The organism is Rhizobium sp. PL01 (assembly GCF_033447125.1).
Taxonomy (GTDB): Bacteria; Pseudomonadota; Alphaproteobacteria; order Rhizobiales; family Rhizobiaceae; genus Pararhizobium.
Map to the genome: position 1 here is coordinate 1 of NZ_JAWQUM010000001.1, position 230686 is coordinate 230686.

The 230686-nt window shown below is 59.7% G+C and carries 200 protein-coding genes, 1 tRNA gene, 1 rRNA gene and 1 pseudogene (1 of these 203 cut by a window edge); 143 read left to right on the forward strand and 60 right to left on the reverse strand.

The genetic code is table 11. The annotated features are described in order from the left end of the window. A 5S ribosomal RNA gene (rrf, locus tag R6X40_RS00005) occupies positions 1–98 on the forward strand; the annotation flags it as partial. Positions 99–377: 279 nt separating this feature from the next. Further along, positions 378–454, forward strand: a tRNA-Met gene (locus tag R6X40_RS00010). 757 nt (positions 455–1211) lie between these two features. Here R6X40_RS00010 and R6X40_RS00015 read toward each other — a convergent pair. The 5 genes from R6X40_RS00015 to R6X40_RS00035 all read right to left on the reverse strand — a co-directional run bounded on the left by R6X40_RS00015 (position 1212) and on the right by R6X40_RS00035 (position 10431). Next, positions 1212–4202: an autotransporter domain-containing protein gene (locus tag R6X40_RS00015; protein WP_318409940.1), complete on the reverse strand. Its 2991-nt coding sequence runs from the start codon at positions 4200–4202 to the stop codon at positions 1212–1214. Between the two features lie 195 nt (positions 4203–4397). Then, a complete protein-coding gene (locus tag R6X40_RS00020) occupies positions 4398–5990 on the reverse strand; it encodes an arylsulfatase (RefSeq protein WP_318409941.1) in 1593 nt (530 codons plus the stop codon). 115 nt (positions 5991–6105) lie between these two features. Beyond that, on the reverse strand, positions 6106–8514 hold the full coding sequence (locus R6X40_RS00025) for an arylsulfatase (RefSeq protein ID WP_318409942.1): 2409 nt from the start codon (positions 8512–8514) through the stop codon (positions 6106–6108). Positions 8515–8619: 105 nt separating this feature from the next. Next, complete coding sequence (locus R6X40_RS00030) at positions 8620–9597, reverse strand: transporter (RefSeq protein ID WP_318409944.1); 978 nt, start codon at positions 9595–9597, stop codon at positions 8620–8622. Positions 9598–9633: 36 nt separating this feature from the next. Further along, complete coding sequence (locus R6X40_RS00035; RefSeq protein ID WP_318409945.1) at positions 9634–10431, reverse strand: hypothetical protein; 798 nt, start codon at positions 10429–10431, stop codon at positions 9634–9636. A gap of 182 nt (positions 10432–10613) precedes the next feature. Between R6X40_RS00035 and R6X40_RS00040 the strand changes: the two genes are divergently transcribed. Continuing rightward, positions 10614–11333 carry a Crp/Fnr family transcriptional regulator gene (locus R6X40_RS00040; protein WP_318409946.1) on the forward strand — a complete coding sequence of 240 codons (720 nt, stop codon included), beginning with the start codon at positions 10614–10616 and terminating at the stop codon, positions 11331–11333. A gap of 24 nt (positions 11334–11357) precedes the next feature. On the opposite strand, the gene R6X40_RS00045 is transcribed toward R6X40_RS00040, so the two are convergent. Beyond that, positions 11358–12545 carry a hypothetical protein gene (locus R6X40_RS00045; protein ID WP_318409947.1) on the reverse strand — a complete coding sequence of 396 codons (1188 nt, stop codon included), beginning with the start codon at positions 12543–12545 and terminating at the stop codon, positions 11358–11360. 190 nt (positions 12546–12735) lie between these two features. Further along, positions 12736–13167 carry a hypothetical protein gene (locus R6X40_RS00050; RefSeq protein WP_318409948.1) on the reverse strand — a complete coding sequence of 144 codons (432 nt, stop codon included), beginning with the start codon at positions 13165–13167 and terminating at the stop codon, positions 12736–12738. 291 nt (positions 13168–13458) lie between these two features. Here R6X40_RS00050 and R6X40_RS00055 point away from each other — a divergent pair, with 291 nt between their 5' ends. Beyond that, positions 13459–14796: a DUF1214 domain-containing protein gene (locus R6X40_RS00055; RefSeq protein WP_318409950.1), complete on the forward strand. Its 1338-nt coding sequence runs from the start codon at positions 13459–13461 to the stop codon at positions 14794–14796. A 1-nt stretch (position 14797) separates the two neighbouring features. Next, positions 14798–16291 carry a DUF1254 domain-containing protein gene (locus R6X40_RS00060; RefSeq protein ID WP_318409952.1) on the forward strand — a complete coding sequence of 498 codons (1494 nt, stop codon included), beginning with the start codon at positions 14798–14800 and terminating at the stop codon, positions 16289–16291. 98 nt (positions 16292–16389) lie between these two features. On the opposite strand, the gene R6X40_RS00065 is transcribed toward R6X40_RS00060, so the two are convergent. Continuing rightward, positions 16390–17454, reverse strand: a complete 1065-nt coding sequence (locus R6X40_RS00065) for a LacI family DNA-binding transcriptional regulator (protein ID WP_318409953.1) — start codon at positions 17452–17454, stop codon at positions 16390–16392. A gap of 242 nt (positions 17455–17696) precedes the next feature. Between R6X40_RS00065 and R6X40_RS00070 the strand changes: the two genes are divergently transcribed. The 7 genes from R6X40_RS00070 to R6X40_RS00100 all read left to right on the forward strand — a co-directional run bounded on the left by R6X40_RS00070 (position 17697) and on the right by R6X40_RS00100 (position 25371). Further along, positions 17697–18674: an autoinducer 2 ABC transporter substrate-binding protein gene (locus R6X40_RS00070; protein ID WP_318409955.1), complete on the forward strand. Its 978-nt coding sequence runs from the start codon at positions 17697–17699 to the stop codon at positions 18672–18674. Positions 18675–18773: 99 nt separating this feature from the next. Beyond that, positions 18774–20288, forward strand: a complete 1515-nt coding sequence (locus R6X40_RS00075) for a sugar ABC transporter ATP-binding protein (protein WP_318409956.1) — start codon at positions 18774–18776, stop codon at positions 20286–20288. Then, positions 20281–21282, forward strand: coding sequence for an ABC transporter permease (locus R6X40_RS00080; RefSeq protein ID WP_318409958.1), 1002 nt, complete (start codon positions 20281–20283; stop codon positions 21280–21282). Before R6X40_RS00075 ends, R6X40_RS00080 begins: the two co-directional genes overlap by 8 nt. Beyond that, a complete protein-coding gene (locus tag R6X40_RS00085) occupies positions 21279–22274 on the forward strand; it encodes an ABC transporter permease (RefSeq protein ID WP_318409960.1) in 996 nt (331 codons plus the stop codon). Before R6X40_RS00080 ends, R6X40_RS00085 begins: the two co-directional genes overlap by 4 nt. Before the next feature lie 4 nt (positions 22275–22278). Next, positions 22279–23127 carry a sugar phosphate isomerase/epimerase family protein gene (locus tag R6X40_RS00090; RefSeq protein ID WP_318409962.1) on the forward strand — a complete coding sequence of 283 codons (849 nt, stop codon included), beginning with the start codon at positions 22279–22281 and terminating at the stop codon, positions 23125–23127. A 64-nt stretch (positions 23128–23191) separates the two neighbouring features. Continuing rightward, entirely contained in the window at positions 23192–24673 is a 1482-nt protein-coding gene (locus R6X40_RS00095) for an FGGY-family carbohydrate kinase (RefSeq protein ID WP_318409964.1), read from the forward strand. Further along, positions 24670–25371, forward strand: coding sequence for a class II aldolase/adducin family protein (locus R6X40_RS00100; RefSeq protein ID WP_318409966.1), 702 nt, complete (start codon positions 24670–24672; stop codon positions 25369–25371). The genes R6X40_RS00095 and R6X40_RS00100 overlap by 4 nt, the downstream gene beginning before the upstream one ends. Positions 25372–25404: 33 nt before the next feature. Here R6X40_RS00100 and R6X40_RS00105 read toward each other — a convergent pair whose 3' ends face one another. Further along, positions 25405–25968, reverse strand: coding sequence for a dual specificity protein phosphatase family protein (locus R6X40_RS00105; protein WP_318411236.1), 564 nt, complete (start codon positions 25966–25968; stop codon positions 25405–25407). A gap of 341 nt (positions 25969–26309) precedes the next feature. On the opposite strand from R6X40_RS00105, the gene R6X40_RS00110 reads away from it, so the two are divergent. The 9 genes from R6X40_RS00110 (at position 26310) to R6X40_RS00150 (ending at position 37724) form a co-directional block, all read left to right on the forward strand. Beyond that, complete coding sequence (locus tag R6X40_RS00110; RefSeq protein WP_318409967.1) at positions 26310–27338, forward strand: substrate-binding domain-containing protein; 1029 nt, start codon at positions 26310–26312, stop codon at positions 27336–27338. Positions 27339–27408: 70 nt separating this feature from the next. Then, complete coding sequence (locus R6X40_RS00115; protein WP_318409969.1) at positions 27409–28947, forward strand: sugar ABC transporter ATP-binding protein; 1539 nt, start codon at positions 27409–27411, stop codon at positions 28945–28947. 28 nt (positions 28948–28975) lie between these two features. Then, positions 28976–29968: an ABC transporter permease gene (locus R6X40_RS00120; RefSeq protein WP_318409970.1), complete on the forward strand. Its 993-nt coding sequence runs from the start codon at positions 28976–28978 to the stop codon at positions 29966–29968. Next, positions 29968–30972 carry a sugar-binding transcriptional regulator gene (locus R6X40_RS00125; protein ID WP_318409972.1) on the forward strand — a complete coding sequence of 335 codons (1005 nt, stop codon included), beginning with the start codon at positions 29968–29970 and terminating at the stop codon, positions 30970–30972. The genes R6X40_RS00120 and R6X40_RS00125 overlap by 1 nt, the downstream gene beginning before the upstream one ends. After that, positions 30969–31964: an aldo/keto reductase gene (locus R6X40_RS00130; RefSeq protein ID WP_318409974.1), complete on the forward strand. Its 996-nt coding sequence runs from the start codon at positions 30969–30971 to the stop codon at positions 31962–31964. The genes R6X40_RS00125 and R6X40_RS00130 overlap by 4 nt, the downstream gene beginning before the upstream one ends. A gap of 12 nt (positions 31965–31976) precedes the next feature. After that, complete coding sequence (locus R6X40_RS00135) at positions 31977–33725, forward strand: glycerol-3-phosphate dehydrogenase/oxidase (RefSeq protein ID WP_318409976.1); 1749 nt, start codon at positions 31977–31979, stop codon at positions 33723–33725. After that, positions 33698–34540 carry a class I fructose-bisphosphate aldolase gene (locus R6X40_RS00140; protein WP_318409977.1) on the forward strand — a complete coding sequence of 281 codons (843 nt, stop codon included), beginning with the start codon at positions 33698–33700 and terminating at the stop codon, positions 34538–34540. The genes R6X40_RS00135 and R6X40_RS00140 overlap by 28 nt, the downstream gene beginning before the upstream one ends. Positions 34541–34572: 32 nt before the next feature. Then, positions 34573–36102 carry an FGGY-family carbohydrate kinase gene (locus R6X40_RS00145; protein WP_318409978.1) on the forward strand — a complete coding sequence of 510 codons (1530 nt, stop codon included), beginning with the start codon at positions 34573–34575 and terminating at the stop codon, positions 36100–36102. A gap of 2 nt (positions 36103–36104) precedes the next feature. Beyond that, positions 36105–37724 carry a GMC family oxidoreductase gene (locus tag R6X40_RS00150; RefSeq protein ID WP_412178314.1) on the forward strand — a complete coding sequence of 540 codons (1620 nt, stop codon included), beginning with the start codon at positions 36105–36107 and terminating at the stop codon, positions 37722–37724. A 384-nt stretch (positions 37725–38108) separates the two neighbouring features. Here the strand turns inward: R6X40_RS00150 and R6X40_RS00155 are convergent, their stop codons facing one another. From R6X40_RS00155 to R6X40_RS00165, 3 genes are all read right to left on the reverse strand, one after another. Then, positions 38109–38978: an SDR family NAD(P)-dependent oxidoreductase gene (locus R6X40_RS00155; RefSeq protein ID WP_318409981.1), complete on the reverse strand. Its 870-nt coding sequence runs from the start codon at positions 38976–38978 to the stop codon at positions 38109–38111. Positions 38979–39048: 70 nt separating this feature from the next. Continuing rightward, the gene (locus R6X40_RS00160) at positions 39049–39621 is read right to left on the reverse strand and encodes a TetR/AcrR family transcriptional regulator (RefSeq protein WP_318409983.1); all 573 of its coding nucleotides are present in this window, start codon (positions 39619–39621) and stop codon (positions 39049–39051) included. A 55-nt stretch (positions 39622–39676) separates the two neighbouring features. Then, the gene (locus R6X40_RS00165; protein WP_318409984.1) at positions 39677–40339 is read right to left on the reverse strand and encodes a TetR family transcriptional regulator; all 663 of its coding nucleotides are present in this window, start codon (positions 40337–40339) and stop codon (positions 39677–39679) included. Positions 40340–40450: 111 nt separating this feature from the next. On the opposite strand from R6X40_RS00165, the gene R6X40_RS00170 reads away from it, so the two are divergent. Together R6X40_RS00170 and R6X40_RS00175 are read left to right on the forward strand one after the other, a co-directional pair. Then, complete coding sequence (locus R6X40_RS00170) at positions 40451–41281, forward strand: NAD(P)H-binding protein (RefSeq protein ID WP_412178315.1); 831 nt, start codon at positions 40451–40453, stop codon at positions 41279–41281. Beyond that, entirely contained in the window at positions 41281–41763 is a 483-nt protein-coding gene (locus tag R6X40_RS00175; protein ID WP_318411238.1) for a DUF1772 domain-containing protein, read from the forward strand. Before R6X40_RS00170 ends, R6X40_RS00175 begins: the two co-directional genes overlap by 1 nt. Positions 41764–41772: 9 nt before the next feature. Here R6X40_RS00175 and R6X40_RS00180 read toward each other — a convergent pair whose 3' ends face one another. Next, on the reverse strand, positions 41773–42612 hold the full coding sequence (locus tag R6X40_RS00180; RefSeq protein WP_318411239.1) for a DMT family transporter: 840 nt from the start codon (positions 42610–42612) through the stop codon (positions 41773–41775). 232 nt (positions 42613–42844) lie between these two features. Here R6X40_RS00180 and R6X40_RS00185 point away from each other — a divergent pair, with 232 nt between their 5' ends. Then, positions 42845–43735: a LysR family transcriptional regulator gene (locus tag R6X40_RS00185; RefSeq protein ID WP_318409987.1), complete on the forward strand. Its 891-nt coding sequence runs from the start codon at positions 42845–42847 to the stop codon at positions 43733–43735. Positions 43736–43826: 91 nt separating this feature from the next. On the opposite strand, the gene R6X40_RS00190 is transcribed toward R6X40_RS00185, so the two are convergent. After that, complete coding sequence (locus tag R6X40_RS00190) at positions 43827–45053, reverse strand: ROK family transcriptional regulator (RefSeq protein ID WP_318409989.1); 1227 nt, start codon at positions 45051–45053, stop codon at positions 43827–43829. A 235-nt stretch (positions 45054–45288) separates the two neighbouring features. Between R6X40_RS00190 and R6X40_RS00195 the strand changes: the two genes are divergently transcribed. The 8 genes from R6X40_RS00195 to R6X40_RS00230 all read left to right on the forward strand — a co-directional run bounded on the left by R6X40_RS00195 (position 45289) and on the right by R6X40_RS00230 (position 53516). Then, positions 45289–46527: an extracellular solute-binding protein gene (locus tag R6X40_RS00195; RefSeq protein ID WP_318409991.1), complete on the forward strand. Its 1239-nt coding sequence runs from the start codon at positions 45289–45291 to the stop codon at positions 46525–46527. Between the two features lie 108 nt (positions 46528–46635). Next, positions 46636–47520, forward strand: a complete 885-nt coding sequence (locus R6X40_RS00200) for a sugar ABC transporter permease (protein WP_318409993.1) — start codon at positions 46636–46638, stop codon at positions 47518–47520. Continuing rightward, positions 47520–48365 (forward strand): carbohydrate ABC transporter permease, encoded by an 846-nt coding sequence (locus tag R6X40_RS00205; RefSeq protein WP_318409995.1) that lies wholly within the window; start codon positions 47520–47522, stop codon positions 48363–48365. Before R6X40_RS00200 ends, R6X40_RS00205 begins: the two co-directional genes overlap by 1 nt. A 2-nt stretch (positions 48366–48367) precedes the next feature. Next, complete coding sequence (locus R6X40_RS00210) at positions 48368–49384, forward strand: SIS domain-containing protein (protein WP_412178292.1); 1017 nt, start codon at positions 48368–48370, stop codon at positions 49382–49384. A gap of 1 nt (position 49385) precedes the next feature. Continuing rightward, positions 49386–50321: a PfkB family carbohydrate kinase gene (locus R6X40_RS00215; RefSeq protein WP_318409999.1), complete on the forward strand. Its 936-nt coding sequence runs from the start codon at positions 49386–49388 to the stop codon at positions 50319–50321. Continuing rightward, positions 50318–51397: a sn-glycerol-3-phosphate ABC transporter ATP-binding protein UgpC gene (locus tag R6X40_RS00220; protein WP_318410001.1), complete on the forward strand. Its 1080-nt coding sequence runs from the start codon at positions 50318–50320 to the stop codon at positions 51395–51397. The genes R6X40_RS00215 and R6X40_RS00220 overlap by 4 nt, the downstream gene beginning before the upstream one ends. A gap of 263 nt (positions 51398–51660) precedes the next feature. After that, positions 51661–52758 (forward strand): glycosyltransferase family 4 protein, encoded by a 1098-nt coding sequence (locus R6X40_RS00225; RefSeq protein WP_318410003.1) that lies wholly within the window; start codon positions 51661–51663, stop codon positions 52756–52758. After that, positions 52755–53516: a polysaccharide deacetylase family protein gene (locus R6X40_RS00230; RefSeq protein ID WP_412178294.1), complete on the forward strand. Its 762-nt coding sequence runs from the start codon at positions 52755–52757 to the stop codon at positions 53514–53516. Before R6X40_RS00225 ends, R6X40_RS00230 begins: the two co-directional genes overlap by 4 nt. Positions 53517–53523: 7 nt before the next feature. On the opposite strand, the gene R6X40_RS00235 is transcribed toward R6X40_RS00230, so the two are convergent. Next, the gene (locus tag R6X40_RS00235) at positions 53524–54354 is read right to left on the reverse strand and encodes an MBL fold metallo-hydrolase (RefSeq protein ID WP_318410004.1); all 831 of its coding nucleotides are present in this window, start codon (positions 54352–54354) and stop codon (positions 53524–53526) included. Between the two features lie 227 nt (positions 54355–54581). On the opposite strand from R6X40_RS00235, the gene R6X40_RS00240 reads away from it, so the two are divergent. Beyond that, positions 54582–56360 carry a metallophosphoesterase gene (locus R6X40_RS00240; protein ID WP_318410006.1) on the forward strand — a complete coding sequence of 593 codons (1779 nt, stop codon included), beginning with the start codon at positions 54582–54584 and terminating at the stop codon, positions 56358–56360. Here the strand turns inward: R6X40_RS00240 and R6X40_RS00245 are convergent. From R6X40_RS00245 to R6X40_RS00255, 3 genes are all read right to left on the reverse strand, one after another. Then, positions 56357–56818 carry a cyclic nucleotide-binding domain-containing protein gene (locus R6X40_RS00245; protein WP_318411243.1) on the reverse strand — a complete coding sequence of 154 codons (462 nt, stop codon included), beginning with the start codon at positions 56816–56818 and terminating at the stop codon, positions 56357–56359. The genes R6X40_RS00240 and R6X40_RS00245 overlap by 4 nt on opposite strands. 123 nt (positions 56819–56941) lie before the next feature. Then, positions 56942–59659 carry an ABC transporter ATP-binding protein gene (locus R6X40_RS00250; protein WP_318410008.1) on the reverse strand — a complete coding sequence of 906 codons (2718 nt, stop codon included), beginning with the start codon at positions 59657–59659 and terminating at the stop codon, positions 56942–56944. A gap of 8 nt (positions 59660–59667) precedes the next feature. After that, a complete protein-coding gene (locus tag R6X40_RS00255; RefSeq protein WP_318410010.1) occupies positions 59668–60267 on the reverse strand; it encodes a hypothetical protein in 600 nt (199 codons plus the stop codon). Between the two features lie 38 nt (positions 60268–60305). On the opposite strand from R6X40_RS00255, the gene R6X40_RS00260 reads away from it, so the two are divergent. After that, positions 60306–60983: a class I SAM-dependent methyltransferase gene (locus R6X40_RS00260; RefSeq protein WP_318410011.1), complete on the forward strand. Its 678-nt coding sequence runs from the start codon at positions 60306–60308 to the stop codon at positions 60981–60983. A 7-nt stretch (positions 60984–60990) separates the two neighbouring features. Here R6X40_RS00260 and R6X40_RS00265 read toward each other — a convergent pair whose 3' ends face one another. The 8 genes from R6X40_RS00265 to R6X40_RS00300 form a co-directional block, all read right to left on the reverse strand. Continuing rightward, positions 60991–62136, reverse strand: a complete 1146-nt coding sequence (locus R6X40_RS00265) for a glycosyltransferase family protein (protein ID WP_318410013.1) — start codon at positions 62134–62136, stop codon at positions 60991–60993. Beyond that, positions 62133–63380 (reverse strand): glycosyltransferase, encoded by a 1248-nt coding sequence (locus tag R6X40_RS00270; RefSeq protein ID WP_318410014.1) that lies wholly within the window; start codon positions 63378–63380, stop codon positions 62133–62135. The genes R6X40_RS00265 and R6X40_RS00270 overlap by 4 nt, the downstream gene beginning before the upstream one ends. Further along, positions 63377–64597 (reverse strand): glycosyltransferase family protein, encoded by a 1221-nt coding sequence (locus R6X40_RS00275; protein WP_318410016.1) that lies wholly within the window; start codon positions 64595–64597, stop codon positions 63377–63379. The genes R6X40_RS00270 and R6X40_RS00275 overlap by 4 nt, the downstream gene beginning before the upstream one ends. 72 nt (positions 64598–64669) lie before the next feature. Continuing rightward, on the reverse strand, positions 64670–65845 hold the full coding sequence (locus R6X40_RS00280; RefSeq protein ID WP_318410017.1) for an ABC transporter permease: 1176 nt from the start codon (positions 65843–65845) through the stop codon (positions 64670–64672). Further along, positions 65842–66840 (reverse strand): ABC transporter permease, encoded by a 999-nt coding sequence (locus R6X40_RS00285; RefSeq protein ID WP_318410019.1) that lies wholly within the window; start codon positions 66838–66840, stop codon positions 65842–65844. Before R6X40_RS00285 ends, R6X40_RS00280 begins: the two co-directional genes overlap by 4 nt. Positions 66841–66842: 2 nt before the next feature. Next, a complete protein-coding gene (locus R6X40_RS00290) occupies positions 66843–68744 on the reverse strand; it encodes an ABC transporter substrate-binding protein (protein WP_318410021.1) in 1902 nt (633 codons plus the stop codon). After that, complete coding sequence (locus tag R6X40_RS00295) at positions 68741–70642, reverse strand: ABC transporter ATP-binding protein (protein ID WP_318410022.1); 1902 nt, start codon at positions 70640–70642, stop codon at positions 68741–68743. Before R6X40_RS00295 ends, R6X40_RS00290 begins: the two co-directional genes overlap by 4 nt. 257 nt (positions 70643–70899) lie before the next feature. Further along, positions 70900–72249 (reverse strand): adenylate/guanylate cyclase domain-containing protein, encoded by a 1350-nt coding sequence (locus R6X40_RS00300; protein WP_318410023.1) that lies wholly within the window; start codon positions 72247–72249, stop codon positions 70900–70902. A gap of 264 nt (positions 72250–72513) precedes the next feature. On the opposite strand from R6X40_RS00300, the gene R6X40_RS00305 reads away from it, so the two are divergent. Next, the gene (locus R6X40_RS00305; protein ID WP_318410025.1) at positions 72514–73857 is read left to right on the forward strand and encodes a nucleotide sugar dehydrogenase; all 1344 of its coding nucleotides are present in this window, start codon (positions 72514–72516) and stop codon (positions 73855–73857) included. Positions 73858–73880: 23 nt separating this feature from the next. Here R6X40_RS00305 and R6X40_RS00310 read toward each other — a convergent pair whose 3' ends face one another. Beyond that, positions 73881–75059 (reverse strand): DUF3095 domain-containing protein, encoded by a 1179-nt coding sequence (locus R6X40_RS00310; protein ID WP_318410028.1) that lies wholly within the window; start codon positions 75057–75059, stop codon positions 73881–73883. A 201-nt stretch (positions 75060–75260) separates the two neighbouring features. Here R6X40_RS00310 and R6X40_RS00315 point away from each other — a divergent pair, with 201 nt between their 5' ends. Continuing rightward, positions 75261–75743 carry a class I SAM-dependent methyltransferase gene (locus tag R6X40_RS00315; RefSeq protein WP_318410030.1) on the forward strand — a complete coding sequence of 161 codons (483 nt, stop codon included), beginning with the start codon at positions 75261–75263 and terminating at the stop codon, positions 75741–75743. A 40-nt stretch (positions 75744–75783) separates the two neighbouring features. On the opposite strand, the gene R6X40_RS00320 is transcribed toward R6X40_RS00315, so the two are convergent. Both R6X40_RS00320 and R6X40_RS00325 read right to left on the reverse strand, forming a co-directional pair. After that, a complete protein-coding gene (locus R6X40_RS00320) occupies positions 75784–76647 on the reverse strand; it encodes an FkbM family methyltransferase (protein WP_318410031.1) in 864 nt (287 codons plus the stop codon). Positions 76648–76740: 93 nt separating this feature from the next. Beyond that, on the reverse strand, positions 76741–77817 hold the full coding sequence (locus R6X40_RS00325; RefSeq protein WP_318410032.1) for a LacI family DNA-binding transcriptional regulator: 1077 nt from the start codon (positions 77815–77817) through the stop codon (positions 76741–76743). Between the two features lie 177 nt (positions 77818–77994). On the opposite strand from R6X40_RS00325, the gene R6X40_RS00330 reads away from it, so the two are divergent. The 17 genes from R6X40_RS00330 to R6X40_RS00410 all read left to right on the forward strand — a co-directional run bounded on the left by R6X40_RS00330 (position 77995) and on the right by R6X40_RS00410 (position 97645). Continuing rightward, a complete protein-coding gene (locus tag R6X40_RS00330; RefSeq protein WP_318410033.1) occupies positions 77995–78978 on the forward strand; it encodes an ABC transporter substrate-binding protein in 984 nt (327 codons plus the stop codon). A gap of 84 nt (positions 78979–79062) precedes the next feature. After that, entirely contained in the window at positions 79063–80559 is a 1497-nt protein-coding gene (locus R6X40_RS00335; RefSeq protein WP_318410034.1) for a sugar ABC transporter ATP-binding protein, read from the forward strand. Position 80560: 1 nt separating this feature from the next. Next, positions 80561–81559 (forward strand): ABC transporter permease, encoded by a 999-nt coding sequence (locus R6X40_RS00340; RefSeq protein WP_318410036.1) that lies wholly within the window; start codon positions 80561–80563, stop codon positions 81557–81559. Between the two features lie 7 nt (positions 81560–81566). Beyond that, positions 81567–82550 (forward strand): ABC transporter permease, encoded by a 984-nt coding sequence (locus tag R6X40_RS00345; RefSeq protein ID WP_318410037.1) that lies wholly within the window; start codon positions 81567–81569, stop codon positions 82548–82550. 218 nt (positions 82551–82768) lie between these two features. Continuing rightward, the gene (locus R6X40_RS00350) at positions 82769–83734 is read left to right on the forward strand and encodes a sugar-binding transcriptional regulator (protein WP_318410039.1); all 966 of its coding nucleotides are present in this window, start codon (positions 82769–82771) and stop codon (positions 83732–83734) included. 199 nt (positions 83735–83933) lie between these two features. Next, positions 83934–85370 carry an extracellular solute-binding protein gene (locus R6X40_RS00355; RefSeq protein WP_318410041.1) on the forward strand — a complete coding sequence of 479 codons (1437 nt, stop codon included), beginning with the start codon at positions 83934–83936 and terminating at the stop codon, positions 85368–85370. 155 nt (positions 85371–85525) lie between these two features. Next, complete coding sequence (locus R6X40_RS00360) at positions 85526–86449, forward strand: carbohydrate ABC transporter permease (protein ID WP_113312497.1); 924 nt, start codon at positions 85526–85528, stop codon at positions 86447–86449. Positions 86450–86459: 10 nt separating this feature from the next. Then, entirely contained in the window at positions 86460–87317 is an 858-nt protein-coding gene (locus tag R6X40_RS00365; RefSeq protein ID WP_318410043.1) for a carbohydrate ABC transporter permease, read from the forward strand. 3 nt (positions 87318–87320) lie between these two features. Further along, the gene (locus R6X40_RS00370) at positions 87321–88439 is read left to right on the forward strand and encodes an ABC transporter ATP-binding protein (protein ID WP_318410044.1); all 1119 of its coding nucleotides are present in this window, start codon (positions 87321–87323) and stop codon (positions 88437–88439) included. Next, complete coding sequence (locus R6X40_RS00375) at positions 88436–89560, forward strand: ABC transporter ATP-binding protein (protein WP_318410045.1); 1125 nt, start codon at positions 88436–88438, stop codon at positions 89558–89560. Before R6X40_RS00370 ends, R6X40_RS00375 begins: the two co-directional genes overlap by 4 nt. Next, on the forward strand, positions 89560–91137 hold the full coding sequence (locus tag R6X40_RS00380; RefSeq protein ID WP_318410046.1) for an FGGY-family carbohydrate kinase: 1578 nt from the start codon (positions 89560–89562) through the stop codon (positions 91135–91137). The genes R6X40_RS00375 and R6X40_RS00380 overlap by 1 nt, the downstream gene beginning before the upstream one ends. Further along, complete coding sequence (locus R6X40_RS00385) at positions 91134–92171, forward strand: 2-hydroxyacid dehydrogenase (protein ID WP_318410047.1); 1038 nt, start codon at positions 91134–91136, stop codon at positions 92169–92171. The genes R6X40_RS00380 and R6X40_RS00385 overlap by 4 nt, the downstream gene beginning before the upstream one ends. A gap of 9 nt (positions 92172–92180) precedes the next feature. Continuing rightward, positions 92181–92849, forward strand: a complete 669-nt coding sequence (locus R6X40_RS00390) for a class II aldolase/adducin family protein (protein WP_318410048.1) — start codon at positions 92181–92183, stop codon at positions 92847–92849. A 72-nt stretch (positions 92850–92921) separates the two neighbouring features. Continuing rightward, positions 92922–94436 carry a glycerol-3-phosphate dehydrogenase gene (locus R6X40_RS00395; protein ID WP_318410050.1) on the forward strand — a complete coding sequence of 505 codons (1515 nt, stop codon included), beginning with the start codon at positions 92922–92924 and terminating at the stop codon, positions 94434–94436. A 10-nt stretch (positions 94437–94446) separates the two neighbouring features. Then, positions 94447–95502, forward strand: a complete 1056-nt coding sequence (locus R6X40_RS00400) for a class II aldolase/adducin family protein (protein ID WP_318410052.1) — start codon at positions 94447–94449, stop codon at positions 95500–95502. Continuing rightward, a complete protein-coding gene (locus tag R6X40_RS00405; protein ID WP_318410053.1) occupies positions 95499–96788 on the forward strand; it encodes an FGGY-family carbohydrate kinase in 1290 nt (429 codons plus the stop codon). Before R6X40_RS00400 ends, R6X40_RS00405 begins: the two co-directional genes overlap by 4 nt. Next, the gene (locus R6X40_RS00410; RefSeq protein ID WP_318410055.1) at positions 96785–97645 is read left to right on the forward strand and encodes a TIGR01459 family HAD-type hydrolase; all 861 of its coding nucleotides are present in this window, start codon (positions 96785–96787) and stop codon (positions 97643–97645) included. Before R6X40_RS00405 ends, R6X40_RS00410 begins: the two co-directional genes overlap by 4 nt. A gap of 27 nt (positions 97646–97672) precedes the next feature. Here R6X40_RS00410 and R6X40_RS00415 read toward each other — a convergent pair whose 3' ends face one another. Continuing rightward, a complete protein-coding gene (locus R6X40_RS00415) occupies positions 97673–99403 on the reverse strand; it encodes a chemotaxis protein (RefSeq protein ID WP_318410056.1) in 1731 nt (576 codons plus the stop codon). 357 nt (positions 99404–99760) lie between these two features. Here R6X40_RS00415 and R6X40_RS00420 point away from each other — a divergent pair, with 357 nt between their 5' ends. The 9 genes from R6X40_RS00420 (at position 99761) to R6X40_RS00460 (ending at position 109278) form a co-directional block, all read left to right on the forward strand. Continuing rightward, a complete protein-coding gene (locus tag R6X40_RS00420; protein WP_318410057.1) occupies positions 99761–100090 on the forward strand; it encodes a hypothetical protein in 330 nt (109 codons plus the stop codon). Then, on the forward strand, positions 100087–100455 hold the full coding sequence (locus R6X40_RS00425; RefSeq protein ID WP_318410058.1) for a response regulator: 369 nt from the start codon (positions 100087–100089) through the stop codon (positions 100453–100455). The genes R6X40_RS00420 and R6X40_RS00425 overlap by 4 nt, the downstream gene beginning before the upstream one ends. Continuing rightward, the gene (locus R6X40_RS00430) at positions 100452–102509 is read left to right on the forward strand and encodes a chemotaxis protein CheA (protein ID WP_318410059.1); all 2058 of its coding nucleotides are present in this window, start codon (positions 100452–100454) and stop codon (positions 102507–102509) included. The genes R6X40_RS00425 and R6X40_RS00430 overlap by 4 nt, the downstream gene beginning before the upstream one ends. After that, positions 102506–103012 (forward strand): chemotaxis protein CheW, encoded by a 507-nt coding sequence (locus R6X40_RS00435; protein ID WP_318410061.1) that lies wholly within the window; start codon positions 102506–102508, stop codon positions 103010–103012. The genes R6X40_RS00430 and R6X40_RS00435 overlap by 4 nt, the downstream gene beginning before the upstream one ends. Positions 103013–103068: 56 nt before the next feature. After that, positions 103069–104763 carry a methyl-accepting chemotaxis protein gene (locus R6X40_RS00440; protein ID WP_318410063.1) on the forward strand — a complete coding sequence of 565 codons (1695 nt, stop codon included), beginning with the start codon at positions 103069–103071 and terminating at the stop codon, positions 104761–104763. Positions 104764–104957: 194 nt separating this feature from the next. Next, a complete protein-coding gene (locus R6X40_RS00445) occupies positions 104958–106772 on the forward strand; it encodes a methyl-accepting chemotaxis protein (RefSeq protein WP_318410065.1) in 1815 nt (604 codons plus the stop codon). After that, positions 106769–107269, forward strand: a complete 501-nt coding sequence (locus R6X40_RS00450) for a chemotaxis protein CheW (RefSeq protein WP_318410066.1) — start codon at positions 106769–106771, stop codon at positions 107267–107269. The genes R6X40_RS00445 and R6X40_RS00450 overlap by 4 nt, the downstream gene beginning before the upstream one ends. 4 nt (positions 107270–107273) lie before the next feature. Continuing rightward, positions 107274–108134: a CheR family methyltransferase gene (locus R6X40_RS00455; protein WP_412178316.1), complete on the forward strand. Its 861-nt coding sequence runs from the start codon at positions 107274–107276 to the stop codon at positions 108132–108134. A gap of 52 nt (positions 108135–108186) precedes the next feature. Beyond that, a complete protein-coding gene (locus R6X40_RS00460; RefSeq protein ID WP_318410069.1) occupies positions 108187–109278 on the forward strand; it encodes a chemotaxis response regulator protein-glutamate methylesterase in 1092 nt (363 codons plus the stop codon). Between the two features lie 204 nt (positions 109279–109482). Here R6X40_RS00460 and R6X40_RS00465 read toward each other — a convergent pair whose 3' ends face one another. Then, positions 109483–110646: a dihydrodipicolinate synthase family protein gene (locus tag R6X40_RS00465; protein WP_318410070.1), complete on the reverse strand. Its 1164-nt coding sequence runs from the start codon at positions 110644–110646 to the stop codon at positions 109483–109485. Between the two features lie 332 nt (positions 110647–110978). Between R6X40_RS00465 and R6X40_RS00470 the strand changes: the two genes are divergently transcribed. Genes R6X40_RS00470 through R6X40_RS00490 form a run of 5 tightly spaced genes read left to right on the forward strand, consistent with a single transcriptional unit; the run spans position 110979 to position 116930 of the window. Next, positions 110979–112028 (forward strand): LacI family DNA-binding transcriptional regulator, encoded by a 1050-nt coding sequence (locus R6X40_RS00470; protein WP_318410071.1) that lies wholly within the window; start codon positions 110979–110981, stop codon positions 112026–112028. Beyond that, positions 112025–113026, forward strand: coding sequence for a Gfo/Idh/MocA family oxidoreductase (locus tag R6X40_RS00475; protein WP_318410072.1), 1002 nt, complete (start codon positions 112025–112027; stop codon positions 113024–113026). Before R6X40_RS00470 ends, R6X40_RS00475 begins: the two co-directional genes overlap by 4 nt. A 10-nt stretch (positions 113027–113036) precedes the next feature. Further along, positions 113037–114650: an acyl CoA:acetate/3-ketoacid CoA transferase gene (locus R6X40_RS00480; protein WP_412178295.1), complete on the forward strand. Its 1614-nt coding sequence runs from the start codon at positions 113037–113039 to the stop codon at positions 114648–114650. After that, on the forward strand, positions 114643–115422 hold the full coding sequence (locus tag R6X40_RS00485) for an enoyl-CoA hydratase/isomerase family protein (protein WP_318410074.1): 780 nt from the start codon (positions 114643–114645) through the stop codon (positions 115420–115422). Before R6X40_RS00480 ends, R6X40_RS00485 begins: the two co-directional genes overlap by 8 nt. Next, a complete protein-coding gene (locus R6X40_RS00490; RefSeq protein WP_318410075.1) occupies positions 115422–116930 on the forward strand; it encodes an aldehyde dehydrogenase family protein in 1509 nt (502 codons plus the stop codon). The genes R6X40_RS00485 and R6X40_RS00490 overlap by 1 nt, the downstream gene beginning before the upstream one ends. Before the next feature lie 278 nt (positions 116931–117208). Here R6X40_RS00490 and R6X40_RS00495 read toward each other — a convergent pair whose 3' ends face one another. Next, complete coding sequence (locus R6X40_RS00495) at positions 117209–118261, reverse strand: LacI family transcriptional regulator (RefSeq protein WP_412178296.1); 1053 nt, start codon at positions 118259–118261, stop codon at positions 117209–117211. A gap of 326 nt (positions 118262–118587) precedes the next feature. Here R6X40_RS00495 and R6X40_RS00500 point away from each other — a divergent pair, with 326 nt between their 5' ends. The 10 genes from R6X40_RS00500 to R6X40_RS00545 all read left to right on the forward strand — a co-directional run bounded on the left by R6X40_RS00500 (position 118588) and on the right by R6X40_RS00545 (position 129363). Beyond that, positions 118588–119850, forward strand: coding sequence for an ABC transporter substrate-binding protein (locus R6X40_RS00500; protein ID WP_318410076.1), 1263 nt, complete (start codon positions 118588–118590; stop codon positions 119848–119850). A gap of 89 nt (positions 119851–119939) precedes the next feature. Further along, the gene (locus tag R6X40_RS00505) at positions 119940–120893 is read left to right on the forward strand and encodes a sugar ABC transporter permease (RefSeq protein ID WP_318410078.1); all 954 of its coding nucleotides are present in this window, start codon (positions 119940–119942) and stop codon (positions 120891–120893) included. Next, on the forward strand, positions 120890–121834 hold the full coding sequence (locus R6X40_RS00510) for a carbohydrate ABC transporter permease (RefSeq protein WP_318410079.1): 945 nt from the start codon (positions 120890–120892) through the stop codon (positions 121832–121834). The genes R6X40_RS00505 and R6X40_RS00510 overlap by 4 nt, the downstream gene beginning before the upstream one ends. Positions 121835–121837: 3 nt before the next feature. Beyond that, entirely contained in the window at positions 121838–122950 is a 1113-nt protein-coding gene (locus tag R6X40_RS00515) for an ABC transporter ATP-binding protein (RefSeq protein WP_318410081.1), read from the forward strand. A gap of 11 nt (positions 122951–122961) precedes the next feature. Further along, positions 122962–124458: a GMC family oxidoreductase gene (locus R6X40_RS00520; RefSeq protein ID WP_318411247.1), complete on the forward strand. Its 1497-nt coding sequence runs from the start codon at positions 122962–122964 to the stop codon at positions 124456–124458. Further along, the gene (locus tag R6X40_RS00525; protein ID WP_318410083.1) at positions 124455–125228 is read left to right on the forward strand and encodes a 3-ketoacyl-ACP reductase; all 774 of its coding nucleotides are present in this window, start codon (positions 124455–124457) and stop codon (positions 125226–125228) included. Before R6X40_RS00520 ends, R6X40_RS00525 begins: the two co-directional genes overlap by 4 nt. 145 nt (positions 125229–125373) lie before the next feature. Beyond that, positions 125374–127029, forward strand: a complete 1656-nt coding sequence (locus tag R6X40_RS00530) for a GMC family oxidoreductase (protein WP_318410084.1) — start codon at positions 125374–125376, stop codon at positions 127027–127029. 9 nt (positions 127030–127038) lie between these two features. Beyond that, positions 127039–127353 carry a Dabb family protein gene (locus tag R6X40_RS00535; RefSeq protein ID WP_318410085.1) on the forward strand — a complete coding sequence of 105 codons (315 nt, stop codon included), beginning with the start codon at positions 127039–127041 and terminating at the stop codon, positions 127351–127353. 6 nt (positions 127354–127359) lie between these two features. Continuing rightward, positions 127360–128628 carry a glycerate kinase gene (locus R6X40_RS00540; RefSeq protein WP_318410086.1) on the forward strand — a complete coding sequence of 423 codons (1269 nt, stop codon included), beginning with the start codon at positions 127360–127362 and terminating at the stop codon, positions 128626–128628. Positions 128629–128964: 336 nt separating this feature from the next. Further along, entirely contained in the window at positions 128965–129363 is a 399-nt protein-coding gene (locus tag R6X40_RS00545; RefSeq protein ID WP_318410088.1) for a response regulator, read from the forward strand. An 18-nt stretch (positions 129364–129381) separates the two neighbouring features. Here the strand turns inward: R6X40_RS00545 and R6X40_RS00550 are convergent, their stop codons facing one another. Then, the gene (locus R6X40_RS00550; protein WP_318410089.1) at positions 129382–131208 is read right to left on the reverse strand and encodes a sensor histidine kinase; all 1827 of its coding nucleotides are present in this window, start codon (positions 131206–131208) and stop codon (positions 129382–129384) included. A gap of 498 nt (positions 131209–131706) precedes the next feature. Between R6X40_RS00550 and R6X40_RS00555 the strand changes: the two genes are divergently transcribed. Together R6X40_RS00555 and R6X40_RS00560 are read left to right on the forward strand one after the other, a co-directional pair. Then, on the forward strand, positions 131707–132624 hold the full coding sequence (locus R6X40_RS00555; protein WP_318410090.1) for a transglutaminase family protein: 918 nt from the start codon (positions 131707–131709) through the stop codon (positions 132622–132624). A 175-nt stretch (positions 132625–132799) separates the two neighbouring features. Next, on the forward strand, positions 132800–132949 hold the full coding sequence (locus R6X40_RS00560; RefSeq protein WP_318410092.1) for a hypothetical protein: 150 nt from the start codon (positions 132800–132802) through the stop codon (positions 132947–132949). 55 nt (positions 132950–133004) lie between these two features. Here the strand turns inward: R6X40_RS00560 and R6X40_RS00565 are convergent, their stop codons facing one another. Together R6X40_RS00565 and R6X40_RS00570 are read right to left on the reverse strand one after the other, a co-directional pair. Beyond that, positions 133005–133397 (reverse strand): YybH family protein, encoded by a 393-nt coding sequence (locus R6X40_RS00565; protein ID WP_318410094.1) that lies wholly within the window; start codon positions 133395–133397, stop codon positions 133005–133007. Positions 133398–133415: 18 nt separating this feature from the next. Next, positions 133416–134042, reverse strand: a complete 627-nt coding sequence (locus R6X40_RS00570) for a TetR/AcrR family transcriptional regulator (RefSeq protein ID WP_318410095.1) — start codon at positions 134040–134042, stop codon at positions 133416–133418. Between the two features lie 115 nt (positions 134043–134157). On the opposite strand from R6X40_RS00570, the gene R6X40_RS00575 reads away from it, so the two are divergent. From R6X40_RS00575 to R6X40_RS00610, 7 genes are all read left to right on the forward strand, one after another. Further along, on the forward strand, positions 134158–135252 hold the full coding sequence (locus tag R6X40_RS00575; protein ID WP_318410097.1) for a spermidine/putrescine ABC transporter substrate-binding protein: 1095 nt from the start codon (positions 134158–134160) through the stop codon (positions 135250–135252). 198 nt (positions 135253–135450) lie between these two features. Next, positions 135451–136314 carry an ABC transporter permease gene (locus tag R6X40_RS00580; RefSeq protein ID WP_318410099.1) on the forward strand — a complete coding sequence of 288 codons (864 nt, stop codon included), beginning with the start codon at positions 135451–135453 and terminating at the stop codon, positions 136312–136314. 1 nt (position 136315) lies between these two features. Then, positions 136316–137104 (forward strand): ABC transporter permease, encoded by a 789-nt coding sequence (locus R6X40_RS00585; RefSeq protein WP_318410101.1) that lies wholly within the window; start codon positions 136316–136318, stop codon positions 137102–137104. Beyond that, positions 137101–138192: an ABC transporter ATP-binding protein gene (locus R6X40_RS31555; protein WP_412178297.1), complete on the forward strand. Its 1092-nt coding sequence runs from the start codon at positions 137101–137103 to the stop codon at positions 138190–138192. The genes R6X40_RS00585 and R6X40_RS31555 overlap by 4 nt, the downstream gene beginning before the upstream one ends. Before the next feature lie 72 nt (positions 138193–138264). Next, on the forward strand, positions 138265–138999 hold the full coding sequence (locus R6X40_RS00600; protein ID WP_318410103.1) for an MBL fold metallo-hydrolase: 735 nt from the start codon (positions 138265–138267) through the stop codon (positions 138997–138999). 15 nt (positions 139000–139014) lie between these two features. Beyond that, complete coding sequence (locus tag R6X40_RS00605; protein ID WP_318410105.1) at positions 139015–140448, forward strand: aldehyde dehydrogenase family protein; 1434 nt, start codon at positions 139015–139017, stop codon at positions 140446–140448. A 181-nt stretch (positions 140449–140629) separates the two neighbouring features. Beyond that, positions 140630–141535: a DMT family transporter gene (locus R6X40_RS00610; protein WP_412178298.1), complete on the forward strand. Its 906-nt coding sequence runs from the start codon at positions 140630–140632 to the stop codon at positions 141533–141535. A 12-nt stretch (positions 141536–141547) separates the two neighbouring features. Here the strand turns inward: R6X40_RS00610 and R6X40_RS00615 are convergent, their stop codons facing one another. Both R6X40_RS00615 and R6X40_RS00620 read right to left on the reverse strand, forming a co-directional pair. Next, positions 141548–142726, reverse strand: coding sequence for an aminotransferase (locus tag R6X40_RS00615; protein WP_318410107.1), 1179 nt, complete (start codon positions 142724–142726; stop codon positions 141548–141550). Positions 142727–142743: 17 nt separating this feature from the next. Further along, positions 142744–143790 carry a LysR substrate-binding domain-containing protein gene (locus R6X40_RS00620; protein WP_318410109.1) on the reverse strand — a complete coding sequence of 349 codons (1047 nt, stop codon included), beginning with the start codon at positions 143788–143790 and terminating at the stop codon, positions 142744–142746. 253 nt (positions 143791–144043) lie between these two features. Here R6X40_RS00620 and speB point away from each other — a divergent pair, with 253 nt between their 5' ends. The 13 genes from speB (at position 144044) to R6X40_RS00685 (ending at position 154933) form a co-directional block, all read left to right on the forward strand. Continuing rightward, positions 144044–145105 (forward strand): agmatinase, encoded by a 1062-nt coding sequence (gene speB / locus R6X40_RS00625; RefSeq protein WP_318410110.1) that lies wholly within the window; start codon positions 144044–144046, stop codon positions 145103–145105. 132 nt (positions 145106–145237) lie between these two features. Continuing rightward, positions 145238–146044: a transporter substrate-binding domain-containing protein gene (locus tag R6X40_RS00630; RefSeq protein ID WP_318410112.1), complete on the forward strand. Its 807-nt coding sequence runs from the start codon at positions 145238–145240 to the stop codon at positions 146042–146044. 4 nt (positions 146045–146048) lie between these two features. After that, positions 146049–146717, forward strand: coding sequence for an amino acid ABC transporter permease (locus R6X40_RS00635; RefSeq protein WP_318410114.1), 669 nt, complete (start codon positions 146049–146051; stop codon positions 146715–146717). Further along, complete coding sequence (locus tag R6X40_RS00640) at positions 146714–147361, forward strand: amino acid ABC transporter permease (protein ID WP_318410116.1); 648 nt, start codon at positions 146714–146716, stop codon at positions 147359–147361. Before R6X40_RS00635 ends, R6X40_RS00640 begins: the two co-directional genes overlap by 4 nt. A gap of 97 nt (positions 147362–147458) precedes the next feature. Beyond that, positions 147459–148547, forward strand: a complete 1089-nt coding sequence (locus R6X40_RS00645) for an ABC transporter substrate-binding protein (RefSeq protein WP_318411251.1) — start codon at positions 147459–147461, stop codon at positions 148545–148547. A gap of 220 nt (positions 148548–148767) precedes the next feature. Then, positions 148768–149805: an ABC transporter ATP-binding protein gene (locus R6X40_RS00650; protein ID WP_318410118.1), complete on the forward strand. Its 1038-nt coding sequence runs from the start codon at positions 148768–148770 to the stop codon at positions 149803–149805. Continuing rightward, a complete protein-coding gene (locus tag R6X40_RS00655) occupies positions 149802–150656 on the forward strand; it encodes an ABC transporter permease (RefSeq protein ID WP_318410119.1) in 855 nt (284 codons plus the stop codon). The genes R6X40_RS00650 and R6X40_RS00655 overlap by 4 nt, the downstream gene beginning before the upstream one ends. Then, on the forward strand, positions 150653–151453 hold the full coding sequence (locus tag R6X40_RS00660; protein ID WP_113312632.1) for an ABC transporter permease: 801 nt from the start codon (positions 150653–150655) through the stop codon (positions 151451–151453). Before R6X40_RS00655 ends, R6X40_RS00660 begins: the two co-directional genes overlap by 4 nt. Then, positions 151450–152226: a carbon-nitrogen hydrolase family protein gene (locus R6X40_RS00665; protein ID WP_318410122.1), complete on the forward strand. Its 777-nt coding sequence runs from the start codon at positions 151450–151452 to the stop codon at positions 152224–152226. The genes R6X40_RS00660 and R6X40_RS00665 overlap by 4 nt, the downstream gene beginning before the upstream one ends. 54 nt (positions 152227–152280) lie before the next feature. Continuing rightward, complete coding sequence (locus R6X40_RS00670) at positions 152281–152619, forward strand: GFA family protein (protein ID WP_318410124.1); 339 nt, start codon at positions 152281–152283, stop codon at positions 152617–152619. A gap of 101 nt (positions 152620–152720) precedes the next feature. Further along, entirely contained in the window at positions 152721–153221 is a 501-nt protein-coding gene (locus R6X40_RS00675; RefSeq protein ID WP_318410126.1) for a DUF3833 family protein, read from the forward strand. Positions 153222–153322: 101 nt separating this feature from the next. Beyond that, the gene (locus tag R6X40_RS00680; protein WP_318410127.1) at positions 153323–154276 is read left to right on the forward strand and encodes a ring-cleaving dioxygenase; all 954 of its coding nucleotides are present in this window, start codon (positions 153323–153325) and stop codon (positions 154274–154276) included. 99 nt (positions 154277–154375) lie between these two features. Continuing rightward, on the forward strand, positions 154376–154933 hold the full coding sequence (locus R6X40_RS00685) for an NADPH-dependent FMN reductase (RefSeq protein WP_318410129.1): 558 nt from the start codon (positions 154376–154378) through the stop codon (positions 154931–154933). Between the two features lie 15 nt (positions 154934–154948). Here the strand turns inward: R6X40_RS00685 and R6X40_RS00690 are convergent, their stop codons facing one another. Beyond that, entirely contained in the window at positions 154949–156505 is a 1557-nt protein-coding gene (locus R6X40_RS00690) for a VOC family protein (protein WP_318410131.1), read from the reverse strand. 121 nt (positions 156506–156626) lie between these two features. Further along, positions 156627–157493 (reverse strand): SDR family NAD(P)-dependent oxidoreductase, encoded by an 867-nt coding sequence (locus R6X40_RS00695; protein ID WP_318410132.1) that lies wholly within the window; start codon positions 157491–157493, stop codon positions 156627–156629. A gap of 193 nt (positions 157494–157686) precedes the next feature. Here R6X40_RS00695 and R6X40_RS00700 point away from each other — a divergent pair, with 193 nt between their 5' ends. From R6X40_RS00700 to R6X40_RS00720, 5 genes are all read left to right on the forward strand, one after another. Further along, a complete protein-coding gene (locus tag R6X40_RS00700; protein WP_318410134.1) occupies positions 157687–158442 on the forward strand; it encodes a Crp/Fnr family transcriptional regulator in 756 nt (251 codons plus the stop codon). A 133-nt stretch (positions 158443–158575) separates the two neighbouring features. Then, positions 158576–158959 (forward strand): hypothetical protein, encoded by a 384-nt coding sequence (locus tag R6X40_RS00705; RefSeq protein ID WP_318410136.1) that lies wholly within the window; start codon positions 158576–158578, stop codon positions 158957–158959. 256 nt (positions 158960–159215) lie between these two features. Beyond that, positions 159216–160313 (forward strand): efflux RND transporter periplasmic adaptor subunit, encoded by a 1098-nt coding sequence (locus R6X40_RS00710; protein ID WP_318410138.1) that lies wholly within the window; start codon positions 159216–159218, stop codon positions 160311–160313. Further along, positions 160310–161389, forward strand: coding sequence for an efflux RND transporter periplasmic adaptor subunit (locus tag R6X40_RS00715; protein ID WP_318410140.1), 1080 nt, complete (start codon positions 160310–160312; stop codon positions 161387–161389). The genes R6X40_RS00710 and R6X40_RS00715 overlap by 4 nt, the downstream gene beginning before the upstream one ends. Further along, entirely contained in the window at positions 161386–164490 is a 3105-nt protein-coding gene (locus R6X40_RS00720) for an efflux RND transporter permease subunit (protein ID WP_318410142.1), read from the forward strand. The genes R6X40_RS00715 and R6X40_RS00720 overlap by 4 nt, the downstream gene beginning before the upstream one ends. A gap of 10 nt (positions 164491–164500) precedes the next feature. Here the strand turns inward: R6X40_RS00720 and R6X40_RS00725 are convergent, their stop codons facing one another. After that, positions 164501–165532, reverse strand: coding sequence for a DUF2793 domain-containing protein (locus R6X40_RS00725; protein ID WP_318410144.1), 1032 nt, complete (start codon positions 165530–165532; stop codon positions 164501–164503). Positions 165533–165697: 165 nt separating this feature from the next. Beyond that, positions 165698–166474, reverse strand: coding sequence for a 3'(2'),5'-bisphosphate nucleotidase CysQ (gene cysQ, locus R6X40_RS00730; RefSeq protein WP_318410146.1), 777 nt, complete (start codon positions 166472–166474; stop codon positions 165698–165700). Between the two features lie 299 nt (positions 166475–166773). Between cysQ and R6X40_RS00735 the strand changes: the two genes are divergently transcribed. The 12 genes from R6X40_RS00735 (at position 166774) to R6X40_RS00790 (ending at position 181531) form a co-directional block, all read left to right on the forward strand. Next, entirely contained in the window at positions 166774–168024 is a 1251-nt protein-coding gene (locus tag R6X40_RS00735) for a sarcosine oxidase subunit beta family protein (RefSeq protein ID WP_318410148.1), read from the forward strand. A 12-nt stretch (positions 168025–168036) separates the two neighbouring features. After that, positions 168037–168315, forward strand: a complete 279-nt coding sequence (locus R6X40_RS00740) for a sarcosine oxidase subunit delta (protein ID WP_318410150.1) — start codon at positions 168037–168039, stop codon at positions 168313–168315. Further along, complete coding sequence (locus R6X40_RS00745) at positions 168312–171269, forward strand: sarcosine oxidase subunit alpha family protein (RefSeq protein WP_318410152.1); 2958 nt, start codon at positions 168312–168314, stop codon at positions 171267–171269. The genes R6X40_RS00740 and R6X40_RS00745 overlap by 4 nt, the downstream gene beginning before the upstream one ends. Before the next feature lie 13 nt (positions 171270–171282). Then, positions 171283–171843, forward strand: coding sequence for a sarcosine oxidase subunit gamma (locus R6X40_RS00750; RefSeq protein ID WP_318410153.1), 561 nt, complete (start codon positions 171283–171285; stop codon positions 171841–171843). Positions 171844–172020: 177 nt separating this feature from the next. Further along, the gene (locus R6X40_RS00755) at positions 172021–174447 is read left to right on the forward strand and encodes an FAD-dependent oxidoreductase (protein WP_318410155.1); all 2427 of its coding nucleotides are present in this window, start codon (positions 172021–172023) and stop codon (positions 174445–174447) included. Between the two features lie 307 nt (positions 174448–174754). After that, positions 174755–175657, forward strand: coding sequence for a branched-chain amino acid ABC transporter permease (locus R6X40_RS00760; protein ID WP_318410157.1), 903 nt, complete (start codon positions 174755–174757; stop codon positions 175655–175657). 4 nt (positions 175658–175661) lie between these two features. Further along, complete coding sequence (gene livM / locus R6X40_RS00765; RefSeq protein ID WP_318410158.1) at positions 175662–177047, forward strand: high-affinity branched-chain amino acid ABC transporter permease LivM; 1386 nt, start codon at positions 175662–175664, stop codon at positions 177045–177047. Between the two features lie 2 nt (positions 177048–177049). Further along, positions 177050–177937 (forward strand): ABC transporter ATP-binding protein, encoded by an 888-nt coding sequence (locus tag R6X40_RS00770; protein ID WP_412178299.1) that lies wholly within the window; start codon positions 177050–177052, stop codon positions 177935–177937. Then, complete coding sequence (locus R6X40_RS00775; protein WP_318410160.1) at positions 177934–178659, forward strand: ABC transporter ATP-binding protein; 726 nt, start codon at positions 177934–177936, stop codon at positions 178657–178659. The genes R6X40_RS00770 and R6X40_RS00775 overlap by 4 nt, the downstream gene beginning before the upstream one ends. Before the next feature lie 118 nt (positions 178660–178777). Continuing rightward, complete coding sequence (locus tag R6X40_RS00780) at positions 178778–179122, forward strand: DUF6867 family protein (RefSeq protein ID WP_318410161.1); 345 nt, start codon at positions 178778–178780, stop codon at positions 179120–179122. Positions 179123–179243: 121 nt separating this feature from the next. Next, positions 179244–180365 (forward strand): branched-chain amino acid ABC transporter substrate-binding protein, encoded by a 1122-nt coding sequence (locus tag R6X40_RS00785; RefSeq protein WP_318410163.1) that lies wholly within the window; start codon positions 179244–179246, stop codon positions 180363–180365. Between the two features lie 191 nt (positions 180366–180556). Then, entirely contained in the window at positions 180557–181531 is a 975-nt protein-coding gene (locus tag R6X40_RS00790) for a D-glycerate dehydrogenase (protein ID WP_318410165.1), read from the forward strand. 4 nt (positions 181532–181535) lie between these two features. Here the strand turns inward: R6X40_RS00790 and R6X40_RS00795 are convergent, their stop codons facing one another. Together R6X40_RS00795 and R6X40_RS00800 are read right to left on the reverse strand one after the other, a co-directional pair. Next, positions 181536–182459, reverse strand: coding sequence for a response regulator transcription factor (locus tag R6X40_RS00795; protein ID WP_318410166.1), 924 nt, complete (start codon positions 182457–182459; stop codon positions 181536–181538). Next, positions 182452–185840: pseudogene (locus tag R6X40_RS00800) on the reverse strand (ATP-binding protein). Before R6X40_RS00800 ends, R6X40_RS00795 begins: the two are co-directional and overlap by 8 nt. A gap of 312 nt (positions 185841–186152) precedes the next feature. Between R6X40_RS00800 and urtA the strand changes: the two are divergent. Continuing rightward, positions 186153–187442: an urea ABC transporter substrate-binding protein gene (gene urtA, locus R6X40_RS00805; protein WP_318410168.1), complete on the forward strand. Its 1290-nt coding sequence runs from the start codon at positions 186153–186155 to the stop codon at positions 187440–187442. A 2-nt stretch (positions 187443–187444) separates the two neighbouring features. On the opposite strand, the gene R6X40_RS00810 is transcribed toward urtA, so the two are convergent. Beyond that, positions 187445–187774, reverse strand: a complete 330-nt coding sequence (locus R6X40_RS00810; protein ID WP_318410169.1) for a hypothetical protein — start codon at positions 187772–187774, stop codon at positions 187445–187447. Between R6X40_RS00810 and urtB the strand changes: the two genes are divergently transcribed. From urtB to ureG, 16 genes are all read left to right on the forward strand, one after another. Beyond that, on the forward strand, positions 187761–189368 hold the full coding sequence (gene urtB / locus R6X40_RS00815; protein ID WP_318410170.1) for an urea ABC transporter permease subunit UrtB: 1608 nt from the start codon (positions 187761–187763) through the stop codon (positions 189366–189368). The genes R6X40_RS00810 and urtB overlap by 14 nt on opposite strands. Further along, on the forward strand, positions 189365–190558 hold the full coding sequence (gene urtC, locus R6X40_RS00820) for an urea ABC transporter permease subunit UrtC (RefSeq protein ID WP_318410172.1): 1194 nt from the start codon (positions 189365–189367) through the stop codon (positions 190556–190558). Before urtB ends, urtC begins: the two co-directional genes overlap by 4 nt. Positions 190559–190563: 5 nt before the next feature. Continuing rightward, complete coding sequence (gene urtD / locus R6X40_RS00825) at positions 190564–191316, forward strand: urea ABC transporter ATP-binding protein UrtD (RefSeq protein WP_318410174.1); 753 nt, start codon at positions 190564–190566, stop codon at positions 191314–191316. 2 nt (positions 191317–191318) lie between these two features. Then, positions 191319–192014: an urea ABC transporter ATP-binding subunit UrtE gene (gene urtE / locus R6X40_RS00830; RefSeq protein WP_318410176.1), complete on the forward strand. Its 696-nt coding sequence runs from the start codon at positions 191319–191321 to the stop codon at positions 192012–192014. A gap of 12 nt (positions 192015–192026) precedes the next feature. Continuing rightward, entirely contained in the window at positions 192027–192857 is an 831-nt protein-coding gene (locus R6X40_RS00835) for an urease accessory protein UreD (RefSeq protein ID WP_318410177.1), read from the forward strand. Between the two features lie 25 nt (positions 192858–192882). Continuing rightward, entirely contained in the window at positions 192883–193185 is a 303-nt protein-coding gene (locus R6X40_RS00840; protein ID WP_037099076.1) for an urease subunit gamma, read from the forward strand. Positions 193186–193194: 9 nt separating this feature from the next. Beyond that, the gene (locus tag R6X40_RS00845; RefSeq protein WP_318410182.1) at positions 193195–193449 is read left to right on the forward strand and encodes a DUF1272 domain-containing protein; all 255 of its coding nucleotides are present in this window, start codon (positions 193195–193197) and stop codon (positions 193447–193449) included. A gap of 17 nt (positions 193450–193466) precedes the next feature. Next, the gene (locus R6X40_RS00850; RefSeq protein ID WP_318410184.1) at positions 193467–193772 is read left to right on the forward strand and encodes an urease subunit beta; all 306 of its coding nucleotides are present in this window, start codon (positions 193467–193469) and stop codon (positions 193770–193772) included. Continuing rightward, positions 193769–194200, forward strand: coding sequence for a lysozyme inhibitor LprI family protein (locus R6X40_RS00855; protein ID WP_412178300.1), 432 nt, complete (start codon positions 193769–193771; stop codon positions 194198–194200). The genes R6X40_RS00850 and R6X40_RS00855 overlap by 4 nt, the downstream gene beginning before the upstream one ends. A 44-nt stretch (positions 194201–194244) precedes the next feature. Further along, entirely contained in the window at positions 194245–194874 is a 630-nt protein-coding gene (locus tag R6X40_RS00860) for a Urease operon accessory protein (protein WP_318411257.1), read from the forward strand. A gap of 5 nt (positions 194875–194879) precedes the next feature. Continuing rightward, a complete protein-coding gene (ureC, locus tag R6X40_RS00865) occupies positions 194880–196589 on the forward strand; it encodes an urease subunit alpha (RefSeq protein ID WP_318410186.1) in 1710 nt (569 codons plus the stop codon). Between the two features lie 27 nt (positions 196590–196616). Continuing rightward, positions 196617–197297: a TIGR02117 family protein gene (locus R6X40_RS00870; RefSeq protein ID WP_318410187.1), complete on the forward strand. Its 681-nt coding sequence runs from the start codon at positions 196617–196619 to the stop codon at positions 197295–197297. Positions 197298–197485: 188 nt separating this feature from the next. Then, a complete protein-coding gene (locus R6X40_RS00875; RefSeq protein WP_318411259.1) occupies positions 197486–198025 on the forward strand; it encodes a peroxiredoxin in 540 nt (179 codons plus the stop codon). A 106-nt stretch (positions 198026–198131) separates the two neighbouring features. Beyond that, entirely contained in the window at positions 198132–198614 is a 483-nt protein-coding gene (ureE, locus tag R6X40_RS00880; protein WP_318410189.1) for an urease accessory protein UreE, read from the forward strand. Then, positions 198607–199278, forward strand: coding sequence for an urease accessory protein UreF (locus R6X40_RS00885; protein ID WP_318411260.1), 672 nt, complete (start codon positions 198607–198609; stop codon positions 199276–199278). Before ureE ends, R6X40_RS00885 begins: the two co-directional genes overlap by 8 nt. Positions 199279–199315: 37 nt before the next feature. Further along, the gene (ureG, locus tag R6X40_RS00890; RefSeq protein WP_318410191.1) at positions 199316–199927 is read left to right on the forward strand and encodes an urease accessory protein UreG; all 612 of its coding nucleotides are present in this window, start codon (positions 199316–199318) and stop codon (positions 199925–199927) included. A gap of 74 nt (positions 199928–200001) precedes the next feature. On the opposite strand, the gene R6X40_RS00895 is transcribed toward ureG, so the two are convergent. From R6X40_RS00895 to R6X40_RS00945, 11 genes are all read right to left on the reverse strand, one after another. Further along, entirely contained in the window at positions 200002–203307 is a 3306-nt protein-coding gene (locus R6X40_RS00895) for an efflux RND transporter permease subunit (RefSeq protein ID WP_318410193.1), read from the reverse strand. Between the two features lie 13 nt (positions 203308–203320). Continuing rightward, positions 203321–204511, reverse strand: a complete 1191-nt coding sequence (locus tag R6X40_RS00900) for an efflux RND transporter periplasmic adaptor subunit (protein WP_318410195.1) — start codon at positions 204509–204511, stop codon at positions 203321–203323. Positions 204512–204876: 365 nt separating this feature from the next. Then, positions 204877–205869, reverse strand: coding sequence for an ABC transporter substrate-binding protein (locus R6X40_RS00905; RefSeq protein WP_318410197.1), 993 nt, complete (start codon positions 205867–205869; stop codon positions 204877–204879). Between the two features lie 49 nt (positions 205870–205918). After that, positions 205919–206791 (reverse strand): ABC transporter permease, encoded by an 873-nt coding sequence (locus R6X40_RS00910; protein ID WP_318410199.1) that lies wholly within the window; start codon positions 206789–206791, stop codon positions 205919–205921. Beyond that, complete coding sequence (locus R6X40_RS00915) at positions 206788–207672, reverse strand: ABC transporter permease (RefSeq protein ID WP_318410201.1); 885 nt, start codon at positions 207670–207672, stop codon at positions 206788–206790. The genes R6X40_RS00910 and R6X40_RS00915 overlap by 4 nt, the downstream gene beginning before the upstream one ends. Positions 207673–207674: 2 nt before the next feature. Further along, complete coding sequence (locus R6X40_RS00920; RefSeq protein WP_318410202.1) at positions 207675–208010, reverse strand: hypothetical protein; 336 nt, start codon at positions 208008–208010, stop codon at positions 207675–207677. Then, positions 208007–208429 carry a GNAT family N-acetyltransferase gene (locus tag R6X40_RS00925; protein WP_318410204.1) on the reverse strand — a complete coding sequence of 141 codons (423 nt, stop codon included), beginning with the start codon at positions 208427–208429 and terminating at the stop codon, positions 208007–208009. The genes R6X40_RS00920 and R6X40_RS00925 overlap by 4 nt, the downstream gene beginning before the upstream one ends. 34 nt (positions 208430–208463) lie before the next feature. Beyond that, on the reverse strand, positions 208464–209255 hold the full coding sequence (locus R6X40_RS00930) for an ABC transporter ATP-binding protein (protein ID WP_318410206.1): 792 nt from the start codon (positions 209253–209255) through the stop codon (positions 208464–208466). A gap of 319 nt (positions 209256–209574) precedes the next feature. After that, positions 209575–209952 (reverse strand): hypothetical protein, encoded by a 378-nt coding sequence (locus R6X40_RS00935; protein WP_318410207.1) that lies wholly within the window; start codon positions 209950–209952, stop codon positions 209575–209577. A 2-nt stretch (positions 209953–209954) separates the two neighbouring features. Next, positions 209955–211409, reverse strand: coding sequence for a dihydropyrimidinase (gene hydA, locus R6X40_RS00940; protein WP_318410209.1), 1455 nt, complete (start codon positions 211407–211409; stop codon positions 209955–209957). Positions 211410–211694: 285 nt separating this feature from the next. Then, positions 211695–212948 carry a Zn-dependent hydrolase gene (locus tag R6X40_RS00945; RefSeq protein WP_318410210.1) on the reverse strand — a complete coding sequence of 418 codons (1254 nt, stop codon included), beginning with the start codon at positions 212946–212948 and terminating at the stop codon, positions 211695–211697. 289 nt (positions 212949–213237) lie between these two features. Between R6X40_RS00945 and R6X40_RS00950 the strand changes: the two genes are divergently transcribed. Then, entirely contained in the window at positions 213238–213888 is a 651-nt protein-coding gene (locus R6X40_RS00950) for a TetR family transcriptional regulator C-terminal domain-containing protein (RefSeq protein ID WP_318410212.1), read from the forward strand. A gap of 6 nt (positions 213889–213894) precedes the next feature. Here R6X40_RS00950 and R6X40_RS00955 read toward each other — a convergent pair whose 3' ends face one another. From R6X40_RS00955 to R6X40_RS00970, 4 genes are all read right to left on the reverse strand, one after another. Further along, complete coding sequence (locus R6X40_RS00955) at positions 213895–215322, reverse strand: diguanylate cyclase (protein WP_318410214.1); 1428 nt, start codon at positions 215320–215322, stop codon at positions 213895–213897. Between the two features lie 173 nt (positions 215323–215495). After that, positions 215496–217166 (reverse strand): adenylate/guanylate cyclase domain-containing protein, encoded by a 1671-nt coding sequence (locus R6X40_RS00960; RefSeq protein ID WP_318410216.1) that lies wholly within the window; start codon positions 217164–217166, stop codon positions 215496–215498. A gap of 227 nt (positions 217167–217393) precedes the next feature. After that, positions 217394–218707 carry an NAD-dependent dihydropyrimidine dehydrogenase subunit PreA gene (gene preA / locus R6X40_RS00965; RefSeq protein WP_318410217.1) on the reverse strand — a complete coding sequence of 438 codons (1314 nt, stop codon included), beginning with the start codon at positions 218705–218707 and terminating at the stop codon, positions 217394–217396. 15 nt (positions 218708–218722) lie between these two features. After that, positions 218723–220084, reverse strand: coding sequence for an NAD(P)-dependent oxidoreductase (locus tag R6X40_RS00970; protein WP_318410219.1), 1362 nt, complete (start codon positions 220082–220084; stop codon positions 218723–218725). A gap of 203 nt (positions 220085–220287) precedes the next feature. Between R6X40_RS00970 and R6X40_RS00975 the strand changes: the two genes are divergently transcribed. From R6X40_RS00975 to R6X40_RS01015, 9 genes are all read left to right on the forward strand, one after another. Then, a complete protein-coding gene (locus R6X40_RS00975; protein ID WP_318410220.1) occupies positions 220288–221241 on the forward strand; it encodes a sugar-binding transcriptional regulator in 954 nt (317 codons plus the stop codon). A gap of 153 nt (positions 221242–221394) precedes the next feature. Beyond that, entirely contained in the window at positions 221395–222705 is a 1311-nt protein-coding gene (locus tag R6X40_RS00980; RefSeq protein ID WP_318410222.1) for a sugar ABC transporter substrate-binding protein, read from the forward strand. Positions 222706–222896: 191 nt separating this feature from the next. Continuing rightward, positions 222897–223769: a sugar ABC transporter permease gene (locus R6X40_RS00985; protein WP_318410224.1), complete on the forward strand. Its 873-nt coding sequence runs from the start codon at positions 222897–222899 to the stop codon at positions 223767–223769. A gap of 13 nt (positions 223770–223782) precedes the next feature. After that, the gene (locus tag R6X40_RS00990; protein WP_318410226.1) at positions 223783–224607 is read left to right on the forward strand and encodes a carbohydrate ABC transporter permease; all 825 of its coding nucleotides are present in this window, start codon (positions 223783–223785) and stop codon (positions 224605–224607) included. Positions 224608–224633: 26 nt separating this feature from the next. After that, positions 224634–225635 carry an ABC transporter ATP-binding protein gene (locus tag R6X40_RS00995; RefSeq protein WP_318410228.1) on the forward strand — a complete coding sequence of 334 codons (1002 nt, stop codon included), beginning with the start codon at positions 224634–224636 and terminating at the stop codon, positions 225633–225635. Continuing rightward, complete coding sequence (locus tag R6X40_RS01000; protein WP_318410229.1) at positions 225632–226405, forward strand: L-iditol 2-dehydrogenase; 774 nt, start codon at positions 225632–225634, stop codon at positions 226403–226405. Before R6X40_RS00995 ends, R6X40_RS01000 begins: the two co-directional genes overlap by 4 nt. Before the next feature lie 25 nt (positions 226406–226430). After that, positions 226431–227915, forward strand: coding sequence for a mannitol dehydrogenase family protein (locus tag R6X40_RS01005; protein ID WP_318410231.1), 1485 nt, complete (start codon positions 226431–226433; stop codon positions 227913–227915). A gap of 81 nt (positions 227916–227996) precedes the next feature. Beyond that, positions 227997–228692, forward strand: a complete 696-nt coding sequence (locus R6X40_RS01010) for an HAD family hydrolase (protein WP_318410233.1) — start codon at positions 227997–227999, stop codon at positions 228690–228692. Further along, positions 228692–230272: an FGGY-family carbohydrate kinase gene (locus R6X40_RS01015; RefSeq protein WP_318410235.1), complete on the forward strand. Its 1581-nt coding sequence runs from the start codon at positions 228692–228694 to the stop codon at positions 230270–230272. Before R6X40_RS01010 ends, R6X40_RS01015 begins: the two co-directional genes overlap by 1 nt. A gap of 299 nt (positions 230273–230571) precedes the next feature. Here the strand turns inward: R6X40_RS01015 and R6X40_RS01020 are convergent, their stop codons facing one another. Next, positions 230572–230686: the end of an HWE histidine kinase domain-containing protein gene (locus R6X40_RS01020; protein WP_412178317.1), read on the reverse strand. The gene runs 833 nt beyond the window's last position; 115 of the gene's 948 nt are visible here — the last part of the coding sequence; its start codon lies beyond the right edge, outside the window; it ends in the stop codon at positions 230572–230574.

The following is a 230686-nucleotide window of genomic DNA, read 5'->3' on the forward strand; positions in this document are numbered from 1 at the left end:
GGTGGCTGCACCCGTTCCCATTCCGAACACGGCCGTGAAACGCCCCTGCGCCAATGGTACTCCGTCTTAAGACGCGGGAGAGTAGGTCGCTGCCAGGTCTATTAATGGCAAGAAAATACCAAATCATCTTCTCGACACTCAGTCGGCTCTGCCGAAAAGCAAGGCCGCCCTCAAGCGGCCTTTTTGCTTCGGTATCATAAGCCGGATAATGAAATATCGCAGCTGGACCAATGTCCAAGTGCACAAGCGACAAGTTCCTAAGAACGTGCGCTGGTAGAAAAGGCGATAAATCCGCAGGATTTACGCTGGTAGAACCAACATTCGGCGAAGCCGAATGCACAAACGCGACAGATCCCAGTAGGGATTTGCACGGATAGCGCGGGGTGGAGCAGCCCGGTAGCTCGTCAGGCTCATAACCTGAAGGCCGCAGGTTCAAATCCTGCCCCCGCAACCAAATCAAAAGCCCCAATAGCGAAAGCTAATGGGGCTTTTCTGCGTTTGGGGGGGAATTCGCAGGTCACCTCGATCGGCTTCACTGCCATGCCAACGAAGGCCGAGATAGCATTGCGTTGGGCGGGCAAGGGGGTATGCGGGACAATGTCCTTGCCAAGCAGCTCTGGCTGTCGTTCACGTACGGGAAGGTCTTGTTCCCACGCAGGCAAGACCGTACCCGAGGACCGCGTTTGTATCGGTCGATATGTGAGCGTCTACCACAGCCGACGTGCGTATTCTTCTCTGGGCCGGCAGGCGCCGGATACGGCTGACGTCAACGTGCTCATGCTAGTGGTATCGGCTGCATAATCAAGGCGGAGATACCCGCAGCAAAACGTTCCAAACTGTTCAGGCAAATCGAACACCTGTGTCCGCAGATCTGGCGGCGATCCGCACTTCCGCTCCATTAATCTTCGGATCGATGGAGGCACGCGTTGAAGACCTTCGCAGCGACTGGGCTATCCGGACTTTTGCTGCCCCAAACTCCTTGGAAGTATCGGCAAGCGCGGGCATGAATAGGGGAGCAGCCTTAACCGGATTCCGATTGCACTCGCGTCCCCGAAAAGCCGCCGCCAGGTGAACAATGGCTGCGGCGAAGGTCCATGCAAGGCTACCCAAAAACATGACGCGCAAAAGTGTGCAGTGGTTTTGCGCACAACGGCATGCGTAAAAACAAGGACCTGATGCGCGCGCGCAATTCTGAAGGATCGCGATGGGCTTTAAAAGTCGACCAGCAGGTTTGCCTGCGCCGCATTCGACTGCATGCCATTGGCGAATTCGCCTGAATAGGTGAGTGTCAGGCGTGCGGATTTGGAGAGCTCGGCGGAAATGCCCGCTTTGACGACCAGGGCATCGCGTGGCATTGCCACGCCTTCAATCATGAACGGCGTACCACCAGAAAAGGCGAGGCGGGAGGATGGGCTCAGGTCGCCAGCGGCGTGCCGCCAACCCAGCATGCCCGTCAGAGCAACGGGGAGTTCGCCGGTTGGCAGATCGGCGGAAAAGCGGACGCCCGCCGTCGCTATTGTGACCGCGTCCGAGCTGCCGGCAGCTGACAATGCCGCCGCACCGCCATTTTCCTTGAACCCGTCGGTATTGAGATGGATGTAGGCGAGATTTCCGAAAGGCTGGATGCTGATGTCATCCATCCTCAGTGTCCAGGAAAGATCCCCGAAAACCTGTGTGGTGGCGCTATCATAATTGGCTGTCAGGCGGTCGGTAAACGTGGCAAACGAGACGCTGCGATGGATTTCCGCCTCGTTGCGCGCGTAAATGGCACCGCCGGTGAAGTCCAGCGGGCCGATATCGCCCGATGCATAGAGACCGGCGTGATAGGACTCAGCCCGTGCCTGCGGCTCCATCGAGAGATGGCTATATCCGAGCAGTCCGCCCAGACGCCATTGATCGGAAATCGCCGCATCGACCCCTAAAATCGCGCCGGCAGCACGGCCATCGACGCTTCTCGCGTTGCCGTCGCCGGTGATGTTGTTTGCGGCGAGGAAGCTCGATGCCCAGAATGCCACATCGTCGGTCTGCGCGGAGTGCCGCCCGTTAGAAAGAGACATCCGGTCGATGATCGCGTCACGTTGGAAACGGCTCTCCCACAACAGTTCGCTCTTGAGGGAGGCATGAACCTCTCCATTTAGCTGCGAGAAGGCACTGCCAGCGGTTTGCGCGTCCAGTGGCAACACAGCCAGAAAGAGCGGGTTTCCCACCCCCAGAGCCTCAACGGCAGCCGCCGCTACGCGATCATTCGCGGTCGCTGCGACATCTGCAAAGAGCACGTCATTGCGATCGAGATCGAGATTGACCGCCGTGGGGCTGTAGGTCAGCGTCGGCGACAGGAAGGCAAAGTTGTTACCGGCAATTTTGTCAAAGGTGCCGCTAACACTGCCGGCGGTCAGGAGCGTGTAGTCGTTGGTCAGGCCGTAGGTGCCGCTTGCGGCCTTGATATCCAATGTGCCCCCTGCGATCACCAGCGCGCCGGAGGCATTCACTCGATCGGAAAGACCGGTCGCGTCAATATCGGCCTCATAGGTCGAGCCGCTCTGGAATGTCAGGTTGCCATTGACCGCCAGTGTCTCGATACCCGGTCCAGGTGCAAGGATGCCGCCGGCATTGACCGACAGTCCGCCCGCGACCCCGCTTCCGGACAACAGCCCGCCGTCAAAGACGTCGATCGTACCGGTGACTGTTCCCTGGTTGATGAACGTGCCGCCCGTGACCGAAGCTGTACCGTTGACCGTGCCAGAATTGGAGAACGTCCCGTCGCTGTTCACCAGCGATGCGATCGTTCCGTCATTCAGAGCAGTGCCGGCGTTTGCAACCGCGCCTGCAGTTGCGCCACTATTGTTGGTGAACGTGCCCTGCGTACCGATGCTGACGTCATGGAGCGCCGCGTTGTTGACAACGTTGCCACCGTTTACCGCCGTGGTGCCGCTGACCGTGCCGCCTCCATTGTTTGTGAAGGTGCCGGCGTTGTTCTCAAGGGATGCGACCGTGCCCGCATTCGATACGGTGCCTGAGTTCCGGATTGCGCCCGCCGTGGCACCGCTGTTGTTGACGAATTTGGCCACGGCTTCGACGTCAGCGTCCGAAATGACGAAATTGTTCGCAACGGTTCCGCCGGAAATCGTCGTTTTTCCCGTGATCGTGCCACCGGCATTGTTGGTAAAATTTCCGGCAGTGTTTGAGAGTGAGGCAGCCGAACCGGCATTCGATGCGTTTCCGGCATTCGTAACCGCACCGCTACTCGCGCCCGTTGCATTGGTGAAGATGCCGCCCGCGCCAACATTGACGCCGTTGAGGGTCGCATTGTTGGTGACGCTGCCGCCGGCGATGGTCGTTTCACCCGTTACCACGCCGCCAAAATTGTTGACGGCCGCCCCGGCGTCATTCTGGAGCGAGCCGATGGTGCCCGCATTCGACACGGTTCCGGAGTTGCGGATTGCACCTGCCGTCGCACCGTTGTTGTTCGTGAACGCAGCAGCTTCTGCGACGTCCGCGTCCGTTATGATGAAATTGTTGGTAACCGTTCCGCCTGAGACCGTCGTTTTTCCGGCAATGGTGCCGCCGGTATTGTTGGTAAAGTTGCCTGCAGTGTTCGTCAGGGCTTCGAGTTTTCCGGCATTTGATGCCGTTCCATCATTGGTCAGTTTGCCGGCGGTGGCGGTGCTGTTGTTGACGAATGTTCCACCGGACGAGACGGCGACATCGCCAACTTTACCGTTGTTGGAGAGCGACGTGCCTGTACCGACCGTTGCACCACCGAGTGTGCCATTCACAGCGACGTTTCCGTTGTCGAGTGTCAGCTGGCCGTTGAGATTGCCATCGATGAACAGGCTGCCGCCGTTGAGGTCCACATCCGAGTTCAACACGCCGCCCGCGTTGATGCCAACGCTGCCCGACGTGATCGTGCTGCCGTTCTTGACGGTGAGCGCGCCCGTATTGGTGACCGTGAGATTGCCGCCGTTCACGTCCAGCGTGCCGATCGAGATGTCGTTGGTGACCTGCGGTGAGCCAGTGTTGACGGCGGCTGTATCGTCCCCTGCCGGTAGGACAGGGTTCCAGTTCGAGCCGTTGCTGAACTCGTTGTCCGCACTGCCCGACCATACGGACTGAGCAAGAGAGGGTCCAGTCAAGGCAACGGAAACCAACGCTGTGACAAAGCCCAGACGCCGCGAGAATGCTGGAAGCAGTGGAGTTGTCATGGATCAGCCGATGCAAATTGGTGCCGCCAATCATTGGCGCAATAGGTACCAATCCTTATCCAGCGCTGGTTAATGAATATTTAATCTTTTCAACCAGCTCGCCATTTGGTTGCACTATTTTCCGCGAGCCGCATGTCCCGATGCCTTGGAATCCGGCCGCCCGCTCAGGCAGCCGGTTGAAATGACATTCCGGCACTACTGTCCCAATCCGATATTCTTCGGCGGGTACTTCTTGTAGGTGGCGGCGTGGGCCTTCATTTCGGCGGCCATCGATGCCAGGAACGCGTTCATGCGGTGGCCGACCGGATACTGTTCCTTGGGATCGATATAGAGGTTGAACAGCCATGGCGCGAGGCCGACGTCACTGACGGTGGTCATGTCGATGTTCAGCCATTGGGCGTGTTCCTGCACAACCTTCAGGTGGATCTTATACTCGTACATGCGCATGGCCATGAAGTTCTGCTCGTTCCAGATATAAACCTTCTCGCGGTTGGACTGACCGTTATCGGCAAGCAGAAACGAGGTCTGGTCGATGCCGTCGATGTAGCGATCGGCCGGGATCTTGGCGCTGGCACCTGCCAGATGCAGTGACGTGTTGAACAGGTCCATGAGATCGAAGAGATCATCGCTCTCGCGGCCGGGTTTGATCATGCCGCGCCAATAGGCGATGCCGGGCACCCGCACGCCGCCTTCCCAGGCCGACCCTTTGGCACCACGGAACGGCGTATAGCCAGCATCCGGCCAGGTATCGAGTTGCGGGCCGTTGTCGGAGGTCACGAAAATGAAGGTGTTGTCGAGCACACCGGCCTTGTCGAGCGCATCGACGATCTCGCCGATATAGGCATCGACCTCGACCACGTCATCCTTATACGGATATTTGCTGGCGCTTTTGCCTTCGAACGCCTTCGAGGCAAAATTGTCGGCGTGCACCTTCATGAAGGCATGCTCGAGGAAGAACGGAGCGCCGGCTGCGGCAAGCGTCTTGATCTTTTCAACGCTGAATTCCTTCAGCATCCGGTCGCCCTCGGCCATCTTCTCGATGCTGTCGATCTCCTCGACGTCTTTTGTTTCGCCGCCCTTGAAGCCGTGCACCAGGGCGGTACTCGAACCGGTCTTGCGCAACATTGCCAGCCGTTCGGGATTGAGAACGAGATCGGGGTATCCGCGTTTGTCGACGCCCTGGCTGATTTCCTTTTCTGCCTCGTAGAAACCGTAGAATTCATCGAAGCCGATATCCTGCGGCCGCATGCCGACGCTTTCGCCAACATGCCATTTGCCGGACAACACAGTCGTATAGCCGGCCTCGCCAAGGATTGTCGGAAGCGATGTTTCATCAGCCCATGGGTTTTTGGTGATCTTGTCGCCCGCCAGGATCGGCCGGGTCAGGCCGGTGCGAACCGGCAGTCGTCCTGTCAGGATTGCCGAACGCGTCGGTGTGCAGGTGGCCTGCGAGTAGGTCGAGGTCAGACGCAGTCCCTCATGCGCCAAGCGGTCCATGTTCGGGGTTGCCGCCCCGATGGCAGCGCCGCCACCATAGGCGCCCGGATCGCCATAGCCCATGTCGTCGACAACCAGCCAGACGATGTTGGGGCGCTTGCCTGCCTGCGCCAGAAGCGTATCCAGTTTCTTCTGGGCGGCAGCTGCCTGGTCGGCGTGCACCAAGGCCGGCTCCATGCTTTCGCTCGTCCTCTCGGCCTTGGTCAGCACCGATTGCGCTGGCGCAAAGGTGGGGATCGCGGCAAGGATCGCGGTCTGCAGCACAAGGGTGCGAAGTGTCTTGAGGTTCATGTCAATCTCCCGCTCGTCGGTTTACTCGCAAATTAATCGGCGCCTGCGCCCCTTTGACGGGGCGAAGGACATTCCAGTGGTCCCTGCCGTTGCGGCAAGCCTGTCGTGCCGATCCCTATTTGACCAGTTCGACCTTGACTTCATCGATCTTGCCGGTGAATTCGAAGGGGCGCTTGTCGGCATAGACGGGTGATACCGGTGAGCCGAGATCGGCCCCCACATCAAACGATTCCGTTGCTGTGAAGGCGGCCGGAACAGTGCGCGCGACCGTGGTCCTGGCGGCCTCCTTGCCGTCAACCTTGATGACGACTTCGCCCGGGCCTGCCGGTTTCGGGATCGAGGTGGAGATTTCGATCTGGTGCTTGCCGGCTGGGATCTTGCTGGTGCGCGCCTGATAGTTTTCGATGATCATCATATTGTATTCGTAGACCAGATGTCCGTCATCCATGTAGACGGAGAGACCGCCGCCAGCGCCACCGACCGCGTAGAGCACGCCGTTAGCGTTATCGGAGAACTCCGCTTCGATCTTCACGTCGGTGCTCTCGCGTCCAACACCGGGTGCCGCAAACTCCGGCATACGGCGTGTCGTCTGGCTGAACGTCCACTTCGAATAGGGCGACTTGATCCGGTCTTCCGGATGCAGACGCAGCCAGTTTCCTGCCCCGATCGGGAAAGCCTTGTTGTCTTCAGCCAAGGCCAGGAATCGTGCCTTCAGTTCCTCAAGCTTCTTTGGATCCTTGGCGGCAAGATCATTGGCTTGCGAGAAATCCGATTTCAGATTGTAAAGTTCCCACTGATCCTTGGCGGAATCCCAGTTGGCGAGACGTTTGACCGAAGCGGGCGTATCCCAGGGAATGAACGGTCCCGGAACGTCCGCAAACCATCCATCCAGATAGATGCCGCGGCTGCCGTTGTTGTCGAAGAATTGCTCCTTCTTCTGTGTCGGAGCATCGGCATTTGCGAATGTGTAAGCAATGCTTGTCCCGTCGATCGGCAACTGATCGTAACCGTTGACGACTTTCGGCGGTGTGATCTTCAGGATGTCGTAGAGCGTCGGAGCGATATCGTCGACATGGGAAAATTGCTGACGGAACTTGCCGTCAGGCTTGATATGTCCCGGCCAGGAAATGACCATGGGATTGCGTGTTCCACCGAAATAGGAGCCCATCAGTTTGGTGCCCTTGAACGGTGTGCCGCCAGCCCAGGCCCAGCCCGCATGATACATGTTGTCGGTCTTGCCGGTGCCCAGCGCATCGAGGCCACCGATCTTGTCCAGCGCCGCCATCTGCTGCTCGACCGTGTTGGCGATATTGTTCTGTGCCAGAAGCTCGCTGATCGACCCTTGTTGCCCTTCGGCACTCGAGCCGTTGTCACCGAAAATATAGATGATCAGCGTGTTATCCTTCAGGCCGCGCTGCTCGATGCCGTCGATGAGGCGGCCGACTTCCGTGTCGGTGTGTTCGACGAACCCGGCAAAGATCTCCATCAGGCGTTCTTGGAAGGGGCGCTGTGCATCCGGGATGCTGTCCCAGGATGCCATGGTAGCATCGCGTTCGGTCAGCTTGGTATCGGCGGGAATGACACCCATGTCGAGTTGACGTTTAAAGGTGCGTTCGCGATAGGCATCCCAGCCGGTGTTGAACTTGCCCTTGTATTTCGCCGTCCATTCCGGAAACGTGTGGTGCGGGCCATGAACGCCGCCCGGTGCCCAATACATCAGGAAGGGCTTGTCGGGATCGAAGGCGCGATAATTGTCGAGCCACTTCAGCGATTTGTCGACGAGATCGTTGGTCAGGTGGTATTTCGGATCGTCGTGCGGCGGCTCGACGGCATCGAAATTCTCGGTCAGGCGCGGTTCCCACTGCGAGGTTTCACCGCCGAGAAAGCCGTAGAAATATTCAAAGCCATAGGCGTTCGGCCAATGATCCTTCGGGCCGATGGCGGTCGTTTCGATGGCCGGCGTGTTGTGCCATTTGCCGAAGGCAGAGGTGTGATAGCCATAATTCTTCAGCACTTCCGCAAGGGTTGCTGCCGTCTTCGGGATCACGCCTGTGTAGCCATCGAAGGCAACCGCACGCTCGGCGATCGTGCCGGAGCCGACGCGGGTGTGGTTGCGGCCGGTCAGCAAAGATGCCCGCGTTGGCGAGCAGATGGATGTCGTGTTGAAGCCGGTATAGCTGATGCCTTCCTTGGCCAAGCGTGACAGGGTTGGCGTGTGTACTTCCCCGCCAAATGTTTCCGAGATGCCAAAGCCGACATCATCCAGAAGCACGATCAGAATATTGGGTGCCTTTTCCGGAAGCCGTTGCGCTGCTGCCGGCCATTCCATGGTGGAATCCTGCAGCCGGGGCTGCGCCACGCCCTTCATCGGTTCTGCCGGGAAGGGCAGTACCGAGCCATCGGTCGGGACGGATTGAGCGAAAACGGGGAAGACCGCAGACGCGAGACCGATCGCCAGCGAAAGCGTGACGGGTAGCAGGGATCGCCCGGCAATCCGCTCGATATTGAGTTTCCTGGTCGACATCACAGTTCCTTTTCTAACGCGGCGTCTGTTTGATCGCCGCAAGGCCTGGGTTGGGATGATTTATGATACTCCGTCCGATCGTCCTCGACCGTCCATCCTTATTTTTCAGAACGAGACATTGGCCGAGACCTGGAAAATGTCGCTTTCAAAACGGCGCTTTGCTGCAAATTCATGGGTGTATTTCACCTTGAAATTCACCGGCGTCTCATCGAATTTCGTCGAGTAGTTCAAAATTGGCCCGATGCCGAAGACCCGGGCCTTCAGGCTTTTCGCACCGATCGTCGACCGGAATGCGTCAGCACCGGAGCCGCTGTCTTCGCCGATCTGGCTTGAGGCATATCCGGCGACCCCGAGCGCAAGTCCGTTCGGCAGATGCTGCAGGATAGCACCTTCAAAATTGAGGATCGGCGCCGTCTTCCAGTTTGTTGCCTTGTTCTCCAGCGGGAATTCAAGGCCGAGGGCGCCCGAGAATTCGAGACCGGCGGAAGGGTCGAGATAGGTTGCCGAGATCACCGGCATGATCGTCAGGCGATTTTTGCCGAAGTTGAGGAAATTGTCGATCTCGGGCGGCGGCCCGACATTGACCGTCGAGGAATTGTACTTGCCCCAGGGCAGGAAGAACGAAACACTGGCGCTGTAATGCAGATTGCTATCATGCCAACCGACGAGGCCAGTGATGATCGGATCGCTGAACCCGGTATTCTTGTCCTCGACATTTCCGTTGAACCTACCGACGACGCCGGAAGCATCCAGTGTGCCGGTGCCACCAGGCAAGGAAACGACAAATCCGGGCGTGCCGCCAAACAGTTCAGCTTCGAAGAAATGGGCGATGTCGAGCCGGTAGAGAGAAATGTCGACTTCTGGATTGGCGACCGCGAAGCCGCCAATTGGAAGCGTAGGTCCCTTGCCATGCCAATAGAAGAAATTGTTGGTGATGATCGTAGAGCCAGGCGCACCGACGATACCGGCAACCGTATCACGGCTCCCCAGCAGATAAGCCCCGGTCCCACCTTCGAGGGCGTAGGCTGATACGGTTGAGGCTGCAAGGATTGAGGCTGCGGCCCAAAAAATTTTGATGGTCATAAATTTCCCCGGCGTCTAGGCACTTCCCTGTTTCGTTCAACGTGAGGCGAACAGGAATTTTATGGTCGCTCGAATAGTATCGCTTGGCGCGATCTGACTATCGGCGAAGTTGTGTTCATACTGCAAGCTGAATTGTACCGGCTGCGTGCCAAACCGTTCAAGCTTTGACAGTTGTACGCCGAGCGGCAAACTCGAGAAGCGCCCGTATTCCCAATCATAGGCGATCTGCATTTCGGAAAAGCCGATCGACCATCCTTGCCCGAGCTTGTGGTTCAGGATCGGCTGAAATGTGCTGACATTGACGTCGGCCTGGCCGAGCGCTTGCTCGCCACCAACATGGAAAAGGTTTTGGTTGAAGAGGCCAAATAGAAAATCATCAGACGGTCGGGCGGTAAAGCCGAATGCTGGACCGACAGCCCATTGATCCGAGCCCCGCCACTGACCGCCGGTCGGCAGCAATGCGACCGCGCCGGCACCCCAGCGTCCCCAGGATTCCTCGAATGTCATGAGATTGAAGACGGTGATGTCACCCAGGCCGCTGTCCAGCGCCGGATGCTCAGTGATGATCGGGGCGGTGATCCGAAAGATGTTGTTGATACCGCCAAGTTCGAAGGGAATGGCGGCGCGCAAGGCGACCGAATTGTCATGGCCGCCGTCCAGATGATGGTAATCCGGCGTGTACCAATCGCCGATTTGCAAGGACGTCACGGATGCCGTCGGGTCATTCGCGGCCTGGTCGAGCGATTGTCCGCCACCGGGCTCCTGGGCAAGTGCCGCCAAAGCTGCCGCACGCAAAGAGGCGAAATGCTTGGTGGTATGAGGTTCTTGGTTCAAGTCCGGTGGCCCCGGTTCCGCCATTCCATTCCCCAATGTATTTCTAATATTTTGCTATGATAGCGTGGATTTTTAGGCGACATTGCTCAAAGTTGTGCAATGTCCCCGAATTTACGATGGCAGATTGAGTGTCCATGACAATCGTTGCAATTGGTCGACAGCGATATCGGGGGAGGTCGTCCATGCCAAATGGTTCCGAGAAAGACTTTTTGCGGGCGACGGATTGGTTGAGCAAAGCGCCAACGTCGTTTCAGGATTCAGTGCTGGCGCGCGGTTATCTTTCCCTGTTTCCCCCCGGCAGGATGGTTTGCGACATTGGAGATCCGCCGGGCGCAGTGATGGGGGCCGTTTCCGGCTATGCGTCGGTGTCGACGGCGACGCCGGATGGACTGCCGCGCCTGGGCCATATTCTGCGCCCCGGCGACTGGTTCGGCGCTGCCGCTGTCCTGACGCGCGAGCCACGCAACGTTCGTGTGACGGCTCAGGTTCCGCTGCAGATGTTCGTTTTGCCCCTACGCGAGATCGACATCATTCTCAATGATGTTTCCAGCATCCATGATGCCTGGAGGCAGTTTGCGCGGCTGGTTGTTTACAACCAAAACGTCGCGGTTGCGGCTGCGCGTGACCTGATGATCCGGGACGCCAAGGTTCGCTGCTTTGCGGTGTTGCTGCGGCTGTGCGGATACAAGCGCGACACACCTTTGATGGAGAGCAAACCGGAACTTGAATTGACCCAAGAGGAACTTGCGCACCTCGCCAATATGTCACGCAATGCCGTCGGACCGATCCTGCGTGAACTGGAGCGCGCTGATATCATTGAAATTGCCTACAAACGGCTGACCGTTCTCAGGCCCCAGTTTCTCATCGACTGTGTCATTCTCTACGAACGCGATCATCCCTAACGCCGCCGCCTTGATCATGGAAATCTAGAGCAGTAGCAATTTCTTCAGAACGGAGAAAACTTCCTTGTAGGGCAATTGCGTTGCGCCGGCGGCGGCAAAGGGCAGCAGGGCTGCCGCCGCGACCGGAACGACTGCTTTCCGGCTGATCAGCATGGTCGAGAGCTTTCGGGTTGCCTCGAACAGTTTGGACGGATCCTCGACATCAACCTGTTGCTGTGCCTCGGCCGGATCGTTGGCAACCAGGTTCTGGCCCGCAGTCTTGCGTTCCGCCTGCCGCTGGTAGCGGGTAGCCTGAGCCCCCAGCATCAGCAACCCCTGTTCTTTCAGGCGTGCCAAAGGCTTTGAAAAAGCCGACAGCGGATATGCGAACAGCGCCATGACGATGACCAGCCATCCGGCCATAATCATGCTGAAGGTTTTAGCATCGACGCCGGTCTGCAGAACATGCTTGGCAAGGGCGGCAGCCACCGCCGAACTGATGCCGAAGACGAAGAAGACATAGGCATTTGGATAGTCAGCGAGGAAAGCGAGACCCGCCTTGCCGTCTGGATGCGTGGCAACAAGGCGAAGGTCGAGAGAGGCGATCTTGCGAAGCAGTTGTGCCCAGACGAAATGGCGCCAGATGCCGCGTGTAAACAGGAAAACGAACAGTGGCAGACTGACGAGAACGCACCACCATCCGGCCAGCGTGATCGCATTGCCCTCCGGCAGGTGCGTGACCGCCCACGAGGATTCGCTGATTGTGTGGAAATTCAGGAATGAGCCGACCGCGGCAATCGCCGCCAATATCAGGCAAATGATCTCACCAATATGCGAATCCCGTCGTTTCAGTGCGGTATTCACGGCTTTCGCGGCTGCCGGAACGGCAGCGGGGGCGATGAGAGGCGCGCGAAGAAATTGCGTCAGCTTGAGTCGAAGGCCCCGTTCGACCTGCTGCTCCGCAAAGATGAATGCGGCGATGCCGATGATGAACTTCGCCCAGACAGCCGGATCGGAAAGAAACGAGTTCTGGTCCTGCGCGAGCGAAAAACTGCCGGGAAGCGTCAGAATGAACGGCACGCCCCAGGCCAGGGCGACGAAGATCAACGTCCGTCTGCCAACATTCAATGCGTTGTGATGCAGGAGTTTCAGCCGGTGCTGCAACTCGTAGAACGGTCCGCCGCGTGCAGCGAGAAACTCATGGATGCCAGTGCCTTGAACGCTGTCTGTCATGGTTCCGTCACTCGTTTGTTTGCGTGAACGATCTGGTATCTGTAGCCTGCGCCATGCTTTCAGCCGCAGTCACCGGCTACATCCCACGTGGTCAACGGCCCATGGGATGTCTGACAGTTTGGCCAACCGCAGCGACCCTTCGCCTTTTAGCAAACGGTCGTCTTGACTGCTCCGGCTAGCGTGGCCGTCCTCACCGCGGGACGCAGTAATCCCAGTAACCGCGGGTCATCGAGCTGTTGGACCAGTACCAGCACAGTTCCGAACTTGGCGGGGAGGGTATGGTGCTCACGGCGATGACGGTGCCGAGTGCCACGCCGGCAACAACGGCACCATAATAGGGGCGGCGGACCCAGGGGCGAACAGGCCGGCGGACAACGACGGTCGTTTTCTTCACCACGGTATTGTTGCGAACGACCGGAGCTTTACGCACGTTGCGGTTCACCGTGGTGTTCTTGTTCACTCGAACATCCCGATGGACGGTTTTTCGCTGAACGACCTGCTCAACCTGACCAAACGTCGATAACGAGATTGCTTCCGGCGCCTGAACTATCGGCATGGCAGCGGCGGCAATCGGTTGTACGCTTATCAAGACGGCCGTCAAAAGTGACAGGGCTTTTTTCATTGCGGATCCTTCGAACGGAGTGCGATGTTTGCGAGTGTCTGAGTGTATCAGTTACAACTACAACGCTTTTTTCCGGCCAATTGCCCAATGCTGTGCAATGTAAGAACAAAAAACCGAACAGCCATTGCGATTTTTCATCACTGGGCTGAACCGCGGTAGCATAGTGAGCTTGTCCGCCAATGGCCATTTTCGGCCGTCCGGTCGGGGATTTGACGTCCTTCGTTACTGTTACGTACTTGCTGCCGATCGATTAAGGCGGCACCATCCGCTGCATAGCTGGAGACCCTTACAATGTTCGTCGCTCTCAACCCTATCAAACCGTTGACCCTGGTAACTGCGGTTGCCCTATCGTTGACGTCTGCGGCGGGGGCCTTGGCCGCGCCGGTGGCCCCCAACTCCGAAACCTTGACCGATGCCTATGTCTACCTGCTGGGGCGTGCGCTTGTGGTTCGCCAGGAGGTCGGTGACCTCAAGGAAAAAGGTGTCCGGTTCAACACCATCAAATACAACCCTCTCGGCTCGGCCGATTTCGTCAATCCGAATTTTGACGTTGCCTATCTTGAAGCCTGGTTCGCAGTTGACGAGCACTCCGCGGCGATCTTGGAAGTGCCGGATATCGAGGGCCGCTATTACACGGCGCAAATTCTCGATGAATGGGGCGAAGTGATCGCCAATATCAACGAGCGCACAATGCCATCCAAGCCCTTTGGAAAATTTGCTCTCGTTTCTCCAAACTCCAAGGTCAAGCTGCCGAAGGATGTGATGCCGATCATCCTGCATTCGAACAAAGCCAAGATGCTTGGCCGTGTCGAATTGAAAGGCGATCCGCAAGGCGCTGAAAAACTTCAGCATGCCTTCAAAGTCAGCGTCATCGGAAAGCCCAAGATTGCCAAGCCGCCGGTGTTGGCTGCGTTCGACAACAAAAGCCTGATCGGTGTTGATCTTTTCGACAACGCGAACGGCCTGCTTGCCAGCGCCCTCGACGTCGCGCCCAATGCCGCCGAGCTGCAGGCGAAGGTCCACGCCGTGGCGAATTACGTGTCGTCGGGAAAGGATGCGCGCGCGGCGGTTACCGATCAGCTGAAGACGATTGTGCCGAAATTCCAGGAAGACGTCCTGACGAAGACCGCACCCTACAAGAATCACTGGCTGCGTGGTGCTTTCGGCGGCAATTACGGAACCAAGTTCGAGCAGCGAACAGCTGCCAATTATGCCGGCATCTGGGCGAACAATCCGGCTGAAGCAATCTATTTTCCCGCCAGCCGCGATTCCAACGAGAAGCTGCTCGATGGCAGCAAGAACTACGTCATTCATTTTCCGGCTGATGCCCTGCCGGAAAAGGTTGTCGATGCCTATTGGTCGGTCATTCTGGTGAGCGTACCGGACTATCGCGTCATTCCCAACGATCTCAAGCGTTACAACTTCAACAGCTATTCCGACCTGAAGAAGGAGCCGGACGGCTCGCTCAAAATCGCTATCGGACCGAAGCCGGTTGCTGGTGTTGCGGAGTCAAACTGGCTGCCGTCGGCGCAAGGTAAGCCGTTTTCTCTTACCTTCCGCACCTACGTACCAAAGGATGTCGTCAAACGATGCGAGTGGACGCCCGCTCCCGTGACGGAGGTGAACTGACATGGATACGAAGAACAGAAGCCAGCGCTTTCCTTCGCATCTCCGCACCTCATTGTTCTTTGCGGCGTTGCTCTCGTTATCGGCTGCGCAAGCTGCAGAACCGCTAACGCTTTCGCCTGGCTGGAGCCGGGCGCTTCCACCGGGGCCTGACATCCGCGTGAAAATCACGGAGGCCTATGCCAAGCAGGTCGGACGCGATGCCTATTTCTGGGCCTGGCCCATGGTCAACGTCTACAACCGGCGGCTTGCCTATGCGCCGCTCAAGGCGCCGGTCAAGTCCGGCCCGCTGGTGATGGCACCACTGAACACGTTTGCCATGCTGACCGACTACGTCGTGGCGGAAGAGCGCATCGTTGCCTGCCCCAATCAGGATGTCGTCTATGGTGCTGGAGCGCTGGCGCTCGACAAGTCGGCCGTCGTTGTTCAGGTGCCCGATTTCGGTGACCGTTTCTGGGTTTACCAGATGGTCGATCTGCGCACCGACAGTTTCGTGCAGCTCGGCAAGATGTATGCGTCGACGCCGGGCTTCTACCTGCTCGTCGGTCCTGACTGGACGGGTGAGGTCCCGAAGGGCATCACCAAGGTCTTCCGCTCGCCGACACGAACGGGGTTTGTCGCGCCGCGCGTCTTCATGGATGACACCGCTGAAGACCGCAAAGCCATCCAAAGCGTGCTCCGGGAAATCATGATGTACCCGGTCGATCAGTTTGACGGAAAGATGAAGTCGACCGATTGGTCCAAGCTCCCTGGCGGTGGTGATGAAACGGCCCCAGCTGGCGAACAGGAAGTCAAATGGGTTGATCCGGAGAAGTTCTTCGACGAGCTACCGATGGTGCTGGCCGACGCACCGCCATTGCCGGGCGAGGAGGCTCGCTATGCCCAGATTTCAGCTGTGCTCGAAGCCGCCAAGACCGATGCCAAGATCAAGGCTGCCCTGACGGAAGGTGCAAAAGATGCGGACGAGAATATCGTCACGCCGTTGTTCCAGTTTCGCAATTACGGGCAGCAACTGCCACATCACTGGAGCACGATCTCGAACGAAGCTGCCTTCGGAACCGACTATTTCACCCGCACGGCGGTTGCCAAGTCGAATATCTTTGTCAACTCTCCGAACGAGACCAAATATTTCTATCAGGACCTCGATGCGGCTGGTGGGCGATTGAGTGGGGCAAAGAGTTACACGGTGACCTTTCCAAAGGGAGAAACGCCGCCGGTCAACGGTTTTTGGTCGATGACGCTCTACAATGAGCACCATTTCTTCTCACCGAATGACCTGAAGCGCTATTCGCTCGGTACCAAGAACAAAGATCTGAAGTATGGCGAGGACGGCTCGTTGACCCTCTATGTCCAGGCAGCTTCGCCGGGGAAAGACAAGGAGGCAAACTGGCTGCCTTCGCCGCGGGAGGAATTCTCTCTTTACATCAGATCGTACTGGCCCAAGGCGGCAGTGATGGAAGGTTCCTGGACACCGCCCGCCGTGGAGCTTCAGAAGTAGACGTCAAGGGCTTTCATCAACTGGTCTTCGGGCCAGGCCCGAAATGATCGAAGACATCGGCTCATGCCGAACGCCGCCATCCCTCTGGCGGAGGCCGGTCAGGCGTCGATGTCGCGGATGGAATCGAGCGGGCCTTTGAGCGCGGTGCGGGGATGGACCAGTTCGGGCTGGATCAGGTGGATTTTGACGGCGGGGCGGGCTTCTTCGATCAGCTCGAAGGCCTTGGCCAGCATGCTTTCGGTATCCTGACGGATCATGATCACCGGAAAGGGCAGGAAGGAGCCGAAAGGGTCGTAGTCATAGCAGCCAACGACGATATCGGCGAAGGTCTCGTGCGGATGCTGCGCCATGAAGCGAAGCAGGCCTTCGAAGTTGATCGATGAGTTGATGAAAAGTCCACGCGGCAGTTTCCCCTCGCGCTCGTAGAACGCTTCGAAGGCCTTTTGGGTCATGTTCGGAGAGTAGCCGGTCGGCTGGATGCAGGCATCGCTGTCATGGCCGAGCAGTTCGGTCTTGATGTCGCGAAACCCCTTGATGCGTTCGCGGCTGGCATGGTCGTTGCGCCCGCCGAACAGGAAGAGTTCCTCCGGCTTCAGCGGGACGGCTGCGTCGTCGAACCGTTTGATGATCGCCTGCGTCAGCATTCGGGCGCCCTGATAGTTGTCACTGATGACCGAGGGGGCTTTTGTTCCGGGAAGGTCGATGTTGATATGGCGGATACCCGCCGCTTCGCAAAGGTCATGGACGCTATCGGGATCGGTGGCGCCGGCGATGAACAGCTCATCGATCGAATAGGAAATCAGCGTTGCGACCGTCGCCAGTTCTTCCTGCGGGTCCCGCGAGGCGCTGACGACAACGGGGCACTTCCCGTGACTGCGGACCTCAGCCTCGAAGGTCTGCGCCATTGATGAGAAGTAGCGGTTGTCGTGGACGGGCAGCAGCAGGCCAACGAGGCCGGAGCGGGAATTGCGCAGGCCGCGGGCCTGAAGGTTCGCGGTATACTGGTGCTGTTCGGCAAGGTTCTGGATGAGTTCGGCCGTGCTCTCCTTGATCCGCCGCTTGCGCCACGTGCCATTCAGCACGGCGCTGACCGTCGAGGCGGAGCAGCCGGACAGGACCGAAAGATCGTAGATCGTCGCCTTCTTTTTTCCCTGATGTTTCATCCAATCCTCCTTTCGTTTCCTTAGTGCCAATTTCCTCTTGACGAAAGTTTAAATCCAAAACATATTATTTGCACCATCGATTGTGCAAAAAAGAAATATCGATTGTGCAGCGAGGTCCGCTTGAGGAGGCGGTAACGTGGAGGATGCGATTTCCAGCGCCGACCTGAGGTGAACTGACAGCGACCGCCACTCTTGCGGCCTGGTCCTGTTGCCTGCGCGGAAACGTTTGGAGGAGGAAGAGCATGAAAAAGTTTATGATCGCAGCGCTTGCTGCATCGCTGTCGCTTGGCGTTTCGTTTGCGGCACTGGCCGCCGACAAGGTCGGCGTTGTTGTCAAGATCGGCGGCATTCCGTGGTTCAACGCCATGGATGCCGGGATCAAGGAGCAGGGCGCCAAACTCGGTCTCGATGCCTTCATGGTTGGCCCGACCAGCGCTGATCCGGCGCTGCAGGTGCGCGCTATCGAAGATCTGATTGCGCAAGGCGTCAAGGTTATCGGTGTCGTTCCCAATGATGCCAAGGTGCTTGAGCCGGTTCTCGCCAAAGCCAAGGAAGCCGGCATTTTCGTCATCACCCATGAATCGCCTGGTCAAAAGGGCGCCGACTGGAATTTCGAGCTGGCTTCTTCGACCGGTTTTGGTGAAGCGCATGCCAAGCTCTTGGCGGAGAAGATGGGCGGCAAGGGCGAATATGCCGTGTTTGTCGGCTCGCTCACCGTTCCCCTGCACAATGCCTGGGCTGATGCGGCTGTCGCCTATCTCAAGGCCAATTATCCCGACATGAAGCTGGTCGGCGAACGTTACGGCGTCGCCGAAGATGTGGACAAGAGCCGGTCTACGGCGCTCGATCTGATCTCGGCTCACCCGGATATAAAGGGATTCCTTGCTTTCGGTAGCCAAGGTCCGATCGGTGCCGGACGTGCGGTTGAAGAACGCCGCAAGACCGGTGAAATCTTCGTTCTCGGGCCATTCTCGCCCGGTCAGGGCCAGAAGCTGATCAAGTCCGGTGCTATTTCCGGCGGCTTCATGTGGAATCCGAAACAGGCTGGCGAGGTCTTCGTCACCATGGCCGATCGTCTGATCAAGGGCGAAAGTGTCAAGGACGGCGATGACATTCCGGGTCTCGGTGTGATCAAGCCGGCCGGTAACGACATCATCGTCGATCAGTTGTTGCCGATCAACAAGGATACTGTGGACGAGCTTGCAGGCATGGGCCTGTAACTTTCCCAAAATGGTTCTCCCGGGCTGCTGGGCTGGCTTCGGCCGGCTCGGCGGTGCCCGGAGCTTTCTGCCCGATTGGCATTTTCACAGGTTGATATCATGACGGACCGTGCGAGCGGGGAGAGTGGCCAAAAGCCGCTTCTGTCCCTGCGCAACATCAACATGACGTTCGGTGGCGTCAGGGCCTTGAAGGGCGTCAACTTCGACGTTCTACCGGGCGAGGTGCATTGCCTGGCCGGTGAAAACGGCTCGGGCAAGAGCACGCTGATCAAGATCATTACCGGCGTTTACCGTCCGCAGGACGGCGCGGTCATCGACTTCGATGGACAGACCTATTCGCACATGTCGCCGGTGACGGCGCAGAATTCCGGCATTCAAGTAATCTGGCAGGATCTGGCGCTGTTTCCGGAAATGACGGTTGCCGAGAATATTTCGTTCCAGACGCTGCTTGGCCGCTGGCCGCGGTTCGTCAATTACAACGGCATGCGCGAGAAGGCGATCACAGCCTTGGCGCGGCTTGGCGTGACGCTCGACGTCGACCGGCCGCTGAAGGATTACGCCATCGCCCAGCGCCAGATCGTGGCGATCGCCCGCGCGCTGGTTGGCGAGGCGAAACTCGTGTTCATGGACGAGCCGACCGCGTCGCTGACGCAATCGGAAACCGATCACCTTCTCGATATCGTCCGCACGCTGTCTGCTTCCGGCGTCGCTGTGGTGTTCGTCAGTCACCGGCTGGCCGAGGTGCTGGAGATTTCGAGCCGGTTGACGGTGTTGCGTGATGGCGCGCTGGTTGGCGTCTATTCGACTGAAGGAATGACCCAGTCGCGCATTACCGAGCTGATGACCGGCAAGACCTTCGACCAGACTGTTCGCGCTCGTGACGTCAGTGCCAATCCGGTGGTGCTGGAGGTCGAGGGGCTCTCCCGGCCCGGCCAGTTCGAGGACATTGCCTTCACCGTGCGGCAGGGCGAAACGCTTGGGATTACCGGGTTGCTCGGGGCTGGGCGCACCGAACTGGCGCTGTCGCTGTTCGGGATGCTGAAACCGCGCTCCGGAACCGTCAAGCTTGAAGGCAAGCCCGTTCATTTTTCGTCCAATCGTGACGCCATCGCAGCCGGTATCGCCTATCTGTCTGAGGACCGCCTGTCGCTCGGGCTGATCCAGCCGCAATCGATCGCCGACAATCTGGTGATTGCCTCGCTCGACAAGATCACATCCGGCGGGTTGTTGTCCGACACCCGCAAGCACGATCTCGTTGCCCAATGGATCGCCGATCTCGGCGTCAAGATCGGCCAGCAGGGCGATGCGATCTCGACCTTGTCGGGCGGTAACCAGCAGCGTATCGCGATCGCCAAATGGCTGGCGACCGATCCGAAACTGCTCATCCTCGATGCGCCGACTGTCGGTGTCGATGTCGGGGCGCGTGCGGGGATTTTCGATATCGTTGCGAAGCTGGCCGAGACCGGACTGGCGATCATCCTCATCTCCGACGAAGTGCCGGAGGTCTATTTCAATGCGGACCGCGTGCTGCACATGGCGCAGGGACGTGTCGTCAACCAGTACATGCCGGCGGACTGCTCGCTCGCAGAGATCGAGGCTGCCGTCTATGCGTAAGGTCGTTCAATCCCATGCAACGGAATTTGCGCTGCTCGCCGTCATGGCTGTTATCAGCCTGTTCCTGTCCCTCGCAACCGACCGGTTCTTCTCGCTCGGCAACGCGTTCGATCTGCTCAACACAAGCTCCGTCAACATCATCTTCGCCGTCGGCCTGCTGGTGGTGCTGATTTCCGGCGGTATCGACATCTCCTTTGCCGTCGCTGCTTCCGTCGTCCAGTATGTCGCGGCTCTTGCGCTCGGCTGGATGGGTGGCGGCGGCTGGATCAGCGGGCTTTTGATTGCCGGTGCGCTCGGCGTCTCACTCGGTGCGATCAACGCTTTCCTGATCCACCGGTTCAAGATCATTTCGATTGTCGCGACCATCGCCACATTCAATATCTATTTCGGCCTTTTGATGTTCTTCACCCGCGGGGTGTCGATCTACAATCTGCCGGATTGGCTGACCTCGCGCGTCGTCCTGTTCGAGCACGAAATGGCCGATGGCAGCTGGATCGAGATCACCCTGCCGGTGCTGGTCATGCTGATCTGCGTGGTGGCGACCTGGGTTTTCATCACCCGCACGACGACCGGACGGCAGCTCTATGCCTTTGGCGATAACCCGGAAGGCGCACGCCGGTTCGGCATCAATATCGGCGCGATGCAGTTCATCGCTTTCGGCTGGCTCGGGCTGATGGCCGGGATCGGCGGGCTGGTGCAGGCGCATTATGCCCAGGAAGTGGTGCCGAACGCGCTGTATGGCCGCGAACTGGATGTGCTGGCTGCGGTGGTTCTGGGCGGCGCGCGGCTTGGTGGCGGCAAGGGCTCTGTGCTCGGCTGCGTTCTCGGCGTGCTTTTGATCTCGATCACCCAGAACGGGCTCAATCTGGCAGGCGTCTCACCCTATGCCTTCAAGATGATCGTCGGCGCCATCATTCTCGTCGCCATCACCCTGTCCAACACCAGCATTGAAAAACTGCTGCCGTTCATGCGCCAGGAGGAGGGCCGCAAATGACCGTTATCCTCAATCGCATCAAGACGGCACTTGGGCCTGATATGGCCGGGCCGGGATTTGCACTGATCGCCGTGCTGGTGATCTTCAGCCTTGCCTCGCCGCAATTCTTCAGCCGGGCTACCTTCGGCTCCGTCGCCTTCCAGCTGCCGGAACTCGGGCTTTTGACCCTTGCGATGCTGTTGCCGGTGCTGACCGGCGGCCTCAACCTTGCGATCACCTTCACCGCTAATCTTGCCGGGCTGACCGTCGCCTGGGTTCTGCAGCAGAATGGCGGCGCCGATGCCGGACCGTTCGCCTTTTTCCTCGGATCCATCCTCGGGATTGGCGTCGGGGCGCTCAGCGGCGTGGTGATGGGGCTGGTGATTGCCTATACCCGCGCGCATCCGATCCTTGTCTCTTTGTCGATGATGATCTTTCTGCGCGGGCTCGGCGAGTTCCTGACGCGTGGCGGCGATGTCTCGGGCTTTCCTGCTTTCCTGCAGCCGCTCGGTCACGGCAGCATTTTGGGCTTTCCGGTGCCGCTGCTCGTCTTCATCGGCTGCGTGCTGATCTGGCATCTGCTGCTGACCCGCATGAAGCTCGGCTTCAACACCTATATGATCGGCTCGAACATCGAGGCGGCCCGCTATTCCGGCGTCAACACCCGCAAGGTCATCGTGCTTGTCTACACGCTGTCGGGTGCCATGTGTGCGATTGCCGGTATCATCATGCTTGCCCGGTTCAACTCGGTGCGCGTCGGCCATGGTGAATCCTACCTGTTGATCACTGTGCTTGCCTGCTTCCTCGGCGGCGTCAATCCGTTCGGCGGTTTCGGCCGGGTCATTCCGGTGGCTGTCGCACTGCTGGTGCTGCAGCTTCTGTCCTCCGGCCTCAATATCCTCGGTGCCAACCAGCATCTGGCGACGGCCGTGTGGGGCATCCTGCTCATCACCGTGATGATCCTGCGTTTTGCAGCGGGCCACTTCAAATCTCTCAAGCGAAAAAAAGGATAAAACCATGGAAGGTTTTGGCGTTCATACCAGCATGTGGACCATGAAATGGGACCGGGCAGGGGCGGAAAAGGCGATTGCCGCCGCCGTCAAATACGAGATGGATTTCATCGAAATCGCACTTCTCGATGCTCCGGCCGTCGATGCCGAGCATAGCCGCAAGCTCCTGCAGAAACACAAGCTGCGCTCGGTCTGCTCACTCGGCCTGCCGGAGGGTACCTGGGCTTCGGTGCATCCGGAAAAGGCCGTCGAGCATTTGAAGGTCGCCATCGACAAGACGGCGGATATGGGCGCGGAAGCGCTGTCCGGCGTCATCTTCGGCGGTATCGGCGAACGTACCGGCGTTCCACCGACGGAAAAGGAATATGACAACATTGCGCGCGCCCTGCAGGCGGCCGCGAAACATGCGAAAACCCGTGGCATCCAGTTGGGTGTCGAGGCGGTCAACCGCTACGAAAACCACCTGATCAACACGGCACAGCAGGCCGTCGACATGATCGAGCGCGTCGGTGCCGACAACGTCTTCGTGCATCTCGATACCTATCACATGAACATCGAGGAGAAGGGCGCCGCCAACGGCATTCTCGTTGCCCGGGACCACATCAAGTATATCCACCTCTCTGAAAGCGACCGCGGCACGCCGGGCTACGGCAACATTCCCTGGGACGCGATCTATGCAGCGCTTGCGGCCATCGGCTTCAAGGGCGGCCTTGCCATGGAAAGCTTCATCAACATGCCGCCGCAGGTGGCCTATGGCCTTGCCGTCTGGCGTCCGGTGGCCAAGGACGAGGCCGAGGTGATGGGCAACGGCCTGCCGTTCCTGCGCAACAAGGCGCGGCAATACGGTTTGATCTGACGAAGAAGGCTGTTCCCGCACCGGTGGGAACAGCCGCAGGGATAGGCAGTTGCGGGATACGGACATGGCGGACGGGCAGAGGAACGATCGAAGGGATGACGGGCAGCCGGCGACTGTCGCGGTCCTCGATGTCGGCAAGACCAACGTCAAGCTCAATGCCGTCACGGCATCCGGCGCCATCTTTGAGACGCTGTCTGTTCCCAACCCGGTGCTTGAGGGCGGGCCGTGGAGACATCATGACCTGCTGACGCTCAGTGATTGGGTGTTCGGCACGCTTGCCGGTCTGGCAAAGCGCCATCCGCTTTCGACCTTCGTTTCATCAGGCCATGGCTCCGGCGGTGTTCTGGTTGGCCCCGATCCCGATGCTGGTGACGGGACCGCCATGCCGATGATCGATTACGAGCAGGCTTTGCCTGGTGATATCCGCGCTCGCTATGCGTCCCTGTCCGGCTCGTTCTTCGACCGCGGCAGCGCGATGATGCACGGCGCGACCCACCATGCCCGTCAGATGTTCTGGATGCAGCAGGCGGCACCGGATGCCTTTTCCCGGGCGCGCTGGTTTCTGGGCGTGCCGCAATACTGGGCATGGCGGCTGTCGGGCGTTGCGGTGTCGGAAGCGACCGTTCTTGGCGCGCAGTCGCATCTCTGGAATGTCGCTGAACGGCATTGGTCGCCGATCGTCAGCAAGCAGAGCTGGCAAAGCCTGCTGCCGCCCTTTGCCAAGGCATGGGAGGCGGTCGGGACAATCCGCCCAGCACTGGTGCAACGGTATGGCCTGCCACCGGATATGCGGGTTCTTGCAGGCATTCATGACAGCAGTGCCAATTTCTATCGATATCAGGCGGCTGGGTTTGATGAGGCGGCCGTGGTGTCCACCGGCACCTGGATCGTTGCGCTCAGCGGCAAGACGCCGCTTTCCCGGCTGGACGAACATCGCGGCATGACCTGCAACAGCGATGTCGATGGCAATCCTGTCGGGGGTGCCCTGACCATGGGCGGGCGGGAGTTCACCCATGTCGCCGGCCGTGATGATGCCCATCTCAACGCTAATGCCACTCTCGTCAGCCGGATGATCGGGCAGGGCACCATGGCGCTGCCATCCTTTGGCGATGACGATGGCCTTTTTCCCGGCAGTGCGGGCAAAGGCCGGATTGCCGGACCTCAGCCAGCCGACACGGCCGAGCGCAAGGCCTTGGCCGTTCTTTATACGGCGTTGCTCACAGTCGAGTGCCTCGATGCGCTGGGAAGCAGCGGACGGGTGATCCTCGACGGCAGCTTTTTGCGCGATCCGCTCTATGCGGCGCTGGTCGCTGCGTTCAGGCCGCAGGGCGACACGGTTTCCAATCTCGATACCTATGGGGTCGCCTCGGGTACGGCGCTTCTTGCCAGCCATGGCACCCGGCAGGCACGCGCAGCAATAGCGCTCGAAAAACCGCCGGTTTTCGATCATCCACCCGCCGATCTCGCGGCCTATGCCCATCGTTGGCAGGCCATAGCCAGACAGGCTTCGAATTTCAACGTGCTTTACGAAAGGTCCTCCCAATGAGCACTCACCACACTGATATCGCAGCGCTGCGCCGCGATATGGTCGAAACTTGCCGCAGGATGAACTCCAGCGGTATCAACCAGGGAACGGCGGGGAACCTGTCCGTGCGTACGGGAAATGGCTTCCTCGTGACGCCGTCCTCGCTTGCCTATGACACGATGACGCCGGACGATCTGGTCGAGATGGATTTCGACGGCACCTATGCTGGCCGCCGCCCGTCCTCGGAATGGCGCTTCCACCGCGATATCCTGAAGAACCGGCCGGATATCAACGTCGTGCTGCATTGCCATTCGATCTATGCGACGACGCTTGCCTGCCATCACAAGACGATACCGAGTTTCCACTATATGACCGGTGTTGCCGGTGGAACGACGGTACGCTGCGCCGAATATGCGACATTTGGAACGCAGGCCCTGTCCGATCACGCACTGGTGGCGCTGAAAGACCGGCTCGCCTGCCTGCTCGGTCAGCACGGGCAGATATCGCTCGGCAAGACTTTGGAAGGCGCGCTTTGGCTGGCCATCGAGATCGAAACCCTGTCGCGCATGTATGTGCAGGCCTTGACACTTGGCGAGCCGCCGGTTCTGCCGGACGACGAAATGGCGCGGGTGATCGAGCAGATGCGCAAGATGAGCTACGGGCATGCGCCGGATGCCGAAGGGATCAACGACATCGCCCGGGCACGGGCTGCGTCCTGAAGCAACGGCGGCCGTCTCAATCTTGGCCGGTGATCAGCCTGAAAGGCCGTAGGCCTTCTCAAGCATTTCCCAATTCTCGTCCATCGCATAGCTGGGCGAGAGAAACGGGACGCTGAAATGGCCGAAGCGGATCGACAGTTGCCGCTCGGCCGTGTCTTCATCCACACCTGCGATCCGGTTCAGATAGAGAACAGAGGCAAGGCCGGTCCGGTCCGCACCAGATTTGCAGTGGATGAGAATGGGCTTGGGTGCGTCGCGCAACAGGGTGACGAGCTGCTGCGTTTCCTCCAGCGTCAATTGTTTGCTGGCGATCATTCTGAAGTCGATATGTTTGATGCCGAGGGCACGGGCAGCGGCGACTTCGTTTTTATACCATGCGGCGTTTTCGCCGCTTCCGCGCAGGTTGACGATGGTCTTGATACCATAGCGCTGCGCATAATCGGCCAATTGCAGCGCCGTTGGCTGGTTCGAACGATAGAGCGTGCCCGGCACGACCTCGGAAAAATTACCCGAGGCCTGAATGGCGAACAGATACGTTCCAAGTCCCACAGCTGCCGCGCAGCCTGCCAGTCCCACCAGCTTCAAGATCCTGTACATCATTCCACCAGTGATCGTTTCGGTGAGATCACTTTTCCCGTTCTGGCTGACAACAGCCTGAACAGCGTGTGATGATATCTGTGGCGACGGTGCGAGAGCGGCCGGGAAGGCCAAGCCGGGGATGTTCAGGGCAAACGCACCGAATTTCCTGTTTTCTACGACACCACGCTTGAATGTGTGAAATATATTTCATAGTATGAATTATATTGACACGGTTCTGTTGTTGCGATTATCTGCCCATACCGGATTTCGAGGAGGAACTCCGGTCTTCATTGGATCATCGGGCCGCCGCTCAGGCGCCGCCGGGTATTTGGGAGGGGCTTCGGCCTCAAGGAGGAAACTTGCGCAAATTTCTAAGCACGACCGCATTGGCGGTCCTTGCATCCACGCTGTTCGCCGGCGTCGCCGCTGCTGAAACGGAAAATCCGTTCCGCTGCAAGCCTGGCGAAAAATATGTCATGAACGTCATGGTCTCGGGCGTCGAATACTGGTTCCCGGTCTATGAAATGTTCAAGCAGGCGGGCCAGCAGCTCGGTTGCGAGACGGCCTATACCGGCACGCCGGAATATGACGTCAACAAGCAGATCGCTACCTTCGACCAGGCACTGGCCCAGAACCCGGCCGGTATTCTCGTTCACCCGATGAACTCCGATCCGTTCATCGAACCGATCAACCGCGCCATCGATCAGGGCACGGCCGTCGTTACCTTCGCAGCCGATGCGCCGCTCTCCAAGCGCATCTCGTTCATCACCTCGGACAATACCCGCGAAGGCACCTATGCCGCCGATGCGATTGCCGAAAAGATGGGTGGCAAGGGCGAATATGCCGTTCTGGAAAACCCGGGCCAGGACAACCACGACAAGCGCATCGCTGCCTTCATCGCTCGCATGACGGAAAAGTATCCGGACATGAAGCTGGTCGGCCGCGCCGCCTCCAATCAGGATCCGACCAAGGCCTATCAGGCACTGTCGAGCCTTATCCAGGCCAATCCGAACCTCGGTGCCGTGTTCATGCCGGAAGCCAACTCGGCGATTGGCGCTTCGCAGGCTAACAAGGAAAACGGCGGCAAGATCCTCGTGATGTGTGCCGACGTCAACGCCAACATTCTCGACATGATCAAGGCTGGCGAAGTGTTCGGCTCGATCAACCCGAACCAGGGCATGCAGGGTTACATGGGCTTCATGCTGCTGTGGCTTGCCAAGCATCCGGAACTGATCGACCCGATGAACGACGCCAAGCGCGGCGGCTTCAACCCGATGAGCATTCCCTTCGTCGATAACGGCCTGTCGATTGTCACGGCCGACAATGCTGACGACTTCTACTGGGACAAGTACCTGAAGCGGCGTGGTACGAAGGGCATCGAGGAGTAAGCCTTTTGTATCGGCTGTCCGGGGCTTCATGCCCCGGGCAACCACCGCAAGCGCTGGGGAGGAGACTATTATGGCGTCGGTGCCGGTTCTGGAAATCCGCAATGTCAGCAAGCACTTCGGTGCGGTGAAAGCGCTGACGGACGTGAGCTTCAGCCTGAAAAAAGGCGAGGTCCATGCGCTTTGCGGCGAAAACGGCGCGGGTAAATCGACGCTGATGAATATTATTGCCGGTGTTTTGCAACCGAGCGAGGGCGACGTCCTTGTCGATGGGGCTCCAGTGAAAGTCACGTCGCCGGCCGTGGCGCAATCGCTCGGGCTCGGGCTCGTGCATCAGGAAATCGCGCTCTGCCCCGATGCGACGGTGGCTGAGAATATGTTCATGGCCGCTACGAACCGCCGCCGCTCGCCTTTCATGAATTATGGCAGGCTGGAGCGGGACGCGCAGGTGGTGATGAACCGGCTGGCGCCGATCGACGTGCGCCGCAAGGTTGCCGACCTGCCGATTTCCAGCCAGCAGCTGGTCGAGATCGCCAAGGCACTGACGCTCGATTGCCGCGTGCTGATCTTTGACGAACCGACGGCGGCACTGACGGAATCGGAAACCCAGGTGCTGTTCGGGATCATCCGCGATCTGAAGGCGCAGGGCATTTCGATCATCTATATCAGCCATCGCATGGCCGAGATTTTCAGCCTGTGCGACAGGGTCACCGTTTTTCGTGATGGCCGCTATGTGTCGACGGAGAACGTCGCCGAATTGACGCCGGATGATATCGTGCGCCGCATGGTCGGGCGCGAGATTACCCAGCTCTATCCGGAAAAGCAGGCGCTGGCTGAACGGACGGACGAGACAATTCTCAGCGTTCGCGATCTTGGCGACGGCAATCGGTTCAAGGGTGTGAGCTTCGAATTGCGCAAGGGCGAAATTCTGGGCGTTGGCGGGCTGATTGGTTCGGGCCGCACCGAGATTGCCGAAGGGATCTGCGGATTGCGGCCGGTGACAACAGGCGAAGTGCAGCTGCATGGACAGCGGCTGCGGGCTCGCTCTTATGCGCAGGCCGTGCAGGCGGGCGTCGTCTATCTTTCGGAGGACCGGAAAGGTTCCGGCGTCTTCCTGGAACTGTCCATCGCCCAGAATATTGCTGTTCTCGATCTGAAGTCGCTGACCGGATCATTGGGGCTATTAAATTCAAAGGCGGAAGCTGATCGTGCCAGTGATCTTACCCGGCGGCTTGGCGTGCGGATGGGCGGCATCGATATGCCGGTTTCGTCGCTGTCGGGCGGCAACCAGCAGAAGGTGGCGATTGCCAAGCAGCTGGCGGTCAATCCCAAGGTCATCCTGATGGATGAGCCAACGCGCGGTATCGATGTCGGCGCCAAATCGGAAATCCACCGGCTTCTGCGCGATCTTGCGCGCTCCGGTATCGGCATCGTCGTCATTTCATCGGAACTGCCGGAGCTGCTTGGTCTCTGCGACCGGGTTCTGGTGATCCGCGAAGGCATGGTTGAAGGTGAGGTCGAGGGCGAGACGATGACGGAAGAGGCGATCATGCGGCTCGCATCCGGCATCGGCAGTCACAACAATTCAAAGGCATCAGAGCATGCCGCATAAAGAACAAGCAGGGGCAGGAGACAAGGTCATGGCGGACGCTACGTTGACAACGGCACATCAGGCACGCGCGCCCGGCTGGAAACGGCTTGGGACGATGCGCGAGGCGGGCCTGATCGCCATCATCCTGGCGCTCTGCATCGCCATGAGCTTTGCCTCGCCGCACTTCCTGACGCTCGGCAACTTCCGGGCGATGATGATGTCATTCTCGGTCGAGGGTATCGTCGTCGTCGGCATGACTATCCTGCTAATCGTCGGCGGCATCGACCTGTCGGTCGGCTCGGTCGTCTGCTTCTCGATGGTGCTATCCGGCTCGCTGTTCCTGATGGGGCTCGATCCCTGGAGTGCCTCTTTGATCGGCATCATCGCCAGCGGCCTGATCGGCTGCGTCATGGGTTTCTTCGTGACGGTGGTGGGGCTCAATCACTTCATCACCTCGCTGGCCGCGATGGTCATCGTGCGCGGTCTCTGCCTGATCATTACCAAGGGTACGCCGCTATCGCTGTTCACGCTGCCGCCCTCGTTCAAGGCGGTCGGGCAGGGCACATTCTACGGCGTTCCCTTCGTCATCCTGATCTTCGTCGCCGTTGTCGTGGTGTTCGATTTCCTGCTGCGCCGGGCAACCGCCTTCCGCAAGGTGTTCTATACCGGCAGCAACGAGAAGGCGGCGCTCTATTCCGGCATCAAGACCAATCAGGTGAAATTCTGGGTGACGGTACTCTGCGCCACGCTGTCCGGTGTTGCCGGCGTCATCTACATGTCCCGCTTCGGTGCCGCGACCCCGACCTTCGGCGTCGGCATGGAACTGAACATTATCGCGGCTGCGGTGATCGGCGGGGCATCGCTGAATGGCGGCTCGGGAACGATCCTTGGCGCGATCCTTGGTATTGCCTTGCTCTCGGTCGTCACAAGTTCGTTGATCCTGCTCGACGTCTCCGTCTATTGGCAAGACATGATCAAAGGCTGCATTCTGCTCGCTGCCGTCTCGATCGACCATTTCCTGCACAAGCGGAAGGCTGCCTGATGCCGATTGCCAAACTCAAACCCGCCAATGCGCCGCGCGAGGAAATCGTCATCGCCCGGCAGATGCACCAGGCGCTGGTCCTGCATTTCCTCGAAGGGCTGACGCAGGCGCAGATCGCCGATCAGCTCGGCATCTCGCACGCCACCGTCAACCGGCTGATCAAGCGCGGCCGTCAGCTCGGTCTGGTCGAGATCAAGATCAAGTCGCCGGTCGAGCCGCTGGTCGATATGGAAGAACAGCTGCGGGCGCTCGGCGGCATTAGCCGCGCCGTGGTGGTGCCGACCGTGTCCGACAATCCGCAGACAGCCCTTCAGGCGGTTGGCGAGGCGGCGGCACGGCTTTTGCTGGAAGAGATCATCGACGGCGATACGATTTGTATTACAGGTGGCAAGGGCGTCAGCGCCGTGGTTGCCGGACTTCAGGCGCAGCGCCGTTTCGATGTCGAGGTGATCCCCGCCACCGGTTGTGTGCAGGGTAAACATTACACCGACGTCAACCACGTTTCGACGATGATGGCCGACCGGCTGGGCGGGCGTTCCTATCAAATCCACGCGCCGCTGTTTGCCGATAGTGCGGCCGAGCGGAACATGCTGATCAACATGCGTTCCGTCTCCGACGTTTTCCAACGGGCGCGCGAGGCGAAGATCGCGGTTGTTGGTATCGGTTCGATCCTGTCGGACGACTCGAGTTACTACGACCTGCATCCGTCCTCGAGCACCGATCGCGCCGCGATCGAGCGCTCCGGTGCGTCCTGCGAACTGCTGGCGCATCTGCTCGATAATCAGGGGCAGGTTTGCGACTACAGCCTCAACCGGTCGCTGGTGTCGCTGACACTGCCTGAGTTCGCCTCGATCCCGACGAAGATCGGTGTGGCAAGCGGTCCGAACAAGGCAGGACCGATCCTCAGCGTTCTGCGCGGCAATCATCTAGATACGCTGGTGACCGACGAGGCGACGGGTGCGCGCGTTTTGGCACTGGCGAATGGCGAAGGAAAATGGGCATGAGCGGGCAACAATTGACACGCGAGATCGGCAAATCGGGCGTCTCCGCTTCGGCGGTCGGGCTCGGTACTTGGGCGATCGGCGGCTGGATGTGGGGCGGGACCGACGAAGCGGAATCGATTGCCGCAATCCAGGCTTCGCTCAATGCCGGTGTAACGCTGATCGATACGGCACCGGCCTACGGGCTTGGACGCTCCGAGGAAATCGTCGGCAAGGCGCTGGCGGGACGGCGTGACAAGGCAGTGATCGCCACCAAATGCGGTCTGGTCTGGCATACGCAGAAAGGCCGGCATTTCTTCGATCAGGATGGCAAGCCGGTCCATCGCTATCTCGGCCGCGATGCAATAATGCATGAAGTCGAGGAAAGCCTGACGCGGCTCGGCACCGATTATATCGACCTTTACATCACCCATTGGCAGGATCCGACGACACCGGTCGAGGAGACCATGCGTGCGTTGGAAGATCTTCGCACATCCGGCAAGATCCGGGCGATCGGGGCCAGCAATGTCAGCAAAGACGACCTCGACGCCTATATTGCGGTTGGTGGTCTCGACGCGATCCAGGAGCGGTTCAGCATGATCGATCGCGAGATCGAGGTGGACCTTCTGCCGCTGACTACGGCCAACGGCATCGCGACGCTGAGCTACTCATCGCTGGCGCTGGGGCTATTGTCCGGGGCTATCGGTCCGGACCGGGTGTTTTCCGGCGATGACCAGCGCAAGGATAATCCGCGTTTCTCGGTTGCTAACCGCGAAAAGGCAACGGCACTTGCCAGCGCCATCCGGCCGGTTGCCGAAAAACACGGGGCCAGCATCGCCCAGACCGTGATCGCCTGGACGCTGTCGCAGCCCGGCGTGACCTTTGCGCTCTGCGGTGCACGCAATCCGGCACAGGCAATCGACAATGCGCGGGCGGGCACCATCCGGCTGGATGCGGCCGATCTTGCGGCCATCGATGCAGCCATCGCGGCGAAACTGACTGATATGGACAGGTAGCGGATCGCCATCATGAAACGTGAAGAGATATTGGACGGGCTCCGCCAGAGCCCGAAGGTGGACGTGTGTGTCATCGGCGGCGGCATCAACGGCATCAGCGTCTTTCGGGAGCTGGCGCTGCAGGGGCTGAATGTGTTGCTGGTCGAGAAGCACGACTATTGCTCCGGCGCCAGTTCGGCACTGTCGCGCATGGTGCATGGCGGCTTACGTTATCTGGAGAATGGCGAGTTCAAGCTGGTGCAGGAATCGCTGGTCGAGCGTGACCGGCTGTTGCGCAACGCACCGCATTATGTGGCACCGTTGCCGACGACGGTGCCGGTATTCGATATCTTTTCCGGTCTCGGCAATGGTCTCGTCCGGTTCCTCGGCCTGACCCGCCGTCCAAGCCGCAGGGGGGCGATCGCCATCAAGGCGGGTCTTAGCATCTATGACTTCCTGACGCGCAAGCGGGCGATGATGCCGCGCCACCAGTTTCGCGGCCGGCGCACGACACTCCAAAAGTGGCCGGCGCTCAATCCGGATATCAAGAGTTCCGCCACCTATTTCGACGCCTGGGTCAGCCATCCGGAACGGTTGGGCATCGAATTGCTGCAGGACGGTCTCACCGCAAAGGCCGGGGCGGTGGCGCTGAATTATGCCGAACTGCGCCGGACGGAGACTGGCCAGTATTGCATCGAAGACCAGATCGGTGGCGCATCCGTTGCCGTCGAACCGGGGCTGATCATCAATGCCACCGGCGGCTGGATCGATATCGCCAACCAAACCCTGTTTTCGCCGCAGGCGCGCCCGGCACCCTTGATGGGCGGCACCAAGGGATCGCACTTGATTATCGACAATGCGGCGCTGTGCGACGCACTTGCCGATCACATGATCTATTACGAGAACGAGGACGGGCGAATCTGCATCCTGTTTCCCTATCTCGGCAAGGTGCTGGTCGGCTCCACCGATATCCGCGTTGACGATCCGGAAACGGTGCGCTGCGAGGCAGACGAGCGGGATTACATTCTGCAATCGCTCGCCTTCGTACTGCCGGATATCACCATCCGGCCGGAAGAAATCGTCTTCCAATTTGCCGGTGTGCGGCCACTTCCCGCCAGCACCGACAGTTTTACCGGCCGTATTCCGCGCGATCATTTCTGTACCGTCGTTGAACCCAAGGATGGTGGCCCGCCGGTGCTGTGCATGATTGGCGGCAAGTGGACGACGTTCCGGTCATTCGGGGAAATGGCGGCTGATATGGCGCTGGAACGGCTCGGCAGGCAGCGCCGCGTTACGACAACCGATAGGTCGATCGGCGGCGGGCGGGCATTTCCCGCCAATGCGCCGGTCTGGCTTGCGAGCGTCGCTGTTGCCAAGGGTATCTCCGGCGAACGGATGGCCGAGTTGTTTGGCCGCTACGGCACGGATGCCGAAGCCATCGCCGGTTTCATTACGGCAGGCCCCGATGCGCCGCTGCCGCATCCCGGTTACTCGGTGCGTGAATTCCAGTTTCTGATCCGCGACGAAGCGGTGGAACATCTGGACGATCTGCTTTTGCGGCGCACGACGCTGGCTGTCTCGGGCGAGCTTTCGCTCGATATGATGGACGCCGTGCTTGACCTGTTGACGCAGGAAAAACGCTGGACATCAGCGCAGCGTTCCACCGAGCGCGCCCGTTTTCTCACCCTTCTCACCGGACGCCACGGCGTCGATGAGACCATGCTTTCCGCAAGGAACGAACCAAGGAGCACAGAATGCGACACAACAGCAAAGTCCGGATGAACCGGCTGTTCGGCGGCGGCCGCTGCCTCGACGTGGCGATCGATCACGGCGTCTGCAACGAACCGTCCTTCCTCAGCGGGCTGGAAGATATCCAGGCTGTCGTCAAGGCGCTGGTCTCCGCCGCACCGGACGCGATCCAGATGAATTACGGCCAGGCGGACCTGTTGCAGGACGTTCCCGGCAAGGACAAGCCGGCGCTGGTCATGCGCATCGACATGGGCAATCCCTATAACCGCATCCGCCACCGCGACATGTGGGCGGTGTTGCAGAACGAGGCCGAGCCGCTGATCGGTGCGCTTGAGATGGACGCGGCCTGCGTTGTCGTCAACCTTTTCATGCTGCCGGATGAGCCGGATCTGTTCCGCCAGTGCGTGCAGAACATTTCCCGCGTCCGGGCCGATTGCGACAAATATGGCATGCCGCTGATGATCGAACCGCTGGTGATGCAACCGGTCACCGAAAAGGGTGGTTACATGGTTGATGGCGATGCCGACAAGATTGTCACGCTGACGCGGCTTGCCCGCGAAATGGGCGCCGATATCGTCAAGGCCGACCCGACTGACAATGCCGAGGATTTTCACCGGGTGGTGGAAGCGGCGCGCTGCCCGGTTCTGGTGCGCGGCGGCGGCAAGGAAGATCTGCGCGCGGTGTTTGATAAATCTGCGGCCTTGATGCGGCAGGGCGCAATGGGCATGGTCTATGGGCGCAACATCTATCAGCACGCCAATCCGAGTGCGGTGGTGCGCGGGCTGATGGCGATCATCCACGAGAACGCCAGCGGCGAACAGGCTTTCGCAGTCTATCAGCAGGGCTGAGCTACGATTTCGAACCTTGGGAGGGGTTCTGCATGGGAGACTATCTTTTGGGGCTCGACGCCGGAAACACCGTCATCAAGGCGGTGATTTTCGACCGGGTGGGCAACGAAATCGCGGCTGCGTCCGAAGAGGGGCACAGCCGCATGCCGCATCCGGGGCATGTCGAGCGTGGTCTGGACGAACTCTGGACCAATGCCCGGCAGGTTATTCGCGCCTGTATCGAAAAAGCGAAGATCCAGCCGGAGGAGATCGCCGCGATCGGTTGCGCCGGGCATGGCAACGGCCTCTACGCGCTGGACCGCGAAGGGGCTCCGCTGCTCGGCATCCAGTCGATCGATACACGGGCGACCGGCCTTGTCGAGCAATGGGCGGCTGAAGGTGTTGGCGAGCGGACCCATCCGATTGCCCGCCAGAAGCCCTGGCCATCCCAGACGCCGACGCTGCTTGCCTGGCTGAAGCGCCACCGGCCGGAACAGTTCAGCCGTATCGGTACGGTGTTCTTCTCCAAGGATTTCGTCGTCAACCGTCTGACCGGCGAGCGCGTCAGCGAAGTCTCCGACATGTCGGGTGCCGGTCTGCTCGACCTTGCCGCGCGCCGCTACGACAAGGTGCTGATGGAGGCTTACGGGCTCGGCAATTGCATGGACCTCCTGCCGCCGCTGATCGAAAGTGCCGATATTGCAGGCAGGGTGACGGAAGAAGTGGCCAAGCAGACCGGGCTTGCCGCTGGCACGCCGGTGGTCGGCGGGCTGTTCGACGTCGTCGCCTCGGCGCTTGGCTCGGGTGTTACACGTACAGGCAGCGCCTCGATCATTGCCGGCACCTGGAGCATCAACCAGGTCATCATCGACGGTCCCGATCTCGACGGGCCGGTGTTCATGTCCTCGACGTTCGATCGCAGCCGCTACATGGCGATGGAGAACAGCGCCACCTCGGCCGCCAATCTCGAATGGCTGGTGAAGGAGTTCTTCGAAGGCGAGCACGAAGAGGGCGTTTCGCCCTTCGATGCCTGCTGCGCGCTGGCAGGCGCCATCGAGCCCACCTCGGATGACCCGCTCTACCATCCCTATCTCTACGGCGCCCAGCAGGATGGCCATGCCCGTGCCGGCTTCTACGGCATTGCCGGCTGGCACACCAAGGGGCATCTCGTTCGTGCGCTGCTTGAAGGCGTTGCTTTCGGTCATCGCGCCCATATCGAGACAATCCGCAAGGCCGGTGCCGTGTTCAACGAAGCGGTGTTGTCCGGCGGTGGATCGCGCAGCCTGATCTGGCCGCAGATCTTTGCCGATGTGCTGGGCGTTCCCGTGACCGTTGCCCGCTCGCGGGAAACCGGTGCATTGGGGGCCGCGATTGCGGCTGGAACCGGCGTCGGTATCTTTGCGGATTTCGCAGCCGGTGCGGCGGCCATGGTCAAGACCGAGCGGCATTACCGTCCGAACGTCTCGCTTGAGGCGCATTATGCGCGGCGCTACGCTCTCTATCAGGATATCGCCGAGGCGATGGGTCCGCTCTGGCGGCGCCTGACGGCGGTGCAGCCTGTTGTTGCTGGAGTGGCGGCGTGAACATGCATGTAAATGATCAGGCGGTTGATGCGGGAAGCTACGACTTCATCGTCGTTGGCGCGGGATCGGCGGGGTGCGTCCTCGCCAACCGGCTGTCGGCCGATCCGAAAACCCGCGTGCTTTTGCTCGAAGCCGGCGGCAGCGACCGGTATCACTGGGTGCATGTGCCGATCGGCTATCTCTACTGCATGGGCAATCCGCGCACCGACTGGATGATGAAGACGGCGGCGGAGGAAGGCTTGAACGGCCGGTCGCTGCCCTATCCGCGCGGCAAGGTGCTGGGCGGCTGCTCGTCGATCAACGGCATGATCTACATGCGCGGGCAGGCGGCCGATTATGATGGCTGGCGGCAGGCGGGCAACACCGGCTGGGGTTGGGACGACGTTTTGCCTTATTTCCTCAAGTCCGAGGACAATTATCGTGGCAAGTCGGGCATGCACGGTGCAGGCGGAGAATGGCGGGTGGAAAAGCAGCGGCTGTCCTGGCCGATCCTCGATGCCTTCCGCGATGCAGCTGAAGAACTTGGTATTCCGAAAACCGACGATTTCAACGATGGCGACAATGAGGGTTCGGGCTATTTCGAGGTCAACCAGCGTGGTGGCCTGCGTTGGAACACCACCAAGGCCTTTTTGCGCCCGGCGATGAAGCGGGCCAATCTGCGGGTGCTGACCGGTGCCGAAACCGAGCGGCTGGAGCTTGATGGCAAGGCGGTCACGGGCGTTCGCTTCCGGGTGAATGGTCAGACGCATGTCGCCCACGCCAACCGCGAAGTGATCCTGTCGGCCGGGGCGATCAATTCGCCGAAGATTCTGGAGCTTTCCGGTGTCGGCCGGCCGGATGTGTTGTCCTCTGCAGGCATAAGTATTGCCCATCATCTGCCGGGCGTCGGCGAAAACCTGCAGGATCATCTGCAGATCCGCACGGTGTTCCGCATCGAGGGCGCGAAGACGCTGAACCAGCTTTATCACAACCTGTTCACCCGGGCGGGCATGGGGCTTGAATATATGCTGCGCCGGACCGGGCCGCTATCGATGGCGCCGAGCCAGCTCGGCATCTTTGCGAAAAGCGATCCATCGCTGGCGACCGCCGATCTCGAATATCATGTGCAGCCCTTGAGTACCGACCGCCTTGGCGAACCGCTGCACAAATACCCCGCCGTCACCGTTTCGGTCTGTAACCTGCGGCCAGAGAGCCGGGGGACGGTGCATGTCGGTGGGCCGGATCTCTCCGTTGCGCCGGAAATCCGCCCGAACTATCTCTCGACGGCCGGCGACCGGATGGTTGCGACAAGCTCGATCCGTCACGCCCGCCGCCTGATGGAGGCTGGTGCCATCCGCAAATACAAGCCGCAGGAGATGCTGCCGGGCACACAGTACCAAAGCGACGAGGACCTGATCCGCCGCGTTGGCGACATCGCCACGACGATCTTTCACCCGGTCGGCACCTGCAAGATGGGCAGCGATCCGATGGCAGTGGTTGATCCGCAATTGCGGGTGCATGGGTTAGGCAAGCTTCGGGTGGTCGATGCCTCGATCATGCCGTCGATCGTTTCCGGCAACACGAACTCGCCGGTGATTATGATTGCGGAGAAGGCGGCGGAGCTTATTCGCGCCGGGGCCTGAAGGCGGCGTTGCCGGGTTTTCTTACCAGTTTGGCCGACGAAATTGGGGAGCGGGTGAGAGGCTCGCTGCCTTTAGATAGCTGACAAAACGCGACCTAATGGATTTGAGGTTCTAGCCTCATCATTGTTGATCGTTTGGGAACCTCATCCTCCGTCATGCTCGCCCATGTGGCGGGCATCCAGTGCGTTCAAGTCTTTGAACGCAAAAGACTCTTCTCACGCAACAGACGTCGCGTGGCTGGATCCCCGGGACAAGCCCGAGGATGACGGAGAGTGGGGAGGCCTCTTGCCCAAACTACGGGCCTTGTGGGAACTGTCGATGTGACGGTTGTCCGTGGTCCGACGGAGCGGGCTCGCACCCGCGCAGCCTGATTTTTTTACCGGTTCAGCCCTTCGTGTCACCAACAAACACCGAAAAATCGCTGCCGTCGAAGTCCGTTGAAGTCGTGACATCAGCCCAATCGGCGGCCGCCTTTTGGCGTGCGGTTTCGGTCTGGTTGAACATGTAGAGGGCGTCGCTGCCGAGAAGCAGATGTGGTGGCAGGTCATCACGGCTGGCGAGGTCGATGATGACCTGCGCGATCTTGTCGGGATCGCCGAATTCCTTGCCGACATAGGCTGCAAGCAGCGCGGTTATTGCCCCGACGCTTGGTTCGTAGTCCGGCAGGATGGCCGGAACGTTGTCGCGCGCCGTGTGGCCCCAGTTGGTGCGCATGCCGCCCGGCTCGACTGCGATGACCTTGACGCCGAAGGCGGCGGCCTCCTGTGCCAGAACCTCAGTGAAGCCGCCAACGGCCCATTTGGCCGACTGATAGGCGCTGAGGCCGGGCGTTGAGATGCGGCCGCCGACCGAGGAAATGTTGATGATATGGCCGGAGCGCTGGCTGCGCATGACCGGTAGTGCTGCACGGGCGAGATTGACGACGCCGTAGAAATTGGTGTCGATCTGCGCCTTGAAGGCTTCCGCAGTGGTCTGCTCGAAGGGTGCGACATTGCCGTAGCCCGCATTGTTGACGAGCACGTCGAGTGTCCCGAACGTATCGACGGCGAGTTTTACCGCTGCCTCGGCGGCGTTGGGATCGGTGACATCGAGCGCTGCGGTGACGACCCGATCGCCATATTGTTCCTTGAGGGCAGATAGGCGCTGCGGATCCCGCGCCGTGGCAACGAGGCGGTCACCACTGGCAAGAACAGCTTCGGCGATGTTGCGGCCAAGACCATTGGCACTTCCTGTAATCAACCATACTTTAGACATGTCGTTTCCTTTCGGTGTTGAATGTATTGAATGAGTACGCACTCATTTTTTCCGCAAAAATAAGGCGCGTTTATCGTGCCGAGATCGCGCCCCAAAACGCGTCGAAACCCGAACGCTTATAGGTTTCCGTCTCAGCCGGATCGCGAGCGATATGCTCGAGAACCAGTTCCGTCAGCGACTCAAGAATGCCGCCGATGAAAGCCACCGGCTGCTGGCGGAGGACACCGGAAGCAAAGCCTTCGTTCAGCATCGCCTCCATATCGCTAAACCCTTCGGCTCCCGTCTTGCGGGTCTGTTCGGTGATCTTGTCCGAAACGGTCAGCTGGCGCATGGCCTTGCGTTTTGCCGGGCTGGTTGCGCCCCAGTCGATCGAGCGATCCCAGAGATGGCGGCAGCGATCCTTGACGCTGGCACCGGCGGGATAACCGGTGATCAGCACGTTGCGGAACCCCGCCTTCAAGGAGAGATAGAGCTGGTTCAGCAAATCATCCTTGTTGGTAAAGTAGGTAAACAGCGACCCTTCCGCCACGCCCGCATCCTTGGCGATCCTTGCGGTCGAGGCGCCGAGACCGAGCGCAGCGACAGCTTCCGTCGCGGCGGTCAGGATGGCGTTGCGCTTGTCTTCGCTAAGGGGGCGGGCCAAAGATCATTCCAATGAGTGAGTACATGCTCAGTTATAGTGATTTTGCGTGCGGAAGTCAAGACGTGGCGTGGCCCGTGCGGGGTGCCGGCTCGAAACTTTGATAGGCCATGTGCTTGTAAGCCTCGACCAGCGCGCGGCCTTCCGTCTCTCCGGTGGAGATCGCCAGCCGCATGACACATTCGCCGAAATACATCACCAGCAGGGCCGAAACCTGAAGCCTCTCACGGCTTTCATTCGGCAGCGCCCGGCTCATGGCGGCAGCAAGCAGGGTGGCATTTTCCCGGCTTTCGGCCAGTTCGATGTCGCGCAGCGCCTTGTCCGCCTGCATGGCGGACCAGATATCGCGCATGACGGGTTCGGCCAGGAATATCTCGTAATATTCGTCGATCAGCACCGAAAAGGCCTGCCGCAGATCATCGGTCGTTTTCACATGGGCGAGACCATCGGCGATGCAGGTGCGCGAGACTGCGTTGTAGCGCTCGGCGATCGTGCGAACCACCGCCGCCTTGTCGGGAAAATACTGGTAGAGCGAGCCGATCGAGATGCCGCTCAGTTCGGCAAGCTCGCTCATCCGCATCGTATCGCTGCCGCGCTCGGCAATAAGGCGGCAGGCGCTGGCGAGAATGTGTTCGACCCGTTCGCGGCTGCGCTTCTGCGTCGGTGATTTGCGCATCGCCCCATCGTCCTCAGAGGCTGGCGAGGCGGCTGTCTGGTCCACGGCCAAGGTCTGTCCTTTCGATATTTCTCTTGACCATCAAAATACGAGGGTTTATCACATTTGGCAAATGTGAGTATTGCTCATATTTTAGAAATCAACGGGAGCGGGATGATGCGCAGCGAAACGATTTTGATTCTGGGTGGCAATGGCAAGACCGGCCGCCGTGTAGCGGAGCGTCTGACGGCAAAGGGAAAAGACGTGCGGCTTGCGTCGCGGTCGACGGTCCCGGCGTTCGACTGGACCGATCCGTCGGGCTGGGCAGCGGCCCTTGAAGGCGCCGATGCAGCCTATATCAGCTATCAGCCGGACCTCGCGGTTCCGGGGGCTGTCGAGGCAATCGGGACGTTGGCGCGGCTGGCAATCGAGAAGGGCGTCAAACATCTGATCCTGCTCTCGGTGCGTGGAGAAGACGAAGCTCTGGCGGCCGAAGAGGCATTGAAACACTCTGGCGTTGCCTACACCATTATCCGCGCCAGCTGGTTCTTCCAGAATTTCAGCGAGGCCTTCCTGCTGGAGGGCATTCAGGCTGGCGAACTGATCCTGCCGGTCGGGGATGTGCGGGACCCATTTATCGATGCCGATGATATCGCCGATGTTGCGGTTGCCGCCTTGACGGAGCCGGGGCATGCCGCAACGACCTATGAGGTGACGGGGCCGCGCCTGATGACATTTGGCGGGGCTGTAGCCGAGATCGCCCGGCAGACGGGACGTGATATCCGCTTCACGACGGTCGAGATCGGCGACTATGTTGCCATGCTGGAGGAGGCGCAGATTCCGGCTGACGACATCTGGCTGATACGTTACCTGTTCACCAGCGTTCTCGACGGCCGCAACCAGAGCGTGACCGATGGCGTTGTCCAGGCGCTTGGCCGTCCGCCGCGCGACTTTGCCGATTTTGTGCGTAAAACGGCTGCAACCGGTGTCTGGGAGAACCTGAAATGATTGCCGCACTTTTTCCCTGGCTGATCTTTTCAGCGGCACTCGGGGCCGGGCTCAATGCGGGCCTGTTCTTTATCTTCTCGGTTTGCATCATGGGGGCGCTTGCGCGTCTGCCGGCCGAGCAAGGCATCGCAGCGATGCAGGCGATCAACGTCGTGATCCTCAATCCCTGGTTCATGCTGGCCTTCATGGGGACGGCGGTGTTGGCGCTTATCCTCGTTGCCGGCGGCGTCCTCTACGGCGGTCCGGCGCGCTTCTATCTGATCGCTGGCGGGCTGTTGTTTCTCGGCGGGGTGGTCCTGGTGACGATGATCGTCAATGTGCCGATGAACAACGCGCTCGAAGCGTTGCAGCCGGGCAGCGATGAAGCCGCCAGGCTGTGGTCATCGACCTATCTCGTCGACTGGGTTCGGTGGAACCATGTGCGGACGCTGTCATCGACCGGCGCATTGGGCTGCTTCGTCATGGCCTTTCGGGCAGTCTGAATGTCAGTTTTATGCCCGCGAAGTCATCCAGACGCCAGCAAGGGTTATCGCGAGGCCGATGAACATTGCCATTGTCAGAGGTTCTGAAAACATCGCCCACGCCCATAACATTGTGACAGGTGGGCTCAGGTAAATAGCGGAGCTGACTTTCGCCACCGGGAACATGCGCAGGCTCGTGTAATAGACGGAATATGCGCCGAAGGTCGCAATGAAAACCAACCACACCATTCCAATGGCGAAGTTTTGCGTCAGAGGCGGAGCCAGATCACCCTGGAACGTTGCGCATAGACCAAACAGGAGGGAGCCGGTCAGGCTATGCACGCAGAGGCTCTGATGCACGGGCATGTGCTTCGTTCGCCGCCACCGAAACAGAACCGAGGCGAGCGCGAAGACCAGCATCGAGCCCACGGTCGCTCCATATGCCCATAACGGGGCTGTTCCAAAGCTCAGACTATCGACGGATACGATAAGTACGCCAACCACTGCGGTCGCCGTTCCCAACCATTGGCGCGGGCTCAGCCGTTCTCCCAGAACGGGCTGGGACAAGGCGGCAATCGCCAGCGGAATGAGGTCGGCGATGAGGGCGACAAGCCCTGTCGGCACATGCTGTTCTATGGCGAGTGCAAAGCCGCCCAGATAGAGGAAGACCGACATCACACCGAACAGCATCTGCTCGACTATGCCGCGCAACCGCATGCGAGGGCCGATGGCCAGGGCGAAGGGAAGAAGGATCAAGCCCGACAACAATGTACGCCAGAACAGGACGAGGGTGACGCTTGCTTCTTCACTGGCGTAACGAATGCCGACGAAACCGGAACTCCATCCGATAACCAGCAAGGTCGCCATCATGGGCCATAGGTAACGACGCTGGCTTAGAGCAGTCTGAGGCAGGATTTGATCGGGCACAGGGTTCTCGCATGAGTATCGGTTGCCCATCAGCCCATAGAACGTAATCGTTCAATTCACACATGACAAAAACTAATCGAGACATGACAATCAATTCTCAATGGTCATTGCGTGTTGCAAAATTTCACCCTCTGCCGCATGGTGTCGGTTCTTTGCAGCCAACATCAACAGGCCGATGATCGACTTCAACAACCGGCGTTTGGAAATCGACTCGTTGCGGGCACTATGGGCGATCCGCCATCATGGCGGCGTTACCCGGGCGGCCGAAGCACTGGGCCTTTCACAATCGGCAGTAAGCCACAAGATCAAGCGGTTGGAGACCAGTCTTGGCTGCAACCTCCTCCATCGCAAACCCGGCGCGCCGATGTTTACGGGGGCTGGAGAGGACTTGCTCGACTATGCCGGCCGTATCATCGGTCTGCATGACGAAGCACTTTTGAGTTTGTCCAGAACCACCCTTGCGGGGCGGATTGCACTTGGGCTGACCGAGGACACGACATGCTCCGATCTTGCCCGGATTCTTGGGCGGTTTCACCGCCTGCATCCGGCCGTCTCTGTTCGCACCAAGGTCCGCATGAGCCTCGTCCTCCGCGCAATGCTGGAACGCGGGGAACTCGACGCCGCGATCATGCAGGTCTTTGCCCACGACGTCCGTCCGAGCGATCTGGTTCTTTTCAAGGAAAAACTTCATTGGGTAAAACACCCGAATTTTTCCCTGCCACAAAGCGGTGCCATTCGGTTTTTGTCTTTTGACGATGAATGCTTCTATCGCCAATGGGCACTCGACATCGGACAGGATGACGGGGTGACGCTTGAGACAGTCTTCGAATGTTCGAGCTCGGCCGGAATAATTGCTGCGGTAAGCGCGGGCATGGGCATTGCACTCCTCAACGAGCGCCATCTGCGTTCCGATATGGAGATCATCACCGGCTGCCTGCCAGCACCTCCAGCTTTGACCTATGTCGTTAGGCGCGCAAGAAAAGCCAGAAATCCGGTTCTCGATGCGCTCGTAGCGGAAATTGGCAGCGAAATCAGACGTTACGGTGGACTGAGCATTGCCATTTGAGGCTGATTACTTGAACTGATCGGAATTCACGGGGATGGCCTGCCGGGTCAAGAGCGGGCCGTCAATGTTGCTCGTCAATGCTGCCGCAACGTCAGCTCAGTGCATTGGCCCGTGTCTTCAGGATGGCCGAAAAGCGGGGGTCAAAGGCGCGGCTGATCGGTTCGGCGGCGGCGCCGAGTGCCACGGACCAGGGATCGGTCATGCCCAGCTGCAGGCGCGGTATCGAGCGGCCCGGACGGTTTGCGTTGGACGGAAGCAGGGGGTGGATGGCCTCCAGAAGCTTGCGGGTCAGCGCCTCCGGCCCGGTGGAGCAGAGGATGACAGTCTGGGGATCGAAGATCGTCTCGATAATCTGCACCCCCCAACGCAGTTCCTCGGCGGCCGCATCGATCCACGATACTATCGAAGGATCCCCGGTATTCACCAGCATGTTCAGCCGTTCGGGCAGGCCGGGATCGGACGGGTCGGCGCCGAGATGCTGATAGAGCGAGGCAAGCGACGCGCGATGTTCGAGCGACGTCTGGTCCGCGCGCCGCAGGGTGGGGGGCAGGAGCACCATGCCGATTTCACCGGCATTGCTGTTGGCGCCGGCGTAGAGTTCACCATTCAGAATGAGGCCGGCGCCGATGCCGAAGCCGACATAAAGACAGACGGCATGATCGATGCCATGGGCGGCGCCAACCATGCGCTCGGCGGTGGCGCAGGCGGCGGCGTCGTTCTGCAATGCGACTTCCAGCCCGGTGCCGGCAGCCAGCGTTTCCAGCAGCGGAAAATTCTGCCAGGCGGCCATCATCCACTGATCGTCATTGTCGGTGGCAAGGCCGAAAGGGCCTGGCATGGCAACGCCGAGGCCGACAAGCCGCTTCTCTGCCTGTTCGGCGCTGGCGGCAAGCTCCGTGCGGACGTGCTCGATCAGGTCGAGAATGACCTTGGCGCCATTGGCCGGGCCGCCCGGCGGCAGGTTTGCCTGCGCGCGTACCAGAACGGTGCCGACGAGATCGACCGCGATCGCTCGTGTGACATGCCGGTCGATCTGCAGGCCGATCGCGAATGCCCCGTCCGGAACCAGCCGGTAGGGCGTCGAGGGCTGGCCACGGCCATTGCGTACCGCGGCGAGCGACACCACCAGTCCGTCCCGCTCCAGATCTTCGATAATGTTGGATACGGTCTGTTTGGTGAGCTTGGTCGCCCGGGCGAGATCGGCGCGTGACAATTGCCCGTTCAGCCGCAGCGCATCAATCATGACGCGGCGGTTATGGGCACTGGTGCCCTCTTGATTGGTGCCACTCTTGGCCCGGATCGGTCGCATCTCATTCATCCCGCGAAACCCTCTTGACACCATTAGAATATTGAACAAGAATTAAGTCAAAGCAATTGACTTAATAAAAAGAGCCGAAGAGCTTTTAGGGAACAAACGGCATCAGGGGATCACTCCTAGTGGCCGGACAACACTTCGACAAGGCATGCCGGACACCGCTTGAACGGTTTGCGGAAAGGCACGTGTTTTTGCGGGCCGAGAAGACGACTGCTGTTTCATAATGGAGGGAAAAGATATGTTGAAATCCAAACGTAATGCACTCATGGGGGCCGCTCTGGTCGGCACCTTTTTCGCGACCAATGCCTATGCCGAAACGACGCTCAACGCTTTGTTCATGGCGCAGGCCGCCTATAGCGAGGCCGATGTTCGCGCCATGACCGATGCCTTTGCCAAGGCCAATCCGGACGTCAAGGTCAATCTGGAATTCGTGCCTTACGAAGGTCTGCACGACAAGACCGTGTTGGCGCAGGGCTCCGGCGGCGGCTACGATGTGGTGCTGTTCGACGTGATCTGGCCGGCCGAATATGCCAGCAACAAGGTTCTGGTCGACGTGTCCTCGCGCGTCACCGACGATATGAAAAAGAATGTTTTGCCTGGCGCCTGGACCACAGTTCAGTATGACGGCGCCTATTACGGCATGCCGTGGATCCTCGATACGAAATACCTGTTCTACAACAAGGAAATTCTCGAAAAGGCCGGCATCAAGACGCCGCCGAAGACCTGGGACGAGCTTGCCGAGCAGGCCAAGACCATCAAGGACAAGGGCCTTCTGGCCACCCCGATCGCCTGGAGCTGGTCGCAGGCGGAAGCTGCTGTTTGTGACTACACCACGCTGGTCAGCGCCTATGGCGGCGACTTCCTGAAGGACGGCAAGCCGAACTTCCAGACGGGTGGCGGCCTCGATGCCTTGAAATACATGGTGTCGAGCTATTCGTCGGGTATCTCCAACCCCAATTCCAAGGAATTCCTCGAGGAAGATGTCCGCAAGATTTTTGAAAACGGCGAAGCCGCTTTTGCACTGAACTGGACCTATATGTACAACCTCGCCAATACCGGCAAGGACAGCAAGGTGGCCGGCAAGGTCGGGGTCGTTCCGGCGCCGGGCGTTGCGGGCAAGAGCGAGGTTTCGGCCGTCAACGGCTCGATGGGCCTTGGCGTCACGACGACCAGCAAACATCCGGACGAGGCCTGGAAGTATATTACCTTCATGACCTCGCAGGCCGTGCAGAACCAGTATGCCAAGCTCAGCCTGCCGATCTGGGCGTCGTCCTATGAGGACGCAGCCGTCAGCAAGGATCAGGAAGAGCTGATCGCTGCTGCCAAGCTGTCACTGGCTGCGATGTATCCGCGCCCGACGACGCCGAAGTACCAGGAACTCTCCGTTGCGCTGCAGCAGGCCATTCAGGAAGCGCTGCTTGGACAGACCAGCCCCGAGGATGCCCTGAAGACTGCCGCCGACAATAGCGGTCTCTAAGGCGCTAGGTTTCATCCCTTCGCATCCATCGATCTCCGGGCGGCATTCCTGCCGCCCGGACTTTGTGTCCCCCTTGCATCCCATGATATTTTCAGGAAGAGTTGCCCCATGTCCGGGACATCGATGACCACACGCGCATGGCTGCTGATGCTGCCTCTGCTCGCCGTCATGATCGCCGTCATCGGCTGGCCGCTCGTCGATACCGTCGGGCTTTCCTTCACCGATGCCAAGCTGGTCGGAACCGCTGGCAATTTCGTCGGTATCGACAATTATGTGAAGACGCTTGCCAGCTCCAATTTCCAGCGCACGCTGGTGACCACGACGATCTTTGCCGTCATCTCCGTCTTTGCCGAAATGGTTCTGGGCGTTTTCGCGGCCCTTTTGCTCAATCAGCAATTTTACGGACGCACTGTACTGCGCGGATTGATGATCCTGCCCTGGGCGCTGCCGACCGTCGTCAACGCCACACTCTGGCGGCTGATCTACAATCCGGAATATGGCGCGCTGAATGCAGCTTTGACCCAGATTGGCATGCTCGATGCCTACCGTTCCTGGCTCGGTGAACCCGGCACGGCGCTGGCGTCGCTGATCATCGCCGACTGTTGGAAGAACTTCCCGCTGGTGGCACTGATTGCGCTTGCCGCGCTGCAGGCTGTGCCGCGCGATATCACTGCCGCGTCGCTGGTCGATGGTGCCGGACCCTTTGCCCGCTTCCGGTTTGTCACCTTGCCATACCTGGCCGGTCCGCTGATCGTGGCGCTGGTGCTCAGAACCATCGAAGCGTTCAAAGTGTTTGACATCATCTGGGTGATGACCCGCGGCGGCCCGGCCAACAGCACGCGCACGCTGTCTATCCTTGTCTACCAGGAGGCATTTTCCTTCCAACGAGCGGGTTCCGGTGCTTCGCTGGCGCTGATCGTCACGTTGCTCGTGGCGGTGCTGGCGGCGGCGTATACCGTTCTCGTGCGGCGGACTGCGGGGAGTACGTCATAATGGAACGCAAGAGCTTCCTGTTTTCCTTCTTCCTCCACGCCTGCGCGTTGTTGCTTGCTGTGATCATCCTTGCGCCGGTGGCCTGGCTGTTCATCATGAGCATTTCGCCGGCCGCCGACCTGACGGCCAAGCCGCTTGTCTGGTGGCCGCAGTCGGTCGATTTCTCCCGCTATGGCATATTGCTCTCCAGCGTCGAAAACAGCGCGGGTGCCGCCTTTGTCGCTTCGCTGATCAACAGTATCCTGGTCGCTGGCATGGCGACCATCGCAGCTCTGGCGCTTGCCATTCCCGCCGCCTGGGCCGTGTCGCGCACGCCATCCGTCGGCTGGTCGCTCTACATGGTGATTGCGACCTATATGCTGCCGCCGGTGGCACTGGCCGTGCCGCTCTATTTCGGTCTTGCGCATCTCGGCCTGCTCAACAGCGTTTTCGGGCTGGCGCTTGTCTATCTGACCATCCTTGCACCGTTCACCACCTGGCTGATGAAGTCCGGCTTCGATGCCATACCCAAGGAGATCGAGGCGGCGGCGATGATGGACGGGGCCGGGCTGTTTGCCACCTTGCGGATCATCACCTTGCCGCTGGCAGCACCTGTCATGGCGACATCGGCTCTGTTTGCCTTCCTGCTGGCGTGGGATGAGTTCTTCTACGCGTTGCTGTTCACCTCGGACCTGCGCGCGAAAACACTCACCGTTGCCATCGCCGATCTCGCTGGTGGCCGCGTTTCCGATTATGGACTGATCGCCACGGCGGGCGTGCTTGCCGCCCTGCCGCCCGTGGTGATTGGTCTTGTCATGCAACGGGCTCTGATTTCCGGGCTCACCAGCGGCGGCGTCAAGGGATGACCATGACTTCAAACGATGAGCGCCCGATCGGGCTTCAGGCGATCGATCGCGAAATGGCCCGGCAGAATGCCGATGCCATCGCGTCTTTCGAAGGGAATGCCGGCATGGCGGCAAAGGCCGCCGCATCGATGCGATCGACCGGCCGCGTGCTGCTGCTTGGCATGGGGGGCTCGCACGCCGTCAACAGGGCGGTCGAGCCGCTTTACCGGGCGCTTGGCATCGAGGCGATCGCCATCACCCTGTCGGAACATCTGGGCGAGCCGCTGTCAATCGACGGGCGTTCGGTGCTGATCACGTCGCAATCGGGAGAGAGCGCCGAAGTCGTTCGCTGGTTTACCGAGACCGGCGGTAACGCGGACACATTCGGCCTGACGCTGGAGGGGACTTCCTTTCTGGCGAAAACGGCGCCTTGCCTTGTCGGTGCGGGTGGCACGGAGCTGGCCTTTGCCGCGACGCGCAGCCTGACGGTCAGTTTTGCGCTGCATCTGGCCATCCTTTCCGCGTTGGGTGAGGATTCAGCACCAGCGCTGGCCGTGCTCTCAGCCCCTGCGACCAACGCTATCGCCGCAGCGCTTGCTGCCTTTGAAGATGTCGCGACCGTGGTGACGTCCGGCCGCCGTCTGCAGGGCCTGGCGGAAGCACTGGCGCTGGGCTTGACCGAACTTTCGCGCTACCCCTGCTTTTCGCTGGAGGGCGGACAGCTTCGGCATGGTCCGATGGAAATGCTGGGACCGAAGGTCGGTGTCGTGCTCTTCCGCGGCAATGATGCAACCGCCGACCTGGTGACCGCGATGGCCGTATCTGTCGTTGAGACCGGGGCGCCTGTCGTCGTGTTCGACGCATCAGGTCAGCCCCCGGTGGAGGGAACGACGACGATCGGCTTTGCGCCGGCGACGGGGCTCGCGGCGATCTTCTCGATGCTGCCGGTTGCCCAGCGCTTCATGATTGCCTTTGCAGAAGCCCGCGTCGACAATGCCGGAACCCCGGTGCGTTCCACCAAGATCACCCGGAGCGAATGACATGCGCCCGCTTGCCGTGATCGGAAACGTCAATGTCGACCTGATCCTCGGGCCGGCCGAGCCCTGGCCGAAGGCGGGCACCGAGATCATTGTCGATCATGACGAATTGCGCGTCGGTGGTTCGGCTGGCAATTCGGCACTTGCCTGGAAAGCCCTAGGGGTCGATTTCGATATCGCCGCCAATACCGGCACCGACGAGTTCGGCCGCTGGCTGCGCGAAGCGTTTGGCCATCGGGCGGAAAAATGGCCGGTCCGGCCGGAGGGGACGACCCTTTCGGTCGGCATAACCCATCCCGACGGCGAGCGTACGTTCTTTACGACGCGCGGTCACCTGCCGCGGTTTTCGCTCGATTGCGTGTTTGCTGCTCTCGACGGAGCACGCCTGTCCGGCGGCTACGCATTGCTCTGCGGCTCCTTCCTGACCGACGATCTGACGGCGGCTTATCCCTCTCTGTTCGATTGGGCCGATCATCATAAAATTACATTGGCGCTCGACACCGGCTGGCCGCTCGACGGCTGGACGGAGAAAAACCGCCAGGCGACGCGTGACTGGCTGTCACGATGCGGCTGCGCCCTGCTCAACGAAGTGGAATCGACAACGCTTTCCGGCCTCACCGATCCCGCTGAGGCCGCCCGCGAACTGAAGCGCCATATGCGGGAGGACGCCATTGTCGTCGTCAAGCGCGGACCGGACGGAGCGCTCGCCATCGGTGTCGATGGCGAGCTCGTGTCTGCGGCGGCACCCGGCGTCGAGGTCGTCGATACGATCGGTGCTGGCGATGTCTTCAATGCGGCTTTCCTTGCAGCCCTTGCCGAAGGCCAGCCGCTGCAGAACTGTTTGCACGCTGGAACCACTGTCGCCTCGCGCGCCATTTCTACGCTTCCCCGCAGCTATGGCGGCCCGTTGGTGGCCGCGACCGGAGAGACCGCACCATGAGCGCGCTCGAAATCGAAAATATCCGCAAGACCTATGGCGCACTCGAAACCTTGAAGGGCATCGATATCTCGCTGGAAAGCGGCGAGTTCCTGGTGCTGCTTGGATCATCGGGATGCGGCAAGTCGACCTTGCTCAACATTATCGCAGGACTTGCCGAGGCATCGGGTGGCGATATCCGGATCGGTGGACGCTCGATCCTCGGCGTGCATCCGAAGGACCGCGACATCGCCATGGTCTTCCAGTCCTACGCGCTCTATCCGAACCTCACAGTTCATCGCAACATCGGCTTCGGGCTGGAGATGCGCAAGGTGCCTGCGGCAGAGCGTGAAAAGGCCGTGCAGGAAACGGCCAAGCTGCTGCAGATCGAGAATTTGCTGGACCGCAAGCCAGGCCAGCTTTCCGGCGGCCAGCGCCAGCGCGTTGCGATCGGCCGGGCGCTGGTGCGCAAGCCACAGGTCTTCCTGTTTGACGAACCGCTCTCCAACCTCGACGCCAAGCTGCGCATGGAGACCCGGACCGAGCTGAAGCGGTTGCACCAGATGCTCGGCACGACGATCGTCTACGTCACCCATGACCAGATCGAGGCGATGACGCTGGCGACGCGGATTGCTGTCATGCGCAACGGCAAGATCGAGCAGCTCGGCACGCCGGAAGAGGTCTATGACCATCCGGCCACGCTCTATGTTGCCGGTTTCGTCGGCTCACCGCCGATGAACGTGCTGGATGGTGTGGCCACGGGCGAGGGCGTCCAGTTGGATGGATCGGGCGCAGTCATCGCCTTGCCGGCGCGGCTCAAGAATGCGGCTGCGGCGGGACGGCGGGTCAAGCTCGGTGTTCGCCCGGAGGCACTTCAGCTGGCCTCTGGCATGGCCGAAAGCCCTTTGCTGGAGGTCGAGATCGAGGTTGTCGAATTGACCGGCCCGGAACTGGTGGTGACCGGCCGGGTCAGCGGACAGCGGGTGACCGCATGCCTGCCGCCGCGCACCAAGCTGACGGTCGGCATGAAGCAGGCTTTTGGTTTTGATGACGATGCGCTGCATCTGTTTGACACGCAGACAGAGCTGGCGTTGGGCTGACCGGATCTCCCGGCCAGCGCGCTGTTGCCTATGATCCCACGCAGCCGGTTTCGCGGAATGCGTGGGTAAAGCCGTCGATCCTGCCCATGGCATGGAAGGGGGCGTTGTGGATTGATCAGCGCGATGCGTCATCTGTCGAGCTCTGCATTCCCTAATAGCGAGGAGGGGCTTGCGGCTGTCTGATGCAACACTTCGTCTCAGCCGCAAATCGGCTGGGCAGGACTGGTTCACAAGGGCGGTGCTATGTTCTAGAACCGCATCTGATGAAGATCGCTTTCTATAGTCCGCTCAAATCTCCCAATCATCCCGTTCCTTCCGGCGACCGGCTGATGGCGCGCCTGTTGATGGCAGCGCTGGTTAGGGCAGGGCATCAGGTGGAGATCGCTTCGGAGTTGCGGGCTTTCCTCCCGGATGATTCTGCAGATGCGATTGCGGCACGGACAGCAGTGATGGAGGCTGAGCGGGCGCGGCTGTCGGCGCTTTGGCGGGAGCATGGCGCCCCGGATCTCTGGTTTTGCTACCATCCCTATTACAAGGCGCCCGATCTGCTTGGCCCGGGGCTCGCCCGGGAATTCAGCCTGGGTTATGTGACGGCCGAGGCATCCTATTCGGCCCGGCGCAATAAAGGGCTTTGGGCGGAGACGCAGCAACATGTGCTGGATGCCGTGAAGCAGGCGTCGGTGAATATCTGCCTCACCCGACGGGACCGTGATGGACTTGCTACAGCGGCACCCGGCGCGCACCTGGCTTTGCTGCCGCCTTTCATCGACCCGGAACTGTTTCTCGAAAAACAGCCGAAGCCTGAACCCGGACGATTGATCACCGTGGCGATGATGCGGTCCGGCGACAAGATGGACAGCTATGTCATGCTGGCCGATGCGCTGTCGCGGCTGACGCATCTGCCGTGGCAATTGTCCGTTGTCGGTGATGGTCCACGTGCCGCCGATGTGCGGGCGCTGTTTGCCGGGTTCGAGAAAGACCGGATCATCTGGCATGGTCAACAGCCGGCAACTGAAGTCGCCAATCTTCTATCCCAATCAGCGCTCTATGTCTGGCCGGGTTGCGGTGAAGCTTATGGTCTTGCCTATCTCGAAGCGCAGGCCGCAGGTCTGCCCGTTGTTGCGCAGGAGATTGCCGGAGTGCCGGAAGTGGTGATGCACGGCCAGACGGGTCTCTTGACACCACCGGGTGATGTCGATGCCTACGCGCAGATGATCGAGCGGTTGCTGACAGATGATGATGAACGGATGGCGCTTGCCCGCTTGGCCCGGTGCTTTGCAGGCGAGGAGCGCTCGCTCGACCACGCGGCGGTGCGGTTGGACGCCATTCTCAACGAGTACATAAAAATGGGCACGGCATGATGGATGAATTCAAAGCAACGATTGGTGGCGAGCTGGATCGCTGGCAGCAGGCGGGCAAGGTTGCGCAGTTCTGGTTGCGGGATGATGATGCCGTCGAGCCGACCGCGCCGCTTGACCGGTTGCTGGATTTATCAGCGGCGTTTTCCGTGCCGCTGACCTTGGCGGTTGTTCCGGCTCACACCGGTGAGCCGCTCGCCGATAGGCTGCGGCGGGAACCATTGTGCTCCGTCGCAGTGCATGGCTGGTCGCACCGGAACTATGCAGGTCCTGATGAAAAGAAGCAGGAGTTGGGCCGTCACCGCCCGGCGGCTGACGTTCTCGGCGAGTTGAAAGATGGTTTTGATCGTCTTGCCGAACTGCACGGCGAACGGTTCGTGCCGATGCTGGTGCCGCCGTGGAACCGGATTGACACTGCGCTGTTGCAGCAATTGGCCGGGCTCGGTTATCAAGCACTCTCGGTGTACGGCCCCGAAACGCCGGCCGCATTGCCGCTGATCAATGCGCATGTGGACGTGATGGACTGGCATGGGACGCGGGGAGGGCGTGACCCCCTGGCGCTGGCTGGCGAGATCGCCGCGCGTTTGCGGTTCATGTTCGATCATGGCGGCACGATGGGGCTTTTGACCCATCATCTGGTTCATGACGAAGCCGTCTGGGATTTCATGAGTGTGCTGTTCAAGGTGACGGCGGATCATCCTGCCTGCCGTTGGACACCGGTTGCGGATATCCTGCGAACACAGCAAGTGTCAGACGGATAAGACTGTCTCAGAGATCGATGATCTGGCCGTCGCGGGCGGTGATGGCGCCGTTGAATTCCCGAGCGGCGAGCCGCTGGATTTCATCGAGTTCGATGTCGGTGCGCAGTGGCGAATGATGAATGAAAGCCACCTGCTTGGCTTTCGCTGTCTTGGCGAGCCGGATGCCCTGCTGCCAGGAGGAGTGGCCATAGCCGACATGGCGGTGCATCTCGTCGTCGGTATACATGCAATCGTAGAGGAAGAGATCGGCACCATCGATCAGGTCGAGCACGGCCGGATCGAGTGTGCCGGGCTTGTGTTCGGTATCGGTGATCAGCGCCACCGCGCGCCCACCCCATTCGACGCGGTAACCGATTGCGCCGCCTGGATGGTTGAGACTGCCGGTGCGGATCGTCACGCCAGGATAAGGAACCAGCGCGTCGCCGGAGCGAAAATCGCGACAGTTGATGGAGGCGCGGCAGATATCCGGCTCGACCGGGAACCATGGCGGCCGCATGAATTCGCCGATCATCTGCCGGGTGGACATGCGCCCAGCCAGATGCCCGGACCACAATGTCACTGACGCATGCGGATCAAACAGCGCCGGCAGATAGGGCAAGCCAACGATATGATCGTAATGGCAGTGGGTGAAAAACAGGTTGAAATCGGAAACGCCTTCGGACTTCAGCGCCTGGCCAGCAGGCATCAGGCCGGAGCCGGCATCGAACAATAGCCTATGCGGACCGCATTGCATCTCGATGCAGATGGTGTTGCCGCCATAGTTCTGGAACTCGGCCCCCGAGACCGGGAGGCTGCCACGCACTCCCCATAACCGCACCCGAAACACGTTTTCGTTCACTCTCTCGCCTCAGTCACGGAAAACTACTTTGCCTTTCCGTCTGCAACTGTCCCACTTATTTATTAAGGTCGTCTTTTGTCGTGCTTGATTAACCAAGCCGCATTTCGGCCATGTTAGCTAAACTGGTTGGGTTAAGCGAGACTTCAATTCGCTTTTTCTTTCCACATATGCGAGAGACGGAGAGAAACGAATCCGGTTTGAACGTGCAGACGGAAAATACCGACAGAATGCCGCCCGTAAAGCACCCGCGCATTGCCGTCATAGCCGACGCGCATTTCCATGATCTCTACGCCGATTACGGCTTTCCCGGCATTGTTCAAAATGGCCGGCGGCTGACGTTCAGGCTACTTGCCGATACGGCCCGCTCGACACGCGTTTTCAACGAGAGCTATTTCGCACTCCATCATACACTGGACGATATTGCCGCCCGCGGCATCCGCCATGTGGTTCTGCTCGGCGATTATTCCGATGACGGACAGGTGGAGACCGTCAGGGGCGTCAAGCGCGTGCTTGACAGCTATGCGGCACGGTTCGGCATGCGGTTTTATGCGACTGTTGGCAACCACGATATTTTCGGAGCGGATGGCCGCCACCGGTCCAAACGGTTCCTCAACGCGGACGGTGGCTACAGTATCCTCAGCAGCGATCCGCAACTGCGCGATCGTGGCGCACATGCGGTCATTGCCAGCGAGCTGATGTATTGTCAGGGCTATCCGGGCGGGCTCGATGCCATGGCGGATTTCGGTTTTTACCCACGGCCCGGCGATATCCACTGGGAAACCCCGTTCGGCACGGATGGCGATCCGGCAGCGCGGCTCTATGAGGTCCATTCGCCGGATGGAAAAACCACGCGCAGGCTGATGGACGCCTCCTATCTGGTCGAACCCTTTCCCGGCGTCTGGCTGTTGATGATCGACGCCAATGTTTTCGTGCCCGTCGATGGCGTGACGCCGGGCGAGGAGGGAGATCTTGCCGACAGCACCAGTGCCGGCTGGAATGCGATGCTGGTTCACAAGCGGTTCGTTCTCGACTGGATGGCGGATGTTTCCCGGCGTGCGCGGCTTGGGGGCAAGTGTCTCCTGGCGTTTTCGCACTATCCCGTTCTCGATCCGCTCGATGCGACGGTCGATGACGAGGTGGCACTGCTCGGGGTGACGGGAATGTCGGAGCGCATTCCACAAGCCGCTGTTGCGGAAGCGCTGATCGCGGCTGGCGTCGATATCCATTTCAGCGGGCATCTGCATGTCAATGATACGGCGCAGTACCGCAGCGGCGAACGTTTCCTGACCAATATCGCCATGCCGTCACTTGTCGCTTTCCCCGGCGCCTACAAGGTGCTGACAATCGGCGAACGCAGTTTCGATATCAAGACAGTCGGGATCGACGCGATGTTGCTCGACGACGATTTGCGGCAGGCCTACCGGCTGGAAGTGGTGCCGTCGCGGTTGGAGGCGGGGGGGCTGCTGGAGGTAGAGGACTATGGTGGTTTTCTATACGAGCACATCGGTCATCTGGTCGGCCGCCGTTACCTCAAGCGGGAGTGGCCGAAAAATATCGCGGCGATGATCCGCGGTCTCGATCTCGCCGATCTGGCGACGCTGGGGCTGATTGAAGAACCGGTGGCCGCTGTGGATGCCATGGCAGCAATTGCCGCCGCCCGTGATGACACAGGGCTGCAGCAGCGGCTGGCGGCACGTTTGATCGAACACGGAGCGGACATCAGTTTGCTGCGGGGCATTTCCGCGCTGGCGTTTCTGGCGGACTGGTACCGGGTGCGGATGGGCAGCGAATTGGCGCTGGACTGGATCAGTGCGCAAAAGATAGCGTCCTACCAGGCCGTTGGGCAACTGTTTGCGGATTGCGGCGGTCACGAGTCCGGCGCAGTGCAAACACAGTTTACCCTGATATTCCGGATGTTTACGAAATATATCTCTGGCCTGCCGTCGCGCAATTTCAGCCTCGACCGCACCAGTGGAGCGATCGAGCCGATCCTTGCGAAGGCCTAATCGGCCTTGCGTGCGCGGCTGCGGGCTTCGGACAGTTCGCTTGTCGTGTGGCTGAGACGATCGGCCAGCACACGCATGATCTCGATTGTGATTTCTGGGAAATCGGTGAGCAGCTTGAGGAAATGTTCCTTGCGGATGCGCAGGGCTTCCAGCGGCGTCGTCGTCTGCACGGTTGCAGTTCGCGAGACATCGCAGAGAATGGCGATCTCGCCGACGATGGAATTGGTCTCGACTTCGGCGATCTTGATCGGGCCGGTCGAGGAATCGACCAAGATGTCCGCCTTGCCTGCCAGGACGACATAGGCTGCGTCTCCGGCGTCGCCCTGATGGAAGATCGCTTCGCCCGGATCATAGCTGACACGGTCGGAGGTGAACGCGAGAAGCTTCAGCTTGCCCGGTTCGACATTCGAAAACAGCGGCACGCGCCGCAGCATTTGAACTTCATCCTTCAACAACATAGTCGTGCCCATTCCCCATTTTCTGCCTCCCGGATCATGTGCCGCTGATGGTCACCGGCACTGTCATCGGGAAGATTGCCCCTGCCTGCATCCCCGTCGCACGCATGGACTTCACCATTGATATTATGATGACACAAGCTCCTTAAAGATACCGTTATTCTCGACCAGCGTTGCGTGCGTTCCTTCTTCCACAAGCAAGCCGCGGTCGAAGACAAGCACGCGGTCGAACAGGCTTGCCAGGCCCGTATTGGACAGCACCCAGATCACCGCCGGATCGCGTCCGTCTCTGCGGACCAGCTTGAGGACGTCGCGGACAATCTCGTCCTGCAGACGATGATCGAGGCCAGGCAGCGGCCTGTTGAAGATGTAATACTCCGAACGCCGGATCAGGGCGCGCGCCAGATTGAGTTTCTGGCGCTGTACCGCCGTCAAGCGCTTGCCGCCGGCGCCAAGATTGAAATCGAGGCCGATATCGATGACACGCTCCAGAAGACCGAGCGAATTCAAAAGCGAAGTGACGATGGAACGAATGCGCTTTGATCCGTCGGTATGCTTGTGGCTGATGCGGCCGAACAGAATATTGTCCATCAGGCTTGCTGACGCCAGATAATGTTCCGGATCGTAGCGCTCGATATCGCCACGCATGTTCTCCGGCAGCCCGTCATGGAATTGACGGCGGACATCGACGATCTTCGCCATCAGTTCGTCGGTCAACAGACCGAAACGATGGCGTGGTTCAATATAGCGGAAACTCAGGCGAATGATCTGTCCGCGGTCATCTTCTGATGCCGCGTCAAAGCCCTTGCCTTTCAGCTTTTGCAGCAGCAGCTGGTAATCGGGAATGTCATCCGCCGTCATGAAGGTCAGCTGCTGGAAGAACGGATGATCCGGCGGCAGGTCGGCGAACAGTTCGACCGCATTCTCCGCGATGCTGTAACCCATGTCGAACAGGATACGGTCGAGGCCGGAGCGGCCGACGACAGAGCGAAAATAGGCGTTCTTACCGATGGCCTTGCCAATCAGCGCCGGGCCGGTTGCCGTGCCGAACAAAAGGTTTTCGCCGACCGTCGCCTCGGTATTGTAGGCACCCGGCTCGAACGACACGACGAGGCTGCTGAGGCCTGCCTCTTCCAATTCGTCGCGAAGAGCGTGGCGCATCTCGACGATACCCTCGGCAAGGCCCGGATGATCGTTCGGAGACACGGTGCTGCGCAGGGCAAGGTCGAGAATGTCCTTCGACAACTGAACCGTATCAAGCACGGAGAGAACCGGCGCGAAGAGATCGTCGCTGTTTGTCGCATTGGCAGCGTCGTAGTCGATCCAGTCGCTGTTGACGTCAAAGTCCGGATTTCCGGCCAGCTTCGCCTCGTTGATCTGCCATTTTCGATGCGTTGCACCGGCGCCCTCATAAACGGCTTCCTTCAGCGGAGCATGTTTGAGACCATAAAGCAGGTTGTCGCGCAGGCTGCCGTAGAAGAAATAGGCGTCGGAGGAAACATAGGAGATCGCCCGCCCGGTGACAGATTCAGGCAGCTCCAGCAGGTCGTCGCCGCCCGCCGTTACCTTGCCGCTCTCCGGCCACGTGAGGCGCGCAAACGCTTCCGCCAGCATGTCGCCCCCCCCGGCAGCGCCTCCAACGATCGCAACGGTCTCGCCGGGATGAATCTGGACCGACACGCGCTCCAGAAGTTTGGCACCGCTATCATCGGCAAGCGACAGGTTGACTGCCGCCAGCGGATGTTTCAGCGAGCCCGCGTCCTTGATGGCGATGGCCTGGATGGCCGGGTCTATGGTGTTCTCGACGCTGAATTGCTCGACCACCTGCACATATTTCACCTGGACATCCTGGCGGGTCTGATCCCAGTCAATCAGGTCCTTCAGCGGGCCGGGCAGGTCTTTGTAGGCGCTGATAACGGCGATCAGCTGACCGATATCGAGGCGGCCCTGCAGCGCCAGATAACCGCCGATGCAATAGAACAGGAACGGGGTGAGCTGGGCGAGGAAGTTGTTGATGAACTTGACCAGGAATTTCCACTGGTAGAGGTCATAACGGATCTTGAAAATGCGGCCGAGGCGCGAGGCGATATCGGCGCGCTCGAAATTGGATGTGTCATAGGCGTGGATGGTGCCGATGCCATCGACGATCTCGCTGACCCGGCCAGCCAGTTCGCGAGCGGTGATCTGGCGTTCGCGGCCAAGCACCAGCAGGCGCCGGCGCATACGCGGAATGATGATTGCCTGAACGCCGACCATCACCGCTGCGATCAAACCAAGCCAGGTATTCTGCATGAAGATGAAGAACAGCGCCGTCAGGGCTTGCCCGCCGAGCAGCGCCGGCTGGACGAAAGCATCGCCGGTGAAGCCGCCGAGAGGCTCGACCTCATCCTTGACCATGCTGGAGACTTCCGCGCCCTTCATGCGCTTGAACTGGCCGGGCGGAAAACGCAGAATCCGGTCGACAAGTTCGAAACGGATGCGGCGCAACAGGCGCTCGCCGAGCCGGCCCTTGTAGGTATTGATATAGAACTTGAAGAGGCCGTTGATGATCACCAGCAGCAGGAAAACCATGCTGAGCGCAAACAGCGTCTGCATGCGGGTGAGATCAACCCCGTCAAACAGTGTCACCGTTCCGAGCCATGGCAGGTCGAAACTGATGTTCATGAAAGTTTGGGTGGCGCCCGGCTGGTCGAAACCCTGACCCTGGATTGGCCCGTTAACGATCTGCTTGGGCAGGTCGAACGACAGGAAGTAGGGTATCATCGAGACGGCGACAACCAGAAGGATCCAGAGTTGCTGGCCTCTCGTGTGCGTCCAGATGTAGCGGGCGATGCTTTTTTCCATGGGGAGATTCAACTGGCCGTGTAGCGGGTGTCAAGGACGTAGAAGCGCCGGGCAGCATAGGGCGTTCCGGCGATCTCGGGGTCGTGCAGATGAAGATCGAACTGTCCACGGATCGTCACGGCCGGGCGGCTGACGATATGCGGGACCTGTGATGCGGCGCGTTCCAGTTCAGGGGCATATTCGATGACGACGACTTTTGCATTTTCGATCAGCGAGAACAGCAGGTCGCCGAGTGGGTCCTTGCGGCCGAAAGGTTTCAGCGAGTAGCCGAGCAGAACGAGGCCGTAGCTTCCCGGCTGATAATGATAGTCGATCTGCTGGAACTTGGCCGGAATATGCCGCACATGGCATTGTTTTCCGTTTAGTTCGTTTGCCTCGTAGGCTTCCGTCTTTGGATCGACGGAGGTGACCGACAGCGGATGGTGGGTCAGATAAGGGGTGATTGGCCGGATATGGCCACCGATTTCCAGGACGTGCGGGCAGTCGCGCATGAAGTGGGCGGCAAAGACCTGCCGCATGGTTGCGCCCAGGCCTGCCAGATGCGGTATATCCTTTCCCGCCTCCAGGGGCGGTGAAACGGAGGCGGCATCCTTCAGGTTGACTTGCATTCCTTGCACTCCAGAAAAGTCCAGACTACAACACGCGCATGATGAAAACCACCCGATCAAACGAAGCAAACACAACAGATTGGCACGAAAGTGCCTTCGATATTATCCGCGGTCTGTCCGCCTATACGGGAAGCTCTCTGATAGAAGGCCTTGCGAAAGTTATCGCCAAATATCCGGATGCGGACCTCGGCACGGCCTTCAACCACAAGCAGGTTGGAAGCAAGATATGGGCACGTGAAAAGCTGTTTGAAAGCCTTGGCGGAAAATTTAAACACATCGTCCTGCTCGGCGGCTGGTACGGCGTGCTTCCGGCCATGTGTTTCGACGACAGCCGCTTCGACATCGACCTGTTCGAGAGCATCGACATCGACCCGGACGTCGCGGAAATCGCCGCGACGCTGAATGCCAAGGCCGGCGCGCGTTTTCGCACGACCACCCATGATATGTACACAGTCGACTACAGCACGCGGGGTGCCGATCTCGTCATCAATACCAGTTGCGAACATATTGCCGATCTGCCGGGCTGGCTTGCGCTCCTGCCGCGCGGCACGAAGGTACTGCTGCAGTCGAACGACTATTTCAGCGAACCCACCCACATCAACTGCGTGCCTTCACTTGAAGCGTTCAAGGAACAGACAGCGCTCAGTCATGTGGCTTTTGCGGGCTCGCTGAAAATGAAGAAATACACCCGTTTCATGGTCATCGGCACGGTCTGAACGGCGGTCAGACAAGCCCCCGCAAAATCTCGGCGGTGCGCTGTGCGCCGTCGAGGTCGAGGCTGTGGGGCGGACGGTCCGGCGCTGCCAAGGCGGCTTCGATCGCACGCGTCATGCTGTCCGCCGAAAGATCGTTTTCGCTCAGGACATGCGCCAGTCCAAGCTTTTCGAGACGTTCGGCCCGGACCGTCTGCTCGGTTTCGCCACCGGCGGTAAAGGGAATGAGCAGGGCATGGCATCCGGCGCGCAGGATATCGCAAACCGTGTTGTAGCCTGCCTGTGACACCGACAGCTTGGCAGCGGCCAAAAGGCTCGCGAAGTCGGGACGGAAACGGTAGACGCTGACATGCGCAGGCGCATCCGCTGCGATCGCGTCGAAATCGGACTGCGGCAGGTTGGGGCCGGTGATCAGCGCCCAGGACAGCGGCTTATCGATCGATTTTGCTGCTTCAAGCGCCGCGCGGATCAAGGCGTTGCCAACGGCACCACCACCCGCCGAGACGATCACGTCGAACCGTTCGGTTGGCTGTGCGGGGGCAGGGGCTGCCACCAGTCCGGTATAGATCACTTTGTCGATGATATCGGCTGCCAGTGGAAACGTATCTTCCAGTCGGGCAAAGGCCGGATCGCCATGCACCAGAACCCGGTCGAAAAATTGCTTCACCAGCGCGACCGTTTCCTCGTCACGGCCGGGCTTGGAGCGTTCCTGTAGGATATCGCGCAGCGATGTGACGACAAGCGGCTTCTTGTCCATTGCTGCAATCGCATCGAGCAGCGGCAACAGTTCGAAACGGACCTGGCGGCGGCCGAAGGGGAAAGCCTCGATGACGACGATATCGGGCCGGCTTTGGTGAAACGCTGCGAGCAGCCGCGCCTTGCGATTATCCTTGAAGGCATCGTCGACCGGATTGCCATCGATGTCGGCAAGCCCCGAAAAACCGGCATCGCCCGAGGTTATCGGCGGCAGGGCGACGTGATGAACCAGAGGGCCGGGAAAGCCGCTGACGGGTGTTCCGCCGGTGACGACTGTGACGTCGAAACCGTCTTCGGCCAGCGCACGGGCGATGCGGCTTGCCCGGGCAAGATGTCCGATGCCAAGCAGGTGCTGGACGTAGAAGAAGGCGCGGGGGCCGGTGGTTTGGCTATCGGTCATCGCGCGCTCCGCCATTCACTCTCGAACAGGTCTTTCAGCTGACGGATGCTGGTTTGATGATCAAAGTGACTCCGCACCTTGCGTTCGGCTGCTTCCCCAAGCCGCTGGCGCAGTGCCGGATCGCGGATGGCTTTTTCAAGTGCTGCGGCCAGCGCCTGCGGGTCTTCCGGCGGTACGACAAAGCCGTTTTCTCCATCGACGAGTAGCTCTGGTATTCCGGAAATATCAGTCGATATGCAGACCAGTGCCTGGCTTGACGCCTCGACAATCACGTTCGGCAAGCCATCGCGGTCACCATCGGCGGTGATGCGGCAGGCAAGGGCAAAGATATCGGCGTCGCGATATTGCTGCAGCACTTCGGTTTGCGACAGGGATCCGTGCCAGACGATCTTTTGATCAATGCCGAGTTCCGATGCGAGTGCCTGCAACTTTTTCAAAAGATCGCCGCCACCGATATGCACGAACCGCCAATTGAGATCGGCGGGCAGGCGGCTCAGCGCCCGCAGCAGGATGTCGAAGCCCTTCTTCTCGACTGCACGGCCAACGCTGACGATCGTCACCGGACGGGCCGGATCGGAACCGTCATAGGCCGGGCGGGTCCCCTCAAACGGGCCGAACCGGCTCAGATCGAGGCCGTGATAACTGAGATGCACATTCGGATTGCCGCCGGCCAGATGGCGCAGGTGCTCAAAGCCGGTCTGCGTACAGGTCACGGTCCAGCGCGTGCTGGCGAGCTTGCCGGCCAATTCCCATTCCGGCGACGTCCAGATGTCCTTGGCATGGGCCGAGCAGGTCCAGCCGATGCCGGTGATCATGCTGGCATAGCGAGCGACGGAGGCCGGGGTGTGGATGAAATGCGCGTGCAGCCACTCGCCGCCGTTTGGCCACTCGGCTGACAGGACCATCGCCTGGCCAAAGCGGCGGAACCGATTGCGTGTCCGGTCGCGCCAGAGATCACGAAAGAAAGCCGGTAAAGCGCGCCAGAAACCGGGCTTGGCCAGACAGTGGAGAAGCGCACGGGCAACCCGGGCAGGCTCTTCGTGCAGATATTCGGGCAGGTAATGGACCGGCGCGCGGATTTCGTCATGGATCGGATGACGTTTCTTGTCCGTCGGCCGGCGCAGCGCCACCAGTTCGAGGTCGAAACCTGCTCTTTCCAAGCCAAGCAGCTCCTGGGCGATGAAGGTTTCCGACAGGCGCGGATATCCCTTCAGGACCACGACGATCTTGCGGCGTTGGGTCAATTCTGGCTCAATCCTTTGGCGACACTCAAATGTTCACGATCGCGGCGGCCAAGCCATTCTCCGACGATCTGCGATATGTTCGCCAGACCTTCGAGTGTCATGCCCTTGGCGCTCTTGGACGGTGGGTCGCGATCCGGCAGGGCCTTGAGTGCAGCGGCAAAGCGCATGGGATCAGCGGCTTCCTCGGGCAGAAGCATGTCGATCAAGCCCAGTTCTGCGGCGCGGCTGGCCCGGATAAGCTGTTCTTCACGCGGCATCACCCTGGGAACGATCAGCGCCGGTTTGTCGAAGGACAGGATCTCGCAATAGGTGTTGTAGCCGCCCATTGCGACCACGGCCTTTGCGCCGGCGATCAGTTCCTCCATGCGATTGTCGAATTCGATCACCTCGAGATAAGGGATCTTCGCACATTTCAGCAACAGTTTGTGGCGCTGCTTGACCGGCATATAGGGGCCAAGCACGATCAGCGACTTGTGCGTCAGGGTCGGGTCTTCCTGATAGGCATCGACCACATCGTGGATCAGGTCGGAGCCGTCGCCGCCGCCGCCGGTGGTGATCAGAATGTAGTCGCCCTTCGGCTTGTGTTCGGATTCGACATCCTGCGAGACGCTTCTTTGCAAAAAGCCGACAAAATCCATTTTGGCGCGGACGGCCGGGGGGACGTCGAGGCCAACAAGCGGATCGTAGAAATCCGGCGGGCCATAGACCCAGACGCTGTCATAGAACTGGCCGATCTTGCGCATGACGTCATTGCGTTTCCATTCCGCATCAAGCAGATGCGGCGCGTCCATGACTTCGCGCAGGCCGAGAACCAGAGTGGTTCCCTGTTTTTTCAAGTAGGCCAGCGTCTCCTCGACTTCGCCCTGCAGGCCCATCGGTTCCTTGTCGACGATGAAGATGTCCGGCTGGAAGGTCTCCGCCGTGTGGCGGATGATCGACTTGCGCATCTTCATCGTCTCGTGCAGATCGATATGCCTGTCCATCGACGTGTATTCACCGTTGCGCAGCTTGATGACGCTGGGGATCTTTACAAAATCGACGCGCGCCCGGTAGTCGAACGCACCGGCTATCGTTGCGCCGGAAATGATCAGGATATTGACGCCGCGATAATCCTCGACCAGCGAATGCGCAATCGTCCGGCATCGCCTCAGGTGTCCGAGGCCGAACGTATCGTGGCTGTACATCAGGATGCGGGCGTCTTCGATCCGGCGGGTCATGAGCGGAGCCTCTTATCTCCCATGGCGCTGCCAATCTCCGTCAGGAGTGTCCTCAGCATATCGGTATCCACTTCACTTATACGGATCGGCAGCATCGCGCAGCCCGTCGCCCAGAAAGTTGAACGCCAGAATCACGAGAATGACCGGGATGATTGGAAACAACAGCCAGGGATAAAAAGCAATGACGCTGACGCTGCGGGCTTCGGTCAAAAGAATACCCCAGCTTGTGATCGGCGGGCGGAGACCGAGGCCAAGGAAGCTCAGCGCTGTCTCGCCGAGGATCATGCCAGGGACCGCAAGCGTCGCCGTGGCGATCAGGTGCGACATGAAGCCAGGCACCAGATGACGGCCGATGATCCGGCTCGATCCGGCGCCCATCAGTTGCGCCGCCAGAACGTAATCCTCTTCGCGCAGGGCAAGCAGTTTCGAGCGCACGGCGCGCGCCAGCCCTGTCCAGTCGAGCAGACCAAGAATAGCGGTGATGCCGAGATAGATCAGGATCGGACTCCAGGTGACCGGCATGATCGCCGCGAGCGCCATCCACAGCGGAATACTGGGTATCGATTGCAGCACCTCGATGATGCGTTGTGTAATCAGATCAAAGACGCCGCCATGATAACCCGCAAGTCCGCCGATGGTGATGCCCAGCACAAAGCTCATGGTGATACCGAGCAGGCCGATGGTCAAGGATATCCGGGCTCCATAAAGGATACGTGACAGCACGTCGCGGCCGAGGCGGTCGGTGCCCAGAAGAAACAGCTGTCCGTCCTTGGCCGGGCAGGCCAGATGGACATTGGTCTGCACGAGACCCCAGAATTTATAGCCATCGCCCCGGCAGAAGAAGCGGATCGGTTCGACCTGATCCGGCTTCTCCGTATAGATCCGGCGCAGCGTGTCCATATCGAGCGTCATCTCGCGCCCGTAGACGAATGGCCCGACGAATTTTCCATCGTGGAACAGGTGGACGCTCTGCGGGGGCGAATGGATGAAGTCGATGTTGCGGGTGTGCAGATTGTAGGGCGCCAGGAACTCGACGATGGCAATGGTCGCGTAGAGGAAGGCGAGGAAATACAGGGAAAACAGTGCAAGCTTGTGTTTCTTGAATTTCCACCACATCAGCCGCAGTTGTGATGCCTGATAGATCCGCGACTGTTCCTCCGTCATCACATCGACGGAGTGCGGATCGAAGGGCGCCGTCGAGACGTAATGCGAAAGCGGTTCGCCGGATTGGGGAAGGGATACCGTCACTTGGTGCTACCGCCTTGCAGTCTGATGCGCGGATCGAGGAATGCGAGCGCGATGTCGGAAATCAGCACGCCGATCACGGTGAGGAATGCCAGGAACATCAGGAACGAGCCGGCCAGATACATATCCTGACTTTGCAACGCTTTTATCAGCATCGGTCCTGTCGTTTCGAGCGAAAGCACGATGGCTGTGATCTCGGCGCCGGAAATGATGGCCGGCAGGATCGAGCCGATATCGGAGATGAAGAAGTTGAGTGCCATGCGCAGCGGATATTTGACCAGCGCCCGGAACGGATGCAAGCCCTTGGCGCGGGCAGTCACGACATATTGTTTCTGCAGCTCGTCCAGCAGATTGGCGCGCAGGCGGCGGATCATGCCGGCAGTGCCGGCCGTGCCGACGATCAGCACGGGTATCCACAAATGTTCGAGAATGGACTTCGCCTTCTCCCAGCTCATCGGTTCGGCCAGATATTTCTGGTCCATCAGATGGCCGATCGAGGTGCCGAACCAGATATTGGCAAAATACATCAGGATCAGCGCGAACATGAAGTTCGGGATGGCGATGCCGATCAATCCGAGGAAGGTCAGCCCGTAATCGCCCCAGCTGTACTGATGCGTGGCGGAATAGATGCCGATCGGGAAGGCGATCAGCCAGGTGAACAGGATGGTGACGAAGGAGACCAGCACCGTCAGCCAGAGCCGGTCGCCAACCACCTCGTTGACTGGCAGCTGATACTCGAACGAATAGCCGTAGTCGCCATGCAAAAGGCCTGTAGCCCAATGGAAGTAGCGGATCACCGGCGGCTGATCGAAGCCGTACTCCTTGCGCAAAGCGTCGATCTCGGCGGTGTCCACAGCTTCGCCCTGGGCGCGAAGTTCGGCTATGTAACTCTCGAAATAATCGCCAGGCGGCAGTTCGATGATCGTGAAAACCAGCGCTGAAATGATCACAAGCGTCGGGATCATCGCCAGGATACGCCAGAAAATGTAACGCAACATGGTCAGCTAACCTCTTCGCTGTACCAGAACGTATCTGGCATGTAGACCCCGAGATAACAGGTCGGGTCGAAGCCGTAGAGGCCTTTTTCGGGAATGTTGCGAATATAGGCGGAGTGCATCACCGGCTGGAGCGCGGCGTTGACGATACCGATCGAAAAGACGTTCTGCGTATAGATTTCCAGCATTTCGTGCCAGATGCGTGTCCGTTCTCCGGTATCGACCGTCTTTCGCCATTGCTTCACCAGGTCGATCAGCTTGATCGCTTCCGGCAATTCCGGCGCACTGCCGTTTTGTCCGATGGACAGATAGTACATACCCCAAACGGGCCATTGAAACTGGTCGTCTCTGCTCGGCGCAAGATCGCCGGGGTTCATATCGGCGGTGGGCACCCCATTTTCGATGCCTGACCACATCGACATCATGATCTCGCCACCCATCGTGCGGCTGCTGAAAACGTCCCGTTGCGAGGTCTTGATAAAAAGTGCCAGACCGATCTTCGCCCAATGGTCCTTGACGAGTTCCAGCACGTCGGTCTCGAGTGTACTCTCACCCGCAGTCTCGACGACGATCTGGGCCTCCCGTCCGTCGGGTAGCAGCCGTATGCCGTCGCTGTTGCGTTGCGTCAGGCCGACCTCGTCGAGCAGCCTGTTGGCCTGATCGGGATCGTGGTTTGCCCAGGCAGCCGCATATTCCGGCTTGAACAGCGGGCTCTCCTCCAGGATCGTATCTGCGCTTTCCTTGGCGAGCCCGTAGAAGCTGACCATGTTGATTTCATGCCGGTCGATGGCCAGAGACAGGGCGCGGCGGACCCGCACGTCCCAGAACAGGTCGCGCCACACCTTGTCGCTGCAATTGAGATTAGGCAAAAGCGCGAGGCGAGAGCCTTGTGTTCTTTTCCAGAGATTGACCTTCACCGGATAGCGTTTTTCCGCATCCTTGAAGAAAGCATAGTCGGAAAAATCGACGCCGGTGGACTGTAGGTCGGTTTCCCCCGCGCCAGTCTTGGCCGCGATGATTTCCGACGAGCTGACATTGAGCAGCCAGCGATCGATGTAGGGCAGTTGCAGGCCGTTTTCGTCGACCCGGTGGAAGAAGGGGTTGCGGTCGAACACGAATTGCTCGGCCGGCGGCGCGGTGCGCGGCATCCACGGATCCAGCGACGGCAGGTCCGGATTTTCAGGCCGGTACTGGCGCGACATCTTGATGTGCAGATCGGCCCATTTCTTGACCCGGTACTGCTTCATCAGTGCCGACAGGCGGAAATCGTCCTGATATTTTTTATGGAAGTGCCGCATATAGGCCGACGGCATCAGGATGACGACCGGCGACGCGGCGGCAAGGCCTGGAAGGAAGTCCGGGTTCGGCACCTTCCAGGTGTAGCGAACCGTCAGCTCGTCGATGATCTCGAACGTCGGCCCTTCGCCGTCAGCGAGAAGCTCGCGCTGGATGCCGCCCTTGCGCAAATCCTTGTTGAGGATGACGTCTTCCCAAGTATAGCGGAAATCCTCGGACGTCAGGTAGCTGCCGTTCGACCAGCGGTGGCCGTCACGAATCTTGAAGGTGAAAATCCGGCCTTCCTGAACGTCGAAGCTTTCCAGAATGTCGGGCTGGAACTGCAGGCCCTCGGTATAGCCGACCAGACGGGCATAGCCGTTGATCGTCATCATCCGGATATCCTTCTGGCTGCCGATCAGCATGCGGACGGTGCCGCCGTACTTTCCGGGCTGCCGGCCCATAGCGGTCAGATTGACGAGCCGTGGGTTCTTCGGAATGCGGTCAGGCAGGTCAGGCAGGGCCTGAGCCCGCAGAAAGGGCCGCAGGAATGGCGGCTCCGGGGTCGCTCGGGCGACGCCAGGGACGAGAGCGGTGGCAAGCAGGCCAAGGGTAGTGCGTCGCGTGATCATGGTACGAGCTCCCTGACATCGGCGGTTTTTCGCGCCAGAACAAGATGGCCGTTGCCGAGGTCTGCTGTCCCCAGCACATTTCCATCGCCATCATCGGAAAAATGTTTGCCCCAACTGCGCTTGTCGCCAGCGCCGCTTGGGTTGAGCATGGAAAAATTGAGCGGCCGATCGAGATCGGGGAAGGGTACGGCGGCCAGCAGCGATTTCGTGTAGGGGTGAACGGGCGCTTCCATCAGCGTCTCGCGCGGCGCGATCTCGACGATACGGCCGCCGCACATGACCGCGATCCGGTCGGCCATGTAATCGACGACGGCAAGGTTGTGCGAGATGAACAGATAGGTAAGCCCCAGCTCCTTCTGCAGATCTTTCAGCAAGTTTAGGATCTGCGCCTGAACCGACACATCGAGTGCAGAGACCGGTTCGTCGCAGATCAACAGGTCAGGTCCGAGCGCAAGCGCTCTGGCAATGCCGATGCGCTGGCGCTGGCCGCCGGAAAAGCTGTGCGGATAGCGATTGAGGTGGCGTTCGCCGAGACCGATCGCATTCAACAGCGCCTTGACAGTCTCGACGCGGGACTTGCCGTTGCCGCGCCCATGGATCTCCAGCGGCTCGCTCAGGATGTTCTGCACCGTCATGCGTGGTGACAGCGATGAGACGGGGTCCTGGAACACCATCTGGACCTTGGTGCGCAGTTCCTGCAATCCGGAACCTTCCGCCTTCAAGACGTCGATCGGGCCGTCGCTGCTGTTGAGCATCACCGCGCCGGTGTCCGGTGTCACGGCGCGCATCAGGATCTTGCTGAGCGTGGTCTTGCCGCAGCCGCTTTCGCCAACCAGCCCAAGACATTCGCCGCGCATGATATCGAAGCTGACGCCGTCGACCGCCTTGGTTGCGGGTGAGGTATCCTTGCTGATCCAGCTCGATTTGCGGGTGGTGAAGGTCTTGCTGATGTCGCGCACCGAAAGCAGTATTTCAGGCTTCAGGGCTTCGTCTGCGGCCACCACCTTCTTCTTGCCAAGCAGATTGCTGGTGTTGACCGGAACCTCGCGCAGCGCCTTCAGGCGTTCGCCGGGCTTCATGTCGAAATGCGGAACGGCGGCCATAAGGCCTTTGAGATAGGGATGCGAGGGATTACGGAAAATCGTCTCGACCGGGCCGGCCTCCATGATCTCGCCGTGATAGATGACGACAACCTCGTCTGCGACATTGGCGACGACGCCGAGATCATGGGTGATCAAAAGCATCGCCATGTTCAGCTTGGTTTGCAGACCGCGCAGCAATTGCAGGATCTGCGCCTGGATGGTCACGTCCAGTGCGGTCGTTGGCTCGTCGGCGATCAGGAGGGAAGGGTTGCAGATCAGCGCCATGGCGATCATGGCGCGCTGGCGCATGCCACCTGACAATTCGAACGGGTACATGTCGTAGGCACGCGCCGGCTTTTGAAAGCCGACCATCCCCAGCATTTCCTCAGTGCGTTCGCGCCGTTCGCGGCTGGACATGGGGGTGTGGATTTTCAGGGATTCACTGATCTGGTTGCCGATCGTGTGCAGCGGCGACAGCGACGTCATCGGCTCCTGGAAAATCTTGCCGATGCGGTTGCCGCGCAGATTGCGAATTTCCTTGCCGTCGCGCGGCATGGACAGAAGATCAACCGGTTGCTCGCCGTGTGCCGGGTCGCGAAAGAGAATGCGGCCGCCGCAGGTGGCGGTTTTGGGCAGGATGCCCATCACTGCTTGACTGATCACGGATTTGCCCGATCCTGACTCCCCGACAAGCGCCGTCACCTTGCCCGGTAGCACGCGCAGGCTGGCGTTGCGCACAGCGTCCAACTGTCCGCCGAGCATCGCGAACGAGATACTCAGGTCCTCGATCCGCAGCAGGTCCGCGCCTGAATTCATGCCAGCAGGTGTCCTTGTTTCATGGCGGCCCGCGATCATGCGGAGCACACTTCCGGGCTCGCAGCCCGGCTTCCTCACAAAGAGACTATCCCACGGAAATTGACGTGTCCATGACCTTCGGCTGGTAAAGTTCGCACGGATATACTCACGGCGACGGCGAGCCGGCGTGATGGGGAAATGTCAATCATTCGAGCGGGATGGATCTGTTCTCTATCCCACCAATCAATCGCTGCGGATATGCGGCCGCTGGCCGATCTTTACTGCAGCAACTTGCTCCAGAGCGGGTCGCGCGGCTGCGGTTTCTTGCTGTTGCGATAAAGCAGCATGACCTGCTCGGCCTCCGATCGTGTCTCCATTGCGTTGTTGCGGATGGCTGCGCCATCGTCGAGTTTCATATTGTCTTCCCCAGGCAGAAGCACGGTGACCTTCTGGCCGACGCCGCGCAGCTTTTCCTGGCCGAGCGTCACCCAGTCGCCACCGCAATAGGTGGCGAAGGCCTGGCTCGCGACGATCGGGTGGGTGTATTTCTTGGTCAGGCCCTGTAGCCTCTCCACCTCGTTGACGGCGGCGCCGAAGGCTGAAAAGGTCAGGCGGTCGTTGAGGCCGACATTGCCGAACATGACATTGCCGACGTGCAATCCGATCCCGTACCTGACTTCCGGCAAGTCCTGCTTTTGACGGCCGGCATTCAGTTCGGCCATGTGCGCGGCTGCCTGACGAACGGCAGCCATGGCCGCAAGGGCTGCGACCTGCGACGGCTCGCGGTGGCGGCCACAGGGATAGACGGCAAGAAAGCCGTCGCCGACAAAGCTCAGGATTTCGCCGCCATTGCGGCTGAACGGCGTGGCGATGGCATCGAAAAACTGGTTGAGCGTATCGATATAGACCTGCCGGCCCTCTTTTTCGGCAAGCACTGTCGATTGGCGCATGTCGGCCATGACCAAGGCTGCCCTGATGGTTTCACCATCGCCGCGCCGCGTCTGGCCGGACAGCACCCGCTTGCCGGCATTGGCACCGAGATATGTGGTCAGCATATTATCGGCGAGCTTGCCGAGAACGGCCATCTTGGCGGCGACGGCCAGATTGTTCTGGATGCGGAGCAGAGCCTCGATGACATTATCGCTGAAACCGCCATAGGCATCCGTGGACCAGGAGCCGATCATGCCCTGACCGGAGGTCTCGCCAAAGGACTGGACGAAGGCGATATAGTCGGTAACGCCCATTTCCTTCAGTTCATCGAAAATCGGAAATTCCGAGCGCATCGATGGATCGATCTGGCGGCGCATATGCTCAAGTTTATTGCTCAGGAGATAATAATAGGGGCTGTTTAGAAAGCGGTCTGGCTTTTCGTCGGCCGGGTCGGCTCGATATCCTTCGACGGTGACGCCCTGGCCGCGCAACCAGGTAAAACCCAGCGCGTCGTAGAGCGGATGCAACATCGAAAAGCTGAGATGGACGCGGCTAAGCGGCAGGCCGGAGGCAGCCAGTCTTTCGCAGAAGCCGGTTACAACCGTCTCCAGCGTTTCGCCATTCAGTGCGGCCTGCTGCAGCCAGTTCGATACGCGGTCCAGCAGGTGCGTGGAAACCGTGGTTCTATGAATATTCATTGTGTGGCGCGTCGCTTTCTCAACGAAATCCCGGCGATGGCCGGAGGTCCGGTCTGCGTTTCGATAGATCAGGCGTTTGCACCGGCTCAATATAAGTGGCGAAAATGGCAAAACCAGATTCAGAGGCGACAAAAATTGGAGAATTGTTGCGGGTGCGGCAAGAGGCGCCGCCGGTGCAGTCCTTGACTTCACGCCCGTTTATCCTCAACTGACCCTCATCCGCAAAGGCGCTTCAGCGCGTCACGACCAGTCGAGAACACGCATTTGACCGTCCATTCTTCCGTGAGCGAGGCTCTCCTTTCGAAGATCGCAGACCGTAGCGCCCGTGCGGGTGTGATCGGTCTCGGCTATGTCGGCCTGCCGCTGGCGATCACCGCCGCCCGCAACGGCTTTACTGTCACTGGCTTTGATATCGACCCGCAAAAGATCGTCGCCATTGATGCCGGACAATCCTATATCGCCGCGGTTCCCGATGCGGTTCTCGCAACAGAAACGGGAGAAGGCCGATTTCGGGCAACGACCGACTTCAGCGAACTTGCTCAGTGTGACGTCATCGTCATCTGCGTTCCCACGCCTTTGACGAAACACCGCGATCCGGATCTGTCGTTCATTACCCGCACCTGCGATCGTATCGCCGAGACGCTGAAGCCCGGTCAGCTGATTGTTCTGGAATCGACCACCTATCCCGGCACGACGGACGAGATTGTCCGGCCGATCCTGGAAAAGACGGGCCTCACATCGACGCAGGATTTTTTTCTTGGCTTCTCGCCTGAGCGGGAAGACCCGGGCAATCGTGATTTCCATACATCAAGCATCCCGAAGGTCGTGGCCGGTGATGGCGAGGCGGCCGCAGAGCTGATGAAGGCTTTTTACGGCGCCGTCGTCCAGACTGTCGTGCCGGTGTCATCACCGGCGACGGCTGAAGCAGTGAAGCTGACCGAGAACATTTTTCGTGCGGTCAACATCGCCCTCGTCAACGAGTTGAAGGTCGTCTACGAGGCGATGGGCATCGATATCTGGGAAGTGATCGATGCGGCCAAGACCAAACCGTTCGGTTTCATGCCGTTCTATCCCGGTCCCGGCCTTGGCGGCCACTGCATCCCGATCGATCCGTTCTATCTCACCTGGAAATCCCGCGAATACGAATTGCCCACCCGCTTCATCGAGCTTGCCGGTGAAATCAATTCGGCCATGCCGAAGCATGTGGTCGGGCGGCTTGCCGAAGCACTGGATGTCCATCTTGGCAAGGCGCTCAGCCGGTCGAAGGTGCTGGTGATTGGTCTTGCCTACAAGAAGAACGTGCCGGATATCCGCGAAAGCCCGTCGCTGAAGCTGATCGAGTTGATCGAGGAGCGGGGCGGACGCGCTGACTACCACGACCCGCATGTGACGGAGATTCCAAAGACGCGCGAATATATGGCGCTGAAGGGGCGGGCCTCGGTGCCGCTGGACGAGCAATCGGTAAAGGCCTTCGATGCCGTGCTGATCGCAACGGACCACGATGCGGTCGACTATGCTGCAATCGCCCGCTGGGCGCCGTTGATCGTCGATACACGCAACGCCTTTGCCCGGCGTGGCATCGAAGGTGCCAACATCCTCAAGGCGTAACTCACCTCACCTCGTCATTGCCGTCAGGGCGTCGCTGCGGCCAAAGGCGTGGCTGCTATCTGCTTTTTCAGACGGCTGGCGGCCATCGCATAACCACCGGCGGCACCGTCGATGAAGTGCATGTGATCGCGGCTGAGCGGTGTCGGCACGATGCAGGTCATCAGCGCCGAATCCTGGCGGTGCAGGCCGAAGCGGCAGATGCCGGCGCTTGCTGCCTGCTCAAGCCGCGCTTCGATCTGGCGCAGCCGTTCCGGATCGACGTCGATGGTCATTTTCAGGCCGTCGTCGAACTTGCGGAAATCGGTGTTGCGGGCAACGTCCTGCCGGTAGAGCTTGGGATCGAACCGGCCGAGCGTCAGCCCCAAGCGATAGAGGCCGACGATCAGAAGATATTGTGCGACGATGAAAAGCCGGTGCGTGAAGCGTTTTCCCTTTGGTGCTGTGTTGGTCTCGGCTGTCAGGCCCGCCATCGACAGGCCCATCTGCGGACCTTCGGCGGCGACCGGATGGCCATCCCGTTCTTCGCCTGCTGCAAGGGCGACGATGTCGGTGACCAGGGCCTGAAAAGCGGCGAGGTTCTCCGATCCGACGGGAACTGCGATGATGGAGACGATTTCGCCATGCCGGGATTGTATCGGGTTCCAGCGGCAGGAAAGGCCGGTCAAGTCCGGTCGTGCACCGGGCTGTGCGGGTGGTACGGCAAAAAGACCTTCCTTCATGCGCGCTTCGGCCCAACTGGAGCCGCCGCCGGCAAACATCGCATAGGACACCTCCGGATTGACCTGAAAGCGGGCGACACGCACCGAAAGCCCAGCGGCTATGACATCGGCAACGGGAACAAGCGCAGCCCGGAGCGTCAGCTGCAGCTCTTCCTCAACCCAGCGCTGGACGTCGGACAGAGCATTCCGGGCCTTCTCCACACCTGAGGGCGGAACCGCGACCATGGCGCCGTCGCCACCGAAGACAAAGGGAAGGTCGTTATTCCCCAGCGCATTCAGAATGGCCGAGATGACGCTGGCACCGGCCATGTTGACGGCCTTGTAGCGGCCGGCCTCGATCGCGCCGGTGGAATCGACGATGTCCGCTGTTGCCAGAGCCCAGTCGGCGGGCAATGCCCGGTAGTTGTCGCTGTTGGCCACGCCTTCAAATTCGACGAAAACGGGAAGCGCGCTGAAGAATGTTTCGCTGGAAAGCTGGCTCATGCTTCTGAGGCTACCATATTCGCGCAGGGCAGGCGACGTGGTTTGACGGCCGGCAGTTGGAAAAGCTTGGCAGAAACAAACCCATCACTTTCCATCACGGATAGGAGCCTGAAGCAATTTTCCCGCCCTCGCGGTCGACCCATCGCTGCATCTCGTGTTAAGCGATGCAACCAGCATGATTTGAATGAATGGATGAATTAGATGAGTCGCCTTGATGGTTTTATCTCCCGCATGCACTCGCAGCGCGCTGTTCTCAACCATATCAAGGAGGCTTCGATGATCGCGCCGGATGGCGTGATCCTGGAAATCGGGCTTGGCAACGGTCGGACCTATGACCACATCCGCGAACTGTTTCCAAACAACCGGATTATCGCGTTCGATCGGGCCGTCGGGTCTCATCCCGATTCGACGCCACCGGAAGCCGATCTCATTCTTGGCGACATCAAGGAGACCATTGCCCAGTTTGCCGGCAAGGGTATCGCGTTTGCGAATGCCGATATCGGTACGGCCTATCCGGAAAAAGATGCCAAGACCTTGACCTGGCTGCCGCAGTCGATCGCATCCGCGCTGAAGACTGGCGGTGTTGCGGCAAGCGGGCTGCCGCTTGATCATCCTGACCTAGAGCCGCTGCCACTTCCAGCCGGTGCCGATCCGGGCCGGACCTATTTCTACAGGAAGCGCTGAGCAGATAGCGGAGCGCCCGTCTTTTCAGGCGGGCGGCGTTTCAGGGCAAGAGCAGAACGTCGAACTGGTTTTGCTCGATCGGCAGGGCCGTAACCTTCATCTCCACCTGACTGTCTTCATAAAAGACGATGCAGTTATCGTAGAACCCGGCCAGATAGTCGACGAAAGCCTGCGATCCGGCCGGTCCGTAAAAGACCGGTGAGAATTCCATGTAGAACGGCACGCGCCGTTCCAGCAGTGGCCGCATCGAGCGGGCGGCAACCGGCTCGTAGCCCTCGATATCCATCCAGACCAGCCCGATGTCGTCAGGTGCGACGCCCGTGTCGGCCAGCATGGCAGTGACCGGCTTGACTGGAACCTTGATCTCGATATCCCGGTCGCTCTGGCGCAGTGCGCTGCTTTTGCCGTGATTGTCCCTGTGCATGAAGAAATCGAGCGTGCCTTCGCTCTCGCCGGCGGCGGTGTTGATCGCGGTGATTTGCTCGCCCAAGCCGTTCTGGTCGATATTGGTGGTGAGAAGTTTGAAGTTGCGCGGATCCGGCTCCACCGTGACGATGTGGCGGAAAGCCTTGCTCAGTGCGAAATAGACGGTCTGGGTACCAATATTGCCGCCGAGTTCGAGAAGGATCCTGTCCTGTGGCAGAAGGTTTCTTTGCCGCAGAACGGCGAGCAGCCGCTCGACATTTTCGCGCTGGAAATGGCCCTTCCGGTAGATTTTCCGGCCAATATAATCGTGCGGGGAGAAGGTCATCAGATGGTCACCGCAATCGGCGGTCATCGACAGGATTTTCGGGCTGACAGCATTGACGAGCATTTCGCGGCCGATGCGGGTGGCGAGCACGCGCTTTGCAACGCGATTGCGCCATTTGCGCAGTCTGCGCTTCCAGGATTTCATCGCTTGCATGCCTTGCCCATCTCCATCGTGTGCTGATCCTCTTCAACACGAGATTGCGCTGGAAATGAAGGTGTTTCTGCGAAAGCTCCGGTCTAGGCCGGTCTAGGCCGGTTTTGCCGTCGTGCCACGCCGCACCAGCGGGCCATCGACCTTGATGGTCATCGGGCGTGGCTGCTTGCCGTGAATGGCCATGTCGATGAGGATTTCGGCCGCCTTTTGGCCCATCTCGTAGTTGGGCAGGACGAGTGTCGAGAGCGGCGGGTGGGTGTAGCGGGCCAGTTCCTGGTCGTCATAGCCCATGACGGACAGGTCTTGCGGAACACGCAGGCCCTTTTCGGCTGCCGCCTCCATGAGGCCGATCGCCATCAGGTCGTTGCCGCAGAGGATCGCTGATGGCGGATTGGGCATGGAGAGCAGGTCAAGTCCGGCCTCGTAACCGCGCAGCGGCAGCCAATCACCGTCGCGCACCAGCGTTTCGTCAAAGGCGATGTCGGCGGTTGCGAGTGCCTGCTTGTAGCCTTTCAGGCGGTCCATCGCCGCATCCATCCAAGGTTCGCCATTGATGAAGCCGATGCGCTTGTGGCCGAGGCTTGTGAGATGCGCCGTCGCGGTAAAGCCGCCGGCGACCTCGCCGGGCACGATGGCCATATGCTGGCGAGGTTCCGAATAGCAGTTGAGCAGCACGGTTGGAATGCCCTTCAGCTGCGGCGGCACGGTGACTTTGCGGGTGAAGATCGTCGCATAGATGACGCCGGCGATCGAGCGGTCGCGCAGCACCGAGCGTAGCACGGCGTCCTGCAGGTCTGGGTTGGAGCGGGTCGCATGGGCGGAAACGAGAAGCCCCTGCTCGAACGCATAATCACGAATGCCGTCGAGGCTGACAACCGGATGCGGGCTGGTGGAAATTTCATCGACGATGAAGGCGATTGTGTCCTTCTCCACATGCGGGGTCGTATCGACCTCGTTGCGAGTCATTGGTAATTTATAACCAATTTTATGAGCAGCCTCTCTGACCCGCGTCTGAGTCTCGGCCGAAATGCGTGCTCCGGACATCTCGTTGAGGATCAGCGAGACGCTGGATTGTGAGACGCCGGCAATTCTTGCAACGTCTGTCATGGTTGGCCGCCCTGCGTCTCCCTGCTTTTCGGGAGTGCTGTTGCGCCCGTTTCCTCTTGCCATCGTCCTGTCTCGCTTCCATCCCGATTTCTGCTGCGATGCAGAATTATTTTTTGTGCGCGTGCTAATAAATTAGCGCTTGACTGATAATAATATTAGCGCAAGATTTACGGATGTGAAGCGGAAAATGCTCACTGCCCGGTAGAGGAGTACCGGTAAATTTCGGAGGAGAAAATACCGATGTCCACGATTTCACGTCGCATGTTCCTGGCTGCCGCAACGGCCATGGGCGCCATCGCGCTTGCCGGCTCGGCCGCCTATGCCGAGATGCCGGCTTTGGCCAAGAAAGACACCTATAAGGTCGGTTTCGCGCAGACCGAATCCAACAATCCCTGGCGCATCGCCCAGACCGAAAGCATGAAGGCCGAAGCTGCAAAGCTCGGTTATCAGCTGGTCTATACCGATGCCGCCGGTTCCGCGGCCAAGCAGGTGGCCGACGTCAATTCAATGATCGCTCAGGGCGTCGATGTTATCTTCCTTGCCCCGCGCGAAGAAAAGCCGCTGATCCCGGCCGTCATGGCTGCCAAGAAGGCAGGTATTCCGGTCATTCTGCTCGACCGCAATGTCGATCAGGCGCTAGCCAAAGCGGGTGAAGACTACTTGACCTTCATCGGCTCGGACTTCATCGACGAAGGCAAGCGCGTAGCCGAGTGGTTGGCAAAGAACGCCAATGGCAAATCGAAGATCATCGAGCTGGAGGGCACGACTGGTTCGTCGCCTGCCAACGATCGCAAGAAGGGTTTCGACGAAGCGATCACCGCCGCCGGAGGCTTCACAATCGTTGCCTCTCAGACCGGCGATTTCGCCCGCGACAAGGGCCGTCAGGTTGCCGAAGCCCTGTTGCAGGCGCATCCAGATGCGGACGTGATCTACGCGCATAATGACGAAATGGCGATCGGCGCCATCGCAGCCATCGAGGCCGCCGGCAAGGTGCCGGGCAAGGATATTCTTGTGCTGTCGATCGACGGTGGCAAGGAAGCCGTGCAGGCTGTCGTTGATGGCAAGATCGCTGCCGTCGTTGAGTGCAATCCCCGCTTTGGACCGAAGGCTTTTGAGACGATGACGCGCTTTGCCGCCGGTGATAAGATCGAGGCATGGGTCATCAACACCGATAAGTTCTACGACGCATCCAATGCATCGACTGAACTCTCCAGCGCCTACTGATTTCCCAAGACTGTCGCTTCCGGCCGGGGTGGCATTGCCATTCCGGCCGGCTTTTCATGTCTGCTTATTGAGGATGGATGGAACATGCTGCTGTCCATGCAGGATATTTCCAAGGCTTTTTCCGGTGTTGCTGCTCTGCGATCGGCCTCGCTTGAAATCGCCGCGGGCGAGGTCATGGCGCTGGTCGGCCAGAACGGTGCCGGAAAATCGACGCTGATCAAGATTTTGACCGGCGCCTATCAACGCGATACCGGGCTGATCCGTTTCGAGGATGAAGACGTCATTTTTGCAACGCCGGGCGCCAGCCAGGCGAGGGGCATCGCGACGATCTACCAGGAAATCAACTTGGCGCCGCAGCGTTCGGTCGCCGAGAATATCTATCTGTCGCGCGAGCCGAGGACGCGGCTGGGTCTGCTCGACCGGCGGGCGATGCGCGAAGGCGCTGCTGCCGTGCTCAAGACCTTCAATCTCGACATCGACGTGGACATGCCAGTTGCCCGCTTCAGTGCCGCCACTCGCCAGATGATCGCGATTGCCCGTGCGGTTACCCAGAAAGCCCGGCTGGTGATCATGGACGAGCCGACCTCGTCGCTGGATGAACGCGAAGTCGGCGTCCTGTTCCAGACGATCCGGACGCTGAGGAAAAACGGTGTGGCGGTGCTGTTCATCGGCCACCGGCTCGATGAACTGTATGAGATCTGCGACCGCGTCACCATCATGCGTGACGGCCAGACGGTTGCGCACAGCGCCATGGCGGACATGCCGAAGATGGAGCTTGTCCGCAACATGCTCGGCAAGGAGCTGGCTGCCTTTCAGGCCATTGCCCGCGATACCGGTGACGACGAGGCAAAACCGGTGCGCTTGTCTGTCGAAAGTGCGGGGTCCGGCGTGCGGGTGCGCGATGTCAGCATGACGGTGCGCGAAGGCGAAATCTCCGGGCTTGCCGGTCTTTTGGGTTCCGGCCGCACGGAAACGGCGCGGATCATCTTCGGCGTCGACACCTTGGAGAAGGGATCGATTCGTATCGATGGCCAGGAGCGCCGCTATGGCGAACCGGCCGACGCAATTGCCGACGGTATCGGACTGGTCTCCGAGGACCGCAAGATCGACGGCATTATCCCGGATATGAGCATCCGCGAAAACATGACGCTGGCACTGCTGCCGAAACTGAAAAAGGCAGGCATTGTCGACCGCGCCCGCCAGCAGGAGATCGTCACTCGCTATATCAAGGCGCTCGGCGTTAAATGCGCCTCGCCGGATCAGCCGATCAAGGAATTGTCGGGCGGCAACCAGCAGAAGGTACTGCTCGCCCGCTGGCTCTGCACCGATCCGCGCATTCTCATCATCGACGAGCCGACGCGTGGCATCGATATCGGTGCCAAGGCGGAAATCCTCAAGCTGCTGCGCAGCCTTGCGGACGAGGGCTTGAGTGTCTTGATGATCTCTTCCGAACTTGAGGAGCTTCTGGCAGCGGCAGACCGCGTGACGGTGTTGAGCGATGGCCGGTCCGTTGCCGTCCTGAAGCGCAACGAACTCAGTGAGACGGCGCTTCTTTCCGCCATGGCCCATCAGGGGAACTGACATGACGACAATCGACACATCCGCCCCGGCCGAGCGCACTGCGCGCCTGAACACGGCGCAGTTTCTCAGTCGCTATGGCACATTCGCGGCCTTCATCCTGCTCGTTGTCTTCAACCTGATCGTCACCCCCAATTTCCTTTCCTGGCAAACACTCAACGTCAACCTGACCCAGGTTGCGACCATCGTTATCGTTGCGGTGGGCATGACATTGGTCATTGCCACGGGGGGTATAGACCTGTCGGTCGGTTCGCTGATGGCAATTGCTGGTACTGCGGCGCCGATGATCTTCATGGGCAAGCTGCTGCCGATCGAGAACATGGGCATCCTGATCATTCTCTCGTTTATCCTGCCGGTGTTGCTGGTTATGGCATTCGGATGGTTCAACGGGATGCTGGTGACGCGGTTTTCGATCCAGCCGATCATTGCCACGCTGGTGCTATTCATCGCTGGCCGCGGCATCGCGCAGGTCGCTACCAATGGCAATCTGCAGGTGTTCAAGAACCCGGATTTCCAGTTCATCGCCATGGGCCGTATCGCCGGAGTTCCGGCGCAGGTGATCATCATGATCATCGTGGCGGTGCTAGCCTATTGCCTGATCCGCTATACGGTTATCGGCCGTCAGATCATCGCCGTCGGCGGCAACGAGAAGGCGGCGCGGCTGACCGGCATTCCGGTGCGGCGGGTGAAAACCTTCGTCTACATTATCAGTGGCGCCCTTGCCGGCATTGCCGGTCTGATCGTCGTCGCCCGCAATTCGGCAAGCGATGCCAATCTGGTCGGGCTCGGCATGGAGCTTGATGCCATCGCCGCTGTTGCGGTCGGCGGTTCGCTCCTGACCGGGGGCAGGGCCAATATCATCGGTACGGTGCTTGGCGCCTTCGTCATCCAGTTGGTGCGCTATACGCTTCTGGCCAACGGCGTGCCGGATGCGGCGGCACTGATCGTCAAGGCGGGGCTGATCGTCATCGCCGTGTTCATCCAGCAACGTGCCAAGGGGTAACGGACCTATGCTGAAAACCCTTGCAAGGCCCTTCATGGCCAAATCCTCCGGGGACTTCGCCCGTCTTGGCGTGCTTCTGGCACTGGCGGGGCTGATCCTGTTCGGCGCGTTGCGCTACGACAACTTCATCTCGCCGTTCAATATCCTCAGCTTCCTGCGCTACAATTCGATGTTCGCGCTGATCGCGCTCGGCATGGCCTTCGTCATCATCACCGGTGGTATCGATCTTTCGGTCGGCGGCGTGGCGGCGATGGCAAGTGTGGTCGCGGCCTATCTGTCGCCCTATGGCTGGGTTCCGGGGCTTGCCGGCGGCATGATCGCCGGGCTGATTGCCGGCTCGATCAACGGCCTGATCATCACCCGCATGCGGATCCAGCCATTCATCGCGACGCTGGCAATGATGCTGGCGGCCTATGGCACGGCCCTGCTTCTGGCCAACAACCAGTCGGTTTCGGTGTCCTACGATACTGGCTTCACCACCATCGGGCAGGACGATTTCCTCGGGTTCCCGATCCCGGGCTGGATTGCGGCGCTCGCTTACGTTCTCGGCTGGATCTTTCTCGAGCGGCATCCGGCAGGGCGGCATGTGCTGGCCATTGGTGACGGCGAGGCGACGGCCAACCTGATGGGGTTGAAGGTCGAGAAGACGTTGTTTGGCGTCTACGCGCTGTCTGGTCTGCTTGCCGGTCTGGCCGGTGTCATCCTTGCCTCGCAGTTCGGGGCAGGGCAGCCGACCGAGGGCGTGGGCTGGGAACTGTTCGCCATCGCCTCGGTCGTGGTCGGCGGCACGCTGCTGACCGGCGGCTCTGGCTCGGTCGGTGCGACGCTGGCGGGCGCGCTGCTGCTCGCCATGGTCTTCAACATCCTCAATTTCGAAAACGGCCTCGGCTGGATTTCGCTCTCGGCCTATTGGCAGTCCGTCATTCGCGGCGCTTTTCTTCTGGTCGTCGTCGTCCTGCAGGCTAAGCTGATGAAGAAAACCGAGGCGTAAGCCTCCCTCCCATTTTTTCCTCAAGCCAATCGCGTCCGGGCAACCGGGCGCGTTTTGCGTTTGTCCTTAGTGATGCCTGGCGCTGCTGCAAGCGCATATCGAATTGGTGCGCCGCCGCATCGAACATACTTGACAAATTTTTCAGCTCATGAAAATTCTTTCAGCAATAGATAAAAATATCATGCTGTGAAAAAAATAGCAGAGACGAGGGTGGAGACATGGTTTTGGGCGGCGGTTCACTTCGGGATGACGAGTCGAGCATGGCAACGCGTGCGGCCTGGCTGCATTATGCCGGTGGGCTGACCCAGTCCGAAGTGGCCAAACGCCTTGGCCTGACCTCGCTGAAAGCCCACCGCCTGATCACCAAGGCCAACCAGGAAGGTCTGGTGAAGGTCTATATCGACGGCGAAGTTTCCGAATGTGTCGAGCTGGAGCAGAAGCTTTCCGCCCGCTATGGCCTCGATTATTGCGAAGTCGTGCCGGATTTCGACCCGGAGGAGTTGCCGCTGAAGGCGCTCGGCATTTCTGGGGCGCAATTCCTCAAACGCGAGATCGAGAAGGAAGGTTCGCTGCTGATCGGCATGGGGCATGGCCGGACGCTGGCTGCCTGTGTCGAATACCTGCCACGCACCACCAACAAGGACGTTCGCTTCGTCTCGCTGCTCGGTGGCCTGACGCGGCGGTTTTCCGCCAATCCGCATGACGTTATCCACCGGCTGGCCGAGCGTACCGGCGCTGAAGCCTATGTCATGCCGGTGCCTTTCTTTGCCAATTCGGTTGAGGACCGCGACGTGCTGTTCAATCAGCGCGGCGTCCGCGAAATCTTCGAGCTCGCCAGCACCGCTGATCTGCTGCTTGTCGGTATCGGCACTGTGGAGCGGGAAGCGTCGCTGGTGGCGACGGGCATGATCGAGAAGGGCGAGCTCGAGGAAATCAAGAATGGCGGCGGCGCCGGCGAATTGCTTGGCCATTTCTTCGACGACAAGGGCCAGCCGATCGAGACCTCGCTGTCCAACCGCACGTTCACGCTGAGCCGCGAGAATTTGAAAAACCGCCGCACGGTCGCCGTTGCCGGTGGCAAGGTGAAGGCCCGTGCCATTCGCGCCGTGCTGGAAAGCCGCTTTCTCAGCGGTCTGATCACCGACGAGAAGACGGCGCAGACGTTGATGGAGGATGCCGCCTGAAACGGCGCTGTCCCGGCGAAGGGAGTGAGGGCTGAAGACTGATCCGGGGAGTGGGTCGGTTCAAGTCTTTTCGCAGCGACAGTATCCCGCTTGGTCAGGAGCCACGGGGCATGAGCTGCGATCTGAGGAAATGCCGGTCGGGTAACCGGTGCCGCTCAAGTGAATGAGCATGTTTTGCCCGTGAAGGAGGAGAAGACCAATGCATGAGAAAGAGAAAGACCTGATCAGTGCATTCCTGCGTGGAGAGGTGGACCGCCGCGGAATGCTGAAGGGCCTCGGCGCCATGGGCGTCACGGCTGGTGCTGGCGGTACGCTGCTCAACATGATGTCCACCAGGGCAATGGCTGCCGATTTCGACTGGAAGAAACATTCCGGCAAGACCGTGAAGCTGCTGTTGAACAAGCATCCCTATGCCGACGCAATGATCGCCAACCTGCAGGCCTTCAAAGACCTGACGGGTATGGACGTGAAATACGACGTGTTTCCGGAAGACGTCTATTTCGACAAGGTGACGGCTGCCCTGTCGTCCGGTTCCACCGAATACGACGCCTTCATGACCGGTGCCTACATGACCTGGACCTATGGTCCGGCCGGCTGGATCACCGACCTCAAGGAATGGATCAACGATCCGGAAAAGACCAACCCGAACTATGCCTGGGATGATTTCCTGCCGGGCGTGAAAAACTCCTGCGCCTGGAACGGACAGCCCGGCGGTGCGCTGGGCTCCGACGATGCCAAGCAGTGGTGCATTCCGTGGGCGTTCGAACAGAACAACATCACCTACAACAAGGCGATGTTCGACAAGGCCGGTGTTTCCGTTCCGAAGAACCTCGACGATATGATCTCCGTTGCGGCCAAGCTGCAGAAGGACGTCGGCGGTATCTACGGTATTGGTGTTCGTGGCTCCCGCTCGTGGGCGACGATCCATCCGGGCTTCCTGTCGGCCTATTCTAACTTCAACGAAAAGGACCTGAACGTCACCGATGGCAAGCTGTCGGCGGCGATGGGCACGGCAGGCTCCAAAGCCTTCCATACCAAATGGGTTCAGATGATCCAGGAGAGCGGCCCGAAGGACTGGTCGACCTATACCTGGTATCAGGTTGGTACCGATCTTGGCGCCGGTGCCTCGGCGATGATCTTCGACGCCGATTGCCTGGGCTACTTCATGAACGGCGGCGACAACAAGATGGCCGGACAGCTGTCCTATGCCGCCTTTACCGCCAACCCGGATGCAACGGCTTCGACGCCGAACATCTGGATCTGGTCGCTTGCCATGTCCAATTTCTCCAAGGACAAGGACGCCACCTGGTACTTCCTGCAATGGGCTTCCGGTCCGGAGCACGCCATCTTCGGCGCCACCAAGATGGACTTCGTCGATCCGGTCCGCCAGTCGGTCTGGAAGGATGAAGCCTTCCGCACCAAGCTCGACAAGTATCCGGGCTATGTCGACATGTTCGATGCATCGGCCGCCGGCGCATCGATCAAGTTCACACCGCAGCCATTGTTCTTCGACGTCACCACTGAGTGGGCGGCGACATTGCAGAAGATGGTCGCCAAGGAAGTGCCTGTCGACGAAGGTCTCGACCAGCTGGTCGAGAGCATCGATCGCCAGCTGAAGGAAGCCGGCCTCGGCTGATCTGCCTCCCAAGCAGAAGCCCGGCGCTTGAGAGAGCGCCGGGCACCCGCACACCGGCTGAAAGCCGCCTTGAGACAACCTGAGATGCCGATGGACTGGCGCGGGATGATCCGCGTGCCGCGCGCTTTCTTCAAAGACAAAGAACGGAGCTCGACATGGCTTCAACAGCAACCCTCCGCAAGCCGGCGTCAGGTTTCCGTATCAGCAGGAAGATGCTGCCTTATGTGCTCAGCCTTCCGGCACTGCTCGTCTGCATCGGTATTCTGATCCCCTTCTTCACCGCGGTGATCTATTCCTTCCAGCGCTACCGGCTGAGCCAGCCCTGGGCGCGGCAGTTCAACTGGGGTGAAAACTATCTCAACTTCTTCACCGACCCGGCCTTCTGGAACACGCTGAAAGTGTCGCTGCTTTATGCCGGCATTACCGTGACGCTGGAACTGCTGCTTGGTCTCGGCATCGCGCTGCTCCTGCAGCGCCGCTCGACGGTCAACAATTTCATCTCGATCATGCTGCTTCTACCGCTGATGATCGCACCGGCGCTGGCCGCCCTGATGTGGAAGCTGATGACCAATCCGAGCTTCGGCATTCTCAGTTATCTCGCCAGCCTGATCGGGCTCCACGATTTCCGCTGGGCATCGTCCCCGAGCACGGCATTGCTCACCGTCGTTCTCGTCGATATCTGGGTCTATACGCCCTTTATCATGATCCTGCTTCTGGCCGGTCTGCGCTCGCTGCCGACCCAGCCGTTCGAAGCGGCGGCGCTTGATGGCGTGCCAAGGACTTTCGTGTTTTTCCGCATCACCCTGCCGATGCTGACGCCGTATATCCTGACTGCGACGCTGTTCCGGCTGCTCGACAGTATCCAGCAGTTCGATATCATCTATGCGATGACGCAAGGTGGACCGGGCAATACGCTGACCGTTTTCCAGGTGGAGGCTTATCTCAACTTCTTCCAGTCGACCAATGTCGGCCGTTCCGCAGCGTTGATGGTCATCCTCTGGGCGATCACCTACTTCCTGTCGAACATCTTCATCAAGAACTGGCTGCGGCTGCGCGAACGCGCCCGCGGCGAAGCGTGAGGGGAAAACCATGGAAACCACATCCGCTCTCGAAAAGACGCTCCGGCTGATTGCCCTCACGCTCGTCGTCATCTTTTTCATGTTCCCGATCTTCTGGATCTTCCTGATGTCGTTCCAGACCAACGAAACGATCCTGACGATCCCGCCATCGATCATCTTCACGCCGACGCTGTCGAACTACGCGGCCTTGATCACCGGCAAGCTGACGACGGCAGCGGGCACGCTCGACATTGCCTTCATGCGTAATCTCGGCAATTCGATCTTCCTGTCGGTCACCTCGGTGGCACTTGCGCTCGTCCTCGGTGTTCCTGCGGCCTATGCCTTCGCCCGCCACAAGTTCAAGGGGTCGGAAGATATCGCGTTCACGCTCCTGTCGTTCCGTTTTGCTCCACCCTTGCTCGTGCTGTTGCCGCTGACGCAGTATTTCCAGTGGCTCGGTCTGGCTGACACGTATTTTGGGCTGATCTGGGTCTACCAGCTGATCTGCCTGCCGCTCATCCTTTGGATCGTGCGTGGCTATTTCGAGGATATCTCGGCTGACGTCGAATATGCCTATCGCATCGCTGGACACTCCTGGTTTGCCACCTTCCGCAAGATCGCCCTGCCGCTGGCGGGACCAGGGATCGCGGCTGCCGGTCTGCTTGCCTTCATCTTCGCCTGGAACAACTTTGTTTTCGCGCTGGTGCTGGCATCGGCGGACAAGCAACCGGTGACCGTGGGTGCGCTCGCCTTCGTCACCTCGTCCGGCATCCAGTACGGCCAGATCGCCTCGGCCATCGTGCTTTCGGTCACGCCGACGCTTGCACTTGCACTCTACGCCCAGCGCTACCTTGTCGAAGGCCTGTCGCTCGGCGCGGTGAAGGGATAAATCATGACGACACTGCAGCTTAAAAATATCGTCAAGCGCTACAAGACCAATACGGTTCTCGACAACCTGTCGCTGGATGTCGCCGATGGCGAAACGCTGGTTCTGTTCGGTCCCTCGGGTGCAGGCAAGACCGTGCTGCTCCGGCTTGTTGCCGGTGTCATCGATCCCGAGGAGGGGCAAATCCTGATCGGCGGCGAGGATGTGTCGGATATCGATGCTGAACATCGCGGCATCGGCATGGCCTTCCAGAATTTTGCCCTGTTCCCGCATATGAGCGCCTTCGACAACATTGCCAGCCCGCTGACGGCGACGAATGCCACGAAGGATGCGATCTCGGCGGGCGTGCACAAGGTCGCCAAGCTGCTGAAGATCGACCATGTGCTGACGCATCACCCGAAGGCGCTATCGAACGGTCAGAAACAGCGTACCGCTTTGGCCCGCGCGCTTGCCGGTTCACCGCCGCTGCTTTTGCTTGACGATCCCTTGCGCAATGTCGATGCCAAACTGCGCTTCGAGATGCGGCTGGAGCTTCCACGTCTTTTGGCAGCCCAAGGTGCGACCGTCGTCTATGTGACGCAGGACTACAAGGAAGCGATGGCGCTTGGCGACCGGATCGCCGTGATGTCGAAAGGGCGCATCCGCCAGATCGGCACACCGGAAGATATCTACAACGCGCCTGCTGACATCGAGATCGCCCGGCTGTTCGGCGATCCGACGATCAATCTTCTCAATGTCACGCCGAAATCCGGACCGGAGGGCGTCTATGTAGAGCTTTCGAACGTGAAAGTTTCACTCCCCGGCATGCCATCTGATGTAGTCGGCAAGACATGCGTGATCGGCCTTCGACCCGAAGCCATCGTCTTTACCGAGGCCGGTGCATCGGGCGCCATCCCGGTGACTGTCGAGGCGGAAACACCGCTGAATGAAAAGACCGTGACCTTGGTTCTGACCGCGCGTGGCCGCGAAATCCTGGTGTCGCGCCCAGCGGGAACGCCCGGTCCGGTATCCGGTCCTGCCCATATCGCCGTCAATGGCCAGGCGGCCTTCCTGTTCGACAAGGAGAGTGGCGGCTTGATCCGTTCCACTGCTACCGCGATGACACGCAATGGAGAAGCGGCATGAGCGAGACCGCACTGATCATCAAGGGCGTCGACAAATTCTATGGTCCGATCGATCATGGTGTCCATGCCGTCAAACAGCTCAACATGGATGTGAGGAAGGGCGAGATCATCGCGCTTCTCGGCTCGTCCGGCTGCGGCAAGACTTCGACCTTGCGAATGATTGCCGGTTTCGAGGCCGTCTCGCGTGGCACGATCGCGCTGAAGGGCCGTGAGGTTCAGACCTTCGCGCCGGTCAAGCGCAACGTCGCCATGGCTTTCGAAGGCTATTCGCTCTATCCGCCGCTGACGGTGCGTGAAAACATTGCCTTTGCACTGAAGGCCTCGAAGCTCTCCCAGAGCGTCGTCGATGAGAAGGTGGCCAGCATCGCCAAGCTGTTGGAGATCGAGGATATCATGGGACGTTATCCCAGCTCGATCTCTGGGGGCCAGCAACAGCGTGCTTCGCTTGGCCGTGCGCTCATCCGCGATGCCGATCTGCATCTGCTCGATGAGCCGATGGGGCAGCTGGAGCCGCAGCTGCGCGCGCTTCTGCGCGGCCGCATCAAGCATTTCATCAAGGAACGCGGGCTCACCGCTATTCTCGTGACCCACGACCAGACGGAAGCCAATGCGCTGGCCGACCGGATCGCAGTCATGGAAGGCGGCGTGCTGCAGCAGTTTGATACGCCACAGATGATCAAGGAACGCCCGGCCAATCTGTTTACCGGCACCTTCGTTGGCGAGCCGCCAATGAACGTGTTTTCTGCGGGGATTTCCGGCTCGGGCGATACCGTATCCTTCGGTCTGAATGAAGGCGTGAAGCTTGACTACAAGGCGTCGGATTTTTCGCCTGACGTGCGCGCCGAACTGATGAAGCGCAGCAAGGTCGTGCTTGGCATCCGGCCCTATGCCGTCCGCCGCAGCGAAGGCGGGGTCGGCGCGAAGGTGGCCGTCAATCAGTGGCTCGGCGACCAGACGCATATCGCTGCCGATTTTGCCGGTGGTACGATGGTGCTGGTCGAGCATGACCGGACCAATCTGGCGATCGGCGAGAATGTCGGCATCCGCCTTGATCCCTCAAGCCTGCATGTGTTCGATGGCGAAAGCGGCCGGGCGATCAGCCATGGGCAGGAGCTTGCCTGATGCGCGACATCCTGATCGGAATCGACGCGGGAACCTCCGTCATCAAGTCGGTCGCCTTCGATCTCGGCGGTAAGCAGATTGCCGCCTGCGCCATCGCCAACAGCTACGAAAGTGAGGGCGGCCGGGGCGTCGTACAGGACCTCGACCGGACCTGGGCCGATACCGCCAAAACGCTGTCCGATCTTGCCGGCAAGGTCGAGAACCTCGCCAGCCGGGTCGCGGCGATCTCCGTGACCGGGCAGGGCGACGGCACCTGGCTGATCGATAAGAACGGTAATCCCGTTGGCAAGGGCTGGCTGTGGCTGGATGCCCGTGCCGGCGATACGGTGGAGCGGTTGCGGCGCGATAGTGGTGATGCTGCCCGGTTTTCTCATACCGGCTCCGGCCTTGCCGCCTGCCAGATGGGTTCGCAGCTCCGATGGATCCTGGAAAACGCGCCCGGGATGATTGACGGTGCGACCACCGGGTTTCATTGCAAGGACTGGCTCTATTTCAAGCTGACCAGCCAGCGGGCGACCGATCCCTCCGAGGCCAATTTCACCTTCGGGGATTTTCGCACCCGGCAATATTCCGAGGACGTCATCGATTTTCTCGATCTGAGGAAACAACGCTACCTCTTGCCTGAGATTGTCGATGGTGCTGTCACCCGCCACGCGCTCAGCGACAGTGCTGCCGCCCTGACCGGGCTTCTGGCCGGAACGCCCATCGTGCTGGGGTATGTCGATGTAGTCTGCACCTCGCTCGGTGCCGGTCTTTACGAGCCGGGCACAGACACAGGCTGCTCGATCATCGGCTCCACAGGTATGCACATGCGTCTGGCGAAAGGTGCGGATGATGTTCAGCTCAACACGGATCTGACTGGCTACACCATGTGCCTGCCCATTCCCGGCCATTATGCGCAGATGCAGTCGAACATGGCAGCGACCTTGAATATCGACTGGATCCTGTCCGTGGCAGGCAGCGTGCTGAAGGGCATGGGTATCGAAAAGAGCAAACCGGAGCTTCTCGGTCATGTCGAGGATTGGCTTTCGCAGGCGAAGGAAACCTCGCTGCTGTTCCACCCCTATATTTCCGAGGCAGGCGAGCGCGGTCCGTTCGTTGATGCTTCGGCGCGGGCGTCTTTCATTGGGCTCGACATGAAGCATGGATTTCCCGACATGGTCCGGGCCGTGTTCAACGGTCTGGCGATGGCGGCACGCGATTGTTACGTCGAAATGGGACCACTTCCATCGCGGGTGCGGCTGACCGGTGGGGCGGCGCGCAGCGCTTCCCTGCGGCGCATTCTCGGCGGCGCGCTCGGTTCCTCAGTGCAGACCAGCGAGCGGGAAGAGGCGGGTGCTGCGGGAACCGCGATGATCGCCGCCGTCTCGCTTGGTATCTACAGCTCGATGGAAGAGTGCGTCAAGGAATGGGTCACCCCCTATCAGCGGCAGGCCGAACCTGCCGACAAAGCCATGGCGGCGCGTTTCGACGCGGCGTTTCCACTCTACAGGCAATCGCGCCTGTCCCTACGTCCGGTCTGGCATGCCCTTTCCCACGGCAATGCCCCGGTATCTGAACAGGAAAGACCATTATGAAGAAGATAGCCATCATCGGAGACCGGTTCATGCTGCCGACGGTCTTTCGCGACAAGGTCGTGGAGGCCTGTGGCGAGGGGCATGATATCCGGCTTCTCGAACAGCCTTGGCCGGATGAGCCGATGGAGCACGGCTATGCCGTCGAGGGCATGGACGGCCTGAAGGAATATGTCGGCAAGGCCGACGATATTATCGAGTTCGTCGGTGACGCAGAGTTGGTTATTACGCAACTCGCGCCGTTTTCCCGCGGCATGTTTTCCCGGCTGCCGAACCTGAAGTTCATCGCCGTTTCGCGTGGCGGACCGGTCAATATCGACATGACGGCCGCGCGCGATGCTGGCGTTCTCGTCGTCAATACGCCCGGGCGCAATGCCAGCGCCGTCGCCGAATTCACGCTCGGGGCTATCCTTGCCGAAACCCGGCTGATCCGCTCCGGCCACGAGTCCCTGCGCAAGGGCGAATGGCGTGGCGAGCTTTACCGCGCCGACAAGACCGGCCGCGAGCTTTCGGAAATGACGGTTGGCGTCGTTGGTTACGGCAATATCGGCACAAAGGTGGTGCGCCTGCTGCGCGCCTTCGGAACCAAGGTTCTGGTCTATGACCCCTATGTCCAGCTATCGGCCGATGACCGCAATGCCGGTGTCGAACATGTCAGCTTCGATGACCTGCTCAGCCGCTCCGACTTGGTGACGTTGCATTCGCGGGTATCGGACGAAACCCGCAACATGATGAATGCCGAGAGCTTTGCGAAGATGAAGCCGGGTGCGATCTTCGTGAATACGGCGCGCGGGCCGCTCTGTGATTACGACGCGCTCTACGAAGCGTTGGTGAATGGGCCGCTGGGTTCGGCAATGCTGGAGACATTTGCAATCGAGCCGGTGCCCGTCGACTGGCCGCTGCTGCAGCTTCCGAACGTGACGCTGACGCCGCATATTGCCGGGGCTTCGGTGCGCACCGTCACCTATGCCGCTGAAATGGCGGCCGAAGAGGTGCGCCGCTACATCGCCGGCCTGCCGCCGGTCAATCCCTGCTAAGGCCATATCATGACAGAGAATTACGTTCGCCAGTCGATCATAGACCATTGCCGCAAGATGAATGCTCTCGGCATCAATCAAGGCACATCCGGCAATATCAGCGCGCGCTATGAAGACCGGATGCTGATCACGCCATCGGCAGCGCCCTATGACGAGATGACGCCTGATATGATCGCCTCGCTGCCGCTGGAGGGCGAGTATGGCACCTGGGACGGCCCGCGCAGACCTTCGACGGAATGGCGCTTTCATCTCGATATCATGAGGAGCCGGCCGGAGGTTCAGGCTGTCATTCACACGCATGCGATCTATTCGACGATCCTTGCCATCGCCCACAAGCCGATCCCTGCCTGCCACTACATGATCGCCGCCTTCGGTGGCGACGACGTTAAGGTCTGCGACTATGCACGCTACGGCACCAAGGAACTTTCGGACAATATCCTCAAGGCGATGGAAGGCCGCACGGCTTGCCTGATGGCCAATCACGGCATGCTCGTCACCGGCGCCAGTCTCGAAAAGGCGATGTGGGCGGCCGTTGAGCTCGAGACCATTGCCAAGCAATATTACCATGCGCTTTTGATCGGCGGCGCGGTGGTGTTGTCATCGGAGGAGATCACCGGCGTCCGCAAGGGGTTTGCGAGCTACGGATTGCAGGACGGTGCAAAGAAGGCTTCTGGGTGATGACGGAGACCGTGGGATCTGACGTGTACTTGTTCGAGACGGAACCGGTGCCGTTCAACAGGAGAAGCGATCGTGAGCGCTGAAGCCGACATCATCGACCTGTTTATCATCGGCGGCGGCGTCAACGGTGCGGGGATCGCGCGCGACGCGGCCGGGAGGGGGATGTCGGTTGTTCTCTGCGAAAAGGATGATCTGGCGCAGGGTACCAGTTCGCGCTCCGGAAAGCTCGTGCATGGCGGGCTGCGTTATCTTGAATATTACGAATTCCGGCTGGTGCGCGAGGCGCTGATCGAGCGCGAGGTGCTGCTCGAATCCGCGCCGCATATCATCTGGCCGATGCGGTTCGTGCTGCCGCACAGCGCGTCCGACCGTCCGGCATGGCTCGTTCGCCTCGGCCTGTTTCTCTATGACCATCTCGGCGGCCGCAAACGCCTGCCGGGCACGCGCACGCTCAATCTGCGCACCGCGCCGGAAGGGGCGCCGATCAAGACGGATTATCGCAAAGCGTTCGAATATTCCGATTGCTGGGTTGATGATGCCCGTCTGGTGCTGTTGAACGCGCTCGATGCGAAACAGCGTGGTGCAAAGATTTATACGCGAACTGCCTGTACCTCGGTGCGCCGCGATGGCGATCTCTGGGATATCGAGATGACCGAGGCCGGCACCGGCCGCAGGACCGAACTCAAAGCGCGATGCGTGGTCAATACCGCAGGCCCGTGGGTCAATGATATCATTGGCCGTGTCGCCGGGTTGAACTCCCGCCGCAATGTCCGTCTCGTGAAGGGCAGCCACATCATCGTGCCGAAATTCTGGGAAGGGCGGCAAGCCTATCTGGTGCAGAACCCGGACAAGCGGGTGATTTTCATCAACCCTTACGAAAACGATCTGGCGCTCATTGGCACCACCGATATTCCCTATGAAGGGCGCCCGGAGGACGTGAAAGCCGATGCCAACGAGATCGCCTACCTGATCAAATCGGTGAACCGCTACTTCAAGCAGCAGCTTGCAGAGAGCGATATCGTTCACAGCTTCTCCGGCGTGCGGCCGCTCTATGATGACAATGCCGAAAACCCCTCTGCCGTGACCCGCGACTATATTTTCGAGGTCGATGCGGCCGATGGCAAGGCGCCGCTTCTGTCGGTGTTCGGCGGCAAGATCACGACGTTCCGCAAGCTTTCCGAGCATGCGCTGGAGAAGATCCGGCCGTTCTTCCCGGCGATGAAGCCGGGCTGGACGTCCAAGGGCATTCTGCCCGGCGGCGATATGCCAAAGGCGGATTTCGAGCAGTTTCTTGGTGACCTCAGGGCAAAGTACCGCTGGCTGCCGGCCGATCTCGCCAAGCACTATGCGAGGCTCTACGGTACACGCGCCTATGACCTCATCGGCAACGCGGCGTCGCTCGACGATCTGGGGGCTTTCTTCGGAAAATTGTTGCGCGAACGCGAAGCACGGTTTCTGATCGAGACCGAATGGGCGCAGACGCCTCAGGATATTCTGGAGCGCCGCACCAAGCACGGGCTGCACATGACGCCAGCCGAGCGCGAGGCTTTTACATCCTGGTGTCTGCACCAGCCGCAGGCAGCTTGAAGAGGAAATCATGGTGAGAAGTTCTGAATTCGAAGCTCTTCTGGATGTCTCGGCACGGGTCGGTGCCGACCCGGCGCTGGTGCAGGCCGCCGGTGGCAATACCTCGATCAAGGAGGGCGGCACGCTCTGGATCAAGGCGTCCGGCCTTTGGTTGATGCAGGCACGCCAGCGTGACGTGATGGTGCCGGTCGCGCTCGATGCCTTGCTGGACGCGCTGGAGCGGGACGATCCCTCGACCGAGAAAGCGCAGGATTTTGTCATCAAGGATCGCAATCCTTCCGGGCTTCGTCCATCGATCGAAACGACCGTGCATGCGCTGATGCCGCAGAAGGTGGTAATCCACGTCCATTGCGTCGAAACCATTGCGACCGCCGTCCACGTCAATGGCGAGACTGTTGCGGCGTCGAAACTCTCTGGCATTCCGCATGTCTTCGTGCCCTATGCGCGCCCGGGTCTGCCATTGGCAAAGGCGATTGCCGCGCGGATAAGGCCGGATACCAGCGTGTTGATCCTCGGGAACCACGGGCTTGCCGTTGCCGCCGAAACTGTGGCGGAGGCGGAACGCCTGCTGGCCGAGGTTTCGCAGAGGCTGGCTTTGCCACGCCGCAAGGCACCCGACGCGGACCTTTCGGCCTTGTCGCGGCTTGCAGTCGGCAGTCAATTCACTCTGCCCGAGGACAGCGTCATCCACGATGCTGCAACCGATCTGGCAAGCTGCCGCATTGCCGCCGGCGGTAGTCTTTATCCGGATCACGTTATCTTTCTCGGCCGCGGTTCCTTCGTCGCGGCACCCGGCGATACCGCCGCATCGATTGCGGAACAGCATCGCGCCGAAGGCACGACAATGCCGCCGACACTGCTGTTTCCAGGCAAGGGGACGCTGGTCTCAAAGGAGATCACGGCCGGCGCGCTTGCGATGGCGCGTTGCCTGTCGGATGTGCTGGGCCGCATCGGCGACGGCGCCCGGCTGCGCTATCTGACAGATGCGGAGAATGCCGAGCTTCTCGGTTGGGATGCGGAAAAATACCGGCAGGAACTGAATCGGGCCGGAAAGACGTTGCAATGATCACTGCTGCAAACAGGCCGCTGGTGATCGGTATCGATATCGGCACATCCGGCGCGCGCGCGGTGGCGATGGATACAGCTTTCAACGTCGTCTCGTCCGGATCGTCGAAGCTTGCGGATTTTTCCAGCGATCACCGTGATCCGGTCATCTGGTGGAGAGCGGTACAGACAGCATTGGGGCAGGTGCTTGACGCGATCGACCGGGCGCAAGTCCGTGCGATCGCGATCGATGGCACATCCGGTACCATGCTGCCTGTCCGTGCCGATGGTGCGCCGCTTGCTGTTCCAATGATGTATAACGATCCGGTCGAGGACGCGGATATCCTCAGCCGCATCGCCGCCCACGCGCCGAGGGAAAGTGCCGCCCATGGTGCGACGTCGGGGCTGGCGAAGGTGCTGACGTTTCAGTCCATTCCGGACGTCTTCCGGATTATCCATCAGGCAGATTGGCTGGCCGGGCATTTCACCGGGCTCTACGATGTGTCCGATGAGAACAACGCCTTGAAGACCGGCTACGATCCGGTCTCGCGCAGCTGGCCGGACTGGATTGCCGCGACGGGTGTGCGGGTCGATCTGTTGCCCGGCGTTCTGCCTGCAGGATCGCCAATTGCAGGTATTTCCGATGCTGCTGCGGAAGCCTTCGGTCTTTCGGGCGATGTCGTCATCGTCGCCGGCACCACGGATGGCTGCGCTTCGTTTCTGGCGACCGGTGCCGATCAGCCGGGCGATGCCGTTTCGGCGCTTGGCACTACGCTGACCGTGAAGATGCTGTCCGACCGGCCGCTGTTTGCGCCGGAATATGGCCTCTACAGCCACCGGATCGGCGATATGTGGCTGGCGGGCGGTGCCTCCAACACCGGTGGAGTGGTGCTGTCGGCACATTTTGACAATGACCGGATCGCAGCGCTTTCGGCGGAAATCGATCCCGCGACGGATACGGGGCTTGATTATTACCCGCTGGTCAAAGACGGCGAGCGGTTTCCGATCAACGATCCGGCGATGAAGCCGCGGATGGCGCCGCGGCCCGACCGGGATGCGGAGTTCCTGAAGGCGATCTTCGAGGGCATCGCGGGTGTTGAAGTGCTGGCCTATCAACGGCTCGTCTCCCTTGGCAGTCCACCGCTGCGCTCCATCCGCACGGTTGGCGGCGGCGCGAAGAACGTGGTCTGGACGGCGATCCGCAAACGGACGATGCCAGTTGACTTTTTGGCTGTGGCTTCGGAAGAGGCTGCTGCCGGGACGGCCCGGCTTGCGTTGAGCGGTGCGAAATCGGCGGGTGTGTTATGACAGGTAGGCCACTGACAATTTCCGGTCTGGATGAGATTGCCGGGCAGTTCGATGCTTTCCTGATCGACCAATACGGCGTGCTGCGAGACGGCAGGGGGCCTTATCCCGGTGCAGTGGAAACCCTTATTCGTCTGAAGCAATCCGGCAAGACGATCATCATTCTGTCCAATTCCGGCAAGCGCTCGGCAGAGAACGACCGCCGCCTAACCGCGCTCGGCTTTGATCCGCGCAGTTGGGACTGGTTCCTGACATCCGGGGAGGTAGCCTGGCGCATTCTCCAGTCTGAAAGCAGGGGGGGCAGCAAAGGCGGAGGGCGCAAATGTCTGTTGATCAGCCGCGATGGCGATACGTCGCCGCTGGACGGGCTCGATCTGATGCGCACCGACAGTGGCGATGATGCCGATTTCATTCTTCTGGCTGCAAGCGAGGGCGATGTGCGGCCGCTGTCCTATTATGAAGCCATGCTGGCACCTGCAGCCAAACGAGGCGTACCGTGCCTTTGTACCAATCCGGACAAGATCATGCTGACGCAGGAAGGCACGGCCTTCGGGGCAGGGCGGATCGCTGAACTTTACGAGGAACTGGGGGGGCAGGTGCGTTGGATCGGCAAGCCGTTTCCAGACATCTATGCGACAGCGCGCGAATTTCTCGGATCGATCGCGCCAGATAAAATCTGCTGCATCGGCGACAGTATCGAGCACGATATTGCCGGGGCAGCGGGCGCCGGACTGAAATCAATACTGGTGACAACCGGCATTCTGGAAACTGCGACAGATGCGGAGCGCCAGGCGCTGTTTGCCCAACATGCAGCCACACCCGACTTCATCCTGCCGACCTTCATCTGGTCAGAGAATTAGCGCTCGTCGCGCGGCAAGAGCACTTGCTCAGAACAGCGCGTCGGCGAAAAGCTCGTCGTCATTGGCTGCCGCAACCGGCGCTGCGACGACTGTGCCGGCTGGCATGATCGCCTGGTGGACCGTGCGTTCCTGCGCCATCGTGTAGAGCTTGAAGATGCGCGGCCCGAGACAAGCCACGACCTCACCGAGATCGTCGATGGCCGGCATGGTGTCCCCGGCCAGATCGCAGAGATCGTCGGCGCAGGCGGCGAGAACCTCGCCAAGGTCGTTCTGGAAATCCAGCTTGCTGATCGACAGGCCGATCTTGCTGGCAACTTCCCGGCCGTGTTCAGAGAGAATGCCCAGTTCCGTTTCCATGGCGTTGGCCGCCGAGCGGATGTTGCCGATGGCAGCGCTCAGGCGTTCCGCCAGACCCGGTTCACCGCTGCTGTCGGTTGCGGCAATCGCGGAGGCTGCCTCTTCGAAACCCGTCAGTCCGTTGACGATCGCATCGGCGGATTCGTCGAGCTTGGCGGCAAAGATGCGCAGTTCGCCGGTGACGACGTTGATCGACCGGCCTTCCTCACCCATGCGGCTGCAGCGCAGGTTTGTGTTGAGCGCCATATAGTGGATGTCCATCTTGACCGCGCGAATATTCTCGATGCCCGTCAAGAGGTTGGCTGCGGTCGCGGTGGTCGACTGGCTGACATGGTTGGCCTGCAGGCTGGCGGTTTCCACCTGCTTGACGATGGCGTGGGCCGCCGAAACGCTTTCTTCCAGCGCCCGCATGAAATTGCCACCCTTGGTCTCGTCCTGGCTCTGCATCTCCGCGCGCAAGTTGAGAATGTCCCGGGTATCGTTGCTGAAGCTGGTGATGGTTTGGACGACGCTGCTGGAATCCCGCTGGAAAGCCTGCACCATGTCGACCATCTGCGCGGCGGCCAGATGGTGAACGAGGTTCTGCAGCCGCAACTGCGCATCCCGGTCAAGGCTGCGGCCTTCGTCGCTGTTCTGAAATTCGTCAAGGATCGTCAATGTCGATTGCACATGTTCGATGCGCTGGCGGGTGATGTCGCCGATCTGGAGCGCCGAAAGCGTGGTGGCCACCTTGTTCTGGACCCCACGGGCGAGCACGCCGACCTGTTTGGCGATCTCACTGAGCTTCTTGCGGTGTTCGCTGATCGTCTGGGCGTCGCGCTGCAAAGCGCCAACCACTGCCGGTACCGTCTGCTCATAGCGTTGCGCGATGCCCGACCCGAAAGTCTGGGCAACCTTCAGTTCTTTCTCCAGTGAATTGAGCTGGCCGGCGAAATTGTTGACTTCGCTGGTGCCGGAACGGATGCGATCGAGAATTTCCTCGGCAAATCCGGCGAACTCGGCAATGCCCGCGCCGGTGATCTTCACCGTCACAGCGAATGTCTGCAGATAGCGCATGGTCTCCTGCATATCGGCCACATGCGTGCGCAGTCCGGCACCGGAGCTGGAGAGAACCTGAAGATTGCTCTGGCGCATGTTTTCCAGCTGCGGCAGCTCGGACAGGCTCTTCACTGTCGCGAGTAGGTCAGCCGTGGTGTCGCTGGCAGCGCCGGCGTCGAGCGTCCTTGTGACGTTGTCCAGCGAAGCAAGCAGGCTGTTGAGAACGTCCATTACAGCGAGGAGAACACTGCCGCCCTCAAGAAAGCGCTTCTCCACCTGGGTTCGTGCCGCTTCCAGTTTGCGGCCGATATCGGAAACGGTGGCTACGCCGGTCTGGTGGGCCAATGCTGTGCTGTATGTCAAAATAGCCCTCAACTCGAAACATGTGCGGTCTTGGCGACACCGATAGGGCAAGGATGGAAATGTCTGGTTAAGTGCGGGACTCGCCTGCGTTGCAAAGGCGCGTTCAATAAGAGTCGCAACTATTGCGGGAATTATTGAGATTTATCCCGTTTCCGGGAATCGAATTTCTCTAACCAATTGAATTAATATGATTTTTTATCACGTAAATGATCGCCTATAAAAACTCTCAGGTAAGAATTCATAGTGAACAGACTCGTAATAAGTGCAGAATCTCACAACCTGAATTTACCCGGCGTTAAGGCTGGCGTGAGATTCCATGGAGGGAGAAAGAAGTATTAATCGCTTCAAAGGACTGCAATGCCTCCCCTCATCGATGAATATGTTTTGGTCGAGTTGCCAGATAAATTGAATATCAGAAATATATCTAACGTATATGATCTCATTCACCCCAAATTGGAATCTGGAAAATCACTATTGATTTCTATTCCGACGGGTGTTGAAGCCGATTTAAGCTTTATTCAGCTGATAGAATCCGCGAGAATTCGTGCGAAAACTTCCGGTTCTCATATTGTAATGTCGAAACCGGCTGAAGGTTCGGTTCTCAACGTTCTGGAGCGCGGTGGCTTCGCACAAACGTTCTCTCCCGAAGATAAAAAATTCTGGTTGCATGAAGAGGCAATACAATGACTGCGAGAATATTGACCGTCGATGACTCGGCCAGCATCCGTTTGACGACGAAGGTCACCTTGTCCAATGCGGGCTATGACATCACCGAAGCCGTCAACGGTGCCGAGGGCCTGGAAAAGGCAAAGTCGGGGCAATTCGACCTGATTGTCACGGACTTGAACATGCCGGTCATGGACGGCCTGACGATGATCGAGGAATTGCGCAAGCTGCCCGCTCATACCGGCGTGCCGATCATCTTCCTGACGACGGAATCCGACGCCGATCTGAAGGCGCGGGCAAAGGCTGCCGGTGCCACCGGCTGGCTGACAAAACCGTTTGACCCGGAAAACCTGGTCAAGATCGTCAGGAAGGTTCTCGGACGATGAGCATGACCGATCCCATCGCAGTGTTTCGAATGGAAGCGGCGGAACTTTTTGAGCAGATCGAGTCCGGCCTGCTCGATCTGACACACCGCCTGGACGACAAGGACCAGATCGACGCAGTCTTTCGCGGCCTTCACACCCTCAAGGGATCGGGGGCGATGTTCGGCTTCGACGCGCTCGCAGCGTTCACGCATCACTGCGAGACGGCCTTCGACCGGGTTCGAAAAGGCGAAAAACCGGCGACGAGCGAGCTGGTCGCCGCCGTTCTGGCGGCACAGGATCATATGCGGGCGCTGGTCGACCGGCCGACCGACGATCACGGCAATATCGGCGACGTTCTGTTGCGCCAGTTGCAGCAGGCGGTTGAAGGCGATGCTCCGGTGATTGCGCCTGCACATGCGATGCCGGTAGAGCCGGTCGCTATGGCGGTGAAAACCGCTGCCAATCGCTGGCGCATTCGCTTCAGCCTGCCGGTCAACTCAATGGTCAATGGCACCAATCCACTGGGACTGCTGGACGAACTGCATGATCTCGGCGAATGCCACATTGCTGTGAATACATCTGCTATTCCATCGCTGGACGTGCTGGTTCCGACGGACCTGCATCTGTCCTGGGATGTGACTGTTACGACCGATCAGCCACGCTCGGCGATCGATGATGTCTTTATTTTCGTGCTCGACGATATGCAGCTTGACGTCGAGACGTTGACGGATCCGGCAGCCGTCGCTGCTGAGCCGATCATTCAGGTAGAACAGCCAGAACCGGTAGCTCTGCCAATTGCGGCAATCGTTCCTGCGGTTTCGCCTGCATCCGTTGCCACGCAACCGGCGCCTGTCGTCGAGCGCGAAACGCCAAGCGCCACCGATACGCGCCAGGCAAAGGCTGCGGAAAATGTCCGGGTTCCCGCTGAGCGGCTGGACGAACTGATGGACCGGGTCGGCGAACTCGTCATCGCGCAATCGCGGTTGCGGCAGCTTGCCAGCTCGAGCATGGATTTGCAGCTGCGTTCAGTGTCAGAAGAAATCGAACGCCTCTCCGGCGAATTGCGCGATACGATGATGGTTCTGCGCATGGTGCCGGTCGGCAGCCTGTTCGGGCGGTTCCGGCGGCTGGTGCACGATCTCGCCCGTGAAACCGGCAAGGTCATTGAACTGGTCACCGAAGGCGAAACCACGGAAGTCGACAAGACCGTCATCGAACGGCTGGCCGATCCGCTGGTGCATCTGGTGCGCAACTCCATCGACCACGGTCTTGAAACTCCAGAAGAACGCCGTGCTGCAGGCAAGGACGAGGCGGGCAAGATCATGCTTTCGGCCCGTCAGGCCGGTGGCGAGGTGATCATCACCATCAGGGACGATGGCCGCGGGATTAACCGTGACCGTGTCCGGGCCAAGGCGGAATCCTCTGGTCTCATCCAGCCCGGCGCGGTGCTTTCGGATCAGGACCTGCTACAGCTGATTTTCGCTCCCGGCTTTTCGACGGCAGCCCAGGTCACCAACCTTTCCGGCCGCGGCGTCGGCATGGACGTTGTCAAGAAGACGGTCGAGACCCTGCGCGGTGCGATCGACATCACCAGCCATGCCGGGCAAGGCTCGGACGTGTCGCTGCGCATTCCGCTGACATTGGCGATCATCGACGGCCTTTTGGTGCGGGTTGGGACCGGACGTTATGTCATCCCGCTGTCGGCTGTCGAGGAATGCCTCGAACTGTCGCTCGAGGAAGATCTGCGTTCGCGTGGCCGCAGCTTCATCTCGCTGCGTGACAGTCTCGTACCATTCCTGCGGCTGCGCGATCTGTTCCGCACCGGCACGAAGCCGGATCCGCATCAGAAGGTCGTGGTCATTTCGACCGGCACCGAGCGCGTCGGCATGGTGGTCGACCAGATCATCGGCGACCACCAGACGGTCATCAAGTCGATGTCGAAGCTGCATCATGACGTCGCCACCTTTTCGGGTGCGACCATTCTCGGGGACGGTAGCGTTGCCCTCATTCTCGACGTCGCCCATCTGGTGGCGGCTGGTCAGCAACAGGAGGCGCAGGTGCGCGCGGCAGGATGATTGAAGCGGTTCAGACGAACGACAGACAGCTGCAATCCGACACGCACTGGAACAGCGATGGCGAACTGGAGGTACTGACATTCGACCTTCACGGCGAGACGTTTGCGCTTGAGGCGACGATGGTTCAGGAAATTCTCGACCTGCTTCCCGAGACCATGGTTCCCGGTGCGATGCCCTTTGTCGGTAGCGTCATCAATTTCCGCGGCAAGGTCATTCCACTTGCCGATATTCGCCTGGCTTTCGGTATGGAAGCGGCGGAAACGACGATCGACAGCCGTATCATCGTCATCGAGCTCGACCTTCAGGGCGAGCCGACGCTGGTCGGCCTGAGAACAGACAAGGTGAATGAAGTCACCACGCTTGCCAAGACATCCAGTGAGGCGCCTCCCAGCGTCGGGATGCGGTGGCGGCCGGACTACATCAATTGCCTGGTCAAGCGAGGAGGGCAATTCATCATCCTTCCCAACCTGCAGGCAATTTTCTCATTCAGGAAAGAGATTTAGCGCCGCGCAGGTTGCGACCCGGCACCCGGCGGAGGCCATATTTAAGGATTTTTGCTATGCGATTTACCATTAAACTCAAACTGGCGATCGCCTTCGGGTTCGTCATCACCTTGCTACTCGGAACGGCCGGTTACGGTATTGTCAGCCTCGGCAACCTGAACCAGACGGTCGAAGATGTGCTGCAGGGCCCGGCCGAGCGCCTGAAGCTTGCCCAGCAGATCAATATCTACCAGCTGCAGGCAATTCGCCAGCAGAAGAACCTTCTGGCCGCGACCTCCGAAAAGGAATCGATGGATGCGCGCACCAAGGGCGATCATAACCGCAAGCTTTTCGATGAGACGCTGAGCGAAGCAGCAGCCAAGGCAACCGAGCAGGGCAAGCCACGCTGGGTGAAACTCCAGGCGCTGTCTGTTCAGGCCAACGAGGCCGAAAGCCAGATCCGCAAGTTCCTCGATGTCGGTAACGCGCCAGCTGCCCAGAATATCTCTGTCACAACGGCGCGCCAGAGCGCCAATGATATGGACGCAATTCTCGAAGAGATCGTCAAGCTTGAGGAAACACGCCTTGCCGAAGCGCAGGCGGAAGCCGATGCGCTTTATCAGGATACGCGCTTCATGATGACCGCAGCCGCAAGTCTTGCGGTGCTGATTGCCATCGCCGCCGCCGTCTGGATTTCGTTGACCATCAGCAAGGGCCTGCGCCGGGCGACGGTCGCTGTCGCGGATGTTGCCGATGGCGACCTCACCAAGCTGGCCGAAATTACCAATCAGGACGAAATCGGTGCCCTTCTTGGCAATGTCAACGTTATGATCGAACGTCTGCGTGGCGTCGTTGCCGATGCCCTGTCGGCCTCCGACAATGTCTCGGCTGGTAGCCAGGAACTGTCGGCAAGCTCCGAGCAGGTCAGCCAGGGCGCGACCGAGCAGGCAGCATCTGCGGAAGAAGCGTCCGCTTCGATGGAAGAGATGGCAGCCAATATCAAGCAGAACGCTGATAATGCCGCCCAGACCGAGAAGATTGCCCGTCAATCGTCGAAGGATGCCGAAGCCAGTGGCGAAGCCGTTTCCCGCGCGGTCAGCGCCATGCGCACGATCGCCGAAAAGATCGGCATCGTTCAGGAAATCGCCCGCCAGACCGACCTTCTTGCTTTGAACGCGGCTGTGGAAGCCGCCCGTGCCGGCGAGCATGGCAAGGGCTTTGCTGTGGTTGCCTCGGAAGTCCGCAAGCTGGCTGAACGCAGCCAGTCGGCTGCAGCCGAAATCGGCCAGATGTCGAGCGATACAGTGAAGGCTGCTGCCGAAGCTGGCGACATGCTGAACCGTCTGGTTCCGGATATCCGCAAGACCGCCGAGCTGGTGTCGGAAATCTCGGCCGCCTGCCGCGAGCAGGATATCGGTTCCAGCCAGATCAACGAAGCGATCCAGCAGCTCGACAAGGTGACGCAGCAGAACGCCAGTGCATCCGAGCAAATGTCGGCAACGTCCGAAGAATTGGCAGCGCAGGCGGAAGAACTGCAGGCCTCGATCGCTTTCTTCAAGGTCGATGGCGCAAGCCACGGTGCCAGCGTCCGGAAGGTTGTTGCCCCGAAGGCGATGACGAAGGTTTCCATGACAAAGCCGGTTGCAAACCGCAGGCCGGCGCCGGTGGGGAATTCGGTTGCCTCACAGCAGGCACGGGCCAAGGGCTTTGCTCTTGATCTTTCGATGGGCGGCCCGGACGCCGAGGACCAGAACTTTCGCGAAAGCGCATAACCGACCGCAATCCGGCGGCCCTTATGGGGCCGCCGCAGTGTCCGCGTGTGTATGCGCGGGCAGGAATTCTCCGAAACTACCGGTTTCGCGGACGTGAATCACTCACCGCACCGCTCTGCTGGCTCGGACACCCTGTCAATTGGCACCCATTCGGGATGCCCATGTGTTTCCGACCTCAATGTAAGGACCTTACGGTGCGTATAACTATCAAACTGAAGCTCGCAATAGTATTTGCTGTCATCATCCTGTTGACCGGCGGAATGGCGACCCTGGCGGTCCTCAACCTGTCATCGCTGAACGCGGCGATTACGCAGATGGTCACTGGGCCGATTGTCGACATGAAGACCGTCGCCGATCTCAGCGGCGCCTTCAACGGAACTGTGCGCGCTGAAAAGAACGCGATCCTCAGTGAAAACCCGGCGGAGATCGCCGAGTTCGTCAAGTCGATGAAAGATCGCCAGGCTCAGCTGGACGGGTTCATAACGGCGCTTTCGAAATCCGAAGATCCGGACGTTCAGGCTAAAGCGGCCGAAGTTCGCACGCTCTATGAGCAGTACATGCCGCTCCAGTTGCGGGTGGCTGATCTTTCGACCCAGAATACGATGGAATCGAACAGCCAGGCATCGGCCCTGACCATGGGCGCCGGGCGCGACATGATGAACAAGGCGCTGAAAATAATCGATGAGGTCAATGTCGTCGTCACCGGCAATGTCCAGGAAACGGACGATGCGACCGACGTTCAGTATCTGAACTCGCGCATGCTGCTGATCTCGGCGACCATCGCTTTGACGCTGTTCTCGCTTGCCGCCGCCGTCTGGATTTCGCTGAATATTTCGCGTGGCCTTCGCCGCGCCGTCGAACTCGCCGATGCCGTCAGCATTGGTGATCTCAACTATGAAATCGCCCATAAGAGCAATGACGAGATCAAGGATCTGGTCAACTCGATGCAGGTCATGACGTCCAACCTGCGCAACACGGCAAGCCTTGCCGACAAGGTTGCAGACGGCGATCTGACGGTCGAACCGGCGCCATTGTCTGAAAAGGACACGCTGGGTCTGGCGCTGCAGCGCATGGTCGAGCGCCTGCGCGGCGTTGTTGCTGATGCTCTGTCTGCCTCCGACAATGTCTCGGCTGGTAGCCAGGAACTGTCTGCAAGCTCCGAGCAGATTTCGCAAGGCGCGACCGAACAGGCAGCATCGGCTGAAGAAGCCTCCGCCTCGATGGAAGAGATGGCTGCCAACATCAAGCAGAACGCTGACAACGCTGCCCAGACCGAAAAGATTGCCCGCCAGTCGTCGAAGGATGCTGAAGCCAGCGGCGAAGCCGTTGCCCGCGCCGTCAGCGCCATGCGCACGATCGCCGAAAAGATCGGTATCGTTCAGGAGATCGCCCGCCAGACTGACCTGCTTGCCCTGAACGCCGCTGTGGAAGCCGCACGTGCCGGTGAACACGGCAAGGGCTTTGCCGTCGTCGCTTCGGAAGTGCGCAAGCTTGCCGAGCGCAGCCAGTCGGCTGCCGCTGAAATCGGCCAGATGTCCGGCGATACCGTTAAGGCTGCTGCCGAAGCCGGCGATATGCTGAATCGTCTGGTTCCGGATATCCGCAAGACCGCCGAACTGGTCTCGGAAATCTCCGCTGCCTGCCGCGAGCAGGATATCGGCGCCAGCCAGATCAACGAAGCCATCCAGCAGCTCGACAAGGTCACCCAGCAGAATGCCGGTGCATCCGAGCAGATGTCGGCAACTTCGGAAGAACTGGCTGCCCAGGCAGAAGAACTGCAGACCTCGATCGCCTTCTTCAAGGTCGATGGTGCTGGCGTTCGCGTCGCTGCCAAGAAGCAGGTACAGAAGCCTGCGGCTCGCTCCCTCAACAATACCGCTGCCCGCAAGGCACCGGCCGCATCGCATAACAGCATCTCCGCCCAGCAGGCGCGTGCCAAGGGTTTTGCCCTCGATCTTTCGATGGGTGGACCTGATGCAGCCGACGCCGATTTCCGCGAAAGTGCATGACCATGGCAACAGCGCCGCTTGAATCCCAGTTCGTCACGTTCAGTCTCGGCGAGGAGGTCTTTGCCGTCCCCGTCGAGGTGGTTCGGGAAATCCTCGACTATGAGGAAGCCTTCAAGATCCCGAACGGCCCCGATTATCTGCTCGGCCTGCGCGATGTGCGCGGGCAGGGCGTGCCCACCATCGATCTCAGGCTGAAACTCGGTCTGTCGAAAACCGTGCCAACACCCCATACGCGGGTGTTGGTGATGGACATCCCGCTGGAAAGCCGGACGCTGTCGCTTGGCCTCGTTGCCGACCGCGTCTTCGAAGTCACGCCATTCCGGCGTGACCAGATCGAGGCGGCGCCGGATATCGGCATCCGCTGGCGCTCGGGCTACATTGCCGGTGTCGTGCGCCGGGAAGGCGGGTTCGTCGTCATCATCGACCTCGCCAGCCTGCTTTCGAGAGAAGAGACGGCCTTGCTGACCCTGCCGGGTGCGGCAGGGCACGCCGCCTGAGGTTATCAGCATGAATGTTGCCGTCCGTCAGACACAGTCGCTTTCCGATCATATCAGCAAGCGCAACTTCGATCGCCTCGCGCGGTTCATCTATGACTATAGCGGCATCAAGATGCCGCAGAGCAAGCTGACCATGCTTGAGGGACGCCTTCGCCGGCGTCTCCGGGCAACCAATATCGCCAGTTTTGACGATTATTGCGATTTCCTGTTCAATGAGGACGGGATAGAGCAGGAAGCCGTCTACCTGATCGATGCCGTGACGACGAACAAGACGGATTTCTTCCGGGAATCCAAACATTTCGACTTCATGCGTGATGTTTCCCTGCCAACCCTTGTCAACAAGGGTCAGCATAATCTGCGGGTCTGGAGTTCGGCCTGCTCGACCGGTGCCGAGCCCTATACGATTGCCATGGTGATGGCGGAGTTTGCCGAGGGGCGATCGGATGTCGATTATTCGATCCTTGCCACCGATCTCTCCACCGAGGTTCTGGAGGTTGCCCGCCAGGGCATCTATGCCGACGATATCGTGGCGCCGGTGCCTGCCGCCTTGCGCAAGAAATATGTGATGACTTCCAAGGAGCAGGGGCGGCGCGAGGTTCGTATCGCTTCAAGATTGCGCTCCAGGGTCGGCTTCGGCCGCATGAACCTGATGGATACCAAGTATCCGGTCGGCAATCCCATGCACATCATTTTTTGCCGCAACGTATTGATCTATTTCGACAAGCCGACGCAGTCGGACGTACTGACACGGTTGTGCGATTGCCTTTTGCCCGGCGGTTACATGTTCATCGGCCATTCCGAATCCATCACCGGCATTGATCTGCCGCTGAAGCAGGTCTCGAATACGGTTTTCCAACGGACGTGATCCGCAATCCCGGAATGGTCTTCCGGTCCATCCTCTGAAGAGACAGGCCGATATGGGAAAGAAAGTCCGCGTTCTGATCATCGACGACAGCGCCAGCGTCCGCCAGACTCTGACGGCGGTGCTGCAGCAGGATCCTGACATCGAGGTGATGGGATCGGCATCCGATCCGTTCATGGCGGCGCGCAAGATCGCCGAGGATATTCCCGACGTCATCACGCTCGACGTTGAAATGCCGCGCATGGACGGCATCACTTTCCTGCGCAAGCTGATGGCGCAGCATCCCATTCCGGTGGTGATGTGTTCGTCGCTGACCGAGACCGGATCGGAAACGTTGCTGCAGGCGCTTGAAGCCGGTGCCGTTGATATCATCCTGAAGCCAAAAATCGGCGCTGCCGATCATCTGGCCGAAAGCGGCATGCGTATTCGCGAAGTGGTAAAAAGTGCGGCGCAAGCGCGTGTTTCGGGCGCGCGCCGGCCATCGGCAGGCGCTGCCGGTAGCTCCAGTTCGAACGCCAGGCTGACAGCGGATGCGATGCTGCCGCCGCCGACAGGGCGTGCCATGGCCAAGACCACCGAGATGGTCGTTTGCGTCGGTGCGTCCACGGGCGGAACGGAAGCCTTGCGCGAAATGCTGGAAGCGCTGCCTGCCAATGCTCCAGGCATCGTCATCGTCCAGCATATGCCGGAAAAATTCACCGCCGCCTTTGCCAAGCGGCTGAACAGTCTTTGCGAAGTCGAGGTCAAGGAGGCAGTTGATGGTGATCCGGTGCTGCGCGGCCATGTACTGATCGCGCCGGGCGACCAGCACATGCTGCTGGAGCGTCAGGGTGCGCGTTATTACGTTTCAGTCAAGACCGGACCGCTGGTTTCGCGCCACCGGCCATCGGTGGATGTGCTGTTCCGCTCGGCCGCCCGTGCCGCCGGCGGCAATGCCATGGGTGTCATCATGACCGGCATGGGCGACGACGGCGCGCGCGGCATGGAGGAAATGAAACAGGCAGGCGCCTTCACCGTGGCGCAGGATGAAGCGACATCCATCGTCTTCGGCATGCCGAAGGAAGCGATCGCCCGTGGTGGTGTCGATCGGGTGGTGCCGCTTGATCAAATTGCCCGCGAGATATTGATGGCGCAGGCGCGGTTTTGAGGGAACTTCGAGTTTGCGGAAGCGCACCCCCCTCTGTCGGCAACGCCGACATCTCCCCCTCAAGGGGGGAGATTGGCCGCTAACCTCCTGCCTCCTTCACGAGAGACAACGGGAAAAAGAATGATCTCCCCCCTTGAGGGGGAGATGTCACGCAGTGACAGAGGGGGGTAAAACCTCCGCAAACTGGAGTAAATGAGAAAACCCTCAAACCCCCTGCGTCACCATAAACGCCTTCATCCGCTCCGCTGCCATATCCGGCATATCCAGCACATTGGCTTTGTCGGCCAGGCGGAAGATGTCGGCATAGTGCAGAACGCCGCGGGCGGATTGCATGCCGGCCGGCATGGTGAAGTGCCTCTGATGGCCGTTCATCCATGCAAGGAAAACCACGCCCGCCTTGTAATATTGCGTCGGTGCCTCGAAGATTTTCCGGGACAGCGGAACGGTCGGCTCGATCACCGCGCGGAATGTCGCGACATCGCCGTTTGCCAGCGAGGCCAGTGCCTTCGAGGCTGAGGGTGCGACCGCATCGAAGATGCCGAGCAGGGCGTGGCTATACTTTTCGCCGTCGCCTTCGATCAGTTCCGCATAGTTGAAATCGTCGCCGGTGAAGCAGAGAACGCCGTCTGGCAGGCGGTTGCGCAAGGCGACTTCACAGGCGTTGTCGAGCAGCGAAATCTTGATGCCTTCGACCTTGGCCTTGTTCTCGTCGATGATCGACAGAACGGTATCGAGTGCCGTGTTGAAATCTTCTGCCCCCCAATAGCCTTTCAGTTGCGGATCGAACATGTCGCCGAGCCAGTGCAGGACAACCTTGTCCTTGGTCTGCGACAGGATGCGACCATAGACCTTGCGGTAATCATCCGGTGAGGTGGCGATGCGGGCAAGCGCCCGGCTGGCCATCATGATCGACCGGCCATCTTCTTTTTCAACAAAACCGATCTGCGTTTCATAGGCGCGGATAACATCATCGAGCGAGCGCGTATCGGCGGGCGCAAGATGATCGGTGCCGGCGCCACAGGCGAGATCGGCACCCGGTACCGTGCGGGCCTCGGTCAGCGATCGGCGGATCAGTTCCTGGGCACCTGCCCAATCGAGGCCCATGCCGCGCTGCGACGTATCCATTGCCTCGGCAATCTTGAAACCCAGCGCCCAGAGGTGATGACGGAATGCCATCGTCCTTTCCCAGTCGATTGCCGGGCGGCCCCACGGGTCAAGGTCGCGCAGCGGATCGGAGACGATGTGCGCAGCCGCATAGGCGATGCGATTGAAGACAGGAACCGTTTGCGGCTGCGCAATCGGCGTTCCCGTCAAGCGGTAGATCTCAAGCGAACCATCAGCGCGCGGCAGCGACAGGGTGGCGGACATGCAGGCTCCTCCTTGGGTGTTGCTAGCCGATTAATTTAGATCGTTCCAAATTTCAAGAAATATTTTGTTGAGAAGGTGACGCTGCGGCGCGTTTCCAAGGTGTGCTTTGCAACGTCATTCTAACGCTGTGGATATCGATTTTGATCGCCTAATTCGACTATTTGTTATTTAATTCAATGAATTGCCTTGACCATTCTTTGTGGTGTTTTGGCTTTGGGCGCTGTTCGCCGGTCCGCAGCAGTGCTTTTTCAGAAATCGCCTTGACAAAATTGGAACGTTCCAATTATCTAAGGACAAGCGGTGAGGCAAGAAGAGCTCGCTGGGAGGAAAATGTGGGTAAGGAACGGGTGACAGTCATCGATATTGCGCATGCCGCCGGCGTGTCGAAGTCGACCGTGTCCCTGGTCCTTCAGGCCAGCCCGCTCGTCAACGAGGTGACCAGGGCCAAGGTCAATGCCGTCATTCGCGATCTCGGCTATGTCTACAATCGCGGTGCCGCCAACCTGCGCCAATCCAATTCCAAATCGAAGATCATCGGCATCGTCGTCAACGACCTGACCAACAGCTTCTTTGCCGAGCTTGCCGTCGGCGTCGATATGGTCGTGCAATCGGCCGGTTATGTACAGTTTCTCGCCAATACCGCCGAGAGTGTCGACCGTCAGCGCGAGGTCATCGCCTCGATGCGCGAGCACGGCATTTCCGGCCTGATCCTGTCGCCGGCCCGCGGCACGGATGCTGCCGACCTCAAGTCGCTGGTGGCGAGCGGCATTCCCGTCGTCAATGTCGTCCGGCAGGTTTCTGGTGCAAAAGTGTCGTCGCTGGTCTCGGATAATCATGCGGGCATGCGTGACGCGGTTCGCCATCTGGCCGGGCTTGGTCATCACCGCATCGCCTTTCTCGGCGGTTTTCCTGATACGGCTGTCTTCAACGAGCGGCTGCAGGGCTATCGCGACGCGCTGTCGGATATGGATCTGGCCATGCATGACGAACTGGTTGTCAGTTCGGCGCCATCGCGGGCAGGGGGTGTTGCCGCCATCGAGCGGGCGCTGATGTTGCGCGAGCGGCCGACGGCGGCAGTTTGCTTCAACGATGCGGTCGCCTTCGGTGTTTGCGACGGTTTGCGCGCCCATCGTCTCGATCCCGGCGAGGATTTTGCCGTGATCGGCTTTGACGACGTGATTGAGGCGCAGACGGCGGTGCCGGCGCTGACGACGATTTCGGTCGATCCGCAGGGCATGGGGCGCCGGGCGGCGCAGCTTCTTTTGAAACAGATCAATGCCGGACGGGCGGACGCCGAAGCGATCGTCAGTTCCGTGCGGCTGGTCGTGCGCCAAAGCTGTGGCGCCGCCATCGACAAGCGCGAAAGGCTATCGTTGTTATGACACGTTGGGGTTTGATCGGGGCAAGCACGATTGCTCATGAATGGGTGATCGACGCGATCCACGCGGTTGGCGGCGAGATCGTTTCGGTGATGAGCACCAGCGCCGAGCGCGGTGCCAAATATGCTGCGGATCACGGTATCGCCAAGTCGGTCACCAGCGTTGCGGAGCTTGTCGACGATCCCAACGTTCAGGCGGTCTATGTCTCCACCACCAATGAACTGCACCGCGACCAGGTGATCGCGGCGGCGAAGGCCGGAAAGCACATTCTCTGCGAAAAACCGCTGGCAACCTCGCTTGAGGATGCGCGCACCATGGTCAAGGCCGCCCGCGATGCCGGTGTCGTCATGGCAACCAATCATCATCTGCGTGGTGCTGCCACCCACCGGGCAATGCGCGATGCGATCGCAGCCGGCAAGATCGGTAAGCCGCTGGCGGCCCGTGTGTGCCATGCCGGCTATCTGCCGCCGCATCTGCAGGGCTGGCGCCTCGACAAGCCGGAAGCGGGCGGCGGGGTCATTCTCGATATCACCGTGCACGACACCGATACGCTGCGCTTCGTGCTTGGTGACGATCCCGTCGAGGCGGTTGCGCTCGGTCAATATGGCGGCATGGCAAAGGCCGGGCTTGAGGATGCGGCCATGGGCGTTCTGCGCTTCAAGTCGGGTTTGATTGCCCAGTTCCACGATGGTTTCACCACCAAATATGCGGTGACGGGCTTTGAGGTGCATGGCTCGGACGGATCGCTGATCGCGCGCAACTGCATGACGCAGAAGGCAATTGGCACCGTCACCCTGCGCAATGCCGATGGCGAGACGGAGCTGCCGCTCGACCACCGTAATCTCTACGAAAACACGCTGATCGCTTTTGACGACGCGATTGCCGGCAAGGGCAAGCCTCTTTGCGGTGCCGAGGACGGCATCTGGTCGCTGGCCACTGGGTTGGCGGTGATGAAATCAGCGCAGACCGGCGGCACCGTCGCGATTGAAACGGGACTTTGAGAGCATTTCCATGAGCAAGCATATCACCCCGGCTGAGGCAGCCTCCCTGATCCCCGATGGAGCGACCGTTTCGGTCTCGTCCTCGAGCGGGCTCGGCTGCCCGGACCTGATGCTGAAAGCCATCGGCGAGCGATTTGATGCCACCGGCCATCCGCGCGATCTAACGACGCTGCACCCGATTGCCGCCGGCGACATGAGCGGTATCAAGGGCGTTGATCACATCGCCAAGAAAGGCCTGCTGAAGAAGATCATCGGCGGTTCCTACCCTTCCGGCCCGTCCACATCCGAGCCGCCGCTGATCTGGCAGATGATCGGCAACAACGAGGTTGCTGCCTACAACATCCCGTCCGGCGTGCTGTTCGACATGCACCGCGAAGCCGCCGCCAAGCGTCCGGGCGTGCTGACCAAGATCGGCCTCGATACGTTCGTCGATCCGTCGCGTCAGGGCTGCGCGATGAATGCCGCGGCCGCGGCTGAGCCGGTCGTCAAGAAGATGGAATTCGAGGGCGAGGACTGGCTGTATTTCAAGGCGATCGTGCCGCAGGTGGCGATCATCCGGGCGACGACCGCCGACGAGCGCGGCAACCTGACCTATGAGCACGAAGGCGCTTATCTCGGCGGCCTCGACCAGGCGCTCGCCGCCCGCAACAATGGCGGCATCGTCATTGCGCAGGTCAAGCGCATCACCAAGTCGGGCTCGCTGAAGCCGCACGATGTGCGCGTGCCGGGCATGCTGGTCGATTATGTCATTGTCGATCCCGACCAGAAGCAGACGACGCTAACCGATTATGATCCGGCGATCTCAGGTGAAATCTTCCGGCCGCTCGACAGTTTCCGCGTGCCGGAATTCAACATCCAGAAGGTCATCGCTCGCCGTGTCGCGCAGGAATTGCAGGGTGGCTCTTGCGTCAATCTCGGCTTCGGCATCTCGGCCAACGTGCCGCGCATCCTGCTGGAAGAAGGTCTTCATGGCGCCGTCACCTGGGTGATCGAGCAGGGCGCTGTCGGAGGTGTGCCGTTGCTCGATTTTGCCTTCGGTTGCGCCTCGAATGCCGATGCTTTCATGCCGTCGCCCTACCAGTTCACCTATTTTCAGGGCGCCGGCTTCGATGCCTCGCTGCTGTCTTTCCTTGAGATCGATAAGTCCGGCTCGGTCAATGTCTCGAAACTCTCCTTCCGGCCGCATGTGACGGCAGGGGCGGGCGGATTCGTCGATATTACCGCGCGGGCAAAGAAGATCGTCTTTTCCGGTATGTTCAATGCCGGCGCAAAACTCTCGATGGCCGATAGCAAGCTGGTGATCGAGAAGGAGGGCAAGCTGAAGAAGCTGGTCAACGAAGTCGAGCACGTTACTTTCTCGGGCCGCCGTGCCGTCGAGCAGGGGCAGGACATCACCTATGTCACCGAGCGTTGCGTGATGAAGCTCACGGTCGATGGCATTGTGCTGACGGAGATCGCGCCGGGCGTCGATCTGCAGACGCAGATTCTCGATCAGTCAGAATTCCCGCTGATCGTTTCGGACACGCTGAAGATCATGGACGAGGCGCTGTTTCATGAAGCTCCGATCGGGCTGACGCTGCCGGAAAAGCCGATCCGGAAGCTGGAGGGGGCGGTGCATGTCTGACGAGCGAATCCGCATTGAGATCGACGGTGCGATTGCCATCCTGACCGTTGCACGGCCGGACAAGCTGAATGCCTTCGATATCGACATGCTGAAGGCACTTTCTGCTGCCTGCGATACGGTGGAAGCGGATGAGAATATCCGCGTCGTGATCCTGACGGGGGAGGGCAAGGCCTTTTCTGCCGGTGGCGATATCAAGGCGTGGGGGGCGATGAGCCCGAACGAATTCGGCCATCAATGGGTGCGTTTCGGTCACCGCGTGTTCGAGCGTCTTGCAACGCTGCGCATGCCGGTGATTGCTGCGATGAACGGCCACGCGCTTGGCGGCGGACTGGAGCTTGCGGCGGCAGCGGACATCCGTATCGCCGAATCCCAGATCAAGATCGGCCTGCCGGAAACGAGCCTCGGCATGGTGCCGGGCTGGTCGGGCACGCAGCGCCTGGTCAAGCGTTTTGGCGCGCAGGCTGTTCGGCGCATGGTCTTGGGCGGCGAGATGTTTACGGCGGATGAGGCGCGGTTGCTCGGGTTGGTCGATGCGGTGGCGGAGACTGGCACGGTGCTGGCGGTTGCCCGGGAATACGCGGAGCGGATCGCCAAGCGCGGCCCGGCCGCCCTCGAAATCTGCAAGCTGATGATCGCCTCGGCGAATGGCGAAGACAACGGTACGGCCGTCGAGGCGCTGGGATCAATCCTGGCCGCCAAGACCGGCGACATGAAGGAGGGCGTTGCGGCTTTTACCGGCAAGCGCCCCGCGGAATTCAAAGGAGAATGGTAATGACGGTTCTGGTGAAGCCCAAGGCGTTGACTGACGTAAAGGTGCGCGACTTCCAGATGCTGATCGACGGCAAATGGGGGAATGCGGCCGAAGGCAGGACGCTGGAGCGTGTGGCTCCCGGCCATGGCGTCCCCGTCAGCCGCTATCAGGCCGCAACCAAGGTCGATGCCGAGCGGGCGATCGCTGCCGCGCGCAAGGCTTTCGATGATGGCCCATGGCCACGCATGACGGCGTCGGAGCGTTCGCTGGTTCTGCTCAGGGCCGCCGACATGATCGCTTCGCGTGCCGATGAACTCGCCTATCTCGATTGTATCGAATCCGGCAAGCCGATCAGCCAGGCTAAGGGCGAACTCGGCGGTGCTGCCGATATCTGGCGTTATGCAGCAGCTCTTGCCCGCGACCTGCATGGCGAAAGCTATAATACGCTGGGTGATGGCACGCTTGGCGTCGTGTTGCGCGAAGCGATCGGCGTCGTCTCGATCATTACACCCTGGAATTTCCCGTTCCTGATCGTCAGCCAGAAGCTGCCTTTTGCGCTCGCTGCCGGTTGCACTGCGGTGGTCAAGCCCTCCGAACTTACATCCGGTTCGACGCTGGTTCTTGGCGAAATTCTGGAGGCGGCCGGTGTTCCAGTCGGCGTTGTCAACATCATCACCGGCACCGGTCCTGATGTCGGTGCAATCATGACCACCCATCCGGATGTGGACATGGTTTCGTTTACCGGCTCCACCGGCGTCGGCAAGCTGACGATGAGCAATGCGGCGCAGACCTTGAAAAAGGTGTCGCTCGAACTCGGCGGCAAGAACCCGCAGATCGTCTTTCCGGATGCCAATCTCGACGACTTCATCGATGCGGCGGTGTTCGGCGCCTATTTCAACGCCGGCGAGTGCTGCAATGCCGGTTCGCGGCTGATCGTCCACAAAGATATTGCGCAGGATGTCATCGCCCGCATCGCTGACATGTCGGCCAAGGTCAAGGTTGGCGATCCGCTCGATCCGGAAACCCAGGTTGGCGCAATCATCACGCCGCAGCATCTGGAAAAGATCGTTGGCTATGTCTCCGCCGCCTCCGGCAAAGGTGCGACGATCTCGCATGGTGGCGCGGCGCTCGATCTCGGCTCCGGCCAGTTCATGTCGCCGACCATTCTTTCGGCCGTCACGCCTGACATGGCTGTTGCCCGCGAAGAAGTGTTCGGACCGGTCCTGTCCGTGCTGACCTTCGAGACCACGGATGAGGCGATCCGCATTGCCAACTCCATCGATTACGGCCTGTCCGCTGGCGTCTGGAGCCGGGATTTCGATACTTGCCTGATCGTTGGCCGCAAGGTGCGGGCCGGCACGGTCTGGATGAACACCTTCATGGACGGCGCCTCCGAGCTTCCGTTCGGCGGTTACCGCCAGTCCGGCCTCGGCCGCGAACTCGGCCGTCATGCGGTGGAGGATTATACCGAGACGAAAACGCTCAACATGCATATCGGCGGCCGCACCGGCTGGTGGATGCCGCGTTAAGCATGGGTGAGATGGGGAGAAGGGAGGGCGTGATGAGACTGAATTTGAAGGATTTGGAGCAGGGCGCTAGCTCCTCCTCCATCATCGCTTATATAAATGCGATCGAATTCGGGGGCGCGTACCCCCCTCTGTCACTGCGTGACATCTCCCCCTCAAGGGGGGAGATCATTCTTTTTCCTTGTGATCACAGAAGTTGCGGTCAATCTCCCCCCTTGAGGGGGAGATGCCCGATAGGGCAGAGGGGGGTGAACTCCGCGCTCAGCAGTTTAACTGCTGCCTCACACCGCCGGAAAATTCACAGTCGGCTTGAGCAGAACCTGCATATCCGTCGTGTCCTTGCCGCCGATCCGCGCCAAGAGGACGTGGCCCATCTGTTCGCCGGTGTCGACCAGGTCCTCGTAGATCGTCTCGACCTTGGGCTGGATGTTGACGAGCAGTTTCGACGTTTGCTTGGCGACGATGTCGTATTCGAGACCGAGCGTCAGGCCGCGGTCGCTCATGCCGGTGATCGTTGCGAGCGCCGAGACTTCACCGCCGCAGGTGAAACCGTCGGGCGCATCCGGTTCTCCGGCGCGGCGGCTGATGAAGTCGCGGATGTGGTCGATCGGGCTGTCGAGATGGATCTCGTCGGGGATTTCGTAGGCGACGCCTGCCTCGCGGATGGCGGTCATGAAGCCGTGCAACAGGTGCTGGGAGAAGGTCATGCGCTTCGGCGGCAGGATGATCATCGGCTTGCGGCGGCCGTGCACGATCAGCCGCTTGGTCGCCTCGTAGGCGAAGGAAAAATTGTCGTAGTCGACATAGGGGTGAGGGGTGGAGAGCTCCGTTCTCCCATGACAAACGAACGGAAAATCGTTCTCGATCAGGAAGCGCACGCGCGGGTCGAACGGTTCGGTGCGCGAGAAGATCAGCCCGTCTGCCATGCTGTTGCGCACGATGTGGCGCACTGCGTCGAGATTGCTGTCATTCAGGAAATTCGGCGTGACGATGAGATGGTAGGGTGTGTCGGTGAGCGCCTTGGCAAGCCCCAGCATCAGCGACGTGCCGTAGCCGAGGATTTCCTCGTGCGGGTCCAGGAGCACGCTGATGACATTGGTGCGGCCGGTCTTCAGTCGCTGCGCCGCACGGTCGGGCAGGTAGCCGATCTGGCTTGCCACCTCGTGCACGCGCCGCCGGGTTTCGGCCGAAATCTGCGGCGCATTGCTGAGCGCGCGCGACACCGTCGTCACGGCAAACCCGGTCATATCGGCAATCGTGCGCAGGGTCGGTCTGACATGCCGAGCAGGGGCTTGGTCGGGCGTCATGGGTTTGGGAGTGTCTGCCAATGACATTCTTTCTGTACGCAATCACGAACCGCTTTGTAACGCGCAACAAACGGATGCGCAATGCATGCTGTGCAAACGTTATAAATGAGTTTTCCTTGATGCGATGTGCTGCGATGCAACATGAAAATTATGCTTATAAAACAGCAAATTCAATGTGTTCTGTTTCGAGCATCCAAAACACGCGCGACGGCTTGACTTGAGGGTGTTTATAACGTTTTAAATTAGCCAGCGGCGTGTGCCGCAGAATTATTGCTACCCCGTTTTGGGAATGGGACGGCACTCAACGGCGGGAGGAGATTCCGCCTCGATGACTTGCAACCGGGAGGATTACGATGCGCAAGTTTATGACGACGACGGCAATGGCAGCTTTGATGGTGGCGGGCTGCGGCCTGGCTGCCCATGCCGAGGATGTCAAGGAAGTTCAGATGCTGCATTGGTGGACGTCGGGTGGCGAAGCTGCTGCCTTGAACGTTCTGAAGGGTGATCTGGCAAAGGAAGGCTTTGCCTGGAAAGACGTGCCGGTCGCCGGCGGTGGCGGCGACGCTGCCATGACCGCGCTGAAGGCCATGGTTGCCGCAGGTACCTATCCGACAGCCTCGCAAATGCTTGGCTACACCGTGCTCGACTATGCACAGGCAGGCGTCATGGGCGATCTCACGGCAACCGCTGTCAAGGAAGGCTGGGACAAGTCGGTTCCGGCTGCCCTGCAGAAGTTCTCGGTCTATGATGGCAAATGGGTTGCTGCCCCGGTCAACGTTCACTCGGTGAATTGGCTGTGGATCAACAAGGCCGTGATGGACAAGATCGGCGGCACCGAGCCGAAGACCTTCGAAGACCTGGTTGCCCTGCTCGACAAGGCCAAGGCTGCCGGTGTTACCCCGCTCGCGCTGGGTGGCCAGAACTGGCAGGAAGCCACGATGTTCGACTCGATCGTACTCTCGACGGGCGGGCCTGAGTTCTACAAGAAGGCCTTCAACGATCTCGACGAGGAGTCGCTGAAGTCCGACACGATGAAGAAGTCGTTCGATAACCTCGCAACGATGATCAAATATGTCGATCCGAACTTCTCGGGCCGCGACTGGAACCTGGCAACCGCCATGGTCATCAAGGGCGATGCTCTCGTGCAGGTCATGGGTGATTGGGCCAAGGGCGAATTCGTCGCCGCCAAGAAGACCCCGAACACCGACTTCCTGTGCTACCGCTTCCCGGGCACTGACGGCAGCGTGATCTACAACTCCGACATGTTCGGCATGTTCAATGTTCCGGATAACCAGAAGGCTGCACAGGTTGCGCTTGCAACGGCGACGCTTTCGAAGAGCTTCCAGTCGGCGTTCAACGTCGTCAAGGGCTCGGTTCCTGCCCGTACCGACGTTCCGGACACGGATTTCGATGCTTGCGGCAAGAAGGGCATCGCTGACCTGAAGGCTGCCAATGACGGTGGCACGCTGTTTGGTTCGCTGGCCCAGGGTTACGGCGCCCCGCCGGCCATCGCCAACGCCTACAAGGACGTCGTGTCCAAGTTCGTGCATGGCCAGATCAAGACCTCCGACGAAGCCGTGACGGAACTCGTCAAGGCCATCGACGACGCACGTTGATCTCACTTTGAACAGGACCCTTCCCCGCGCAAGCGGGGGAGGTTTCCAGACACGATGACCGATGACGGCCCTGGGAGGGGACGACTATTATGAGCACTGTTGCTACCCCCGAAATTATCCTGACGCCAGAGCGTTCGACGCGGATCACGCTCCGCTCCCGCCTGCAGGACGCGCTGCCGAAGATCGTACTGGCGCCAAGCTTCGTCATCACGCTGGTCTTCGTCTACGGCTTCATTATCTGGACGGGTTACCTGTCCTTCACCAATTCCAAGACCTTTCCGTCCTATGACCTGACGGGCGCGCGCGCCTATCAGCGGCTCTGGCGCTGGACGTTCGAAAACGATCCGCCATCGAGCTGGTACACGTCGATTACCAATATGGGTATTTTCGGCTTTCTCTATATCGGCATCTGCCTGGCGCTCGGCCTGTTTCTGGCCATCCTGCTTGACCAGAAGATCCGGGGCGAAGGCCTGCTGCGCCCGATCTATCTTTACCCGATGGCGCTGTCCTTCATCGTCACCGGTGTTGCCTGGAAATGGTTCCTCGATCCGGGCCTGGGTCTCGAGCAGACGTTACATCAGTGGGGTTGGACCAGCTTCCATTTCGACTGGATCAAGAACAAGGATTTCGTCATCTACACCGTCGTCATTGCCGGTGTCTGGCAGGCCTCGGGCTTTGTCATGGCGATGTTTCTCGCCGGTCTGCGCGGTATCGACGGTGAGATCATGAAAGCAGCGCAGATCGATGGCGCAACCACCATCCAGCTTTATCGCCGTATCATCATTCCGTTGCTGCGCCCGGTCTTTCTCTCTGCCTTCATCGTACTCGCCCATATGGCGATCAAGTCCTACGATCTTGTGGTGGCGCTGACATCGGGCGGCCCCGGAGGCTCGGCCTGGCTGCCGTCCAACTTCATGTATGAATACACGTTCAAGCGGAACGAAATGGCCGTCGGCTCTGCCAGCGCGATCATCATGCTGATGACCATCTCGGCGATCATCGTTCCCTATCTCTATTCCGAACTCAGGGAGAAATCACGATGAGCGCGATCGTCTCCTCGGGTACGGCGGCACGCCGCAGCAATGGCGCACGGATGGTCAATCGCGTCTTCATCTATGGCCTGCTGGCGTTCTTCGCCATCGTCTATCTGATGCCGCTGTTCGTCATGCTGGTCACTTCTTTCAAGACGATGGAGGAGATCCAGAACGGCAATATGCTGTCGCTGCCGAGCTCACCGACATTTCAGCCTTGGGTCAAGGCCTGGGGCGAAACCTGCGTCGGTCTCACCTGCGCCGGGATCAAGGGGTACTTCTGGAACTCGCTGAAGATGGTCATTCCGGCCGTGCTGATCTCGACGATCCTCGGTGCCTTGAACGGCTACGTGCTGACCAAATGGCGGTTTCGCGGCCACACGCTGGTCTTTGGAATGATGCTGTTTGCCTGCTTCATTCCGTTTCAGTCGGTGCTTCTTCCGATGGCAACCATTCTCGGCAGTCTCGGCCGGTTTGGCACGACGTTGCAAAACGCCACCGGTTTCCGCTTTGGTTTCGGTAACCCGACCGTCAACCTTGTGCTGGTTCACGTCATTTATGGTCTCGGGTTCACGACGCTGTTCTTCCGCAATTTCTACGAGGCTTTCCCAACCGAGCTGGTGAAAGCGGCTCAGGTTGATGGTGCCGGTTTCTTCCAGATCTTCCGGCGGATCATGCTGCCGAATTCTCTGCCGATCATCGTCGTCACGGTGATCTACCAGTTCACCAATATCTGGAACGACTTTCTGTTCGCCTCGGCTTACGCCGGAACCGGCGAGTCCATGCCGATGACTGTGGCGCTCAACAACGTCGTCAACACCTCCACCGGCGTCGTCGAATACAACGTCAACATGGCAGCCGCGATGATCGCCGCCATGCCCACGCTTCTCGTTTACGTTCTCGCCGGCCGCTATTTCGTACGCGGGCTGATGGCGGGCGCGGTTAAAGGATAACACATGGCTTTCCTCGAAATATCCGGCCTCAAAAAGCGTTTCGGCTCTCTGGAAATCCTCAAGGGCATCGACCTTGAACTGGAGAAGGGCGGCTTCCTGGTGCTCGTCGGTCCGTCCGGCTGCGGCAAGTCTACGCTGCTCAACACTATCGCAGGTCTGGAATCCATCACCGAGGGCTCGATCCGTGTCGATGGCCGTGCCATCGACGATCTGCATCCGTCCAAGCGCGATATTGCCATGGTGTTCCAGAGCTATGCGCTCTATCCAAACATGACCGTGGCCGGAAACATCTCCTTCGGCATGGAAATGCGCGGCGTACCGGTCGAGGAACGCAAGAAGGCCATCGACAAGGTTGCCAAGGTTCTGCAGATCACCCATCTGCTCGACCGCAAGCCGAGCCAGCTTTCCGGCGGCCAGCGCCAGCGCGTCGCCATGGGCCGGGCGCTGGTGCGCGATCCGAAACTCTTTCTCTTCGACGAGCCACTGTCCAACCTGGATGCGAAGCTGCGCGTCGATATGCGTATCGAGATCAAGCGGTTGCATCAGGCGACCGGCACGTCGATCGTCTACGTCACCCATGACCAGATCGAGGCGATGACGCTGGCCACCAAGATCGCCGTCATGCGTGATGGTGAGGTGCAGCAGTTTGGAACGCCGGCCGAGATTTACAACAATCCGAAGAACCTGTTCGTTGCGGATTTCATGGGCTCACCGGCGATGAACCTTCTAACCGCGACGATCGAAGGTGGCGGTAATGACCTGCACGTGGCGCTGGTGCGGCCGGAAGCTCAGCCGTTGCGCGTGCCGGTGCCGCAGATGGGCGGCCTTGCCGCCTATTCTGGCAAGCAGGTGATCTTCGGCATTCGCCCGGAGGCACTGACCGATCCGGATGGGGCAGATCGCAATGCGAAGTCGCTGTTTGAAGGCGATTGCCTGATTGACGTCGTTGAACCGGCGGGTTCCGATACATTTGCGGTGACCAAGCTCGGCGGCAAGGAAGTGGTGGCGCGTCTGCGGGCCGATGCCCGTATCGCCCCCGGCCAGACGGCGCGGCTTGCCTTCAATCTGGACAAGGCGGTGTTCTTCGATCCGCAAAGCCAGCAGCGCATCGGCTGAGCCTTATCATGGTGAAGCAGCCCGATATCGTCATCATCGGCTCCGGCATTGGCGGAGCGACGGTTGCCTCCGCGCTGGCCGGTTCCGGCGCCCGCATCGCGATCCTCGAACGGGGTGAACGCCTTGCCGACACACCGGAGACGCGCAACTATCGTTCCATCTTCGTCGATGGCCACTTCCGGCCAAAGGAGATGTGGCGCGAACCGGACGGCACGGCGTTTAATCCGGGGAATTTCTATTTTGTCGGCGGTAATTCAAAGCTGTTCGGCGCGGTTTTGTTGCGCTATCGGGCCGAAGACTTTACCGAGATGCAGCATCTCGGCGGCATCTCGCCAGCCTGGCCGTTTCCCTACGAGGAGCTGGAGCCATGGTACGGCAAGGCGGAACGGCTGTTCGAGGTGCGCGGCGAGCTTGGACAGGATCCGACCGAGCCGGCCCACTCGACGCCCTATCCTTACGGTCCCGTGCCGGACGAGCCCGCCATTGCCCGCGCCCGCACCGAACTGAAGGCGCAGGGACTGCATCCGGCTACATTGCCGCTCGGGGTTGATATCGACGCCTGGCTGGCTGGCGGACGTACGCCGTGGGATGGCTTTCCCAACACCGGAAAGGGGAAAAAGGATGCCGAGAGCGCACCGCTCGCCGCAGCGCTGAAGGACCCGAATATCGAGCTGATCACTTCGGCTCATGTTGAGACACTTGAAGCTGGGCCGGGCGGCCGGATCCAGGCGATCCATTACACCCACAACGGTGAGAGGAAACGGCTGTCCCCCAAGCTGGTGATTTTGTCAGCGGGCGCGATCAATTCTGCAGCGATCCTGCTGCGCTCCGGCGACGGCGAGGGGCTCGCCAACCGTTCCGGTCAGGTCGGCCGCAACTTCATGAACCACAATTGCAGCGCCATGCTGGCCATCAACCCGTTCCGGCGCAATGACAGCGTTTACCAGAAAACGCTGATGCTGAACGACTATTACCTTACCGGTGGCCGGGATGGCCTGCCGCTTGGCAATGTCCAGCTGCTCGGCAAGATCAACGGAGACATTCTGAAGGCGAACGCACCGCGCTACGCCCCACGCTTCGCACTCGACTTCATGGCCGGCCACGCCATCGATTGGTACATGATGACGGAGGACCTGCCGAACCCCGAAAGCCGTATCATGGTCGATGGTAAAGGCATCATCATGCAATGGCGGCGTTCGAACATGGAGGCATTGGCCGGGCTTGAGACGAAGATGCGCGCGCATTTCAAGGCGGCAGGTTATCCGATCGTACTATCCCAACCTTTTGACAAGCGTACACCGTCGCACCAGTGCGGTACGGTGCGCATGGGTAACGACCCTGCTTCTGCGCCGCTCGACCCGTTCTGCCGGGCTTTCGATCATTCGAACCTTTACGTCGTCGATGGCGGCTGCCTGCCAACGTCGGCCGCCGTCAATCCGGCTTTGACCATCGCCGCACAAGCATTGCGCGTTGCCGATCACATCATCTCGAAGGAACTGGCGGCATGAGCGATCTCAAGCGCCCCGTTGCCATTGTCACCGGCGGCCGCCGCGGCATTGGGCTCGGCATCGCCAAGGCACTGGCGAAAGACGGGTTTGATATCGCCATCACCGGTATCGGCGATGCGGATCAGGTTTCAGGCGTGCTCGCAGACCTGGGCGTGCTTGGCGCCAAGGCAATCTTCCTGAAAGCGGATATTTCCGAACTTGCCGGTCACCAAGTGACGGTCGAGGCAGTTCTGGCGCAATTCGGCTCGGTCGATTGCCTCGTCAACAACGCCGGCATGGCATCGGTGTTACGCGGCGATTTCCTCGATCTTGCGCCTGAAAATTTCGACACGATCATCGGCACCAATCTGCGCGGCACGGTGTTTTTCACGCAAGCCGTCGTCAAGGCGATGCTGGCGACGCAGCCCAGAGGACCCCGCTCGGTTGTTAACATCACGTCTGTCTCGGCAACGATGAGTTCGCCCGAACGGCTGGATTACTGCATGAGCAAGGCAGGGCTGGCGGCCTTTTCGCAAGGGCTGGCGCTGCGTCTTGCCGATACCGGCATATCGGTGTTCGAGGTCCGGCCGGGCATCATTCGCTCGGACATGACCGCCGGGGTTTCCGGCAAATATGACGCGCTGATCGGCGGCGGGCTGGTGCCGATGAAGCGCTGGGGGGAAGCGGATGATATCGGCCGCATGGTTGCTGCACTGGCGACCGGCAGCTTCGGTTTTGCCACCGGTTCGGTTGTTAATGCTGACGGCGGGCTGTCGATCGGGCGGCTGTGAATCTTTACCTTCCCCTTGAGGGGGGAAGGTCGCGCGGACGCGCGGGTGGGGGTGATCTGTTGGGTGTCACAGGACGTCACCCCACCCCGGAGCTTTGCTCCGACCCTCCCCCTCAAGGGGAGGGTATAAATTTGAGGACAACGACATGACCTACGACTACATCATCACAGGTGCCGGACCGGCCGGTTGCGTGCTGGCCAATCGCCTGACCGAAGACGCCGACGTCAAGGTTCTGCTACTGGAGGCTGGCGGCAGCGACTGGAACCCGCTGTTCCATATGCCGGCCGGCTTTGCCAAGATGACCAAGGGTGTCGCCAGCTGGGGCTGGGAAACCGTGCCGCAGAAACATATGAAAAACCGGGTGCTGCGCTATACTCAGGCCAAGGTGATCGGCGGCGGCTCGTCGATCAACGCGCAGCTCTATACACGCGGCAATGCGGCTGATTATGATCTCTGGGCCAGCGAAGATGGCTGCACCGGTTGGGATTACCGCAACGTGCTTCCCTATTTCAAACGCTCGGAAGACAATCAGCGTTTCGCCGACGACTATCATTCCTATGGTGGGCCGCTTGGCGTCTCCATGCCGGTCTCGGGGCTGCCGATATGCGATGCCTATATCCGCGCCGGGCAGGAGCTTGGCATTCCCTACAATCACGATTTCAATGGCAAGCAGCAGGCGGGCGTCGGCTTCTATCAGCTGACCCAACGCAACCGCCGCCGGTCGTCGGCATCGCTTGCCTATCTCAATCCGATCAGGGATCGCAAGAACCTGACGGTGCGGCTCGGTGCGCGGGTGACGCGGATACTCCTGGAAGGAACCCGCGCTGTTGGCGTCGAGGTTGCGACCGCAAAGGGTTTGGAAACGATCCGGGCCGAGCGCGAGGTTCTGATCTCCTCCGGGGCGATCGGATCGCCGAAACTGCTGCAGCAATCGGGTATCGGTCCGGCCGATCATCTGCGCTCCGTTGGCGTCGATGTGAAACATGACCTGCCGGGTGTCGGCAGCAATCTTCAGGATCATCTCGACCTGTTCGTCATCTCCGAATGCACCGGCGACCATACCTATGATGGCGTGGCAAAACTCCACCGCACCGTCTGGGCCGGCCTGCAATATGTGCTGTTCCGCTCCGGCCCGGTCGCCTCGTCGCTGTTTGAAACCGGTGGTTTCTGGTATGCCGATCCGAATGCGCGCTCGCCCGATATCCAGTTCCACTTGGGGCTCGGTTCCGGCATCGAGGCTGGTGTCGAGAAGCTGAAAAATGCCGGTGTGACGCTGAACTCGGCCTACCTGCATCCGCGCTCGCGCGGCACTGTCCGGCTCTCGTCTTCCGATCCTGCAGCGGCACCCTTGATCGATCCGAACTACTGGAGCGATCCGCATGATCGCAAGATGTCGCTGGAAGGCTTGAAGATCGCCCGCGAAATCTTCCAGCAGCAGGCGCTGAAACCCTTTATCATGGCCGAGCGTCTGCCGGGGCCGAAGGTGATGACCGATGACGAGCTGTTCGAATATGGCTGCGCCAATGCCAAGACCGATCACCATCCGGTCGGGACCTGCAAGATGGGGACCGGTGCCGATGCCGTCGTCGGGCTTGATCTGAAGGTGCACGGACTGGAAGGCTTGCGAGTCTGCGACAGTTCCGTCATGCCGCGTGTTCCCTCTTGCAATACCAATGGTCCAACGATCATGATGGGCGAAAAGGGCTCGGACATCATTCGCGAGCGGCAGCCTTTGCCGGCCACCATCTTCAGCCATGAGCGCAACGACCAGCGGCCGCGGGCGCGCGCCGATATCCGATAGGAGCTTGCCATGATCCGCCATTGTGTCTTCATTCGCTTCCAGACAACCGTTTCAGATGCCGAGCGGCAGTCCATCCTGTCGGATATCGCCGCGCTGCAGCAGCTGGTGCCCGGCTATCTCACTTTCACCGCCGGTGCCAATGTCAGCCCCGAGGGCCTCGGCAAGGGCTTTAACAGCGGCTTCATCATCGATTTTGCCGATGGCGCGGCACGCGATGCCTATCTGGTTCACCCAGCGCATGAAAAGGCCGGCGGCCGGATCGTCGCGGCGACCGAAGGCGGTATCGACGGGGTCCTTGTCTATGACTTCGAGATTGCGGGCTGATTTTCGATGATCGCTGAACCGCGCGCCTTTCTGACAAGCCTGTTTGAGGCTGCCGTCGAAGCGGCTGATCCATTGGCGGCGATCCGCGCGCATCTGCCGGAAAAGCCGAAGGGCCGGACCATTGTTGTCGGCGCCGGTAAGGCGGCAAGCCAGATGGCAGCGGCGTTCGAAAGCCTGTGGGATGGCCCTCTGGAGGGCGCCGTGGTTGCGCGGCACGGCCCGATCGCCGCGTGCACACGCATTCGTGTGCTTCAGTCGGCACATCCGGTGCCGGATGAGGCCGGGCTTGCGGCGTCGGCAGAATTGCTGCGGCTGGTCGAAGGGCTGACGCCAGACGATCTGGTGCTGGCGCTGATTTCCGGTGGCGGCTCAGCGCTGTTGCCCGCTCCGCCGCAGGGCCTGACGCTCGCCGACGAGATTGCTGTCAACAAAGCGCTGCTTGCGTCCGGCGCGCCGATCTCGGCGATGAATGTGGTGCGCAAGCATGTTTCACGCATCAAGGGTGGGCGGCTGGCTTTTGCAGCCGCACCGGCGCGGGTCGTCAGCCTGATCGTCTCCGATGTTCCCGGCGACAATCCAGCCTTCGTTGCCTCCGGCCCGACTATCCCTGACACCTCCACGCCTGCTGATGCGCTCGCCATCGTCAACCGCTACGGGATGGCATTGCCTGAAGCCGTTCTGCGGCATCTGCGATCAGAACAAGCTGCAGCGCCAGATGCCCATCATCCGGCGTACGCCAATCAGCAATATCATGTCATCGCTTCAGCCAGCGTCTCGCTTGAGGCGGCTGCGGCAAAGGCACGGGCACTGGGTGTCGAGGCCGTCATCCTGTCAGATGCGATCGAGGGCGAAGCCCGCGATATCGGCCGGATGCATGCAGCAATTGCCAAGGAAACCGCACTGCGTAATCGGCCGTTCTCAAAGCCCGTGGTCATCCTTTCCGGCGGCGAAACCACAGTGACGATTTCGGGCGATGGTTATGGAAAGGGTGGCCGCAACAGCGAGTTTCTGCTTTCTTTCGCGCTCGATATCGACGGCGTTGATGGCATTCATGCGTTGGCTGCCGATACGGATGGTATCGACGGATCAGAGGACAATGCCGGTGCTTTTGCCGACAGTTCCACTGTAAGGCGCATGCGGGCGGCGGGTGCGGATCCGCGCAACCATCTCGCCCGCCACGACGCCTGGAGCGCCTTCAACGCCAGCGGCGATCTTTTTGTGCCCGGTCCGACCGGCACAAATGTCAACGATCTGCGGGCGATGCTTATCTTCTAGCGCATCGCGAATATCGTTCCCTCTGCCATCCGGCGTACGCTTGCCGCCCCTCCATCAGCACAAACTGTGGATAGCGCGTATATTACGCATATGGGCTGGAACAATCCGGGCAGGCAGGCGTTGGCTGCTTTCCAAGGATTGATATTGCAGTAATCGGTGGATGCCGTGAATTCAGCAATATTTGTCCTGTACGAACAATTATGGGGCTGGTTGATCAACAGAACTGTCCCATATGCCTGCGTCAGGCCAGCCTGCCGGAGAAGCCGCGCGGACCATGGGGCACACCAACGATTATCCCGGGACCGCAAAACGCACATGATGTACGAGAGTTTTGGAATGAGTTGCAAAATCCTGGTGGTCGAAGACGAGATTTTCGTTGCGACAGAAATTGAATATCTGGTTGCTGAACTCGGGCACAGCCCGATCGGCATCGCCGCGGACAAGGCGTCCGCATTCAATCTTGCTCCCTTTGCGGATATCGCCCTTGTCGATCTGAATCTTCGCGATGGACCGACGGGAACGGAAATCGGCCGCACACTTGCCGAACAGCATGGCGTGACGGTTCTCTTCATGACTGCCAACCCTTCTCAACTGGCCGATGGCGTTCCGGGAACTGTCGGAGTCATTTCCAAGCCGGTTGGTGAAGACGAACTTCGTCAGGTCGTCAGTTATGCTGTCGCCAAGCGCCATTCGCTTGCTGCCGACGTACCGCCGCGTTTGCGGGTCTTTCAGTAATCACTCTTGAGCGCGGCTTCATGGCCGCGCCGTCAGCTTGCTGCTGCGCAAGATCGAGGCTACGGGCACCGATACGCGGACACGCACTCCATCCTCTTCCCATTGACGCTGGAATTGCCCTCCGAGCTGCCCTTCGACACTGATCTTCATCAGCCGCGACCCGAACCCTTCCTGCTCGGGTTGGCGCAGTGCAACGGGGTTTCCACCTTCTTTCCATTCCAGGACATAGTTTTCCCTGTCATGACGGCCGGCAATGGTCAGATGGCCGGCGGCATGGGAAAATGCGCCGTATTTGGCCGAATTCGTTGCGAGCTCATGCAGCAGGAGCGCCAGCGGTGTCGCGGCGCTATCGCCGATAAGGGTATCGTCTCCCGCAAAAACGATGCGGTTGTCCATCTCCTCTAGGCCATAGGGTTCAAGCAGGCGCCGGGAGAGGCCGAAGATGCTGGTCTCCAGGTCCACTGGTCTGGAGGTCCTGCTGTGCGGGCGCACGAAATCATGGGCCCGGCCCATCGCTTCAATGCGTTTGCGCAGGAGATCGGCGAAGCTGCGGGATTCCGGTGCAGAGCGGGCGGAAAGACTGATGATGCCGCTCAGGACCGAGAATATGTTCTTGATCCGGTGGCTGAGTTCGTGGGCAACGATCTCGCGTTCGGCTTGAACCATCTTGGCATCGTGAACATCGGTGCAGGTTCCGTACCAGCGGGTGATTTTGCCCTTCTCGCCGCGTATCGGCAGCGCCCGGCCCAATACCCAGCGATAAACACCCGTGTGGTGGCGCAGCCGGTATTCGATCTGGTAGGCGTCGCCTGTTTTCAACGAATGCCGCCAGGCAGTCCATGCGCGCTCCTGATCTTCCTCGTGGAACATGCCGCTCCAGCCCTCGCCATCGGTCGATCCGGCCGGAACGCCGGTGAATTCATACCAGCGGGCATTGTAGTAATCATGGAAACCATCGGGCAAGGTCGACCAGACCATCTGCGGCATGGCGTCAGCGAGGGTGCGGAACCCTATTTCCGAGCGGGCATGGGCCTCGACCGCTTCCTTCTGCGCGGTAATATCAACGGATACACCAGGGAAGCGGATGCAGTGTCCGTTTTGATCGATCAACGGCTGCCCTTCGGCAAGAACCCATTTGATACTGCCATCCTCTTGAACGAGGCGGTATTCCTGGGAGAAACGGCTCCCCGTATCCATCGCGCTTTGCATGGCACTACCGACCGATTGAACGTCGTCGGGATGGATGGTTCTGATGAAAGCCGCGATGGCGGTGCCGTGACTGGCAACCTGCGGATCGACCCCGTAGAGCCGCGCGAATTTCTCGTCGGAATAGACAAGGTCTTGCGGAACATGCCAATCCCAGGTGCCGACGATGGCGGAGCTGCCCAATGCCAGCGAAAGCTGTTCGCGGCTTTGAGCAAGTTCTTGTTCGGCCATCACTCTCTTGGTGGTCTCGACGACAAGGGCAAGAACGGCAACAACGCTTCCGTCGTCATCAAGGATGGGGCTGTAATCGAGATCGAGCCAGACGCTTTCAGCGACGCCATTGCGATGGAAGGTGAAGTTCTGGTCTTCGTAGGAAATGCTTTCTCCCGCAAAGACCCTGTCGATAATAGCTGCGTTGAATTCTGCAACTTCCGGCCATGCAGACAGGACCGAAGCGCCGAAACATTCCGGGTGCCGCCCGCCGGCGATGGCGATATAACCATCATTGTAGAGCATGATGCCCTCGCGCCCGGCCAACAATGCCATCGGGATAGGCGAAGTGAGCATCATCCGGCTGAGGGCTGTCAGTGCATTGGGCCAGGCTTGCGCCGCACCAAGGCTCGTCGTTTGCCAATCCATTCGATTGAACCGGTCGAGCATTTCGCTGGCCGCAAGTTTGGCTGGAATCCGTGCCCCGGCGCGGGGAAATAAAGGCGACTGACTATCCATACGCTCTCAAATGCTATGACGGGCGGGCTCAACGAGAAGGCAGCATATAGAGAGGGACTGCCGGAAGTCATCCGGCGCAAAGTGATTTTCTTTCGCAGGCATTGTCAGTGACCGGCAAATATTTCGGTGCATAGAAGATGCAACCATATTCGCGAGCATTGATGGTTTTTGCAATTTCAGCTAGTGTTTCCGCCTATCGAACACGTGATATCGGTGCGATGCCGGAACCTTGGAAAAGACCATCCTTTCCGTTTTTGGAGTGTTTCCACGTGCCGAATTGACTGCTTTTATATGCGTCAGGCCTGACAGCAACGCACCAGCGTCAGAGGCTCGCCCTGCCATTTTTTACCGACCTGAAACCGGAACAAATTCGCAGGCTATCCGTTCCTGCCGTGGTGGAGGTAGCACATGTTCATTCGGTTGGGTTACGAAATAGGCATCAGATGCAGTCAACCGACCCCGATGATGACCTTTCTGTCTGTTGATCGTGCAAGACGGCACGATATCGTCAGCGAGCGCGGGCCAATGTCCGATCCAGTCGTCAAGATGGGAGAGGTGACCGATCCTTTCGGGAATGTCTGCATGCGGATGGTGGTGCCTGCTGGCGGCTTGCGCCTTACGTATGACGCCGTGATCAGGGATGGTGGCCGGCCCGACCCAGTGAACTGCAGCGCTCAGGCCGTGCCTGTTGAAAGACTGCCGCCCGAATGCCTGCCGTATCTTTCTGCCAGCCGCTATTGCGAAACCGACCGTTTTGGCGCGCTTGCGTGGCGTCTTTTCGGCGAAATCGAGCCGGGCTGGGGCCGCGTCCAGGCAATATGCGACTACGTGCATCAGCGCCTGACTTTCAGCTATGGGTATACGGCGACGTTGCGTACGGCGATGGAGGCGCACGAGGAAAGGGCAGGGGTGTGCCGCGACTATGCGCATCTTGCCGTCACGCTCTGCCGTTGCATGAATATGCCCGCACGCTACGTCAACGGTTACATGGGCGATATCGGCGTAACGGACGACCCGGCGCCGATGGATTTCAATGCTTGGTTTGAAGTGTTTCTGGATGATCGCTGGTACACGTTCGATGCACGCCATAACATCCCACGCATCGGCCGTATCGCCGTCGCCCGCGGCCGTGATGCTGCCGATATCCCGCTGATTCAGACATTCGGCAAGCATGAACTGACCACCTTCAAGGTCTGGACCTCCAAGGAAACGGACGGTGTTCTGACAAAACTGCATAGCCAGGCGGATGTCTCGCTTTTGACGCCGTGGTTCAGCGAGCGCTGGTCCCGGCTTGTCCAGCAGAGGGAGCTCGAGCGTGGGCATTGAGGACGCAATAGTATTTCACCGGATGGAGCCGAGGCCCGAGGTTGGTTTTTTCCCGTAGGGCATAAAATGCAGAAAATAATATCTATAAACTTGGTGTAAAATAGCCGAGAAAAGATGCAGGCGCCGCAGCCTGAGTGGCGGCAGAATATCTGCAACAACTCAAGTGGAGGACAGAATGCAAGGTTCCAAACCAGTTCTGCAGAAAAGTCCGGTGAGCTATGGCGTGCATTCGACGCCGCATTTTTCCTGGACGATTGCCGCGCAGGCCACCGCATTGGCCGCCGCTTTCCTGTTTGTCACAGCGATGGTCTGCGGCGCGATCTGAGTTTCGCGGACACGTATCAAGCCCCTGATCCCTCTGGATTCAGGGGCTTCTGTTTTCAGGATGCGCGGGAAAGATGCTCATGGACGGCAAGCCATGTACCATCCTGCTGTCTTTCGAAGACAATCGTCTCCCGTTCCTGGCTGGTGACGGCTTGCCCACCGAATTCCGCTTCTGTTTCGACGCTGTGGGTGAAGATTGCCACAGTACCGAGCAGCTGCAGATTGCGCTCGCTGGAGCGGCAAGACAAAACCTTGAAACCGTCACGCTCTTCCCACAGCGCCCATTCCGCTTCGTAAGCTGCGCGGTTTCTCAAAGGGCGATCAAGGTTATGGAAGATGAAGGTTGCGTCCTTCGAGAAAGCCGCGAAATATTTCTCCCGATCATGTCTTGAAAAGGCATCGATGAGGCTATCGGCGGCCGAAAGGGCCGTATTCTGTGCGTGTTCCATCCCTGATTTTCCTGCTTTTTATTGTATCTTCGGGCTGCTGATCAGCGTCGCGAGCGGCCGGTTCTGCCGTGCGACGATTTCCTTCAGCGCATCGAGAGTCATCGTCTCGTCCTTGACGAATTCGATGAACATCATGTTGAGATTGTTGAAGAACATCTGCCCGGCGCCAACAGCGTCGATGCCCGGCATGACGGCGCTGCGCAGCTGCAGTTTGCTGATCAGCGTCGAAACCTGGTCGCAGAGGCGGCCGTCGAGCTCCGTGTAGTGCCGGCTGAACGGGCTCTCGGGCTGCTGGATCGAGATCGCCATGGCGGTGCGCCACATTTCCTTGCTGAGATAGACCAGCGAGTGGTCATAATACTGGCCGATCAGTGCCGTCAGCGCTTCGCCGACGGTATCGGGTGGGCTGTCGACAATGGTCTTGCCGGCGGCGAGCACCTCCTCGACTTCCATCGAGACGGCGGCGACGAGGATATCGCCCTTGTTCTGATAATAATTGTAGAAAGTGCCGACGGAGACTTCCGCCCGCTCGGCAATGTCCTCGATGCGGGCGCTGTCATAACCGACCTCCCGGAAAAGTTCTGTGGCTGCTTGCAGGATGCGCCGGTTCCTGTCGGCTTTCTGTTTTGCACGAAGCCCCGTCATGCCGTCTTTTCCTTTTTTTGAATACCTTCAAAATTGACATTGACTTAAAAATTGAACTCATTCAATCTTTTTGTGAAGGCGCCGCAATGAGCGCTGTAAACCAGAGGGCAACGCGATGATCATTTCTGTGAATGGCGCTTTCGCGCGTCGATTTTTCTCCTCCGTAGCGGCGCTTTCGCTGGCTGCCGTTTCCACAGTCAGCGCTCCAGCGCCGGCTTTTGCGACCGAAGAACTGAATGCTTTGGTCTGGTGCGACCATACCGATCCGGCGCTGGTCGAGCCGTTCGAGAAGGCCAACGACGTCAAGGTCAACCTCAAGGACTACGAGGGAACGGGGGCCGCCCTTTCGATCCTCGAACAGTCGCAGCCGGGCGACTGGGATGTGCTTGTTATCGACGGGGTTGATGTTCAGCGCGCTGTCGGGCTTGATCTTCTGGCCGAAATCCCCGCCGACAAGCTGCCGACCGCCGACATCTTCCCGGAAGTGCGGATGGAAGCCAACAACATGAAGGACGGCAAGACCTACGCCGTCACCGAAAAGTTCGGCTACAACACGATCTCCTATGACAAGACAAAGGTCGATCCCAACGACATGAAGGATCTGTCGATCATCTGGTCGGACAAATACAAGGGCCGTATCGCGCTTTACGATTATTACCTGCCGATGGTTGGTCTTGTGGCGCTCGGCCTTGGCAAGAAGACCGCCGATCTCACGGATGCCGACATGCCAGCGATCTCGGAAAAGCTGTCAGAGATGAAAAAGGTATCAAAGCAGGTGAGCGACGTCGTGTCCTCGCAGACGGCGCTGGCGACCGGTGAAGTCGATATTCTCGTCGGCGGCGGCGAGTGGATCACCGCAGCACTCTCCGGCGAAAAGCCCAATCTCGACTGGACGGTTCCGGATCAGGGTGCGGTGCGCTGGGCGCAGTCGATCGGCGTCATGAAGGCCTCGAAGAAGCAGGAGCTGGCGCTGAAATTTGTGCAGTATATCGTCAGCCCCGAAGGTCAGGCGCGTCTTGCCACGTCTTCCTGCTATTGGGCGATGCCCGCCAACATGAAGGCCGGCGAGCACCTGACCGAAGCCCAGAAGGCGGCATTGCGATGGAACGATCAGGCCGAATACCTGAAGAAGACCCAGCTCTATCCGATTCCCAGCGCTGAACTGGATCAGAAGATGCAGGACGCCTGGACGGACATGATGCAGCAGTAGTTGCTGCCAAGCATTGCCCCTCACCCTAACCCTCTCCCCGCAGGCGGGGAGAGGGGACGATCGAATTTGCCGCTCACCACTTGTCCGTGGCGACAATGAGACGAGGTTCGGAACCGGCCGCCTCTTCCTTCGCCCCGTTTACGGGGAGAAGGTGGCCGAAGGCCGGATGAGGGGCTATTCCAAAACGGAGCTTTCACCATGTCCACCCTGACCCTCGAAGACACCGAACGCCGCAAGGCCTGGGGTTTCGTTGCTCCAGCACTTCTCTGGACGATCGCGTTCTTTGTCGTGCCGTTCCTGTTCATGGTGGCGATGAGTTTGTGGTCTCGCCAAAGCGGCCAGATTGTCCGGGCCTGGAACCTCGACAATTACATCGCTTTTTTCGCCAAGGATTCATTGTTCAAGGGGTTGATGAATTCGCTTGAAATCACTCTGATCGTCACCGTGATATCGGTGCTTCTGGCCTATCCGCTGGCCTGGATCATTGCCGAGCGGGTGCCGAAACGGTTTCAGCGGCTGGCGTTGATCATGGCGGTGCTGCCGTTCTGGACGTCCTATGTGGTGCGCTCCTATTCCTGGCTGCTGGTACTGTCGCGCAACGGGGTGATCAACCAGACGCTGATGACGCTCGGTCTTATCAGTGAGCCGCTGGAAATTGCCAGCAACCGGACCGCCACCGTCATCGGCTTCGTGCATTTCTTCGTCATGCTGCTGACGCTGACGATCTATGCCAACCTGATCCAGCTGTCGCCAAACTATCGCCGTGCCGCGGCCGATCTCGGAGCCAATGCCTTCCAGACCTTCTGGCATGTCGTCCTGCCGCTGACGCTGCCGGGTATCATGACCGGCGCCTTCCTGACCTTCGTGCTCTGCATCGGCGACTACGTGACGCCGCAGATTCTTGGCGGCAACAATGAGCTTGTCCTGCCGCAGATCATCATGCTGCAGCTGGGGCGGCGGGCGGACTTTCCGATGGCGGCGGCGCTGTCGATCATCCTGATGCTGGCGGTGACTGCCGCCTATGTGCTCTGCGCCCGCTGGCTGAAGATCGAGAGGGCATGAGATGCGCGAAACGCTGACAAAAACCGCTTCGATCGCCTATGCCGTCATCATCTACGGCTTCATTTTCTTGCCGGTCGTGGTGCTGGTGCTGTTCTCGTTCCAGGATGGCCGCCTGCCTGTGCCGCCATTCAACGGCTTTTCGTTGCAATGGTACGAGGCGGTATTCGTCGACCGCAAGCTGATGGCAGCGCTGACCAATTCGTTTCTGGTGGCAATCGTCTCCTCCATCATCGCCTGCCTGCTTGGCTTTCTCGCTGCCTATGCGCTTGCGCGTTACAGATTGCCGGGTTCGGCCTTGCAGCGCGGATTGCTGATCGCGCCGATGACGGTCAGCTACCTGATCATCGCGCTCGGGCTTCTGACCGTGCTCAATACGTTCGGCATCAAGCTGTCGCTCTGGACTGTCGGCATCGGCCATGTGGTGATCAACCTGCCGCTCTGCTTCGCCATCATCTATTCGTCGATGGGCGATCACCACATCAATATCGAGCGGGCCGCCCGCGATCTTGGTGCCAATGATTTCAAGGTGATGGTGCTAGTCACCGCGCCGATGCTGTTGCCGTCGCTGCTGGCGGCTTTCTTCCTGTCGGTCACCTTCAGCTGGGATGAATTCATCATCGCGTTCCTGTTGTCACGCTTCGACGTGACGCTGCCGGTCGAGATCTGGAGCCTTTTGCGCTCCGGGCTCAATCCGAAAACCAATGCCATCGGCTCGCTTGTCTTCCTCGTTTCCGTCGCGGTGCTGGCGGTTCTGGAACTGACCCTGTTCGGAAGGACAAAAAAATCATGACCGCTCCAGTTTCTGTTCACGGTGCCACCAAGACTTTTGGGGCATTCACCGCGCTCAACGATGTCTCGCTCGATATCAAGGCCGGTGAGTTCATCGTGCTGCTCGGGCCGTCCGGCTGCGGCAAGACCACGCTGCTCTCCATTCTCGGCGGGTTCCAGTCGCCGACCAAGGGCCGTGTTATGATCGGCGGCAAGGACATGACCAGCGTGCCGCCGGCCAAGCGGCCGACGACGACGATGTTTCAGGACTACGCCCTGTTTCCGCATATGAAGCTTCGCGACAATGTCGGCTTTGGTCTCAGGATGCGCGGCATGACGAAGACGGAGCGGGACGAGAAGGCGCTCGGTTTCCTCGATCTCGTCGGGCTGAAATCCTCTGCCGACAAGAAGCCGCATGAGCTCTCCGGCGGCCAGCGCCAGCGCGTTGCCCTTGCCCGGGCGCTTGCGGTCGATCCCGATGTGCTCCTACTCGATGAACCGCTGGGCGCGCTCGATCTCAAGCTGCGCCGACAGATGCAGGACGAGCTCAAGGCCATCCAGAAGCGGGTCGGCACAACGTTTGTCCACGTAACACATGATCAGGAGGAAGCGATGGCGATCGCCGACCGGATCGTCGTGATGAACCAGGGCCGGATCGAGGATTTCGGTCCTCCCGCCGATATCTACATGCGGCCGCGTTCGCTGTTCTCTGCCGGTTTCATGGGCGAAGTGAATTTCATTCCGGGGACGGTCAATGCGGTGGATCCGGCCGCTGCCGTCGTCGAAACCCCGCTTGGCAACGTTACTCTGCCGATCGCAAGCTTTACCGTTTCCGCGCCCACTGCCGGGCAGGCGGTGACACTCTGCGTCCGGCCGGAGCACTTTCGCCGGGCAGGGGAAGCCGAAGGCGCTGTTGCGCCGCTGGGGCAAGCCGAGGTGACCGGCAGCGCCTTTTTCGGCACACATTACCGTTGCCACCTGAAGCCGGCCGGGGCGCCTGATCTGTCGATCGTGGCGCATATGCCGCAATCGGCAGCGGTTTTGGACGGCCAGATCGTCCCCCTTGCCGCCAGTCTCGCGGACATCGTAGCCTTGCCTTCGGGCGTTTAACTCTCCCCACGAGGGGAGGGAGTTCATCGAGGCCGGAGCCCTCGCTCAGGCAGGTTTGAAACGGATTTTGGCATGCAACGCATTTTCGCGGAGAAATGGTATCAGGTGAAACGTCTCGATGATGATGTCACCGCTATTTCCGAGCCGTTCATCCAGGAATTCTACCGCTGCAACATCTGGCATATACGCGGCCGGGATCGGGACATGCTGGTCGATAGCGGCATGGGCGTCGTATCTTTGAGGGAATATGTGCCGCTGGTCACCGAGCGGGACCTGATCGCCGTCGCCAGCCATACGCATTTCGACCATATCGGCTGCCATCATGAATTCGAATGCCGCGCCGTGCATTCGGCCGAAGCCGATCTGCTTGCCAATCCAACGCGGCAAAATACGCTCGCCGATCCCTATGTCACTGACGAGATTTTCGATGCTCTGCCGCCGGAGCCCTATTGCTCGAAATGTTATGCGGTGAAGAAGGCCCCGGCCACGTGCATTCTTGAAGACGGCGACGTGATTGATCTGGGCAACCGGGTCTTCGAAGTCATCCATACGCCGGGTCACTCTCCTGGGGGTATTGCGCTTTACGAGAAGGCGACCGAAATTCTGTTCTCCGGCGATATCCTCTATGACGGTCCGTTGATCGAGGATACCTATCATTCCAACGCCGGTGACTATCTTGCCTCGATGGAGCGCCTGTTGAAGATTCCCGCCCGCATCGTGCATGGCGGTCATTTTCCGAGCTTCGGCGGGGAACGCTACCGCCAATTGATCACCGATTGGCTGAACGAAAAACAGAAGACGATCTGACGGGAAGGAAAAAGCATGTTCGATAAACGCAAATTCTACATCAACGGTGAATGGGTTGCGCCGGTGGTTGCCAACGATCTAGAGGTTCTGAACCCGGCAACGGAAAAGCCGATCGCGGTGATTTCCATGGGATCCGCCGGCGATATCGACCGCGCTGTTGCCGCCGCCAAGAAGGCCTTTGCCACCTACAGCCGCACCAGCACCGAAGAACGCCTGGCGCTGTTGGAAAAGCTGCTTTCGATCTACAAGCGCCGCTATGAGGAAATGGCGCAGACGATCACCATGGAACTCGGTGCGCCGATCACAATGAGCACCGAGCAGCAGGCTGATGTCGGCGTTGGCCATCTTCAGGGATTTATCGATGCGCTGAAGCGCCTGCATATGCGCGAAGTTCTGCCGAATGGAGACGTCATGCTGCGCGAGCCGATCGGTGTTTGCGGCCTGATCACGCCGTGGAACTGGCCGATCAACCAGATCGCGCTCAAGGTCGTCCCAGCCTTGGCGACGGGTTCGACCTGCGTGTTGAAGCCCTCCGAATTCACGCCGCTGAACGCGCTGCTTTATGCCGAAATGGTGCATGAAGCGGGCTTTCCGGCAGGCACGTTCAATCTGGTCAATGGTGATGGCCTCAACGTTGGTGCTGCTCTCTCCAAGCACAAGGATGTCGACATGATGTCCTTCACCGGCTCGACCCGCGCTGGCATCGCCGTCAGCAAGGATGCGGCCGAAACCGTCAAGCGCGTGACGCTGGAGCTGGGTGGAAAGTCGCCGAACATCGTCTTCGAAGATGCCGACCTTGAAGATCGCGTTGCCGGTAGCGTGTTGGAATGCTTCAATAATTCCGGCCAGTCCTGCGATGCGCCGACGCGTCTTCTGGTGCAGAAGTCGGTTTATGACAAGGCCGTCGAGATCGCGACGCGCGTCGGCAAGGAAGCCAGAGTTGGCAACCCGACCGAAGAAGGCAGCCATATCGGTCCGCTGGTCAGCGATGTGCAGTTCGGCCGCGTTCAAGCCCTGATCGAAGCCGGTATCGCCGATGGCGCACGCCTGCTTGTTGGCGGCGCTGGCAAGCCGGAAGGTTTTGAAACCGGCTATTACGTCAAGCCGACTATCTTTGCCGATGTCAACAACACCATGCGCATCGCCCGTGAAGAAGTGTTTGGCCCGGTACTGGCGATCATGCCGTTCGAGACCGAGGAAGAGGCGATCGAGATCGCCAACGACACCAACTACGGCCTCGCAGCCTATGTCCAGACCGGCGATCCGAAGCGCGCCGAGCGTGTGGCCTCGCGCCTGCGGGCCGGCATGGTGCATATCAACGGTGGACCGCATCGATATGGCAGCCCGTTCGGCGGCTACAAGCAATCCGGCAACGGCCGCGAAGGCGGCATGTTCGGCCTTGAGGATTTCCTCGAGGTGAAGACTGTGCATCGGCCGGACGCAGCCTGAGATCGGCCAATCTGACTTAAACCAATGCCCGCAGGCGAAGAAGCGTCTGCGGGCATTGGTTTGCCGTTTCTCAGCGTTCAATAGACAGAAGTCGCGGTTTTCCAGCGAATCGTTCTGATACCTTCTATGCGTTACCGCGCGGCATCCAAGGTGCTGCACCCTTTCGTATTGGACAGCATTCGTGACAGACGCCGCGCTTCCCTCCTCCTCATCTGCTTCATCATCTGCCAATCGGCTTGCGCTGATAGCGCTGCTCATCGGCGGCGCTGCGATTGGCGGGTCGCCGATCTTTGTGCGGCTCTCGGAAGTCGGGCCAATGGCGACGGCATTCTGGCGCGTGGCGCTGGCGTTGCTGCCATTGCTGATCTGGTCGAGGACGACGGGAAAGACGGTTACCGATTCCAAGCCTGCCGGATTCGCGGATTACGCGCTGTTGGTGCTTCCGGGCATCTTCCTGGCGGTGGATCTCGCTGCCTGGCATCTGGCTTTGCATATGACCTCGGTTGCCAATGCGACGCTGCTTGCCAATCTGGCGCCGATCTTCGTGACGCTCGGCTCGTGGCTTTTGTTTCGCTCGCATGTCAGCGGCGTGTTCATTGCAGGCCTCGCAACAGCGCTTGCGGGTGTTGTGATTCTCAAGGGCGGGCCGATGGCGCTGGGCGACGGCCAGCTGGCGGGTGACGCGACCGCGGCATTGGCTGCGGTGTTCTATGCCGGGTACATCCTGTCGATCGGCCGGTTGCGCAGCCGGTTTTCCACCAATCGGATCATGATCTGGAGCACGGGATCGGCTGCCGTCTGCATGTTTCCGATCGCCTTCTTTTTCGAGGCGAGCTTCATGCCGACAGCCCTGTTCGGCTGGGCGATCCTGATCGGCCTCGCCTTCATCAGCCATGCCGGCGGGCAGGGGCTGATCATCTATGCGCTCGCCTTCCTACCGCCGGCGTTTTCATCGCTGACGCTGCTTTTGCAGCCAGTCGTAGCTGCAATCCTCGCGTGGCTGTTGCTCAACGAACCGGTCGGGATGATGCAGGCGATCGGCGGGCTGATCGTTCTCGCTGGTATCCTGATCGCCCGCCGAGGCTGACCGAGTTCCCGGTCAGATGCCCGGCAGGTTGAAGGTCGACAGCCGCTCTTCGAGCTTCAGGATTGTCTCGACGTCGGCATTGGCAAAGGCAAAGCGCAGGTAGCCTTCCTGACCCTCGCCGAAATAATCGCCGGGCAGGCAGACGATGCCGGCAATTTTCGCCAGCTTTTCCGCGACGAATTCCGAGCGGATATCCGGGTAGGGGTGGCGGATATAGGCGAAATAGGCTCCGATCGCCTGCAGCTTCCAGCCCTTGAGCTTGCCCATGACCTGCTTCAGCGCTTCGGCACGGTTGGCGATTTCGGCGCGGTTGCCGGCTCTCCATGCGTCCAGCGCCGGAATGGCTGTGGCAACGGCAGCTTGCGCCGAGCGCGGTGCGCAGATCTGCAGGTTATCCATGATCTTGGCGACCTGTTCGACGACGGCGGGGCCTGCCGTGATGGCGCCAAGCCGATGGCCGGGAATGCAGAATGATTTGGAGAAGCTGTAGAGGCAGACGAGGCTATCCTGCCAGCGGTCGATGGTCAAAAGGTCGTGCGGCGCGCCGCTGCCATCTGGCAGGAAGTCCCGGTAGGTTTCGTCCAGAATGAGCCACGTGCCGTTGGCGCGGCAAAGATCGAAGATCTGCCGCAGCAGGGCAGGCGGATAAACCGAGCCGGTCGGATTGTTGGGCGTGACCAGAGCCAGGGCACGGATGCCGGGTTTCAGCGCCGCAGCGATGGCTTCGATATCGGGCAGAAAACCGTTGCCGGCGTCGCAAGGCACCAGTTCGACGCCGATGCCGAGCATCGCCAGCGTCGTCTGCTGGTTGAAATAGAAGGGGTTGGTCATCAGGATCGTGTCGCCCGCACCGGCAACCGCCATTGCTGTGCAGATGAAGGCCTGGTTGCAGCCGGAGGTGACATGGATATTGTCGTCACTGACGGACGCGCCGTAGAGACCGGACACATGCGCCGCATAGGCGGTGCGCAGCACCTGCTCGCCCTCGATGGCGCCGTATCCGGTGAACGCTGCCGAAGCCGCGGTTTCGCTCAGCCATTTCAGCATGTCGGGATGCGGCGGATAGCCGGGAACAGCCTGGCTGAGATCGATCAGCGGTCCACGTGAACCGTCATAGGCCTTGGCCCAGGCAAGCACGGAAGGCACCGGCGGCGGCGAAAGCTTGGCGATGAGCGGATTGAAATGCGGCATCGGATTATCCTGTGGTTCTAAGACTTGGCTCGGCGTTTCGGCGTTGGCTCCGGACGTCTGGTGCGAGCCGGAGAGGATATGGGCTGAAAACCGTCCTTGGCGGGTAGGCGTTCCGGCGCGCTGACCTTGGAGGTGCGGGCGCGAATAATGGTGCGTGCCGAGGTCTGTAGCTCCGGCATGGGGTCGTTTTCAAGGGCTGAAAACAGCCAGTCGATAAAGACCTTGACGATCGGGGCTGCGCGGATCTCGTTGCGGCAGGCGACATAGAAGGCATCATTGGCAGGCACGGTGAGGTCGAAAGGCGCGATCAGTTCGCCCTTGGCAATCAGGCTGCCGGCGGTGATGGTATCGCCGAGCGCCACACCCTGATTGTGCAGGGCTGCCTCCGTCGAAAGCCGGGCATCGCTCATGAAATGCTGGCGGCTTCGCTTGATGTCGAGGCCATCGGCGGCGGCAAGCCACGTCTTCCACTCGCGCCCGTCGTCGCCATGCAGGATGACATGGTCGCGCAGATCGCGCAGCGAGCGCAACGGCCGCATGTTGAGCAGGGTCGGGCTAACCACCGGAAACAGTTCCAGCTGGCTCCACAACCGCGCCCAGCAATCCGGCCAGTTGCCGTCGCCATAGAGCAGGCAAAGATCGACGTCGCTGGAAAACAGGTTGGCCGCGTCGTTGGAAGCGATCAGCGTCAATTGCACGTCGGGAAACTGCTCGGTGAACTGATGCAGGCGGGGGATCATCCAGAACGACAGAAGCGCCGGTACGCAGACGATGCGCAACTCGCCGCTGGTGGTCGGCCGCGTCATGGCCGCGGTGGCCGCTGCAATGCCTTCGAAGGCATGGGTGACGGCAGGGAGCAGAAGCGCACCCTGCGATGTCAATTTCAGCCGCTTGCCGCCACGCTCAAACAAAGCAGCGTTGAACGACAGTTCCAGCGCTCTTATCTGATGGCTGATCGCACCATGCGTGACGTTGAGTTCGCGGGCCGCGGCCGAAACGGACCCACGCCTGGCGGTCGCCTCGAAGGCGCGCAACGGGTTCAGCGGGGGCAGGCGGCTGGACAATTCTAGGCTCCGGCGTGTGCAAAACGATGTTAGTTTTTCTCACATCAAACGCTATAACAATGTCAATTGATTTTCCAATCAATTTGTTTCCTAATACGATCAACAAAGGCAAAAGCCTGGGGAACATGCATCCGGTACCACCTCTGGCAAACAGTGGCGGTTTCCTGGGGTTGGCGGGAAGAGCAAGTCATTTTACGCTCGATAACCGTCTCAAATCGCACGTTTTCCAGGCCCAACATAAGGTCAAGCGGATATGGCGTGGGATGACAGCAAGCTCAACGAGCTGAAGGCGAAGTACGGCGAAGCCCATGGCGGCGAGATGTTCGACCCGACCTTCCGCAAGGTTGCCGACAAGATCTTCTCCAAGAACGGCACGCGCCTTGCGCCTTATTCAGGCATTCCGACGTTCCTGATGGCGCCTTATGTGCCTGTCGATGCCAACGAACCCGATTTTGGTAACCTGCAGGTCGCCATCGTCGGCGTGCCGATGGATCTGGGTGTGACCAACCGTCCGGGCTCGCGTTTCGGGCCGCGCGCCATGCGCACCATCGAGCGAATCGGTCCTTATAATCACGTGCTTGGCTGCGCTCCGGTGCATGATCTGCGCGTGGCCGATATCGGTGACGTGCCGTTCCAGAGCCGCTACCGGCTGGAACTCAGCCATGACGATATCGAAAAGCGCATCAACCAGATCGTCGATGCGGGCGTTGTGCCGCTTTCCGTCGGCGGCGATCATTCGATCAGCCATCCGATCCTGAAGGCCGTCGGCAAGAACCGCCCGGTCGGTATGATCCATATCGATGCCCATTGCGACACCGGCGGCGCCTACGATCTCACCAAGTTCCATCACGGTGGCCCGTTCCGCAACGCGGTGCTGGATGGTGTTCTCGATCCGACCCGGACCATCCAGATCGGTATCCGCGGTTCCTCGGAATATCTCTGGGAGTTCTCCTACGAGTCCGGCATGACTGTCATCCATGCGGAAGAAGTGACCGGCATGGGCATGCCTGCGATCATCGAGAAGGCGAAGAAAATTGTCGGCGATGGCCCGACCTATCTGTCCTTCGACATCGACAGCGTCGATCCGAGCTTTGCACCGGGCACGGGCACGCCTGAGATCGGCGGCCTCACCACCCGCGAAGTGCTGGAACTGATCCGCGGCCTGAAGGGGCTGAACCTGGTCGGCGGCGATGTCGTCGAGGTCGCGCCGCAATACGATTCGACAACGAATACCGCCCACGTCGGCTCGCAGGTCCTGTTCGAGATCCTCAGCCTCATGGTGTTCAGTCCGTTCGTCAACGGCAAGCGGGACTAAGTTTCCCTACGCCGGCGGCGCCTCACACGGGCTGCCGGCTACCTCCTCCTTGCAGGTCGGGAGAGGGTGAGGGATAAGCAACCGCATACGCAGGCGTGCCTAATCAAACAAAATTCAACAAGGGGAATGAAAATGGCCAAACTCTCGACTTTTAAATCCGGTCTTACCGCCGCGCTGATGCTGAGCGGCGCCGTTCTCGGTTTCGCATCGGTTGCCCATGCCGATGCCATCGACGATATCACCAAGGCTGGTGTGCTGAATGTCGGCGTGTTCGCCGATTTCCCGCCCTTTTCCTCGGCCAGCGCCGACATGAGCCTCAAGGGCTATGACATCGACGTCGCGCAGTACATTGCCGACGCCCTCAAAGTGAAGCTGGTTCCGGTTCCGGTCACCGGCCAGAACCGCATTCCGTATCTCACCGAAAAGCGTGTCGATATGCTGGTGAGCGTTGGCTTCAGCAAGGAGCGCGCCGAGGTCATCGATTTCGCAGCCGCCTATGCGCCGTACTACATCGCTGTGATCGGCCCGGCCGCCATGGATGTGAAGGGCAAGGAAGACCTCGCCGGCAAGAGCATCGCCGTCAACCGCGGCACGCTGGAAGACACCTCGCTGACGGAAGCTGCCCCCAAGGACGCCGATATCAAGCGTTTCGACAACTACAACTCGGTCATCCAGGCCTTCATTTCCGGTCAGACCGAACTGATGGTCGTCGGCAATGACGTTGGTGCCCAGGTTCTGGCCCGTCAGGAAGCCTTGAAGCCGGAGCAGAAGTTCCAGCTCCTGACCTCGCCGTCGCATCTGGCGCTGAACAAGGGCGAAGATCGCCTGAAGGCAGCGATCAACGATGCCGTTGCCAAGATGCTGGCCGATGGCAAGCTGAATGCAAGCTCGGAAGCGTGGCTGAAAGTCCCGCTCAATCCTGAAAACCTGAAGGATTGATCGTTTGGGCTATGTGCTCGATTTTGGCTGGTTGAGCGATGCGGTCTCCCTGATCGCCAGCGGAGCAGCCATGACGATGTTCCTGATCGCGGTGTCGGCTGTTGCCGGCATCGTGCTCAGCGTTCTCGGTGCCGCCGGACGGCGCAGCCGCCACGCGTGGCTGCGCCGCGCCATTGCCGGCTATGTCGAGCTCATCCGCAACACGCCGTTTCTGGTGCAACTGTTCTTCATCTATTTCGGGCTGCCCAGCCTTGGCATTCGCCTTGATCCCGTCGTCGCCGCCATTCTGGCGATGACCCTGAACATGACGGCCTATACGACCGAAATCGTCGGGGCCGGTCTCGATGCCGTGCCGAAGGGGCAGAAAGAGGCAGCGCTTGCCCTTGGCCTGCGGCCACGTCAGGTGTTCATCAAGATCGTCCTGCCGCAGGCCTTGAAGGTAATCTTTCCGGCGCTGACCAGCCAGATCGTCATCATGATGCTGGAATCGGCCGTCGTCTCACAGATCGCCGTGCGCGAACTGACCTATGAGGCCGACCTCCTGCAGGCCCGGACGTTCCGCGCCTTCGAGACCTATTTTATTGTCACGCTGGTCTATCTTGCCTTGAGCATCGGCCTGCGCCGCCTGCTGGTGGCCAGCGGCAACCGTTTCCTCTCCGGAGGCGTGTCGTGATCGAATTCACGCTTTGGGATATCGTCCGTAATCTGCTGTTGGCGGCGCGTTGGACAATTCTTCTGTCTGCTGTCGCCTTTGCCGGTGGCACCATCGTCGGCCTCGTCATCCTGTTCATGCGCATTTCCAAGCGCCGTGCAGTTCAGCGCTTCGCCGAATATTACATCGGACTGTTTCAGGGCACGCCGCTTCTGATGCAGCTGTTCCTGCTGTTCTTCGGCCTGCCGCTGCTCGGTCTGCGCATCGAGCCCTGGACCGCCGCGGTACTCGGACTGACGTTCTGCTCCAGCGCCTTTCTGGCGGAAATCTGGCGCGGTGGCGTCCAGGCGGTGCCCGTTGGGCAATGGGATGCCGGTAGCAGCCTCGGACTGCATTATCTAAAGCAGTTACGCCTGATTATCCTGCCGCAAGCCTTTGCGATGACACGGGCGCCGACCGTCGGGTTTCTGGTTCAGCTGATCAAGAGCACCGCGCTGACGTCGATCATCGGTTTCGAGGAACTGGTCAGAACCTCGAACGCGATCAACAATGCCACCTTTGAACCCTTCAAGGTTTATGGTTTTGTGGCGCTGATCTATTTCGCCTTGTGTTTCCCGCTGACGCGATACGCAAAAATGCTGGAGCTTCGCGCTCTAAAACACTGATCAAACCATGGTCCGGGGCTTGCAAGCCGGAACAAAAATTGGGAACAGACCGGAAGCTTTTTAAAAAAGGCGGCCGGCATAAAACAGGAGAACGATGATGACTGAATTTCTGAAACAGACGATCGGCCGCCGTGCCGTGTTGGGCGCTGGCCTTGCCGGTGCATCGATGCTGGCCATGCCGTCGATCCTGCGCGCGCAGGAAAAGTCGCTGAAGGTCGGCGTCTACGGCGGTTACTTCAAGGATTCGTTCGACAAGAACATTTTCCCGGACTTCACCAAGGCGACCGGTATCGCCATCGAAGCCATTGCCGAGCCGACCGGCGAAGCCTGGCTGGTTCAGCTCGATCAGGCTGCCAAGGCAGGCCAGGCTCCGGCCGACGTCTCGATGATGTCGCAGGTTGCAATGCTCAAGGGCCAGGCGACCGACCTCTGGGCGCCGCTCGATATGTCCAAGATCCCGAACGGCTCGAACCTGATCGACCGTTTCGTCAACAAATATCCTGACGGCCGCGTTGCCGGTATCGGTGCCGTCTCCTGGTACATCACGCTCGTCACCAACACCGACGTCTTCAAGGAAGCTCCGACCTCTTGGGAAGCATTCTGGGATCCGGCAAATGCCGACAAGCTCGGCCTGTTGGCACTGGTTTCCAATTCCTTCCTGCTCGAAGTGACGGCAAAGACCTACTTCGGCGGCACCAATGCGCTGGATACGGAAGAAGGCGTCCAGAAGGCTTTCGACAAGCTGGCCGAAGTCAAGCCGAACGTCCGCCTGTGGTATCGCGACGAAGCCCAGTTCGAACAGGCGCTGAAGTCGGGCGAAATCCCGATGGGCCAGTATTATCATGACGTCACCGGCCTTGCCGCTGCCGATGGCAATCCTGTCCGCTCGACCTTCCCGAAGGAAGGCGGCATTCAGGACTCGGGTTGCTGGGCACTGTCGCGCGCTTCGACCAAGGTCGAGGAAGCCCATCAGTTCATCAACTACATGAGCCAGCCATCGATCCAGGCGCTGCTGTCGCGCAAGGTCGGCACGTCACCGACTGTCAAGCGCGAGCTGATGGACCTGACGGATGCCGAATTCGCCGCCGTCTCCTCCGACATCGAGCCGATCATTCCGCGCTACGATCTCTACCAGACGAAGTCGGATTGGCTGAACCAGAAATGGACCGAACTGATCGTTGGTTGAGGCAATAGCTGCCGGCAGGGTGGGATACCCCCCCCTCTGTCGGCGACGCCGACGTCTCCCCCTCAAGGGGGGAGATTGACCGCCCGCTTTGTACGCCCTTGCACTTATGAAGTGAGGGGAAAAAAATGATCTCCCTCCTTGTGGGGGAGATGTCACGAAGTGACAGAGGGGGGTAAATTCTCCACTCGCTCGGGCTTTTGATAAGCATTAAAGGAACACCATGTCAGGTCTGGCCCTCAATAATGTCACGAAGGAATTCGGGACTTTCACCGCGGTCAACAATGTAGAGCTGACGGTGCCGCATGGCACGTTTGTCTGTATGCTCGGACCGTCCGGTTGCGGCAAGACCACGCTGCTCAGGATGATCGCCGGCCTTGACCTGCCGACGGGTGGCTCGATCCAGCTGGATGGCGAGGACATTACCCATGTGCCGACCCACAAGCGCAATCTCGGCATGGTGTTCCAGTCGCTGGCGCTGTTTCCGCATCTGACTGTCGGCGAGAATATTGCCTACCCCTTGCGCATTCGCGGCGTGCCGAAGGAAGACCAGAAAAAACGCGTCGATGAACTGCTGTCGATGATCCATCTCACGGGCTATGCCGACCGGCCAGTGGCAAAACTCTCCGGTGGCCAGCGTCAGCGTGTGGCCATTGCCCGGGCGCTGTCGATCTCGCCAAAACTGTTCCTGCTTGATGAGCCGCTGTCGGCGCTGGACGCCAAGCTGCGCGAGGCAATGCAGGTCGAGCTGCGCCAGTTGCAGCAGAAACTCGGCATCACCACCATCGTCGTCACCCACGATCAGCGCGAAGCGATGACCATGGCCGATACGGTTGTTGTGATGAAGGGCGGCGAAATCCGCCAGGCTGCTTCGCCAATCGAAATCTATCGCCGCCCCGCCGATACGTTCGTGGCCGATTTCATCGGCTCGACCAATCTGCTCGAGGCCGAAGCCGACAACACCGGCCATGTCACCGTGCTTGGCCAGCCAGTCACCGGCGTCTCTCTCGGTGCTGATACGCGCAAGGCGACGCTGTCGATCCGGCCGGAAGACGTGCACCTGACGGCACCCGGCAACGGCGCGCTATCCGGCACTGTCACCTTCGTGCGCGATCTCGGCGGCACGATCGAAACCTTTGTCGATATCGCCGGCCGCCAGATCGTTGCGGTCTCGACGCCGCGCGCCCGGCCTGACGTCACTGTGGGCCAGCCGGTCGGCGTGGTCCTGCTCCCCGACGTTTGCGTGGTGCTGGCCAAATGAGACGCGAAGCCCCGCAGAAACTCGGCGACTACGGCCCGCTGTTCTTCCCGGCGATGATGCTCATCGTCTTCTTCGTCGTGCCGTTTGCGACGATGATCGCCGTCTCGTTCTTCCAGCGCCAGCAGGGCGGTTTCTATGTGCCGGCCTTCGAGCTGGCCAACTATCAGCGGTTCCTCAGCCTGTTTTTCGCCAATGTGCTCGGCTTCTCGCTGATGCTGGCGGTGACGGTGGCGATCTGCTGCGTGGTGCTCGCCATTCCCTTCACCTATCTGCTGACGCGCATGAGGCGAAAAGTGCAGATCGTCTGGCTGGTGGCGCTGCTGTCGGTTCTGTCGCTGTCGGAGGTCATCATCGGTTTTGCCTGGTCGACGTTGTTTTCGCGTACCGCCGGGATCACCAATCTTCTGGTTATGGCCGGGATCATGAGCGAAGCCAAGGCCTTGCTTCCGAGCTTTGGCGCGGTGCTGACGGGCATGGTCTATCAGGCGTTTCCCTATACTGTTCTGGTGCTTTACCCCGCGCTGGTCCGGCTTGACCCGACGCTGACCGAAGCGGCCCGCACACTCGGTGCTTCGCCGATCAAGGCCTTTTTCACGGTCGTCGTTCCGGCGCTCCGCAACACCATCACGGCAACGCTGATCATGGTCTTCATCTTCGCGCTCGGCTCCTATCTCTTGCCGCAGCTGCTCGGCCGGCCGCAACACTGGACGCTGTCGGTGCTGATCACTGATCAGGCGATCTACCAGTCGAACATGCCGTTTGCAGCCGCAATGGCTGTGTTCCTGGTGCTGGTAACGCTCGGCCTCGTGGCATTGACCGTTCTTGCCGGACGCAAGGGAGAAGCGGCATGACCGGTGCACTGAGCAAAGTCTATTTCTTTCTGATTGGCCTGTTTCTGGCAGCACCGATGATCGTCGTTGCCGGCGTGTCGGTGAATGCCAAGCAGACGCTGGCCTTTCCGCCAAAGGGTTTTTCGCTCTCCTGGTATGGCGAAATCTTCCTCAATCCGGAATGGCGCAACGCCTTGTTTGCCTCGCTGACGCTGGCCATTTTGTCGGCGGCACTTGCTGTTGCCATCGCCTTGCCGCTCGCCTGGTTCCTCTGGCGGCGGATTGCGCCCTGGGCGAACATCTTCCAGCTGCTCGGCATAGCACCGTTTACGCTGCCGCCCGTCATCACCGCCCTTGGCCTTTTGACGTTCTGGGCAACGACGGGCTTTTACGGCCAGCCGTGGACGGCCGTCGTCAGCCACGCGATCTTCTTCGTGACGCTGCCGCTGGTCACCCTGTCGCTCGGCTTTACCGCCATCGACCGTTCGCTGGTGGAGGCTGCGGCAACGATGGGTGCCGATGACCGGACGATCTTCCGTACCGTCGTCCTGCCGCTGATCCTGCCTTACATCGTCTCGGGTTATGCCTTTGCCTTCGTGCTGTCGCTCAACGAATATATCGTTGCCTACATGACCGTCGGCTTCACCATGGAAACGCTGCCGATCAAGATCTTCAATGCGCTGCGCTATGGCTACACGCCGACCATGGCTTCGGTGACAATCCTTTTCGTGGCGACCGCCGCTGTTATCTTCTCCCTCGTTGCGCGGTTTGGCGATCTGCCGAAACTGCTCGGCGCCATGTCATCGGACGACACATGATCACCCTTGCCGCCTTGCAGATGAAATCGGAAAGCGGCGATGTTACCGCCAATCTCGCCCGCGTCGAACAGGCGGCACGGGAAGCGGCGGCAAAGGGGGCTAGCCTGCTAATCACGCCGGAACTCGGATTGACCGGCTACGGCGCAGGCGATGTCATTCGGGAACTGGCAGAGCCTGCGGACGGGCCGCTGGTTCGGCAATTGCAGAGGATTTCGGCCGCCCTTGGCATTGCCATCATCGCGGGCTTTGCCGAGAAGGCGGAAGGTACGATCTTCAACAGCGCTGTCTATGTCGATGGTTCGGCTGAGCCAGTCGTCTACCGGAAATCCAACCTCTACGGTGATTACGAGCGGGCGCTGTTTGCCACTGCCGAGCCGGGCACCATCGTATTCGATCATCGCGGCGTGAAATGCGGCATGCTGATCTGCTACGATGTCGAATTTCCGGAAAATGTCCGGCGGCTCGCCTTGGCGGGTGCCGATGCCGTTCTGGTGCCGACGGCCTTGCCAGCCGGTTATTCCGGTACATTCATCGCCGATCACATGATCCAGACACGGGCTTTCGAAAACCAGGTCTTCGTTGCCTATATCAATCATTGCGGTGCCGATGAACGCTTCACCTTCGCCGGCTCATCCCGGATCGCAGCACCCGATGGCAGCCTGCTTGTCCGCGGCGCTTCCCATGGCGAAGCGCTGATGGTCGTCACCGTCAATCCGGCTGATTTCAAAGCCTCAAAGAGCGAGAATACCTATCTGGCTGATATGCAGGGGTGATCTTCGGCCGGTGTGGATGTACAATTGGGCGTCCGCGCTGGTTGAGGAACCGCAATGGCAGAGTGGATAACAGGCAGCTGTCACTGCGGCGCAGTTCAATTGTCCCTGGCTGGTCCACCCTCGGTGGTGACGGAATGCCATTGTTCGATCTGCCGACGGTATGCGCCGCTCTGGGCCTACTACCAAACCGACTATGTATTCTTGACCGGACCAACGGATATCTATCGCTGGGGACGCAAGCAGGTCGATTTTCATCGCTGCAACACCTGCGGCTGCGTGATGGCGTGGCTACCGCGTGGCGATTATCCCGAATGCGGGGTCAATGCACGTATGATCGATGGATTCGACCTTGGCGCGGTGACGCTGATCGTTGAAGAGGATTCTTCCGTTTAACCGGCGATGTCCTGTCGAGGTGATGAAAATGTCCCTTTGCCGCCTGCTGCGGAAACCATCCGTGTTTTTCACTCGTATTCTCCTCAACCGAGGAGAGAGACATGAAACACATTCTGTTTTCGCTGAGCGTTCTGACGCTGTTGTCCGCTGCGTTGCCGGTGTCCGCGAAGGATACGATGATGGAGACCTTCTTTCGCGGCAGAACGACTGCGACGGGTTCATTTTCGGCTGTAAACGGCGTCAAGCGACAGTTCGATGTGATCCTGACCGGCCGGGTGCGTGGTGATGTGCTGACCGTGCGGGAGGATTTCGTCTATTCTGATGGTGAAAGAGATCGCAAGACATGGCGCTTCGTGCGCACTGGCCCGTCTACTTATTCCGGAACGCGTGAAGACGTCGTCGGCACGACCACCGTGCGGGTGGATGGCAACACCGCGCGCTTCAATTATCTCGTCGATCTTGATCCCGGGCCTGGCCGGAATATTGTGCGCTTCTTCGACAAGATGGTTCTTGCCAATGACGGCAGGACGATCTCCAATACGGCGACCGTGTGGAAATACGTCTTTCCCGTCGCGCGGGTGAAAGTGGATTTCAAGCGATAGCCATTGTTCAACTTTGGTGAACATTCTGTCCGTGTCGGGCCACTTTATTAAACGGGTTCCACAACCGATATTCGCATCATAGATATCGAATGGAGGCAGCCATGAGCTTGCAACTGACAGGAATTCACCACCTCACTGCGATCACCGCGAACGCCAAGGAAAACCTGCGTTTCTACACGCAGATCCTCGGCATGCGGCTGGTCAAGAAGACCGTCAATCAGGACGATACCACCGCCTATCACTTGTTCTATGCCGACGGCGAAGCAACGCCGGGCACGGACCTGACCTTTTTCGACTGGCCTGTGAACCGCGAAACCCGTGGTACCCATAGCGTTTCGCGCACTGGCCTTCGTGTCGGCAGCCCGGAGAGCATCGAATGGTGGAAGGCGCGGTTTGGCCAACTGAGCATCGCGTCGGGCGATGTCATCGAGATCGACGGCCGTCTGTCGCTCGATTTCGAAGATGGCGAGGGTCAGCGTTTTCGCCTGATCGACGATGGCGGGCTTGCACCGTCCCATCCTTGGGATCGCAGCCCGGTTCCGGCCGAACACCAGATCAAGGGCCTTGGTCCAATCACCATGAGCGTTCCGGATATGATCAATACGCAACTGGTGCTGGAGCAGGTGCTGAACATGACCAAGCAACGCCAATACCCGTCGCCGGATGGCAATGGCGAGGTGCATGTGTTCTCGATGGGCGAAGGCGGCCCGGCCGCCGAACTGCATGTTGCCGTACAGCCCGGCTTGCCCACCGCCCGCCAAGGCGCTGGTGCCGTCCATCACGTTGCCTTCCGCGCGCTGGACGAGGCGGCGCTGCATGAATGGACGGAGCGGCTTGAGGGTTTCCGCCTGCCGTCGAGCGGTGAGGTTGAGCGCTTTTACTTCCGCTCGCTCTATTTCCGCGAGCCGAACGGCATCCTGTTCGAGATCGCCACCGACGGTCCGGGCTTTGCCGTGGACGAACCGATGGAAACGCTGGGCGAAGGCCTGTCGCTACCGCCGTTCCTGGAACACAAGCGCGTCCAGATCGAGGCGCGGTTGAAGCCGCTGGTCTAACCGTTGAAATCAAGCCGGGAGCAGAACTCCCGGCTTTTTTGTCTGTACTTTTTCGCGTTTCGCCGCATTCTTCCGGCAAAGTAAAAGGGATTCTCTCGCATGACAAAACTGATCGGCATTTCCGGAAGCCTGCGCAAGGCGTCGTTCAATACCGCTCTTTTGAAAACGGCGATGACGCTTGCGCCTGATGGTGTGACGTTCACGGCGGGCACCATCGAGGGCATTCCCCTCTACAATGCTGATGTCGAACGGGAGGGTGTGCCGGAGGCGGTGCAAGTGCTGAAGGACCAGATCGCCGCTGCTGACGGCGTCATCCTGTTCACCCCGGAATACAACAATTCGATGCCGGGCGTTTTCAAGAATGCTATCGACTGGGTGAGTTCGTCGATGACCGGTGCCCCCAATGTCTTTGCCGGACGCGCCTTTGCCATTGCCGGGACATCGCCTGGCCCATTCGGAACGCTGCTCAGCCAGAATGCCTGGCTGTCCGTCCTGCGCACCCTCGGTGCCGACCTCTGGTCCGGCAAACGTTTGATGCTGCCGAAGGCTGGATCGCTGTTCGACAAGGAAGGTCATCTGATCGACGAAGAGGCCAAGGCAAGGCTGAAGAGCTTTGTCGAGGCTTTCGCGGGCTATGTCGCCGCAAAGTCGGCGTGATCCTCGGCGGGGACATCAGTCCCCGCTTGTTTTCAACCACTCCTGGACGGCGTCTGCGTCCATTGGGCCGATCTCGTGGCCGGCATTCAGCGTGATGGTCGTGAGCGTTGCGCCCGCGTTGCGCAACGCGCCTTCCAGCGGTGCGGCATAGCGCGAATAGCCATCGGTCTTTCCCGTCACCAACAGGATTTCGGTGCCGGAAAGGTCTGCTTCCGGCACGGTATCCAACGGGTTCATCATCCGCAGCAGCGCGGCTTTGCGGATCAGACCGGGGTGTAGCAGCATGGTGGCGATCAGCATGTTGGCGCCGTTGGAGTATCCGACAAAAACCATCTTTTCGCGGTCGAGACCATAGGCTGAAGCAGCCCCTTCGATCATCGCGACGAACGCTTCGACTTCCGAAGCAATATCCTTCTGGTCGAAGGTGAAGGGCGTGATCCTGCGGAAGAACCGCGGATGGCCTTCTTCGGTGCTGCGGCCCCGCAGGCTGAGGAGAAGCGCATTCGGCGCGATCTGGCGGCCGAGTGGCAGCAGGCTGGTTTCGTTGGCGCCGCTGCCGTGCAGGAGCACCAATGTACTGCCGTCGGGATTGTCCGCCTGATGCAGGCGGTGGATGAACGGCAGGTCGCGCTCCGTGAACCGCTCTTCGCCGGGCAGTCCGAATTGCGGCAGCATGACGAGATTATCTTGCCGATCCCCGCCAAAATGCTCAGGCACGAAGAGCTTTGTTCCCAACGTTTCCGGACTTTCATCGACCATCATGCCGGGCGAATCGGTGGCGAATTCAAACAGCGTTCCACCGGGTTCGCGGACATAGAGCGAATAGAAATACTTGCGGTCATGGGCATTGATCTCACCGGCGTCTTCGGCCTCGAGTTGCGTGCGCAAATCCTTGACTGCAGCCTCGCTCGTGGCGCGGAAGGCGATATGGTCGATGGTGCCGGTGCCGGGCGCCGCCGTCCAGAAACCGCCAGCATCGCGGACATCGATGATATCGCCGGAATCCGAGACAAGGCGCCGGATCGCATCCGTCCTGTCTGCTTCGGTATAGCCGAAATGTCTCGTGACGAAAGCGGCCGTGTCATCGGGCGTCGCGGTCAGGATCGCCGCGCCGCGCAGCCGCCGGATCGCTTCAGCTGGCGGAATGTCGGCAGTGGCATACAGGGCGGGGCCGGTGACGGCGTTGCTGCCGACCAGCTTGACGATGACGCCGTCTGGATCCTTCAGCCGGATGACTGGCTCGCCGAACTCATGCGTGGGGCCTGTCGCCGTCACGTTGTAGCGCAGCGCCCGGGTCAGCCAGAAACCGATGCTTTCCGGGGCGATGGCAAAGGCGATCTCGCTTGGCTGGCCATGACCGACGCGGCCGGGCGCACCGTCTTCCCAAACGAGAAATGTAACGAGCGATCCCGGCGATCCGGTCTCGTCACCGTAGATCAGATGCAGCTGCGCGGCATCCTCAAAGCCCGCCGTCCGCTTGACCAGCCGCAGGCCGAGAAAGCCGACATAAAAATCGACATTCGGCTGCACTTTGCGTGTGATCAGGGTGATGTGGTGGATGCCGCTTGTCATATTTTGAAATCCGTTGCTTTGACTGCAGAAAAGCAGCAAAAAGAGCGCTGCGCCAGCGCTCCTGCGTGAACACATTGTCCACCGTATAAACGCCCTAACAAACACCAGTCTATCGTCGCCCTTAGCGGATTCCCGGTCTATCCTTTGCAAGGAATGCCTTGAAGGCATCGGCGTAGTCCGGATGCCAGCGTGACAAGGGCGGACGGTTTTCGATGATATCGCCGGCTGCCCAGAGGATGCGCTTTTCATCGGTCGCACGCGCCACGTCATTGTCCGGGCAGAGAATATAGAAATCGCCGCCTTCAAGGCTCTGCATCATGAAATCGACGGTCTCCTGCGAGGTCCAGGCAGCATCGGGTTTTTCAGTGCGGCCGTTTGCGGTGAGCCCGGTGTAAACAAAGCCGGGGATCAGCAGATGGGCTGTGATGTTGCAGTCGTGTGTGTTGCGCAACTCGTGCTGCAGCGCTTCGGTGAAGGCTTTGACGCCGGCTTTGGCGACATTGTAGGCGGGGTCACCGGGCGGCGTGGTAATGCCCTGCTTGGAGCCTGTGTTGATGATCAAGCCGGTCTGGCCGTGAGCGATCATCGCGGGCGCAAAGATGCGCGAACCATTGATGACGCCCCAGAGATTGACCGCAAACACCTTTTCCCACGCATCCTGTGCGCCGAGCAGTGCGCTGCCCGGCTGGATGCCGGCATTGTTCATCAGCACATGTACGCGGCCGAAGCGCTCGATTGCGCCTGCTTCCAAAGCCTTGAGAGAATCGATGCTCGATACGTCGGTTGCGATCGCAAAGACGCTGTCGGGACCATGCGGGGAGAGGGCCGCCGTCTCACGGGCCGCCTTGTCCAGATGCTCGCCTGGTAGATCGGCGAGCACGACATTCATGCCAAGTCCGGTAAAGCGCCTGGCGGCGGCAAGTCCGATCCCGGACGCGGCTCCGGTCACGACGGCAACATGGTGATTGGCAAAGGCTGGATGATTCATTTGCTCTTCCGTCTCTTTCATGCGCTGATGACGGGCTTGCCGGCCCGCGCTTGAGCGGAAAACTAAGGTCCCGATCCGGATAAGTCCACCACTCCGTTGAAAACGCCTCTTGCCGGAACACGACCCGGCTCTAATTTTGAAAGGGAAATCAACATCCTGATTTCTCACTCGGAATAACACGCAGAGGACCCGAATGGCAGCGCCAAAAACTCGGAACAACCGACAGACGCCATGTGAACAATGTCCTCTGCGTGCCCTCCCGCATTTCCGTGAGTTCAAGCCGGATGAATTGGAGTTCGTGTCGAACTTCAAGACCGGCGAACTGGCCGTGGATGCTGGAACCACGATCCTGGTGGAAGGATCGCACAGCGCCCATCTGTTCACGGTGCTGTCCGGCTGGGGGTTTCGCTACAAGATGCTCGACGACGGCCGCCGCCAGATTCTCAACTACATGATGCCCGGAGACCTCATCGGTCTGCAGGGTACCCTCATGGGCGAGATGCAGCATTCGGTCGAAGCGCTTTCACCGGTGACACTGTGCGTTTTCGAGCGCGACAAACTCGGTACGCTCTACCGCAACTATCCCGATCTTGCCTATGATCTGACCTGGATTGCGGCGCAGGAAGAACGCATCCTCGACGAAAATCTACTCAGCATCGGGCGGCGGTCGGCGCTCGAACGCGCAGCCTATCTGCTCGCGTTCCTCTATCAGCGCGCCAGGGCATGCAATCTGTTCGTAGGTGAGCGTGTCTCCATTCCGATCACGCAGCAACATGTCGCCGATACGCTCGGACTTTCGATCGTGCACACCAACAAGACGCTGAAAAAGCTTGGTGAACGTAAGCTGATCCGCTGGGCAGATCGCGGTTGCGACATCCTGGACGATGAAGGGCTGATGAAAATATCAGGGTGGGATGGATATCGCGAGACGCTCCGGCCGTTCATCTGAGGTGGCGGAGGCGCGGTTTAATCGCACCGGGAGGTGTCTTATTTAAATGCCGTCGCCCCTGTCTTGTCATAATTGTCGGTTCCAAGGCCTGCGCTCGCACGGAGCAGGATGATTCTCGGACAGGACCCCATCGGTGACGCTCACGGAAATTCCAGTGTCGATCAAGCGCGTTCTGGTGCTGGAAGACAATTTCATCATCGCCATGGAAGCCGAGGATATTCTCACGTCGATCGGTATCGACCATGTCGAGATTGCCGGAAACGTTGCGGAGGCGCAGGCTCTGCTCAAGGAGCACGCCTTCGATTTCGCCTTTCTCGACGTTAATCTGGGTTCGCAAACGAGCTTTGACTTCGCCGGTCTGCTGATCGAGCGTGGCATAGCCTTCGGTTTTGTCAGCGGCTATGGCGACGACTTCGTTTTTCCGCCAGCGTTGCGCGACATATCCCGCATCACCAAGCCTTTCAACGAAAGCTCTGTGGCTGGCCTCCTCGCCACAGCCCTGGCCAGCCGGTCCTAGACCGCTTTCCCTCCACAGGGATTTTCCAGCTCCACTATCCTGCGGGCTTTCCGCCGCTCAACCTGCGGTTTTCGCTATGCTTATGGAAAAAATCCGCATAGCTTCTCCATTGCCGTCAACACGGTGAGGGGCATGTTTGCTCATCTTGTAACGAATGATTTCCGTCGATCCCATCAGCTTGTTATTGATGTGGGGCGCGTATATTGAGGGGCCACAATAAATGGTTCGGCTTGAATATCGGAATGAGCGGGCGCAGATGAGCGAAAAACGAAAACCCCGCTGGTCGGGGTGGTGGTTGGCATCGTTGGCGGCCTTGGCCCTGACATCCTGCGACGGCGAAACAAAGCCTCCGGAAACGGCAAAAATCACCGTCCGCGCGCAAACGGCCGAATTTGTCGATCACCGGCAGACCGTGACGCTGACCGGCGAGGTCGTCGCCCATGTTCAGACCAATCTTTCATTTCGCGTCAGCGGACAAATAACGGAATGGCTGGCGGACGTCGGCTCGCATGTCATGGCCGGCGAGGTGCTGGCCCGTATCGATCCCAGCGAGCAAAAGGCGGATGTCGTCGCTGCCGAAGCTGCGGTGCGGGCGGCCGAGGCACAGGTGACCCAGTCTTCCGCCGCCTTCGAGCGTCAGAAATCTTTGCTTGCCAAGAACTCGACGACACAGGAAGCCTTCGATCAGGCGCAGACCGCCTTGCAAACTGCCCAGGGATCGCTTGATTCCGCAAAGGCTCTGCTCGGCACGTCGCGTGACGCGCTGTCCTATACGGAACTCAAGGCGGATGCCGATGGTATCGTCACAGTGCGCAATGCCGAGACGGGCCAGGTGGTTCAGGCCGCGCAAACGATGTTTTCCGTCGCGCGGGACGGCCCTCGCGACGCGATCTTCGATGTTTATGAATCGCTGCTTTTCGAAAAGCCGGCTGAGCCGAAAATCCAACTGGCACTGGTCAGCGATCCCTCGGTCAAGACAGAGGGATCGATCAGCGAGATTTCGCCAACGATCGATACGGCAACGGGGACCGTGCGCGTCAAGATTGCGATGGACACGACGCCCGATCGGATGACGCTCGGCGCGCCGGTGACCGGCTTTGCCAGCTCCCAGCCGGCAAAGCTGATGATTTTGCCCTGGACAGCGCTGTCCACACTGGACGGACAGCCGGCGGTGTGGGTGGTTGACGGCAAGGACAGTACGGTCAGCCGCAAGCCCGTGAAAGTGGCGTCCTACGAGACGGGCCGCGTGCTTGTTTCCAAGGGAATTGCCAAGGGCGAGACGGTGGTGGTTGAAGGCGGCAAGATGCTGCGGCCCGGTCAGTCGGTCGAAGTCATCAAGGAGCAGGCGCAATGAACCGGATCTCGCTCGGACTGCTTTCTGCACCGATCATGCTTCTTATCCTTGCGGGGTGCCAGAAAAAAGAAGAGCAGCGCGAGCCGGTGATCCGCCCAGTGCTTTCGCAGATCGTCGTTGCCCAGCGCCTGCCAGCGCCCAGTTTCGCCGGCACGGTGCAGCCGAAGGTTCAGACCACCTTCGGTCCTCGTGTGACGGGCCTGCTGGTCGCCCGCGATGTCAATACCGGAGACACTGTGACGCGAGGCCAGCTTTTGGCTGCACTCGATCCGACATCGCTGGAACTGGCCGTCGGATCGGCACGAGCTGATCTCGCCAATGCGGAAGCGACGCTTGCCAACGCCGTTTCGGTCGAGCGGCGCACGCGGGCTCTGTTCAAGATCGGTACCGAAACACAGGCGTCCGTGGAAAGTACTGAACAGGCCAGCGCTGCGGCGGAGGCGTCGGTCGTCCAGTCGCGCGCCGCCTTGTCGAAGGCCGAAGAGCAGCTTTCCTATGCGCAGATCAAGGCGGCATTCGATGGTGTGGTCACACAGACCGGTGCAGAAATCGGGCAGGTCGTTGCCGCCGGTGCCACCGTCGTGACGGTTGCCCGGCCTGATGCCCGGGATGCTGTGGTTGATGTTCCCGACGGTACTGCGCTTTTGCCGGTGGGGACGCCATTCTTGGTTTCCCTGCAGATCGATCCTGCCATGATGGTCAGCGGACTGGTCCGTGAGGTCGCACCGGCAGCCGATCCGGCAACGCGAACGCGCCGCGTCAAGATCGCGCTTGAAAATCCACCGGCAGCCTTCCGGCTCGGAACCACGATCACCGCAACGCTCAAGGAAGCCATTGTCGAGCAACTGGTACTGCCGGCAACGGCCATTCTCGTGCGTGACGGAAAATCCTATGTCTGGGTGGTCGATGAGGGGAGCGGGACGGTCAAGACCCAAGAAGTGGTCACCGGGTCGCAGGCGGGCAACGGGGTTGTCATCACGTCCGGCATCGACACCGGCATGCGTGTCGTGACGGCCGGCGTCCACAGCCTTGAGGACGGCCAGAAGGTCAAAATTGAAGACGAGGCGCAGTCATGAAGAAATTCAACCTGTCGGATTGGGCGCTCGATCACGCATCGATGGTCTGGTATTTCATGATCGTCTTCGGCCTGCTCGGGTTCTTCTCCTATCTGAGCCTCGGCCGTGAAGAAGATCCATCCTTTACCATCAAGACCATGACGATCTCGGCGCAATGGCCGGGCGCCTCGGTCGAGGAAACCACCCGCCAGGTCACCGAGCGGATCGAGCGCAAACTCGAGGAACTGGAATCGCTCGACTACACACGCAGCATCACCACGCCGGGCCAGACACTGGTCTTCGTCAATCTCAAGGATACGACGAAGGCGCGGGACGTCGCCTCGATCTGGGTGACCGTGCGCAACATGATTGGCGATATTCGCGGCCAGTTTCCGTCCGGCGTCGTCGGGCCATCCTTCAACGACCGCTTCGGCGATGTGTTTGGCAATATCTACGCGTTCACCTCCGATGGGCTGACCCAGCGGCAATTGCGCGATTATGTCGAGACAGCGCGCCGCGAAATCCTGACGGTTCCGAATATCGGCAAGGTCGATATTGTCGGCGCGCAGGATGAGGTGATCTATCTCGAGTTCTCGACGCGTCAGCTGGCGGCTCTCGGCATCAACCAGAACGACGTGATTGCCACGCTGCAGGCACAGAACGCGATTGCGCCTTCGGGCGTCGTGCAGGCGAAGGGCGAGCGCGTCAGCATTCGCGTCAACGGTCAGTTTTCGTCCGAAGACAGCCTTCGGGCCGTCAATCTGCAGGTCAACGACCGCTTTTTCCGCCTCACCGACATTGCCACGATTACCCGCGGCTATACCGACCCGCCGTCGGCATTGTTCCGGTACAACGGTCAGGCAGCGATCGGCCTTGCCATCGGTATGAAGCAGGGCGCCAATCTTCTGGAATTCGGCGATCATGTCGAAGAGAAAATCAGCCAGGTGGAGGCAGAACTGCCTGTCGGCGTCGGCGTCCATCTGGTCTCCGATCAACCGCTGATCGTCGAGGAAGCGGTTTCCGGCTTTACCCGTGGCCTGGCAGAGGCCGTCATCATTGTCCTTCTTGTGAGCTTCGTTAGCCTTGGCGTGCGGGCGGGACTGGTGGTTGCCCTGTCGATACCGTTGACGCTGGCCATCACCTTTGTGGTCATGTCCTATTTCGGCATATCGCTGCAGCGGATTTCACTCGGTGCGTTGATTATCGCGCTGGGGCTTCTCGTCGATGATGCGATGATCGCGGTGGAAATGATGGTGGCGCGGCTGGAGGCTGGCGATTCACTGCGCAAGGCAGCGACTTATGTCTATACGTCCACGGCGTTTCCGATGCTGACGGGCACGCTGGTCACCGTTGCCAGCTTCATTCCCGTCGGCCTTAACAACAGCGCCGCCGGCGAATTCACCTTCACGCTTTTTGTCGTCATCGCCGTTTCACTGGTGGTCTCCTGGATCGTTGCGGTGGTGTTTGCGCCTCTGCTCGGCGTAACCCTCCTACCGAAAACCATGAAGCAGCATCATGAGGAAAAAGGCCGTGTCGCACGGATGTTTTCCCGCGCCCTTGGCTGGTGCATGCGCTGGAAATGGACGACAATCGCCTTGACGGTTCTGGTCTTTGTCGTCTCGCTATTCGGCATGACCAAGGTTCAGCAACAGTTCTTCCCGTCGTCGGATCGTCTCGAACTGATCGTCGACTGGTCGCTGCCGCAGAATGCTTCGATCACTGAGACCAACGCGCAGATGGCGAAGTTCGAGCAGGACAAGCTTGTCGGCAATCCCGATGTCGAGCGCTGGTCCACCTATGTGGGGCAGGGTGCCGTTCGCTTCGTGCTCTCCTTCGATGTTCAGCCGCCGGATACCTCATTTGGCCAGACGATCATCGTCACCAAGAGCCTCGAAGTCCGCGACAGGTTGCGGGCCGACCTGCAGAAATATCTGAAGGAAACCTTTTTCGGCACCGATGCCTATGTGAAGCTGCTCGACATTGGCCCGCCTGTCGGCCGGCCGGTACAGTACCGCGTCAGTGGGCCGGATATCGGCAAGGTGCGGGAGCATGCTCTGGAGCTTGGAAGTGTGCTTGGCGGCAACCCGCTGCTTGGCGATGTTGTCTATGACTGGAACGAACCGGCTCGCGTCATCAAGGTCGACGTGCTGCAGGACAAGGCGCGTCAGCTTGGTGTTACCTCACAGGATATCGCCTCTGCTTTGAATGGCATTGTCGGTGGAACGACCGTGACCCAGGTGCGCGACGATATCTATCTCATCAACGTCGTTGCCCGCGCCAAAGCCTCCGAGCGGCAGTCGATCGAGCTGTTGCGCGACTTGCAACTTCCGGGCACCAACGGCAATTCCGTGCCGCTCGCCGCCGTCGCCAGCTTCCGTTACGAGATGGAACAACCGGTCGTCTGGCGCCGCTCGCGTTTGCCGACACTCACCGTCAAGGCCGGCATTCGCGATGCGACGCAACCGGCGACGATTGTTGCGCAGCTGTCGAAGGACGTTGCTGCTTTTGAGGAAAAGCTGCCGCCCGGATACAAGGTCGATGTCGGCGGAAGCGTTGAGGAAAGCGGCAAGAGCCAGGCGCCGATCGCCGCTGTCGTGCCGCTGATGCTGTTCGTGATGGCGACGATCCTGATGATCCAGCTGCAGAGTTTTTCGCGATTGTTCCTTGTCTTTGCCGTGGCGCCGCTGGCGCTGATCGGGGTGGTTGCGGCGTTGCTCTTCAGCAATTCGCCGATGGGTTTCGTCGCCATTCTCGGTATCTTGGCGCTGATTGGTATTCTCATACGAAATTCCGTCATTCTGGTGGTGCAGATCGAACATCTGCGCAGCGAGGGGATAGAACCCTGGCAGGCGGTGCAGGAGGCCACCGAGCACCGGATGCGGCCGATCATGCTGACGGCCGCGGCCGCCAGCCTGGCGCTCATCCCGATTGCCCGGGAAATCTTTTGGGGGCCGATGGCCTATGCGATGATGGGTGGCATCATTGTCGGTACAGTGCTGACGCTGCTGTTCCTGCCCGCACTCTACATCGCCTGGTTCCGCATCAAGCCGCCGGAAAAAACCGACGAGGTGACGCTGGAGGGATCAACTGTTGCCACCACGGATGACGCCGTGCCGGTTTGATCCGGCGTTGTCACAGCATCACCACCGTCAGTTCCGTCTTATCATAGGCGAAATCGAGTGGGGTAGTTCCGGTATGTTCCAGCACGAGCCAGTCGCTGGCGTTGAGGATCGCCATGCCGATGGCGCAATTGCCATAGGACGTGGAGACCGCGTCGTTATCGTTGATGCTGGCAACGGCAGTCGCGCCATTGACCTTGACGGTAACGGAAAAGGCGCCGGCGGGATTGGCCTCGACGCCTAGGCAGATGAGATAGGGGCCTGCGACCGGCACGACCAGGCGGCTGCCACCGCCTGCAACAGTGGCACCCAACGTGAAGCCGCCTTGATTGACGCTCAAAGTGGAAAAGCCGGTTTGCGAACCGGAAGCCGGCGTCAGCACGCCACCGCCGCGCGTGGCGCGCACCAATGGCCGCTGTGGCATGCTGACCTGGCCTTGCCCTGTGATAGTCAACGCCGATTTCCAGGTGGTGCCGTCGGCACTGACCTTGACGGCGAACTCGTTTGAACCGGTGAGCCCCATTTCCGCCCGGCCGGACCAGCCGGTCTGGAACAGCAGGCTTGCGGTGTCACTTGCCGCCGCCTTGTTGACCTTGATCTGGTGCCCATTGCCGTTATGGGTCAGCAGTGTGGCGGCTGCTGCGACTGCGAGCCGGTTGGTACTGTCGGCGGTGGTATTGATGCCGAGAAATGCCGGCGTGCCGATAGCGTCGAAGGTTGCCCAGTCGTTGCCGTTGTGAATTTTTAACCGGTCCTCAGCCGCAAACCAGCCGCGCCATCCATCCTTCGGCGTGATGAAGATCCAGTCGCCATCCTGGCGGAAGGCGAGCTTGCCGCTTTTTCCTGCCCATGCTGCCGTCGGTGACGCGGTGATATGGAAACACGTTCCTTCCTGCGGATCGGACGGTGGGGTGGAGAGCGAAGCGATGATCGTCAATTGGGTCAGTGCGTCGAGACGCTGCAGGGCTTCATTGTGGGTGACGTGTTTCTGCGCCTGCGACGGCAGGATGTAGGGAAGTTCCAGGTTGACGGTTGTTTCGCTCATCGGGTCCGTTCTCCTTTGCGGGTGAGGAGAAGGGTAACTGCGGATGGAGCGCAGGGGATGGCCGATCGGCCCTGCCATTGATTGTCAAAGGAGATTGAGCCTGAGCATGCCCGTCAATTCCCGGCCGGTACAGAGATTCTTACCGGCCACGGATGCTGACAGGCATCAGTTCTTGCCGCGCGAGACGAAATGAGGATTGGCAAAATCGACGTCGGATGTCTGGTTGCGCTTGCCATAGGCGAGCGGATTGCCGTCCATGGTCACCGTCTCGCCACCGGCTGCGCGCAGAACGGCATCGCCAGCGGCGGTATCCCATTCCATCGTCCGGCTGAGCCGCGGATAGATGTCGGCCAGTCCTTCGGCGAGAAGACAGAATTTCAGCGACGAGCCGATGGCTTCATAGTCTGTGATACCGTGTTCGGCGAGATAGGACATGGTTTCCTGGCTGTTGTGCGAGCGGCTTGCCAGCGCCACTAGCCGGTCACCACGGCTGCGGCAGCCGATGATGGTCGGAGGGCCGATATCCTGCTGGCCTGAAATCACGGATTTCTTTGCCTTGTTGCGCGTGGCTGCATAGAGAATACCGAGCGCCGGGGCATAGACGACGCCGGCAATCGGTTCGCCTTTTTCGATCAGGGCGATGTTGACGGTGAAATCATCGTTGCGGCCGACAAATTCCTTGGTGCCGTCAAGCGGATCGACAAGGAAGAAGGTTTTGCCCTCGATATCCGGGATATGACCGGCGGCAACCGCTTCCTCGGCCACGACAGGAATATCGGGAAACGAGGATGCGAGAATGTCGAGGATGATCTTTTCGGCGCTCTCGTCGGCATCGGTGACGGGGGAACAGTCGGCCTTGTAGCTGACTTCCGGTCCGGCATGATAGATGTCGAGGATCGCTTTCCCCGCAGCCACTGCCGCTGCTTCCAGAATGTCGAGCATCTGTGCTTCCTGTGTCTTCCTGCCGTCCACGGCCATGATCTCCAATTTCCCTGCAGGCGTTGAATTCCAACATCCTGAACGAGGATGATACATCCACATTCCTTAGCGGTCTTTTCAAGATTCGCGCGTGAAATTTTATCAACTGTGCTGCATTTGGCACTGTGCCGAGGGTTCGGTTCGGATAGAGGTGCGACAGCACGGCACGGCGCCTTGGACTGGTCTTTCCTCGATCAGTCTTTGCGCCGGTCCCGGCATATGCAAATGTGCGTTGCAACATGGTTAGGTGAACTGGGACTGGCATGCGGTATTCGGCATTTTCCATCATCAGACAAGCGCTGACGGGTAACGTCAACTGGAAGCCGGCATGGCGTCAGCCGGAACCAAAGCCGTTCTACGATGTGATTATCGTCGGCGGCGGCGGCCATGGGCTGGCGACGGCCTATTATCTGGCCAAGGAATTCGGCCTGAAGAATATCGCCGTCTTGGAAAAGGGCTATCTCGGCTCCGGCAATGTCGGCCGCAACACGACGATCGTGCGCTCCAACTACATGCTGCCCGGCAATGAGCCGTTCTACGAGTTCTCGATGAAGCTCTGGGAAGGTATGGAGCAGGAGCTCAACTACAACGCCATGCTGTCGCAGCGCGGCGTCATCAACCTCTACCACAATGACGGCCAGCGCGATGCCTATATCCGCCGCGGCAACGCCATGTGGATGGAGGGCGTCCCGGCTGAGATGCTTGACCGCGCCGCCTTGAAGAAGATGCTGCCTTTCCTCAATTTCGATCATGCCCGCTTTCCGATCATGGGCGGCCTGTTGCAAAAGCGCGGCGGAACGGCGCGTCACGATGCCGTCGCCTGGGGCTATGCGCGCGCTGCCGACAGGCTTGGCGTCGATCTTATCCAGAATTGCGAAGTCACCGGTATCCGCCGCGAAAACGGCGTGGTGACCGGCGTCGAGACATCCAGAGGCTTCATCGGCTGCGGAAAACTCGGCTTGGCGGCGGCCGGCAACACCTCGCGTGTCGGGCAGATGGCCGATCTGAAGCTACCGATCGAGAGCCATGTACTGCAGGCCTTCGTGACAGAGGGGCTGAAGCCCGCCATCGATCACGTCATTACCTATGGTGCCGGGCATTTCTATATTTCCCAGTCGGACAAGGGTGGCCTTGTTTTCGGCGCCGAAATCGACGGTTACAATTCCTACGCCCAGCGCGGCAATCTGGCGACGGTCGAGCATGTGATGGAAGAGGGCGTGACAATGATCCCCGGTCTTTCACGGGTTCGGGTGCTGCGCTCCTGGGGCGGCGTCATGGACATGAGCATGGACGGTTCGCCGATCATCAGCCACACGCCGATCGACAATCTCTACCTGAACTGCGGCTGGTGCTATGGCGGCTTCAAGGCGACGCCGGCGTCAGGCTGGTGTTTCGCGCATCTGATCGCCAAGAATGAAACCCATCCTGTCGCCCGCTTCCTGCGTCTCGATCGCTTCGAGCGCGGCTATCCGATCGATGAACACGGCGCTGGCCCCCAGCCCAACCTGCATTGAGACCTTAAAAGAATGGCGAGCCTCATTCACTGCCCGCACTGCGGCGTCCGGCCGAAGGAAGAGTTTTCGATCCGCGGCGACGCGTCGCTGGTCCGGCCAGATCCGGAAGCGTCGGACGAAGCCTGGCACGATTATGTCCATATCCGCGCCAACCCGCGCGGTCGCTACCGCGAACATTGGCAGCATGCTGCCGGTTGCCGCCGCTGGCTGGTGGTCGAGCGCGACACGTTCACGCACGAGGTCTTTTCCGTCGCGGATGCCTCTTCTGTTGTGCGGGAGGCTGGCCGATGACTGCCTATCGTCTCGCCTCCGGCGGTCTGGTCGATCGCCGCGCGCCGCTCGATTTCCGCTTCGACGGCCGGAACTTGACCGGATTTTCCGGCGACACGCTTGCCTCGGCGTTGCTTGCCAATGACCAGCTTCTGGTCGGCCGCAGTTTCAAATATCACCGGCCGCGCGGCATCGTCACTGCCGGGGCGTCCGAGCCGAACGCGCTTGTCACCATCGGCAAGGGCGCCAGCAGCGATCCGAACACCAAGGCGACGGTTGCCGAACTCTATTCCAGCCTCGACGCGCACAGCCAGAACCGTTTTCCGTCGCTGAAATACGATATCGGCGCGGTGAACGGTCTGTTGTCGCCGTTTCTCGGTGCGGGTTTCTACTACAAGACCTTCATGTGGCCTGCGGTTTTCTGGGAGAAGGTCTACGAGCCGATCATCCGCAAAGCGGCAGGGCTCGGACGTGCGGTTCTGGAACGTGATCCGCAGGCCTATGAAAAATGCTGGGCGCATTGTGACCTGCTGGTTGTTGGCTCCGGTCCAACGGGCTTGATAGCGGCACTCACGGCTGGCCGGGCGGGCTTGCGGGTCATTCTGGCGGACGAGGATTTCAGGCTCGGCGGCTCGCTGCTGGCCGAGACGGTGCGTGTCGACGGTGCTTCGGCACCCGATTTTGCCGAAACGGTACTCGCCGAACTCCGCTCCTTGCCCAACGTAACGATGATGCCGCGCACCACAATTTTCGGCTGGTACGACGACAACGTGTTTGGCGCGGTCGAGCGGGTGCAAAAGCATGTGGCCTTGCCGCAGGCGAAACTGCCGGTCGAACGGCTCTGGCGCATCGTCGCCAAACGGGCGTTGTTGGCGACGGGTGCCGAAGAACGGCCGCTGGTTTTCGGCGGCAATGACAAGCCTGGCGTGATGATGGCCGGTGCGATGCGCACCTACGCCAACCGTTTTGGCGTTGCCGCCGGCAAGTCGGTGGCGATCTTCACCAATGGCAGCGCTGGCTACCGCACTGCCGCCGATCTTGTGGCGCAGGGCATTGATATTGCCGCCATCATCGACAGCCGCGCCGATGTTTCCGATGTTGCGCCGGATGGCGTTCGCGTCATCCAATCGGCTTCGGTCATCGACACCAAGGGGCGACAGCGTGTCTCCGGGGTCGTCGTCGAACGCGCGGGCTTCGAGCAGACGATTGCCTGCGATGCGATCGGCATGTCCGGCGGCTGGAACCCGGTTATCCATCTCGCTTGCCAACGCGGCGCCAAGGCTGTTTGGTCTGAGGAATTGAAGACTTTTCTTGCCCCTGATGTTGGTAACGCGCTTGTTGTCGCCGGCGCCGCTGGGGGACGTTACGCCCTTGCCGGCTGTCTGAGCGACGGTGCGGAAAAGGCGGCGGCCATCGTTCGCGATCTCGGGTTTCCGGTTGTTGCGCAGCCGGTTCCTGCCGTGGATGGGGAGGTCGATCCCTCGTTCACCGCGCTCTGGTATTCTCCGGGTGCCAAGGCCAAGGCCTTTGTCGACTTCCAGAACGATGTCCATGTCAAGGATATCGGGCTTGCTCTGCGCGAAGGCTTTGGTCATGTCGAGCATGCCAAGCGCTACACGACGAATGGCATGGCAACCGATCAGGGCAAGCTTTCCGGCATCAACGCGACAGGTCTTCTCGCCGCCATGCAGGGGATCAGCCCGGCCGATGTCGGCACCACCACTTTCCGGCCGTTCTATACGCCGGTTGCCTTTGGTGCCCTGGCCGGGACATCCCGTGACGAGCACGCGGCACCGGTGCGCAAGTCACCTCTCCATGGTTGGGCACAGAGAAACGGTGCTGTCTTCGTTGATTCCGGCCTCTGGTTCCGGCCTGCCTATTTTTCGCGTGGCGGGGAAAAGACCTGGCGCGAAAGCACCGACCGCGAAGTGCGCAACGTCCGGGAGAATGTCGGTCTCTGCGATGTCTCGACGCTCGGCAAGATCGAGATCTTCGGACCGGATGCGGCCGAATTCCTCAACCGTCTCTATTGCAATCCGTTCCTGAAGTTGCCGGTTGGCAAGGCGCGTTATGGGCTGATGCTGCGCGAGGACGGCATGGTCTATGACGACGGCACGACCAGCCGCCTGTCGCCCGGGCATTTCGTCATGACCACCACCACGGCGCTGGCCGGCGGTGTCATGTCCCATATGGAATATTGCGCGCAGGTGCTGTGGCCGGACCTCAAGGTCCGCTTCTGCTCGTCATCGGATCAATGGGCACAGATGGCGATTGCTGGACCGAAGGCACGGCTTGTGGTCCAGGCTCTGGTCGAGGACGATATCTCCGATGTGGCCTTTCCGTTCCTGGCTGCCGGGATCGTCACGCTGAAGGGCGGCGTCAAGGCGCGGCTGTTCCGGATCTCGTTTTCCGGCGAGCTGGCTTATGAGCTGGCGGTGCCTGCGGGCCTTGGTGATGCCGTGGCGGATGCCCTGATGGAAGAGGGCAGGGCGCACGGGATTTGCGCCTATGGTCTGGAAGCGCTGAACGTGATGCGTATCGAAAAGGGCCATGTCACGCATGCCGAGTTCGACGGCCGGGTGACCCCGGACGACGCAGGCTTTGGCCGCATGGTTTCTGCGCAGAAACCGGATTTCATCGGCAAGCGGCTTTCCACCCGCTACGGGCTGACAGCCGCCGATCGCATGCAGATGGTTGGATTGAAACCGGTGGAAACGGACGAGCATATCCGTGCCGGCGCGCATCTGTTGCGCGAGGGGGCAAAGCCTTCGACACTGAACGATCAGGGCTATGTCAGCTCCGCCTGCTTCTCGCCGACGCTCGGACACGATATCGCGCTGGCCTTCCTGAAGTCTGGCCGCGAGCGCTATGGCGAGCGCGTCGTCGTCTGGGACAAGCTTGCGAATGCCGAGGTTGTCGCGGAAGTCTGCAATCCGGTCTTCGTCGATCCCGGCAATGCAAAGCTAAGTTCTTGAGGCGGATGCGGATATGACCAGAACCTACATTTCCCGCCATCCGCTCGACGACCTGCTGCCGCTTGAGCCTGGCATCCGCGCCGTCGACCATCTGGATGTCCCGCGTGGGCTTGCCGTCGTCTCGGTGATGGCGATGGACGGCGAAGAGGCTTCCGTGACGGCGGGATTGGCTGCGTCAGGCGATGTGTCCGTCCGCTTTACCGGGCCTGGCGAATGGCTAGCGTTGTCGCAGTCGGAAACGCCGGACGGATTGCACCGCAATTTATCATTGTTGCTCGCTGAAACGGCCTACATTTTCGACCAGAGCGATGGCCGCGTCGTTTTCAGGCTGTCTGGCCCCAACGCCCGGCGCATCCTTGCCAAGGGCATTGCCTCGGATCTGCAACCGGCCGCTTTTGAAACCGGTACGTCGTCAAACGTTCTTTGCGGCCATATCAGTGTCAATCTGGCCCGCACCGGCGAAAACGAGTTCGAATTGATCGTTCTGCGCAGTTTTGCGGTCGCGCTGTTCGATGATCTGAGGGTGATGGGGCGGGAATTCGACCTCTCCGCCGATTTCTCCGCTGGGAGATAAATGCGTCATTGCGTGACGCATTTACGGCGCGGCTGAAGGAGCTGATGGCGGGAATGGGCAAGACCTGTTCGCTGAGATGTCTTTAACAGCGGCGGTTTTGCCGGTACGGTTTCGATAGCTGAGATTTCGCTTAACTGAGCGGGATGCTTCCTTACATCCCGAAACCGGAGAATATCCATGAAAAGCCATGCCAGAGTCGTCGTTATCGGCGGCGGCGTCGTCGGTTGTTCGATCCTCTTTCACCTGACGAAATTCGGCTGGACCGACGTGGTTCTTCTGGAGCGCTCGGAACTCACCTCCGGCTCTACCTGGCACGCAGCCGGCGGCATGCACACGATCAACGGCGATCCGAACGTCGCCAAGCTGCAGAAATATACGGTCGAGCTCTACAAGGAAATTCAGGAATATTCCGGCCAGGACATCGGTCTGCACATGACTTCCGGCATGATGCTGGCAGCGACCAAGGAGCGGTTCGACTGGATGAAGTCGATCCTCGCCAAGGGCCGCTACATGGGCCTGGAAGCCGAGCTGCTTTCGCCGAAGGAAGCGCACGAGCTGATGCCGCTGCTGGATCCCACGCAGTTTGTCGGCGCCGTGTTCGATCCGGTCGAAGGCCATCTCGATCCCTATGGCACCACTCATGCCTATGCCAAATCCGCCAAGAAGAACGGTGCCGATATTTACCTGCATACCAAGGTGGAAGATCTCGTCCAGTTGGAAGACGGCTCGTGGCGGGTCATCACCAACAAGGGGGACATCATTGCCGAGCATGTCGTCAACGCCGCCGGTCTCTGGGCGCGCGAAGTTGGCCGCATGACCGGGCTGGAGCTGCCGGTGCTCGCCATGGAGCACATGTACCTCATCACCGAGGACATGCCCGAAGTTATCGAGTTCAACCAGACACGCGGCAAGGAGTTGATGCACTGCGTCGATTTCGACGGCGAGATCTATCTGCGCCAGGAACGCAACGGCATGCTGATGGGCACCTATGAAAAAGCCTGCCGCCCCTGGTCGCCGATCACCACGCCATGGGATTTCGGCCATGAGCTGCTCGCCGAAGACATCGAGCGTATCACGCCCGAACTGGAAGTCGGGTTCCGCCACTTCCCGGCCTTCAACAAGGCCGGCATCAAGAAGATCATCAACGGTCCCTTCACCTTCTCGCCGGATGGCAATCCGCTCGTTGGTCCGGTACGCGGTCTCACCAACTATTGGTCGGCCTGCGCCGTCATGGCCGGTTTCAGCCAGGGCGGTGGCGTCGGTCTGGCGCTTGCCAACTGGATCATCTACGGCGATCCGGGTTTTGACGTCTTCGCCATGGACGTGTCGCGCTACGGCGATTTCGCCACGCTCGGTTTCACCAATGCCAAGGTGCGTGAAAACTATTCCCGCCGCTTCTCGATCCGTTATCCGAACGAGGAACTGCCGGGCGCCCGTCCGTTCCTGACCACACCAATCTACGATAAGCTGAAGGACGCAGGTGCGGTCTTCGGCGCTTCCTATGGGCTGGAAGCACCGCTGTGGTTTGCTCCAAAGGGCGAGGAAGACAAGTTTTCCTGGCGCCGTTCCAACGATTTCGATGTCGTCGGTGCGGAAGCAAAAGCCGTACGCGACAGCGTCGGTCTGATGGAAACATCCGGCTTTGCCAAATACACGATCACTGGCAAGGGTGCGGAAGCCTGGCTTGACCGGATGCTGACCTGCCGGATCCCGGCCACCGGCCGCATGTCGCTCGCACCGATGCTGAAGGACGATGGCAAGCTGATCGGCGATTTCACGCTGGCGAAGCTGGGCGAGGACGATTTCCTGCTCATCGGCTCCGGTATCGCCGAGGATTATCATATGCGCTGGTTCGAAAGCCATTTGCCGAAGGATGGCTCGGTGTCGCTGAAGGCGCTGAACCTGCAGCTGGTCGGCCTGTCGATTGCCGGACCGAACTCCCGGGCTCTGATCTCCAAGCTGACACATCTGGATATGTCCGACGCGGCGTTTGCCTTCATGGATATCCGCCGCATGGATCTTGGTATGGCGCCAGCGATCGTCGGGCGCGTCAGTTATACTGGCGATCTTGGCTATGAGATCTGGATGAAACCGGAATATCAGCGCTATCTCTATGATCTGATCATGGATTCTGGTGCCGAATTTTCCATCAAGCCATTCGGCCTGCGGGCGCTCAACGCGCTTCGCGTCGAAAAATCGTTCGGCAGCTGGTCGCGTGAATACCGGCCGCTCTACGGACCGTTCGAAGCCGGGCTTGGGCGATTCGTTGCGCTGAAGAAGGATGCTGATTTCATCGGTAAGCAGGCGGCTGCGAAGGAAAAGGCCGAAGGCGGCACCTTGCGGTTGCGGACTTTCATCATCGACACCAAGGACGCGGATGTCATCGGCGACGAGCCGATCTCGCTGAACGGCAAGGTTTGCGGCTGGGTGACATCGGGCGGCTATGCCCACGCGTCCGGCGTTTCGGTGGCGATCGGCTATGTTCCGAAGGAGGTTGCGGACGAAGCCGAGGGGTGGCAAGTTGAATTGCTGGGCGAAATGCTTTCGGCCCGCCTGCAGGCGCAGCCGCTTTTCGATGCCAACGGCTCGCGCATGCGATCCTGACCGGTCCAATTACGATCGCGGCCTTTCATAGACCCCGGATAGCGCTGAACAAGCGCGCCGGGCAGGTCTTTGTTTAACCGTAGAAATCACGGTCTGATGCCCAAAAACAGGGCCTAAACTGCACTAATTTTGATTTTTCGACTGTTTAAGCGTCAATATCACTAAAATGGGAAAGAAAATCAGGAAAGCATCATTTTACGCTTCACTTTTGGTCTGAAAGCATTATCAAATCCTCTATCGAAAAGGCTCAGAAAGAGCCACGAAAAGAAGAGGTCTGACCTACTAGGATCAGACCCGGGGGATATTGATGGAGTATTTTGTCCAGCAGCTCGTTAACGGGCTGACTCTTGGCTCGATTTACGGTTTGATTGCCATTGGCTATACAATGGTTTACGGCATTATTGGTATGGTGAACTTCGCGCACGGCGATATCTTCATGCTTGGCGGCTTCGCAGCACTCATTGTCTACCTTGTTCTTGTGGGTTTGTTCGGCGGTATTCCGATCGCACTTGCCCTGTTCATCATGATCATCGTTGCGATGGTGATGACGGGATTGTGGAACTGGGTCATTGAGAAGATGGCCTACCGTCCATTGCGCGGCTCGTTTCGCCTCGCACCGCTGATTACGGCGATCGGCATGTCCATCGCGCTTTCGAACTTCATTCAGGTGACGCAAGGTCCACGTAACAAGCCGATCCCGTCGATGGTGTCGACGGTTTATGATGTGTTCGGCATCTCGATCTCGCTGAAGCAGATCATCATCGTGGTGGTGACGGCGGTGTTGCTGACGATCTTCTGGTACATCGTCAATCATACGCCGCTTGGCCGCGCTCAGCGGGCAACCGAGCAGGACCGCAAGATGGCGGCATTGCTGGGTGTTGATGTCGACAAGACCATCTCGATCACCTTCATCATGGGTGCCGCTCTGGCTGCGGTCGCCGGTACGATGTACCTGATGTATTATGGTGTTATCGTCTTCACCGACGGCTTCACGCCGGGCGTCAAGGCTTTCACGGCTGCTGTTCTCGGGGGTATCGGTTCACTGCCGGGCGCTGTGCTCGGTGGTCTGATGATCGGTCTCATCGAGTCCCTGTGGTCCGCTTATTTCACCATCGACTACAAGGATGTTGCGACATTCTCGATCCTCGCCATCGTGCTGATTTTCAAGCCGTCTGGTATTCTGGGTCGGCCGGAAGTCGAGAAGGTATAATTCCATGGCAAACATGACCAACACACCTGAGAGCGCCGGCAGCAATCTGATGGCGCGGGCTCTGCGCGAGGGTTTTTATGCTGGCCTCGTGGCCCTTGGCCTCTTCGTGCTCTTCGTCGGTCTGAAGACCGACCAGAACATCCTGAACGAGTTGATCCTCGTCCAACGCTGGGGATTGCTGGCAATCTTCGTCGTCGTTGCCGCCGTCGGCCGTTTCCTGTCGGTTGCCTTCATCCGTCCCTATCTCGCGGAGCGCAAGGCTTCGAAAGCCGATGCGCCGGTCAAGGAAGCCAACTTCTTCGTGCGTAACTTCAGCATGATCGCGATTGCGGTCCTGCTGGTCTATCCACCGATCATGGTCGCGCTGTTCGGCTTCCAGGGCTCGTTGAAATGGGTCGATAATTTCGGCGTCCAAATCCTGATCTATGTGATGTTGGCCTGGGGCTTGAACATCGTGGTCGGTCTCGCCGGGCTGCTCGACCTTGGGTATGTCGCCTTCTATGCCGTTGGTGCCTATTCCTACGCATTGTTGTCGTCTTACTTCGGCCTTTCGTTCTGGATTCTGCTGCCTATGGCCGGTATTTTCGCCGCGCTCTGGGGCATTATCCTGGGCTTCCCGGTCCTGCGCCTCAAAGGCGACTACCTGGCGATCGTGACGCTTGCCTTCGGGGAAATCATCCGGCTGGTTCTGATTAACTGGACCGCGGTGACCAAGGGCACTTTCGGTATCTCCGGTATCGCCAAGGCTTCCGTGTTCGGCATCTGGTCGTTCGATGTCAGTGCGCCGAACAATTTCGCCAAGGTCTTCGGCCTGCCGATGTCTTCGGCCTACTACAAGATCTTCCTGTTCTATCTGATCCTGGCGCTCTGCCTGCTGACGGCCTTCGTGACTATCCGTTTGCGCCGCATGCCGATCGGCCGTGCCTGGGAAGCGTTGCGCGAAGATGAAATTGCCTGCCGTTCGCTCGGCATCAATACGGTAACGACCAAGCTCACGGCATTTGCCACGGGCGCGATGTTCGGCGGTTTTGCCGGCTCCTTCTTCGCCGTCCGCCAGGGCTTCGTCTCGCCGGAATCCTTCGTCTTCCTCGAATCGGCAATCATTCTTGCCATTGTGGTTCTGGGCGGGATGGGCTCGCTGATCGGTATCGCTGTTGCTGCGACATTGATGATCGGCGGCACCGAGCTGCTGCGTGAAATGGAGTTCCTGAAGCACATCTTCGGCCCAGACTTCACCCCGGAACTGTACCGCATGCTGATCTTCGGTCTGGCCATGATCATTGTCATGGTGTGGAAACCACGCGGCTTTGTCGGCTCGCGCGAACCCACGGCATTCCTGCGCGAACGCAAGAGTGTCTCCGGCAGCTTTACCAAGGAAGGTCACGGTTGATCATGGCCGGAACGAATACGATGACGAAAGATCCAATCCTCAAAGTCGACCATCTGTCGATGCGCTTCGGCGGCCTGATGGCCATCAACGACCTGTCGTTCGAAGCCTATCGCGGCAACATCACCGCACTGATCGGCCCGAACGGGGCCGGTAAGACCACGGTATTCAACTGCATCACCGGCTTCTACAAGCCGACGATGGGCATGATCACGATGCGGCAGAAGGCGGGCAAGGAATTCCTGCTCGAGCGCATGTCGGATTTCGAGGTCAACCGCGATGCCAAGGTTGCCCGTACCTTCCAGAACATCCGGCTCTTTTCCGGTCTGACGGTGCTGGAAAACCTTCTGGTCGCGCAGCACAATAAGCTGATGCTGGCCTCGGGCTATACAATCCTCGGGCTTCTGGGTTTCCCGGCCTACAAGAAGGCCGCAGCGCAGTCGATCGAACAGGCAAAATACTGGCTCGACAAGGCAAACCTGACAGACCGGGCCGACGATCCAGCCGGCGATCTGCCCTACGGCGCCCAGCGCCGTCTGGAGATCGCCCGTGCCATGTGCACTGGGCCAGAGTTTCTCTGCCTCGACGAGCCGGCAGCCGGTCTCAATCCGCGCGAGTCACTGGCGCTGAACGAATTGTTGCGCAGTATCCGCAAGGACACTGGAACCTCGATCCTTCTGATCGAGCACGACATGTCCGTGGTCATGGAAATTTCCGACCATGTCGTTGTGTTGGAATACGGCCAGAAGATTTCGGATGGCAATCCGGACCATGTAAAGAACGACCCGAAGGTTATTGCGGCCTATCTCGGTGTTGAAGATGATGAGGTCGAAGACGTGATCGAACAGATCGGGGAAATCGCTGTCGCTGCGCCGGGAGACACACCCAAATGAGCGATAACCTTCTGCATGTAAAAGACGTCGAGACCTATTACGGCAATATCCGGGCGCTCGGGGGCGTCGAAGTTGAAGTCAAGCGCGGCGAAATCGTCTGCATGATCGGTGCCAATGGCGCCGGAAAATCGACGCTGATGATGACGATCTGCGGTAGCCCGCAGGCAAGGGCAGGCTCGGTTGTTTTCGACGGCCAGGATATCACCCGGATGCCGACGCACGAGATCGCCCGGTTGCGGATCGCCCAGTCGCCGGAAGGCCGCCGGATCTTTCCGCGCATGACGGTCTATGAAAACCTTCAGATGGGCGCGAGCCTCGACAATCTGAAATATTTCAACGAGGACGTGGAAAAGATCTTCACGCTGTTCCCGCGTCTCAAAGAACGCCAGGCGCAGCGCGGTGGTACGCTGTCCGGCGGCGAGCAGCAGATGCTGTCGATCGGCCGTGCGCTGATGGCCCGTCCGAAACTTCTGCTTCTTGACGAGCCATCGCTCGGTCTTGCGCCGCTGATCGTCAAGGGCATCTTTGCTGCGATCAAGAAGCTCAATGAAGAAGAAGGCCTGACAGTGTTCCTCGTCGAGCAGAACGCATTTGCGGCCCTGAAGCTGTCGCACCGTGGTTACGTCATGGTCAACGGCAAGGTGACGATGAGCGGTAGCGGCAAGGAATTGCTGGCCAATCCGGAAGTGCGCGCCGCCTATCTCGAAGGCGGTCATCATTGATGGCATTCCGGTTCATGTCAGAGGTTTCCTCGGACCCGAGCCGGTTTGCACATCCGATATATGGGGGCGTTCGCAGGCGGTTTGAAAACCGCCCGGCGCTTTGAAGGGGAGAAACGGAATGCAAGGCATTCTCTACGAAGAACCCTCGGTTCTGTATTTTCTGCTGATCACCGTGGTGATGGGCGGATGGACGGCGTGGCGCACGGGAAAGAGTGCAGCCGAAGGCTGGAGCAGCTACGGCGCTCTGGTGTTCTATACGCTACTTCTGGGTGTGGCAATCCGCTTCATTCATCATGCGCTTTTCAACGGCAGCATGCTGGCTTTACAGTTCTATGCCGTGGACACGATCATTCTTTTGCTGTTTGCTACAGCCGGTTACCGTTACTATCGCACGCAGCAGATGACCAACAATTACTACTGGCTTTACGAGAAGGTGTCGCCCTTTTCGTGGAAGTCAAAATGACAGAGGGAACCCCGCGTCAGAGCCTTTGATACTGACACGGAGATAAGAATACCGGCGCGATTATGGTGGGTATCGTGACTGGTTTAAAAAGGCACCCGCTCAATTTTTTGGGAGTAACAAGATGAAAAAGTCACTTTTGTCAGCTGTTGCGCTGACTGCAATGGTCGCTTTCAGCGGCACTGCATGGGCTGACCTGCTGGTTGGTGTTGCTGGCCCGCTGACGGGTCCGAACGCAGCTTTCGGCGCGCAGCTCCAGAAGGGTGCTGAGCAGGCCGCAGCAGACATCAATGCTGCCGGCGGTATCAATGGCGAACAGATCAAGATCGTGCTCGGCGACGACGTTTCCGATCCGAAGCAGGGCGTTTCCGTCGCCAACAAGTTCGTTGCTGACGGCGTCAAGTTCGTGATCGGTCACTTCAACTCCGGCGTTTCGATCCCGGCTTCGGAAGTCTACGCTGAAAACGGCATCTTGCAGATCACGCCTGCGTCCACCAACCCGGTCTTCACCGAGCGTGGCCTGTGGAACACCTTCCGTACCTGCGGCCGTGACGACCAGCAGGGCGCTGTTGCTGGTGCCTACATCGCTGCAAACTTCAAGGACGCCAAGGTTGCTGTCGTTCACGACAAGACACCTTACGGCCAGGGCCTCGCTGACCTGACCAAGGCTGCCATGAACGAAGCCGGCGTCAAGGAAGCCGTCTACGAAGGTATCACGGCTGGCGACAAGGACTTCTCGGCTCTGATTGCCAAGATGAAGGAAGCCGGCGTTTCGCTGGTTTACTACGGCGGCCTGCACACGGAAGCCGGCCTCATCATGCGCCAGATGGCTGACCAGGGCCTGAAGGCTACTCTGATGTCTGGCGACGGTATCGTTTCGAACGAACTTGCTTCGATCGCTGGCGACGCTGTCAACGGCACGCTGATGACGTTTGCTCCGGATCCACGCAAGAACCCGGCTGCTAAGGAACTCGTCGAGAAATTCCGCGCAAACGGTTTTGAGCCTGAAGCCTACACGCTCTACTCCTACTCCGCTCTGCAGGTTATCGCTGAAGCTGCCAAGACAACCGGCGGCAACGACCCGCAGGCTGTTGCCGAGAACATCAAGGGTAAGGGTCCGTTCAAGACCGTTATCGGCGATTTCGGCTATGACGAAAAGGGCGACATCACCCGCCCGGACTACGTCATGTACACCTGGAAGAAGGGTGACGACGGCAAGTTCAGCTACTTCGAAAACGCCAAGTAATCGTTTTCGGCCTAGCGCCGATTGGTCCTTCTGGACTGCGAAAGGCCCGGCATTGCCGGGCCTTTTTGCGTTACGTTCACCTCGGTGCCGGTTCGCGCTTCCGGCAAGTCTGTTTCAACCAAACCGGCGGCTGGATCACCGCCGTTCCTGTGCTAAGTGTCGGTTTGATACTCTTTGCCCTGGAGCTGCCGATGACCGAGAAGCCACGTATCCTTGTGACCCGCCGCTGGCCCGATGCCGTCGAGCGCGTTCTGGCCCAGCGCTTCGATGCGTCATTCAACACATCCGATGTGGCGATGGATGCCAATGCTCTCGCCGATGCGCTCCAATCGTTCGATGCGGTGCTGCCGACAGTCTCTGATCGTCTGCCAGCATCGCTGTTCGCAGAGGGCGATCTGCGCACAAGAATCCTTGGGAATTTTGGTGTCGGCTACAATCACATCGATGTTGCGGCTGCAGAACATTACGGGATTGCGGTCACCAATACGCCGGGCGTTTTGACGGATTGCACGGCGGATATTGCCATGTCGCTGCTTTTGTCAGTCGCACGCCGGGCGGGCGAGGGTGAGCGGCAGGTCCGCTCCGGACAATGGATGGGCTGGCGGCCGACACACATGATCGGCACCAAGGTGACCGGCAAGACGCTGGGCGTCATCGGCTTTGGCCGGATCGGCAAGGCGATGGCGAAACGCTGCCATTTCGGCTTCGATATGGACGTGGTCTTCTACAACAGGTCGAAGATCGACGCTACCGAGGCCGCACGTTATGGCGCCCGGCAGCTGGAGACCGTCGAGGATGTGCTGGCCGCCGCCGATTTCGTTTCTCTGCATTGCCCGGGTGGCGGCGAAAACCGTCATCTGATCAATGCGCAGCGGCTGGCAGTGATGAGGCCGGGCGCATATCTGATTAACACTGCGCGCGGCGATGTCGTCGATGAGGTGGCGCTGATTCATGCGCTGGAAACTGGCATTATCCGGGGTGCCGGGCTGGATGTTTTCGAGGCAGAGCCCAACGTTCCCGAACGGTTGCGCGCGCTGGAAAATGTCGTTCTCCTGCCGCATCTGGGCAGCGCGACGGAAGAGACGCGCACGGCCATGGGCATGAAAGTGGTAGAAAATATCACCGCTTTCTTCGAGGGCCGCGAGCCACCCGACCGGGTTGCCTGACCGGCTATTCCTGTCGTAGTGCGTTCGCCGCCTTGACGGCGGCGGAAGCGCGGTTTTCGACGCCAAGCTTCACATAGATCTGCTCCAGGTGCTTGTTGACCGTGCGGGCGCTGAGGCCCAGGATTTCGCCGATATCGCGATTGGATTTGCCCTTGGCAATCCAAAACAACACCTGCGCCTCGCGTGCGGTCAGCGAAAAGGCCTGCCGTAGTGTTTCGTCGTCGCTGGTCTGGCTGACGCCGGTCAACCGGAACAGGAATTCATCGCCGCCGATCGCGCCGAGATAGGCGAGCTGCAGCACCGGCTGGCCGTGTTGATGGACCATCAGTGGACCGTCCTTCGACACACCGTGCTTTTCGCGTTCCTGCAGCCAGCCGCGGATGGGGACCGCGAGGGTATCCAGCCCGTCGTCTCGTCCCGTCGCGGCATTGACCAGTCTGGTGGCCTGCGGGGTGGACCACTGGATGGAGCCATTGCTGCGCACGGCCAGCAGATGCCGTCCTGCAGCGTCCAGCGCCACACGGGCGCTTTGCGCAGAGCGTGCATTGGCAAGGTGCACCCGGATGCGGGCGCGCAATTCGTCGATATTGATCGGCTTGGAGAGATAGTCGACACCGCCGGATTCCAGCGCATGGACGATATGCTCGGTCTCGGTCAGCCCGGTCATGAAGATTACCGGCACTTGGGCCACCGCCGGATTGGTCTTCAGCACCCGGCAGGTTTCGAAGCCATCCATGCCCGGCATGACGGCGTCCATCAGGATGACATCAGGCGTGATGCGATCGACGACATTGATGGCGGCGTTGCCGGAGGTGGCGATCAGCACGGAAAAGCCAGACTGTTCCAGCGCATCGGTGAGGAAGCCCAGCGTCTCCGGTGAATCGTCCACGATGAGCACGATGTCGCGCGGATGCACTGCTTCATTCACCGGCCGGTCTCCCCTGTTTGTTGATGTTCTGCAGGAAGTCGGCATAGCCGGCAAGGTCGAAAGCCTGAACGTAGATCTTGACCGCATCCGTGAAGGGTTGGTTTTCCTCAAGGCGCGCGAGATCGGCGAGTTTTGCCTCGATGCCCCGGACGTACCCGATTTCGCCCAGCCGGATCAGCTCCTCGATATGGGCGGTACCGGGGTTTGTCATGGTGCGTTTGGGCTTGGCCTTCGGCTTTGGCTGCACTGTGTCACTATGGACCCATTCGAGCGCCAGATGAACCGCGAGCTTGTCCTGCAGCTGGCGGATATCGAAGGGTTTGGCGAGCGTATCGTTGTGGCCGGTATGGGTACCGGCCGCCGTGCCGTCGCCGATATTGGCCGATAGCATAATGATTGGCGCTGTCTGTTCGTGATCACGCAGCCGTGTCACCAGTTGCCAGCCATTCATGCCGGGCATCGAGATGTCGATGAGAAAGAGGTCAGGCTTGATGCCCTCGATCAGCGTCAGGCATTCCATGCCGCCGGCCGCGGTCAGCACGACGAAATCGAGCGGCATCAGCACCTCGCGCATCAGGTCGCGGTGATCCTCATTGTCATCGACCACGACGATCGTCCGGCGCGGTCCGGCGTAACCGGCAATCTTGCGGATGGAAGGCAGGGAGGCGGTTGGCCGGTTGAGGGCCGACAGCATCAGCCGTACCCGGAAGGTCGAGCCCTTGTCGCGCTCGCTATCGACGACGATCTCGCCGCCGAGCGTCTGGGTCAAAAGTTGCGTGATAGTCAGCCCAGGCCAAGGCCGGGCATCGGACGGATATGTTCGGCCTCGCCGCGCTGGAAGGGTTCGAAAATACGCGGCAGGTCGGCCTGCGAAATGCCGCGGCCGGTATCGGAGACTGTGAAGGTTGCCACCTGGCTGCGATAGGTGACGTCGAAACGGACGGTGCCGGTATCGGTGAATTTGATGGCATTGGAGAGGAGATTGACAAGGATCTGGCGCAGGCGCTTTTCGTCGGTTCGGGCATATTGCGGCAGGGCATTCGCCCGGTCATGTTCGAAGAACAGGCCTTTGGCCTGCGCCTGCGGGCGGAACATGTCGGTGATCTGGTCGAGAAAATCCTGGATATTGATTTCGTTGGAATAGACCTGCAGGCGGCCGGCCTCGATCTTGGAAATATCCAGCAGGCCGTCGATCAGGCCGGAGAGATGGTCGGCGCTGCGTTTGATCACCTTGATGGCCGATTGGCGCGGCGCGGGAATGGTCTCGTCGCGCTCGAGGATTTGCGCGTAGCCAAGGACGGCATTGAGCGGCGTGCGCAGTTCGTGGCTGAGCCCGACGACATAGCGGCTTTTGGCGCGATTGGCCGCCTCGGCCGTTTCCTTGGCATATTGCAGGGCGGCATCGGTTTTCTTGTGGGCGGCGATTTCCTTCAGGAGCAGCGTGTTCTGGCGCGACGATTCCTCCTCGGCCACCAGCCGGCTGTCATGGGCGAGAACGTAGAACCAGCAGACCACGCCGGTCACAACAGCAAAAACGAAAAAGACCACGCCGACGGTGCGATTGATCACCGATGCCATCTCTGGCGAGGCCGTGCCCGTCTGGTGCGCGATCATGGCCAGGATAGCGCCGATGCAGGCAACCGAGAGAACGACGGCGATGCCGTAGCGGCCGAGACGGGTGGAGAGTGTTTCGGTTACTTTCTGCGGCAGCAGGGTCTTGGCGACCACGGCGACTTGCGCGTTGAAGCGTGCATGTGGCTTGCACATATCGTGGCAGCGGCTGTCGAGCGAGCAGCAGAGCGAACAGATTGGCGCCGAGTAAGCCGGGCACCAGGCCATGTCTTCCGGCTCGAACGGATGTTCGCAGATCGAGCAGGTGACGGTCGAGAGCTTCTTCCAGCTCTGGCGCGGCTTGCGGGCGAGATAGTATTTTCCCTTCGTCGCCCAGGCGATCAGCGGGGAAACAACCAAGGCGGTTATCAGGGCGATATAGGGTGCCAGCGACGCGGCCATGGCGCCCATGACGCCAAAATGGGCGGTGAGTGCGATCAGGGCGGATGCCGTCATGGCGCCGACGCCGACCGGGTTGATGTCGTAGAGATGGGCGCGTTTGAACTCGATGTTCGGCGGTGCCAGCCCTAAGGGCTTGTTGATGAACAGGTCGGCCGAGATCGTGCACAGCCACGACATTGCGATGATCGAGAAGATGCCGAGTGTCTCTTCGAGCAGCTTGTAGATACCGAGTTCCATCAACAGGAGGGCGATCGCCACGTTGAACATCAGCCAGACGACGCGGCCGGGATGGCTGTGGGTGAGGCGGGAGAAGAAATTCGACCAGGCGAGCGACCCGGCATAGGCATTCATGACATTGATCTTCAGCTGCGACACGACAACGAAGGCGGCCATCAGCAGAAGTGCTGCATTGTGCCAGGGGATCATGTAGCCGAAGGCGGTCAGGTACATATGCGCGGGATCGGCAGCATCCTCGACCGGAACGCCGGCGCTGAGGCACAGGACGACGAGGAACGAGCCCGCCAGCAGTTTCGGCGCTCCGACGATCACCCAGCCGGCACCGGCAAGAAACACCGCAAAGCGATGATGCAGCTTGCGCTGACCTTCCGGCGGCAGGAAGCGCAGAAAATCCACCTGCTCGCCGATCTGCGCCATCAAGGCGAGGATGACGGCGGAGGCTGCGCCAAACTCAAGCAGTGAAAAGGGTGCGAAAGAACCGGGCTCGCCCATCGGCTTGTGCGTGCCCGGAAAGGCAAGCCAGAGATCGAACTTGCTCCAGTCGGCGAGCGCAATGAAGATGAAGGGCGCGACGTTGAGGACGATCCAGAATGGCTGGGTCAACAGCTGGAATTTGCTGATCAGCCGGACGCCGTGGGTGACGAGCGGGATGACCATGACGGCGCTGATGATATAGCCGATCCAGACGGGGATGCCGAGCGCCAGCTCCAGCGCTGCCGACATGATCGACGCCTCGATGGCAAACAGCATGAAGGTGAAAGAGGCGTAGATCAGCGACGTGATGGTCGAGCCGATATAGCCGAAACTCGCGCCGCGCGTCAGAAGGTCGATATCGACGCCGTGGCGGATGGCGTAACGGCTGATCGGCAGCCCAACCCCGAGCATGACGAGGCTTGCGGCAAGAATGGCGATGATGGCGTTGGTCGTGCCGTAGGAGAGCGTAATCGCCCCGCCGATAGCCTCCAGCGCCAGGAAGGAGATTGCGCCGATCGCGGTCTGCGAGATGCGCTGCGAAGAAAATTGCCGGGCGCTCTTGGCGGTGAAGCGCAGCGCGTAATCTTCCAGCGTCTGGTTGGCGACCCAGCGATTGTATTCGCGCCGGACTGGAATGATGCGCTGGCGGGCTGTCATGCCTAATTTATATTCCCATTTCCGATGTGATCAATGATTAGGCAATGTCCTCTGGTCTACTCGTTTTTGCAAGTGCGAGATTTGGTTTGATTGGGGACCGCGCGTTTTGTTTTTGGTAGCAAACGACAATGGCGCGTTTCACGCGACCGACCGGGTGTTCCGGCAAATGCGCCGATATCTGTGCTGCAGTGCACACTTCGCCCCCGTCTCTACGTCAATTGACGTATACAGAATTCGGACCTCGCAACGGATAGTTGCTACACGAACGGCACTCCCGAGCGCCGTCGTCAAAAGAACGAGAGGGGTTCACACATGAAATTCAAATCCCAGATCCTGGGCGCGTTCCTGGCTGGCGCGCTCGCCACCACGGCATTTTCCAGCGTTCAGGCCGCCGAAGACACGATCAAGGTCGGCATCCTGCATTCGCTTTCCGGCACCATGGCGATCTCCGAGACCACTCTCAAGGACGCCATGCTGATGCTCATCGAAGAGCAGAACAAGAAGGGCGGCCTTCTCGGCAAGAAGCTCGAGGCCGTTGTCGTGGATCCGGCATCCGACTGGCCACTGTTTGCCGAAAAGGCACGCGAGCTGATCTCGGTCGATAAGGTTGCGGCCGTGTTCGGTTGCTGGACCTCGTCGTCGCGTAAGTCGGTCCTGCCGGTGTTTGAGGAGCTGAACTCGCTGCTGTTCTATCCGGTCCAGTACGAGGGTGAGGAATCCTCGCGCAACATCTTCTATACCGGTGCCGCTCCGAACCAGCAGGCTATCCCGGCTGTCGATTACCTGATGAACACGGAAGGCGTCGAGCGCTTCGTGCTTGAAGGCACCGACTACGTTTATCCGCGCACCACCAACAAGATTCTCGAGGCCTATCTGATTGCCAAGGGCATTCCGAAGGAAGACATCCTGATCAACTACACGCCGTTCGGTTTCTCCGACTGGCAGACGGAAGTTGCCAAGATCAAGGAATTCGGTTCGGCCGGCAAGAAGACCGCCGTCGTCTCGACCATCAATGGCGATGCCAACGTGCCGTTCTACAAGGAACTCGGCAACAAGGGCATCAAGGCAACCGATATTCCGGTCATCGCCTTCTCGGTCGGCGAAGAAGAGCTTGCCGGTCTCGATACCAAGCCGCTCGTCGGTCATCTCGCAGCCTGGAACTATTTCCAGTCCGTCGATGCGCCTGCCAATGCCGAATTCATCAAGCAGTGGCATGCCTTCACCAAGAACGACAAGCGCGTTACCAATGACCCGATGGAAGCCGCCTATATCGGCTTCAGCGCATGGGTAAAGGCCGTCGAGGCTGCAGGCACGACCGACACCGACGCCGTTCTCGATACCATCATCGGCACCAGCGTTCCGAATCTCTCGGGCGGCTACTCCACCGTCATGCCAAACCACCACATCACCAAGCCGGTGCTGATCGGTGAAATCCAGGCTGACGGCCAGTTCGAAATCGTCCAGCAGACGCCACAGGTCGTCGGTGACGAGTGGTCCGACTTCCTGCCGGACTCGAAAGATCTGATCTCCGATTGGCGCAAGCCCATGTCCTGCGGCAACTTCAACGTTGCAACGGGCAAGTGCGGTGGCAAGGGTTCCTGATTTTAACGAATACCCGCCGATTTCATCAAGTTCAGCATATTCCGGCAATGGCCTGATGGCTGTTTCCCAAAATCCATTTTCATAACGTCCTGATGGAAATGCCAATACCCTCCGTCCAGCTCCACCTGGGCGGAGGGACTCTTATCCCCCACGTCTGGCATGTTTTCTGCATGGTTAGATTGGGTACGTGGTTTCGGATGCCAGCCCCGTTCGATGTGATTGCCGGGCGAGCGGATTGCGGAAATCTTAAGCAACAGCGTGGGCATGAAGCGTTTCCCGGCAATGCGCGGCGCCACGCCAACGAAACAAGAAGAGCTCATGTATCGCGCCATCCAGACCTTCCTTGTTGCTCTCTGCCTGCTTGTCAGTTGCCTTGCAACCGGCCTGCGTGCCCAGGAGGATATCCGGCCGCTGGTCGATGCGCTTGGTGCAACGGCCTTCCCGCAGAAAATCGAAGCCGTCAAAGCGCTTGCCACATCGGGCAATCCCAAGGTCGGCGACATCCTGCAAAATCTCAGCGACGGCAAGCTCTACGCGCCGAAGACCGGCGGAACTGTTTTTCTCGAAGGCCCGTCGGACGGTGCCTATCTCGACGTACTGACCGGTGCTGCAGCAACCGGGGTTCCCGGAAATCTTGTCAAGATCCGGCTGAACAACGGCCTGCGCGGTGCGATCGGCACGGCGCTCAGCCAGCTGACCCTTTTGAGCCCCGACCGCTCCGCTCGTCTGGCCGCATCGAAGGACCTGCTCAAGGACGCCAATCCGGACAATCTCGACCTTTTGAATTCAGCGCTGGCGCAGGAGAAGGATGCCGAGATCAAGGCGACGATGGAGGCGGCACGCGCCGTCATCCTGTTGAAGACCGATGCCAGCGCCGAAGACAAGAAAGCCGCCATCGACACAATCGCCGCGCGCGGTAATCGTGACGCGCTGACGATCCTGACGGCGGCGATGGAGACTGCGCCGGATGACTTGAAGCCGGCGATCCAGACACATATCAACGCGATCGGCCGCAGCCTTGCCGTCTGGGACGTCGCGCAGAACATCTGGTACGGCCTTTCGCTCGGCTCGGTTCTGCTGCTGGCAGCCATCGGCCTTGCCATCACGTTCGGCGTCATGGGCATCATCAACATGGCGCATGGCGAAATGGTCATGCTCGGCGCCTACACAACATACGTGGTGCAGCAGACGATCGCCGCGGTTGCGCCCGGCATGACCGATTTTTCGCTGGCTTTCGCTGTCCCCGCCGCCTTCCTGTTCACCGGTCTGGTCGGTGTCTGCATCGAACGCAGCGTCATCCGTTGGCTTTACGGCCGGCCGCTCGAAACGCTGCTCGCCACTTGGGGCATTTCGCTGATCCTGCAGCAGGCCATCCGTACCATCTTCGGCCCCACCAATCGCCAGGTCGATAATCCAAGCTGGATGTCCGGTGTCTTCGAGGTTGGTGGGCTTGCCATCACCTATAACCGCATGTGGATCATCGTCTTCTCGCTCGGTGTCTTCGTTGCGCTGCTCCTGCTGCTCAAGCGCTCCAAGTTCGGCCTGCAGATGCGCGCTGTCACGCAAAACCGCCGCATGGCTTCGTCGATGGGCATTCGCACGCCCTGGGTCGACGCGCTCACCTTCGGTCTTGGCTCGGGCATCGCCGGTATAGCGGGCGTGGCGCTCAGCCAGATCGACAATGTCTCGCCCAATCTCGGCCAGAACTACATCATCGACAGTTTCATGGTCGTGGTGTTCGGGGGCGTCGGCAATCTCTGGGGCACGCTGGTCGGCGCGCTGACGCTCGGTATCGCCAACAAGTTCCTCGAGCCTTACGCTGGCGCGGTGCTGGGCAAGATTCTCATCCTCATCTTCATTATTCTCTTCATCCAGCGGCGGCCACGTGGCCTGTTCGCGCTCAAGGGAAGGGCGATCGAACAATGATCACGCAAATGCTTTTCAGCCGGCACGAGAAGAAAACGGTCTGGGCCGTATTCCTGATCCTGCTTGCCGCAGCCCTCGTGCCGCTGGCCAATCTCCTGATCCCGGAAGGCAGTGCCTTCCATGTGCCCGGCTATCTCGTGCCGTTGCTCGGCAAGTATCTTTGCTATGCGCTGCTGGCTCTGGCGCTCGATCTCGTCTGGGGCTATTGCGGCATTCTTTCGCTCGGCCATGGCGCGTTCTTCGCGCTCGGCGGTTACGCCATGGGCATGTACCTGATGCGCCAGATCGGCGATCGCGGCGTCTATGCCAATGCGCTGCTGCCCGATTTCATGGTCTTCCTCAACTGGCAGGAATTGCCGTGGTACTGGTACGGCTTCAACCATTTCGCCTTTGCTGCGCTGATGGTGCTTCTGGTGCCGGGGCTGCTTGCCTTCGTCTTCGGCTGGTTTGCCTTCCGCTCGCGCGTCACAGGCGTCTATCTGTCGATCATTACCCAGGCGATGACCTATGCGCTGCTGCTTGCCTTCTTCCGAAACGAAATGGGCTTTGGCGGCAATAATGGCCTGACCGATTTCAAGGAAATTCTCGGCTTCAACGTGCAGGCGGCGGGCACGCGGGCGGCGCTGTTTGCTGCGACCGCCATCGCTCTGGCGCTTGCACTGGTTCTGAGTTCAGCCATCGTCCGCTCGAAATACGGCAAGGTGCTGGTCGGCGTGCGCGATGCGGAAAGCCGGACCCGGTTTCTCGGCTACCGTGTCGAGAACATGAAGCTGTTCATCTTCACCGTTTCGGCGATGATGGCCGGTGTTGCCGGCGCGCTCTACGTGCCGCAGGTCGGTATCATCAACCCCGGCGAGTTCGCTCCGGCAAACTCGATCGAAGTGGTCATCTGGACCGCAGTCGGCGGCCGGGGCACGCTGATCGGGCCGATCATCGGCGCGGTCCTCGTCAACTTCGGCAAAAGCGTCTTTACCGCTGCCTTTCCGGAGTTCTGGCTGTTTGCACTCGGCGCTCTGTTCGTCGCAACAACCCTGTTCCTGCCCAAGGGTGTTGTCGGCACCGTCCAGCAGTTCCTCGCCCGGCGCAAGGAACAGAGACAAGCCGATGCTGTCGAGCAAGCTTATCAGGACAAGGCAGTGGCCAAGACCTTGAAGCCGCTTGCAACCCTTGAACCCCAGGCTGCGGAGTAACACCGATGGATGAAAAGACCTCCCGCAGCCTTCTTTATCTCGATGGCGTTTCGGTGTCTTTCGATGGGTTCAAGGCGCTGAATTCACTGTCCTTTGTTGTCGAACCGGGTGAATTACGTGCCATCATCGGTCCTAATGGCGCGGGCAAGACGACGATGATGGATATCATCACCGGCAAGACCCGGCCCGATAGCGGCCAAGTGTTCTTCAACGGCGATATCGACCTGACGAAAAAGGACGAGGCGGATATCGCCCAACTCGGCATCGGCCGCAAATTCCAGAAGCCGACAGTGTTTGAAAGCCATACGGTCTGGGACAATATCGAACTGGCGCTCAACCGCAAACGGGGCGTGTTTTCGACATTGTTGTATCGCCTGACCCCGGCCGACAAGGCTCGCATCGAGGACATTCTCGACACCGTGCGCATGAGCGCGCGCAAGGATGACCTGGCCGCCAACCTTTCGCATGGGCAGAAGCAGTGGCTGGAGATCGGCATGCTTCTGGCGCAGGAACCGAAGCTGCTTCTGGTCGATGAACCGGTGGCGGGCATGACCGATGCGGAAACGGCCGAAACCGCCATCCTGCTCAAGGAAATCGCCAAGACCCGCTCGGTCGTCGTCGTCGAACATGACATGGGCTTCATCCGCGATCTCGGCGTCAAGGTGACGTGCCTTGCCGAAGGTTCCGTGCTCGCCGAAGGCTCGATCGATTTCGTCAGCAACGATCCGAAAGTGATCGAGAACTATTTGGGACGCTAATCATGCTCACGGTCGATAATATCAATCTGCATTATGGTGCCGCACAGGCGCTTCGTGGCGTCTCCATCACCGCACCGATGGGCAAGATCACCTGCGTTCTCGGCCGCAACGGCGTCGGCAAGACCAGCCTGCTCAGGGCGATCACCGGACAGCATGGCCCGAGTGCTGGAACGATCACGTTCAACGATACCGTGCTCAACGGCATGGCGCCCTATAACCGGGCCAAGCATGGCATCGGCTTCGTGCCGCAGGGCCGCGAGGTTTTTCCGTTGTTGACGGTGAAGGAAAACCTGGAATCGGGTTACGCGCCGGTGGCGCGCCGGGACCGCTTCATTCCCGAGGATATCTTCAACCTGTTCCCAATCCTGCGCTCCATGCTCGGGCGTCGCGGCGGCGATCTGTCGGGCGGGCAGCAACAGCAGTTGGCGATTGGCCGGGCGCTGGTGACGCGGCCGAAAATTCTGGTTCTGGACGAGCCGACCGAGGGTATCCAGCCATCGATCATCAAGGATATCGGCCGGGCGATCCAGTATCTGCGGGATTCCACCGGGATGGCAATTCTGCTTGTGGAACAATATCTTGACTTCTGCCGTGAGCTTGCAGACCATGTCTACATCATGGACCGGGGCGAGATCGTGCACGAAGGGCCGGCGGAAACGCTGGACACGCCGGAAGCGCGCCGTCACCTGACAGTTTGACGGCGGATTGGAATGGCTGAGGTAGCAAGTATCGCTCCGCAAAGGGCATGGGGCAAGGGGCGGCTGGTGGCCAAGCCTTTTGCCGGACGTACCCGGCTGGCCGAATTCTACCAGGAAGGCTGCGCCAAGATCCGGCTACCCGACACGTTCGATGCGACAATGGAAGCCGTGCTGATCAACAGCTCCGGCGGGTTGACCGGCGGCGACCACATGGAGTGGTCGTTTTCGGCCGGCGAGGGCACGCATCTGACCCTCACCACCCAGGCCTGCGAGAAAATCTACAGGGCCAGCGCCGGGACAGCTGACGTGACTGCGCGGATTTCCGTTGGCGCGAGAGCGACGGTGCATTGGCTGCCGCAGGAAACCATCCTGTTCGACAGGGCCTCGTTGTCGCGCAGGCTAGAGGTCGATATGGTCGGCGGGGCGGAATTTTTGGCTGTCGAGGCCGTGCTTCTGGGACGAAAGGCGATGGGGGAGGCGATGCGGGAAGGCCTATTCCAGGATCGCTGGCGCATTCGCAAGAACGGCGTTCTCCTGCATGCCGAAAACGTCCGGCTCTCTGGCGATATCGCCGGTCTGACGCAACAACTTGCCGTCCTTGGAGGGCAGGTGGCGTTTGCAACGCTGTTCTACACCGGCGCACATTGCGAGCAATACGTGGAAAAGCTGCGCACCCTGATTGGCGGCATCGGTGGCGGGGTGAGCCACTACCGCGTTGGGGGCGAGGACAAGCTGGTTGCCCGCGTCGTTGCTGCCGATGGCTTTGCCTTGAGAAAAATCCTCATCCCGGTCATTTCGCACTTGCGCAAGAGCGCCTCTGTGCCGAAAGTCTGGAACCTGTAATCGACACGCAATCTGGTGACCGCGCATGAACCTGACACCCCGTGAAAAAGACAAACTGCTGATTTCGATGGCGGCGATGGTCGCCCGCCGGCGGCTGGAGCGCGGCGTCAAGCTCAACCATCCCGAAGCGATTGCGCTGATCACCGATTTTGTCGTCGAGGGTGCCCGTGACGGCCGCTCGGTGCCTGACCTGATGGAGGCGGGCGCCCATGTCATCACCCGCGCCCAGGTGATGGAGGGTATCCCCGAGATGATCCACGACATCCAGATCGAAGCGACCTTTCCGGATGGGACCAAGCTTGTCACCGTCCACGAACCCATTCGCTGAGGAACCGGCATGCTGCAACTGAGACCCAATTGCGAATGCTGCGACAAGGACCTGCCGCCCGGCAGCCGTGAAGCGATGATCTGCAGTTTCGAATGCACGTTCTGCACACAGTGCGCCGCCGACATTCTCGACGGACAATGCCCGAACTGCGGCGGTGAACTTGTCCGGCGCCCGGTTCGCCCTGCCGCCAAGCTCGGCAAGTTCCCGGCATCCACCGAACGGGTTTTGAAGGCTGACGGCTGCGCGCCGATCAAAGCTGCCTGAACAGGAGAGACGATACGATGATCCCCGGTGAAATCATTGCGGCAAGCGGCGATATCGAGCTGAATGCCGGGCTGGAAACAGTGTCGCTTGATGTGTCCAACAGCGGCGACCGTCCTGTGCAGGTGGGTAGCCATTATCACTTTGCCGAGACCAACGCGGCCCTTTTGTTCGACCGGGCTTTGGCACATGGCAGGCGGCTTGATATCCCCGCCGGAACGGCCGTCCGTTTCGAGCCTGGGCAAACCCGCACCGTCACGCTCATTCCTTTCGCCGGCAAGCGCGAAGTTTATGGTTTCCGCCAGAAGGTCATGGGCAAGTTATGAGACAGCGGCTCGCCCTTGCAGGGATGATTGTCTTCGGCGTCTGCTCCGTTTTCTCGCCGGCATTGGCGCAGGAAGATGAGATCGATTGCGCCAGCGCGATGACCCAGGCGGACATGAATATATGTGCCAACAAGGATTATGAGACGGCCGATAACGCTCTGAATGCGGTTTACAAGAAAACTGTTGCCGCGATGAAGGATAAGGACAAAGAGCTTAGCGAGATCGACCCAAACTATGTCGGCGCCGTCGATGCCCTGAAGAAAGCCCAGCGCGCCTGGATCGATTATCGTGATGGGCAATGCGATCTTGCCGGGTTTGAGGCGCGCGGCGGATCGATGGAGCCGATGCTGGTTTCCGGTTGCCTGGCGGACCTGACGAAGAGGCGCACGGATGAGCTGAAGGCTTTGATCGAAGGACCTGGAAACTGAGGAGTTGGGGAGCTGAGGTGCCCGAGACGGTGAACCGGACCATCATGATCGTTGGAAACGGCCCGCTGCATGAGGGCGCTGCCGAGGCCATCGACGCTGCCGATCTGGTTGTTCGCTTCAACGATTGCCGCTCATTTGGCGCGGGTGGAAGCAAGACGGATATCGTCGCCGTGTGCAACACAGGGCGTCCGGCGCTGGCAATGCTGGGTGGCGGTGCGTGGAAGACCAATGCGGCAGTCCGGCAGGCGGGTGCGATCTGGTGTGTTCGCGATGGCGAAAAGTTTCAGGCGCTGCGGCCGCGGCTGACTGTCACGCATCCGGATCTCGATGATCTCTGCGATGACTATACCGATGGTTTTCGCGCCTTTGCCAAGGCGACTGGCCGTGTCTTTCATATCGTTCCGGCATCCACACATGAGGGTGTCGATGCCGGGCTGAGCCGGTTCGATGCAGATGCCTATGTCGTGCCGAGCAGCGGCCTGATTGCGATTGACGAGGTGCTGTCGCATTGGCGCCAGCCAGGTGATCGCGTGGTGCTCGCCGGTTTCGGCCATGCCGGCTGGGAGTGGCACCCATTCGCCGCCGAACGGCGCTATGTCGATGACCTGATTTCCAAGGGGCAACTCTTCCGCCTCGACCAGAGAAGTTTACCCGCCTTTTCCCAGGGAGCCTGAGAGCCATGTCCTATAAAATGTCGCGCGCGGCCTATGCCAGCATGTTTGGCCCCACCACCGGCGACAAGGTTCGGCTGGCCGATACCGAGCTGTTCATCGAGGTGGAGAAGGATTTCACCACCTATGGCGACGAAGTAAAATTCGGCGGTGGCAAGGTCATTCGCGATGGCATGGGGCAAAGCCAGGCGACACGCGCACAAGGTGCTGTCGATACGGTCATCACCAATGCGCTGATCGTCGATCATACCGGCATCGTCAAGGCGGATATCGGCCTGAAGAACGGCCGCATCGCAGCGATCGGAAAAGCCGGAAACCCCGATACCCAGCCGGGTGTGACCATCATTGTCGGCCCGTCCACCGAGGTGATTGCCGGCGAGGGCAAGATCGTCACGGCAGGCGGCATGGATGCGCACATCCATTTCATCTGCCCGCAGCAGATCGAGGAAGCCCTGATGTCGGGGATCACCACCATGCTCGGCGGCGGGTCAGGTCCGGCGCATGGCACGCTGGCGACCACCTGCACCGGCGCCTGGCATATCGAGCGGATGATCGAGAGTTTCGATGGTTTCCCGATGAACCTGGCGCTGGCCGGCAAGGGCAATGCCTCGCTCCCTGCGCCGCTTGAGGAAATGATCCTTGCCGGTGCCTCCAGCCTGAAGCTGCACGAGGACTGGGGTACGACGCCTGCGGCTATCGACAATTGCCTGTCGGTTGCCGATGCCTATGACGTGCAGGTGATGATCCATACCGACACGCTGAACGAAAGCGGTTTTGTCGAGGATACGATCGATGCCATCAAGGGCCGCACGATCCATGCCTTTCACACCGAAGGGGCGGGCGGTGGCCATGCGCCTGATATCATCAAGATCTGCGGCCAGTCGAACGTTATCCCGTCTTCGACCAATCCGACCCGGCCCTACACGATCAATACGCTGGCCGAGCATCTCGACATGCTGATGGTTTGCCATCACCTGTCACCGTCGATCCCTGAAGATATCGCCTTTGCCGAAAGCCGGATCCGCAAGGAGACCATTGCGGCGGAAGACATTCTGCACGATATCGGCGCTTTCTCGATCATTTCCTCCGACAGTCAGGCGATGGGCCGCGTCGGCGAGGTTGCCATCCGCACGTGGCAGACAGCCGACAAGATGAAACGGCAGAGGGGACGGCTGGCGCAGGAAACCGGCGACAACGACAATTTCCGGGTCCGGCGCTATATCGCAAAATACACCATCAATCCGGCGATCGCGCAGGGGCTTTCCCACGAAATCGGTTCGATCGAACCCGGCAAGCGTGCCGATCTGGTGATCTGGAATCCCGCCTTTTTTGGCGTGAAACCCGATATGGTCATCCTCGGTGGCATGATCGCGGCCGCCCCGATGGGCGACCCCAATGCCTCCATCCCGACGCCGCAGCCGGTGCACTACCGGCAGATGTTCGGCGCCTTTGGCAAGGCCCGGACAAATTCCTCGGTGACGTTCGTGTCGCAGGCATCGCTTGACGGTGGATTGCAGGCGCGCCTCGGTGTGGCCAAGCAACTGATCGCGGTGAAAAACACCCGCGGCGGCATCAGCAAGGCGTCAATGATCCACAACAGCCTGACGCCGCATATCGAAGTCGACCCGGAAACATACGAGGTGCGGGCCGATGGCGAACTTCTGACCTGCGAACCGGCGACCGTCTTGCCGATGGCGCAACGCTACTTCATGTTCTAAAGCGGATCGCAGATTAAGAGAATGCCGATGTCCTGGAGACGGCCCTTGCGCTGGCTGATCGTTGTCGTTTTCACGGCAGCGCTGGCTGTTGTCGCCGGGACATTGGTGCCGCGTCCTTTATGGCCTGCCACAAAAATAGATACGACAACCGGCAAGACGTATCGCATCCTCGTTCTGGCTAATCCCATCCACACGGACATTGCCATTCCCATCGATGCCGAAACGCTGGCACGTTTTCCGTTCCTCAGCGAAAGCGGCATGCCGGTTGCGCATCCTGATGCACGCTGGTTGGTTTTCGGTTGGGGCGGGCGGGCGTTTTATATTGAAACTCCAACGTGGTCGGAACTGAAGCCGGTGCCACTGTTCAAGGGGCTGACGATGGACCGTTCCGTCATTCATGCCGATGTGACGGGCGAGATCGTCGAACCCTCGGATGCGGTGATGGGTTACGAAATCGGGGCGGATGAGTATCAGCGGCTGCTATCGTTCATCGAGGCGAGCTTTACCCGGACGGATGGGCTGATCCTGCCGATCCCGGACACGGCCTATGGAGAGAATGACCGGTTTTTCGAGGCTAACGGCTGGTTCAGCGCTGTTGTCGGCTGCAATACCTGGACGGCGAAGGCGCTTCGCGAGGCGGGCTTGCAGACAGGCTGGTGGAACCCGTTGCCGGTTTCCCTGTCGAAGTCCCTGATGCTGTATAATTGAAATTGTTGACTTTTTGTCGCAGGCGCAGTCATGCGCAAGGCGCAGGTCAGCCATGCAGCGGGCCTTTTTCGGCGGGTTTATGCTGCATGACAGCACGACATGTTGTAAAAAGAAGTTCACCTCCTGTGCCGGGCTCCTCCCAAGACCTGCCGCGCAGGGCGTTCGTCTTTCAAGGAGTTTTTATCATGATCATTGGCAGAAAAGTGCCGTCCGTTACCTTCCGCACGCGCATCCGCGATGAAGCCGTTGGTGGCGCCAATCCATTCCGTTGGCAGGATGTTTCGTCCGCTGACTATTTTGGTGGCAAGCGCGTCATTCTTTTCTCACTGCCGGGCGCTTTCACGCCGACCTGCTCGACCTTCCAGCTTCCCGACTTCGAAAAACTGGCCGCCGATTTCGGTTCCGAGGGTATCGATGCGATCTACTGCATTTCCGTCAACGATGCTTTTGTCATGAATGCCTGGGGCAAATCGCAGAACCTCGAAAACGTCAAGCTTATTCCGGACGGTTCCGGTGAGTTTACCCGCAAGATGGGCATGCTCGTTTCCAAGGACAATCTCGGCTTCGGCATGCGCTCCTGGCGTTATGCTGCCGTCATCAATGATGGCGTCGTCGAGCAGTGGTTCGAAGAAGAAGGCTATTGCGACAATGCCGACAGCGACCCGTATGGCGTGTCGTCACCGCAGAACATTCTCGGCGCGTTGCAGTCGGACAAGATCGCGGCCTGAGCCGAGACACGGGTGATTTTCGTGAAATCCGGCGCCGGTCCTGTTTGGTCTGGCGCCGGATTTTTTTGTTGTTACAGTAGCATGAATGAATTTGAAGGCTCGCTGAATGCCCTATCGCTCGACTGAGATCCTGTCTCCCGGACCCGCGGACAAGACAGTGCTTCACACCATCGCGCTTGCCCATGACCAGCGGCATTTGCGGCGGAAATTGCTGCATCTCGACAATGACGACGTTGTCATGCTCGATCTCAAGGAAGCGGTCATGCTGGCCGATGGCGATCTTCTGGTGCTGGACACTGGCGATTACGTGCGGATCGCTGCAGTCGCTGAACCACTCTACGATATCCGTCCGCGTGATCCTCTCCACCTGATCGAGCTTGCCTGGCATCTGGGCAATCGTCATCTGGCTGCGGAAATCCGGCTGGATCGAATCCTGATCCTGCGCGATCCGGTGATCAGGGCAATGCTGGAAGGCCTGGGTGCAACACTCAGCGAGGTGACGGAACCGTTCCAGCCGATGCGCGGCGCCTATCACGGCTCCGGCGGTCATTCGCATGGACATGGCGGCCACCATCACGCCCATGACTGATCGGGCCGACACGCAGGCGCTGCTGCGGCTTGTGACGTGGATGTCGCCTGCCTTTCCTGTCGGGGCATTCTCCTATTCCGGTGGGCTCGAGCAGGCGGTGCATGATGGCTTGGTCACCGACGCGCCCGGGCTTGCGCGGTGGTTGCAGGTGCTGGTCGAGCACGGTTCGAGCTGGAATGACGCCGTGCTTCTGGCCGAGAGTTATCGTGCCTGTGGTGAGCCGTTGAGGCTCGCAGAGGTTCGGCAATTGGCTGAGGCGCTAGCTGGATCGCGGGAGCGTCATATGGAGACAATGCTGCAGGGTGAGGCCTTCCTGACGGCCGCCGCCCATTGGCCGCATCCCGGTCTGGAAACGCTGACCGGTGCGGTTGCCTATCCCGTCGCTGTTGGTGCGGTCGCGGGCTCGCATCGCACCGGGCTTGAACCGGCCCTTGCGGCTTATCTGCATTCGACCGTGTCCAACCTTGTCTCTGTGGCGATCCGCTGCGGCGTCATGGGACAGACTAATGGTGTTGGTGTCCTTGCCGAACTGGAGCCGATCATTGCCGGGACAGCGGTCAGAGCCTGTGCGAGCACGCTGGACGATCTTGGATCGGCGGCCATCACGGCCGATATTTCGGCACTGCGTCATGAGACACTGCATTCGCGGCTCTTCCGCTCCTGACGGTTTTTGAGCCCGCTTTCTTGAAAGGAATGTTGCGATGAAATCTGCCAATGGTCCCCTTCGCGTCGGCATCGGCGGTCCGGTCGGTTCAGGCAAGACGGCGCTGACGGATAAGCTCTGCAAGGCGATGCGCGAACACTATTCAGTCGCTGTCGTCACCAACGATATCTACACCAAGGAGGATGCCGAGGCGCTGGTGCGTATGCAGGCACTGCCGTCGGACAGGATCGTCGGCGTCGAGACCGGGGGGTGTCCGCATACGGCGATCCGTGAGGATGCGACGATCAATCTGCAGGCGATCGCCGATCTCAATCGGCGCATTCCGGATCTCGACATCATCTTCATCGAATCTGGCGGCGACAATCTGGCGGCGACCTTTTCACCCGATCTGGCCGATATCACCATCTATGTGATTTCCGTCTGCCAGGGCGAGGAGATCCCGCGCAAGGGCGGGCCGGCGATCACGCGCTCGGATCTGCTGGTGATCAACAAGAAGGATCTGGCACCCTATGTCGGCGCTGATCTCGGCGTTATGGAGCGCGATGCCAGCCGCATGCGCGCCGAGCGGCCCTTTGTGTTTTCCGATATGAAACGCGGCGAGGGCATCGAAACGATCGTCGACTTCCTGAGGGTCGAAGGCGGTCTCTGATATTCTTTGGTCGAACGCAAAAGCCCGGCGGCATCGAGGATGCCGCCGGGCTTTTTTGTGAGCGTTGGCGCAGATTATTCGGCTGCAAGCGCTGCCGGATGATTGATCACGTTGCTGGGGCGCTTCGGGCCTTCCAGCTTGTCGAGGCGCTTCTGCAACTCGTCGATCGTCTTGCTCTGATCGGTGACGATATCGGTGAGGGCAGCATTTTCCAGCACCTCCGTTTCCTCGTCCTTCTTGCCGACGAAGCGTCCGAAGATCTTGCCGAGCAGGCGGGACAGGTCGTCCATGATCAGGAAGAAGGCCGGTACGACGACGAGCGAGATGACCGTCGAGACGATGATGCCGCCGATGACCGCGATTGCCATTGGCGCGCGGAACGAGCCGCCTTCGCCAACACCAAGGGCGGAGGGCAGCATGCCTGCCGACATGGCGATGGAGGTCATGATGATCGGCCGCGCGCGTTTGCGTCCGGCTTCGATCATCGCTTCCGTCCGTTCCATGCCGCGGTGCATCATCTCGATTGCGAAATCCACCAGCAGAATGGCGTTCTTGGTGACGATACCCATCAGCATCAGGATGCCGATCAGCACAGGCATCGACATGGCATTCTGCGTCAGGATCAGGCCGATCGCCACGCCGCCAATCGCCAGCGGCAGCGAGAACAGGATCGTGAACGGCTGGATGATGTTCTTGAACAGAAGGATCAGAACCACCAGCACGAGCATCAGGCCGAGCAGCATGGCGTTGCCGAAACCGGCTTCCATTTCCGCCTGAACTTCCGCGTCACCGCTTTCAAGGAACTCGACGCCAGCCGGAAGCTTGGTTTCCCTGGCAATCTCCTTGAAGCGATCCGAAGCCGTATTGAGGGCGACGCCGATCGGCAGGTCCGCGCCCATGGTGACGACGCGGTTGCGGTCGTAACGCTTGATCGAGCTTGGGCCTTCCGAATAGTTGATATCGGCAACAGTCGAGATCGGCACCAGTGCACCGGCTGCCGTCTGAACCTTTAGATTGCGGATGGCGGCAAGGTCGGTACGGAAATTCGTATCCACCTGCACACGGATCGGGATCTGCCGGTCATCGAGCGAGATCTTCGTCAGGGCGGCATCGATATCGCCAATCGTGGCGACGCGAACGACGTCGGCGATCTGCGCTGTCATGATGCCGAGACGTGACATCTGGTCGGCGCGTGGACGGATCTGCAGTTCAGGCCGCGGCAGGGCGCCATCGGGGCTGACATTGGCAAGCAGAGGCTCGTTGCGCAGATTGGCTTCCAGCAAGGCAACGGCCGTGTTGAGGTCTGCGTCGCTCTTCGACAGAAGATTGAACGACAAGTCTCGTTCGCCACGGTCATTCAGCTTCAGAATCCGGACGTCCGGAATGGAGCGAACGGCGGCATAGACCTGCTTCTCGATTTCACCCTGCGGAATGATACGGCCGGTCGGCGGTAGTTTCGGCAGATACTGGCCGATCACCGGCAAGCGGCCGAAGACGTCGTTGACCACCTTGTTGAGCAGGGAATGGTCGAGCTTGGCCAGCATGATGGTAATCGTTGCGCGGCGCAGTTCGAGGTCGCCCTTCGGCGAGGCACCGCCGAGGACGAAGATGCCTTCGACGCCGTTGAGATCCTTGATCCGGGCGTAGATCTCTTCCGTCGTCTTGTCGGTGTCTTCCAGTCGCGCATCCGGCGGCAATTCGACAGACAGAACGATACGCGACGCATCCTCCGTTGGCAGGAAGCTGCCTGGAACGGTCATCAAAAGCATCACTGAGCCGATGACGAAACCGATGGCGGCGATCATCGTGGCATAACGCATGTACCAGCGCCGGGTCGTCGTGCTGACCAGCCAGGTATAACCACGCATGATCGCACCGTCGCTGTCATCGTGGTGACCGTCGCCGTCGCTGGATTTCATCAGATAGGCGGCCATCAGCGGCGTGATTAGCCGCGCGACCATCAGTGAGAAGAACACCGAGACCGCGACCGTCAGGCCGAACTGGATGAAGTATTGGCCGGGAATACCAGGCATGAAAGAGACCGGCACGAACACCGCAATGATCGTGAACGTCGTTGCGATCACGGCCAGGCCGATTTCGTCGGCGGCTTCGATCGCGGCCTTGTAGGGCGATTTGCCCATTTTTATATGCCGGGCAATATTCTCGATCTCGACGATGGCGTCATCGACGAGAATACCGGTCGCAAGCGTCAAGGCGAGGAAGCTGACCAGATTGAGCGAGAAGCCGAGCATATCCATGACCCAGAAGGTCGGAATGGCCGATAGCGGCAGTGCCATGGCTGAGATCAGCGTTGCACGCCAATTTCGTAGGAAGAGCATGACCACGGCAACGGCCAACAGGGCGCCTTCGAGCAGCGTGTGGATCGCGGACTCGTAGTTGCCGTAGGTATAGTAGACGGAATCATCGACCAACTCGATCGTCACGTCGGGATTTTTCGCCCGCAGTTCCGTCAGTGTCTTTCCGACTGTTTCCGCGACGGAGACTTCGCTTGCTCCCTTGGAGCGGAAGACGGCGAAGGTCACGACCGGCGTGCTGTTGAAGCGCGAAAACGACTTCGGCTCCTCGTAAGTGTCTTTCACCTTGCCGAGTTCGGAAAGGCGAACGAACCTGCCGTTCGGCATGGCGATCATCGTGTTCGCCAGGCCTTCGACCGAGCGCGCATCGCCAAGCGTGCGGATCGCCTGCTCGCTGCCACCAACCTGGCCACGGCCGGACCCGAGGTCGGCGTTCATTTTACGCAGCTGGTTGTTTACGTCCGAGGCGGTGATGCCGTAGGAATTCAGGCGGGCATCGTTGAGTTCGACACGAACTTCGCGGTTCGCGCCGCCGTAACGATCGATCCGGCCGATACCGGACTTGCCTTGAAGGGCGCGCTTGACCGTGTCATCGACGAACCAGGAGATTTCTTCAAGCGTCATGCCCGGAGACGAGACGGCAAACGTCTGGATTGCCTGCCCCTCGACATCGACCTTGGAGACGATCGGCTCTTCCACCGAGGCTGGTAGATCGCCGCGGATGCGATCGATCGCGTCCTTGGTGTCCTGAACGGCCTGGTTGGTCGGCACGTCCATCATGAACATCACGGCAGTGTTGGAAACACCGTCGCTGATGTTGGACGAGACGTGATCGACACCGGAAATGCCGGCAACGGCGTCCTCGATTTCCTTGGTAACCTGGGATTCAAGTTCTGCCGGAGCTGCGCCGCTCTGGGCGACGCTGATCGAGACGATCGGGACGTCAATATTGGGGAAACGGGTGATCGGCAGCGTATTGAAGGATGAATATCCAAGATACATCAACAACACGAAGGCGAGGATGGGGGCAATCGGATTGCGAATTGCCCAAGCTGAAAAATTCATACCGCTCTTCCCGTCAATTGGTCGCCGTGGCGGCGGATGTCACCGGATTGATCTTGTCGCCGTCGCGCACATAGGCGCCGGCCTTGGCGACCACCTTGTCACCGGGCTTCAAACCCGTGGTGATCTCGATGAATTCACCATCCTGAATGCCTGTCGTCACTTTTGTCAGATGAATAACGCCATCATTGACCATGCGCACGACCGTCTCGTTGCTTCCAACGGTAACGGCCGTCAGCGGCAAGACGATGGCCTGTTTTTCCTCGACGATGATCTGGGCATCGGCATACATGCCGACCCGGGCCTTTTCCGGCTCATTCAGCGAAATGTAGACGGCACCCAAGCGGGTCTGGGCATCGATCATCGGCGAAATCAGCCGGATCTTGCCGTCGATCCTTGTCTTGCCGTCGGCGAGTGTGACCACGGCCTTCTGGTCGATTGCGAGCTTGATGAGGTCGGCCTCGTTGATGTCAGCCCGCATTTCCAGCGCGCCGTCGCGAATGATGGTGAACAGCGGTTCGCCGGTGCCATTGGCTATGGCGCCGACCTTGGCGGTCTTTGCCGATACGATGCCGCTGACCGGTGATTTGACCGCAGTGCGGGCGAGGCGCAGATCCAGATCCGACATCTGGGCTTCGACGACCTTGATATCGGCCTTGGCGACGGCGATGAACTGTTCAGCCGAGTTGACCCGGGCAAGGGCGGCGGTTGCAGCAGCCTTTTCCTGATCCCGCTGAGCGGTCGAGATGGATCCGGCATCCGCGAGTTTCCTCGATCGTTCGCTGACCCGCACAGCTTCCTCGGCATTGGCCTGAGCTTCGGCAAGCAGGGCCTGGTATTGTGCGAGCGAGGCGCCGGCCTTGGCAAGGCTTGCCGCATACTGGCTCTTTTGCAGAACCAGCATGTCTTCGTTGAGGACAACCAGCGTGCTGCCGGCTTCGACCCGGTCGCCGATATCGGCATTCAGGGTACGGATCGACAACCCATCGACCTGCGGCGAGATGTAGGTTTCCTCCACGGCCTTGATTGCGCCGGTTGCGACGACGCGGTCGATGACCGGTTTGTTCTCCACCTGGGTCACGACAATGGATGGCAATGTCTGCGTGGCTTTCGGTGCGGCAGCCTCCTGCGCGACTGCGGTGCCGGACAGCAAAGTCAGCAGCAGGGCAGTGGAAATTCCAAACGCAAACGTCTTGTTACGGGCCATCGGCTCACTTTCCTCGAATTCCGGATAAATCAGTTCGCTGACGCCGAAAACCTTGCAGAAAAGGGTCTGTCGCCGTCATGTGCAGGAAAGGAAGGAAATAGCGCGTCGATGCAATTACGTTACGCGTAAATTTTCCTCCGCATCCTCCTCAGAATGCCTTCGGGCTCTATTTAGTTAGGCCGTTTCGGCTATGCAAGATGATAGAAAAAAAGAATGGTGCCTCATTATTTTATTTGTTGAGTCCGATCAATGCAACTTCTGTTTTATGTCTTTTTGTTGCGCATCCGGATTTTCAAGTGTTGCAAATGAGAAACGCGCGGGACCGGCCCGCGCGTTTCTTCCGTGAAAAGTATTACAAAAAACGCCTACTTGAGAGCGGCGTCGGTAATCTCATGTGTGAAGGCGCCTGATGGTTCCTTGCTGATAACGGGATCCGAGCCACCCTTTAGCAGTGAAGAAACGGTACGTTTGTAGTCGGCGTCGTCCAGCGCGCCGTTCGAGCCGGCCGTCAGTTTGGCAACTTCGCTCATCATGCGCTTTTGGTGTTCTTCCGTCTGGGCGCCCGTGGCGTCGTTTTCGAGAACGATGCCGGCTGCTTCGTCCGTATGCTCCTCAGCATATTTCCAGCCCTTCATCGAAGCGCGGACGAACTTGACCATCTTTTCCTTGAAGGCTGGATCCTTCAGCTTGTCTTCGAGTACATAGAGGCCGTCTTCGAGCGTTGCGACGCCCTGGTCCTGATATTTGAAGACGACCAGGTCTTCCGGCTTGATGCCGGCATCGATGACCTGCCAATATTCGTTATAGGTCATGGTGGAGATGCAGGCCGCCTGCTTCTGGATCAGCGGGTCGACGTTGAAGCCTTGCTTCAGCACCGTGACGCCATCCGGGCCGCCATCGGTTTTGAGCCCCAGCTGGCTCATCCAAGACAGGAACGGATATTCGTTGCCGAAGAACCAGACGCCGAGCGTCTTGCCCTTGAAGTCGGCAGGTGACGCAACGCCGGATTCCTTCAGGCAGGTCAGCATCATGCCGGATGTTTTGAAAGGCTGGGCGATATTGACGAGGGCGACACCCTTTTCGCGGGTCGCAAGCGCAGACGGCATCCAGTCGACGACGACATCGGCGCCACCGCCGGCGATGACCTGCGGAGGTGCGATGTCCGGGCCGCCCGGCTTGATCTCGACATCGAGGCCTTCGGCTTCATAAAAGCCCTTGTCCTTGGCGACGTAATAGCCGGCGAACTGGGCCTGCGTGACCCATTTCAGCTGCAGCACCACCTTGTCGGCGGCCATGGCATGGAATGCGGACAGCGAAAAAGCGCTTGCCAGCAGCAATGATGCAAGTCTCGTCTTCATGTCAGTTCCCTCTTTTTTGTTGTGCCCGCCCACCACGGACAGGCATTTCTTAAGCCGTCCGTGCGTTTCGCACGGACGGATGCCAGAACGTGACAGCCCGCTCGATGAGCGCGACTATCCCGTAAAAAGCGGAGCCAGCTACCGCCGCAACAGCGATTTCGGCCCAAACCATATCGACATTCATGCGTCCCACTTCGGTGGAGATCCGAAACCCCATGCCGACGATCGGAGTGCCGAAGAATTCCGCAACGATGGCGCCGATCAGCGCCAAGGTAGAGTTGATCTTGAGTGCATTGAAAATGAAAGGCCATGCTGCCGGAAGACGCAGTTTGACAAGCGTCTGAAACCAGCTGGCGGCATAGGTGTGCATCAGGTCGCGTTCCATCGAGCTTGCCGCGGCAAGTCCCGACACCGTGTTCACCAGCATCGGGAAGAAGGTCATGATGACCACGACCGCGACCTTGGACTGCCAGTCGAAGCCGAACCACATCACCATGATCGGCGCGACGCCGATGACGGGCAGGGCGGAGACGAAATTGCCGAGTGGCAGCAGCCCCTTCTGGAGGAAAGGCGAGCGGTCGATGGCGATGGCGACGAGGAAACCGAGGCTGCAGCCCAATGTGTAGCCGATGATCACCGCCTTGAGGAACGTTTGCTGGAAATCGGCCCAGAGCGTTGGAACGGAGTTGATCAGCCGTGTCCAGATCATCGATGGCGGTGGCAGAAGGACGGAAGGAACATTGAACCCTCGGACAATGCCTTCCCACAGAACCAGGATGCTAACGCCGAAGAGAATCGGTACTGCAAGGCGAACCACCCTGTTCGCGGATGGGTTCCTGAATTTACGGCGCACAAGCCATTCATTGGTTGCCCAGGCAGCAAGCCAGAAGGCGATGGCACCAAACAGAATACCGGACTTCATGGCTTCATCCCCATGCGCTTGAGGACGGCGGTTTGGGCAAAGCCGACGATGACCACCAGCGTGGCTGCGAGCGCTGCCGCCATGAACAAAGCCGACCATATCTGCACCGTCTGGCCGTAATAAGAGCCGGCGAGCAGGCGGGCGCCGAGGCCTGATACGGCACCGGTCGGCAGCTCGCCGACGATCGCACCGACCAGCGAGATGGCGATGGCGACCTTCAGCGAGGCGAAGAGATAGGGCATGGACGACGGCCAGCGCAGTTTCCAGAAGGTCTGCGCCGGGCTGGCATAATAGGTGTGCATCAGGTCGAGCTGGATTTGCTCGGGACTACGCAGTCCTTTCACCATTCCGACGACGATCGGGAAGAAGCTGAGATATGTCGAGATCAGCGCCTTCGGCAGCAGGCCCGATATGCCGATGGCATTGAGCACGACAATGATCATCGGCGCGATGGCAAGGATGGGGATGGTCTGGCTGGCGATCACCCAGGGCATCAGCGAGCGGTCCATGGCGCGGTTATGGACGATACCGACGGCCAAAAGAATGCCGAGCACCGTGCCGATGCCGAAGCCGAGAAGCGTCGCCGAGAGCGTGATCCAGGCGTGGTAGACGAGGCTGCGCTTGGAGGTGACCGGCATCAGGAACGTCGTATTCCAGATTTCAGCGATCACCTGATGTGGGGCGGGGAGAACCGGCCGCTGCTGGAACATGGTTTTCGGCAGGATTTCGGAGAAGGTAATCTCCGTTCCGGCGCGAGCGGCGGTGTCGCGCTCGAACGGCGCATTGAGGAAGATCACCGACACGTACCAGATGACGAGGACGGCAAGGAGGATGACGCCCACCGGCATGATCCTGTCTTTGAAAAGGTTTGGCTTTTCCATGCTCATGCCTTCCCGCCGGCTGGCATCAGCATCAACCCCATCGACACGACACCGAGGGCAACGCCCGCCAGTTGTGGCAAGGTCATCCGCTCACCGAAGACGGCAAAGGCGATGAAATTGACCAGAAGCAGCTGGGCGATAGCCGAGGCCGAAATGGCAAGCCCGAGCCCACCTTCACGCATCAAGCGCACCATCATCAGGTTGCCGAGGCAATAAAGCCCGAGCGAGAAGAGCAGGATCAGGATGTTGTTGGTGGAGACGTAATATCGCGACGCTGTGGCGCCACCGAGGAAAATGGCCATGGACGCGGCGAGCCAGAGGATGAAGGAGAGGTTCATGCGTGTGCTCCCGATGCCGTCCACTGAAGGAGGATATCGGGCAACCCTTCCTCGTTATCACCGGCGGTTCTTTTAACTTCACTAAACATCTCGCGCCTGTAAAATCGCTGTGCCGCGTTGTTGGCCTCAAATGTCCACAGCTGCAGTTTTTTCGGAAAGACAGTCTTGGCGCTGTCAATCAAGTGCTTTCCAAGACCGGCATTTCGGTGGGCTGGATCAGCATAAAGCGCGGTAACGTAGCCATCGCCTGAAAGAGCCATGAAAGCGCAGGCTTGGCCGTCATTTTCGGCGATCGAGACACGCCGCTCTTTGAAAACCACCTGGCAATAATAGCGTTCAACGTCATCATGGTCATGCACACGGGGCATCCATTCGGTCGCATCGATCCAGGCGTTCAGGATTGCGGCGCAAGCCGGCATATCCTTCTCTTCCGCGCTTCGGATGATGGGGCAGCTACTCATCATAGCTATGCCCCGCCCTCAATCCCTCGCGGACGCGATGGGCGATCTGCAGGAATTCCGGGGTTTCGCGGATACCGAGCGGGCGCTCCTTGGGCAATGTCGATTCGATGATATCGGTGACACGGCCGGGGCGGGGGCTCATGACAACGATCTTGGTGGAGAGATAGACGGCTTCCGGGATCGAGTGGGTGACGAAGCAGATGGTTTTGTTCGTCCGTTCCCAGAGCTTCAAGAGCTGTTCGTTCAGGTGATCGCGGACGATTTCATCGAGCGCGCCAAAAGGTTCGTCCATCAAGAGAAGATCGGCATCGAAGGCAAGCGCGCGGGCGATCGAGGCGCGCTGCTGCATGCCGCCGGAAAGCTGCCAGGGGAATTTCTTGCCAAAACCTGTGAGGTTGACCAGTTCCATGGTGCGGTCGATGCGGGCCTTCTGGTCGGCCGCGCTATACCCCATGATCTCCAGTGGCAGGGCGATGTTCTTTTCGATGGTGCGCCACGGGTAGAGGGCGGCGGCCTGGAAGACATAACCGTAGGAACGGTTTTTGCGCGCATCTTCCGGCGTCGTGCCGTTGACGGTGATCGAGCCAGATGTCGGCTTTTCGAGGTCGGCGATGACGCGCAGGAACGTGGTCTTGCCGCAGCCGGAGGGACCGATGAAGGAGACAAAATCGCCCTTGTTGACGTCGAGATTGACGCCCGTCAGCGCATTGACCGGCCCGTCATTGGTCTCAAAGGTGAGGCCGAGATCGCGCGCCGAAACGACGGATGCTGGTGTTGCTGTCATTGTATCCGGTGCGCTCCGCCCTGAATGCCATTGCGTGGAAGGTTGGTGTGACGTCATTCGGCTTGTCGCCTCCGATAGTCGTACTTCATATTTTTCGAATGGGGTATGCTGAGCGCGATGTCGCTGCCGAGGAGACGGGGTAACATCTGCCAGACCAGCCCTGTTCGGCAGTGATCAGGCGCACCGATGCGAACAAACAGGAAAACGTCATCCAGTTGCCTGAACTGAAGGTTTAATGTCGATCTTGCGTGAGCGGGTCTATTGTGCCGCTCTCTGCCCGCCGGCCGGCGACAGAGCGATGTGCTGGATAGAGGGCGGTTCATTTGCATTTCTTCAGTGGCCCCCAGCGTGTCCCGTCCTTGAAGGCGATGGTATAGTCCTTGCGCGACCGCAGGATTTCGACGCTCTCGTCAGCCTCGCCGCTTTCTCCTTCAGCGCTGCACGAGACAGTCGCTGCAAAGGAAGCCCCACTCTTCGTCACCGGACCTTTGAATTCACAATAAGACGCTGCCGTCGTGATGCCTTCGTTGGTCAAGAGGAAGAAATTGTCCGAACCGGTGGATTCACCAGTTTTGGCATAGGCGCAGCCATCCGTGTTGCCATAGTCTCCATCAAGGAATGCCTCGCTCGCGACGACCGGTCCGGCCATCGCAAAGCCGGCCAGAAGCAATAGGGCGATGCGGTGTGCCGCGCCCACCGTCACACCCCGCTTGCCGGAATGCCGGTGCGCTGCACCTTGCGCGGCGCGGTAATGTCCTTCCAGGTCGATAGCGCTTTGTTGACGGCTGTGTAGGGCTCGCGCTTGATGAACTTGCCCTGGCCTTCGCGGGTCTTGATCGTCGATTCCTCGATGGCAACGACGCCTCCCGTCAGGGTGTAGCGCGGTAGGCCGGTCACCTGCTTGCCTTCGAAGACGTTGTAATCGATCGCCGACTGCTGGTTTGACGCCGAGATGGTTTTTGTGCGCTTCGGATCCCAGACGACCAGATCGGCATCGGCACCGACAAGGATCGCGCCCTTCCTCGGGTACATGTTGAGGATTTTGGCGATGTTGGTGGAGGTCACCGCCACGAACTCGTTCATGGTGATCCGGCCGGTGGCAACACCGTGGGTCCAGAGCATAGGCATGCGATCTTCAAGCCCGCCGGTGCCATTGGGGATCTTCGTAAAATCACCGATGCCAAAACGTTTCTGGGCCGTTGTGAAGGCGCAGTGGTCGGTTGCCACCACTTGCAGCGAACCGGAAGAGAGGCCAGCCCAGAGTGAGTCCTGATGTTGCTTGTTGCGGAAGGGTGGCGACATGACGCGCCGGGCGGCGTGGTCCCAGTCGGGGTTGGCATATTCGCTTTCATCCAGCGTCAGATGCTGGATTAGCGGCTCGCCATAGACACGCATGCCGTTCTGGCGCGCGCGGCGGATGGCTTCGTGGGCCTGTTCGCAAGACGTGTGAACAACGTAGAGCGGCGCGCCGGCCATATCGGCGATGATGATGGCGCGGTTGGTGGCTTCGCCCTCAACGGCAGCGGGGCGGGAATAGGCGTGGGCTTCCGGGCCATTGTTGCCGTCGGCCAGCAGCTTTGCCTGCATCTGCGCGACGATATCGCCGTTTTCTGCGTGAACCATCGGTAGCGCACCGAGCTCGGCGCAGCGCTGGAACGAGTGGAACATCTCGTCGTCATCCACCATCAATGCGCCCTTATAGGCCATGAAATGCTTGAACGAGTTGATACCCTTGTCCTGCACGATGGTCTGCATTTCGTTGAAGACCTGCTCGCTCCACCAGGTGATCGCCATGTGGAAGGAGAAATCGCAATTGGCGCGGGATGTCTTGTTGTCCCACATGGTGAGCGCTTCGAGCAGCGACTGGCCGGGGGCGGGCAGGGCGAAATCGACGACCATGGTCGTGCCGCCAGACAGGGCGGCGCGCGTCCCGCTTTCGAAATCGTCGGAGGAATAAGTGCCCATGAAGGGCATTTCGAGATGGGTATGCGGATCGATGCCGCCGGGCATGACATAACAGCCGGTCGCATCCAGCGTTTCGTCACCGGAGAGGTTCGGCCCGATCTCGACAATCTTGCCACCGTCGATCTTGACGTCAGCCTTGTAGGTGAGGTCGGCGGTGACAATGGTGCCGTTCTTGATGACTGTGGTCATTGCTATCTCCCAATATTAAACGGTCTTATGCATCCCGCTCGATGACGATAGTTTTGCTCAATATCGCTGTTTTTTCACCTGTTCCGGAGCCTGTTGCGCTTACGCGTATCCCCGAGCCAGGTTGGCTAACTAGAAAAATTGCAGCATCTTCGATGTGTTCGAATTTGTGAGCATGAGCATCCTCATTTGACGGGCGCCCCGGTAGGAAACATTTGTAGACAGGGACGACGTCGTGGTGTCCGAGGATCGCCTGGGCTTGGCGACCAGTAATCTTGCAATAAATCTTCACTCCACAATCCCCGCCGTCTCCACCACCGCATGGAACAGCACGTCGCATCCTGCCGACGCCCATTCCTTGGAGATCTCCTCAGCTTCGTTGTGGCTGAGGCCGCCGACGCAGGGGCACATGACCATGGTTGCGGGGGCGACCTTGGCCGCCCAGCAGGCGTCGTGGCCGGCGCCGGAAATCAGGTTCATGTGGCTGTAGCCGAGCTTTTCCGCGGCGTTGCGCACAGCGGTCACCAGCTTTGGATCGAAGGTGACCGGCTCGAAATGGCCGATGGCCTCAATGGAGCAGCCGACGCCGAGCTCATCGGTAATCTTCGGCGCCTCAGTCTCGATCTTGGCGCGCATGCGGTCAAGCTTGGCCTTGTCAGGCGAACGGATATCGACGGTGAAGACGACCTTGCCCGGCAGCACGTTGCGGGAATTCGGCGAGAAAAACACCTGGCCGACGCCGCCAACGGCACCCGGCTGGTTTTCCATGGCGACGCCCTGAACCATTTCGACGATACGCGCCATGGCAAGGCCAGCGTTGACACGCAGGTCCATCGGGGTCGAGCCGGTATGGGCTTCACGGCCGGTGAGGGTGAACTCCAACCACCAGAGGCCCTGACAGTGCGTCACGACGCCGATGGTCTTTTCTTCCGCTTCGAGGATCGGTCCCTGCTCGATATGATATTCGAAATAGGCGTGCATCTTCCGCGCGCCGACGTCTTCGTCGCCCTGCCAGCCGATCCGCTTCAGCTCGTCCCCGTAGGTCTTGCCTTCAGGGTCCTTGCGTCCATAGGCATAGTCGAGCTCATGGATGCCGGCAAAAACGCCGGACGCGAGCATGGCAGGCGCAAACCTCGCGCCTTCCTCGTTGGCCCAATTGGTGACGACGATCGGGTGTTTGGTCTTGATGCCGAGGTCGTTCATGGTGCGCACGACCTCAAGGGCTGCGAGCACGCCAAGCACGCCGTCATATTTGCCACCGGTCGGCTGGGTATCGAGGTGACTGCCGACATAGACGGGCAGGGCGTCGGGATCGGTACCGGGGCGGGTGGCAAACATCGTGCCCATCTTGTCGAGGCCCATGGTCATGCCGGCGTCTTTGCACCATGTTTGGAAAAGATGGCGGCCTTCGCCGTCTTCGTCGGTCAGCGTCTGGCGATTGTTGCCGCCAGCGATGCCGGGGCCGATCTTGGCCATATCCATCAGTGAATCCCACAGACGGTCCGCGTTGACGCGCATGTTCTCGCCCGGTGCATGAGCCATGACGGTTCTCCTCATTCTTTTTAGGGGAGGCACAGTGGCTGCACTTCCCGTCGTTCCCGTGGTCAAATCGGGGCATCTGGTTTTTTCGATTGCCCTGCGATCAGCCGTTGCGTTTGAGTATGAACTGACTGATAATTTGACCGGTTGGTAAAACATTACAACTTCCGTTGCCGCACTCAAGACGAAAAACAGAAAAAACGGAAGTACCGTTCGAATTTTTGGATCAGGCGGTTTGCGGATGTTTTCGGATCGCGTGTAGACGGCGATTGGTGAGAAGACTGGGGGAAAGATGGTACTTCCGAGGGCAGCCCAAACGCAAAGGCGAACCCGTATCCAGGAGGAGAAGGAAGAACTGATTTTGGAAGCGGCGCTCGACGTGTTTGCCACCCACGGTTTTCGCGGTACCACCATCGACCAGATCGCCGAGGTGGCGGGCATGTCCAAACCCAACCTGCTCTATTACTTCCGCACCAAGGAAGCGATGCACCGGGCGCTGATCGACCGGGTGCTCGATAGCTGGCTCGATCCGTTGCGCGAATTTGATGCGGAGGGCAGCCCTGTTTCCGAAATTCGCAGCTATATTCGCCGCAAACTGGAGATGGCACGCGATTTTCCACGCGAAAGCCGGTTGTTTGCCAATGAAATTCTTCAGGGTGCGCCGCATATCGAGGATGAACTGAAAGGGCCGCTGAAATCGCTTGTCGACGAAAAGGCCGAGGTTATCCGCAGCTGGGCGAAAGCTGGCAAGATCGCGAAATGCGATCCTTATCACTTGATCTTCGCCATCTGGTCGACGACGCAGCACTATGCCGATTTCGACGTTCAGGTGCGTGGCGTGCTTGGAGAGGAGCGCTCCGGTGATGGACGCTTCGAAGATGCTGCGCGGTTTCTCGAGCAACTGTTCGTCAGTGGCCTGGAAATCAGGGACGGCGGCGCCTGACGGTGATCAGGAAGGGTCGCTGACGATCCGGTTGCGTCCTTCCGCTTTTGCCCGGTACAGCGCCATGTCGGCCCGGGTCAGCATCTCCTCAAAGGAGATTTTCGAATCGCCGCTGCAGACGGCCAAGCCACCGCTGACAGTGATCGACAGGACTGCCCCGTCTCCCGCATCAATCTGAAGACGCTCAACCGCCTGGCGGATGCGCTCCGCGACCATTTTCGCCGCCGTTGCTGAGGCTCTCGGCAGAACCACACAGAATTCCTCGCCTCCAGTCCGCCCGAAGAGATCGTCTTTGCGCAGCGTAGCGGACACGGCGGACGAAAAGGCAATCAGTGCGTTGTCGCCCACAGCGTGCCCGTGCCGATCGTTCACCGATTTGAAGTGATCGATGTCGAGAACGAGAACAGCCGAACCATCGACGTTGCCGTCTTGCGCGATGACACTTTTGCCGCGTGCCATGAACGTGCCGCGGGCGAGTGTGCGGGTCAGAAAGTCATGATCGACGGAATCCTGAAGGCGTTGCAGCAGGGAATTGCGGGTGGTCGTGACGCTCGCCACCGAGAGCGGCGCCATCGCGATCATGCCAAGGCCCAGCCGGATGGATTGCATCCACAACATGGGGTCCACAGTCTCTGGCGCACTGGTGCTGAAAATCATCATGCCCCAGATGCTAAAGATCATCGTCAGCAGAGCGGTGGGAAACAGCGCGAAACTGGTGGCGCACCAAAGAAGGGCTGGGACTGGAAATGCAAATGCTGCGGGGCCGCCGATAAAACTGCTGGCGAGCATCGACAGCGCAAGGGTGGCCACGGGAAGGGCGTGGCGGCTCTGCCACATTGCCTTTCGGCCCAGCTTGGCATGCCATTCGCTCAAGGACGGCGCGGTCAGCATTACGGGCAGGATCACGATGAAATTGACAAACTCAGTCACCAGCCAGAACCAGAACCCGGGAAAATAGGTCTGCCCAAGGAAAAGCCCTGCCACGATGCCGCCGACAAGCCCGCTGGCAACGGCCGCGATGCTGCAGATGACGAGCATGATGATGATCGATTGAGATTCGCGAAGGCGCTGATGGCCTATGCCCGCAAGACGATAGAGCAGACAGCCGGCAAAGACACCGGCGGCATTGGGCGCGGTAAGCCAGAGTGTCTTGATCAGATCGCTGCCGGTTATCACGTCGGCCGCAACGTAACCGGCAATGGCTCCCGCCCATCCAAACGCGGTTGCAAAACGGGGTCGCCGGATCATCACGCCCAGAAGAATAGCGTTGGCGGGCCAGAACAGGGCAAGCAAGCCCATCGGGCGTGTGAGGATGCCTAATAGGGCTGCGAGGAAAACGATACCGGCCAGAATGATTGCATCCCGGACGGTTCCGGTCAGGGCAACCTGCGACGATTTCCAATTCTGGGCGATCAGAGGGGGCATGGCAGCCATATACACGTTGACATAGTATCATCGCTCTTGCGCGTATTTGCTGTACGCAACGTCAATTCAATCGAAAAGTACTATTAAATCCTAGGGGTATTTTGCTCTCTTGTCGCCGCCTGTGATTGTATTGCAGGCATGCACACAGCGCATGCCGCTCCGGCTTCAGGTGATACAGCTTGTCAGGCTGATGGGCTCGCCTGGTGTTTCTCCGCTTCGAACATCGCTTCGATCTCAGCCGCATTCTGGATGATCAAGGTTTCGAGCGTGCCGGTGCGGCCACGGATAGAGATATTGTAGCTTTCCCGGTCATCGACGGTGAGCCCCGCATAGCGCACCAGATCAGCGGAGACAGCAAGCTGTGCATCATATTCCTTGGCAAAGCCTTCCAGCCGGCTTGCCGCGTTGATCGTATCGCCGACAGCGGTCAGCGATGAGGCCTTGCCATAGCCGATCTGACCGATAATCGCCGGGCCGGCATGCATGCCCATGGCGATGCGCAATGGTTTGTCCAGTTCGCTCATGAAATTGCGGTTGAGCACATCGATCCCCTTGGCGATGCGCGCCGTCGCCGTCAGCGCCTGCGCGCAGGCTTCCTCGATGCTGTTGTTCAGCCCGAAAAGCGCAAGAGCACCATCACCGATGAACTTGTCGATCACGCCGCCTGACGCCTCCACCGCCTCGCCGATGGTTTCGAAATACCGGTTGAGCAGGAAGACTGTATCGAACGGCAGCTGCTTCTGGGCAAGCAGCGTGAAATCGCGAAGATCGCAAAACAGCACGGCGATATGGCGCTCGCGGCCGGCGGCCTGCTGCTCCGTCGGTTGGGCCTTGAGGCCGACATTGTCACCGCCCAGGATAGGGGAGATCGACAGATTATGGCTTGGCCGTAATTGACAGGCCAGGCGCACATTGTCGGGCGCGCGAATCCGCGTTAGCGTCGCCCGCTCGGCATCGCTGGCTGGCGGTTGGCGTTCGAGGCCTTCCGTTACCCGCACCCGACAGGTCGAGCACCGCCCGCGTCCACCGCAGATCGACAGGTGAGGGATCCCCGCAGCGCGGCTTGCCTCCAGCACGCTGAAACCTTTTGCGACCGAGATTGCCCGGTCGGGATAGGTGACGCGGATTTTTCCACGCACCGGAATGGCGCGCAGGATTAGGGTTCCGGCGATCGCCGCGAGCAGGCCAACAAAGATGGACGTCCTGATTTGCCCGATAATTTCGGGCGGGGTGCGGTGTGGCATGAACCAGGTTGTCGATGGCAGTCCGACCTCTAGCGACCGGGCGCCGACGGCAAAGCCGAGCAGGGCCAGCAGCGGAACGAGGGCGGCGAAGGAATAGAAAAACAGGAAGTAGCGCGGATACCAACTGCGCCCGCGCATCCAGAACCACGCGCCGAGGCAGCCATGCGCCCAGGCAATGATCAGCGCCAGCGACTGCCGTGTCGCGTTGAAGGAGCTCGACCAGAGCGCAGGCAGGACCTGATAGTAACCGTCGCCATAGCCTGTGAGCATCCATTCGACCCGGGTGCTGACCACGTGGCTGACGATGAGGAAGGGAAACGTGAGGCCGAAGATGATTTTCAGCGCCTCGCGGACCGGCATCCGCAAAGTCTGCCGGCGGTAGAGGCTTTCAAGGGCAAGCACGAAGTGGACGAGCAGCGATCCGTAGAGCAGCACTGTTCCCGGCCAGCTGCGCCAGACAAAATTGAAAATCCGGCGTGCATCTTCCATGGTCTCGACGGAAATGAGGCCGAGTGCGTGGTTTGAAAAATGCGTGAGCAGAAACAAGCCCAGGCAGGCACCGGTCAGGAGATGCACCCTTTTGCGGGTTCGTGAGGAGGCGATCTTCAAGCAGGCATCCGGTGTTGGCGGCCAAAGCCGCATCTCGTCATACCCACTTATTGACGAGTTCGCGGTGAGGGGCAACGCACGTTTTTGTGGACGCATCGTCGCAATTTCGTGTCCAATGCGTTGCCTGTTTCCCCGGGCGTAGAATATCGCCGTCGTTCGCAACGGTTGAATGCTGTCAGCCGCCCCACCTTTTCGGCGAAGCGGCTGATATGTCTTGCATGGGGAGATTACTCGGCGGCCTGGCGGGCCATCGGGTTGTTCGGGTGGGTGGTCCAGTTGGCATAGTTCGGATCGACCGTCTTGCCGGTGCGTTCGTCCAGCACTCCCGGCTCAAGGCCAACCATGGTGATGCAGTCCTGCACAGGACAGACGTTGACGCAGAGATTGCAGCCGACGCATTCGTCTTCCATCACCTCGAAATGGCGCTTTCCGTCAACATACTGGGTGATCGCTTGGTGCGATGTGTCTTCGCAGGCGATATGGCAGCGGCCGCACTTGATGCAGGAGTCCTGGTCGATCTTTGCCTTGGCAATGTAGTTGAGGTTGAGATACTGCCAGTCGGAGACGTTCGGCACAGCGCGGCCGCAGATATCGTCGAGGCTGCGATGTCCCTTTGCGTCCATCCAGTCCGAAAGCCCCGTGACCATCTCCTGGACGATCTTGAAGCCGTAGGTCATGGCCGCGGTGCAGACCTGAACGTTGCCAGAGCCGAGGACGAGGAACTCGGCGGCATCCCGCCAGGTGGTGATGCCGCCGATGCCGGAAATCGGCAGGCCATAGGTTTCGGGATCCCGGGCGATCTCGGCAACCATGTTGAGCGCGATCGGCTTGACCGCCGGGCCGCAATAGCCGCCGTGGCTGCCCTTGCCGTTGATCGAGGGTTCCGGCGAGAAGGTATCGAGATTGACCGACGTGATCGAATTGATGGTGTTGATCAGTGAGACGGCGTCTGTACCCCCGGCTTTGGCTGCGCGCGCGGGCTTGCGGATGTCGGCGATGTTCGGCGTTAGCTTGGTGATGACAGGCATGCGGGTGTATTGCTTGCACCAGCGCACGACCATCTCGATATATTCCGGCACCTGTCCGACCGCAGCCCCCATGCCGCGCTCCGACATGCCGTGCGGACAGCCGAAATTGAGTTCGATACCGTCGGCACCCGTCTCTTCCACCAGCGGCAGGATCGCCTTCCAGGCATTTTCCTCACAGGGCACCATGATCGAGGCGATCAGGGCGCGATCCGGCCAATTCATCTTCACCTGCTTCATTTCGCGCAGGTTGGTGTAGAGGTCGCGGTCGGTGATCAGTTCGATATTGTTCAGGCCGAGAAGACGGCGGTCCGCGCCCCAGATGGCGCCGTAGCGCGGGCCGTTGACGTTGACGACCGGTGGGCCTTCCTCGCCCAGCGTCTTCCAGACGACACCGCCCCAGCCCGCCTTGAAGGCGCGCTCGACATTGTAGGCCTTGTCGGTCGGTGGTGCCGAGGCCAGCCAGAAGGGGTTCGGAGATTTGATGCCGACGAAGTTGTTGCGCAGATCAGCCATTGTTCATTCTCCCCTTCACGCGACGGCAACGGCCGGCTGCGATGCAGCTGACAGCACGTGGTTCATCGATTCGGCTGCGTCGCGGCCCATGGCAACGGCTGAGACCGTCAGGTCCTCGCCACCGAGAACGCAGTCGCCACCCGCCCACACCCGGTCGAGCGAGGTGCGGCCTTCGCCATCAACGACGATGCGGCCGGATTGCAGGGCGATGATGCCGAGGCCATCGGCCTCAAACGTCTGACCGATGGCTTTGAGCACATGATCGGCGGTGATGACGCCGGTTTCGCCTGTGGTCGTCAGGCGACCGTCGGCGATCGTCGTATAATCGAGTTCGATGCCGGCCACCTTGCCGTCGCGGGCAATGATGCGTTTGGGCTGCAGCCAGTGGCGGATGGTGACGCCCTTGGCGGCGGCGAGATCCTGCTCGAATTCGGAGGCGTTCATGTGCTCCTTGCCGCGGCGATAACAGATCGTCACTTCCTCGGCGCCGAGCAGCTTTGCCTGCACGGCCGCATCGACCGCAGTCATGCCGCCGCCGAGCACCACGACGCGGCGGCCGATAGCGATGTCGGCTTTGGTTTCGGATTGCCGCAGCGCAGCGATGAAATCGACGGCATCTTCGACGCCTTCTGCGGTTTCGCCTTCGGCCCGCAGCGCATTGACGCCAGCAAGACCGAGGCCGAGGAAGACCGCATCATGCTTCGAGAGCATGTCGGCCAGCGAAAAATCGCGCCCGAGCATCATGCGATTGAGGATCTCGATACCACCAATGGCAAGCACGTAGTCGACTTCGGCCTGCGCGAAATCATCGACCGCCTTGTAGGTGGCGATACCGTATTCATTGAGGCCGCCTGCCTTTTCGCGGGCGTCGTAAATGACGACGTCATGGCCCTTGACGGCCAGGCGGTGGGCGCAGGCAAGACCGGCTGGACCGGCGCCGATCACGGCGATGGATTTGCCTGATGGTTCGGCGCGCTGGTAGAACTGGCGGTTTTCGCGCATGGCGATATCGGTCGCGTAGCGCTGTAGCCGTCCGATCTCGACAGGCCGATGCTCGGCTTCGTTGCGCACGCAAGCCTGCTCGCACAGCGTTTCGGTGGGACAGACCCGGGCGCACATGCCACCGAGAATGTTCTGGTCGAAGATGGTGTTTGCTGACCCGATCGGGTTTCCAGTCGATATCTGCCGAATGAACAGCGGGATATCGATGGAGGTGGGACAGGCCGTCATGCAGGGCGCGTCGTAGCAGAAGTAGCAGCGGTCGGAGGCGACCAGTGCTTCATGCCCATCCAGCGGCGGGTGCAGATCGGAAAAATTCTTCTCGTATTCGACGGGAGACAAGCGCCCGCTCAGTATTCCAGTTTCAGTCGTTCCCATTTTTTGCTCCCAAATGTCGTGCCTCAGGATGCCGAAACGGTAACACGCTTTATTTTTTTATCAAACGGTAAAATTTTAAAACGAAAATCGCAGGAAACCCAGTGCCGTAGGGGTTTCAAAGGCTCGGGAAGGGAAGGTGTGATGGTCTGCGTTTGACAGGAGCCGGGAAAAAGTGTCAGCACATCGTTCAGGGAGTACGGACAATGGCGCGCAGACCGGACGGCAATAACAGGCTCGATGACGCCGCGCGTGCGGGCTGGCTCTATTATGTTGCCGGGCGCACCCAAGACGAAATTGCGTCCGCCATGGGCATCTCGCGTCAATCGGCGCAGCGGCTGGTTTCGCTGGCGATGTCCGAACGCTTGATCAAGGTCCGCCTTGATCACCCGATCGCCGCCTGCCTCGAACTCGGGCTCCGTCTCAAGGAAAAATTCGAGCTGCGGCAGGTCGATATCGTGCCGAGCGATCCCGGTTCTTCATCGACCACCGTCGGCATCGCTGAAGCCGGGGCGGCCGAGATCGAACGCTGGCTGAAATCCTCTGATCCGATCATCCTGGCAATCGGCACGGGGCGAACGCTGAAAGCGGCAATCGACCAGCTGCCGGCAATGGAATGTCCGCAGCATCGCATCGTCTCCTTGACCGGTAATATCGGTCTGGATGGATCGGCTGCCTATTACAACGTCATCTTCTCCATGGCGGATGCCGTCAAGGCGCGGCATTTTCCAATGCCGCTGCCAGTTCTGGTGTCGTCGCCAGAAGAACGCGCCCTCTTGCACAATCAGGCGCTGGTCAAATCGGCATTGCAACTTGGATCCGAGGCCAATGTCGCCTTCGTTGGCGTCGGTGAACTTGGCCAGGATGCTCCCTTGTGCGAGGACGGCTTTCTGGCCCGCGACGAGATGATGCGGCTGATGGACGAGGGGGCCGCGGGGGAGATCTGCGGCTGGATGTTCAATGGCGATGGACAGATGCTGTCCGGTAGCATCAACAAGCGCGTTGCCAGCGTGCCCTTGCCATCGCGCGATTCGGCAGTTGTCATCGGCATCGCCAAAGGCAAGCGGAAATACGTCGCATTGCGGGCGGCCCTCAGAGGGCGGGTGATCAACGGCCTGATCACTGACGAGTCGACGGCAGAGTTTTTGCTCAAAGACTGAGCACTTTCCCGGAAATTTTCATTAGCAAAATCAAACCAATGGCGCTTTGTTACTGCACTGCAGCAACGAATGCCAATTGACATTTTTTGCGGATGTGTGAGTAATTGCCCACGAGCAAGGCAAATGCTCACAACTCTTCTGGGAGGAAGATATATGAACTTGAAAACTTTCCTGCTGGGCACGTGCTCGGCAATCGTCATCGCGGGTTTCGCACAGGCAGAAACCCTCACCATTGCCACGGTGAACAATGGTGACATGGTCCGCATGCAGACGCTGACGGACGATTTCACCAAGGCCAATCCTGACATTCAGCTGGAATGGGTCACCCTCGAAGAGAACGTGCTGCGCGAACGCGTCACCACGGATATCGCAACCAAGGGCGGCCAGTACGACGTCCTAACCATCGGTACCTATGAAGTTCCGATCTGGGCCAAGCAGGGCTGGCTCCTGCCACTCGACAATCTCGGCGCCGACTATGACGTCGATGATCTTCTCCCGGCCATCCGCTCGGGCCTGACCGCTGACGGAAAGCTTTATGCAGCGCCGTTTTACGGCGAAAGCTCGATGGTCATGTACCGCAAGGACCTGATCGAAAAGGCTGGTCTGAAAATGCCCGATGCCCCGACCTGGGAGTTCATCGGTGAGGCTGCCCGCAAGATGACCGACCGTGCGGCCGGTATCAACGGCATTTGCCTTCGCGGCAAGGCTGGCTGGGGCGAGAACATGGCGTTCCTGACTGCCACGTCCAACGCTTTTGGCGCACGCTGGTTTGATGAAAACTGGAAGCCCCAGTTCGATCAGCCGGAGTGGAAGGCGACGCTCGACATGTACGTCAAGCTGATGAACGATGCCGGCCCGCAGGGCGCTTCGTCCAACGGCTTCAACGAAAACCTGGCGCTGTTCCAGCAGGGCAAGTGCGGCATGTGGATCGATGCCACGGTGGCTGCTTCGTTCGTGACCAACCCGAAAGACTCGACCGTTGCCGACAAGGTCGGTTTCGCTCTTGCTCCGGACACTGGTCTTGGCAAGCGCGGCAACTGGCTGTGGGCCTGGAACCTTGCCATTCCGGCAGGCACCCAGAAAGCAGAAGCTGCCGAGAAGTTCGTGTCCTGGGCAACCAGCAAGCACTATCTCGACATCGTCGCTGCCAAGGAAGGCTGGGCAAACGTTCCTCCGGGCACGCGCACCTCGCTCTACAACAACGCCGAGTACCTGAAGGCGGCCCCGTTCGCCAAGATGACGCTCGACAGCATCAATGCCGCCGACCCGAAGAACCCGTCCGTGAAGCCGGTGCCTTACGTCGGTGTCCAGTTTGTCGCCATCCCGGAATTCCAGGGGCTCGGCACGACGGTCGGACAGCTCTTCTCGGCGGCTCTCGCCGGCCAGATGACGGTTGACGATGCGCTTGCACAGGCACAGCAGGTCACCACCCGCGAAATGACCCGCGGCGGTTACATCAAGTAGGTTCCTTCCCAAGGACAGGCAGCCCGGACTACCATCCGGGTTGCCAACTCTAACCTGGCGTCACCTGTTGTGAAGTCTATTGTCACTGCGTCTGACGTCAGGCTTTTCCAAAAAAGAATACCAAGGCGGCCGGTTTGCTGCCCTCCCGGCGGGGCGGGTGCCCCCACCGGCATCAGAGGGAGGGTGTTGAAATGGCAACGCAGAATACGCGGGCGCTTGCGCGCTGGATGATGGCCCCGTCTGTTGGGCTTCTCCTGATCTGGATGATCGTACCACTGGCGATGACGCTGTGGTTTTCCTTCCAGAACTACAATCTGCTCAATCCCGGCAATGTCAGCTTCGCTGGCCTGTTCAACTACCAGTATTTTTATACGGATCCCGCTTTTTTCCAGTCCATCTGGAACACGCTCGTCCTCGTGGTCGGCGTGCTTTTTATCACGGTGATCGGCGGCATCGCGCTTGGCCTGCTGCTCGATCAGCCGATGTTCGGGCAGGGGCTAGTGCGCATCTTGGTGATCTCGCCGTTCTTCGTCATGCCGCCGGTGGCCGCACTCGTCTGGAAGAACATGATCATGCATCCCCAATATGGGGTGTTTGCCGATATCAGCCGTTTCTTCGGGCTGCAGCCGGTCGACTGGTTCGGGCAGTATCCGCTGTTTTCGATCATCATCATCGTCGCCTGGCAGTGGCTGCCGTTTGCAACGCTGATCCTGCTCACCGCCTTGCAATCGCTTGACGGCGAGCAGAAGGAAGCAGCCGAAATGGACGGCGCCAATTTCGTCAACCGGTTCATCTACCTGACCCTGCCGCATCTCGCCCGCTCGATCACCGTCGTCATCCTGATCCAGACGATCTTCCTTCTGGGCGTCTACGCCGAAATCCTCGTCACTACCAATGGCGGACCGGGCTACGCCTCGACCAACCTGCCGTTCCTGATCTACCGCACCGCACTTCTCGGCTACGATGTCGGCGGCGCGTCGGCAGGCGGCATCATCGCAGTCATCCTCGCCAATATCGTCGCCTTCTTCTTGATGCGCGCCGTTGGCAAGAACCTCGACAAATAAGGGAGGCAAGACCATGGCCCGTGCAGTTTCGACCAGAAGAACCGTCGCCCTCACCGTCGTCGCCTGGATCATCGCACTCGTGATCTTCTTCCCGATCCTTTACACGATCATCACCTCGTTCAAGTCCGAGACCGAGGCGATCCAGGGGTTCAACCTCATTCCCTCGGGCACGGTGGAAAGCTATCAGGCCGTTCAGGCGCAGAGCAATTACTTCAAGTTCTTCCTGAACTCGGTCATCTTGTCGCTGGGCTCGACGGTGCTTGCCCTCATCATCGCGGTGCCGTCCGCCTGGTCGATGGCATTTTCGCCAACCAACAAGACCAAGGACATCCTGATGTGGATGCTCTCCACCAAGATGATGCCGGCTGTTGCCGTGCTCGTGCCGATCTATCTTCTGTTCCGCGATTTCGGCCTGCTCGACAGCCGCATCGGCCTGACCTTCATGCTGACCATGATCAACCTGCCGATCGTGATCTGGATGCTCTACACCTACTTTCGTGAAATTCCCGGCGAAATCCTGGAGGCGGCACGGATGGACGGGGCCTCGCTCTGGGGTGAAATCGTCTACGTGCTGACGCCGATGGCGGTTCCGGGCATTGCGTCCACCATGCTGCTCAACATCATCCTTGCGTGGAACGAAGCGTTCTGGACGATCCGGCTCACCACCACCAATGCGGCCCCGCTGACCGCCTTCATTGCCTCGTTCTCCAGCCCGCAAGGCCTGTTCTGGGCAAAACTGTCGGCCGCCTCGACGCTGGCGATCGCACCGATCCTGATCATGGGCTGGTTCAGCCAGAAACAACTTGTCCGCGGCCTGACCTTCGGCGCCGTAAAGTAACGCAAAGAAAAGACTGGGAGGCACGCATGGGCAATATCACTCTGAAAAAGGTCAATAAATCCTTTGGCGCAACGCAGGTCATTCCAGGCATCGACCTGACGATCAACGAGGGCGAGTTCGTCGTGTTCGTCGGCCCCTCCGGCTGCGGGAAATCGACGCTGCTGCGCCTGATCGCCGGCCTTGAGGATACGTCCTCGGGCACGATTGAAATCGATGGCCGCGACGTGACCGGTGCCGCACCGGCCAAGCGTGGACTGGCGATGGTGTTCCAGTCCTACGCGCTCTATCCGCATATGACGGTGCGCAACAACATCGCCTTCCCGTTGAAGATGGCGAAGATGGATCAGGGTGCCATTGACAAGAAGGTGACGGAAGCGGCCCGCGTCCTCAACCTTACCAACTATCTCGACCGGCGCCCGGGCCAGCTTTCCGGCGGCCAGCGCCAGCGCGTTGCCATCGGCCGCGCCATCGTGCGCGAACCCTCGGCCTTCCTGTTCGACGAGCCGTTGTCCAACCTCGATGCGGCGCTGCGCGGCACGATGCGGCTGGAGATCAGCGAGCTTCATCATCAGCTGAAGACGACGATGATCTACGTGACCCACGATCAGGTCGAAGCCATGACCATGGCCGACAAGATCGTTGTGCTCAACGCCGGCAATATCGAGCAGGTCGGCTCGCCGCTCGATCTCTATCACCGGCCGGACAATATCTTCGTCGCCGGCTTCATCGGCTCGCCGCGCATGAACTTCGCGACGGGCGAGTTCGCCAAACCGCACAACGTGCATACGATCGGCGTTCGCCCGGAGCACCTCAAGCTGTCGACGGAATCGGGCACATGGCGCGGTAAGGTCGGCGTCGCCGAGCATCTCGGATCCGACACGTTCCTGCACATCCATGTCGATGGCATCGGGCTGGTGACCGCCCGCGTCGGCGGCGATTTTGCAGTCAAGCACGGCGATCAGGTCTTCCTGACGCCAGAGGAAGGCCGCGTGCACAAATTCAATGACAAGGGACTGGCAGTTCGATGACACGGCTCAAGGGTAAAAGCGCGCTGATCACGGGATCGGCGCGCGGTATCGGGCGCGCTTTCGCGGAGGCCTATATCAGCGAGGGAGCGACCGTCGCGATTGCGGACATCAACCTCGAACGGGCCACAGTCACCGCCGGCGAGCTTGGGCCGTCTGCTTATGCTGTGGAAATGGACGTGACCAGCCAGGTTTCGATCGACGACGCGATTGCTGCCGTCGTCGCCAAGGCCGGTGGCCTCGATATCCTGATCAACAACGCGGCGTTGTTCGATCTCGCGCCCATCGTCGAGATCACCCGGGAAAGCTACGACAGGCTTTTTTCGATCAACGTCTCCGGTACGCTCTTTACGATGCAGGCCGCTGCAAAGCAGATGATCGCGCAGGGCCGCGGCGGCAAGATCATCAACATGGCAAGCCAGGCGGGACGCCGCGGCGAGGCTCTTGTCGGCATCTATTGCGCCACAAAGGCAGCCGTCATCAGCCTCACCCAGTCGGCGGGCCTGAACCTGATCAAGCACGGTATCAACGTCAACGCGATCGCCCCCGGCGTGGTCGATGGCGAGCATTGGGATGGTGTCGATGCGATGTTTGCCAAGTACGAAAATCGCCCACTCGGCGAGAAGAAGAAACTTGTCGGTGCCGAAGTGCCGTTCGGGCGCATGGGCACGGCTGAAGACCTGACCGGGATGGCGATCTTCCTTGCCTCCGCAGACAGCAACTATGTCGTTTCGCAGACCTACAATGTCGATGGCGGCAACTGGATGAGCTGACCGAAGCTCGTCGAAAGGAATGAACATGACGACCAAACTTTCGCTCGCCAATCTCGACGCCATCAAGGCGACCGCCGCGATCCCGGCCTATGACCGAGCGTCGTTGAAGGCGGGTATCATCCATTTCGGCGTCGGTAATTTCCACCGTGCCCATCAGGCGATCTATCTCGACGATTTGTTCAACACCGGCAGCGATCACGACTGGGCGATTGTCGGGGCAGGGGTCTTGCCGTCGGATGAGGCGATGCGGGCGAAGCTTGAGGCGCAGGATTTTCTGACGACGGTGGTCGAACAGGACAACAACAAGAGTGCTGCGCGCGTCACCGCACCAATGATCGATTATCTGCGGCCCGGCAATGCGGTAGCAACGATTGCTGCGCTTTCCGACCCGGCGATCCGTATCGTGTCGCTGACAATCACCGAGGGCGGTTATTTCATCGACCCGGCGTCGGGCGTGTTCAATCCAAAGCATCCCGCGATCGTCGCCGATAGCCAGAATCCAGGCGATCCGAAGACCGTTTTCGGCCTGATTATCGCGGGACTGAAGGCCCGCAAGGACAAGGGCATCGTCCCGTTCACGGTGATGTCCTGCGACAACATTCCGGGCAATGGCGAAGTCACGCATGCGGCCGTGTCCGGCCTAGCAAGGCTTTCCGATCCAGTATTGGCGGAATGGATCGAGGCCAACGTCGCGTTTCCGAACGGCATGGTCGATCGCATCACACCGGCGACGGGTCCGCGTGAGGTTGGCATCGTTGCCGACGAATATGGCATCGACGACAACTGGCCGGTCTTTTGCGAAGAATTCAAACAATGGGTGCTGGAGGATCATTTCCCGGCCGGACGTCCGGCTCTTGAAAAGGTCGGCGTTCAGTTCGTGCCCGATGTCGCGCCCTACGAGCACATGAAGATCCGTATCCTTAACGGCGGCCACGCGGCGATTGCCTATCCGGCAGCACTTCTCGATATCCATTTCGTCCATGAGGCGATGGAGGACAAGACGGTCTGCGCGTTCCTGGCCAAGCTGGAAGAGGACGAGATCATCCCGGTCATTCCGCCGGTGCCGAACACTGATCTAAACGCCTATTTCAAAAAGGTCGAGTCGCGGCTGTTCAATCCGAAAATCGCCGATACGATTCCGCGTCTGGCGCAGGACGGCTCCAACCGGCAACCGAAATTTATCCTCCCGACGACGGCAGACCGGCTTCGGCGCGGCGAGGATGTTATTGGTCTAGCCCTGGTGTCAGCGCTCTGGTGCCGGTATCTTGCAGGCAGCACAGACAGCGGGAAGGCGATCACCTTCAACGACGCCAGCGCCGACCGGCTTCATGCCGCGGCGATAAAAGCCAAGGACGATCCACAGGCCTTTCTTGCGCTTTCGGACATCTTCGGCGATGTTGCGCAATCAACGCTGTTCCAGAAACGGTTCGCGCATGCGCTGCGGACGCTTTGGGACAAGGGCACGCGGGCAACGCTGCAGCTCTATCTCGACGGAAAACTTGGAGAATGACCTCATGACGCTTCAGCCCCCGGGTAACGTCGTGGCTGCGGTATGCGGCCACTCTGGCGGGCGAGCGGTGGTCTGAATGATATGAATACGAATCCACCAAAACTGGTGATTTTCGATTGCGACGGGGTTCTGGTCGATAGCGAACCCTTGTCGCTGGATGTGCTGGTCCGCGTGCTGGGCAATGCCGGCGTCGACATGGACGCCGAAGAGGCAACCGAGCGATTTCTTGGCAAGAGCCTGAAAACCATGTCGGATATCCTGCACGAGGATTACGGTCTGGCGGTAGATGATCATTTCCTGGAGGAAATGCGCCTCGATCTTTACCAGCGGTTTCGTCAGGAATTGCAACCGGTCGCGGGTATCGCTGCGGCACTTGACCAACTCGATCTGCCGCGATGCGTCGCCTCGTCAAGCCAGATGGAGCGCATCCGGCTGTCCCTGACCATTACCGGGCTGATCGGCAAGCTTGAGCCCTACCTGTTCAGCTCCAGCATGGTCAAACACGGCAAACCCGCGCCGGATCTCTTCCTGCACGCCGCCGCCGAGATGGCGACCCCACCGGAAAACTGTATCGTCATCGAAGATAGCCCTGCCGGGATTGAGGCGGCCAAGGCTGCGGGCATGCGGGTTTTCGCCTTTGCCGGCGCTTCGCATGCAAAGTCGGAGCGGCATCTGGAATCATTGCGGCGGCTTTCGCCTGACGTGCTGTTTGACGACATGCGGGAATTGATCCATCTTGTCCGGAAAGAACAAAGGGACGGGAACGCAGGGCTCTGATGGCTGATTTGATCGTTGCTGTCGATGTCGGAACCGGCAGCGCTCGCGCTGGTATTTTCGATAGGCATGGCAAGCAATTGGCCCGCGCGGATTATCCGATCGCGATGAACCGGCCTGAAGAAAATCATGCCGAGCATGATTCCGAAAATATCTGGGCTGCCGTCTGCATCGCCGTCAAAACGGCCCGTGCCAAGGCCGGTGTGCCGGCTGAATCCATCGCCGCAATCGGGTTCGATGCCACATGCTCGCTGGTCGTGCGGGACAAGGACGGCGCGCCCTTGTCGGTCAATCGCAAGGCCGATCCACGCTGGGACACGATCGTCTGGCTCGATCACCGGGCGCTCAAGCAGGCCGATTTCTGCACGGCCACCGAACATCCTGTCCTCAACCATTCCGGCCGTGTGATGTCTCCGGAAATGGAGATGCCAAAGCTGATGTGGCTGAAGCAAAATCTGCCACATCAATGGGAAAAGACCGGATATTTCTTCGATCTCGCCGATTTCATGTCCTGGCGGGCAACCGGCAATACCGCACGGTCGCGCTGTACGCTGACGGCTAAGTGGAATTATCTGTCGCACAAGGAAAATGGCTGGCAGGACGAGTTCCTCGAAGCGATCGGGCTGGAGGATTTGCGGGAACGCGGCGGGTTGCCGGAAAAGACGTTGCCGGTCGGACGATCAGTCGGGCATCTGACGGCTGCGGCTGCGGCAGAACTGGGCCTGCATGAAGATTGCGCGGTAGCAACTGGTTTGATCGACGCCTATGCCGGCGCTATCGGTGTGCTTGGTGGCTTTGCCGGCGAGCCGGAAAAGCTGGAGCGGCAGCTTGCCCTGATTGCTGGCACCTCCAGCTGCATCGTTGCTTTTTCAAAGGAGATGAAGCCGGGCTTCGGCATGTGGGGCCCGTATTACGAGGCGGCATTCCCAGACAGCTGGCTGATTGAGGGCGGGCAATCGGCGACTGGTGCGCTGCTCGACCATGTGGTTCGCAGTCACAGCGCTGGCGGAGAGCCGGATGCAGAGGTTCATGCACGGATTGTGCTGCGCATTCAGGAACTGCGGGCCGCCTATGGGGCGGAGTTTGCAGCGCGCCTGCATGTCCTGCCGGATTTTCACGGTAATCGTTCGCCGCTTGCCGATCCGCATGCACTTGGAGTCATTAGCGGCCTGACGCTCGACAGTTCGTTCGATGCGCTGTGCCGGCTTTACTGGCGCACCTGCGTCGCCATCGCACTCGGTATCCGCCATATTCTCGAGATGATGAAAGAGGCAGGCTACGATCTCGACACGCTGCATGTGACGGGTGGCCATGTCCGCAATGTGCTGTTGATGGAACTCTATTCCGATGTGACCGGCTGCACGGTGGTCGTTCCGGAAACAAACGATGCAGTTCTGCTCGGTACCGCTATGGTCGCTTCGGTGGCCGGAGGCCTTTATCCGGATCTGCGCGTAGCCGGACCGGCCATGTCTCCCGGCGGCCATGCGCAATATCCAAATGCCGATATGCGGGAAACCTACGACCGCGACTATCGCAAATTCCTGAGCCTTTACAGACACCGCACGGAACTTGAGACGCTGTAAAAACGGTGGAATGTAGAGGCTTCAAAAAAAATGAAACCGGCACGGAACTTTTCCTTTGCCAGTCCGTTTCTCCGATGTCTGGATAGCGGTTCACATCGCCCCCAATGGGAACCCAATAATTGTCCGGCATTCAACTCACACGCCCCCTCGGTGAGTTGTTAATATCAGCCAGTGCCTTCCCCCGGCGCTGGCTGTTTTTTTGTCAATTTTTTGGAATGATGGCGGGCTCGAAACAGCGGCGTTATTATCATACTGCATCATGGCTGGAGAGTTGCCGCTTAAGATGAAACGCTCTCGGTTCAGGCGATGATTTCGTATTCCCGCGATGGAATGGTCAGGTGATATTCAATGCGGTCGGGTGTGGTCAGGTACATCGCCTTGCCGCCGATTGCGACGGGCACGACACGCTCCAGC

What these genes read in the sequence shown, in the direction of transcription:
- R6X40_RS00015 (WP_318409940.1), bottom strand. Translation starts at nt 4,202, where the DNA reads ATGACAACTCCACTGCTTCCAGCATTCTCGCGGCGTCTGGGCTTTGTC.
- R6X40_RS00020 (WP_318409941.1), bottom strand. Translation starts at nt 5,990, where the DNA reads ATGAACCTCAAGACACTTCGCACCCTTGTGCTGCAGACCGCGATCCTT.
- R6X40_RS00025 (WP_318409942.1), bottom strand. Translation starts at nt 8,514, where the DNA reads ATGTCGACCAGGAAACTCAATATCGAGCGGATTGCCGGGCGATCCCTG.
- R6X40_RS00030 (WP_318409944.1), bottom strand. Translation starts at nt 9,597, where the DNA reads ATGACCATCAAAATTTTTTGGGCCGCAGCCTCAATCCTTGCAGCCTCA.
- R6X40_RS00040 (WP_318409946.1), top strand. Translation starts at nt 10,614, where the DNA reads ATGCCAAATGGTTCCGAGAAAGACTTTTTGCGGGCGACGGATTGGTTG.
- R6X40_RS00045 (WP_318409947.1), bottom strand. Translation starts at nt 12,545, where the DNA reads ATGACAGACAGCGTTCAAGGCACTGGCATCCATGAGTTTCTCGCTGCA.
- R6X40_RS00050 (WP_318409948.1), bottom strand. Translation starts at nt 13,167, where the DNA reads ATGAAAAAAGCCCTGTCACTTTTGACGGCCGTCTTGATAAGCGTACAA.
- R6X40_RS00055 (WP_318409950.1), top strand. Translation starts at nt 13,459, where the DNA reads ATGTTCGTCGCTCTCAACCCTATCAAACCGTTGACCCTGGTAACTGCG.
- R6X40_RS00060 (WP_318409952.1), top strand. Translation starts at nt 14,798, where the DNA reads ATGGATACGAAGAACAGAAGCCAGCGCTTTCCTTCGCATCTCCGCACC.
- R6X40_RS00065 (WP_318409953.1), bottom strand. Translation starts at nt 17,454, where the DNA reads ATGAAACATCAGGGAAAAAAGAAGGCGACGATCTACGATCTTTCGGTC.
- R6X40_RS00070 (WP_318409955.1), top strand. Translation starts at nt 17,697, where the DNA reads ATGAAAAAGTTTATGATCGCAGCGCTTGCTGCATCGCTGTCGCTTGGC.
- R6X40_RS00075 (WP_318409956.1), top strand. Translation starts at nt 18,774, where the DNA reads ATGACGGACCGTGCGAGCGGGGAGAGTGGCCAAAAGCCGCTTCTGTCC.
- R6X40_RS00080 (WP_318409958.1), top strand. Translation starts at nt 20,281, where the DNA reads ATGCGTAAGGTCGTTCAATCCCATGCAACGGAATTTGCGCTGCTCGCC.
- R6X40_RS00085 (WP_318409960.1), top strand. Translation starts at nt 21,279, where the DNA reads ATGACCGTTATCCTCAATCGCATCAAGACGGCACTTGGGCCTGATATG.
- R6X40_RS00090 (WP_318409962.1), top strand. Translation starts at nt 22,279, where the DNA reads ATGGAAGGTTTTGGCGTTCATACCAGCATGTGGACCATGAAATGGGAC.
- R6X40_RS00095 (WP_318409964.1), top strand. Translation starts at nt 23,192, where the DNA reads ATGGCGGACGGGCAGAGGAACGATCGAAGGGATGACGGGCAGCCGGCG.
- R6X40_RS00100 (WP_318409966.1), top strand. Translation starts at nt 24,670, where the DNA reads ATGAGCACTCACCACACTGATATCGCAGCGCTGCGCCGCGATATGGTC.
- R6X40_RS00105 (WP_318411236.1), bottom strand. Translation starts at nt 25,968, where the DNA reads ATGTACAGGATCTTGAAGCTGGTGGGACTGGCAGGCTGCGCGGCAGCT.
- R6X40_RS00115 (WP_318409969.1), top strand. Translation starts at nt 27,409, where the DNA reads ATGGCGTCGGTGCCGGTTCTGGAAATCCGCAATGTCAGCAAGCACTTC.
- R6X40_RS00120 (WP_318409970.1), top strand. Translation starts at nt 28,976, where the DNA reads ATGGCGGACGCTACGTTGACAACGGCACATCAGGCACGCGCGCCCGGC.
- R6X40_RS00125 (WP_318409972.1), top strand. Translation starts at nt 29,968, where the DNA reads ATGCCGATTGCCAAACTCAAACCCGCCAATGCGCCGCGCGAGGAAATC.
- R6X40_RS00130 (WP_318409974.1), top strand. Translation starts at nt 30,969, where the DNA reads ATGAGCGGGCAACAATTGACACGCGAGATCGGCAAATCGGGCGTCTCC.
- R6X40_RS00135 (WP_318409976.1), top strand. Translation starts at nt 31,977, where the DNA reads ATGAAACGTGAAGAGATATTGGACGGGCTCCGCCAGAGCCCGAAGGTG.
- R6X40_RS00140 (WP_318409977.1), top strand. Translation starts at nt 33,698, where the DNA reads ATGCGACACAACAGCAAAGTCCGGATGAACCGGCTGTTCGGCGGCGGC.
- R6X40_RS00145 (WP_318409978.1), top strand. Translation starts at nt 34,573, where the DNA reads ATGGGAGACTATCTTTTGGGGCTCGACGCCGGAAACACCGTCATCAAG.
- R6X40_RS00150 (WP_412178314.1), top strand. Translation starts at nt 36,105, where the DNA reads ATGCATGTAAATGATCAGGCGGTTGATGCGGGAAGCTACGACTTCATC.
- R6X40_RS00155 (WP_318409981.1), bottom strand. Translation starts at nt 38,978, where the DNA reads ATGTCTAAAGTATGGTTGATTACAGGAAGTGCCAATGGTCTTGGCCGC.
- R6X40_RS00170 (WP_412178315.1), top strand. Translation starts at nt 40,451, where the DNA reads ATGCGCAGCGAAACGATTTTGATTCTGGGTGGCAATGGCAAGACCGGC.
- R6X40_RS00180 (WP_318411239.1), bottom strand. Translation starts at nt 42,612, where the DNA reads ATGATGGCGACCTTGCTGGTTATCGGATGGAGTTCCGGTTTCGTCGGC.
- R6X40_RS00185 (WP_318409987.1), top strand. Translation starts at nt 42,845, where the DNA reads ATGATCGACTTCAACAACCGGCGTTTGGAAATCGACTCGTTGCGGGCA.
- R6X40_RS00190 (WP_318409989.1), bottom strand. Translation starts at nt 45,053, where the DNA reads ATGAATGAGATGCGACCGATCCGGGCCAAGAGTGGCACCAATCAAGAG.
- R6X40_RS00195 (WP_318409991.1), top strand. Translation starts at nt 45,289, where the DNA reads ATGTTGAAATCCAAACGTAATGCACTCATGGGGGCCGCTCTGGTCGGC.
- R6X40_RS00200 (WP_318409993.1), top strand. Translation starts at nt 46,636, where the DNA reads ATGTCCGGGACATCGATGACCACACGCGCATGGCTGCTGATGCTGCCT.
- R6X40_RS00205 (WP_318409995.1), top strand. Translation starts at nt 47,520, where the DNA reads ATGGAACGCAAGAGCTTCCTGTTTTCCTTCTTCCTCCACGCCTGCGCG.
- R6X40_RS00210 (WP_412178292.1), top strand. Translation starts at nt 48,368, where the DNA reads ATGACTTCAAACGATGAGCGCCCGATCGGGCTTCAGGCGATCGATCGC.
- R6X40_RS00215 (WP_318409999.1), top strand. Translation starts at nt 49,386, where the DNA reads ATGCGCCCGCTTGCCGTGATCGGAAACGTCAATGTCGACCTGATCCTC.
- R6X40_RS00220 (WP_318410001.1), top strand. Translation starts at nt 50,318, where the DNA reads ATGAGCGCGCTCGAAATCGAAAATATCCGCAAGACCTATGGCGCACTC.
- R6X40_RS00225 (WP_318410003.1), top strand. Translation starts at nt 51,661, where the DNA reads ATGAAGATCGCTTTCTATAGTCCGCTCAAATCTCCCAATCATCCCGTT.
- R6X40_RS00230 (WP_412178294.1), top strand. Translation starts at nt 52,755, where the DNA reads ATGATGGATGAATTCAAAGCAACGATTGGTGGCGAGCTGGATCGCTGG.
- R6X40_RS00240 (WP_318410006.1), top strand. Translation starts at nt 54,582, where the DNA reads ATGCCGCCCGTAAAGCACCCGCGCATTGCCGTCATAGCCGACGCGCAT.
- R6X40_RS00245 (WP_318411243.1), bottom strand. Translation starts at nt 56,818, where the DNA reads ATGTTGTTGAAGGATGAAGTTCAAATGCTGCGGCGCGTGCCGCTGTTT.
- R6X40_RS00250 (WP_318410008.1), bottom strand. Translation starts at nt 59,659, where the DNA reads ATGGAAAAAAGCATCGCCCGCTACATCTGGACGCACACGAGAGGCCAG.
- R6X40_RS00255 (WP_318410010.1), bottom strand. Translation starts at nt 60,267, where the DNA reads ATGCAAGTCAACCTGAAGGATGCCGCCTCCGTTTCACCGCCCCTGGAG.
- R6X40_RS00260 (WP_318410011.1), top strand. Translation starts at nt 60,306, where the DNA reads ATGATGAAAACCACCCGATCAAACGAAGCAAACACAACAGATTGGCAC.
- R6X40_RS00265 (WP_318410013.1), bottom strand. Translation starts at nt 62,136, where the DNA reads ATGACCGATAGCCAAACCACCGGCCCCCGCGCCTTCTTCTACGTCCAG.
- R6X40_RS00275 (WP_318410016.1), bottom strand. Translation starts at nt 64,597, where the DNA reads ATGACCCGCCGGATCGAAGACGCCCGCATCCTGATGTACAGCCACGAT.
- R6X40_RS00285 (WP_318410019.1), bottom strand. Translation starts at nt 66,840, where the DNA reads ATGTTGCGTTACATTTTCTGGCGTATCCTGGCGATGATCCCGACGCTT.
- R6X40_RS00290 (WP_318410021.1), bottom strand. Translation starts at nt 68,744, where the DNA reads ATGATCACGCGACGCACTACCCTTGGCCTGCTTGCCACCGCTCTCGTC.
- R6X40_RS00295 (WP_318410022.1), bottom strand. Translation starts at nt 70,642, where the DNA reads ATGAATTCAGGCGCGGACCTGCTGCGGATCGAGGACCTGAGTATCTCG.
- R6X40_RS00300 (WP_318410023.1), bottom strand. Translation starts at nt 72,249, where the DNA reads ATGAATATTCATAGAACCACGGTTTCCACGCACCTGCTGGACCGCGTA.
- R6X40_RS00310 (WP_318410028.1), bottom strand. Translation starts at nt 75,059, where the DNA reads ATGAGCCAGCTTTCCAGCGAAACATTCTTCAGCGCGCTTCCCGTTTTC.
- R6X40_RS00315 (WP_318410030.1), top strand. Translation starts at nt 75,261, where the DNA reads ATGAGTCGCCTTGATGGTTTTATCTCCCGCATGCACTCGCAGCGCGCT.
- R6X40_RS00320 (WP_318410031.1), bottom strand. Translation starts at nt 76,647, where the DNA reads ATGCAAGCGATGAAATCCTGGAAGCGCAGACTGCGCAAATGGCGCAAT.
- R6X40_RS00325 (WP_318410032.1), bottom strand. Translation starts at nt 77,817, where the DNA reads ATGGCAAGAGGAAACGGGCGCAACAGCACTCCCGAAAAGCAGGGAGAC.
- R6X40_RS00330 (WP_318410033.1), top strand. Translation starts at nt 77,995, where the DNA reads ATGTCCACGATTTCACGTCGCATGTTCCTGGCTGCCGCAACGGCCATG.
- R6X40_RS00335 (WP_318410034.1), top strand. Translation starts at nt 79,063, where the DNA reads ATGCTGCTGTCCATGCAGGATATTTCCAAGGCTTTTTCCGGTGTTGCT.
- R6X40_RS00340 (WP_318410036.1), top strand. Translation starts at nt 80,561, where the DNA reads ATGACGACAATCGACACATCCGCCCCGGCCGAGCGCACTGCGCGCCTG.
- R6X40_RS00345 (WP_318410037.1), top strand. Translation starts at nt 81,567, where the DNA reads ATGCTGAAAACCCTTGCAAGGCCCTTCATGGCCAAATCCTCCGGGGAC.
- R6X40_RS00350 (WP_318410039.1), top strand. Translation starts at nt 82,769, where the DNA reads ATGGTTTTGGGCGGCGGTTCACTTCGGGATGACGAGTCGAGCATGGCA.
- R6X40_RS00355 (WP_318410041.1), top strand. Translation starts at nt 83,934, where the DNA reads ATGCATGAGAAAGAGAAAGACCTGATCAGTGCATTCCTGCGTGGAGAG.
- R6X40_RS00360 (WP_113312497.1), top strand. Translation starts at nt 85,526, where the DNA reads ATGGCTTCAACAGCAACCCTCCGCAAGCCGGCGTCAGGTTTCCGTATC.
- R6X40_RS00365 (WP_318410043.1), top strand. Translation starts at nt 86,460, where the DNA reads ATGGAAACCACATCCGCTCTCGAAAAGACGCTCCGGCTGATTGCCCTC.
- R6X40_RS00370 (WP_318410044.1), top strand. Translation starts at nt 87,321, where the DNA reads ATGACGACACTGCAGCTTAAAAATATCGTCAAGCGCTACAAGACCAAT.
- R6X40_RS00375 (WP_318410045.1), top strand. Translation starts at nt 88,436, where the DNA reads ATGAGCGAGACCGCACTGATCATCAAGGGCGTCGACAAATTCTATGGT.
- R6X40_RS00380 (WP_318410046.1), top strand. Translation starts at nt 89,560, where the DNA reads ATGCGCGACATCCTGATCGGAATCGACGCGGGAACCTCCGTCATCAAG.
- R6X40_RS00385 (WP_318410047.1), top strand. Translation starts at nt 91,134, where the DNA reads ATGAAGAAGATAGCCATCATCGGAGACCGGTTCATGCTGCCGACGGTC.
- R6X40_RS00390 (WP_318410048.1), top strand. Translation starts at nt 92,181, where the DNA reads ATGACAGAGAATTACGTTCGCCAGTCGATCATAGACCATTGCCGCAAG.
- R6X40_RS00400 (WP_318410052.1), top strand. Translation starts at nt 94,447, where the DNA reads ATGGTGAGAAGTTCTGAATTCGAAGCTCTTCTGGATGTCTCGGCACGG.
- R6X40_RS00405 (WP_318410053.1), top strand. Translation starts at nt 95,499, where the DNA reads ATGATCACTGCTGCAAACAGGCCGCTGGTGATCGGTATCGATATCGGC.
- R6X40_RS00410 (WP_318410055.1), top strand. Translation starts at nt 96,785, where the DNA reads ATGACAGGTAGGCCACTGACAATTTCCGGTCTGGATGAGATTGCCGGG.
- R6X40_RS00420 (WP_318410057.1), top strand. Translation starts at nt 99,761, where the DNA reads ATGCCTCCCCTCATCGATGAATATGTTTTGGTCGAGTTGCCAGATAAA.
- R6X40_RS00425 (WP_318410058.1), top strand. Translation starts at nt 100,087, where the DNA reads ATGACTGCGAGAATATTGACCGTCGATGACTCGGCCAGCATCCGTTTG.
- R6X40_RS00430 (WP_318410059.1), top strand. Translation starts at nt 100,452, where the DNA reads ATGAGCATGACCGATCCCATCGCAGTGTTTCGAATGGAAGCGGCGGAA.
- R6X40_RS00435 (WP_318410061.1), top strand. Translation starts at nt 102,506, where the DNA reads ATGATTGAAGCGGTTCAGACGAACGACAGACAGCTGCAATCCGACACG.
- R6X40_RS00440 (WP_318410063.1), top strand. Translation starts at nt 103,069, where the DNA reads ATGCGATTTACCATTAAACTCAAACTGGCGATCGCCTTCGGGTTCGTC.
- R6X40_RS00450 (WP_318410066.1), top strand. Translation starts at nt 106,769, where the DNA reads ATGACCATGGCAACAGCGCCGCTTGAATCCCAGTTCGTCACGTTCAGT.
- R6X40_RS00460 (WP_318410069.1), top strand. Translation starts at nt 108,187, where the DNA reads ATGGGAAAGAAAGTCCGCGTTCTGATCATCGACGACAGCGCCAGCGTC.
- R6X40_RS00465 (WP_318410070.1), bottom strand. Translation starts at nt 110,646, where the DNA reads ATGTCCGCCACCCTGTCGCTGCCGCGCGCTGATGGTTCGCTTGAGATC.
- R6X40_RS00475 (WP_318410072.1), top strand. Translation starts at nt 112,025, where the DNA reads ATGACACGTTGGGGTTTGATCGGGGCAAGCACGATTGCTCATGAATGG.
- R6X40_RS00480 (WP_412178295.1), top strand. Translation starts at nt 113,037, where the DNA reads ATGAGCAAGCATATCACCCCGGCTGAGGCAGCCTCCCTGATCCCCGAT.
- R6X40_RS00485 (WP_318410074.1), top strand. Translation starts at nt 114,643, where the DNA reads ATGTCTGACGAGCGAATCCGCATTGAGATCGACGGTGCGATTGCCATC.
- R6X40_RS00490 (WP_318410075.1), top strand. Translation starts at nt 115,422, where the DNA reads ATGACGGTTCTGGTGAAGCCCAAGGCGTTGACTGACGTAAAGGTGCGC.
- R6X40_RS00495 (WP_412178296.1), bottom strand. Translation starts at nt 118,261, where the DNA reads ATGTCATTGGCAGACACTCCCAAACCCATGACGCCCGACCAAGCCCCT.
- R6X40_RS00500 (WP_318410076.1), top strand. Translation starts at nt 118,588, where the DNA reads ATGCGCAAGTTTATGACGACGACGGCAATGGCAGCTTTGATGGTGGCG.
- R6X40_RS00505 (WP_318410078.1), top strand. Translation starts at nt 119,940, where the DNA reads ATGAGCACTGTTGCTACCCCCGAAATTATCCTGACGCCAGAGCGTTCG.
- R6X40_RS00510 (WP_318410079.1), top strand. Translation starts at nt 120,890, where the DNA reads ATGAGCGCGATCGTCTCCTCGGGTACGGCGGCACGCCGCAGCAATGGC.
- R6X40_RS00515 (WP_318410081.1), top strand. Translation starts at nt 121,838, where the DNA reads ATGGCTTTCCTCGAAATATCCGGCCTCAAAAAGCGTTTCGGCTCTCTG.
- R6X40_RS00525 (WP_318410083.1), top strand. Translation starts at nt 124,455, where the DNA reads ATGAGCGATCTCAAGCGCCCCGTTGCCATTGTCACCGGCGGCCGCCGC.
- R6X40_RS00530 (WP_318410084.1), top strand. Translation starts at nt 125,374, where the DNA reads ATGACCTACGACTACATCATCACAGGTGCCGGACCGGCCGGTTGCGTG.
- R6X40_RS00535 (WP_318410085.1), top strand. Translation starts at nt 127,039, where the DNA reads ATGATCCGCCATTGTGTCTTCATTCGCTTCCAGACAACCGTTTCAGAT.
- R6X40_RS00540 (WP_318410086.1), top strand. Translation starts at nt 127,360, where the DNA reads ATGATCGCTGAACCGCGCGCCTTTCTGACAAGCCTGTTTGAGGCTGCC.
- R6X40_RS00545 (WP_318410088.1), top strand. Translation starts at nt 128,965, where the DNA reads ATGAGTTGCAAAATCCTGGTGGTCGAAGACGAGATTTTCGTTGCGACA.
- R6X40_RS00550 (WP_318410089.1), bottom strand. Translation starts at nt 131,208, where the DNA reads ATGGATTGGCAAACGACGAGCCTTGGTGCGGCGCAAGCCTGGCCCAAT.
- R6X40_RS00555 (WP_318410090.1), top strand. Translation starts at nt 131,707, where the DNA reads ATGTTCATTCGGTTGGGTTACGAAATAGGCATCAGATGCAGTCAACCG.
- R6X40_RS00560 (WP_318410092.1), top strand. Translation starts at nt 132,800, where the DNA reads ATGCAAGGTTCCAAACCAGTTCTGCAGAAAAGTCCGGTGAGCTATGGC.
- R6X40_RS00565 (WP_318410094.1), bottom strand. Translation starts at nt 133,397, where the DNA reads ATGGAACACGCACAGAATACGGCCCTTTCGGCCGCCGATAGCCTCATC.
- R6X40_RS00570 (WP_318410095.1), bottom strand. Translation starts at nt 134,042, where the DNA reads ATGACGGGGCTTCGTGCAAAACAGAAAGCCGACAGGAACCGGCGCATC.
- R6X40_RS00575 (WP_318410097.1), top strand. Translation starts at nt 134,158, where the DNA reads ATGATCATTTCTGTGAATGGCGCTTTCGCGCGTCGATTTTTCTCCTCC.
- R6X40_RS00580 (WP_318410099.1), top strand. Translation starts at nt 135,451, where the DNA reads ATGTCCACCCTGACCCTCGAAGACACCGAACGCCGCAAGGCCTGGGGT.
- R6X40_RS00585 (WP_318410101.1), top strand. Translation starts at nt 136,316, where the DNA reads ATGCGCGAAACGCTGACAAAAACCGCTTCGATCGCCTATGCCGTCATC.
- R6X40_RS31555 (WP_412178297.1), top strand. Translation starts at nt 137,101, where the DNA reads ATGACCGCTCCAGTTTCTGTTCACGGTGCCACCAAGACTTTTGGGGCA.
- R6X40_RS00600 (WP_318410103.1), top strand. Translation starts at nt 138,265, where the DNA reads ATGCAACGCATTTTCGCGGAGAAATGGTATCAGGTGAAACGTCTCGAT.
- R6X40_RS00605 (WP_318410105.1), top strand. Translation starts at nt 139,015, where the DNA reads ATGTTCGATAAACGCAAATTCTACATCAACGGTGAATGGGTTGCGCCG.
- R6X40_RS00615 (WP_318410107.1), bottom strand. Translation starts at nt 142,726, where the DNA reads ATGCCGCATTTCAATCCGCTCATCGCCAAGCTTTCGCCGCCGCCGGTG.
- speB (WP_318410110.1), top strand. Translation starts at nt 144,044, where the DNA reads ATGGCGTGGGATGACAGCAAGCTCAACGAGCTGAAGGCGAAGTACGGC.
- R6X40_RS00630 (WP_318410112.1), top strand. Translation starts at nt 145,238, where the DNA reads ATGGCCAAACTCTCGACTTTTAAATCCGGTCTTACCGCCGCGCTGATG.
- R6X40_RS00645 (WP_318411251.1), top strand. Translation starts at nt 147,459, where the DNA reads ATGACTGAATTTCTGAAACAGACGATCGGCCGCCGTGCCGTGTTGGGC.
- R6X40_RS00650 (WP_318410118.1), top strand. Translation starts at nt 148,768, where the DNA reads ATGTCAGGTCTGGCCCTCAATAATGTCACGAAGGAATTCGGGACTTTC.
- R6X40_RS00655 (WP_318410119.1), top strand. Translation starts at nt 149,802, where the DNA reads ATGAGACGCGAAGCCCCGCAGAAACTCGGCGACTACGGCCCGCTGTTC.
- R6X40_RS00660 (WP_113312632.1), top strand. Translation starts at nt 150,653, where the DNA reads ATGACCGGTGCACTGAGCAAAGTCTATTTCTTTCTGATTGGCCTGTTT.
- R6X40_RS00665 (WP_318410122.1), top strand. Translation starts at nt 151,450, where the DNA reads ATGATCACCCTTGCCGCCTTGCAGATGAAATCGGAAAGCGGCGATGTT.
- R6X40_RS00670 (WP_318410124.1), top strand. Translation starts at nt 152,281, where the DNA reads ATGGCAGAGTGGATAACAGGCAGCTGTCACTGCGGCGCAGTTCAATTG.
- R6X40_RS00675 (WP_318410126.1), top strand. Translation starts at nt 152,721, where the DNA reads ATGAAACACATTCTGTTTTCGCTGAGCGTTCTGACGCTGTTGTCCGCT.
- R6X40_RS00680 (WP_318410127.1), top strand. Translation starts at nt 153,323, where the DNA reads ATGAGCTTGCAACTGACAGGAATTCACCACCTCACTGCGATCACCGCG.
- R6X40_RS00685 (WP_318410129.1), top strand. Translation starts at nt 154,376, where the DNA reads ATGACAAAACTGATCGGCATTTCCGGAAGCCTGCGCAAGGCGTCGTTC.
- R6X40_RS00690 (WP_318410131.1), bottom strand. Translation starts at nt 156,505, where the DNA reads ATGACAAGCGGCATCCACCACATCACCCTGATCACACGCAAAGTGCAG.
- R6X40_RS00695 (WP_318410132.1), bottom strand. Translation starts at nt 157,493, where the DNA reads ATGAATCATCCAGCCTTTGCCAATCACCATGTTGCCGTCGTGACCGGA.
- R6X40_RS00700 (WP_318410134.1), top strand. Translation starts at nt 157,687, where the DNA reads ATGGCAGCGCCAAAAACTCGGAACAACCGACAGACGCCATGTGAACAA.
- R6X40_RS00710 (WP_318410138.1), top strand. Translation starts at nt 159,216, where the DNA reads ATGAGCGAAAAACGAAAACCCCGCTGGTCGGGGTGGTGGTTGGCATCG.
- R6X40_RS00715 (WP_318410140.1), top strand. Translation starts at nt 160,310, where the DNA reads ATGAACCGGATCTCGCTCGGACTGCTTTCTGCACCGATCATGCTTCTT.
- R6X40_RS00720 (WP_318410142.1), top strand. Translation starts at nt 161,386, where the DNA reads ATGAAGAAATTCAACCTGTCGGATTGGGCGCTCGATCACGCATCGATG.
- R6X40_RS00725 (WP_318410144.1), bottom strand. Translation starts at nt 165,532, where the DNA reads ATGAGCGAAACAACCGTCAACCTGGAACTTCCCTACATCCTGCCGTCG.
- cysQ (WP_318410146.1), bottom strand. Translation starts at nt 166,474, where the DNA reads ATGCTCGACATTCTGGAAGCAGCGGCAGTGGCTGCGGGGAAAGCGATC.
- R6X40_RS00735 (WP_318410148.1), top strand. Translation starts at nt 166,774, where the DNA reads ATGCGGTATTCGGCATTTTCCATCATCAGACAAGCGCTGACGGGTAAC.
- R6X40_RS00740 (WP_318410150.1), top strand. Translation starts at nt 168,037, where the DNA reads ATGGCGAGCCTCATTCACTGCCCGCACTGCGGCGTCCGGCCGAAGGAA.
- R6X40_RS00745 (WP_318410152.1), top strand. Translation starts at nt 168,312, where the DNA reads ATGACTGCCTATCGTCTCGCCTCCGGCGGTCTGGTCGATCGCCGCGCG.
- R6X40_RS00750 (WP_318410153.1), top strand. Translation starts at nt 171,283, where the DNA reads ATGACCAGAACCTACATTTCCCGCCATCCGCTCGACGACCTGCTGCCG.
- R6X40_RS00755 (WP_318410155.1), top strand. Translation starts at nt 172,021, where the DNA reads ATGAAAAGCCATGCCAGAGTCGTCGTTATCGGCGGCGGCGTCGTCGGT.
- R6X40_RS00760 (WP_318410157.1), top strand. Translation starts at nt 174,755, where the DNA reads ATGGAGTATTTTGTCCAGCAGCTCGTTAACGGGCTGACTCTTGGCTCG.
- livM (WP_318410158.1), top strand. Translation starts at nt 175,662, where the DNA reads ATGGCAAACATGACCAACACACCTGAGAGCGCCGGCAGCAATCTGATG.
- R6X40_RS00770 (WP_412178299.1), top strand. Translation starts at nt 177,050, where the DNA reads ATGGCCGGAACGAATACGATGACGAAAGATCCAATCCTCAAAGTCGAC.
- R6X40_RS00775 (WP_318410160.1), top strand. Translation starts at nt 177,934, where the DNA reads ATGAGCGATAACCTTCTGCATGTAAAAGACGTCGAGACCTATTACGGC.
- R6X40_RS00780 (WP_318410161.1), top strand. Translation starts at nt 178,778, where the DNA reads ATGCAAGGCATTCTCTACGAAGAACCCTCGGTTCTGTATTTTCTGCTG.
- R6X40_RS00785 (WP_318410163.1), top strand. Translation starts at nt 179,244, where the DNA reads ATGAAAAAGTCACTTTTGTCAGCTGTTGCGCTGACTGCAATGGTCGCT.
- R6X40_RS00790 (WP_318410165.1), top strand. Translation starts at nt 180,557, where the DNA reads ATGACCGAGAAGCCACGTATCCTTGTGACCCGCCGCTGGCCCGATGCC.
- urtA (WP_318410168.1), top strand. Translation starts at nt 186,153, where the DNA reads ATGAAATTCAAATCCCAGATCCTGGGCGCGTTCCTGGCTGGCGCGCTC.
- urtB (WP_318410170.1), top strand. Translation starts at nt 187,761, where the DNA reads ATGTATCGCGCCATCCAGACCTTCCTTGTTGCTCTCTGCCTGCTTGTC.
- R6X40_RS00810 (WP_318410169.1), bottom strand. Translation starts at nt 187,774, where the DNA reads ATGGCGCGATACATGAGCTCTTCTTGTTTCGTTGGCGTGGCGCCGCGC.
- urtC (WP_318410172.1), top strand. Translation starts at nt 189,365, where the DNA reads ATGATCACGCAAATGCTTTTCAGCCGGCACGAGAAGAAAACGGTCTGG.
- urtD (WP_318410174.1), top strand. Translation starts at nt 190,564, where the DNA reads ATGGATGAAAAGACCTCCCGCAGCCTTCTTTATCTCGATGGCGTTTCG.
- urtE (WP_318410176.1), top strand. Translation starts at nt 191,319, where the DNA reads ATGCTCACGGTCGATAATATCAATCTGCATTATGGTGCCGCACAGGCG.
- R6X40_RS00835 (WP_318410177.1), top strand. Translation starts at nt 192,027, where the DNA reads ATGGCTGAGGTAGCAAGTATCGCTCCGCAAAGGGCATGGGGCAAGGGG.
- R6X40_RS00840 (WP_037099076.1), top strand. Translation starts at nt 192,883, where the DNA reads ATGAACCTGACACCCCGTGAAAAAGACAAACTGCTGATTTCGATGGCG.
- R6X40_RS00845 (WP_318410182.1), top strand. Translation starts at nt 193,195, where the DNA reads ATGCTGCAACTGAGACCCAATTGCGAATGCTGCGACAAGGACCTGCCG.
- R6X40_RS00850 (WP_318410184.1), top strand. Translation starts at nt 193,467, where the DNA reads ATGATCCCCGGTGAAATCATTGCGGCAAGCGGCGATATCGAGCTGAAT.
- R6X40_RS00855 (WP_412178300.1), top strand. Translation starts at nt 193,769, where the DNA reads ATGAGACAGCGGCTCGCCCTTGCAGGGATGATTGTCTTCGGCGTCTGC.
- R6X40_RS00860 (WP_318411257.1), top strand. Translation starts at nt 194,245, where the DNA reads ATGATCGTTGGAAACGGCCCGCTGCATGAGGGCGCTGCCGAGGCCATC.
- ureC (WP_318410186.1), top strand. Translation starts at nt 194,880, where the DNA reads ATGTCCTATAAAATGTCGCGCGCGGCCTATGCCAGCATGTTTGGCCCC.
- R6X40_RS00870 (WP_318410187.1), top strand. Translation starts at nt 196,617, where the DNA reads ATGTCCTGGAGACGGCCCTTGCGCTGGCTGATCGTTGTCGTTTTCACG.
- ureE (WP_318410189.1), top strand. Translation starts at nt 198,132, where the DNA reads ATGCCCTATCGCTCGACTGAGATCCTGTCTCCCGGACCCGCGGACAAG.
- R6X40_RS00885 (WP_318411260.1), top strand. Translation starts at nt 198,607, where the DNA reads ATGACTGATCGGGCCGACACGCAGGCGCTGCTGCGGCTTGTGACGTGG.
- ureG (WP_318410191.1), top strand. Translation starts at nt 199,316, where the DNA reads ATGAAATCTGCCAATGGTCCCCTTCGCGTCGGCATCGGCGGTCCGGTC.
- R6X40_RS00895 (WP_318410193.1), bottom strand. Translation starts at nt 203,307, where the DNA reads ATGAATTTTTCAGCTTGGGCAATTCGCAATCCGATTGCCCCCATCCTC.
- R6X40_RS00900 (WP_318410195.1), bottom strand. Translation starts at nt 204,511, where the DNA reads ATGGCCCGTAACAAGACGTTTGCGTTTGGAATTTCCACTGCCCTGCTG.
- R6X40_RS00905 (WP_318410197.1), bottom strand. Translation starts at nt 205,869, where the DNA reads ATGAAGACGAGACTTGCATCATTGCTGCTGGCAAGCGCTTTTTCGCTG.
- R6X40_RS00910 (WP_318410199.1), bottom strand. Translation starts at nt 206,791, where the DNA reads ATGAAGTCCGGTATTCTGTTTGGTGCCATCGCCTTCTGGCTTGCTGCC.
- R6X40_RS00915 (WP_318410201.1), bottom strand. Translation starts at nt 207,672, where the DNA reads ATGGAAAAGCCAAACCTTTTCAAAGACAGGATCATGCCGGTGGGCGTC.
- R6X40_RS00920 (WP_318410202.1), bottom strand. Translation starts at nt 208,010, where the DNA reads ATGAACCTCTCCTTCATCCTCTGGCTCGCCGCGTCCATGGCCATTTTC.
- R6X40_RS00925 (WP_318410204.1), bottom strand. Translation starts at nt 208,429, where the DNA reads ATGCCGGCTTGCGCCGCAATCCTGAACGCCTGGATCGATGCGACCGAA.
- R6X40_RS00930 (WP_318410206.1), bottom strand. Translation starts at nt 209,255, where the DNA reads ATGACAGCAACACCAGCATCCGTCGTTTCGGCGCGCGATCTCGGCCTC.
- hydA (WP_318410209.1), bottom strand. Translation starts at nt 211,409, where the DNA reads ATGACCACAGTCATCAAGAACGGCACCATTGTCACCGCCGACCTCACC.
- R6X40_RS00945 (WP_318410210.1), bottom strand. Translation starts at nt 212,948, where the DNA reads ATGGCTCATGCACCGGGCGAGAACATGCGCGTCAACGCGGACCGTCTG.
- R6X40_RS00950 (WP_318410212.1), top strand. Translation starts at nt 213,238, where the DNA reads ATGGTACTTCCGAGGGCAGCCCAAACGCAAAGGCGAACCCGTATCCAG.
- R6X40_RS00955 (WP_318410214.1), bottom strand. Translation starts at nt 215,322, where the DNA reads ATGGCTGCCATGCCCCCTCTGATCGCCCAGAATTGGAAATCGTCGCAG.
- preA (WP_318410217.1), bottom strand. Translation starts at nt 218,707, where the DNA reads ATGGCTGATCTGCGCAACAACTTCGTCGGCATCAAATCTCCGAACCCC.
- R6X40_RS00970 (WP_318410219.1), bottom strand. Translation starts at nt 220,084, where the DNA reads ATGGGAACGACTGAAACTGGAATACTGAGCGGGCGCTTGTCTCCCGTC.
- R6X40_RS00975 (WP_318410220.1), top strand. Translation starts at nt 220,288, where the DNA reads ATGGCGCGCAGACCGGACGGCAATAACAGGCTCGATGACGCCGCGCGT.
- R6X40_RS00980 (WP_318410222.1), top strand. Translation starts at nt 221,395, where the DNA reads ATGAACTTGAAAACTTTCCTGCTGGGCACGTGCTCGGCAATCGTCATC.
- R6X40_RS00985 (WP_318410224.1), top strand. Translation starts at nt 222,897, where the DNA reads ATGGCAACGCAGAATACGCGGGCGCTTGCGCGCTGGATGATGGCCCCG.
- R6X40_RS00990 (WP_318410226.1), top strand. Translation starts at nt 223,783, where the DNA reads ATGGCCCGTGCAGTTTCGACCAGAAGAACCGTCGCCCTCACCGTCGTC.
- R6X40_RS00995 (WP_318410228.1), top strand. Translation starts at nt 224,634, where the DNA reads ATGGGCAATATCACTCTGAAAAAGGTCAATAAATCCTTTGGCGCAACG.
- R6X40_RS01000 (WP_318410229.1), top strand. Translation starts at nt 225,632, where the DNA reads ATGACACGGCTCAAGGGTAAAAGCGCGCTGATCACGGGATCGGCGCGC.
- R6X40_RS01005 (WP_318410231.1), top strand. Translation starts at nt 226,431, where the DNA reads ATGACGACCAAACTTTCGCTCGCCAATCTCGACGCCATCAAGGCGACC.
- R6X40_RS01010 (WP_318410233.1), top strand. Translation starts at nt 227,997, where the DNA reads ATGAATACGAATCCACCAAAACTGGTGATTTTCGATTGCGACGGGGTT.
- R6X40_RS01015 (WP_318410235.1), top strand. Translation starts at nt 228,692, where the DNA reads ATGGCTGATTTGATCGTTGCTGTCGATGTCGGAACCGGCAGCGCTCGC.